The organism is Cellulomonas sp. ATA003 (assembly GCF_031582905.1).
Classification (GTDB): Bacteria; Actinomycetota; Actinomycetes; order Actinomycetales; family Cellulomonadaceae; genus Pengzhenrongella.
Window position 1 is genome coordinate 1,833,037 of record NZ_CP133990.1, and the last position, 229,566, is coordinate 2,062,602.

At 73.3% G+C, this 229,566-nt stretch carries 205 protein-coding genes, 5 tRNA genes and 30 pseudogenes (2 of these 240 cut by a window edge); 177 read left to right on the forward strand and 63 right to left on the reverse strand.

The window, feature by feature from the left end; translation table 11 throughout:
- The 7 genes and pseudogenes from REH70_RS08930 to REH70_RS08960 all read left to right on the forward strand — a co-directional run.
- Nucleotides 1-1,061 carry the 3' portion of a rhamnulokinase family protein gene (locus REH70_RS08930; protein WP_310753811.1) on the forward strand. Its footprint begins 394 nt before the window's first position, so 1,061 of the gene's 1,455 nt are visible here — the last part of the coding sequence; the start codon falls outside the window, past its left edge; its stop codon occupies nucleotides 1,059-1,061.
- A 50-nt stretch (nucleotides 1,062-1,111) separates the two neighbouring features.
- Nucleotides 1,112-1,564: a hypothetical protein gene (locus REH70_RS08935; protein ID WP_310753813.1), complete on the forward strand. Its 453-nt coding sequence runs from the start codon at nucleotides 1,112-1,114 to the stop codon at nucleotides 1,562-1,564.
- 121 nt (nucleotides 1,565-1,685) lie between these two features.
- Nucleotides 1,686-2,471 (forward strand): 3-ketoacyl-ACP reductase, encoded by a 786-nt coding sequence (locus REH70_RS08940; protein ID WP_310753814.1) that lies wholly within the window; start codon nucleotides 1,686-1,688, stop codon nucleotides 2,469-2,471.
- A 96-nt stretch (nucleotides 2,472-2,567) separates the two neighbouring features.
- Nucleotides 2,568-4,133 (forward strand): FAD-binding protein, encoded by a 1,566-nt coding sequence (locus REH70_RS08945; protein WP_310753815.1) that lies wholly within the window; start codon nucleotides 2,568-2,570, stop codon nucleotides 4,131-4,133.
- Nucleotides 4,133-4,636 carry a hypothetical protein gene (locus REH70_RS08950; protein WP_310753817.1) on the forward strand — a complete coding sequence of 168 codons (504 nt, stop codon included), beginning with the start codon at nucleotides 4,133-4,135 and terminating at the stop codon, nucleotides 4,634-4,636. The genes REH70_RS08945 and REH70_RS08950 overlap by 1 nt, the downstream gene beginning before the upstream one ends.
- Before the next feature lie 84 nt (nucleotides 4,637-4,720).
- Nucleotides 4,721-5,047 carry a hypothetical protein gene (locus tag REH70_RS08955; RefSeq protein ID WP_310753818.1) on the forward strand — a complete coding sequence of 109 codons (327 nt, stop codon included), beginning with the start codon at nucleotides 4,721-4,723 and terminating at the stop codon, nucleotides 5,045-5,047.
- 194 nt (nucleotides 5,048-5,241) lie between these two features.
- Nucleotides 5,242-5,772, forward strand: a pseudogene (locus REH70_RS08960) (SGNH/GDSL hydrolase family protein); the annotation flags it as partial.
- A 231-nt stretch (nucleotides 5,773-6,003) separates the two neighbouring features.
- Here REH70_RS08960 and REH70_RS08965 read toward each other — a convergent pair.
- The 4 genes and pseudogenes from REH70_RS08965 to REH70_RS08980 all read right to left on the reverse strand — a co-directional run bounded on the left by REH70_RS08965 (nucleotide 6,004) and on the right by REH70_RS08980 (nucleotide 10,413).
- Nucleotides 6,004-6,646, reverse strand: a pseudogene (locus tag REH70_RS08965) (DNA alkylation repair protein).
- A 437-nt stretch (nucleotides 6,647-7,083) separates the two neighbouring features.
- Nucleotides 7,084-7,961 (reverse strand): annotated as a pseudogene (locus REH70_RS08970) (sugar phosphate isomerase/epimerase family protein).
- 74 nt (nucleotides 7,962-8,035) lie between these two features.
- Nucleotides 8,036-9,199, reverse strand: coding sequence for a Gfo/Idh/MocA family oxidoreductase (locus REH70_RS08975; protein ID WP_310753819.1), 1,164 nt, complete (start codon nucleotides 9,197-9,199; stop codon nucleotides 8,036-8,038).
- Between the two features lie 182 nt (nucleotides 9,200-9,381).
- The gene (locus tag REH70_RS08980) at nucleotides 9,382-10,413 is read right to left on the reverse strand and encodes a LacI family DNA-binding transcriptional regulator (protein WP_310753820.1); all 1,032 of its coding nucleotides are present in this window, start codon (nucleotides 10,411-10,413) and stop codon (nucleotides 9,382-9,384) included.
- A gap of 243 nt (nucleotides 10,414-10,656) precedes the next feature.
- On the opposite strand from REH70_RS08980, the gene larC reads away from it, so the two are divergent.
- The 9 genes from larC to REH70_RS09025 all read left to right on the forward strand — a co-directional run bounded on the left by larC (nucleotide 10,657) and on the right by REH70_RS09025 (nucleotide 21,748).
- Nucleotides 10,657-12,012, forward strand: a complete 1,356-nt coding sequence (larC, locus tag REH70_RS08985; RefSeq protein WP_310753822.1) for a nickel pincer cofactor biosynthesis protein LarC — start codon at nucleotides 10,657-10,659, stop codon at nucleotides 12,010-12,012.
- 217 nt (nucleotides 12,013-12,229) lie between these two features.
- Complete coding sequence (locus REH70_RS08990; protein WP_310753823.1) at nucleotides 12,230-13,291, forward strand: LacI family DNA-binding transcriptional regulator; 1,062 nt, start codon at nucleotides 12,230-12,232, stop codon at nucleotides 13,289-13,291.
- Between the two features lie 80 nt (nucleotides 13,292-13,371).
- Nucleotides 13,372-14,676 (forward strand): extracellular solute-binding protein, encoded by a 1,305-nt coding sequence (locus REH70_RS08995; RefSeq protein WP_310753825.1) that lies wholly within the window; start codon nucleotides 13,372-13,374, stop codon nucleotides 14,674-14,676.
- Nucleotides 14,677-14,919: 243 nt separating this feature from the next.
- Nucleotides 14,920-15,762, forward strand: a complete 843-nt coding sequence (locus tag REH70_RS09000; protein WP_310753826.1) for a sugar ABC transporter permease — start codon at nucleotides 14,920-14,922, stop codon at nucleotides 15,760-15,762.
- A gap of 1 nt (nucleotide 15,763) precedes the next feature.
- Nucleotides 15,764-16,747, forward strand: coding sequence for a carbohydrate ABC transporter permease (locus REH70_RS09005; RefSeq protein ID WP_310753828.1), 984 nt, complete (start codon nucleotides 15,764-15,766; stop codon nucleotides 16,745-16,747).
- A 185-nt stretch (nucleotides 16,748-16,932) separates the two neighbouring features.
- Nucleotides 16,933-17,703, forward strand: a complete 771-nt coding sequence (locus REH70_RS09010) for a glycosyl hydrolase family 32 (protein WP_310753830.1) — start codon at nucleotides 16,933-16,935, stop codon at nucleotides 17,701-17,703.
- A 230-nt stretch (nucleotides 17,704-17,933) separates the two neighbouring features.
- Nucleotides 17,934-19,313, forward strand: a complete 1,380-nt coding sequence (locus REH70_RS09015) for a GntP family permease (RefSeq protein WP_310753832.1) — start codon at nucleotides 17,934-17,936, stop codon at nucleotides 19,311-19,313.
- A 7-nt stretch (nucleotides 19,314-19,320) separates the two neighbouring features.
- Nucleotides 19,321-20,085, forward strand: a complete 765-nt coding sequence (locus tag REH70_RS09020; RefSeq protein WP_310753834.1) for an SDR family oxidoreductase — start codon at nucleotides 19,321-19,323, stop codon at nucleotides 20,083-20,085.
- Nucleotides 20,086-20,137: 52 nt separating this feature from the next.
- Nucleotides 20,138-21,748 carry a gluconokinase gene (locus REH70_RS09025; protein ID WP_310753835.1) on the forward strand — a complete coding sequence of 537 codons (1,611 nt, stop codon included), beginning with the start codon at nucleotides 20,138-20,140 and terminating at the stop codon, nucleotides 21,746-21,748.
- Here REH70_RS09025 and REH70_RS09030 read toward each other — a convergent pair.
- The gene (locus REH70_RS09030) at nucleotides 21,655-22,263 is read right to left on the reverse strand and encodes a gluconokinase (protein WP_310753837.1); all 609 of its coding nucleotides are present in this window, start codon (nucleotides 22,261-22,263) and stop codon (nucleotides 21,655-21,657) included. The genes REH70_RS09025 and REH70_RS09030 overlap by 94 nt on opposite strands.
- Nucleotides 22,264-22,683: 420 nt before the next feature.
- Here REH70_RS09030 and gndA point away from each other — a divergent pair.
- The 5 genes and pseudogenes from gndA to REH70_RS09055 all read left to right on the forward strand — a co-directional run bounded on the left by gndA (nucleotide 22,684) and on the right by REH70_RS09055 (nucleotide 27,028).
- Nucleotides 22,684-24,077: pseudogene (gene gndA, locus REH70_RS09035) on the forward strand (NADP-dependent phosphogluconate dehydrogenase).
- Nucleotides 24,074-24,967: an ATP-dependent sacrificial sulfur transferase LarE gene (gene larE / locus REH70_RS09040; protein WP_310753839.1), complete on the forward strand. Its 894-nt coding sequence runs from the start codon at nucleotides 24,074-24,076 to the stop codon at nucleotides 24,965-24,967. The pseudogene gndA and the gene larE overlap by 4 nt, the downstream one beginning before the upstream one ends.
- A 66-nt stretch (nucleotides 24,968-25,033) precedes the next feature.
- Nucleotides 25,034-25,861: a nickel pincer cofactor biosynthesis protein LarB gene (gene larB / locus REH70_RS09045; RefSeq protein ID WP_310753840.1), complete on the forward strand. Its 828-nt coding sequence runs from the start codon at nucleotides 25,034-25,036 to the stop codon at nucleotides 25,859-25,861.
- Between the two features lie 4 nt (nucleotides 25,862-25,865).
- Entirely contained in the window at nucleotides 25,866-26,714 is an 849-nt protein-coding gene (locus tag REH70_RS09050) for a LacI family DNA-binding transcriptional regulator (RefSeq protein ID WP_310753841.1), read from the forward strand.
- Nucleotides 26,715-26,716: 2 nt separating this feature from the next.
- Nucleotides 26,717-27,028 carry a substrate-binding domain-containing protein gene (locus REH70_RS09055; RefSeq protein WP_396134701.1) on the forward strand — a complete coding sequence of 104 codons (312 nt, stop codon included), beginning with the start codon at nucleotides 26,717-26,719 and terminating at the stop codon, nucleotides 27,026-27,028.
- Nucleotides 27,029-27,846: 818 nt separating this feature from the next.
- Here REH70_RS09055 and REH70_RS09060 read toward each other — a convergent pair.
- Together REH70_RS09060 and REH70_RS09065 are read right to left on the reverse strand one after the other, a co-directional pair.
- Nucleotides 27,847-28,119, reverse strand: a pseudogene (locus tag REH70_RS09060) (lactate racemase domain-containing protein); the annotation flags it as partial.
- Complete coding sequence (locus REH70_RS09065) at nucleotides 28,116-28,418, reverse strand: hypothetical protein (protein ID WP_310753842.1); 303 nt, start codon at nucleotides 28,416-28,418, stop codon at nucleotides 28,116-28,118. The pseudogene REH70_RS09060 and the gene REH70_RS09065, both read right to left, overlap by 4 nt.
- Before the next feature lie 99 nt (nucleotides 28,419-28,517).
- On the opposite strand from REH70_RS09065, the gene uxaC reads away from it, so the two are divergent.
- Together uxaC and REH70_RS09075 are read left to right on the forward strand one after the other, a co-directional pair.
- Nucleotides 28,518-29,927: a glucuronate isomerase gene (gene uxaC / locus REH70_RS09070; protein WP_310753843.1), complete on the forward strand. Its 1,410-nt coding sequence runs from the start codon at nucleotides 28,518-28,520 to the stop codon at nucleotides 29,925-29,927.
- Nucleotides 29,924-31,324 carry a mannitol dehydrogenase family protein gene (locus REH70_RS09075; protein WP_310753844.1) on the forward strand — a complete coding sequence of 467 codons (1,401 nt, stop codon included), beginning with the start codon at nucleotides 29,924-29,926 and terminating at the stop codon, nucleotides 31,322-31,324. The genes uxaC and REH70_RS09075 overlap by 4 nt, the downstream gene beginning before the upstream one ends.
- A 109-nt stretch (nucleotides 31,325-31,433) precedes the next feature.
- Here REH70_RS09075 and REH70_RS09080 read toward each other — a convergent pair whose 3' ends face one another.
- The 5 genes and pseudogenes from REH70_RS09080 to REH70_RS09100 all read right to left on the reverse strand — a co-directional run.
- Nucleotides 31,434-33,548, reverse strand: a complete 2,115-nt coding sequence (locus REH70_RS09080; protein ID WP_310753845.1) for a glycoside hydrolase family 3 N-terminal domain-containing protein — start codon at nucleotides 33,546-33,548, stop codon at nucleotides 31,434-31,436.
- A gap of 77 nt (nucleotides 33,549-33,625) precedes the next feature.
- Nucleotides 33,626-34,483, reverse strand: coding sequence for a sugar phosphate isomerase/epimerase (locus REH70_RS09085; RefSeq protein ID WP_310753847.1), 858 nt, complete (start codon nucleotides 34,481-34,483; stop codon nucleotides 33,626-33,628).
- Between the two features lie 73 nt (nucleotides 34,484-34,556).
- Nucleotides 34,557-35,642: a Gfo/Idh/MocA family oxidoreductase gene (locus tag REH70_RS09090; protein WP_310753848.1), complete on the reverse strand. Its 1,086-nt coding sequence runs from the start codon at nucleotides 35,640-35,642 to the stop codon at nucleotides 34,557-34,559.
- On the reverse strand, nucleotides 35,639-35,926 hold the full coding sequence (locus REH70_RS09095) for a hypothetical protein (protein WP_310754507.1): 288 nt from the start codon (nucleotides 35,924-35,926) through the stop codon (nucleotides 35,639-35,641). Before REH70_RS09095 ends, REH70_RS09090 begins: the two co-directional genes overlap by 4 nt.
- Before the next feature lie 107 nt (nucleotides 35,927-36,033).
- Nucleotides 36,034-36,465, reverse strand: a pseudogene (locus REH70_RS09100) (sugar phosphate isomerase/epimerase family protein); the annotation flags it as partial.
- 266 nt (nucleotides 36,466-36,731) lie between these two features.
- Between REH70_RS09100 and REH70_RS09105 the strand changes: the two are divergent.
- Entirely contained in the window at nucleotides 36,732-37,901 is a 1,170-nt protein-coding gene (locus REH70_RS09105) for a Gfo/Idh/MocA family oxidoreductase (protein ID WP_310753850.1), read from the forward strand.
- Nucleotides 37,902-38,535: 634 nt separating this feature from the next.
- Here REH70_RS09105 and REH70_RS09110 read toward each other — a convergent pair.
- From REH70_RS09110 to REH70_RS09130, 6 genes and pseudogenes are all read right to left on the reverse strand, one after another.
- Complete coding sequence (locus REH70_RS09110) at nucleotides 38,536-39,429, reverse strand: MFS transporter (protein WP_310753851.1); 894 nt, start codon at nucleotides 39,427-39,429, stop codon at nucleotides 38,536-38,538.
- Nucleotides 39,326-39,961: pseudogene (locus REH70_RS20595) on the reverse strand (MFS transporter); the annotation flags it as partial. The pseudogene REH70_RS20595 and the gene REH70_RS09110, both read right to left, overlap by 104 nt.
- 41 nt (nucleotides 39,962-40,002) lie before the next feature.
- A complete protein-coding gene (locus tag REH70_RS09115; RefSeq protein WP_310753852.1) occupies nucleotides 40,003-40,641 on the reverse strand; it encodes a cytidylate kinase-like family protein in 639 nt (212 codons plus the stop codon).
- 286 nt (nucleotides 40,642-40,927) lie between these two features.
- Complete coding sequence (locus REH70_RS09120; protein ID WP_310753854.1) at nucleotides 40,928-41,728, reverse strand: ABC transporter permease; 801 nt, start codon at nucleotides 41,726-41,728, stop codon at nucleotides 40,928-40,930.
- The gene (gene modA / locus REH70_RS09125; RefSeq protein ID WP_310753855.1) at nucleotides 41,725-42,549 is read right to left on the reverse strand and encodes a molybdate ABC transporter substrate-binding protein; all 825 of its coding nucleotides are present in this window, start codon (nucleotides 42,547-42,549) and stop codon (nucleotides 41,725-41,727) included. Before modA ends, REH70_RS09120 begins: the two co-directional genes overlap by 4 nt.
- A gap of 3 nt (nucleotides 42,550-42,552) precedes the next feature.
- Nucleotides 42,553-42,969: a TOBE domain-containing protein gene (locus REH70_RS09130; protein ID WP_310753856.1), complete on the reverse strand. Its 417-nt coding sequence runs from the start codon at nucleotides 42,967-42,969 to the stop codon at nucleotides 42,553-42,555.
- 108 nt (nucleotides 42,970-43,077) lie between these two features.
- On the opposite strand from REH70_RS09130, the gene REH70_RS09135 reads away from it, so the two are divergent.
- The 7 genes from REH70_RS09135 (at nucleotide 43,078) to REH70_RS09165 (ending at nucleotide 48,788) form a co-directional block, all read left to right on the forward strand.
- Nucleotides 43,078-44,262: a ThiF family adenylyltransferase gene (locus tag REH70_RS09135; RefSeq protein ID WP_310753857.1), complete on the forward strand. Its 1,185-nt coding sequence runs from the start codon at nucleotides 43,078-43,080 to the stop codon at nucleotides 44,260-44,262.
- Nucleotides 44,263-44,355: 93 nt separating this feature from the next.
- Nucleotides 44,356-45,465 (forward strand): gephyrin-like molybdotransferase Glp, encoded by a 1,110-nt coding sequence (gene glp / locus REH70_RS09140; protein ID WP_310753859.1) that lies wholly within the window; start codon nucleotides 44,356-44,358, stop codon nucleotides 45,463-45,465.
- Nucleotides 45,456-45,635 carry a hypothetical protein gene (locus tag REH70_RS09145; RefSeq protein WP_310753860.1) on the forward strand — a complete coding sequence of 60 codons (180 nt, stop codon included), beginning with the start codon at nucleotides 45,456-45,458 and terminating at the stop codon, nucleotides 45,633-45,635. Before glp ends, REH70_RS09145 begins: the two co-directional genes overlap by 10 nt.
- Nucleotides 45,632-46,099: a cyclic pyranopterin monophosphate synthase MoaC gene (gene moaC / locus REH70_RS09150; protein WP_310753861.1), complete on the forward strand. Its 468-nt coding sequence runs from the start codon at nucleotides 45,632-45,634 to the stop codon at nucleotides 46,097-46,099. Before REH70_RS09145 ends, moaC begins: the two co-directional genes overlap by 4 nt.
- 109 nt (nucleotides 46,100-46,208) lie before the next feature.
- Nucleotides 46,209-47,627: a sugar porter family MFS transporter gene (locus tag REH70_RS09155; RefSeq protein WP_310753862.1), complete on the forward strand. Its 1,419-nt coding sequence runs from the start codon at nucleotides 46,209-46,211 to the stop codon at nucleotides 47,625-47,627.
- Between the two features lie 120 nt (nucleotides 47,628-47,747).
- Nucleotides 47,748-47,870 (forward strand): hypothetical protein, encoded by a 123-nt coding sequence (locus tag REH70_RS09160; protein WP_310753864.1) that lies wholly within the window; start codon nucleotides 47,748-47,750, stop codon nucleotides 47,868-47,870.
- Nucleotides 47,871-48,326: 456 nt separating this feature from the next.
- Nucleotides 48,327-48,788 carry a hypothetical protein gene (locus REH70_RS09165; RefSeq protein WP_310753866.1) on the forward strand — a complete coding sequence of 154 codons (462 nt, stop codon included), beginning with the start codon at nucleotides 48,327-48,329 and terminating at the stop codon, nucleotides 48,786-48,788.
- A gap of 29 nt (nucleotides 48,789-48,817) precedes the next feature.
- Here the strand turns inward: REH70_RS09165 and moaA are convergent.
- The 3 genes and pseudogenes from moaA to REH70_RS09180 form a co-directional block, all read right to left on the reverse strand.
- A pseudogene (moaA, locus tag REH70_RS09170) lies at nucleotides 48,818-49,854 on the reverse strand (GTP 3',8-cyclase MoaA).
- Nucleotides 49,839-50,255, reverse strand: a complete 417-nt coding sequence (locus REH70_RS09175) for a molybdenum cofactor biosynthesis protein MoaE (RefSeq protein ID WP_310753868.1) — start codon at nucleotides 50,253-50,255, stop codon at nucleotides 49,839-49,841. Before REH70_RS09175 ends, moaA begins: the two are co-directional and overlap by 16 nt.
- On the reverse strand, nucleotides 50,252-50,770 hold the full coding sequence (locus REH70_RS09180; RefSeq protein ID WP_310753869.1) for a MogA/MoaB family molybdenum cofactor biosynthesis protein: 519 nt from the start codon (nucleotides 50,768-50,770) through the stop codon (nucleotides 50,252-50,254). Before REH70_RS09180 ends, REH70_RS09175 begins: the two co-directional genes overlap by 4 nt.
- A 388-nt stretch (nucleotides 50,771-51,158) precedes the next feature.
- Between REH70_RS09180 and REH70_RS09185 the strand changes: the two genes are divergently transcribed.
- From REH70_RS09185 to REH70_RS09210, 6 genes and pseudogenes are all read left to right on the forward strand, one after another.
- A complete protein-coding gene (locus REH70_RS09185; protein WP_310753871.1) occupies nucleotides 51,159-52,310 on the forward strand; it encodes an MFS transporter in 1,152 nt (383 codons plus the stop codon).
- 161 nt (nucleotides 52,311-52,471) lie between these two features.
- Nucleotides 52,472-56,199: pseudogene (locus tag REH70_RS09190) on the forward strand (nitrate reductase subunit alpha).
- Complete coding sequence (gene narH / locus REH70_RS09195) at nucleotides 56,199-58,091, forward strand: nitrate reductase subunit beta (protein WP_310753872.1); 1,893 nt, start codon at nucleotides 56,199-56,201, stop codon at nucleotides 58,089-58,091. The pseudogene REH70_RS09190 and the gene narH overlap by 1 nt, the downstream one beginning before the upstream one ends.
- Nucleotides 58,042-58,728, forward strand: coding sequence for a nitrate reductase molybdenum cofactor assembly chaperone (gene narJ, locus REH70_RS09200; RefSeq protein WP_310753874.1), 687 nt, complete (start codon nucleotides 58,042-58,044; stop codon nucleotides 58,726-58,728). The genes narH and narJ overlap by 50 nt, the downstream gene beginning before the upstream one ends.
- A complete protein-coding gene (gene narI / locus REH70_RS09205) occupies nucleotides 58,725-59,483 on the forward strand; it encodes a respiratory nitrate reductase subunit gamma (RefSeq protein WP_310753875.1) in 759 nt (252 codons plus the stop codon). Before narJ ends, narI begins: the two co-directional genes overlap by 4 nt.
- Nucleotides 59,484-59,657: 174 nt before the next feature.
- Complete coding sequence (locus tag REH70_RS09210) at nucleotides 59,658-59,825, forward strand: hypothetical protein (protein WP_310753876.1); 168 nt, start codon at nucleotides 59,658-59,660, stop codon at nucleotides 59,823-59,825.
- A 27-nt stretch (nucleotides 59,826-59,852) separates the two neighbouring features.
- Here the strand turns inward: REH70_RS09210 and REH70_RS09215 are convergent, their stop codons facing one another.
- The 3 genes and pseudogenes from REH70_RS09215 to REH70_RS09230 form a co-directional block, all read right to left on the reverse strand.
- On the reverse strand, nucleotides 59,853-61,274 hold the full coding sequence (locus REH70_RS09215) for an NAD(P)(+) transhydrogenase (Re/Si-specific) subunit beta (protein WP_310753877.1): 1,422 nt from the start codon (nucleotides 61,272-61,274) through the stop codon (nucleotides 59,853-59,855).
- Nucleotides 61,271-61,612, reverse strand: coding sequence for an NAD(P) transhydrogenase subunit alpha (locus tag REH70_RS09220; RefSeq protein WP_310753878.1), 342 nt, complete (start codon nucleotides 61,610-61,612; stop codon nucleotides 61,271-61,273). Before REH70_RS09220 ends, REH70_RS09215 begins: the two co-directional genes overlap by 4 nt.
- A pseudogene (locus tag REH70_RS09230) lies at nucleotides 61,602-62,866 on the reverse strand (NAD(P)(+) transhydrogenase (Re/Si-specific) subunit alpha). The gene REH70_RS09220 and the pseudogene REH70_RS09230 overlap by 11 nt, the downstream one beginning before the upstream one ends.
- 78 nt (nucleotides 62,867-62,944) lie before the next feature.
- Here REH70_RS09230 and REH70_RS09235 point away from each other — a divergent pair.
- Together REH70_RS09235 and REH70_RS09240 are read left to right on the forward strand one after the other, a co-directional pair.
- A complete protein-coding gene (locus REH70_RS09235; RefSeq protein ID WP_310753882.1) occupies nucleotides 62,945-63,796 on the forward strand; it encodes an electron transfer flavoprotein subunit beta in 852 nt (283 codons plus the stop codon).
- The gene (locus REH70_RS09240) at nucleotides 63,793-64,833 is read left to right on the forward strand and encodes an FAD-binding protein (RefSeq protein WP_310753884.1); all 1,041 of its coding nucleotides are present in this window, start codon (nucleotides 63,793-63,795) and stop codon (nucleotides 64,831-64,833) included. The genes REH70_RS09235 and REH70_RS09240 overlap by 4 nt, the downstream gene beginning before the upstream one ends.
- A 15-nt stretch (nucleotides 64,834-64,848) precedes the next feature.
- Here REH70_RS09240 and REH70_RS09245 read toward each other — a convergent pair whose 3' ends face one another.
- A complete protein-coding gene (locus REH70_RS09245; RefSeq protein WP_310753885.1) occupies nucleotides 64,849-65,748 on the reverse strand; it encodes a universal stress protein in 900 nt (299 codons plus the stop codon).
- A gap of 322 nt (nucleotides 65,749-66,070) precedes the next feature.
- On the opposite strand from REH70_RS09245, the gene REH70_RS09250 reads away from it, so the two are divergent.
- On the forward strand, nucleotides 66,071-66,304 hold the full coding sequence (locus REH70_RS09250) for a hypothetical protein (protein WP_310753886.1): 234 nt from the start codon (nucleotides 66,071-66,073) through the stop codon (nucleotides 66,302-66,304).
- Nucleotides 66,305-66,346: 42 nt separating this feature from the next.
- A complete protein-coding gene (locus tag REH70_RS09255) occupies nucleotides 66,347-67,585 on the forward strand; it encodes an MFS transporter (RefSeq protein ID WP_310753887.1) in 1,239 nt (412 codons plus the stop codon).
- Nucleotides 67,586-67,677: 92 nt separating this feature from the next.
- On the opposite strand, the gene REH70_RS09260 is transcribed toward REH70_RS09255, so the two are convergent.
- The gene (locus REH70_RS09260; RefSeq protein WP_310753888.1) at nucleotides 67,678-68,088 is read right to left on the reverse strand and encodes a MerR family transcriptional regulator; all 411 of its coding nucleotides are present in this window, start codon (nucleotides 68,086-68,088) and stop codon (nucleotides 67,678-67,680) included.
- 143 nt (nucleotides 68,089-68,231) lie between these two features.
- Between REH70_RS09260 and REH70_RS09265 the strand changes: the two genes are divergently transcribed.
- From REH70_RS09265 to REH70_RS09300, 8 genes and pseudogenes are all read left to right on the forward strand, one after another.
- On the forward strand, nucleotides 68,232-69,401 hold the full coding sequence (locus REH70_RS09265; protein WP_310753889.1) for a Gfo/Idh/MocA family oxidoreductase: 1,170 nt from the start codon (nucleotides 68,232-68,234) through the stop codon (nucleotides 69,399-69,401).
- Nucleotides 69,402-69,499: 98 nt separating this feature from the next.
- Nucleotides 69,500-70,582: a Gfo/Idh/MocA family oxidoreductase gene (locus REH70_RS09270; protein WP_310753891.1), complete on the forward strand. Its 1,083-nt coding sequence runs from the start codon at nucleotides 69,500-69,502 to the stop codon at nucleotides 70,580-70,582.
- A 200-nt stretch (nucleotides 70,583-70,782) separates the two neighbouring features.
- A complete protein-coding gene (locus REH70_RS09275; protein WP_310753892.1) occupies nucleotides 70,783-71,394 on the forward strand; it encodes a dihydrofolate reductase family protein in 612 nt (203 codons plus the stop codon).
- 100 nt (nucleotides 71,395-71,494) lie between these two features.
- The gene (locus REH70_RS09280) at nucleotides 71,495-72,082 is read left to right on the forward strand and encodes a TetR family transcriptional regulator (protein WP_310753893.1); all 588 of its coding nucleotides are present in this window, start codon (nucleotides 71,495-71,497) and stop codon (nucleotides 72,080-72,082) included.
- 152 nt (nucleotides 72,083-72,234) lie between these two features.
- Nucleotides 72,235-72,375, forward strand: a pseudogene (locus REH70_RS09285) (ATP-binding cassette domain-containing protein); the annotation flags it as partial.
- Nucleotides 72,369-72,575, forward strand: a pseudogene (locus REH70_RS09290) (hypothetical protein); the annotation flags it as partial. The pseudogenes REH70_RS09285 and REH70_RS09290, both read left to right, overlap by 7 nt.
- A 33-nt stretch (nucleotides 72,576-72,608) precedes the next feature.
- Nucleotides 72,609-72,896 (forward strand): hypothetical protein, encoded by a 288-nt coding sequence (locus tag REH70_RS09295; protein WP_310754509.1) that lies wholly within the window; start codon nucleotides 72,609-72,611, stop codon nucleotides 72,894-72,896.
- On the forward strand, nucleotides 72,896-73,663 hold the full coding sequence (locus REH70_RS09300) for an ABC transporter permease (protein WP_310753894.1): 768 nt from the start codon (nucleotides 72,896-72,898) through the stop codon (nucleotides 73,661-73,663). The genes REH70_RS09295 and REH70_RS09300 overlap by 1 nt, the downstream gene beginning before the upstream one ends.
- 65 nt (nucleotides 73,664-73,728) lie before the next feature.
- Here REH70_RS09300 and REH70_RS09305 read toward each other — a convergent pair whose 3' ends face one another.
- Nucleotides 73,729-74,451 (reverse strand): hemerythrin domain-containing protein, encoded by a 723-nt coding sequence (locus REH70_RS09305; protein ID WP_310753895.1) that lies wholly within the window; start codon nucleotides 74,449-74,451, stop codon nucleotides 73,729-73,731.
- Between the two features lie 688 nt (nucleotides 74,452-75,139).
- Here REH70_RS09305 and REH70_RS09310 point away from each other — a divergent pair.
- From REH70_RS09310 to REH70_RS09320, 3 genes are all read left to right on the forward strand, one after another.
- A complete protein-coding gene (locus REH70_RS09310) occupies nucleotides 75,140-75,289 on the forward strand; it encodes a hypothetical protein (RefSeq protein WP_310753896.1) in 150 nt (49 codons plus the stop codon).
- Nucleotides 75,286-76,407: a hypothetical protein gene (locus tag REH70_RS09315; RefSeq protein ID WP_310753898.1), complete on the forward strand. Its 1,122-nt coding sequence runs from the start codon at nucleotides 75,286-75,288 to the stop codon at nucleotides 76,405-76,407. Before REH70_RS09310 ends, REH70_RS09315 begins: the two co-directional genes overlap by 4 nt.
- A gap of 281 nt (nucleotides 76,408-76,688) precedes the next feature.
- Nucleotides 76,689-77,651, forward strand: a complete 963-nt coding sequence (locus REH70_RS09320) for a TIGR03557 family F420-dependent LLM class oxidoreductase (RefSeq protein ID WP_310753899.1) — start codon at nucleotides 76,689-76,691, stop codon at nucleotides 77,649-77,651.
- Between the two features lie 206 nt (nucleotides 77,652-77,857).
- Here REH70_RS09320 and REH70_RS09325 read toward each other — a convergent pair whose 3' ends face one another.
- Together REH70_RS09325 and REH70_RS09330 are read right to left on the reverse strand one after the other, a co-directional pair.
- Nucleotides 77,858-78,961, reverse strand: coding sequence for an L-dopachrome tautomerase-related protein (locus tag REH70_RS09325; RefSeq protein WP_310753900.1), 1,104 nt, complete (start codon nucleotides 78,959-78,961; stop codon nucleotides 77,858-77,860).
- Nucleotides 78,958-80,106 (reverse strand): glutathione-independent formaldehyde dehydrogenase, encoded by a 1,149-nt coding sequence (locus tag REH70_RS09330; RefSeq protein WP_310753901.1) that lies wholly within the window; start codon nucleotides 80,104-80,106, stop codon nucleotides 78,958-78,960. The genes REH70_RS09325 and REH70_RS09330 overlap by 4 nt, the downstream gene beginning before the upstream one ends.
- Before the next feature lie 415 nt (nucleotides 80,107-80,521).
- On the opposite strand from REH70_RS09330, the pseudogene REH70_RS09335 reads away from it, so the two are divergent.
- The 4 genes and pseudogenes from REH70_RS09335 (at nucleotide 80,522) to REH70_RS09350 (ending at nucleotide 84,371) form a co-directional block, all read left to right on the forward strand.
- Nucleotides 80,522-83,007, forward strand: a pseudogene (locus tag REH70_RS09335) (molybdopterin oxidoreductase family protein).
- A complete protein-coding gene (locus REH70_RS09340) occupies nucleotides 82,982-83,464 on the forward strand; it encodes a hypothetical protein (RefSeq protein WP_310753903.1) in 483 nt (160 codons plus the stop codon). Before REH70_RS09335 ends, REH70_RS09340 begins: the two are co-directional and overlap by 26 nt.
- Nucleotides 83,461-84,168, forward strand: a complete 708-nt coding sequence (locus REH70_RS09345) for a hypothetical protein (RefSeq protein ID WP_310753904.1) — start codon at nucleotides 83,461-83,463, stop codon at nucleotides 84,166-84,168. The genes REH70_RS09340 and REH70_RS09345 overlap by 4 nt, the downstream gene beginning before the upstream one ends.
- 44 nt (nucleotides 84,169-84,212) lie before the next feature.
- On the forward strand, nucleotides 84,213-84,371 hold the full coding sequence (locus REH70_RS09350) for a hypothetical protein (protein ID WP_310753905.1): 159 nt from the start codon (nucleotides 84,213-84,215) through the stop codon (nucleotides 84,369-84,371).
- Nucleotides 84,372-84,487: 116 nt separating this feature from the next.
- Here REH70_RS09350 and REH70_RS09355 read toward each other — a convergent pair whose 3' ends face one another.
- Both REH70_RS09355 and REH70_RS09360 read right to left on the reverse strand, forming a co-directional pair.
- Nucleotides 84,488-84,922, reverse strand: a complete 435-nt coding sequence (locus tag REH70_RS09355) for a hypothetical protein (RefSeq protein WP_310753906.1) — start codon at nucleotides 84,920-84,922, stop codon at nucleotides 84,488-84,490.
- On the reverse strand, nucleotides 84,859-85,809 hold the full coding sequence (locus REH70_RS09360) for a hypothetical protein (RefSeq protein ID WP_310753907.1): 951 nt from the start codon (nucleotides 85,807-85,809) through the stop codon (nucleotides 84,859-84,861). Before REH70_RS09360 ends, REH70_RS09355 begins: the two co-directional genes overlap by 64 nt.
- A gap of 460 nt (nucleotides 85,810-86,269) precedes the next feature.
- Between REH70_RS09360 and REH70_RS09365 the strand changes: the two genes are divergently transcribed.
- The 12 genes and pseudogenes from REH70_RS09365 (at nucleotide 86,270) to REH70_RS09420 (ending at nucleotide 95,536) form a co-directional block, all read left to right on the forward strand.
- Nucleotides 86,270-87,511 carry a S8 family serine peptidase gene (locus tag REH70_RS09365; RefSeq protein WP_310753909.1) on the forward strand — a complete coding sequence of 414 codons (1,242 nt, stop codon included), beginning with the start codon at nucleotides 86,270-86,272 and terminating at the stop codon, nucleotides 87,509-87,511.
- 67 nt (nucleotides 87,512-87,578) lie between these two features.
- Nucleotides 87,579-87,962 carry a hypothetical protein gene (locus REH70_RS09370; protein WP_310753910.1) on the forward strand — a complete coding sequence of 128 codons (384 nt, stop codon included), beginning with the start codon at nucleotides 87,579-87,581 and terminating at the stop codon, nucleotides 87,960-87,962.
- A gap of 178 nt (nucleotides 87,963-88,140) precedes the next feature.
- Nucleotides 88,141-88,770, forward strand: a pseudogene (locus tag REH70_RS09375) (CHAT domain-containing protein); the annotation flags it as partial.
- A complete protein-coding gene (locus tag REH70_RS09380) occupies nucleotides 88,767-88,937 on the forward strand; it encodes a hypothetical protein (RefSeq protein ID WP_310753911.1) in 171 nt (56 codons plus the stop codon). The pseudogene REH70_RS09375 and the gene REH70_RS09380, both read left to right, overlap by 4 nt.
- Nucleotides 88,910-89,299, forward strand: a complete 390-nt coding sequence (locus REH70_RS09385; RefSeq protein ID WP_310753912.1) for a hypothetical protein — start codon at nucleotides 88,910-88,912, stop codon at nucleotides 89,297-89,299. The genes REH70_RS09380 and REH70_RS09385 overlap by 28 nt, the downstream gene beginning before the upstream one ends.
- The gene (locus REH70_RS09390; protein ID WP_310753913.1) at nucleotides 89,299-89,553 is read left to right on the forward strand and encodes a hypothetical protein; all 255 of its coding nucleotides are present in this window, start codon (nucleotides 89,299-89,301) and stop codon (nucleotides 89,551-89,553) included. Before REH70_RS09385 ends, REH70_RS09390 begins: the two co-directional genes overlap by 1 nt.
- Complete coding sequence (locus REH70_RS09395) at nucleotides 89,550-90,185, forward strand: CHAT domain-containing protein (protein WP_310753914.1); 636 nt, start codon at nucleotides 89,550-89,552, stop codon at nucleotides 90,183-90,185. The genes REH70_RS09390 and REH70_RS09395 overlap by 4 nt, the downstream gene beginning before the upstream one ends.
- Before the next feature lie 22 nt (nucleotides 90,186-90,207).
- Nucleotides 90,208-93,111 (forward strand): hypothetical protein, encoded by a 2,904-nt coding sequence (locus REH70_RS09400; RefSeq protein ID WP_310753916.1) that lies wholly within the window; start codon nucleotides 90,208-90,210, stop codon nucleotides 93,109-93,111.
- The gene (locus tag REH70_RS09405) at nucleotides 93,041-93,370 is read left to right on the forward strand and encodes a hypothetical protein (RefSeq protein ID WP_310753917.1); all 330 of its coding nucleotides are present in this window, start codon (nucleotides 93,041-93,043) and stop codon (nucleotides 93,368-93,370) included. Before REH70_RS09400 ends, REH70_RS09405 begins: the two co-directional genes overlap by 71 nt.
- A complete protein-coding gene (locus REH70_RS09410) occupies nucleotides 93,370-93,816 on the forward strand; it encodes a hypothetical protein (RefSeq protein ID WP_310753918.1) in 447 nt (148 codons plus the stop codon). Before REH70_RS09405 ends, REH70_RS09410 begins: the two co-directional genes overlap by 1 nt.
- Nucleotides 93,813-94,004 (forward strand): hypothetical protein, encoded by a 192-nt coding sequence (locus REH70_RS09415; protein ID WP_310753919.1) that lies wholly within the window; start codon nucleotides 93,813-93,815, stop codon nucleotides 94,002-94,004. Before REH70_RS09410 ends, REH70_RS09415 begins: the two co-directional genes overlap by 4 nt.
- Before the next feature lie 8 nt (nucleotides 94,005-94,012).
- Nucleotides 94,013-95,536, forward strand: coding sequence for a hypothetical protein (locus tag REH70_RS09420; protein ID WP_310753920.1), 1,524 nt, complete (start codon nucleotides 94,013-94,015; stop codon nucleotides 95,534-95,536).
- A gap of 42 nt (nucleotides 95,537-95,578) precedes the next feature.
- Here the strand turns inward: REH70_RS09420 and REH70_RS09425 are convergent, their stop codons facing one another.
- The gene (locus tag REH70_RS09425; protein ID WP_310753921.1) at nucleotides 95,579-96,574 is read right to left on the reverse strand and encodes an endonuclease; all 996 of its coding nucleotides are present in this window, start codon (nucleotides 96,572-96,574) and stop codon (nucleotides 95,579-95,581) included.
- Between the two features lie 446 nt (nucleotides 96,575-97,020).
- On the opposite strand from REH70_RS09425, the gene REH70_RS09430 reads away from it, so the two are divergent.
- From REH70_RS09430 to REH70_RS09505, 16 genes are all read left to right on the forward strand, one after another.
- Nucleotides 97,021-97,290 carry a hypothetical protein gene (locus tag REH70_RS09430; protein ID WP_310753922.1) on the forward strand — a complete coding sequence of 90 codons (270 nt, stop codon included), beginning with the start codon at nucleotides 97,021-97,023 and terminating at the stop codon, nucleotides 97,288-97,290.
- A 175-nt stretch (nucleotides 97,291-97,465) separates the two neighbouring features.
- The gene (locus REH70_RS09435) at nucleotides 97,466-98,026 is read left to right on the forward strand and encodes a hypothetical protein (RefSeq protein WP_310753923.1); all 561 of its coding nucleotides are present in this window, start codon (nucleotides 97,466-97,468) and stop codon (nucleotides 98,024-98,026) included.
- Nucleotides 98,020-98,619 (forward strand): PASTA domain-containing protein, encoded by a 600-nt coding sequence (locus REH70_RS09440; protein WP_310753924.1) that lies wholly within the window; start codon nucleotides 98,020-98,022, stop codon nucleotides 98,617-98,619. The genes REH70_RS09435 and REH70_RS09440 overlap by 7 nt, the downstream gene beginning before the upstream one ends.
- Before the next feature lie 9 nt (nucleotides 98,620-98,628).
- Entirely contained in the window at nucleotides 98,629-99,285 is a 657-nt protein-coding gene (locus REH70_RS09445) for a hypothetical protein (protein ID WP_310753925.1), read from the forward strand.
- Nucleotides 99,266-99,988, forward strand: a complete 723-nt coding sequence (locus REH70_RS09450) for a hypothetical protein (RefSeq protein ID WP_310753926.1) — start codon at nucleotides 99,266-99,268, stop codon at nucleotides 99,986-99,988. The genes REH70_RS09445 and REH70_RS09450 overlap by 20 nt, the downstream gene beginning before the upstream one ends.
- A gap of 38 nt (nucleotides 99,989-100,026) precedes the next feature.
- Nucleotides 100,027-100,884 (forward strand): hypothetical protein, encoded by an 858-nt coding sequence (locus REH70_RS09455; protein WP_310753927.1) that lies wholly within the window; start codon nucleotides 100,027-100,029, stop codon nucleotides 100,882-100,884.
- Complete coding sequence (locus REH70_RS09460) at nucleotides 100,770-101,360, forward strand: phage tail sheath C-terminal domain-containing protein (RefSeq protein WP_310754220.1); 591 nt, start codon at nucleotides 100,770-100,772, stop codon at nucleotides 101,358-101,360. Before REH70_RS09455 ends, REH70_RS09460 begins: the two co-directional genes overlap by 115 nt.
- Nucleotides 101,357-101,836 carry a phage tail protein gene (locus REH70_RS09465; RefSeq protein ID WP_310753929.1) on the forward strand — a complete coding sequence of 160 codons (480 nt, stop codon included), beginning with the start codon at nucleotides 101,357-101,359 and terminating at the stop codon, nucleotides 101,834-101,836. The genes REH70_RS09460 and REH70_RS09465 overlap by 4 nt, the downstream gene beginning before the upstream one ends.
- A gap of 1,158 nt (nucleotides 101,837-102,994) precedes the next feature.
- Nucleotides 102,995-103,336 (forward strand): hypothetical protein, encoded by a 342-nt coding sequence (locus REH70_RS09470; RefSeq protein ID WP_310753930.1) that lies wholly within the window; start codon nucleotides 102,995-102,997, stop codon nucleotides 103,334-103,336.
- Nucleotides 103,336-104,178, forward strand: coding sequence for a hypothetical protein (locus tag REH70_RS09475; protein WP_310753931.1), 843 nt, complete (start codon nucleotides 103,336-103,338; stop codon nucleotides 104,176-104,178). The genes REH70_RS09470 and REH70_RS09475 overlap by 1 nt, the downstream gene beginning before the upstream one ends.
- Nucleotides 104,175-105,839, forward strand: coding sequence for a contractile injection system protein, VgrG/Pvc8 family (locus REH70_RS09480; protein WP_310753932.1), 1,665 nt, complete (start codon nucleotides 104,175-104,177; stop codon nucleotides 105,837-105,839). The genes REH70_RS09475 and REH70_RS09480 overlap by 4 nt, the downstream gene beginning before the upstream one ends.
- Before the next feature lies 1 nt (nucleotide 105,840).
- Complete coding sequence (locus REH70_RS09485; protein ID WP_310753933.1) at nucleotides 105,841-106,194, forward strand: hypothetical protein; 354 nt, start codon at nucleotides 105,841-105,843, stop codon at nucleotides 106,192-106,194.
- The gene (locus REH70_RS09490) at nucleotides 106,191-106,679 is read left to right on the forward strand and encodes a GPW/gp25 family protein (protein WP_310753935.1); all 489 of its coding nucleotides are present in this window, start codon (nucleotides 106,191-106,193) and stop codon (nucleotides 106,677-106,679) included. The genes REH70_RS09485 and REH70_RS09490 overlap by 4 nt, the downstream gene beginning before the upstream one ends.
- A gap of 1 nt (nucleotide 106,680) precedes the next feature.
- Nucleotides 106,681-109,245, forward strand: coding sequence for a baseplate J/gp47 family protein (locus REH70_RS09495; protein ID WP_310753937.1), 2,565 nt, complete (start codon nucleotides 106,681-106,683; stop codon nucleotides 109,243-109,245).
- Between the two features lie 6 nt (nucleotides 109,246-109,251).
- The gene (locus REH70_RS09500; RefSeq protein ID WP_310753939.1) at nucleotides 109,252-109,791 is read left to right on the forward strand and encodes a phage tail protein; all 540 of its coding nucleotides are present in this window, start codon (nucleotides 109,252-109,254) and stop codon (nucleotides 109,789-109,791) included.
- Nucleotides 109,788-110,264: a hypothetical protein gene (locus REH70_RS09505; protein WP_310753941.1), complete on the forward strand. Its 477-nt coding sequence runs from the start codon at nucleotides 109,788-109,790 to the stop codon at nucleotides 110,262-110,264. The genes REH70_RS09500 and REH70_RS09505 overlap by 4 nt, the downstream gene beginning before the upstream one ends.
- 16 nt (nucleotides 110,265-110,280) lie before the next feature.
- Here the strand turns inward: REH70_RS09505 and REH70_RS09510 are convergent, their stop codons facing one another.
- A complete protein-coding gene (locus tag REH70_RS09510) occupies nucleotides 110,281-111,090 on the reverse strand; it encodes a hypothetical protein (protein WP_310753942.1) in 810 nt (269 codons plus the stop codon).
- Nucleotides 111,091-111,124: 34 nt separating this feature from the next.
- Nucleotides 111,125-112,534 carry a hypothetical protein gene (locus REH70_RS09515; protein ID WP_310753944.1) on the reverse strand — a complete coding sequence of 470 codons (1,410 nt, stop codon included), beginning with the start codon at nucleotides 112,532-112,534 and terminating at the stop codon, nucleotides 111,125-111,127.
- Nucleotides 112,535-112,653: 119 nt separating this feature from the next.
- On the opposite strand from REH70_RS09515, the gene REH70_RS09520 reads away from it, so the two are divergent.
- Together REH70_RS09520 and REH70_RS09525 are read left to right on the forward strand one after the other, a co-directional pair.
- Complete coding sequence (locus tag REH70_RS09520) at nucleotides 112,654-114,120, forward strand: glycosyltransferase family 2 protein (RefSeq protein ID WP_310753945.1); 1,467 nt, start codon at nucleotides 112,654-112,656, stop codon at nucleotides 114,118-114,120.
- Between the two features lie 14 nt (nucleotides 114,121-114,134).
- A complete protein-coding gene (locus tag REH70_RS09525) occupies nucleotides 114,135-114,383 on the forward strand; it encodes a hypothetical protein (RefSeq protein ID WP_310753946.1) in 249 nt (82 codons plus the stop codon).
- Between the two features lie 8 nt (nucleotides 114,384-114,391).
- Here the strand turns inward: REH70_RS09525 and REH70_RS09530 are convergent, their stop codons facing one another.
- From REH70_RS09530 to REH70_RS09540, 3 genes are read right to left on the reverse strand one after another with little or no spacing between them, the layout of a single operon-like run.
- Nucleotides 114,392-115,147, reverse strand: a complete 756-nt coding sequence (locus REH70_RS09530) for a hypothetical protein (RefSeq protein ID WP_310753947.1) — start codon at nucleotides 115,145-115,147, stop codon at nucleotides 114,392-114,394.
- 5 nt (nucleotides 115,148-115,152) lie between these two features.
- A complete protein-coding gene (locus REH70_RS09535; protein ID WP_310753948.1) occupies nucleotides 115,153-116,256 on the reverse strand; it encodes a caspase family protein in 1,104 nt (367 codons plus the stop codon).
- A gap of 4 nt (nucleotides 116,257-116,260) precedes the next feature.
- Entirely contained in the window at nucleotides 116,261-116,632 is a 372-nt protein-coding gene (locus REH70_RS09540) for an effector-associated constant component EACC1 (protein ID WP_310753950.1), read from the reverse strand.
- A gap of 328 nt (nucleotides 116,633-116,960) precedes the next feature.
- Between REH70_RS09540 and REH70_RS09545 the strand changes: the two genes are divergently transcribed.
- The 8 genes and pseudogenes from REH70_RS09545 to REH70_RS09585 all read left to right on the forward strand — a co-directional run bounded on the left by REH70_RS09545 (nucleotide 116,961) and on the right by REH70_RS09585 (nucleotide 124,811).
- A complete protein-coding gene (locus REH70_RS09545) occupies nucleotides 116,961-117,095 on the forward strand; it encodes a hypothetical protein (RefSeq protein ID WP_310753951.1) in 135 nt (44 codons plus the stop codon).
- 371 nt (nucleotides 117,096-117,466) lie between these two features.
- Nucleotides 117,467-117,540 (forward strand) — tRNA-Met (locus REH70_RS09550).
- Nucleotides 117,541-117,950: 410 nt separating this feature from the next.
- Nucleotides 117,951-118,988 carry a LacI family DNA-binding transcriptional regulator gene (locus tag REH70_RS09555; RefSeq protein ID WP_310753952.1) on the forward strand — a complete coding sequence of 346 codons (1,038 nt, stop codon included), beginning with the start codon at nucleotides 117,951-117,953 and terminating at the stop codon, nucleotides 118,986-118,988.
- Between the two features lie 191 nt (nucleotides 118,989-119,179).
- Entirely contained in the window at nucleotides 119,180-120,508 is a 1,329-nt protein-coding gene (locus REH70_RS09560) for an extracellular solute-binding protein (RefSeq protein WP_310753953.1), read from the forward strand.
- A 179-nt stretch (nucleotides 120,509-120,687) separates the two neighbouring features.
- Nucleotides 120,688-121,538, forward strand: a pseudogene (locus REH70_RS09570) (carbohydrate ABC transporter permease).
- 3 nt (nucleotides 121,539-121,541) lie between these two features.
- Entirely contained in the window at nucleotides 121,542-122,438 is an 897-nt protein-coding gene (locus REH70_RS09575; protein ID WP_310753956.1) for a carbohydrate ABC transporter permease, read from the forward strand.
- A gap of 103 nt (nucleotides 122,439-122,541) precedes the next feature.
- Entirely contained in the window at nucleotides 122,542-123,639 is a 1,098-nt protein-coding gene (locus tag REH70_RS09580) for a glycoside hydrolase family 172 protein (RefSeq protein WP_310753958.1), read from the forward strand.
- A gap of 212 nt (nucleotides 123,640-123,851) precedes the next feature.
- Nucleotides 123,852-124,811, forward strand: coding sequence for a carbohydrate kinase (locus REH70_RS09585; RefSeq protein ID WP_310753960.1), 960 nt, complete (start codon nucleotides 123,852-123,854; stop codon nucleotides 124,809-124,811).
- A 230-nt stretch (nucleotides 124,812-125,041) separates the two neighbouring features.
- Here REH70_RS09585 and REH70_RS09590 read toward each other — a convergent pair whose 3' ends face one another.
- The 4 genes from REH70_RS09590 to REH70_RS09605 form a co-directional block, all read right to left on the reverse strand.
- Nucleotides 125,042-126,427 (reverse strand): glycosyl hydrolase family 32, encoded by a 1,386-nt coding sequence (locus REH70_RS09590; protein ID WP_310753961.1) that lies wholly within the window; start codon nucleotides 126,425-126,427, stop codon nucleotides 125,042-125,044.
- Nucleotides 126,428-126,564: 137 nt separating this feature from the next.
- A complete protein-coding gene (locus REH70_RS09595) occupies nucleotides 126,565-127,353 on the reverse strand; it encodes a carbohydrate ABC transporter permease (protein WP_310753962.1) in 789 nt (262 codons plus the stop codon).
- A gap of 71 nt (nucleotides 127,354-127,424) precedes the next feature.
- On the reverse strand, nucleotides 127,425-128,300 hold the full coding sequence (locus REH70_RS09600; protein ID WP_310753963.1) for a sugar ABC transporter permease: 876 nt from the start codon (nucleotides 128,298-128,300) through the stop codon (nucleotides 127,425-127,427).
- A gap of 172 nt (nucleotides 128,301-128,472) precedes the next feature.
- A complete protein-coding gene (locus REH70_RS09605) occupies nucleotides 128,473-129,729 on the reverse strand; it encodes a sugar ABC transporter substrate-binding protein (protein WP_310753965.1) in 1,257 nt (418 codons plus the stop codon).
- A 184-nt stretch (nucleotides 129,730-129,913) separates the two neighbouring features.
- On the opposite strand from REH70_RS09605, the gene REH70_RS09610 reads away from it, so the two are divergent.
- Nucleotides 129,914-130,960 carry a LacI family DNA-binding transcriptional regulator gene (locus REH70_RS09610; protein WP_310753967.1) on the forward strand — a complete coding sequence of 349 codons (1,047 nt, stop codon included), beginning with the start codon at nucleotides 129,914-129,916 and terminating at the stop codon, nucleotides 130,958-130,960.
- 100 nt (nucleotides 130,961-131,060) lie between these two features.
- Here REH70_RS09610 and REH70_RS09615 read toward each other — a convergent pair whose 3' ends face one another.
- The 3 genes from REH70_RS09615 to REH70_RS09625 form a co-directional block, all read right to left on the reverse strand.
- Nucleotides 131,061-132,317, reverse strand: coding sequence for a hypothetical protein (locus tag REH70_RS09615; protein ID WP_310753968.1), 1,257 nt, complete (start codon nucleotides 132,315-132,317; stop codon nucleotides 131,061-131,063).
- Between the two features lie 102 nt (nucleotides 132,318-132,419).
- Nucleotides 132,420-132,884, reverse strand: a complete 465-nt coding sequence (locus tag REH70_RS09620; protein WP_310753970.1) for a hypothetical protein — start codon at nucleotides 132,882-132,884, stop codon at nucleotides 132,420-132,422.
- Nucleotides 132,885-132,938: 54 nt separating this feature from the next.
- Nucleotides 132,939-133,367, reverse strand: a complete 429-nt coding sequence (locus tag REH70_RS09625) for a hypothetical protein (RefSeq protein ID WP_310753972.1) — start codon at nucleotides 133,365-133,367, stop codon at nucleotides 132,939-132,941.
- 178 nt (nucleotides 133,368-133,545) lie between these two features.
- Between REH70_RS09625 and REH70_RS09630 the strand changes: the two genes are divergently transcribed.
- Entirely contained in the window at nucleotides 133,546-134,136 is a 591-nt protein-coding gene (locus REH70_RS09630; RefSeq protein ID WP_310753973.1) for a relaxase domain-containing protein, read from the forward strand.
- 425 nt (nucleotides 134,137-134,561) lie between these two features.
- Here the strand turns inward: REH70_RS09630 and REH70_RS09635 are convergent, their stop codons facing one another.
- Both REH70_RS09635 and REH70_RS09640 read right to left on the reverse strand, forming a co-directional pair.
- A complete protein-coding gene (locus REH70_RS09635) occupies nucleotides 134,562-134,849 on the reverse strand; it encodes a hypothetical protein (RefSeq protein WP_310753975.1) in 288 nt (95 codons plus the stop codon).
- Nucleotides 134,834-135,439, reverse strand: a complete 606-nt coding sequence (locus REH70_RS09640; RefSeq protein ID WP_310753976.1) for a hypothetical protein — start codon at nucleotides 135,437-135,439, stop codon at nucleotides 134,834-134,836. The genes REH70_RS09635 and REH70_RS09640 overlap by 16 nt, the downstream gene beginning before the upstream one ends.
- A 266-nt stretch (nucleotides 135,440-135,705) precedes the next feature.
- Between REH70_RS09640 and REH70_RS09645 the strand changes: the two genes are divergently transcribed.
- Both REH70_RS09645 and REH70_RS09650 read left to right on the forward strand, forming a co-directional pair.
- A complete protein-coding gene (locus REH70_RS09645) occupies nucleotides 135,706-135,987 on the forward strand; it encodes a helix-turn-helix domain-containing protein (protein WP_310753978.1) in 282 nt (93 codons plus the stop codon).
- Nucleotides 135,988-136,131: 144 nt separating this feature from the next.
- Complete coding sequence (locus REH70_RS09650; protein WP_310753980.1) at nucleotides 136,132-137,271, forward strand: site-specific integrase; 1,140 nt, start codon at nucleotides 136,132-136,134, stop codon at nucleotides 137,269-137,271.
- A 181-nt stretch (nucleotides 137,272-137,452) separates the two neighbouring features.
- Here the strand turns inward: REH70_RS09650 and REH70_RS09655 are convergent.
- The 3 genes from REH70_RS09655 to REH70_RS09665 form a co-directional block, all read right to left on the reverse strand.
- Nucleotides 137,453-137,527, reverse strand: a tRNA-Val gene (locus REH70_RS09655).
- Nucleotides 137,528-137,558: 31 nt separating this feature from the next.
- Nucleotides 137,559-137,629, reverse strand: a tRNA-Cys gene (locus tag REH70_RS09660).
- A gap of 53 nt (nucleotides 137,630-137,682) precedes the next feature.
- A tRNA-Gly gene (locus REH70_RS09665) sits at nucleotides 137,683-137,754 on the reverse strand.
- 208 nt (nucleotides 137,755-137,962) lie between these two features.
- Between REH70_RS09665 and REH70_RS20600 the strand changes: the two genes are divergently transcribed.
- The 3 genes from REH70_RS20600 to REH70_RS09675 are packed head-to-tail and all read left to right on the forward strand — an operon-like array spanning nucleotide 137,963 to nucleotide 140,021.
- Nucleotides 137,963-138,559: a hypothetical protein gene (locus tag REH70_RS20600; RefSeq protein WP_396134705.1), complete on the forward strand. Its 597-nt coding sequence runs from the start codon at nucleotides 137,963-137,965 to the stop codon at nucleotides 138,557-138,559.
- On the forward strand, nucleotides 138,556-139,152 hold the full coding sequence (locus tag REH70_RS20605; protein ID WP_396134740.1) for a chorismate-binding protein: 597 nt from the start codon (nucleotides 138,556-138,558) through the stop codon (nucleotides 139,150-139,152). The genes REH70_RS20600 and REH70_RS20605 overlap by 4 nt, the downstream gene beginning before the upstream one ends.
- A 5-nt stretch (nucleotides 139,153-139,157) precedes the next feature.
- A complete protein-coding gene (locus tag REH70_RS09675) occupies nucleotides 139,158-140,021 on the forward strand; it encodes an aminotransferase class IV (protein ID WP_310753982.1) in 864 nt (287 codons plus the stop codon).
- A gap of 87 nt (nucleotides 140,022-140,108) precedes the next feature.
- Here REH70_RS09675 and REH70_RS09680 read toward each other — a convergent pair whose 3' ends face one another.
- A complete protein-coding gene (locus REH70_RS09680; RefSeq protein ID WP_310753984.1) occupies nucleotides 140,109-140,537 on the reverse strand; it encodes an SsgA family sporulation/cell division regulator in 429 nt (142 codons plus the stop codon).
- Between the two features lie 172 nt (nucleotides 140,538-140,709).
- Between REH70_RS09680 and REH70_RS09685 the strand changes: the two genes are divergently transcribed.
- The 20 genes and pseudogenes from REH70_RS09685 (at nucleotide 140,710) to REH70_RS09780 (ending at nucleotide 159,620) form a co-directional block, all read left to right on the forward strand.
- Nucleotides 140,710-140,784, forward strand: a tRNA-Val gene (locus REH70_RS09685).
- Between the two features lie 204 nt (nucleotides 140,785-140,988).
- Nucleotides 140,989-143,013: a threonine--tRNA ligase gene (thrS, locus tag REH70_RS09690; protein ID WP_310753986.1), complete on the forward strand. Its 2,025-nt coding sequence runs from the start codon at nucleotides 140,989-140,991 to the stop codon at nucleotides 143,011-143,013.
- 148 nt (nucleotides 143,014-143,161) lie between these two features.
- Nucleotides 143,162-143,674 (forward strand): HIT domain-containing protein, encoded by a 513-nt coding sequence (locus tag REH70_RS09695; protein WP_310754223.1) that lies wholly within the window; start codon nucleotides 143,162-143,164, stop codon nucleotides 143,672-143,674.
- A gap of 7 nt (nucleotides 143,675-143,681) precedes the next feature.
- Complete coding sequence (pgsA, locus tag REH70_RS09700; RefSeq protein ID WP_310753988.1) at nucleotides 143,682-144,290, forward strand: phosphatidylinositol phosphate synthase; 609 nt, start codon at nucleotides 143,682-143,684, stop codon at nucleotides 144,288-144,290.
- Nucleotides 144,287-145,213 (forward strand): annotated as a pseudogene (locus REH70_RS09705) (phosphatidylinositol mannoside acyltransferase); the annotation flags it as partial. The gene pgsA and the pseudogene REH70_RS09705, both read left to right, overlap by 4 nt.
- 43 nt (nucleotides 145,214-145,256) lie before the next feature.
- Nucleotides 145,257-146,477, forward strand: coding sequence for a glycosyltransferase family 4 protein (locus REH70_RS09710; RefSeq protein ID WP_396134706.1), 1,221 nt, complete (start codon nucleotides 145,257-145,259; stop codon nucleotides 146,475-146,477).
- Nucleotides 146,474-147,217 carry a hypothetical protein gene (locus REH70_RS09715; RefSeq protein WP_310753990.1) on the forward strand — a complete coding sequence of 248 codons (744 nt, stop codon included), beginning with the start codon at nucleotides 146,474-146,476 and terminating at the stop codon, nucleotides 147,215-147,217. The genes REH70_RS09710 and REH70_RS09715 overlap by 4 nt, the downstream gene beginning before the upstream one ends.
- Entirely contained in the window at nucleotides 147,214-148,116 is a 903-nt protein-coding gene (pdxS, locus tag REH70_RS09720; protein ID WP_310753992.1) for a pyridoxal 5'-phosphate synthase lyase subunit PdxS, read from the forward strand. Before REH70_RS09715 ends, pdxS begins: the two co-directional genes overlap by 4 nt.
- 271 nt (nucleotides 148,117-148,387) lie before the next feature.
- A complete protein-coding gene (locus REH70_RS09725; RefSeq protein WP_310753993.1) occupies nucleotides 148,388-148,726 on the forward strand; it encodes an NUDIX domain-containing protein in 339 nt (112 codons plus the stop codon).
- Between the two features lie 64 nt (nucleotides 148,727-148,790).
- A complete protein-coding gene (pdxT, locus tag REH70_RS09730) occupies nucleotides 148,791-149,423 on the forward strand; it encodes a pyridoxal 5'-phosphate synthase glutaminase subunit PdxT (RefSeq protein ID WP_310753994.1) in 633 nt (210 codons plus the stop codon).
- Between the two features lie 38 nt (nucleotides 149,424-149,461).
- Nucleotides 149,462-150,220 carry a YebC/PmpR family DNA-binding transcriptional regulator gene (locus REH70_RS09735; protein WP_310753995.1) on the forward strand — a complete coding sequence of 253 codons (759 nt, stop codon included), beginning with the start codon at nucleotides 149,462-149,464 and terminating at the stop codon, nucleotides 150,218-150,220.
- A 105-nt stretch (nucleotides 150,221-150,325) separates the two neighbouring features.
- Nucleotides 150,326-150,898, forward strand: coding sequence for a crossover junction endodeoxyribonuclease RuvC (gene ruvC, locus REH70_RS09740; protein WP_310753997.1), 573 nt, complete (start codon nucleotides 150,326-150,328; stop codon nucleotides 150,896-150,898).
- Between the two features lie 80 nt (nucleotides 150,899-150,978).
- Nucleotides 150,979-151,596, forward strand: coding sequence for a Holliday junction branch migration protein RuvA (gene ruvA / locus REH70_RS09745; RefSeq protein WP_310753999.1), 618 nt, complete (start codon nucleotides 150,979-150,981; stop codon nucleotides 151,594-151,596).
- A 12-nt stretch (nucleotides 151,597-151,608) separates the two neighbouring features.
- Nucleotides 151,609-152,634 carry a Holliday junction branch migration DNA helicase RuvB gene (ruvB, locus tag REH70_RS09750; RefSeq protein ID WP_310754001.1) on the forward strand — a complete coding sequence of 342 codons (1,026 nt, stop codon included), beginning with the start codon at nucleotides 151,609-151,611 and terminating at the stop codon, nucleotides 152,632-152,634.
- 127 nt (nucleotides 152,635-152,761) lie between these two features.
- Nucleotides 152,762-153,205 (forward strand): preprotein translocase subunit YajC, encoded by a 444-nt coding sequence (gene yajC / locus REH70_RS09755; RefSeq protein ID WP_310754002.1) that lies wholly within the window; start codon nucleotides 152,762-152,764, stop codon nucleotides 153,203-153,205.
- A 92-nt stretch (nucleotides 153,206-153,297) separates the two neighbouring features.
- Complete coding sequence (locus REH70_RS20610; protein WP_396134707.1) at nucleotides 153,298-153,909, forward strand: hypothetical protein; 612 nt, start codon at nucleotides 153,298-153,300, stop codon at nucleotides 153,907-153,909.
- Entirely contained in the window at nucleotides 153,906-155,414 is a 1,509-nt protein-coding gene (gene secD, locus REH70_RS09765; protein WP_310754003.1) for a protein translocase subunit SecD, read from the forward strand. The genes REH70_RS20610 and secD overlap by 4 nt, the downstream gene beginning before the upstream one ends.
- On the forward strand, nucleotides 155,414-156,532 hold the full coding sequence (gene secF, locus REH70_RS09770) for a protein translocase subunit SecF (RefSeq protein ID WP_310754005.1): 1,119 nt from the start codon (nucleotides 155,414-155,416) through the stop codon (nucleotides 156,530-156,532). Before secD ends, secF begins: the two co-directional genes overlap by 1 nt.
- Entirely contained in the window at nucleotides 156,529-157,068 is a 540-nt protein-coding gene (locus REH70_RS09775; protein WP_310754006.1) for an adenine phosphoribosyltransferase, read from the forward strand. Before secF ends, REH70_RS09775 begins: the two co-directional genes overlap by 4 nt.
- Nucleotides 157,069-157,166: 98 nt before the next feature.
- Nucleotides 157,167-159,620: a bifunctional (p)ppGpp synthetase/guanosine-3',5'-bis(diphosphate) 3'-pyrophosphohydrolase gene (locus REH70_RS09780; protein WP_310754007.1), complete on the forward strand. Its 2,454-nt coding sequence runs from the start codon at nucleotides 157,167-157,169 to the stop codon at nucleotides 159,618-159,620.
- Here the strand turns inward: REH70_RS09780 and REH70_RS09785 are convergent.
- The 3 genes from REH70_RS09785 to REH70_RS09795 form a co-directional block, all read right to left on the reverse strand.
- Entirely contained in the window at nucleotides 159,557-160,216 is a 660-nt protein-coding gene (locus tag REH70_RS09785; protein ID WP_310754008.1) for a hypothetical protein, read from the reverse strand. The two genes, REH70_RS09780 and REH70_RS09785, sit on opposite strands and share 64 nt — an antisense overlap.
- Nucleotides 160,213-161,541 (reverse strand): DUF349 domain-containing protein, encoded by a 1,329-nt coding sequence (locus REH70_RS09790; protein WP_310754010.1) that lies wholly within the window; start codon nucleotides 161,539-161,541, stop codon nucleotides 160,213-160,215. The genes REH70_RS09785 and REH70_RS09790 overlap by 4 nt, the downstream gene beginning before the upstream one ends.
- Before the next feature lie 972 nt (nucleotides 161,542-162,513).
- Nucleotides 162,514-163,122 carry a peptidylprolyl isomerase gene (locus tag REH70_RS09795; protein WP_310754012.1) on the reverse strand — a complete coding sequence of 203 codons (609 nt, stop codon included), beginning with the start codon at nucleotides 163,120-163,122 and terminating at the stop codon, nucleotides 162,514-162,516.
- Between the two features lie 111 nt (nucleotides 163,123-163,233).
- Here REH70_RS09795 and REH70_RS09800 point away from each other — a divergent pair, with 111 nt between their 5' ends.
- From REH70_RS09800 to REH70_RS09810, 3 genes and pseudogenes are all read left to right on the forward strand, one after another.
- A complete protein-coding gene (locus REH70_RS09800) occupies nucleotides 163,234-164,010 on the forward strand; it encodes an MBL fold metallo-hydrolase (RefSeq protein WP_310754014.1) in 777 nt (258 codons plus the stop codon).
- 9 nt (nucleotides 164,011-164,019) lie between these two features.
- A pseudogene (hisS, locus tag REH70_RS09805) lies at nucleotides 164,020-165,425 on the forward strand (histidine--tRNA ligase).
- Nucleotides 165,426-165,482: 57 nt separating this feature from the next.
- Nucleotides 165,483-166,592, forward strand: coding sequence for an Rv2578c family radical SAM protein (locus tag REH70_RS09810; protein WP_310754016.1), 1,110 nt, complete (start codon nucleotides 165,483-165,485; stop codon nucleotides 166,590-166,592).
- Nucleotides 166,593-166,789: 197 nt separating this feature from the next.
- Here the strand turns inward: REH70_RS09810 and REH70_RS09815 are convergent, their stop codons facing one another.
- Both REH70_RS09815 and REH70_RS09820 read right to left on the reverse strand, forming a co-directional pair.
- On the reverse strand, nucleotides 166,790-168,292 hold the full coding sequence (locus REH70_RS09815) for a DUF222 domain-containing protein (RefSeq protein ID WP_310754017.1): 1,503 nt from the start codon (nucleotides 168,290-168,292) through the stop codon (nucleotides 166,790-166,792).
- Between the two features lie 411 nt (nucleotides 168,293-168,703).
- Nucleotides 168,704-169,171, reverse strand: a complete 468-nt coding sequence (locus tag REH70_RS09820) for a PPOX class F420-dependent oxidoreductase (RefSeq protein WP_310754018.1) — start codon at nucleotides 169,169-169,171, stop codon at nucleotides 168,704-168,706.
- A gap of 215 nt (nucleotides 169,172-169,386) precedes the next feature.
- Between REH70_RS09820 and aspS the strand changes: the two genes are divergently transcribed.
- From aspS to REH70_RS09865, 9 genes are all read left to right on the forward strand, one after another.
- Complete coding sequence (gene aspS, locus REH70_RS09825) at nucleotides 169,387-171,234, forward strand: aspartate--tRNA ligase (protein ID WP_310754020.1); 1,848 nt, start codon at nucleotides 169,387-169,389, stop codon at nucleotides 171,232-171,234.
- A 543-nt stretch (nucleotides 171,235-171,777) separates the two neighbouring features.
- Complete coding sequence (locus REH70_RS09830; RefSeq protein WP_310754021.1) at nucleotides 171,778-171,993, forward strand: GNAT family N-acetyltransferase; 216 nt, start codon at nucleotides 171,778-171,780, stop codon at nucleotides 171,991-171,993.
- Between the two features lie 128 nt (nucleotides 171,994-172,121).
- Entirely contained in the window at nucleotides 172,122-172,847 is a 726-nt protein-coding gene (locus REH70_RS09835) for a ThuA domain-containing protein (RefSeq protein WP_310754023.1), read from the forward strand.
- Nucleotides 172,832-173,935: a Gfo/Idh/MocA family oxidoreductase gene (locus tag REH70_RS09840; protein ID WP_310754025.1), complete on the forward strand. Its 1,104-nt coding sequence runs from the start codon at nucleotides 172,832-172,834 to the stop codon at nucleotides 173,933-173,935. The genes REH70_RS09835 and REH70_RS09840 overlap by 16 nt, the downstream gene beginning before the upstream one ends.
- A gap of 199 nt (nucleotides 173,936-174,134) precedes the next feature.
- Nucleotides 174,135-174,518: a response regulator gene (locus tag REH70_RS09845; RefSeq protein WP_310754027.1), complete on the forward strand. Its 384-nt coding sequence runs from the start codon at nucleotides 174,135-174,137 to the stop codon at nucleotides 174,516-174,518.
- Between the two features lie 340 nt (nucleotides 174,519-174,858).
- Nucleotides 174,859-175,515, forward strand: a complete 657-nt coding sequence (locus tag REH70_RS09850) for a HEAT repeat domain-containing protein (RefSeq protein WP_310754028.1) — start codon at nucleotides 174,859-174,861, stop codon at nucleotides 175,513-175,515.
- A complete protein-coding gene (locus tag REH70_RS09855; RefSeq protein WP_310754029.1) occupies nucleotides 175,512-176,297 on the forward strand; it encodes a glycosyltransferase family 2 protein in 786 nt (261 codons plus the stop codon). Before REH70_RS09850 ends, REH70_RS09855 begins: the two co-directional genes overlap by 4 nt.
- Nucleotides 176,231-176,998, forward strand: coding sequence for a glycosyltransferase family 2 protein (locus REH70_RS09860; protein ID WP_310754030.1), 768 nt, complete (start codon nucleotides 176,231-176,233; stop codon nucleotides 176,996-176,998). The genes REH70_RS09855 and REH70_RS09860 overlap by 67 nt, the downstream gene beginning before the upstream one ends.
- Nucleotides 176,995-178,299 (forward strand): ATP-binding protein, encoded by a 1,305-nt coding sequence (locus tag REH70_RS09865; RefSeq protein ID WP_310754031.1) that lies wholly within the window; start codon nucleotides 176,995-176,997, stop codon nucleotides 178,297-178,299. Before REH70_RS09860 ends, REH70_RS09865 begins: the two co-directional genes overlap by 4 nt.
- Nucleotides 178,300-178,330: 31 nt before the next feature.
- On the opposite strand, the gene REH70_RS09870 is transcribed toward REH70_RS09865, so the two are convergent.
- From REH70_RS09870 to REH70_RS09880, 3 genes and pseudogenes are all read right to left on the reverse strand, one after another.
- Nucleotides 178,331-178,951, reverse strand: coding sequence for an FMN reductase (locus REH70_RS09870; protein ID WP_310754033.1), 621 nt, complete (start codon nucleotides 178,949-178,951; stop codon nucleotides 178,331-178,333).
- 24 nt (nucleotides 178,952-178,975) lie between these two features.
- Nucleotides 178,976-180,153: pseudogene (locus REH70_RS09875) on the reverse strand (LLM class flavin-dependent oxidoreductase).
- A 114-nt stretch (nucleotides 180,154-180,267) separates the two neighbouring features.
- Nucleotides 180,268-182,532: an MMPL family transporter gene (locus REH70_RS09880; RefSeq protein WP_396134741.1), complete on the reverse strand. Its 2,265-nt coding sequence runs from the start codon at nucleotides 182,530-182,532 to the stop codon at nucleotides 180,268-180,270.
- A gap of 90 nt (nucleotides 182,533-182,622) precedes the next feature.
- Here REH70_RS09880 and REH70_RS09885 point away from each other — a divergent pair.
- From REH70_RS09885 to REH70_RS09895, 3 genes and pseudogenes are all read left to right on the forward strand, one after another.
- Nucleotides 182,623-184,043 (forward strand): annotated as a pseudogene (locus tag REH70_RS09885) (replication-associated recombination protein A).
- 261 nt (nucleotides 184,044-184,304) lie between these two features.
- A complete protein-coding gene (gene rpsD / locus REH70_RS09890; protein WP_310754036.1) occupies nucleotides 184,305-184,931 on the forward strand; it encodes a 30S ribosomal protein S4 in 627 nt (208 codons plus the stop codon).
- 166 nt (nucleotides 184,932-185,097) lie between these two features.
- Nucleotides 185,098-185,463, forward strand: coding sequence for a DUF948 domain-containing protein (locus tag REH70_RS09895; RefSeq protein ID WP_310754038.1), 366 nt, complete (start codon nucleotides 185,098-185,100; stop codon nucleotides 185,461-185,463).
- A 148-nt stretch (nucleotides 185,464-185,611) separates the two neighbouring features.
- On the opposite strand, the gene REH70_RS09900 is transcribed toward REH70_RS09895, so the two are convergent.
- Entirely contained in the window at nucleotides 185,612-185,857 is a 246-nt protein-coding gene (locus REH70_RS09900) for a hypothetical protein (protein ID WP_310754039.1), read from the reverse strand.
- A 186-nt stretch (nucleotides 185,858-186,043) separates the two neighbouring features.
- Here REH70_RS09900 and alaS point away from each other — a divergent pair, with 186 nt between their 5' ends.
- The 16 genes and pseudogenes from alaS (at nucleotide 186,044) to pilM (ending at nucleotide 201,226) form a co-directional block, all read left to right on the forward strand.
- Nucleotides 186,044-188,740 carry an alanine--tRNA ligase gene (gene alaS / locus REH70_RS09905; protein WP_310754041.1) on the forward strand — a complete coding sequence of 899 codons (2,697 nt, stop codon included), beginning with the start codon at nucleotides 186,044-186,046 and terminating at the stop codon, nucleotides 188,738-188,740.
- 19 nt (nucleotides 188,741-188,759) lie between these two features.
- Nucleotides 188,760-188,852: pseudogene (locus REH70_RS09910) on the forward strand (Holliday junction resolvase RuvX); the annotation flags it as partial.
- Nucleotides 188,853-189,031: 179 nt separating this feature from the next.
- Nucleotides 189,032-190,498, forward strand: a pseudogene (gene mltG, locus REH70_RS20615) (endolytic transglycosylase MltG); the annotation flags it as partial.
- Nucleotides 190,499-190,586: 88 nt separating this feature from the next.
- The gene (locus REH70_RS09925) at nucleotides 190,587-191,456 is read left to right on the forward strand and encodes a shikimate dehydrogenase (RefSeq protein ID WP_310754043.1); all 870 of its coding nucleotides are present in this window, start codon (nucleotides 190,587-190,589) and stop codon (nucleotides 191,454-191,456) included.
- 190 nt (nucleotides 191,457-191,646) lie between these two features.
- Complete coding sequence (locus REH70_RS09930) at nucleotides 191,647-193,323, forward strand: ATPase, T2SS/T4P/T4SS family (RefSeq protein WP_310754045.1); 1,677 nt, start codon at nucleotides 191,647-191,649, stop codon at nucleotides 193,321-193,323.
- A 146-nt stretch (nucleotides 193,324-193,469) separates the two neighbouring features.
- Entirely contained in the window at nucleotides 193,470-194,879 is a 1,410-nt protein-coding gene (locus REH70_RS09935; protein WP_310754046.1) for a type IV pilus twitching motility protein PilT, read from the forward strand.
- Between the two features lie 7 nt (nucleotides 194,880-194,886).
- Entirely contained in the window at nucleotides 194,887-196,113 is a 1,227-nt protein-coding gene (locus tag REH70_RS09940; protein ID WP_310754047.1) for a type II secretion system F family protein, read from the forward strand.
- A gap of 156 nt (nucleotides 196,114-196,269) precedes the next feature.
- The gene (locus REH70_RS09945) at nucleotides 196,270-196,668 is read left to right on the forward strand and encodes a prepilin-type N-terminal cleavage/methylation domain-containing protein (protein WP_310754048.1); all 399 of its coding nucleotides are present in this window, start codon (nucleotides 196,270-196,272) and stop codon (nucleotides 196,666-196,668) included.
- 111 nt (nucleotides 196,669-196,779) lie between these two features.
- Nucleotides 196,780-197,187: a prepilin-type N-terminal cleavage/methylation domain-containing protein gene (locus REH70_RS09950; RefSeq protein ID WP_310754049.1), complete on the forward strand. Its 408-nt coding sequence runs from the start codon at nucleotides 196,780-196,782 to the stop codon at nucleotides 197,185-197,187.
- Nucleotides 197,184-197,867: a prepilin-type N-terminal cleavage/methylation domain-containing protein gene (locus REH70_RS09955; protein ID WP_310754050.1), complete on the forward strand. Its 684-nt coding sequence runs from the start codon at nucleotides 197,184-197,186 to the stop codon at nucleotides 197,865-197,867. The genes REH70_RS09950 and REH70_RS09955 overlap by 4 nt, the downstream gene beginning before the upstream one ends.
- Nucleotides 197,858-198,664: a hypothetical protein gene (locus tag REH70_RS09960; RefSeq protein ID WP_310754052.1), complete on the forward strand. Its 807-nt coding sequence runs from the start codon at nucleotides 197,858-197,860 to the stop codon at nucleotides 198,662-198,664. Before REH70_RS09955 ends, REH70_RS09960 begins: the two co-directional genes overlap by 10 nt.
- A gap of 92 nt (nucleotides 198,665-198,756) precedes the next feature.
- Nucleotides 198,757-199,095 carry a hypothetical protein gene (locus REH70_RS09965; protein ID WP_310754054.1) on the forward strand — a complete coding sequence of 113 codons (339 nt, stop codon included), beginning with the start codon at nucleotides 198,757-198,759 and terminating at the stop codon, nucleotides 199,093-199,095.
- Nucleotides 199,053-199,223, forward strand: a complete 171-nt coding sequence (locus tag REH70_RS09970; protein ID WP_310754056.1) for a hypothetical protein — start codon at nucleotides 199,053-199,055, stop codon at nucleotides 199,221-199,223. The genes REH70_RS09965 and REH70_RS09970 overlap by 43 nt, the downstream gene beginning before the upstream one ends.
- 97 nt (nucleotides 199,224-199,320) lie before the next feature.
- Nucleotides 199,321-199,447: pseudogene (locus REH70_RS20620) on the forward strand (prepilin peptidase); the annotation flags it as partial.
- 33 nt (nucleotides 199,448-199,480) lie between these two features.
- Complete coding sequence (locus tag REH70_RS09980) at nucleotides 199,481-200,005, forward strand: prepilin peptidase (protein WP_396134742.1); 525 nt, start codon at nucleotides 199,481-199,483, stop codon at nucleotides 200,003-200,005.
- A gap of 156 nt (nucleotides 200,006-200,161) precedes the next feature.
- Complete coding sequence (pilM, locus tag REH70_RS09985; RefSeq protein ID WP_310754057.1) at nucleotides 200,162-201,226, forward strand: type IV pilus assembly protein PilM; 1,065 nt, start codon at nucleotides 200,162-200,164, stop codon at nucleotides 201,224-201,226.
- A 328-nt stretch (nucleotides 201,227-201,554) separates the two neighbouring features.
- Here pilM and REH70_RS09990 read toward each other — a convergent pair whose 3' ends face one another.
- Complete coding sequence (locus tag REH70_RS09990; protein ID WP_310754058.1) at nucleotides 201,555-201,854, reverse strand: hypothetical protein; 300 nt, start codon at nucleotides 201,852-201,854, stop codon at nucleotides 201,555-201,557.
- Nucleotides 201,855-202,713: 859 nt separating this feature from the next.
- Between REH70_RS09990 and REH70_RS09995 the strand changes: the two genes are divergently transcribed.
- The 9 genes and pseudogenes from REH70_RS09995 (at nucleotide 202,714) to nusB (ending at nucleotide 209,005) form a co-directional block, all read left to right on the forward strand.
- Nucleotides 202,714-202,926, forward strand: coding sequence for a hypothetical protein (locus REH70_RS09995; RefSeq protein WP_310754511.1), 213 nt, complete (start codon nucleotides 202,714-202,716; stop codon nucleotides 202,924-202,926).
- Between the two features lie 82 nt (nucleotides 202,927-203,008).
- Nucleotides 203,009-204,201 (forward strand): annotated as a pseudogene (gene aroC / locus REH70_RS10000) (chorismate synthase).
- The gene (locus tag REH70_RS10005; protein WP_310754059.1) at nucleotides 204,198-204,914 is read left to right on the forward strand and encodes a shikimate kinase; all 717 of its coding nucleotides are present in this window, start codon (nucleotides 204,198-204,200) and stop codon (nucleotides 204,912-204,914) included. Before aroC ends, REH70_RS10005 begins: the two are co-directional and overlap by 4 nt.
- Nucleotides 204,911-206,065: a 3-dehydroquinate synthase gene (aroB, locus tag REH70_RS10010; RefSeq protein WP_310754060.1), complete on the forward strand. Its 1,155-nt coding sequence runs from the start codon at nucleotides 204,911-204,913 to the stop codon at nucleotides 206,063-206,065. Before REH70_RS10005 ends, aroB begins: the two co-directional genes overlap by 4 nt.
- Nucleotides 206,066-206,137: 72 nt before the next feature.
- A complete protein-coding gene (locus tag REH70_RS10015; protein ID WP_310754062.1) occupies nucleotides 206,138-206,596 on the forward strand; it encodes a type II 3-dehydroquinate dehydratase in 459 nt (152 codons plus the stop codon).
- An 88-nt stretch (nucleotides 206,597-206,684) separates the two neighbouring features.
- A complete protein-coding gene (locus tag REH70_RS10020) occupies nucleotides 206,685-207,350 on the forward strand; it encodes a hypothetical protein (RefSeq protein WP_310754063.1) in 666 nt (221 codons plus the stop codon).
- 59 nt (nucleotides 207,351-207,409) lie between these two features.
- Complete coding sequence (locus REH70_RS10025; protein ID WP_310754065.1) at nucleotides 207,410-207,898, forward strand: hypothetical protein; 489 nt, start codon at nucleotides 207,410-207,412, stop codon at nucleotides 207,896-207,898.
- Between the two features lie 126 nt (nucleotides 207,899-208,024).
- Nucleotides 208,025-208,588: an elongation factor P gene (efp, locus tag REH70_RS10030; protein WP_310754067.1), complete on the forward strand. Its 564-nt coding sequence runs from the start codon at nucleotides 208,025-208,027 to the stop codon at nucleotides 208,586-208,588.
- On the forward strand, nucleotides 208,589-209,005 hold the full coding sequence (nusB, locus tag REH70_RS10035; protein WP_310754069.1) for a transcription antitermination factor NusB: 417 nt from the start codon (nucleotides 208,589-208,591) through the stop codon (nucleotides 209,003-209,005).
- 36 nt (nucleotides 209,006-209,041) lie between these two features.
- Here nusB and REH70_RS10040 read toward each other — a convergent pair whose 3' ends face one another.
- The gene (locus REH70_RS10040; RefSeq protein ID WP_310754070.1) at nucleotides 209,042-210,685 is read right to left on the reverse strand and encodes an EAL domain-containing protein; all 1,644 of its coding nucleotides are present in this window, start codon (nucleotides 210,683-210,685) and stop codon (nucleotides 209,042-209,044) included.
- Nucleotides 210,634-211,260 (reverse strand): hypothetical protein, encoded by a 627-nt coding sequence (locus tag REH70_RS10045; RefSeq protein ID WP_310746992.1) that lies wholly within the window; start codon nucleotides 211,258-211,260, stop codon nucleotides 210,634-210,636. The genes REH70_RS10040 and REH70_RS10045 overlap by 52 nt, the downstream gene beginning before the upstream one ends.
- A gap of 291 nt (nucleotides 211,261-211,551) precedes the next feature.
- Between REH70_RS10045 and pyrR the strand changes: the two genes are divergently transcribed.
- From pyrR to REH70_RS10115, 14 genes and pseudogenes are all read left to right on the forward strand, one after another.
- Nucleotides 211,552-212,274, forward strand: coding sequence for a bifunctional pyr operon transcriptional regulator/uracil phosphoribosyltransferase PyrR (gene pyrR, locus REH70_RS10050; protein WP_310746993.1), 723 nt, complete (start codon nucleotides 211,552-211,554; stop codon nucleotides 212,272-212,274).
- Nucleotides 212,271-213,235: pseudogene (locus tag REH70_RS10055) on the forward strand (aspartate carbamoyltransferase catalytic subunit); the annotation flags it as partial. The gene pyrR and the pseudogene REH70_RS10055, both read left to right, overlap by 4 nt.
- A 70-nt stretch (nucleotides 213,236-213,305) precedes the next feature.
- Nucleotides 213,306-214,736, forward strand: a complete 1,431-nt coding sequence (locus REH70_RS10060; protein ID WP_310746994.1) for a dihydroorotase — start codon at nucleotides 213,306-213,308, stop codon at nucleotides 214,734-214,736.
- 11 nt (nucleotides 214,737-214,747) lie between these two features.
- Nucleotides 214,748-214,897: a hypothetical protein gene (locus tag REH70_RS10065; RefSeq protein WP_310746996.1), complete on the forward strand. Its 150-nt coding sequence runs from the start codon at nucleotides 214,748-214,750 to the stop codon at nucleotides 214,895-214,897.
- Nucleotides 214,894-215,319: a hypothetical protein gene (locus REH70_RS10070; protein WP_310746997.1), complete on the forward strand. Its 426-nt coding sequence runs from the start codon at nucleotides 214,894-214,896 to the stop codon at nucleotides 215,317-215,319. The genes REH70_RS10065 and REH70_RS10070 overlap by 4 nt, the downstream gene beginning before the upstream one ends.
- A gap of 17 nt (nucleotides 215,320-215,336) precedes the next feature.
- Nucleotides 215,337-216,550, forward strand: a pseudogene (gene carA, locus REH70_RS10075) (glutamine-hydrolyzing carbamoyl-phosphate synthase small subunit).
- A pseudogene (gene carB, locus REH70_RS10080) lies at nucleotides 216,550-219,882 on the forward strand (carbamoyl-phosphate synthase large subunit). Before carA ends, carB begins: the two co-directional pseudogenes overlap by 1 nt.
- 35 nt (nucleotides 219,883-219,917) lie before the next feature.
- Nucleotides 219,918-220,795 (forward strand): annotated as a pseudogene (gene pyrF / locus REH70_RS10085) (orotidine-5'-phosphate decarboxylase).
- Nucleotides 220,796-220,911: 116 nt separating this feature from the next.
- A complete protein-coding gene (gene mihF / locus REH70_RS10090) occupies nucleotides 220,912-221,223 on the forward strand; it encodes an integration host factor, actinobacterial type (protein WP_298457722.1) in 312 nt (103 codons plus the stop codon).
- Between the two features lie 80 nt (nucleotides 221,224-221,303).
- Nucleotides 221,304-221,873 (forward strand): guanylate kinase, encoded by a 570-nt coding sequence (gmk, locus tag REH70_RS10095; protein ID WP_310746999.1) that lies wholly within the window; start codon nucleotides 221,304-221,306, stop codon nucleotides 221,871-221,873.
- A 141-nt stretch (nucleotides 221,874-222,014) separates the two neighbouring features.
- The gene (rpoZ, locus tag REH70_RS10100) at nucleotides 222,015-222,287 is read left to right on the forward strand and encodes a DNA-directed RNA polymerase subunit omega (protein ID WP_310747001.1); all 273 of its coding nucleotides are present in this window, start codon (nucleotides 222,015-222,017) and stop codon (nucleotides 222,285-222,287) included.
- Between the two features lie 9 nt (nucleotides 222,288-222,296).
- A pseudogene (coaBC, locus tag REH70_RS10105) lies at nucleotides 222,297-223,525 on the forward strand (bifunctional phosphopantothenoylcysteine decarboxylase/phosphopantothenate--cysteine ligase CoaBC).
- A gap of 108 nt (nucleotides 223,526-223,633) precedes the next feature.
- Nucleotides 223,634-224,836 (forward strand): methionine adenosyltransferase, encoded by a 1,203-nt coding sequence (metK, locus tag REH70_RS10110; protein ID WP_310747002.1) that lies wholly within the window; start codon nucleotides 223,634-223,636, stop codon nucleotides 224,834-224,836.
- A gap of 102 nt (nucleotides 224,837-224,938) precedes the next feature.
- Nucleotides 224,939-226,180 carry a hypothetical protein gene (locus REH70_RS10115; protein WP_310747004.1) on the forward strand — a complete coding sequence of 414 codons (1,242 nt, stop codon included), beginning with the start codon at nucleotides 224,939-224,941 and terminating at the stop codon, nucleotides 226,178-226,180.
- 1,157 nt (nucleotides 226,181-227,337) lie between these two features.
- Here REH70_RS10115 and REH70_RS10120 read toward each other — a convergent pair.
- Complete coding sequence (locus REH70_RS10120; protein WP_396134501.1) at nucleotides 227,338-228,156, reverse strand: PepSY domain-containing protein; 819 nt, start codon at nucleotides 228,154-228,156, stop codon at nucleotides 227,338-227,340.
- On the opposite strand from REH70_RS10120, the pseudogene fmt reads away from it, so the two are divergent.
- Together fmt and REH70_RS10130 are read left to right on the forward strand one after the other, a co-directional pair.
- Nucleotides 228,085-229,022 (forward strand): annotated as a pseudogene (gene fmt, locus REH70_RS10125) (methionyl-tRNA formyltransferase). The gene REH70_RS10120 and the pseudogene fmt sit on opposite strands and share 72 nt — an antisense overlap.
- Nucleotides 229,019-229,566: pseudogene (locus tag REH70_RS10130) on the forward strand (RsmB/NOP family class I SAM-dependent RNA methyltransferase); it runs 1,044 nt beyond the window's last position. The pseudogenes fmt and REH70_RS10130 overlap by 4 nt, the downstream one beginning before the upstream one ends.

Genomic DNA, 229,566 nt, shown 5'->3' on the forward strand with positions numbered 1-229,566 from the left:
GTAGCGCTCAGCTCGGCGCGGCCCGACGCCTGCTCCTGATCCCGGACCTGCTCGCGTACTGGCTCACCGGCGCGCAGGGCGCGGAGGTGACGAACGCGTCGACCACCGGTCTCCTGGACGTCACCACGCGCACCTGGGCGACCGACCTCGCCGCGGCGCTCGGGGTCGACACGGACCTGCTGCCACCGGTCCGTGAGGCCGGGAGCACGATCGGGACCGTGCGGCCGGAGGTGCTCGAGGCGCTCGGCCACGGCGCCCCGCTGCCGGTGTTCGCGGTCGGCTCGCACGACACCGCTTCCGCGGTGGTCGGCGTGCCCACCTCGGGCCCGGACGTCGCATACATCTCGTGCGGCACGTGGTCGCTCGTCGGTCTCGAGCTCGACGCGCCCGTCCTCACCGAGGAGAGCCGCGCGGCGAACTTCACCAACGAGCTCGGCGTGGACGGCACCGTCCGCTACCTGCGCAACGTCATAGGTCTGTGGGTCCTGCAGGAGGCGATCCGGACGTGGGAGGCCGCCGGCCTGCCCGCGGACCTCCACGACCTGCTCGACGACGCCGCCGGCATCCCGGCCCTCACCACGGTGGTCGACGTGGACGACGCCGCCTTCCTCCCGCCGGGCGACATGCCGGCGCGGATCGCAGCCGCCGCCGAGCGCACCGGCCAGACGCCCCCGGCGTCGCAGGCCGAGACGGTGCGCTGCATCCTCGACTCCCTGGCCCTGGCCTACCGGCGCGCCGTCCGGCAGGCCGGAGCGCTGGCCGCCCAGCCGGTCGACGTCGTGCACATGGTCGGCGGCGGGGTCCGGAACACGCTGCTCTGTCAGCTCACCGCGGACGCGACCGGCCTGCCGGTCGTCGCCGGCCCGGTCGAGGCAGCCGCGCTCGGCAACGTGCTGGTCCAGGCCCGGGGCGCCGGCGTCCTGACCGGCGACCTGGCCGCGCTGCGTGCGGTCGGCTCACGCGGTCACGAGATGTCCCGGTACACGCCTGGCGTCCTCGTGCCCGACGACGCCGCGTGGGACGCGGCGGAGCGCCGCGCGCACGGGGTCCACCACCGGTGACGGTGCGGCCGTCGCCACCGCCGGGCTCCCCGACGGTGGTCGCCTCGTCCGTGCTCGCGGCCCCGCCCGACGTCGTCTGGCGGGAGATCGGCACGATGGCCGGCGTCGACGCCGAGCTGTGGCCGTGGCTACGGATGACCGCGCCGCCCGGTGCCCGGCTGGACCCCGAGACGGTGGTCCTCGGCGAGCGCCTGTTCCGCAGCCGGTTACTGCTCGCCGGCGTGCTCCCGGTCGACTACGACGACCTCACCGTCGTCCACCTCGCCCCCGGGGAGTTCCTCGAGCGGTCGCGCATGCTCAGTGCCCCGGTGTGGGAGCACCACCGGACCGTGGTCGCGCACGACGGCGGGAGCCGGCTCTCCGACCGCGTGCGCTTCGAGCCTCGCCTGCCGTGGGCGAGCCGTCCGCACCGTGCGTTGGTCGCCGCCGTCTTCACCCACCGCCACCGCCGCCTGCGGCACCGGTTCGGCGACGCCGCGGCCGGGGCAACTCGCGCCGGCTGAGTCACCGCCCGCCGGGCTCGCCGGAAAGCGCTTGCCCGAAGCCCTCCCGTCATGCCAGGATCGACGCGCGCCTCCGCGGCGCGTACGGGCTCGATGACGAACCGACGAAGGGACACGTCCGATGGCGGCTGTGGCACTGGTGACCGGAGGCAACCGCGGGATCGGCCTGGGGATCACCCAGCGCCTGCTCGCCGACGGGTACGCGGTCTCGATCCTCGCGACCCGCGAGGAGCCGACGGACGTGCTGGCCGAGCTGCGTGAGCTCGCCGGCGCGGACGACCGCGTGCGCTACGTCCGGGGCTCCGTCGCTGAGCCGGACGACCACGCGCGCTACGTCCAGGACGCCGTCGACGCCTGGGGTCGCCTGGACGTGCTGGTGAACAACGCCGGCGTCGGCCCGACGGTCCGCGACGACATCCTCGACGCCGGCACCGAGAGCTTCGACCGCGTGCTCGGCATCAACCTGCGCGGCCCGTACTTCCTCACCCAGGCGTTCGCCCGCGCGGTGCTGGACCTGCGCGGCGAGCCGACCGGGACGCCCGACCGGCCGGTCGCCACGATCGTCAACGTCTCGTCGATCTCCGCCACGACGGTGTCGACCAACCGGGGCGACTACTGCATCTCCAAGGCGGGCGTCGCGATGGCGACCCAGCTGTGGGCCGCGCGCCTGGCACCCGAGGGCGTCGTCGTCTACGAGGTGCGGCCCGGCGTCGTCGCGACCGACATGACGGCCGGCGTGACCGAGAAGTACGACGCCCTCCTCGCGAACGGCCTGGCGCCGATGCCGCGCTGGGGCAAGCCGTCCGACGTCGGCGGTGCGGTCGCCATGCTGGTCCGCGGCGATGCCCCGTACTCGACCGGTGAGGTCTTCCACGTCGACGGCGGCATGCACATCGCCCGCCTCTGACCTCCGCCGTCACGCCGCACGACCAGCCGACGCACCGCACCACGCACCGCCCCGCCGCAGCACGCAGCACGCAGCACGCAGCACCGAGGAGACCCGATGACCACGCACGACCCGCAGACGTTCCGCATCGCCGGCCGCCCCGTGCCGGTCGTCACCGCGAACACGGTGGTGGTGGGCACCGGGTCGGCCGGGTTCTGCGCCGCGGACCGGCTGTGGGAGTTCGGCCAGACCGACGTCGTCATGGTGACCGACAAGGTCGGCGCCGGGGCCTCGCGCAACGCGGGCTCGGACAAGCAGACGTACTACAAGATGACGCTCTCCGGGGACGACGGCGACTCCGTGCGGGAGATGGCCGAGACGCTGTTCTCCGGCGGCGCGATGGACGGCGACAACGCGCTGTGCGAGGCGGCGCTCTCGGCCCGCGGCTTCCTGCGCCTGTGCGAGCTCGGCGTCCCGTTCCCGCAGAACCGGTACGGGGAGTTCATCGGCTACAAGACCGACCACGACCCGCGCCGCCGCGCGACGTCGGTCGGCCCGTACACGTCGCGCTCGATGGTCGAGCAGCTCGAGAAGAAGGTCGCCCGCAACGGCACCCGGATCTTCGACGACTGCCGCGTGGTCGACCTGCTGGTCGTCGACGGCGAGATCGCCGGCATGCTCGTGCTGCGCACCGATGTGAAGTCGGACCCGGACGACCCCGAGGCGGAGAGCCCGTTCATGCTCTTCCGCTGCACGAACATCGTCTACGCCACCGGGGGACCGGCGGGGCTGTACGCGACCCGGGTGTTCCCGAACGGGCAGTGGGGTGCGTCCGGCGCCGCCTACCGCGCCGGCGTGCACGGCAAGAACGTCACCGAGTGGCAGTTCGGCCTCGCGTCGATCAAGCCGCGCTGGAACGTCTCCGGGACGTACATGCAGGTGCTCCCGCGCTTCGTCTCCACGGACGCCGACGGCAACGACGAGCGCGAGTTCCTCACCGAGGGTATACCCGACTACGGGCGGCTGCTGTCCCTGGTGTTCCTCAAGGGCTACCAGTGGCCGTTCGACGTCCGGAAGGCGGTCGACGGCTCGTCCCTCATCGACCTGCTCGTGTACCGCGAGACGGTGCTGCGCGGGCGCCGGGTGTTCCTCGACTTCCGGAGCAACCCGGTGCAGGCCGAGCTCGACCCGAGCGCGCTGTCGGCCGAGGCGCATACGTATCTCGAGCGCGCCGACGTGCTGTTCGGGACGCCGATCGAGCGCCTGAAGAAGATGAACCTGCCCGCGTACGAGTTCTACCTGCAGAAGAACCCCTACGTGGACCTCGCCGAGGAGATGCTCGAGGTCGACGTGTGCGCCCAGCACAACAACGGCGGGCTCGTCGTGGACGCCTGGTGGCAGTCGAACGTCGCCGGGTTCTTCCCGGTCGGCGAGGCGGGCGGTGCGCACGGCGTCTACCGTCCCGGCGGCGCCGCCCTGAACAGCGGGCAGGTCGGGGCCACCCGGGCCGCGCAGTACATCGCGGTCCAGCGGGTCACGTCGCCGCCCGACGACGACGCCTTCACGGCTGCGGCCGAGCCGGTGCTCGCCGGTGCGCTCGACCTCATCGGCCGCGCGACTGCGCGCGCCGGGGCGGGGAGCCGGACAACACCGGTGACCTGCTGCGCGACGTCGGCGAGCTGATGAGCGCCAAGGCCGGTCCGGTGCGGTCGGCGCAGTCGATCCACGAGGCGCTGGTTCAGGTGCACGACTGGCTCGCGCGCTACGACGACCTCGTGAGCGCCGATGCGTCGTCGCGTCGCGCGGTCAACCGCACCTTTCTCGTCCGGGACATCCTCACCACGGCGTACGTCTACCTGTCGGCGATGGCCGACTACGTCGCGCACGGCGGGCGCTCACGTGGCTCGGTGCTCTACACCGACCCGGACGGCGACCTGCCCGTCGTCGGCCACGGTCCCGACGCCCGGACCGAGCTGGACCTGCCCGAGCTGTTCCGCTTCTCGCTCGACGGCGGCGCGCTCGACGGCGAGATCCAGGAGGCGGCGTGGAACCCCGCCGCCGACGGGAGCGAGGACGCCGCCGGCCGGGCCACCTTCGTCTGGCGCCCGGTGCGGCCCATCCCCGAGGACGACGACTTCTTCGAGAACGTCTGGCGCGAGTACCGCGAGCACCGCAACGTCTACTGACGCCGGCCCCACCGGCAGCAGCACGGCACCCCAGCACCACCAACTCAGCACACGGATCTCAGCACCACGAGCAGGAGTGACCTCATGACGCGATGGGTGCGGACGGCGGTCGTCGGTGGGCCGGTACGGGCCCTAGGTGCGGTCGAGTGCGAGGCGACGCCCGACGGCGTCGTCCTGCACCGCCTCCCGGCCGCGTCACGCGCGCAGCTGCCGGACGACTTCGTGCGCATGTGCGAGGAGCAGCCGTCCGGCGTCCGCCTCGTGCTGCGCACCACTGCGCGCCGGATCGAGCTCGACGTGCGGGCGACGCGGACCCGCGTCGTCGGGCGTCCCGTGCCCGACGGCGGCCTGTACGACCTCGTCGTCGACGGCGAGCTCGCGGGCCAGGCCGGCGCGGGGAGTGCGGCGTGATCGACCTCGACCCGACGACAGGGGTCGCGACGGGCGGTCCGGGTCCGGTCACCGCGGTGGCGTTCCCCGAGCTGCCGCCCGGCGAGAAGGACGTCGAGATCTGGTTGCCGTACGGCGAGGTGACGCGCCTCGTCGGGCTGCGCACCGACGCCCCGGTGACGCGGGCGACCGGGACGGGCGGGCGCCCGCGGTGGGTGCACCACGGCAGCTCGATCAGCCACGGCGCGGACGCGGACTCCCCGACCGGGATCTGGCCCGTGGTCGCCGCGCGCCGCGCCGGGCTCGACCTGGTGAACCTCGGGCTTTCCGGCAATGCGGTGCTGGACCCGTTCACCGCCCGGGCGATCCGCGACCAGCCGGCGAACCTCATCACGCTCAAGCTCGGCATCAACGTGGTCAACCACGACTGCTTCCGTCGGCGTACCTTCGCCCCCGCGGTCGACGGCTTCCTCGACACGATCCGTGAGGGTCACCCGACGACGCCGATCGTGGTCATCTCCCCGATCCTGTGCCCGATGGTCGAGGACGCCCCGGGTCCGACGTCGATCGACCCGGCGTCCCCCGGCGACGCACCCGTGTTCCGCACCGTGGGGCGCCCGGAGGAGGTCGCAGAAGGCAAGCTCAGCCTCCGCGCGATCCGGGCGACCCTGGCCGACGTCGTCGCCCGTCGCTCTGCGGTTGACCCGTACCTGACGTACCTCGACGGGCTCGAGCTCTTCGGCCCCGTGGAGTGGGATGCGATGCCCATGCCGGACCTGCTGCACCCGGACGCGACCGGCCAGCGGCACATCGGCGAGCGGTTCGCCGAGCTGCTGCCGGGCCTCGTGCCGGGGCTGGCCCGCGCTGGTGCACGTCCGCTGGCGGGGCGAGCTCGGGCGCCGGCGCGGGTACGCAGGCCGGCGCGCGCGCAAAGGCCGGGCTGCACTGACGCGGCCCCGCCGGGCGTGCCGCGGTCGTCAGGCGTTCTGCCGGCGCACCATCTCGCCGATCCAGGCCGGCGCGTACGGCGACGTGCAGTTCGGGGAGTGGGGTAGTCCTCGAGCACGCCGAGGCTCTCGCCGATCGCGATCGCCCGCGCGCGGTGCTGGGCGTGCGTGATCCCGATCTGCGCGAGGCAGGTGTTCATCGCCCACTGCAGGCGGTCGGTCGCGTCGCGCATCTCGACTTCGATGACGTCGAGGAGCCGGCCGAGGTCGAGGCCGTCCGGGTTCTTGACCACCCGGTCGCTGGTGAGCGCCCAGCCCGCGCTGGCGACCACGGGGTCGGGGTCCGCGGACCACGCGAGGCGTAGCGCCTCGGCGTGGGGCTCCTTCTCACCACGTAGCCGACGAGCCAGTCGTGCACCTTGGGGCGGCGCGCCTCGCGCAGCATGGCGTCCAGCTCGTCCCGCTCGAGCGCCTTCGGTCGGTAGATGAGGACGGCGACCAGTCGCGCGGCGGTATCCTGCGTCGCCCAGAGCTCGCGGGCGAGCGCGGGCTGCGTGCCCAGCCGCTTCGCGAGGGCGCGCAGCTGGGTGAGGTTCACGCCGTGGTCGTCGCCGTGCCGTTCGTTCACCGCGCGTGCCCTCGGGTCGTCGAGAGCGGCCAGCTCGGCCCTCACCTCGGCGAGGGTCGCCCCGGTCGGTGCCGTCGCGGTGCCGGACCGTCCAGTCGCCGCCGTCGTCTTCGCGGTGTTCGTCGTCCCGGCCACGCCAAGCCCCTCTCGTCGCCTCGGCCTCGCAGCCTAGCTCCGCGGAGCGGACGTGCCTCCAGCGCGTGAAAGCGGCGCATGCGGTGATCCGTCGTGCAGGCGGAGATCATCCTGGCTCAGTACGCACCGGACCACCGCCGCGACGTCCTGACCGACCCTGACAACGCCGGCGACGACGAACGCGGCACACCACGCAGGTCATGACGGCCTGAGGAAGGGTCGCCGGAACGGGGAGGGCGAATGCGCGCACGACGTCGTCGCGCGTCGTCGTCGTCCACGGAGATGCGCATGCGGCCGGGACGCGGCCGCATGCGCATCATCGGAAGACGACGACGGCTACGGCGACATCAGCCGGCCGCAGCGACCAGCCCCGGCAGCACGTGCCGCGTGTAGCGTTCCGTGATGGTGGCGAGCACCTCGTCGCCCGGGGTGTCCCAGATCGCCTGGTTGAAGATCTCGACCTCCACGTCGCCCGTGTACCCAGCGGCGGTGACCCACCGGCTGATGGTCGCGAAGTCGACGTACCCGTCGCCCATGTACCCGCGGGACAGCAGGGCGTCGGCCGCGAGCGGCAGGTTGAAGTCGCACACCTGGTACGACGCGAGTCGGCCCTGCGCCCCGGCGCGCATGATCTGCGCCTCCAGGTCGGGATCCCACCACACGTGATAGGTGTCGACGACGACGCCCACCGCGTCGGCGGGGAACGGCTCCGCGAGGTCGAGCGCCTGGCCCAGCGTCGAGATGACCGCGCGGTCGGCCGCGAACATCGGGTGCAGCGGCTCGAGCACCAGCCGGACGCCGTGCTCCTGCGCGAAGGGCACGAGGTCGGCGATCCGGTCCGCGACGCGCCCCGCGCCGCCACGAGGTCACGGTCGCCGCCGGGCACGGGCGGGGACGCCGGTGCGCCGGCAGCCGGGAGACCGCCGACGACCATGATCAGCTCGGACGTCCCCAGCGTCGCGGCCTCGACCACCGCCGCGCGGTTGTCCTCGAGGGCCGCCGCGCGTCCGGCGTCGTCGACGGCGGTCAGGAAGCCGCCGCGGCACAGCGAGGAGACGCGCAGGCCGGCGTCGGCGACGCGGGACGCCGCCTCCGCCAGACCCGCCTCGGCCACGCGGTCGCGCCACAGGCCGATGGCACCGAGGCCGGCGCGCACCGTGCCGTCCACCGCTTCGGCGAGGGTCCACGCCTTGGTGGTCGCGGTGTTGAGCGACAGCCGCGAGATGTCACCGCCCGCCGCGACATCCGCACCCTCGGCGTCGCCGGACGGCCCGAACGCCTCCACGACGGCTCCGCTGCTCACAGGGAGATCGCGGGGATCTCGAGACGACGCCCCTCCGCGGAGGACTGCAGGCCGAGCTCGGCGAGCTGCACACCGCGCGCCGCGGACAGCAGGCCGAAGCGGTGCTCGCGCCCGGCGACGACGTCGCGCAGGAACTCCTCCCACTGCAGCTTGAAGCCGTTGTCGAGGTCGCCGTTCGCCGGCACCTCGAGCCACTGGTCGCGGAAGGACTCGGTCACCGGCAGGTCCGGGTTCCACACCGGCTTCGGCGTGTGCGCGCGCTGCTGGGCGACGCACTTGTTGAGCCCCGCGACGGCCGAGCCGTGCGTGCCGTCGACCTGGAACTCGACGAGCTCGTCGCGGTAGACGCGCACGGCCCAGGAGGAGTTGATCTGCGCGACCACCGGGTCACCGGCGGGCGTCTCGACCTCGAAGATGCCGTACGAGGCGTCGTCCGCGGTTGCGTCGTAGGCGTTGCCCTGCTCGTCCCAGCGGGTGGGGATGTGCGTCGCCGTCTTCGCGACGACGGACTTCACGTCGCCGAGGATGCCCTCGAGCACGTAGTTCCAGTGGCAGAACATGTCGACGGTCATGCCGCCGCCGTCCTCCTTGCGGTAGTTCCAGCTGGGCCGCTGGGCCGCCTGGACCTCGCCCTCGAAGACCCAGTAGCCGAACTCGCCGCGCAGGGACAGGATGCGGCCGAAGAACCCTTCGTCCACCAGGCGACGCAGCTTGACCAGGCCCGGCAGGTACAGCTTGTCGTGCACGACGCCGGCCGTGATGCCCGTGTCGCGCGCGAGCCGCGCGAGCTCGATCGCCTCGTCGAGCGTCTCGGCGGTCGGCTTCTCGGTGTAGATGTGCTTGCCGGCCTTCATGGCGGCCGTCAGGGCCGCGGCACGGCGCGACGTCACCTGGGCGTCGAAGTAGATGTCGACGGACGGGTCGGCGATCACGGCGTCCGCGTCGGTGGTCCAGTGCTCGATGCCGTGCTGCTCCGCGATCTCGCGGATCTTGGCCTCGTTCCGGCCGACCAGGATCGGCTCGACCTGGACGCGCGTGCCGTCCGTGAGCTCGACGCCACCGGCATCCCGGATGGGGACGATCGACCGCAGCAGGTGCTGGCGGTACCCCATCCGCCCGGTGATCCCGTTCATCGCGATCCGAAGGACTGTCGAGGCCATGGTGTGTCTCCGAGTGGTTTGACCGGCGTTGAGGTGTGGCGCCTCGGGGAGTGCCGGACCGGCCACCGACCGGCGCGCGGCTCTCCATCGAGGAATGCGCTTTCCCGAGCCTACGGACGTCGGGTCCTCGTCGTCAAGCACTCACGAGGGGTCGACGCCGCTCGTTGCGAGCGTGCGGTCGGTCAGGCCGTGCGGTCGGGCGTGGACTCACGCAGCACGACGGTGCCCTCGACGTGGACCTGCCGCGGCTCGCCCGCCGACGTCGTCGCGAGGGCGAGCTCGGTCGCGGCGACGCCGACCTCGATGAGCGGGATGCGGACCGTGGAGAGCGCGGGGGTGATGTCGCGCAGCGTGACGATGTCGTCGAACCCGGCGACGCCGACGTCGCCGGGCACGCTCACGCCCAGGTCGCGCGCGGCCGCGATGGCGCCGACCGCCATGACGTCGTTGACGGCGAAGACCACGTCGACGTCGGGGGAGTCCGCGAGGAGCCGCCGCATGCCGTCGTAGCCGCCGTCACGCGTGAATTCGCACTCGACCACGACGGCGGGGTCGACCGGCGTGCCGAGCTCCGTCAGCGCGTCGCCGAAGCCGGTGCGCCGGTCGCGCGCGGTGAGGTGGTTGGCCGGACCACCGAGGACGGCGAACCTCCGGTAGCCCCGGCCGTGCAGCGCGCGGGCGAGGTCGGCCGCGCCCCGACTGTTCTCGATGACCACCGAGTCGACGTCGAGCAGAGGCTGCCCGACGAGCGCCACGGATCCGCCTGCCCGGCGGAAGTCGACGAGCGACCGGCGCATGTGGTCGTTGGCCTCGGCGTCGTCCAGGCGACCACCGACGACGATGATCGCCCGCGCGCGCTGACGGGTGAGGACCTCGACGAACCGCGGTTCGCGGGACGCGGTGTGCTGGGTGCTCGCGAGCGTGACCGCGAGGCCGGCACGCTCGGCGGCGAGCGACACCCCGGCGGCGATCGACGAGAAGTACGGGTCGGCGATGTCGTGGACGATCAGGCCGATGGACGTCGTCTGGCCCCGGGCCATGGCCTGGGCGTTGGCGTCCGGGAAGTAGCGCAGCCGCTCGGCGGTCGCCAGCACGCGCTCGCGCAGGTCGTCGCGGACGGTGCGGTTCGCGCTGCCGTTGATCGCCCGGGAGGCGGTGGCCAGGGACACGCCCGCCTCGCGCGCGACCTGGCTCAGGGTGACGGGTCCTGCCATGCGGTCCAGGGTACTGGAAAGGGCTTCCCCGCGGGACCGTTCCCACCGGGGCGAGAGCCGGCGGCGGGGGCGGGGTCGGAGCCGGCGGCGGGGGCGGGCGCCGGGGCGGCCGAGGCGGGCGCCGGGGGCGGCCGGCGCACACCCTCGACTGCTCACCACCTCCGGCCCGGTAGCCTCGGGCCGGCCCGCGCGACCGACCGGGCGGGCGAGCACGCCGGTGCTCATGACGGAGAGGCGCCGACCATGGCTGCGGGGCTGATGTGGATCGACGCCTCGGCGGGGGTCGCGGGGGACATGCTGCTGGGAGCAGTGGTCGACGCCGGCGTCCCGCTCGCGACGCTCCAGGCGGCGGTGGACACTGTCATCCCCGGCTCGGTGCGGCTCACCGAGCACGAGGTGAGCCGCGCGGGTCTGCGCGCGACCAAGGTCGAGGTCGAGGTGCTCGTCGACGACCCGCCGCACCGCAGCTGGACCACGATCCGCGGGCTGCTCGACGACGCAGGCCTGCCCGACGGCGTCCGCGCCCGCGCCCTCGCGGCGTTCGGCCGCCTCGCCGACGCCGAGGGCCGTGTGCACGGCGTGCCGCCCGAGAGCGTCCACTTCCACGAGGTCGGCGCGCTCGACGCGATCGCCGACGTGGTCGGCAGCTGCGCGGGCGTCGAGGCGCTCGGGGTCGGGACCGTCGTGGTGTCGCCCGTCGCCCTCGGGTCCGGCACGATCCGCGCCCACCACGGAGAGCTGCCCGTGCCGGCGCCCGCCACGCTCGAGCTGTCGCGCGGCTGGGACGTGCTCGCCGGCGGTCAGGGCGAGCTCGCCACGCCGACCGGCCTCGCCCTGGTCACGTCCCTGGCCGGCGCGTCCGGTCCGCTACCCGCCCTTCGGGTCGAGACCTCGGGCGTCGGGGCCGGGACGCGTGACACGCACGGTCGGGCGAACGTGGTCCGCGTCGTCGTCGGGCAGCCGGCGCCGACCCACGCGCGACCCGCGACGTCGTCGACCCCGGCCGGGACCGACCACCCCGGGGGGCACCCCGACGGCGTCCGCGCCGCCGTCGTGCTCGAGGCGAACGTCGACGACCTCGACCCGCGGCTGTGGCCGGTCGTGCTGGACCGGTTGCTCGCGGTCGGCGCGTGGGACGCCTGGTTGACGCCGATCCTCATGAAGAAGGGGCGCCCGGCGCACACCCTGCACGTCCTCGGGTCCCCGGACGCGGCCGACGCGCTCGGGGCGGTCGTCCTGTCGGAGACCACGACCCTCGGGCTGCGCCGCGTCGACGTGACCCGGGAGTCCGTCGAGCGCGGCTGGGTCACCGTGGCCGTCCCGATCTCCGGCGACGGCGACGACGACTACGCGACGCGCACGAGCGCGGGCACGGCCGCTCGGGAGGACGACGCCGAGCCCGCACGGATCCGCATCAAGGTGGGCCACCGCGCGGGGCGCGTGGTCCAGGCCATGCCCGAGTTCGACGACGTCGGCGCGGTGGCGCGGCGCACGGGGCTCCCCTCACGCGTCGTCCTCGACCGGGCCCGCGCCGCCGCGACCACGGCCGGTCTCGAGCCCGGTGCCGCGTGGCCCACGGCGACGTCCGGCGCCGACTGAGCGGCACCGATCCACCGGTCCCGGTCCACCGGCCCCGATCCCACCGAGGAGCACCACGCCGGACGGGGCCACCACGCCGTCGACCCGGGCGACCCGGCGACGGCCCCGCCTGTCCCACCGTGCGGACACGGTTGGGTCACGACCATTGACACCCCTCAGCGCGGACCGGCACGATCCCTCTATCTGGTCAATCGGTTTAGCAGGTCGAGGGGTCGCGATGAAGCGGGTCGGCATCAGGGACGTCGCGCGGGAGGCGGGCGTCTCCACGTCGACGGTCTCGCTCGTCCTGAGCGGCAAGACCCAGGCGCGCATCCCGACGGCGACGCGCGAGCGCGTCCACCGCATCGCGGCGGAGATCGGGTACGCGCCGAACTCCCTCGCCCGCGGCCTGCGCACGCGGCGGACCCACACGATCGGCCTGGTGTCCGACCAGATCGCGACCACCCCCTACGCCGTGCACATGATCGAGGCCGTCCAGGACGTCGCCCGGGAGCAAGGCTTCTTGCTGTTCCTGGTCAACACGGGGTCGGACGCGGAGGTCGAGGCGGCGTCGGTGGAGGCGCTGCTGGCCCACCAGGTCGACGGCCTGGTGTACGCGTGCATGTGGCACCAGGTGGTGACGCCGCCGCCCGGACTGCCGGAAGGCACGGTGTTCCTCGACGCCCGGCCGGCGTCGGGTGGCTTCCCGGCCGTCGTCCCGGACGACCACGGCGGGGCGGTCGCCGCGGTCCGTGAGCTGGTGGCCCAGGGGCACCGCCGCATCGGCTATCTCGCGGCCGACGCCCACCCTCTGCCCATCGCGTCCCGCCTGCGGTGGGAGGGGTACACCGAGGTCCTGCGGGAGTCCGGCATCACGCCCGACCCCCGGCTGTGCGTCCGCGTGCCCTCGTCGACGGCTGCCGGCGGCGTCGAGGCCGCGGGACGGCTGCTCGACCTCCCCGCAGATGCCCGGCCGACCGCGCTGTTCTGCTTCAACGACCGCGTCGCCATGGGGGCCTACCGGGCCGCGCGCCACCGAGCCCTGGAGATCCCGCGCGACCTGTCCGTCGTCGGGTTCGACGACCAGGAGCTGATCGCCGCTGCTCTGGACCCACCCCTGACCACGGTCGCCCTGCCCCACTACGCGATGGGGCGCTGGGCGATGGAGGTCCTGCTGGGCCTGCGTCCCGCTCCGACGACAGCGGACGGCGTCGAGCTGATGCCGTGCCCGCTCGTCCGTCGGGAGTCCGTTGCCCCGCCGCCGGCCCACGAGAGGACGCCGACCGACGACGGGGACTGACACAGCACATGGGCGTCGCCGGACGCCCACCAACCGGAAGGCCCGACCTGCCAGTCGGGCCTCCAAGGAGAGGACACACGATGAAGCGCACATCCTCGTTCACCATGCTAACGATGGCCGCCGCGTCGGCGACCGTGCTGGCCGCCTGCGGCCAGGCCGGCCAGTCCGACGACGGCGGGGGCGGTGGAGGCGGTGACGGTGGCACGACCGAGCTGACGATGTGGACGCACTCGGCCGGCAACGAGGCCGAGCTCGCCGTCTACGAGCAGATCATCAGCGACTTCAACGGCTCGCAGGACCAGTACGAGGTCGTCATGGAGTCGTTCCCACAGGGCGCGTACAACGACGCGATCGTGGCCGGTGCGGCGGCGGGCGACTTGCCCTGCCTGCTCGACATGGACGGCCCGATCGTCCCGAACTGGGCCTGGGCCGGCTACATCCAGCCGCTGGGCCTCTCCGACGAGATCATCGACAGCCTGCTGCCCACCGCCGTGGGTCGGTACCAGGACGAGGTGTACTCGGCCGGGTACTGGGACGCGGCGCTGTCGGTGTTCGCCCGGGAGTCCGTGCTCACCGAGAACGGCATCCGCATCCCGACCGTGGCCGAGCCCTGGACCCTCGAGGAGTTCGACGCGGCGCTCGTGACGCTCCAGGGCGCGGGCTACGAGACCCCGCTCGACATCGGGGCCGAGGACACGGGCGAGTGGTACCCGTACGCCTACTCACCCATGCTGCAGAGCGCCGGCGGGGACCTCGTCGACCGTGACACGTACCTGACGGCCGACGGCGCGCTCAACGGCCCGGAGGCGGTGGAGTTCTTCGAGTGGTTCCAGAGCGTGTTCGACCGGGGCCTGGCGAGCAACTCGGGCACGGTCGGCAACGCGGAGTTCAACAGCGACGAGGCCGCGCTCAGCTACACCGGCGTGTGGAACGCGATGGAGTCGCTGGAGGCCGTCGGCGACGACCTGCTGATCCTGCCGCCTCCGGACCTGGGCGAGGGCCCCAAGATCGGCGGGGCGTCGTGGCAGTGGGGGATCTCCGAGTCGTGCGACGCGGCTGACGGCGCTCGTGAGTACCTCGAGTTCAGCTTCCAACCCGAGTACATCGCCCAGTTCGCCGACAACCAGGTCGTCATCCCCGCCACGGCCGAGGCGGAGGAGCTCTCGGAGATGTTCGGCGAGGGCGACCCGCTCCAGCCGTTCGTCGAGCTGTCCCAGGAGTTCGCCGTCCTGCGCCCGCCGACGCCGGCCTACCCGGTGATCTCGAGCGTCTTCGAGCGCGCCGCGAAGGACATCATGAGCGGCGCGGACGTCCAGTCGACCCTCGACGACGCCGTCCAGGAGATCGACGCCAACATCCAGTCCAACGACGGGTACGGCTTCTAGCCGACGTCTCGAGCGGCGGCCCGGGGCGAGGGCGCCCCGTCGACCGGTCCGGTGGTGCGCGCAGGCACGCCACCGGACCGTCCGGAGGCCACAGCGCCCCGGTCCGCCGGAACGGATGTGCACGATGACCATCCCCACCCAGCAGGTCAGCCCGCAGTCCCTGCCGGCCGACGAGCGCCCCGACTCCCGACGACGGCGTCGCAGCGCCTCGCGGGCGCGCGGGGGTCGCGATCCGCCTACGCCATGGTCGCCCCGGCGACCTTCCTGCTCGTCCTGTTCCTCATCATCCCGGTGCTGCTCGCGTTCGGCCTGTCCTTCACCAACGCCCGTCTCATCTCGCCCAACCCGCCGCGTTTCGTCGGCCTGGACAACTTCGTCCGGGCGTTCACGGCCGACCCGACCTTCCTGCGGTCGTTCGTCAACACGTTCGTCTTCGCCGCGGTCGTCGTCCCGGTGCAGGCCGCGCTGGCGCTGCTCATGGCGATCCTGGTCAACCAGAAGCTCCGCGGGGTGACCTGGTTCCGGGTGATCTTCTTCGTGCCCGTGGTCACCTCGATCGTCGTCATCTCGATCCTGTGGGACTTCATGTACCAGGGTGACGGCCTCATCAACTCGATGATCGACACCCTGACCTTCGGTGCCTTCCAGGGCACCGACTGGCTGAGCAACACGGACACCGCGCTGGGCGCCATCATCGTCCTGTCGATCTGGCAGGCCGTCGGCTTCCACATGATCATCTGGCTCTCGGGACTGCAGACGATCCCCGAGGAGCTCTACGAGGCCGCTCGCATGGACGGCGCCAACGCCTGGCAGCAGTTCAAGGACGTCACCTGGCCGGGGCTGCGCTCGACGATGGTCTTCATCCTCGTGACCATCACCATCGCCGCGCTCGGGCTCTTCGTCCAGATCGACATCATGACGCAGGGCGGACCCCAGGACGCCACGACGACGCTCGTCTACCACGCCGTCCGCAAGGGGTACCGCGAGCAGGAAACCGGGTACGGGGCGGCCATCTCGCTCATCTTCTTCGTCATCGTCCTCGTCATCGCCCTGATCCAGCGGTACCTGACCCGAGAGAAGGACTGACATGTCGACGTCGACGACTGCTCGCGGCGACGCCGCCCGGGGTGGCCCCGCGCCGGGCGGCTCTTCCGGGAACGGCTCCGCGCGGGACTCCGCACGCCGGCGCGACGCCCACGACGCCGGGGCCCGCAAGCGCCGCCGGCTCGTCGTGGGGTACGTGCCCATGGTCCTGCTGGCGCTGTTCTTCCTGTTCCCGCTCGTGTTCATGTTCGTCTCGAGCCTCAAGCCGGACGCGCAGATCTTGGGCGACATCGGGTCGCCGCAGGCCTTCCTGCCGGTGGGCGACATCAGCACCCAGAACTACGTCGACGTGTTCGACCGCGTGCCGGTGCTGCGGTTCGTGCTCAACTCGGTCTTCGTCACCGTGATGATCGTGGGGCTGGGACTCATCATCAACAGCATGGCCGGGTTCGCGCTGTCGCGGCTCGAGTGGTCGGGACGCAAGGTGCTGCTCACCGTCATCATCGCGACCCTCATCGTGCCGTTCGAGACCATCGCGATCCCGATGGTCTACTGGGTCTCGAAGCTGCCGACCATCGTGTTCGAGAACGGCCTGCCGATGTACGACTTCGGCTGGCTCAACTCGTACCACGTGCAGATCGTGCCGTTCATCGCGAACGCGTTCTCGATCTTCCTGTTCACGCAGTACTTCTCCACGATCCCGAAGTCGTTCGACGAGGCGGCGCGCATCGACGGCGCGGGCTGGTTCACGATCTACCGACGGATCATCGTGCCGCTGTCCGGGCCGGCGTTCGCGACGGTCGCGATCCTCACGTTCCTGCCCGCGTGGAACCAGTACCTGTGGCCCCTCATGGTGGTCCAGCAGGAGGACCTGCGCCCGGTGATGGTCGGGATGCAGTACTTCTTCCAGATCAATCCCGCCTGGGGGAGGTCATGGCCTACACCTCGCTCATCACGCTGCCGGTGCTGGTCATGTTCCTGGCGTTCCAGCGGGCTTTCGTCAGCAGCATCGCCTCGAGCGGTGTGAAGGGATAGGGGGACCATGCTCCGACTCGCGGACCACTGGGTCTGGGACAGCTGGGGGCGCACGACGGCGTCCACCACCACCTGTTCTTCCTGCGCGCGTCACGCGCGCTGCACGACCCCGACCGGCGGCACCTGCGCGCGTCGGTCGGGCACGCCCGGTCGACCGACCTGCGGACCTGGGAGCTCATGCCCGACGCCCTGGTCGCCGCCGACGCCCCGGCGTGGGACGACCTCGCGACCTGGACCGGGTCCGTGGTGCGGGCGCCGGACGGGACGTGGCGGATGTTCTACACGGGCGTGAGCCGGGCGGACCGGGGACTCGTCCAACGGGTCGGTGTCGCAACGTCCGCGGACCTGACGACGTGGCACCGCGTCGGTGACGGACCGCTGCTCGAGGCCGATCCCCGGTGGTACGAGAAGCTCGACCTGGACGCGTGGACCGACGAGGCGTGGCGCGACCCCTTCGTGTTCGCCGACCCGGACGGTGACGGCTGGCACATGCTGCTCACCGCGCGGGTGCCTGACGGCGACCCGGCGGGCCGCAGCGTGATCGGCCACGCGACCAGCCCCGACCTCGAGCGTTGGGAGGTCCGGCCCCCGCTGAGCGCCCCGGCCGGCTTCGGCCAGCTCGAGGTGCCGCAGGTCGTCGTCGTCGACGGCCTGCCGGTGCTGGTCTTCTCCTGCTGGCCGGACCGGATGGCCCCCGCGCGGCGCGAGGGGTGGACGGGAGGCGGCGTCTGGGTGGTGGCGGGGGAGTCGCTCACCGGGCCGTGGGACCTCGACGCCGCGACCCCCTTCGACCACCCGAGCGTGTACGCCGCGCGGCTGGTCGAGCAGTCGCCGGGCAGCTGGGCGCTCCTCGGCTTCCGCGACACGGAGGACGGCGCGTTCGTCGGCGAGATCACCGACCCGCTGCCGGTCGTGCGCGACGGCGACCGGCTGCGGCTCGCGAGGTAGTCGCACCCGCGCCGAAGGGCGAGGGTGGGCACGGGGAGCGGGAGGAGGCGGGCCGGGCAGACCGTGCCCGCTCCTCCTGCGCTCGCCACGCCGGGTACCCGGTCACGGGCGCGGGGCACCGCGGCGTGACAGTCTCACGGTGACGGGCGGTCGCAGTCGCGGTCGCGGTCAGCCCGTCGCCGGACATCGCGCGCGGGTGCGCGACCACCACGACACCGACGGAGACCCCCGTGGAAGAGTTCACGCAGACACTCGGAGCGGGACCGCTGCTGGCGATCGCCGCCGCAGCGATCGCCCTCATCCTCCTGCTGGTCATCAAGTTCAAGCTGCACGCGTTCCTGACGCTGATCGTGGTCTCGCTCCTCACAGCCCTGGCCACCGGCATCCCGCTCCAGCTGATCTTCCCCACCCTGATCTCCGGGTTCGGCGGGACGCTCGGATCGGTCGCGCTACTCATCGGGCTCGGGGCCATGCTCGGCAAGCTCGTCGAGCACAGCGGCGGCGCCCGGGTGCTCGCGGAGAAGCTCGTGTCCGTCTTCGGCGAGAAGCGGGCGTCCTTCGCGCTCGGGCTCGCCTCGCTCATGCTCGGGTTCCCGATCTTCTTCGACGCGGGCCTCGTGGTCATGCTGCCGATCATCTTCGCGGTCGCCCGGCGCCTGGGCGGCGACAACGTCCTGCTGTACGGGATCCCGGCCGCCGCCGCCTTCTCGGTCATGCACGTCTTCGTCCCGCCGCACCCCGGCCCGGTCGCGGCGACCGAGCTCTACGACGCCAACCTCGGGCTCGTGCTCCTGGTCGGCGTGGTCCTCGCGCTGCCGGTCTGGTACGTCTCCGGGTACCTGTGGGGCAAGCGCGTCGGCCTGAAGTACCCGCTGCGCGTGCCGGCACTGTTCGGCTCCATCGACGAGGACCAGCCGAAGAACCCGCCGTCGGTCGGCACGGTCGTGGCCGTGCTGCTGCTGCCGCTCGTCCTCATCTTCATGAACACCGGCCTGGACGCCGCCGAGACCGCGGGCGCGGTCGACGGCGAGGCGACCTGGGCCCGGGCGCTCACCCTCATCGGGACGTCCGGGGTCGCGCTGCTCATCTCGGTGCTCGTCGCCGCGATCGTGCTCGGCACCCGCCGCGGCCAGACCGGTTCCGCGATCGAGAAGGTGCTCGACTCGTCCCTCGGGCCCGTGTCGTCCGTCATCCTCATCACCGGCGCGGGGGGCATGTTCGGTGGCGTGCTGCGGTCGTCCGGCATCGGGGACGCGCTGTCGTCCTCGCTGGAGTCGATCGGGCTGCCGGTCATCCTCGCCGCGTACGTCATCGCGGTGGTCCTGCGCCTCGCGCAGGGCTCGGCGACCGTCGCACTCGTCACCGCGGCCGGGCTCATGGCGCCGGCCGTCGCGGCGGGCGACTACAGCGCCCTGCAGATCGCCTGCATCGTGCTGGCGACGGCGGCCGGCTCCGTCTTCGCCAGCCACGTCAACGACTCCGGGTTCTGGCTCGTGGGCCGGCTCATGGGGATGGACGTCAAGACCACGCTGAAGACCTGGACCGTCCAGCAGACGATCGAGTCGGTCATGGCCTTCGCCCTCGTCTCCCTGATCTTCGTCATCGTCTAGGGGACCGGTGAACCTCTTCGACGTCACCGACCGGCTGGCGCTCGTCACCGGCTCGTCGCGGGGTCTGGGCCGCACGCTCGCGACCGGTCTGGCGGATGCCGGCGCGCGCGTGGTCCTGCACGGGCGCGACGCCGATGCGCTGGCCCGGTCCGCCACCGAGGTCGAGGAACGCACCGGACGCGCACCGGGGACGGTCGCCTTCGACGTGACCGACGCCGCGGCGGTGGACGCGGGGGTCGGGGCGGTCCTCGCCGAGCACGGGGTGCCGGACATCCTGGTCAACAACGCCGGGATCCAGCGGCGGGCGCCGTTCCTCGACGTCTCCGTCGCCGACTGGGACGACGTCGTGGCGACCAACCTGTCCAGCGCCTTCTACGTGTCCCGGGCGGTCACCCGGCCGATGGCGGAGCGCGGCTCGGGCAAGGTCGTCCACATCGCGTCGGTGCAGTCCCGGCTGGCCCGGCAGACCATCGCGCCGTACTCGGCGACGAAGGGCGGGATCGCCTCGCTCACCCAGGGCATGGCCGCCGACCTCGCACGGTTCGGCATCCAGGTGAACGCGCTGTCCCCGGGCTACTTCGCCACCGACATGAATGCCGACCTGGTCGCCGACGAGGCCTTCACCGCCTGGGTCGTCGGGCGCACGCCGGCCGGGCGGTGGGGCCGGGTCGAGGAGCTGGTCGGCACGCTGCTGTACCTGTGCTCGGACGCATCGACGTTCGTCTCCGGCCAGAACATCGTGGTCGACGGCGGCATGACGGCAGTCCTGTGACCGCCGCGACCCCGGCCGGGCGCCCGCTGTTCCTCTGACGAGATCGACACCCATGAACCAGACCGACGAGGCGAGACGCATGCACACCCAGCACGAACTGCACACCGAGCAGACCGCGCGGACCGAGCCCGTCGTCATCGGGGTGGACCTCGGCACGACGAGCACCAAGGCCGTGGCGTTCCGCACGGACGGGACGCTCGAGGCGTCCTCCTCGGTGGGCTACCCGCTCGACGAGCCGCATCCGGGGCACGCCGTGCAGGACCCGCTCGTCATCCTCGACGCCGTCCTGGCGGCGGTGCGCGAGGTGGTCGACGAGGTCGGTGCGGACCGGGTCGCCGGGCTGGCGTTCAGCTCGGCGATGCACAGCCTCATCGGCCTGTCGCCGACCGGTGAGCCGCTCACCGAGGTCGTCACCTGGGCCGACACCCGGTCCCGTGCCCAGGCGGAGCGCATCCGTGCCTCGGCCGGCGGGCTCGCGCTGCACCGCCGCACCGGGACGCCCGTGCACCCGATGTCGCCGCTGCCCAAGCTCGTGTGGTTCCACGAGCAGGAGCCGAAGCTCTGCGAGCGGGTCGGGTTCTGGGTCGGCATCAAGGAGTTCGTGCTGCTCCGCATGTGCGGGGCCCTGGTGGTCGACCACTCGATCGCGTCCGCGACCGGCCTGATGAACATGGAGACCCTCACCTGGGACGGCGAGGCCCTCACGGTCGCCGGCATCCTGCCCGAGCAGCTGCCCGAGCTCGTCGCGACCACCACGGTCCTCCCCGGTCTCACGGACGAGGCTGCGGCGGCCACCGGGCTCCCGCAGGCGATGCCGGTGGTCGTCGGGGCGGCGGACGGCCCGCTCGCCAACCTCGGCGTCGGCGCGGTCCGCCCGGGCGTTGCGGCGTGCTCGATCGGCACGAGCGGCGCGATGCGCGTCGTCGTGGACCGTCCCGCGGTCGACCCGCTGGGCGGCGTGTTCTGCTACGCGCTCACCGCGACCCGCTGGGTCGTGGGTGGGGCGATCAACAACGGTGGTCTGGTGCTGGGGTGGGCCGGGGACGCTCTCGCGCCCGACCTCGACGAGCCGCCCGAGGAGGAGCTGCTCGCGCTGGCGGCGCGTGCCCTGCCGGGCTCCGGCGGGCTGCTCATGCTCCCGTACCTGCTCAGCGAACGGGCGCCGCACTGGAGCTCGCTCCCGCGCGGCGCGTACGTGGGCCTCACCCGGGCGCACCGACGCGAGCACCTCGTGCGCGCCGCCCTGGAAGGCGTGTGCCTGCAGCTCGCGCTCGTGCTGCGCTCCATGCGGGCGGCCGGTCTCGACGTCACCCAGATCCGCGCCACCGGCGGCGTCATGCGCAGCCCGCTGTGGCGCCAGATGCTCGCCGACACGTTCGGCATGGACATCGACTTCGCGCTCGGGCAGGAGGGCTCCGGCTTCGGCGCCGCCCTGCTCGGGATGGAGGCGCTCGGACTCATCGAGTCGATCGACGTCGTCGCCGACATGGTGGAGATCGAGCAGACGGTGCGACCGGACCCCGCCGCAGCGGCGGTGTACGCGTCGCTGCTGCCCGTCTTCACCGAGCTCTACGACGCGCTGGTACCGGCCTTCATGTCGCTGCGCCGCCTCACGCCGTCGCTACCGGTGGACCTCGACGAGTCGGAACCGCCCGGCGCGTGACGGGTGCGGAGCCAGTCGACCGCGACCGCGGTGATGCGGTCCGGCGAGGCGGCGATGTCGACCACGACGCCGGCTTCGTCCGCGGTCAACCGCTCGAGCGTGGCCAGCTGGGTGTCGAGCAGCGACGGCGGCATGAAGTGGTCGAGCCGCGCGGCCATCCGCACCGCGAGCTCGTCCCGCGTCCCGTCGAGGTGCACGAAGACGACGTCGGGCACGTGCGCCCGGAGGGTCGACCGATAGGTGAGCCGCAGCGCGGAGCACGCCACGACGGCTCCCGCGGGGGCCGCGGCGAGCTCCTGCCCGACCCTCGCCAACCACGGTCGGCGGTCCCCGTCGGTCAGCGGCGTGCCGGCCGCCATCTTCGCGACGTTGACCGCCGGGTGGAGGCTGTCGGCGTCGGCGAACGGCACCCGCAGAGCGCGGGCGAGCATCGACCCGACAGTCGACTTGCCGCACCCGGACACCCCCATCACCACGACACGGGGGTCGTTGTCGATGTGCTCACGGGCGGGCACCGTCCTTCGTCGAAGTTGTGGGTCGTGTCGTCTGCTCGTGACCGGTCCCGCCGCAGCCGGGGGCGTGGCGAGCAGGGACGACCCTGACCCCACCAGGGCGGCCACTGTGTGGCAAACGGTTGCCACAGGTTGCCCGGACGACCACGCGTATGCCCGGCCGCTGAGACGACACACGGCAAGTGGTGGCAACCGTTTGTCGCCACCGCGGCGCTGACTACGCTCGGAACCAGACCGCGTCGGCGACCCCGGTGGCCGACGACCCATCCGCAGCGCGCCCGACCTGGCCGCCGCACCCACCCGACCCTCGTAGGAGGCCCGACCATGAGCTCCACCACGACGCAGGACCAGTCCGCCATCGGCGACCCGCAGGCGCCGCGCCCCGTGGGCACGGCACAGATCGGTGTGACGGGTCTGGCCGTCATGGGTCGGAATCTGGCTCGGAACTTCGCTCGGCACGGGTACACGGTGGCGGTGCACAACCGGTCGAACGCGAAGACGGCGTCGTTGGTGGCGGACCACGGGGGCGAGGGTGCGTTCGTGGCGTCGGAGTCGATGGCGGACTTCGTGGCGTCGTTGGAGCGGCCGCGCAAGGTGGTGATCATGGTCAAGGCCGGCGCGCCGACGGACGCGGTGATCGCCGAGCTGATCCCGTTGCTGGAGGCCGGTGACATCGTCATCGACGCCGGTAACGCGCACTTCCCGGACACGATCCGCCGTGAGCACGAGCTCAAGGCCCATGGCCTGCACTTCGTCGGGTCCGGGGTGTCGGGGGTGAGGAGGGGGCGTTGAACGGGCCGTCGATCATGCCCGGTGGGTCGCGGGAGTCCTATGCGGTGCTGGGGCCGATCCTGGAGGACATCTCGGCGAAGGTCGACGGGATCCCGTGCTGCACCTACATCGGTCCCGATGGTGCGGGGCACTTCGTGAAGATGGTGCACAACGGGATCGAGTACGCGGACATGCAGTTGATCGCGGAGGCGTACGACCTGCTCAAGCAGGGCCTGGGGGCCAGCGCCAAGGAGATCGGGGAGATCTTCGCGGACTGGAACTCCGGGGACCTGGAGTCGTTCCTGATCGAGATCACGGCCACGGTGCTGGCGCACGTGGACGCCGAGACGGGCCAGGCGTTCGTGGACGTGGTGGCGGACCGGGCGGAGCAGAAGGGCACCGGGCGGTGGACGGTGCAGAACGCCCTGGACCTGGGGGTGCCGATCACCGGGATCGCGGAGGCGACGTTCGCCCGGGCGCTGTCGGGGTCGGCGCCGCAGCGGTCCGCCGCGGTGGGGGTGCTGCCGGCGCACACCAGTGAGTGGGTGGTCGGGGACCGGGAGGCGTTCATCGAGGACGTCCGGTTGGCGTTGTACGCCTCGAAGGTGGTCGCGTACTCGCAAGGGTTCGACCAGATCGCGGCGGCGTCGGTCGAGTTCGGGTGGGACATCGACCGGGGGGCGATGGCGCGGATCTGGCGGGGTGGGTGCATCATCCGGGCCCGGTTCCTCAACCGGATCACCGAGGCGTACGAGCGTCACCCCGACCTGCCGCTGCTGCTCGCGGACGAGTACTTCACCGGTGCGGTGGGCAACGGTGTCGCGGCGTGGCGGCGGATCGTGGCGTCCGCGGCGCAGAACGGGGTGCCGGTGCCGGCGTTCTCCTCCTCGTTGGCGTACTACGACGGGGTGCGTGCCGAGCGGCTCCCGGCCAACCTGATCCAAGCCCAGCGCGACTTCTTCGGCGCCCACACCTACGCCCGCACCGACCGCCCCGGCACCTTCCACACCGAGTGGACCGGCGACCGCACCGAGACCGCCCAGTGACGCTCACCGCCGGAGAGCCGACCCGCTCGACCCGTCTCGCGATCGAGCTCGCCTCCCTCGAGCTCGCCCCGGCGGACCGGGAGGCGGTCGACGGTCTTGCGGCGGCCCTCGGGCGTGCGGTCCCCGACGGCCGACTCGGGGTCGCGTTCTCCGGCGGTGTCGACTCCGCGACGCTGCTCGCGCTGGCCGTGCGGGCACTGGGCCGCGACCGGGTGCTCGCCGTGCTCGGCGTCTCCCCGAGCCTCGCGGCGGACGAACGGACCGCCGCGCACGACGTCGCCGCGGGCATCGGCGTCCCGCTCGTCGAGGTCCTGACCCACGAGGGCGACAACCCCGAGTACCGCCGCAACGGTCCCGACCGGTGCTTCTTCTGCAAGCAGGAGCTGTTCCTGCGGATCGACGCCGAGCTCGTCGCCGCACACGGGCTGACCGCCGTCGCGTACGGCGAGAACGCCGACGACGCCCGGCGTCCGGACCGCCCGGGCTCGCGCGCCGCGACCGACCATGCCGTGCTGCGCCCGCTCGCCGACGCCGGCCTGGACAAGGCCGCGGTGCGCCGCATCGCGCGCGCACTCGACCTGCCGGTCGCCGACAAGCCGGCCGCACCGTGCCTCGCGTCGCGCATCCCGCACTTCCACGAGGTGACGCCCGAGAAGCTCGCGCAGGTCGACGCCGCCGAGGCCGCCCTGCGCCGTCTCGGCCTCGGTGACCTGCGCGTCCGCCACCACGACGACGTCGCCCGCCTCGAGGTGCCACCGGATCAGCTGGTCGACCTGGTCACCCCGCCCTGCGCGACGACGTCCTGGGCGCCGTGCGGTCGGCAGGGTTCCGCTTCGTGGCGCTCGACCTCGCCGGCGTCCAGTCCGGCGCCTTCACCCTGCCGCTGGTGACCCGCCCGGACTCCGCACCCCGAGCGGAGGCGACGCCAGGGGATCGCGGGGAGCGGGCACCGCACGGTGAACGACGCCTGGACCGCACCGAAGGCCCTCACCGACTTCGCCGAGCTCGACCACGACCGCGACGCCCGGCGCGGGTACCCCGAGGCCGTGCTGTGCGAGGCCAAGACCGTCGGCCAGGCCGTGGGCATCGCCGCCGACATCCGCGCGCGGGACGCGCGCACGCTGTTCACCCGGGTCCGGCCCGACCAGGTCGAACCCCTGCTCACCGCACTGCCGGGGGCGCGCTGGGACGCCGACGCCCGGATCGTCGCCTGGCCGGGTGAGCCGCCCGAACCGGCCGGTGGGCTCGTCGTCGTCGTCGCGGCGGGCACGTCGGATCTCGCGGTCGCGCGCGAGGCGCAGCTCACCACCGCACATCTGGGGCGCGCGACGGAGCTGGTGGTCGACGTCGGAGTGGCCGGGTTGCACCGGATCCTGGGGCACCTGGACCTCCTGCGGTCCGCGCGGGCCATCGTCGTCGTGGCGGGGATGGACGGCGCGCTGCCCGGGGTCGTCGCGGGCCTGGTGGCCGCTCCCGTGGTGGCCGTCCCCACGTCGGTCGGCTACGGCGCCGCGTTCGCCGGGCTCGCCCCCTGCTCACCATGCTCAACGCGTGCGCTCCCGGCGTCGCCGTCGTCAACATCGACAACGGGTACGGCGCCGGCCACCTCGCCGCGCAGATCGCCGCGCCCCCGGCCTGACATCCCGTCGGCCGCCTGCCGGTGGGACGGCGGCGGGCAGCCGCGGGCACACGCCGGTCGTCGTCCGTCGCCGCAGCCGGACCGCTCGGCAGCACCGGGCGGGCGACAAGCGCTTGCCACCGCGGTCAGGCGCTGCCTAGCGTGACGGCGTGTCCGACGACGAGGTGGGCGACGACCCGGTGCGCGACGACGCCGTGCGCAAGGACGCCACGCGCGTGGACTCCGTGCGCGATGAGGCGGTGCGCGAGGAGGCGGGGCGCGACGACGGCGTGCCGGACGACGCCGCGACCGTGCCGACCGCCCATGGTGCCCCGGCGAAGGCTCGCAAGAACGTGACGATCTACGACGTCGCCCGGCTCGCCGGGGTGGCGCCGTCGACGGTCTCGCGTGCCTTCGCCCGGCCCGGGCGGGTCAACGCCGAGACGGCGGACCGGATCCGCACCGCCGCCGCCGAGCTCGGCTATCGCGTGAACCCGCTCGCCCGGGCGCTGTCCACGTCCAAGACGCACATGCTGGCGCTGATGATCTCGGACGTGACGAACCCCTTCTACGCCGATCTCATCCGGGGTGCTCAGATCGCGGCGTCCGAGGTGGACTACACGGTCGTGCTGGCCGACGCCCGCGAGTCGCACGTCCTCGAGCGTGAAGGGCTCGAACGGGTCCTCCCGGTCGTCGAGGGCATCGTCATCGGCAGCTCGCGCATGTCCGACTCGACGCTGCAGATGGTGGCGAAGCAGAAGCCGACGATCGTGCTCAACCGGCACCTGGTCGGCATCCCGAGCGTCGTCACCGACAACCCCCGCGGCATGCGGCGCGCCGTGGAGCACCTGGGCCAGCTCGGCCACGAGTCGGTCACCTACGTCGCCGGCCCGGAGGCCTCCTGGGCGGACGGCATGCGCTGGCGCGCGATGCGCGAGGCGGGACTCGAGCTCCATCTGCACACCCGGCGGGCCGGACCGGTCGCGCCGACGGTGGAGGGGGCAGGACCGCCGCGCTGAGCATGCTCGACCACCTGCCCACGGCCGTGGTCGCCTACAACGACCTCGTCGCGATCGGCCTCATGCAGGCGTTCGCCGGTGCCGGCGTCCGGGTGCCGCAGGACGTCAGCGTCATCGGGTTCGACAACATCATGGCGGCGGAGCTGGTCTCGCCGGGCCTGACGACCGTCGCCTCGCCGGGACGGACCATGGGCACCACGGCGGTCAAGAACGTCCTCGCGATGATCCGCGGTGCGCTGCCGCGCAGCGACGAGGCCTTCGTCCTCCCGACCCGGCTCGTCGTGCGCGGGTCGACCGGGCGACCGCGGCGGTAGCCGCCGCGACCGACCGGCGCCGGTCGGTGCCCGTCGGTGCGCGTCAGCGCCCGCAGCGCCCGTCGGCTCCCGTCAGCGCAGGCGGAACAGCACCTCACCGGCGTTCGGCACCACGAACGTCTCCGGGTCCGCCTCGTAGGCGGCCAGGTCGAAGTCCTCCGGCGCGATGTACCCGAGGTTGGCGCCCAGCACCTTCTCGCGTGGGATGCCGGTGACCAGGGTGACGTCGACTCGGCAGCGCTCGCCGTCGACGTCGTCGTAGGTGCCGCTGCCCCGCAGGTGGGTGCTGTGCGCCAGGACCCCCAGTGGACATCCTTGAAACGGTCCCACTGCTTCACGAAGTAGTCGCGGCAGTGGTAGCCGATCTGGTAGATCTCCTGATGGGTCACGGAGATCTCGGTGATGTGCGGGGCGTAGAGGATGACCTCGCCGCCGTCGGCGACGACGGGCTCGAGCTTGTAGAAGCCCTTGGCGCCGGTCCAGATGTCCTCGTACTTGCTCGGGATGATCGAGACCACGCGCTTGACCGGCGCGTCGAGGTACTGGACGTGGGTCTCGGCGGAGACGCCGGAGGCGGCGGCCCAGGCGTCCTCGGGGGCACCGAACGCAGCGGCGTGCAGGTCGGTCGTCCCGGACTGCGCGACGACGCAGAGCGCGAGCCGGCGGCTCGGGAGCAGGGACGCTGCCTCGTCGATGAGGGCCCGGACCGGGGTGATGCCCCGGGTGCCGATGATCTCGCCGCTGGTGATGAGTGCGCCGACCCAGTGCGTGAGGTCGATGATCTCCTGGCCGGCGACGCCGGGGAAGAAGTACTTGTTGCCGCCGGAGAAACCCACGACCTCGTGCGGGAAAACCGGCCCGACGACGAGCGCGACGTCGTGCTCGACGACGTGGCGGTTGAGCCGGACGTCCGCGTCGACCGCGAGGCGCCCCTCGGACAGCTCGCGCACGCGCTCGGCGCTGATCCGGCCGACCGACGTGAACGTGTCCGGGTCCCACCACTCGTGGTTCAGGACGGTCATCCCGGGGTAGGTGCCCTCGACGCCGTCGTCGCCCAGGCCGAGGTGCTTGGCGATCTGGGCGTCGGTCATCGCCTGGTGGGTGCCCAGCGCGATGACCGCGGTGAGCTTGGTGACCCGGCCGACCAGGGCGCCGTGGATCGCGGAGAGGAGCAGGGGAGCGGGCTCGAGCGGGTGCCGTCCGGGATGACGAGGCAGACGCTCCGGCCGTCCAGATCGGCGTCGGCGAGCGACTCGGTGACGAAGGTCGTCACCTCGTCGGGCGTCAGGACGGAGCCGGGTCCGCCGATCATCCGGGCGCGGGCGGCATCAGCGGACGGCACCGCGGACGGCACGGCAGACGGCACGGCGGAGTCCAGGCTGGAGGTCATGGTGTCACCCTGCCCCTCGGGCCCGGGGACGGGCAACCAGGCGAGGCAACACCGCGCAACCGATTGCCGTCGCCCACCGGCCCCCGGACGATGGGGCCCATGCCTTCGCTGACCCTGCACCCGGATCGGCTGCTGCCGGCCGACCCCACGACGCGTCGGATCGCGCGCAAGCTGTACGCCGCGGTCCGCGACCTGCCGATCATCTCGCCGCACGGCCACGTGCCGCCGCAGTGGCTGGCGGACGACGTGCCGTTCACGGATCCCACCTCGCTGCTGCTCACGCCCGACCACTACATGACCCGGATGCTGCACGCCCAGGGGGTGTCCCTGGCGGACCTCGGGGTGGGTGGCCACGAGCTCACCGACGTGGGCCGGCGGGAGGCGTTCCGTCTGCTGTGCACGCACTGGAAGGCCTACCGGGGCACCCCGGTGAAGTTCTGGCTCGAGTCCGAGCTCGTGGACGTCTTCGGGATCGACGTCGTCCCGTCCGCCGCCACGGCAGACCACATCTACGACGCGATCCAGGCCGCGCTGTCCACCCCGGACTTCCGGCCGCGTGCGCTGTACGAGCGGTTCGGCATCGAGGTGCTGGCGACCACCGACGACCCCTGTGACGACCTCGCGCACCACCGCTCGCTCGCCCAGGACCCGTCGTGGCACGGGCGCGTCGTGCCCACGTTCCGGCCGGACAAGTACCTGGAGCCGGCCACCCCGGCGTGGAACGGGCTCGTCGACAGGCTCGGTGACGTGGCCGGGGTCGACACCGGCACGCTGGCCGGCTGGGTCCGGGCGATGGCCGAGCGCCGGTCGTACTTCGGGGCGAACGGCGCCGTGTCCACGGACCACTCCCACCGTGACGCGCGGGTCGAGCCGCTCGAGCCGCACGAGGCCGAGCGCCTCTACGCCGCGGCGCGGCAGGCGACCGTGACGCCGGACGAGGGCGACGCGCTGCGCCGCCACCTCATGTTCGAGCAGGCGCGGATGGCCGCCGAGGACGGCCTCGTCATGACGCTGCACCCCGCCGTGCGCCGCAACCACCACGGCCCGACGGCCGAGGCCTACGGAGCGGACGTCGGCGCGGACATCCCCATGGCGGTCGAGTTCACCAACGCGCTGCAGCCGATGCTGGAGGCGTTCGGCACCGCCCCGAACTTCCAGCTCGTCCTGTTCACCATCGACGAGACGGTGTACTCGCGCGAGCTCGCCCCGCTGGCCGGGTTCTACCCGTCGGTCTACGTCGGCGCGCCGTGGTGGTTCATCGACGCGCCGGACGCGATCGCCCGCTACCGCCGCGCCGTCACCGAGACCGCCGGCTTCTCGCGGACGTCGGGCTTCATCGACGACACCCGCGCGTTCCTGTCGATCCCGGCCCGCCACGACACCAACCGCCGGATGGACTCCGGCTTCCTCGCCGAGCTGGTCGCCGACCACCGGCTGACGATGGACGAGGCGCTCGAGACCGCCGTCGACCTCGTCGTCACCTGCCCCCGAGAGGCGTTCAAGCTGTGACCACCACGAGCCCGACCCCCGCCACGGGGACCCGCCTGTCCCGCGCGGTGGTCCCCGACCGTCCTGCCGCCCCCGTGCGCATCGTCCACGTGGGCGTGGGGAACTTCTTCCGCGCGCACCAGGCCTGGTACACCGACCGCGCCCCCGACGCGTCCGCGTGGGGCATCGCGGCCTTCACCGGCAGGTCCCCGGCGGTCGCCGACGCGCTCGAGCCGCAGGACGGCCTGTACACGCTGGTCACCCGGGCCGCCGACGGCGACACGTTCGACGTCATCGGCAGCGTCTCGGCCGTCCACCGCTCCGACGACCACGCCGCGTGGCTGGGCTACTGGTCCTCGCCCGACGTCGTGATCGTGACGCTCACCGTCACCGAGGCGGGCTACCTGCGCGGCCCGGACGGCCACCTCGACACCGGCCGCGACGACGTCCGCGCGGACATCGCCGCGCTGGGTGCCGACCCGTCGGCGCCGGTCCGGACGACCCCGGGCCGGCTCGTCGCCGGACTGCTGGCCCGCCGGAGCGCGGGTGCCGGCGCCCTCACGATCGTCCCGTGCGACAACCTGCCGGAGAACGGCCCCGCGCTGGCGACCGTGGTCGCCGATCTCGTCAGCGCCGTCGACCCGTCGCTCGCGGCGTGGGTGGCCGAGCACGTGGAGTTCGCCACGACGATGGTCGACCGGATCACGCCCGCGACGACCGACGAGCACCGCGCGGTCGTCCTCGAGGCGACGGGCCTCGCCGACGCCGCCCCGGTGCCCACCGAGCCGTTCAGCGAGTGGGTCATCCAGGGCACCTTTGCCGCCGGTCGGCCCGCGTGGGACGCCGCCGGTGCGCACGTCGTCGACGACGTCGAGCCCTTCGAGCAGCGCAAGCTCCGGCTGCTCAACGGCGCCCACACGCTCCTGGCCTACGCCGGCACGATCCGCGGCCACGAGACGGTCGCCGAGGCGATCGGCGACGACGTCCTGCGTGGTTGGGTCGAGGAGTGGTGGTCCGAGGCCTCCACCTACCTCACCCTTCCCGACGACGACGTCGCGGCGTACCGCGCGGCGCTGCTGGACCGGTTCGGCAACCCGGCGATCCGGCACGCGCTCGCGCAGATCGCGGCGGACGGCTCGCAGAAGCTCCCCGTCCGCATCCTGCCGACGCTGCGCGCGGAGCTCGCCGCCGGCCGCGTGCCGCCGGGGGCCACCCGGGCGCTGGGCGCCTGGGTCGTGCACCTGCGGGGGACCGGCGCGCCGGTCAAGGACGCGCGCGCCGAGGACGTGCACGCGCTGGCCGGCGGCTCGCTGGCGGAGTCCGTGGAGCGCGTGCTCGGCTTCCTGGCGCCGGACCTCGTCGCGAACCAGGCGCTGCGTGAGGCGGTGCTCGCCCGGGCCGAGGAGCTCGGCGGGTAGGCGACGCCTCAACGGGGGCACGCGGCATGGTCCGTGCCCCCGCGTGGCGGGCGCACCGCGACCCCGGCGGCAGTGCCGCCGGGGTCGTCAGGGTCGGTCGCCGCCCGCGTCAGAAGCCGCTGCGGCCGTACCCGAAGACGTAGTCGGCGCCCGTGGCGTCGGTGTACGCGTAACCGTACGACTCGTCTGCTCCGGGGATGTCGGAGTGCTTGCCGTCGACCGCGGCCTCGTCGGCCGGCAGTGTGAAGGGCAGCCGCCCGCTCGGCGTGGCGGCGCCGCGGACCAGGTCGACGAGCGCATCGGTCAGCACGCTGAACGTGGCCACGACGGCCGCCGCACCGGGCGCGACCCGGTCGAGGAGCCAGGGGTTGGCGAAGTCGACCGCGAGGACGGTGGGCAGCTGGTTCTCGAGCTCGAGCACGCGGTCCACGTCCACGCCGGTCTCGCCGTCCACGGCCAGCGACAGCTCGGTGTCGGGACGGTCGTTGAGCAGCGAGATCATCGGCCGCAGCCACAGCAGCGCGTGCGTGGCGTCGTCCGGGGACGAGACGACGGCGATCCCGGAGCCGTCGCCGAGCGCTTCGACGACCTCACGGGTGACCTGCTCGGAGGTCTGTGCCGAGTCCTCCCCGGCGAAGACCTCGACGTAGAGGCGCACGGCGGCTGCGGCCTGTCCCACCTGCTCAGCCTGCCCCACCTGCGCGGCCTGCCCCACCTGGTCGGCCTGCCCGGCGGGCACAGTGCTCTCCGCGGCCAGCGGCAGGACGCCGCGGTCGTTGCGCAGCAGGACGAGCGAGCGACGGTGCGCGGAGTCGGCGAGCCGCTGAATCTCGCGGTCCTCGGCGATCGCCTGCGCGGCATCCGGGTCGACGTACGGGTTCTCGAACAGGCCCAGGGAGAACATCTCCGCGAGCAGGTACGCGGCGTTGCGGTCGAGCTGCTCGTGCGAGACCAGGCCCTGTGCGACGGCGTCCAGCAGCGGCTGGGGGTTGCCGTCGCCCGCGAACGCGTTCACGCCGGCGTCGATCGCCTTGCCGAAGCGTTCCGGCCGGGAGAGCGACTCCACGCCCCACGGCATGCCGGTCGAGATGCCGGTGTCGGAGTTCACGTAGCCGGTGAAGCCCATCTCACCGCGCAGGACGTCGGTGATGAGGTGCTTGTCGTAGGCGAAGCCGACCTCCTCGAACGCGCGGCCCCCGCGCAGCTGCTGCGCCGACATCGCGTTCGTCGTCATCGCGTAGTACGGCATGACGGACGTCGTCCCGGCGTCGATGGCGGCCTGGAAGACCGGCAGGTGATAGCGGTGCAGGCTGCCCTCGGTCGGGTACGGCTGGAAGCGGCCGTGCTCGAAGTGCGGGTCGTGCCCGCGGTCGCGCGGGCCGCCGCCGGGGAAGTGCTTGGTGGTCAGCGACACGGAGTGCCTTCCGAGGGTCTCGCCCTGGAAGCCGCGGGTCACCGCCGCGATCATCGCCGCCGCGAGCTCCGGGTTCTCCCCGAACGTGCCGTTGGCGCGCGACCAGCGCGGCTCGGTGACGATGTCCGCCATGTACATGTAGCCCTTGGTGATACCGGCCGCGCGCCACTGCCGGGCAGCGAGGCGGCCGAACTCCTCGACGAGGTCAGCGTCCTGCGTGGCGGCCAGGCCGAGCTCGCCGGGCCACTGCGACATCTGGTCGGCCGCCTCGGCGATGCCGAACAGCTTGTAGCTCGAGACGTGGTTCCGCGGGTTGCTCACGAGCACCGCGGGGATCCCGAGCGGCGTCGACTCCGCCAGCTCCTGCAGCGCGTTCGTCCAGGTCGCGAGGTCGAACGACGTCGGGTTGTCCCGGACGATGAGGTACCGCAGGCCCAGCTCGGCGATTGCCCGGTGGGAGCCGGTGTAGTCGAGGACCGGCGGGTCGAAGTGCCGCGTGGAGGACGTCTCGGCGGCCCAGAAGTTGGTGTCCGACCACTTCTCGTGGGTGTTGAGGATGCCCTGCTCGGCGTCGCCGATGATCTTCGAGGTGCCCATGTAGTGCGACGTGATGAGCAGGAGCCCGACCTTCTCCTCGACGCTCATCCGCGGCAGCAGGTCCGCGACCCGCTCGGCGACCGGCAGGCGCCAGTCCTCGTACGGGTCGAGCCGGCCGTTGCCGTTGAGGTCCTTGAACTCGAGGCCGTCGATCCGCAGGATCGGGCTGGTGCGGGCGCCGAGGGCCGGCTGGGTCGGGTGGGGCACGGTCACGTCGTCGACCTCCATGGGTGCTGGACGGCAGGGGTACTGGGCGGCAGGGGTGCTGCACGGTTGATCGAGAGGACTGCTCAGAACAGGTGCGAGTACCCGAGCGAGACGAGGTGGTCCCGGGACATCGCGAGCGACTCGAACGGGTCGCGGCCGTAGGTGTCGTCCTGCTCGACGAACAGGTACTCCGCCCCGCTGGTGAGCGCCTGCTCGACGATCGCGGGCCAGTCGAGGGTGCCCTGGCCGACCTCGGCGAACTGCACGACGTCCTTGAAGGCGCCCATGACCCCGGCGAAGTCACCGGCGGCGATCATCTCCATGACCGCCGGCGGCATCGTCCCGATCCGGTAGTCCTTGAGGTGCACGAGCTTCACGCGGCCGGCGTGCTGGGCGAGCGTCGCGACAGGGTCCTGCCCGCCACGGTGGGCCCAGTGCACGTCGATCTCCATGCCCAGGTCGGGCGCGGTGTCGGCGATGACGTCGAGCATGAACCGGCCGTCGAACTTCGCGAACTCGACGTGGTGGTTGTGGTAGTAGAGGTCGATGCCCTCGGCGGCCAGGGCCTTGGCGGCCTCGTCCGCACGACCGGCGAAGTCGACCACGAGGTCGAGCGAGCCCATCGCCTCGAACGGCAGCATGCCGATCCGGACCATCGTGGTGTCGAGCGCCTTGCAGTCGGCGACGATCTTGTCGAACGTCGTCGTCAGCGACTCGGTGCCGCCCATCTGCGGCGTCAGGCTCGCCGAGAGAGCGGCCATCCGCAGGCCGAGCTCGTCCTGCGCGCGGCGCATGTCGGCGACGTTCTCGGGCGTCATCGGGACCTGGGAGATCTCGATGGCGTGGTAACCGAGGTCGCTGACCTTCTTCAGCGTCTCGAAGGTGCCGAGCTCGGTGAATTTGCTCTTGATGGTGCTGGCCTGGACGCCGATCTGTGCCATGGGGGTTCTTCTCCTCGAGATGTGTCGGTGCGGGGAGCGGGCGCCGGGTGGCCCGCCGGGGACGTGCGGTTGGTCAGAGGGTGACCGGGACGCCGGTGCGCGCGGACTCGTAGATCGCCTGCACGAGCTGGACGGCATTGCGCCCTTCGGCGCCGTCGACCAGCGGCCGGCGGCCCTGCTCCGCGGCGTCGATGAAGTCGAGCAGCTGGGCCCGGTGCGCCTGGCCCCAGACATCCGCGGGCGAGCCGACGGTGGCCGCACCCGCGACCACGGACTCGTCGACCGCCTTCGTCGCGGCGCGCGTGCCGCCGGTCGCGACCTGTACGGCGTGGGCGTTGGCCGCCTCACCGGCGCGCGTGACGCCGTCGACGGTCGCGAAGGTCGCGAGCCGGTCGCCCTCGATCACGGCGCCACCGCGGGTGCCGTGCACGCCGAGGCGTGCGGGGAAACCGGGGTAGGCCGCGGTCGACGCCATGATCGTGCCGACCGCGCCGTTCGCGAACTCCACGGTCGCGCAGACGACGTCCTCGACCTCGATGCGCTCGTGTGCGGCAGTGCGGGCCTGGGCGTAGACGGTCCGCACCGGTCCGCAGGTCCAGCGCAGCAGGTCGATCGTGTGGATGCCCTGGTTCATCAGCGCGCCGCCACCGTCCAGCGCGTACGTGCCGCGCCACTCGCCGGAGTCGTAGTACTCCTGGGTCCGGTACCACGGCACCCGCGCCTCGGCGAGGACGAGGCGGCCGAGGTCGCCGTCGTCGACCGCCGCCTTGACGATCTGCGACGCGGCGTCGAAGCGGTGCTGGGAGATCACGGCGAGCGTCGCGCCGGACTGCGCCTGCGCGGCGAGCAGGCGGTCGCACGCCTCGAGCGTGACCTCCATCGGCTTCTCGACGACGACGTGCTTGCCGGCGAGGAGCGCCGGCACGCCGACCTCCGCGTGCAGGCCGCTGGGCGTGCAGACCGTGACGGCGTCGATGGTCGGGTCGGCGAGGACGTCCTCATAGGGCGCGGCCTTGATCCCGAACTCGCTCGCCAGGGCCTCGGCGCGCGCGGGGACGACGTCGGAGCAGACGACGAGCTCGGCGCGGCCCGCCAGCTCCAGCAACGCGCGGACGTGGGTCGGGGCGATGACGCCGGACCCGACAAGTGCGAACCTCATCGGTAGAGGACCCCTTCGGAGTCGAGGATGGCCGTGAAGGCTCGGGTGGCCCGGACGAAGTTGTCCGGCCCCGAGAACCCTCCCAGAGGATGAGCCGAGGCCAGGTGCGGCTCCATCGACACGAAGCCCTCGTAGCCGTCGTCGGCCAGGGCGCGGACCGTCTCGCGCAGGCGACCGTCACCCTCACCGGCGGCCACGACCTCGCCGGTCGCGAGCACGGCGTCCTTGATCTGGATGTAGTCGGTGTACGGGCGCAGGAGCGTGTAGGCGTCGGGGAACGGCACGACGCCGCACTGGACGTAGTTGGCCGCGTCCCACGCGAGTCGCAGGGCGGGGAGTCGACGGCCGTGACCAGGTCGTGCACCCGCTCGGGAAGGTCGCCGAAGATGTCCTTCTCGTTCTCGTGAACCATCACGACGCCGCCCGCCGCGGCCTTCTCGGCCAACGCGCTCATGCGGCGCACGACCTCGTCGCGGTGGTCCTCGGGGCGCTGGTCGGCCGTGAGGAAGAAGGAGAACACCCGGATGTACGGGGCGCCGAGCATCTGCGCGACCTCGACGGCGCGGTCCATGCGGCGCAGGTGCTCATCGAAGTCGTCGGTGACGTTGATCTTGCCGATCGGCGACCCGATGGACGACACACCGATCCCGTGCGCGTCGAGGATGCGCCTGACCTCGACCACCTGCTCGTCGGTCAGGTCCAGGACGTTCACGTCCCAGGCGCTGCGGAACTCCAGGTGACGGATGCCCAGGTCGGCGAGCACGGCGCACTGCGTCTCGGGGTCCGGGTCGATCTCGTCGGCGAAACCGGACATGACCCACATCGTCGTCGTCCTCCAGGAAGGGGAAGGGGCACTCGGCGGCGCTCCACGGGACGCCGGCCGCAGCCGGATCCGGGGAGCCGTTGGTGAGACGCTAGGAGTGGCGCCGCAGAGATGGCAACCGATTGCGCTGTGTTGCCACGCCGGCCCGCCACGGCGACGCCTCCGGACCGGCGGCGGGGCTGGCAACTTGAGGCAACCGCTTGCAGGACCGGTGGCGCCCTGCGTGGATGGTTTCGGCGCAATCCCACCTGACGAAGGAGCACTCCATGGCGGACACCGTCCGGCTCGGCATCATCGGTCTCGGTCAGCAGGGCGGCATGTACGCCAAGCTGATCAGCGAGGGCCGGGTGCCCCACATGACCATCGGCGCCATCTGCGACACGGACCCGGCCAAGCGCGACGCGGTCCGCGCGACGTACCCGGGCGTGGCCGTGCACGAGGACTGGCGCGCGATGCTGGCGTCCGGTGACGTCGACGCCGTCGTGACGACCGTCCCGCACTTCCTCCACCCCGAGATGGGCATCGCGGCGCTCGAGGCGGGCATCCACGCGCTCGTCGAGAAGCCGGCCGGGGTCTACACCCGCCAGGCGAACGAGCTCATCGAGTTCGCGGCGACGAAGCCCGAGCTCACCTTCGGGATCATGTTCAACCAGCGGATGAACCCGCTCTACCAGCGGCTGAAGGAGATCGTCGAGAACGGCGAGATCGGGCGGATCCGCCGGAGCAACTGGATCATCACCACCTGGTGGCGGCCGCAGGGCTACTACGACTCCAGCGCCTGGCGCGCGACGTGGGGCGGCGAGGGCGGCGGCGTGCTCGTCAACCAGGCACCGCACCAGCTCGACCTGTGGCAGTGGATCTGCGGCGTCCCGGAGAAGGTGTACGCCAAGCTCGGCTACGGCGTGAACCGTGACATCGCGGTCGAGAACGACGTCACGGCGTTCGTCGAGTACGCCGACGGTGCCACCGGCACCTTCGTCACCTGCACCTACGACATCGATGGCACCGACCGGTTCGAGATCCTCGGCGACCAGGGCAAGATCGTCGTCGAGGGCAGCAAGCGGGCCATCGTGACCCGGCTGCGCAAGCCGGAGGCCGAGCTCAGCGCGAGCATGGACATGGACGACGTCATGAAGCTGTTCATGGGTGGTGTGGACTTCGACACGCTGTACACGCAGGAGACCATCGAGCTCGAGTCGCCGTTCGGGCAGCAGCACTCCGACGTGCTGGAGAACTTCGCGCTCAACATCCTCGACGGCACCCCGCTCATCGCGCCCGGTGCCGACGGCATCAACGGCGTCCGGCTCGCCAACGCGATCCACCTGTCCGACTGGACCGGCCAGGAGGTCCCGTTGCAGTTCGACGACCAGCAGTACCTCGACCTGCTCAACGCCCGCATCCGCGACGAGGGCACGTTCCCCGTGCGCCCCGCCTGACGCAGCCCCGCTCACCGGCCGGCGGCTTCCCCTCGTGGGGAGGCCGCCGGCCGACGTGTGTCTGCGGTCCGCTGGCAGAGCCGCACGCTGCGGGTGACCGGGCCGGAGGTCGTGGGACGACCCGACGGCGACGAGGTCGGTGGGACTCGCGACGAGGACGCCCGACGTCGGACGCCGTCGCGGCCCGCGTGAGCACGCGGCAGGACTCGCTCGGCAGGAGCTGGCGCTGCGACTCCGTACCGCCGATCGCGTCCTCACGATCGAGCACACGGGCCGCTCTCGGTACCCACTGCAGGGGCTCATGCCACGTGCCGATACCCGAGCTGTGGCGTGGGCACCGCCGCGTGGACAGCCGGAGTCTCACGTCTCGTGTGCTGGGTCAGCGGGTGGCGATCGCGAACAGGTGCTGGTCGATCGACCGTAGGGCGACGGTCTCGGCCGGTGCACTCTCTCGCCTGCGCTGCGGTGGGTGAACCCGGCTCGGCAGCGGATTCCACGCACGGACGGGTACGGCCCGACGGGAGTGGTCGTGCCCCGGGTGCACAGCTCGTGAGCTGCTGCACGCGGAGCACGACCACTCCCGCACGGGCCGATGGAGGTCAGCGGCCGGCATCGGCCGCCGAGCCGAGCGGCGTCAGCGCGGCGTCGGCGCCGCACGTCGGGCGGTGATCTCGGCGGAGATCTCGCGGAACTTCTCCTCGGTGAGCGGGTAGAAGAACATCACCGCGAGGGACAGCAGCGTGAAGGCACCGATGAGGCCACCCGCGTAGAGCTGGATGTTCTCCGACACCCCCGGCTCCTGCGAGTCCCCGGACGAGGCCAGGGCTGCGCTGAAGCCGGCGAAGGTGAGCGCGAACCCGCCGACGAACCCACCCAGCGCCTGGCCCATCTTGCGGGTGAAGGAGAACACCGCGTAGGTCGTGCCCTCGGTCCGGTTGCCGGTCTTCCATTCGCCGTACTCGACGGTGTCCGCCTCCAGTGCCCACATGAGGGTGTTGACCCCGTTGAGCCCGATGCCGATGAGGAAGAAGGCGACCAGGCCCAGCCACGGCTGCGCTCCGAGCGGGGCGAACGCCAGCACGGCCGCGCCGAGGAGGCTGAAGAGGCCGAACACGATGTAGCCGACGCGCTTGCCGATCGTGCGCACGACGGTCGGGATCAGGGGGCCGACGACGAAGAGTGCGAGCGTCTGGGCGAGGGTGTTCCAGGCGATGTACGCGGCGTCCTGCTGGACGTAGATGGCGATGTAGGACCCGAGGGTGCTGAACGCGGTGATGCCGGTGAGGAACAGGACCGCGCCGAGCGAGAGCAGCAGCAGCGGCTTGTTCGTGGTGAGAGTTCTCCAGGCTGTCGCGCAGCGACACGGGAGTGGTCGGGCGGCTGACCTGCTCCTCGGTGTTGAAGACGAGGAACAGGTACAGCGCCATGCCGACGACCACGAAGGCGGCCGTGGTGATGAACAGCGACTGCTGGAGCTCCAGCGGGTTCTCGATGTTCTCGCGGATCTGCGGCGCGATGATGAACGCAAGTGCGAGGACCGCGATCGCGGCGCCGTAGCCGCGGAACGCGGCGAGCTTGCCGCGTTCGACCGGGTTCTGGGTGATCGCCGGCGCCATGGAGCCGTACGCGATGTTCACGAGCGTGTAGAAGATCGACCCCATCGCCAGGTAGGTGACGTACATGTAGGCGACCGCCGCACCGCCGGAGATGTCCGGGAAGAACGTCCGGGCGGAGTAGATCGCCATGCTCGAGAGCAGCAGCGGCAACGAGAACCACAGGATGAACGGCTTGAACTTGCCGAGCCTGCCCGGTCGCTTGGCGTCGATGGCACGCCCGACGGCCAGGTCGGTCACCGCGTCCACGAAGCGGACGACGAGGAACATCGTCCCGATGACGGCTCCCTCGACCCCCACGACGTTCGTGTAGTAGAGGATGAGGAACATCCCCGCCATGGTGAACGAGAGGTTGTTCGCGGCGTCCCCGGCGGCGTACGCCAGGTAGTTGCGCAGGGTCAGCGTTCTCGGGGCGACCGGGGTGTCGGGCGACGTGACGGCGTTCATGCGAGGGCTCCTTGAGGGGGACGTGGCGCTGTCGTGGGTGCTCACCGGGTTCCCACCTTCACGGCCTGGACGATGGCCTGGGCCACGGCGTCCAGCGGGATGCGGCCTGTGTTGAAGACGACGTCGTAGCGGTCGGGCAGACGGGGATCCCACCCGTACAGCACGGTCGACATCCGGGCCCGGACCTCGTCCTCGCGCACCTGCCGCTCGGCGGCGCGCTCCGGGGAGATGCCAGCGGTCCTGGCCGCGCGGGCGACACGGTCCTCGACGGACCCGGTGAGGAGCACGTGCACGGTGTTCGGCCGGGTCGCGAGGACCACGGCGCCGTTCCGGCCGACGATGACGCCGCCGGCCTCAGCGCTGGCCCACAGCGAGCGGTTGTTGTCCATGACGAGGTCGTACTTCTGCTGCTGCGTCGTCACGACGTCCCGGCCCTCGAAGCCGCCGTACGCGCCGCCCATCGCGGAGTAGACGGTGGAGAGCACGGCGTTGCGCTCCAGACCGGCGTCCTCACCGGCCTCCAGCTCCTGGGAGGTGAACGCCTGCGCATGGAACGGCAGGCCGAGCGCCTCGGCGACCATGGCGCCGACCTCCGCCGCGCCCGCTCCGTAGTGCTCGAAGATGGTCACGACCGGGGCCATGGCGGCCCCTGCCGTCGTACGCGCTGTGGGTGTGCTCATCGGGACTCCCTCACCTGGACTGTGATGTCGGCAGCGGACCCTCGTGCGCGGGGGCCGCGGTGCGTGCGTCCGCGCGGTCCGATCGGTCGGATCGAGCGGTGTCCGTCCACGCCGGCTCGGTGCGGGGTAGGCGGGGTCGACCGGTCGCGCGGACCTGGTGCGACCGGAGCGTCGTCGCGCCGCGGGCCGCTGTCGTCCGGGCCGCTCTGCACGAGGACATGTCCCTAGTGGAGTCCATGCGGCATCACCGTGGCAATCGGTTGCTGCCAGTTGCCGCCGTGCGGGGTCACCGCAGCCAGCGGTCGCGCAGCAGGACGATCACCGCGAGGCACACCCCGAGCAGCACGAGGCTGAGCGCGAGGGCGGCGTCCGGGTCGCGGCCGAGCGCCTGGTAGACGCTGAGCGGCAAGGTCTGCGTGCGCCCGGGGAAGCTCCCGGCGAATGTGACCGTCGCGCCGAACTCGCCGAGCGCCCGCGCCCACGCGAGCACCGCCCCCGCCGCGACCGACGGCGCGACGAGCGGCAGCGTGATCCGCCGCAGCGTCGTGACGCGGGACGCCCCGAGCGTCGCCGCCGCCTGCTCGAGCCGGCCGTCCGACCCGCGGAGGGCACCCTCCACGGTCACGACGAGGAACGGCATCGCGACGAACAGCTGGGCGAGCACGACGGCGGCCGGCGTGAACGCGAGCGTGACGCCCCACCGGTCCAGCCACCCGCCGACCGGTCCGCCGCGGCCGAGCACCGCGAGCAGCGCGACACCGCCCACGACCGGGGGCAGGACGAGCGGCAGCGTGACGACACCACGGACGACCCGGGTCCAGCGGCTGCGACCACGGGCCAGGTACCACGCCAGCGGCACTCCGAGGACCACCGACAGGGCGGCGGAGAGGGTCGACGTCCACAGCGACAGCCCGAGGGACTGGCGCACCTCGGCGGTGGCCAGCACGTCGAGGTCACCCCACGGCGCCTCGACCAGCAGACCGGCGAGCGGCAGGGCGAGGAACGCGAGCCCGATGGCGGCCGGGACAGCGACGAGCAGTCCCGCACCCCGGCCGGCGCCCGATGTCCTGCCGGCGCGCCGGCTCACGGCGGCATGAACCCGGCGTCGGCGAGCACGCGGGCGCCGTCGTCGGACAGGACGTGGTCGACGAACGCCCGGGCGAGCGCGGGCACGGTGGCGTCGGGCAGGGCGGCGACGGGGTAGGTGGAGACCGAGTTCAGGTCGTCCGGCACCGCGACGGCCCGCACCCGGCCCCGCTGGACGACCGGCGCCGTCGGGCGCACGTCGGAGGCGTAGACCAGCCCCGCGTCGACCTGCCCCCACACCACCTGGGTGAGGACCGCGGCCACGTCGGTGCTGAAGGTGACCGGGTCGGCGGTGACGCCCGCCGCGGCGAGCACCCGCTCACCGGCGGCGCCGCACGGCACCTCGGGCCGGCACAGCGCGAACGGCACCCGGGTGAGGTCGGCGAGGGAGTCGACGTCGGCGCCGGGGGCGACCGCGAGGGCGACCCGGTTGCGCGCGAACACGACCGGCGTCGTCCCCGGCCACGCCTCGACGGCGATCGCCATGGTCGCGGGGTCGGCGGTCGCGAGGACGTCGGCCGGGGCGCCCGCGGCGACCTGGGCAGCGAGCGCCTGGCTCGGTCCGAGGCTCAGGCGCACGGTCAGCCCCGGGTGCGCGGACTCGAACCCGTCCGCCAGCACCTCGAACGCCTCACCGAGCGAGGCGGCCGCGACCACCGTCAGCACCTGTCCCGACGCGGCCCCACGTTCGTCGCCGCCGGCGCCGCGCGCGTCACCCCCGGCACCAGCCGGGTTCGTGGGCCCACCGCTGACCTGGAGCGCGGCACCGGCCAGCATGGTCACCGCCGCCGCCACCGCGAGCACGGTGAGCCGCCCGGGCACCGGTCAGCCCCGCTCGACCGACACGGCGGTCGCCTTGACCGAGGCCGTCGCCAGCACCCCGGGCTCGAGGCCCAGCTCGTCGGCGGCCTCGCGGCTCATCAGGGAGACCACCCGGTGCGGGCCCGCCTGGATGTCGACCTGCGCCATCACCGCGTCCCGCACCACTCGCGTCACCAGGCCCGTGAACCGGTTCCGCGCCGAGTGGCGCGTCGTGAGGGCTGCGGCGGTCGTCGTGGGGGCGGCCGACGACGTCGGCGCGGCGAGCTCACGCGCGAAGGCGGCGAGGACGGCGCCGTCGACGGCCTGCCGGCCCGCGTCGTCCGTCGTCGTGGGGAGTCGGCCGGCCTCGGCCCAGCGTCGCACGGTGTCATCGCTCACGCCGAGCAGGTCGGCGGCGTCGCGGATGCGGTACGTCGGCACCGGGCAAGTCTACGCACGTGCGGCGTCCAGAACCCCTGGCGTCCGCAGGCGCGGCAGCGCACGTTGGGGTGAGGCGCTCCATCACCGGACCGCACCTAGGCTGACGTGGTGCCGTTGCCCCCGCTGGTCCCGCCCGGCCCGCCGCTGACGTCCGCGCAGGTGCAGCGCTGGTCGCGGCACCTGCTGCTCCCGCAGGTGGGCGAGGTCGGGCAGCGCCGCCTGGCGGCGGCCCGCATCTGCGTGGTCGGCGCCGGGGGACTGGGTGCACCCGTGCTGTCCTACCTCGCGGCCGCGGGGGTCGGTCATCTGGGCGTGGTCGACGACGACGACGTCGAGCTGAGCAACCTCCAGCGCCAGGTGCTGCACGGCACGGACGACGTCGGGCGTCCCAAGGTGGACAGCGCGCGCGACGCCGTGCACGCGCTCGACCCGGGCGTGGACGTGGTCGTGCACCGGCTGCGTCTCACCCCCGACAACGTCGACGCGGTGCTCACCGGCTACGACCTCGTGATCGACGGCACCGACAACTTCCCGACCCGCTACGCGGTCAACGACGCGTGCGTGCGGCTGGGCCTGCCGGAGGTGTGGGCCTCGGTGTACCGGTTCGACGCCCAGGTCTCGGTGTTCTGGGGGCGTCCGCCCGACGGCGTCCCGGCCGTCCAGCTGCGCGACCTGTTCCCGGCACCGCCGCCGCCGGGCAGCGTGCCGTCGTGCGCGGAGGGTGGTGTGCTCGGGGCCCTGTGCGGGCAGGTCGGGTCGGTCATGGCGGCCGAGGCGGTCAAGCTCGTCGTCGGGATCGGGGAGCCGCTGCTCGGGCGTGTGCTCGTCCTCGACGGGCTCGCGTCCCGCTGGTCGGAGGTGCCGCTGGTGGGCGACCCGGCCCGCGCGGCGTCCGGGGCCGCGGCCGACCCGGCGCCGCCCGTGACCGGTCCCGCACCCGACGACGCGGCGGACTCCCACGCCGTCCCGACCCTCACCGCCCGCGAGCTCGCGGACCGCCTCACCGCGCGCGACGGGGGCACCGACGACTTCCTCCTGGTCGACGTCCGCGAGCCCGGGGAGCGCGCCGTGGTCGCCGTCCCGGGGGCGGTGAGCGCACCGCTCGCGACGGTCCTCGAGGGGCGCGCCGACCTGCCACGCGACGTCCCGCTGGTGCTGCACTGCCGCAGCGGCGCCCGCTCCGAGCAGGCAGCGCGCGCCCTGCGCGCCGCCGGGTACGACGACGTGCGGCACCTGGCAGGCGGGGTGCTCGCATGGGTCGCCGACGTCGACCCGACCCTGCCCACCTACTGACCCCGTCCTCCGTCAGCCCCGCAACCCGCAGCCCCGCAACCCGTAGCCCCGCAGCCCACCTGCACCCACCACCCGACGTCCCGGAGGTACCCCGTGCGCACCGTGCCCGAGCACCGCAGGGCGGCGTTGGCGCTCGTCCGACCGCTGCCCGTCACCCACGTCCCGATCGCGGAGGCCGACGGGCTCGTGCTCGCCGAGGACGTCGTCGCCCCCGAGGCGCTGCCGCGGTGGGACAACTCCGCGATGGACGGGTACGCGGTGCGGGCCGCGGACGTCGCGGCCGCCACCGCGGACAGTCCGGTCGGTCTGCGGGTCCTCGCCGACCTGCCCGCCGGCAGCGAGGCCGAGCCCGAGGTGACCGCCGGGACGGCCGCCCGGATCATGACCGGCGCCCCCGTGCCGCCCGGCGCCGACGCCGTCGTCCCGGTCGAGGTGACCGACGGCGGCACCGTCCACGTCCTCGTCACGGCGCCGGCCGCACCCGGCGCGCACGTGCGCCGCGCCGGGGAGGACCTCGCCGCCGGCGACCCGGTCCTGGCGGCCGGCGCGCTGCTCGGCCCGGCGCAGGTGTCGGCCGCGGCGTCGGTCGGCCGGGGCACGCTCGCGGTGCACCGGCGCCCGCGGGTCGCCGTGCTGTCCACCGGCAGCGAGCTCGTCACGCCCGGGCAGCCGCTGCGCCGTGGGCAGATCCCGGACTCCAACTCCTACCTCCTGGCCGCGCTGGTGCGGGCCGCGGGGTGCGACGCCGTCCGCCTCGGCGCGGTGCCCGACGACGCCCCGACGCTGCGCGCCCTCCTCGCCGGCTGGGACGACGCCCCGCCGGACGAGCGCGTGGACGCCGTCATCTCCTCCGGCGGCGTGAGCATGGGCGCGTACGACGTCGTCAAGGAGGTCCTCGCCGACGACGCCGGCATGGAGTTCGTCGCCGTCGCGATGCAGCCGGGCAAGCCGCAGGGGATCGGGCGGCTGCCCGGCGGGACGCCGGTGCTCGCGCTGCCCGGCAACCCGGTGAGCGCGTTCGTGTCCTTCCACGTGTTCGTCCGGCCGGTCCTGCACCGGCTGCGTGGTCTCGCCGTGCCGTCCGACGACGGGGGCCACGGCAGCTCGGGCGGCGACGAGGGCGGCGCCCCGGGCAGCGACGGGATCGCGGTCGTCGTCGACGGGTGGCGCACCCCGTCGGCCGGGAGCAGTACATGCCGGTGACCCTGGCGGCCGGTCCGGACGGCCTCCGTGCCCGCCGGGCCGTCCGGGGTGGGTCCGGCTCCCACCTCGTGGCCGGGCTGGCCCGCGCCCACGCCCTGGCCGTCGTGCCGGCCGACGTCGAGCAGGTCGAGCCCGGGGATAGGGTGCGCGTCATGCGGGTGGACCGATGACCTTCACGCACCTCGACGGCGCCGGGCACGCGCGCATGGTCGACGTCACGGCGAAGCAGCCGACCGTGCGCTCGGCCACCGCGTCCGGCACGGTGCGCTGCGCCCCGCACGTCGTCGCGGCGCTGCGCGCCGGTGACGTCCCGAAGGGTGACGTCCTCGCGGTCGCCCGCATCGCCGGGATCAGCGCGGCCAAGCGCACGGCCGAGCTCCTGCCGCTCGCGCACGTCATCGGCGTGCACGGCGTCACCGTCGACCTCGAGATCGACGACGACGGCGTCCAGGTCACCGCGACCGTGCGCACCGCCGACCGCACCGGTGTCGAGATGGAGGCGCTGACCGCCGTCAGCGTCGCCGCGCTCGCGGTCGTCGACATGGTCAAGGGCATGGACAAGGGCACGTCCGTCGCCGACGTCCGGCTGCTCGCCAAGACCGGCGGGAAGTCCGGGGACTGGCACCGCGCCTGACCGGTGCCGCGCACCGCGGCTGACCTGCGACGCCACCCCTGGCGGTCCCGGTGGCGGCTCCCCGACGGCAGCGGTAGACATCAGGGGCCCCGCCGACCGAGGAGATCCGATGACCGCCGCCGCCACGCCCACCGAGCAGTTCCACACCGGACGGGTCGTCATGCTGGCCACGGTGGCCGCGCTCGGCGGGTTCCTGTTCGGGTTCGACACCGCCGTCATCAACGGCGCCGTCGACGCCGTGCGTGACGAGTTCGCCATGGGGGCCGGCCTGACCGGCTTCGTCGTCTCATCGGCGCTGCTCGGCTGCATCGCCGGCGCGTACCTCGCCGGGCGTCTTGCGGACCGCGTGGGACGCATCCGCGTCATGGTCCTCGCCGCCGTCCTCTTCCTCATCAGTGCGATCGGGTCCGGGCTGTCGGTCGGGCCGGTCGACCTCATCGCGTGGCGCGTGATCGGCGGCATCGGCGTCGGCGCGGCGTCGGTCATCGCCCCGGCGTACATCGCGGAGATCTCGCCGGCCGCCGTCCGGGGGCGGCTCGGCTCGCTCCAGCAGCTCGCGATCGTCACCGGCATCTTCGTCGCACTGCTGTCCGACGCGCTGCTCGCCGCTCTCGCCGGCGGTGCCGCGGAGGAGCTGTGGCTCGGGCTCGAGGCATGGCGCTGGATGTTCCTCGCCGAGATCGTCCCCGCGCTGGCGTACGGGATCCTGTCCCTGCAGATCCCCGAGTCGCCCCGCTACCTCGTGGCCAAGGGCGACCCCGAACGTGCGCGGGCCGTCCTGGGCCAGGTGCTCATCACCGGGGTGCGGGAGCGGATCGAGGAGATCCGCCGGACCGTCAAGCTCGAGTCCCGCACCTCGTTCGCGGACCTGCGCAAGCAGGGCGGCGGCGGGCTGCTGCCGATCGTGTGGATCGGCATCGCGCTGTCGGTGTTCCAGCAGTTCGTCGGGATCAACGTCATCTTCTACTACTCGACGACGCTCTGGCGGTCGGTCGGGTTCACCGAGGCCGACGCCCTGACCCAGACCGTCATCACCTCGGTGACGAACATCGTCGTCACGCTGGTCGCGATCTCGCTGATCGACAAGGTCGGCCGCCGCAAGCTGCTGCTCGTCGGCTCCGCCGGCATGTTCATCATGCTCGGCGTCCTCGCGTTCGTGTTCAGCACCGCGGAGCTGGTGGAGAACGCCGAGGGCGTGCTCGAGCCGGTCCTCGGTGACACCGCGGGCGTCATCGCGCTCATCGCGGCGAACGGCTTCGTCGTCTTCTTCGGCGTGTCCTGGGGCCCGGCCGTCTGGGTGCTCCTCGGCGAGATGTTCAACAACCGCATCCGCGGGACGGCGCTCGGCCTGGCCGCAGCCGCGCAGTGGCTCGCCAACTTCGCGATCTCGACGTCGTTCCCGGCCATGGCCGAGGTCGGGCTGTCCTTCGCCTACGGCTTCTACACGCTGTTCGCGTTCCTGTCCCTGCTGTTCGTGGCGAAGTTCGTGCCGGAGACCAAGGGTCGACAGCTCGAGGACATGGCCTGACCCGAGCGGCGCCGCCGGAGCCCTGATCGCCCGGTGCATCGCCGTGCTCAGTCAGCGGCGCACCGCGGGGGCGAACAGGGCGGAAGGTCGCGCATGGCGCCCCGACCGCCACGACCTCAGGTGACCGAGCCGTCGGCGGACCCGCTCGAGGTGTCGATCTCCCGGCTCGTCGCGGAGCAGGTCGGCGCTCGCGGCGACGGCGACGGACTGAGTGGCGAGCAGAACGCCTCCTCGGCCCGGTGACGCGCGCCGAGGAGGTGGAGCTGCTCCGGCTCGCGGGACGGGCCGGGTGGCGCCCCGTCGCCTCACGGCACGGGAAGCACGCCGTCGTCCGCACCGCGGGCCGGTGGGAGGTGCGACGCACGTCGATGCTCGGCCTCACCGCCGCACGCGCCGGCCGGGACGCTGGACGGTCGCCACGACACGCTTCCCCGACTGCTTCCTGATCCGGCCGCTCGGCTCCTCGGACGACTCCGCTCGGGACCGGTGACGCGACCGGTCGGGCTCGGGTGCTGCACGGGTCCTGTCGCCGGAGCCCGGCCGCTGCCAGACTGGAGAGGTCACCGACGGCCTCCCGTGCGCGACCGCCCTCCTGACGGCCGCGTGGTCCCGGAAGGATCCGCTCATGCCTCGCACCTCTGTCCGCCGTGCCGTCGCCGGCTGCGCGGCGGCGCTCACCCTGCTCGTCCCGACCCCGCCGTGGCAGCGCCCGGCGCACCGGACGCACATCCCGCGCGCGGTGGCGCCGGGTACGCCGCGGGCGACTTCGTGGCCGCGGTCGACTTCACGTCGCTGCAGGCACGTGACGTCGGTCCCCGGCGGTGCGAGTTCACCGTCGACGGCGTCCTCACGTTCTCCGGCACGGTGGCGGGGGTCGCCGACGGCACCACGACGGCCCTGGTCTTCGCGCCGTGCGCCGAGGCGCTGGCGACCCCGCCCGGGACCTATGCCGACGTCTTCCGGTTCCACGGCGACTTCACCGGGGAGGTCCGGGGGATCCCGACCAGCGGCACGCTGCGCTACGCCGGTGTCACGCGCGTCGGAGGGGAGATCGACGCCCTGGTCACGCTGCGGGGCGACGACGCCCGGGCCGTCCTGCGAGCCGACGCCCAGGTCACCGTGGGCGGGAGCTACCGCGGCGTCGCGCAGGCCGGCACCTGACGACGGCACGCGCCGCCGCACGGCTCCGGTCAGCCACCGATCGCGCTCATCGGACGGCGCGGCTGCAGGAATGTCGGGTCGTCGATGTCGTGCCCGGCCTTCTTGCCCGCCAGGCACGCCCGGAAGGCCTCGGCCAGGGCGTCGTCGTCGGCGTCCGCGCGCAGGAGCGTCCGCAGGTCGGTCTCCGTCTGCGCGAACAGGCACGAGCGCAGCTGCCCGTCGGCGGTGAGCCGGACCCGGTCGCACGCGCCGCAGAACGGCGCGGTGACGGACGCGATCACGCCGACCGTCGCGGGGCCGCCGTCCACGTACCAGAGCTCGGCCGGGGCGGACCCGCGCCCCGGCACCTCGGTGAGGGTGAACGCGGTGCGCAGCGACGCGAGCACCTCGGCCTGGGTGACCATCGTGGTGCGCTCCCAGGTGTGCCCGGCGTCGAGCGGCATCTGCTCGATGAAGCGCATCTCGTAGCCGCCGTCGACGGCGTACCGGACGAGGTCGACCATCTCGTCGTCGTTGACACCCCGCATCGCGACGGCGTTGAGCTTGATCGGCGTGAACCCGGCCGCCTTGGCGGCCGCGATCCCGGCGAGGGTGTCGACGAGCCGGTCACGTCGGGTCAGCTGTCGGAACTTGTCCCGGTCCAGCGTGTCGATGCTGATGTTGACCCGCGCGAGCCCCGCGTCCCGCAGCGGTGCGGCGAGTGCCGGCAACCGCAGGGCGTTGGTGGTCAGCGACACCTCGGGCGAGCCGCCGGGCCCTCGAGGGCCGCCATCCGTCGCACGACGTCGACCACGTCCGGGCGCAGCAGCGGCTCGCCGCCGGTGAGCCGGATCTCCGTCACACCCAGATCGACCGCCACGCCCGCGACCCTGACGAGCTCGTCGGTGCTGAGCATCGTCGAGCCGGCGAGCCACGGGACGCCCTCGGCGGGCATGCAGTAGGTGCACCGCAGCGAGCAGCGATCGGTCAGCGAGATGCGCAGGTCGCGGTGGACGCGACCGAAGCGGTCGACCAGACCGCCCGGGCTGCCGGTCGCCGCGGGCCCGGCGCTCACAGCCCCACCCACACGTGCGACCCGTCGCGCAGGACCTCGCGCTTCCAGACCGGCAGCTCGGCCTTGACCGTCTCGACGAGGTCGCGGCACACGTCGAACGCGAGTGCCCGGTGCGCCGACGCGACGGCGGCCACGATCGCCGCCTCACCGACCCCGAGCATCCCGGTCCGGTGGCTCACCGCGACCCCGAGCACACCGTCGGTACACGCGGCGGCGTCGGCGAGGCGGTGCAGGACGTCGCCGGCATCGGGGTGCGCGGAGTAGTCGAGGCCGACGACGTCGCCGTCGACCGAGGGGTCGTGGTCGCGCACCGTCCCGAGGAACGTGGCGACTGCGCCGACCCGCGGGCCGCTCACCGCGGCGACGTGCGCGGCGAGGTCGAGAGGTGCGTCCGTGAGCTGGGCGAGGGTCATCCGTGGTCACCGCCGGTGAGCTGGTCGAGCAGGTGGGGGAGCAGCGGCAGCAGCACGGCGAGGCCGTCCGTGACGCCGCCGGGGGAGCCGGGAAGGTTCACGACGACGGCGCCGGCGTCCGTCACGCCGGCGACCCCGCGGGACAGCACCGCGGTGGCGACGTACTGCTCGCCGGTGCGCCGCAGCGCCTCGGCGAGACCGGGCAGCTCGCGGTCGACCACCGTCCGCGTCGCCTCCGGGGTCCGGTCGCGTGGCCCGACACCGGTACCGCCGCTCGTGACGACGACGCGTGCGCCGTCGGCCAGGGCCTCGCGCAGCGCGGCGGACACGGACTCCACGCCGTCCGAGACGATCCGCACCCGCCCGACCTCCAAGCCGGCGGCGCGCAGGGCCTCGACGGCACGCGGGCCGGAACGGTCGTCCGCCTGACCGCGGGCACACCGGTCCGAGGCGACGATGACCGCCGCCCGGGCGGACGTGCGCCCCGTCCGGTGCGCTGTGGTGTCGGTGCTCACCCGCGCCACGCTACGCGCTGCGCCGGCCCGGGACGCCCGCCACCGCGCCCGGCGACGCACGGCCCGGAAAATCGGGCGTGGATCTGACCACGGGGACCTGGGACCTGGGATCCGAGAACTGGGAACAAGGTCCCGGCCGTGCCCCTCGAGGGTGCCCCAGGCTGTGCGGGGCGCTCACGGACGCCTGGCGAGACGTCGACGCGCCGATCCTGGCGATCCCGAGACGGTTCCTTGACCCACTGCTACGGTCACCGGACTCGCTGATCTCATCCGCACGGTTGAAACCGCCAGACGAGGAGGGCCCGCGATGGCGCGGCAGCAGGGGGACGCACGGACCACGGTCGCGGGCACCGCGACGCCCAGTCCCGCGGGCGGTACGCCGGGACGCATGCTGGCGCTCGCGACGGTCGGCTTCGGCATCAACTTCTGGGCCTGGGCGCTGATCAGCCCGCTCGGCGCCGCGTACCGCGACCAGCTGGACCTCACCGGCTTCCAGCAGTCGGTCCTCGTGGCCGTCCCCGTCGTGGTCGGCTCGCTCGGCCGCATCCCGGTGGGAGCGCTGACCGACCGGATCGGTGCCCGCATCATGTTCCCCGTGGTCAGCCTGCTGACCGTCCTCCCGGTGCTGTTCGTCGGGCTCGTCGCGGAGAGCTACGCGGCGATGCTCGTCGGTGGCTTCTTCCTGGGGCTGGGCGGCACCACGTTCGCGATCGGCGTCCCGCTGGTCAACGCGTGGTACCCACCGGCCCGCCGAGGGACGGCCCTCGGCATCTTCGGGATCGGCATGGGCGGCACGGCGATCTCCGCCTTCACCACCGTGCGGCTCACCGACTCCGTCGGCCCGACGGCGCCCTTCCTCATCGTCGCCGCCGTCCTCGTCGTGTTCGCGGTCGCGGCGGCCCTCCTCCTGCGCGACGCCCCCGGCCGGACCGCGCCGCAGGGCTCGTTCCTCGCCCGGACGTGGGCGACCGCGCGCCTCCCCGCGACGGGGCAGCTCGCCCTGCTCTACGCGGTCGGCTTCGGTGGGTTCGTCGCGTTCAGCGTCTACCTCCCCACCTACCTCATCAACGCCTACGACCTGGGCCGGGAGGACGCCGCGCTGCGCACGGCCGGGTTCGTCGTGCTCGCCGTCGCGATGCGCCCCGTCGGCGGCTGGCTCTCGGACCGCTTCGACCCGGTCGTCGTGCTCGTGGCGTGCTTCGCGGGCTCCGCCGTCCTGGCCGGACTCGCGGCGCTCGAGCTTGAGCTGCTGCCGGCCGGGACCGTCGCGTTCCTGGGCCTTGCCGCGCTGCTCGGGGCGTCGTCGGGGGCCACCTTCGCGCTCGTGGCCCTGCTCGCCCCGCCCGAGAAGGTGGGGGCCGTCACCGGCCTCGTGGGAGCCGCTGGCGGGTTGGGCGGGTTCGTCCCGCCGCTGGTCATGGGAGCCGTCTTCGACGTCGTCGGCGACTACAGCCTGGGCCTGGCCCTCCTCGCCGTCGTCTGCCTGCTGACCGCCCTGTTCACCCGCGGACCCGTACGCCGCTCCGCCCGTCCCACCTGACCCTCGACCCCGACCGCACGACCCGCACACCACGCCACCCGCACACCGCGCCACCCGCGCACCGCAGCACCGCACGACCCGCACGCCGCCCGCCCCCGCTCGACACCGAGAGGACCGCGCTCGTGACACTCCAGGACGACCCGCCCCGCTCCAGCCCCGGGATGGACGGTGACCTCACGGAGGCGCTGCTCCGGACGCGGCGGTACTTCCAGAAGAAGGAGGTGTCGGGGGACCTGCGGACCCTGCACCAGATCGGTGGTCGCGACGCGGACACCTTCTACCGGGACCGGTGGAGCCACGACAAGGTCGTGCGGTCCACGCACGGCGTGAACTGCACCGGCTCGTGCTCGTGGAAGGTCTACGTCAAGGACGGGATCATCACGTGGGAGTCCCAGCAGACCGACTACCCGTCGGTCGGCCCGGACAGCCCCGAGTACGAGCCGCGCGGCTGCCCCCGCGGTGCGGCGTTCAGCTGGTACACGTACTCGCCCACCCGCATCCGGTACCCCTACGCGCGCGGGCTGCTGCTCGAGATGTACCGCGAGGCGCGCGCGCGGCTCGGTGACCCGGTCGAGGCGTGGGCCAGCATCGTCGACGACCCGGAGAGGTCCCGCCGCTACAAGCGGGCCCGCGGCAAGGGCGGCCTCGTGCGGACCACGTGGGAGGAGGCGACCGAGATGGTCGCCGCAGCCCAGGTCCACACGATCCGTCGTTACGGCCCCGACCGCATCGCCGGGTTCTCGCCGATCCCCGCCATGTCGATGGTGTCGCACGGCGCCGGAGCCCGGTACCACGCGCTCCTCGGCGCCCCGATGCTCTCCTTCTACGACTGGTACGCCGACCTCCCGGTCGCCTCGCCGCAGGTGTTCGGCGACCAGACGGACGTCCCGGAGTCCGGGGACTGGTGGGACGCGGGCTACCTCATCATGTGGGGCTCCAACCTGCCGGTGACCCGGACGCCCGACGCGCACTGGATGGCGGAGGCGCGCTACCGCGGGCAGAAGGTCGTCGCCGTCTCCCCGGACTACGCCGACAACGTCAAGTTCGCCGACGAGTGGCTCGCCGTGCAGCCCGGGACCGACGGCGCCCTGGCCATGGCCATGGGCCACGTCACGCTGAAGGAGTTCTTCGTCGACCGGCAGGTCCCGTACTTCACCGACTACGTCAAGCGGTTCACGGACCTGCCGTTCCTCGTCAAGGTCGAGGAGCAGGACGGCCGCTGGGTGCCGGGGAAGTTCCTCACCGCGGAGGACCTCCCCGGGCGGGAGGCGAGCAGCGAGAACGCCGCGTTCAAGACCGTCCTCATCGACGCCGGCACCGGCAAGCCGGTGGTGCCGGGTGGGTCGCTGGGGCACCACTACGGCGAGGCCGGCGCCGGCCGCTGGAACCTCGACCTCGGGGACGTCGACCCGCTGCTGAGCGCGGGCGGCCCGGACCCCGCGACGGCCGGGCAGGGCGAGTCGGTGCTCGTCGACCTGCCGCGCTTCGACACCCTCGACGGCACCGCCGGGACGAGCCGGCGCGGCGTCCCGGTCCGCCGGGTGGGGGACCACCTCGTCACCACGGTCATGGACCTGCTCCTGGCGCAGTACGGGGTGGCCCGCCCGGGGCTGCCCGGCCAGTGGCCCACCGGCTACGACGACGCGTCGGAGCCGTGCACGCCCGCGTGGCAGGAGCAGTTCACCGGCGTGCCGGCAGCCAAGGCCGAGCGGATCGGCCGGGAGTTCGCCGCGAACGCCGAGGAGTCACGCGGCCGGTCGATGATCCTCATGGGGGCCGGCACCAACCACTGGTTCCACTCCGACACGATCTACCGCGCGTTCCTCACCCTGACCACGCTCACCGGCTGCCAGGGCGTCAACGGCGGCGGCTGGGCGCACTACGTCGGCCAGGAGAAGGTCCGCCCCGTGACGGGCCAGCAGATGTACGCGACCGCGAACGACTGGGCGCGGCCGCCGCGCACGATGATCCAGACCGCGTACTGGTACCTGCACACGAACCAGTTCCGGTACGACGCGTTCGGCGCGGACACCCTGTCGGCCGCGACCCCCGGGACCGGGGCGCTCGCGGGCAAGACCACCGCGGACGTCATCGCCCAGTCCGCACGGATGGGCTGGATGCCGTCGTACCCGACCTGGGACCGCAGCCCCCTGCAGGTGGCCGACGACGCCGCGGCGGCCGGGCTCCCGGTGGGCGAGTACGTCCCGCGCGAGCTGAAGGAGGGCCGGCTGCGCTTCGCGGCCGAGGACCCGGACGCGCCGGAGAACTTCCCCCGCGTGCTGACGGTCTGGCGCGCGAACCTGCTGGGGTCGTCCGGCAAGGGCAACGAGTACTTCCTGCACCACCTGCTCGGCGCCGACTCCAACCTGCGCGCGACCGAGGCGCCCGAGGGGACCCGGCCGCGCGACGTCGTCTGGCACGACGAGGCACCCACCGGGAAGCTCGACCTGCTGCTGTCGCTCGACTTCCGGATGACGAGCACGACGATCTACTCCGACGTCGTCCTGCCGGCCGCGACCTGGTACGAGAAGCACGACCTCAACACCACGGACATGCACCCGTTCGTCAACTCGTTCAGCCCGGCCATCGCGCCGCCGTGGCAGACCCGGACCGACTTCGACATCTTCCACACCCTCGCGCGCGTGTTCAGCCGCCTGGCCGAGACCCACCTCGGGACGCGCCAGGACGTCGTGGCCGTCCCGCTCACGCACGACACCCCCGACGAGATGGCCAACCCGCACGGGCGCGTCCAGGACTGGCGCGCGGGGAGTGCGATCCCGTCCCGGGCCGGACGATGCCCAAGCTGGTCGTCGTCGAGCGGGACTACGCCGCCGTGGCCGCGAAGCTGGCCACGCTCGGGCCGCTCGCCGACCGCCTGGGCCTGACGACGAAGGGCGTCACCTTCGACGTCGGCAAGGAGATCGACTACCTGGGCCACAAGAACGGCATCGCGCGGGTCGCCCCGGGGGAGCGCGGCAGCGTGGCCGACGGCCGCCCGCTGCTGAGCCGCGACGTCCACGTGTGCGAGGCGATCCTCGCGCTCTCCGGCACGACCAACGGCCGGCTCGCCGTCCAGGGGTTCCACACCCTGGAGAAGCGCACCGGGACGCAGATGGCCGACCTCGCGGCCGAGCACGAGGGCAAGCAGGTCACCTTCGCCGACACCCAGGCGGCACCGACGACGGTCATCACCTCACCGGAGTGGTCGGGGACCGAGCACGGCGGGCGCCGGTACTCGCCGTTCACCGTCAACGTCGAGCGGCTCAAGCCGTGGCACACGCTCACCGGGCGCCAGCACTTCTACCTCGACCACGACTGGATGACCGACATCGGGGAGGGGCTGCCGGTCTTCCGGCCACCGCTGAACATGCAGGCGCTGTTCGACGAGACCGTGATCGGGGACACCGCCGAGGTCGACGGGACCGGGACGCTCGGGGTGACGGTCCGGTACCTGACCCCGCACAACAAGTGGTCCATCCACTCCGAGTACCAGGACAACCTGTTCATGCTGTCGCTCTCGCGCGGCGGCCCGTCGGTGTGGATCAGCGACGTCGACGCCGCGAAGGTCGGCATCCGGGACAACGACTGGATCGAGGCGGTCAACCGCAACGGCATCGTGGTGGCCCGCGCGATCGTCTCCCACCGCATGCCCGAGGGGACGGTGTACATGTACCACGCGCAGGACCGGCTCATCGACGTGCCGAGGACCGAGGTCACCGGCAAGCGCGGCGGCATCCACAACTCGCTGACCAGGCTCCTCATCAAGCCGAGCCACCTCATCGGCGGGTACGCGCAGCTGTCCTACGCGTTCAACTACCTCGGGCCCACGGGCAACCAGCGGGACGAGGTCACCGTCATCCGTCGTCGTAGCCAGGAGGTGCAGTACTGATGCGTGTGATGGCTCAGATGGCGATGGTCATGAACCTGGACAAGTGCATCGGGTGCCACACGTGCTCGGTCACCTGCAAGCAGGCGTGGACGAACCGCACCGGCACCGAGTACGTCTGGTTCAACAACGTCGAGACCCGCCCCGGGCAGGGGTACCCGCGGACCTACGAGGACCAGGCGAGGTGGGAGGGCGGCTGGACGCTGAGCAAGCGCGGTCGCCTGCAGCTCAAGGCCGGCGGGCGCCTGAAGAACCTGCTGACGGTCTTCGCCAGCCCGAAGATGCCGTCGCTCGACGAGTACTACGAGCCGTGGACCTACGACTACGAGAACCTGACGAACGCCCCGCTGCAGGAGCACACCCCGGTCGCCCGCCCGCAGTCGCTCATCAGCGGCCAGGACATGAACGTCACCTGGAGCGCGAACTGGGACGACGACCTCGGCGGTGCTCCCGAGCTCACCCGGGCCGACCCCGTGCTGGCCAAGGTGTCCGACAAGGTGAAGCTCGAGTTCGAGCAGACGTTCATGTTCTACCTGCCGCGCATCTGCGAGCACTGCCTCAACCCGTCGTGCGCGGCGTCGTGCCCGTCGGGGGCGATCTACAAGCGCTCCGAGGACGGCATCGTCCTCGTCGACCAGGACAAGTGCCGCGGCTGGCGCAAGTGCGTCACCGGGTGCCCGTACAAGAAGGTCTACTTCAACCACCGGACCGGCAAGGCCGAGAAGTGCACGTTCTGCTTCCCGCGCATCGAGGTGGGGCTGCCGACGGTCTGCTCCGAGACGTGCGTCGGGCGGCTGCGGTACATCGGCCTCGTCCTGTACGACGCCGACCGGGTGCTGGACGCGGCGAGCGAGCCCGATGAGACGAAGCTGCTCGCCGCTCAGCGCAGCGTGTTCCTCGACCCGGACGACCCGGAGGTGCAGCGCGAGGCGGAGCGCGCCGGCATCCCGCGCGACTGGGTCGAGGCCGCGCAGCGGTCCCCGATCTGGTCCCTCATCCACAAGTACGAGGTCGCGCTGCCGCTGCACCCGGAGTACCGGACGATGCCGATGGTCTGGTACATCCCGCCGCTCTCGCCGGTGGTGGACGTGGTGGGGGAGACCGGGGAGGACTCGGAGGACTCGGGCAACCTGTTCGCCGCGATCGACACCCTGCGCATCCCGGTGGAGTACCTCGCGGAGCTGTTCACCGCGGGTGACACGGCGCCGGTGACCGCGGTGCTCAAGCGGCTCGCCGCGATGCGGTCGTACATGCGGGACCTCAACCTGGGCCGGCCGAGCAACCCCGCGATCCCCGCCTCGGTCGGGATGGAGGAGGCGACCATGTACGAGATGTACCGCCTGCTCGCACTCGCGAAGTACGACGAGCGGTACGTCATCCCGCCAGCGCACGCCGAGCAGGCGCACGGGCTGGAGGAGCTCGCCACCGAGTGCAGCCTCGACTACGACGGCGGCCCGGGCATGGGCGGGTCGGGCCCGTTCGGGGAGGGCTCCGGGCAGGGCTACCTCAACGACCCCATCGCGGTGGAGAACTTCCACATGCTGCAGCAGCGGCAGACGACGGACACCGTCGCCGAGCCCAGCACACGCAAGGCCCGTGTCAACCTCCTCAACTGGGACGGCAAGGGCGCCCCGCCGGGGATGTTCCCGCCGCGTCCGGGCCCGGACGGCGCCGACCTGCGCGAGCCCGCGAGCGACGACAGCGCGGCGGTCGACCGCGCGCAGCCCATCGGCGGCAGCGCGCCCGGCCCGACCGGTACCGGGTCCGGTCCGGGTCCCGGGACGGACCCCGGCCGTCCCGGTCCGGACACGCCCCCGGTCCCGGGCGCGACGGCGGGGTCGCACCATGAACCGCGTCGCCCGGCGTCAGGCGGCCCAGCGCGCGGCGACCCGTGACCACGCCGTCGTGCACCGGGTGGCGGCGCTGCTGCTCGACTATCCGACGGCGGACCTCCTGGAGTCCCTGCCCCGGCTCCGGGCCGTGGTACGCGTGCTCGGCGACCGGTCCGCGCACCTGCGGGTCCCGCTCGAGGGCGTGCTCGACCACCTCGAGCAGCACGCGCTGACCGAGCTCGAGGCGGAGTACGTGCGGACGTTCGACCTCGCGCGGCGGCGGTCGCTCTATCTGACCTACTACGCGTACGGCGACACCCGGAAGCGCGGGGTCGCGCTGGTCGAGTTCAAGCAGGCCTTCTCGGCCGCCGGGTTCGAGCTCGCCGCCGACGAGCTCCCCGACCACCTCGCGGTCGTGCTGGAGTTCGGGGCGACCGGTGACGCGGCCGCCCAGGAGTCGGCGCTGCGGCTGCTGCTCGCCCACCGCGCCGGGCTGGAGGTGCTGCGCCTCGCGCTGCAGGACGCCGGGTCCCCGTACGCGGGCGCGGTCGTCGCCGTGTGCGCGACCCTGCCACCCCTGGCCGGCCCCGACCGCGAGGCGGTCGCCCGGCTCGCGGCCCAGGGACCTCCGGGCGAGGAGGTCGGCCTCGAGCCGTTCGCCCCGCCGTCGTACATGCCCACGACAGGAGCACGCCGATGACCACGACCACCGACATCGTCCTCTGGGTCGTGATCCCGTACGTCTGCCTCGCGTTCTTCGTCCTCGGGCACGTGTGGCGGTACCGGTACGACAAGTTCGGGTGGACGACGCGGTCGTCGCAGCTCTACGAGCGGCGGCTGCTGCGCTGGGCGAGCCCCATGTTCCACTTCGGGATCCTCGCGGTGTTCCTCGGGCACGTCATGGGCCTGGGGATCCCCAAGTCCTGGACGGAGGCCGTGGGCATGAGCGACGAGCTCTACCACTTCCTCGCCATCAGCATCGGGACGGTCGCCGGCGTCGGGACGGTGCTCGGCCTCGTGCTGCTCATCTACCGCCGCCGCACCGTCGGGCCGGTGTTCCGGGCGACGACGAAGATGGACAAGGTCATGTACCTGTTCCTCGCCGTCGTGATCTTCCTCGGCATGTGGAACACGGTCGCCGGGTCGATCCTCAACCTGGGCGGCCACTACGACTACCGGGACGGCGTCTCGGTGTGGTTCCGGGGGATCTTCCTGTTCGACCTGCACCCCGAGCTCATGGCCGAGGCGCCGATCGGGTTCCAGCTGCACGGCATGACCGCGATGCTCCTCTTCGCGCTGTGGCCGTTCACGCGCCTCGTGCACGTCTTCAGTGCGCCGCTCGGGTACCTGTGGCGCCCGTACGTCGTCTACCGGTCGCGGTCCGACCGGCTCGGCTCACGGCAGAGCCGGCCCGGGTGGGACCGGGTCGAGGGACGTGAGCCCTCCCGCCGCTGATCGGCGCCGCTGATCGGCGCCGCTGATCGGCGCCGCTGATCGGCGCCGCTGATCGGCGCCGCTGATCGGCGCCGCTGATCGGCGCCGCTGTTCGATCCTGCTGATCCCCGGCAGCGGCGGCACCCCGGCGTCGTCCGGGGTGCCGCCCGCGTCCGGGTCCGCGATGCTGGGGGCATGGACAGATGCCAGTACTGCGGCGAGATGCTGATCACCGAGCACGAGGGGGCGCCCGGGACCGACCGGCCCGCCGGGGAGCCGAACCCGGACCTCGAGACCCGGTGCCCGAACCCCGACTGCCCGAGCAACACGGGCGCGGGCGGCGCCGACCACGCCCAGGCCTGACCCACCGCGTCGACGCCGGCGCCGAGCTCAGGCGACGGTCGTCCGGACCGCCGCGAGCACCCGGGTGAGTCCGTCCTTGGCGTCCGCGAAGAGCATGCCCGTCTGCGGCAACGCGTAGAGCTCGTTGTCGAGCCCTGCATACCCGTGGCCGAGGGACCGCTTGATCACCACGACCGACCTCGCACGGTCCACATCGAGGATCGGCATCCCCGAGATCGGGTTGCCGGGCCGCCGCGCCGCCGGATTGGTCACGTCGTTCGCGCCCACCACCAGGGCGACGTCGCAGCCCGCGAGCTCGGGGTTGGCCTCCTCCATCTCGACGAGCTGCGCGTAGGGGACGTCCGCCTCGGCGAGCAGCACGTTCATGTGCCCAGGCATGCGCCCGGCGACCGGGTGCACGGCGTACAGGACCGTGATCCCGCGCGCGGTCAGGAGTGCGCCGAGCTCGCCGCACTCGCGCTGCGCCTGTGCCGCGGCGAGCCCGTAGCCGGGGACGATGACGACCGTGCGCGCGTACGCGAGCTGGATGGCGACATCGTCCGCATCGACCCGGCGCACGTCCGCGGCGGACGACGCGACACCCGCCTGCGCGCTGTCGCCGGTGCCGAACCCGCCGACGAGCACGGCGACGACCGAGCGGTTCATGGCCTCGGCCATGAGCTGGGTGAGGATCGCACCGCTGGCTCCGACCAGCGCCCCGGCGATGATCATCACGTCGTTGCCGACGACGAACCCCGCCATCGCGACGGCGATCCCGGTGAACGCATTGAGCAGCGACACGACGACCGGCATGTCGGCGCCGCCGATGGGCAGGACCATCAGGACCCCGAACGCGAGGGCGGCGAGCACCGTCAGCAGCAGCGCCACCGTCGACGGGACCGCGACGAGCCAGGCCGCCGCGCCCAGCCCGAGCACGGTGCACGCCACCGTGGCGGCACGGGACCCGGTGAACGTGATCGGGGCACCGGACACCCAGCCCTGGAGCTTCGCCGCCGCGAGGAGCGACCCCGCGAACGTCACGGATCCGACGAGGACGTCGAGCGCGACGGGCACCGAGACACCGGCGCCCAGGGTGCCCCCGCCGTGGCGGTGCAGCCACTCGACGACGGCCACCACGGCGGCCGCGCCACCGCCGACGGCGTTGAAGAGGGACACGAGCTGCGGCATCGCGGTCATCTCGACGCGGCGCGCCGACACCAGGCCACCGCCGGCACCGACAGCGGTTCCCGCACCCAGGGCGAGCCACGCCCACGGCGAGACGCCGTCGAAGGGCCCGGCCCCGTCGGCGACGAGGACGACGGTGGCGAGCACGGCGGCGGCCATGCCACCGGCGGAGAGGGCGTTGCCGCGACGGGCGGTGACAGGGGACCGCATGAGGTGCAGCCCCAGCACGAAGCACACCGCGGCGGCGAGGTACACGAGCCGGACGACGGTTTCGACGTCGCTCACGGTGCGACCTGACCTGCGTCGGTGGCGCTCCCGGGGCGCGGCGCGGGCCCGGGACGCGGACGTGCCCGGAACATGCCGAGCATGCGGTCGGTGACGACGTAGCCGCCGACCACGTTCATCGCCGCGAAGGCGGCGGCGAGGAAGGTCAGCACGTAGGCCGTCGGGGAGTCGGCGACTCCGGCGAGGAGCACGGCACCGACCAGCACGACCCCGTGCACGGAGTTCGCGCCCGACATCATCGGCGTGTGCAGGGTCGCGGGGATCTGGCTGATGACCTCGAAGCCGACGAGCAGCGCGAGGACGAAGAGGCTGAGGTCGCCGAGCAGCTCACCGGACATGGGAGTCCTCCGAGGTGGGGGACGAAGGAGCGACCGCGGGCGCGGCCGGTTCTCGGGGACCCTCCGAAGGACCGACCAGCACGGCGTCGACCACCTCGTCGGCAGGGTCGAGGTCGAGCATCCCGTCGTGGGTGACGGCTGCGACGAGGGCTGCGACGTTGCGCGCGTACATCGCCGAGGCGGCGGCGGCCATGCCGGACGGCAGGTTGCCGGCGCCGATGACCGTCACACCCCGGGAGGTCACGACGCGCTCGTCCGGCACGCTGCCGACGACGTTCCCCCGCGCGGCCCCGCGGCGAGGTCGACGAGGACCGAGCCGGGTGTCATCGCGTCCACGGTCGAGGCGGTCACGAGCACCGGCGGGGTGCCACCGGGCACCTGGGCGGTGGAGATGACGACGTCCGCGCGCCGGACGGCCGCGGCCAGCTCCGCGCGCTGCGTGTCGGACTCCTGCGCCGTGAGCTCGCGTGCGTACCCGGTCCCGGGGTCGCCGGCGTCGACGGACGTGGCCAGGAACGACGCGCCCAGCGACACGACGTCCGCGCGCGCCTCGGGGCGCACGTCGTAGCCCGTGACGAGTGCCCCGAGCCGCCGAGCGGTCCCGATCGCGGCGAGGCCGGCGACCCCGGCTCCGATGACGAGGACGCCGGCCGGCCGGGCGGTGCCCGCCGCGGTGATCATCATCGGCATGAAGCGGCCGAACGCCTCTGCCGCGACCAGCACGGCGCGGTACCCCGCCACCGAGGCCTGCGACGTCAGGGCGTCCATGGACTGCGCCCGGGAGAGCGTGCGGGGCAGGAGGTCGAGGCTGAGCACGTGCACGCCGGCGTCCGCCGCTGCGGTCAGCCCCGCGCGGTCGCCGCGGGCGTCGAGCAGTCCGGCCAGCGCCTGCCCCGACCGCAGCCGTGCCAGGACGTCCGGCGGCGGTCGGCGGACCGCCAGCACCACGTCGGCAGCGAGCACGTCGTCCAGGGTGCCGACCTTCGCACCGACCGCGAGGTAGTCGTCGTCGGCGTGCCAGGAACCGGCGCCTGCGCCCCGTTCGACCAGGACGTCGTGCCCCTGCGCGAGCAGCCGGTCGACCACCTCGGGGACGAGGGCGACGCGACGTTCCCCCGGCGCGCGCTCGGCGATCGCGGCGATCGTCAATGCGGGCACGGGCACCTCCGGGGGTAACGGTCTCGTCATCGTCGCAGCCCGGAGCGGCGGGACGGCGGGACCTCCGGCCCAGACCCGGGCCCGCGGATCGGGCATGCTGGCCGCCGCACCGCCCGCACACCGGACGGCGTCTGACGCACGCCGCACCGCGCTTCGTACACCGCAGGGAGCACCATGAGGATCGTCGTCTGCGTCAAGCAGGTGCCCGACGAGATGTCCGCACCGCACTACGACGCGGGCGGGCGGGTGCACCGCACCGCGGACGACGCGACCCTGGGCCGCGCCGACGAGGCCGCGGTCCGCGCCGCCGTCGCGCTCGCGGCGAGGCACGACGAGCGGGCCGGGGTGCCGGCGGACGCACGGCCCGGCGTACGCCCGGACGTGCGCCCCGGCGCACGGCCCGGGGTGACCGTGCTGACCATGGGGCCGACGCACGCCCTGCGGGCCCTGCGGCGAGGCCTGCAGCTCGGCGCCGACCGCGCCGTGCTGGTGACCGACCCCGCGCTCGCCGGGTCCGACGTCTTCGCGACCGCCGCCGTCCTGGCCGCTGCGGTCCGCGCGATCGCCCCGGACGGCCGCGCGCTGGTCCTCACCGGGACCGCATCGCAGGACGCCCGCACGTCGGTGCTCCCCGTACTGCTCGCGGCCGAGCTGGGCGTGCCCTGCGCGTCCGGGGCCACGGACGTCGCGCTGCGCGACGGCGTGGTGCGCGTCCGGCGCGAGACGGCGGGGACGTCCCGGGTGGACGAGACGGACGGGTCCGCCGTCGTCAGCGTCATCGACACCGGCAGCGACGACGGCCCGGTCGGCCTGGCGGCGATCCGCGCGGCCCGGTCGGCGCCGGTGCAGACGTGGGGGCCGGCCGACCTCGGGCTCGACCCGGGCGGCGTCGGTCCGGCCGCGGCACGCACCCGGGTCGTCGAGGCGGCCCCCAGCCCACCGGTGGACCGGGTCCTCGTCGTCGACGACGGGACCGCGGGCGACCTCCTCGCGGACTACCTGCTCGGCACCGGGGTCCTGCCGTGACCGCGACCTGCACCGGTCCGGTCCCGACCGGACGGCGGCGCGTGCTCGTCGTGCTCGGCCCCGACCACGCCGACGAGCGCGACGACGCGCGGCTGCTGTCCACCGGTGCGGCGCTCGGCGAGGTGCACGCCGCCGTCGTCGGGCGGGGTGACGGGTTCGCCGGCACGGCCGGCACGAACGGCACGGCCGGCACGAACGGCACTGACGGCGACCCCGAGGCCGCGGCGCAGCGGGCGGGCCGGTACGGCGCCGGAACGGTGCACGTCCTGCCGGACGGATGCACGGCGCTCGCCGACCTCGTCCGCACGATCGACGCCACGACCGTGCTGCTCGCCGACCGAGCGGCGAACGGCGAGGTCGCCGCCCTGCTCGCGCACCGCCTGGGCGCGGGCCTGGTCGTCGGTGCCGTCCGGGTGGACGCCGGTCCCGACGGACGCCCCGTCGCGCTGCGCCGCAGCTTCTCCGGGGCGTGGACGGTCCGGGTCGAGGTCACGCGTCGGGTCGCCGTCGTGACCGTCGTCCCTCGTGCCGGCGACCCCGTACCGGCACCGGACGCCGTCCCCGCACGGGTGTGCCGGCACGACGGAACCCCCGTCGCCGGCTCCGACGACCGGGCGGGCTGGCGCCTCGTCGAGAGGACCGCCGTGGCCGTCCGGGAACGCCCGCCGCTGGGCGTCGCCCCCGTGGTCGTCGTCGGCGGACGCGGGACCGGGGGAGACTTCGGCCCGCTCGAGGACCTCGCCGACGCGCTCGGTGGCGCGGTCGGTGCGTCGGGCGTCGCGGTGACCGAGGGGTGGTCCGACCCGGCGACACTCATCGGCCAGAGCGGGCTCACGGTCGCGCCACGCGTGCTCGTCGCCGCGGGCGTGTCCGGCGCGGTGCACCACACGAACGGGTTCACCGCCGCCGGCACCGTCATCGCGGTGAACAGCGATCCCGAGGCGCCGATCTTCGAGGTCGCCGACCTGGGCATCGTCGGGGACCTGGCCGAGGTGCTGCCCCGCGCGACCGCCGCCATCCGCCGCCGACGCGGCTGACCCAGCGCGCCGCGCTCAGGCGGCGAGGGACTCCGCGGGCTCCATCCCGTGGACGACGAGCACCGTCCCGGGCGCGGACCGGACGACGTCGTTGCTCACCGCGCCCAGCAGCATCCCGCGGAAGGCCCCGAGGCCGCGGGATCCCACCACGAGCAGTGCAGCGGTGCGCGAGCGGTCCGCGAGGGCGCGGGCCGGGTCGTCGTCGATAAGCACGAGGCGCGCGTCCAGCCCCGGGTGCCGCTCGCGCAGCCGGTCGACGAGCCCCTGGGCGGCGGTGTGCGCCGGGTCCTCGGTGTCCCACGCGGACAGCGGCGGCAGGACGACGGACCCGCGCCCGTACGGCGAGGCGATCGTCGGCCGGACGTGCACGAGCGCGAGCGGGCAGTCGCGCAGGACCGCCTCCCGCGCCGCGAGGTCGGCCGCCGCGAGCGACGAGGGCGACCCGTCGACCCCGACGACCACGGGAGCGTCCGGTCGCAGCGACGCGTCGGCGGCACGGACCAGGACGACGGGGCAGCGGGCGTGCGCAGCGAGGTGCCCGCTCACCCGACCCGGCCCGCCGTGCCCGGCCGGCCGGCGTGCACCGACGACCAGCAGCTGCGCGTCCTCGCTGAGCGCCTGCAGCGCAGGCACCGCCGGTCCGTGCAGCAGCTGCGCCGTGACGTCCAGTCGCGGCATCGCCGCCCGGACGTGCGCGGCCTCCCGGGCCAGGTACTCGCGCGCCTCGGTGTCGAGGGCGAGATCGTCCACGGGTGGGTACCAGCCCCACGACGACTGCAGGTGCGGCTCGAACCAGGCCCGGGCCAGCACCACCGGTGCTCCACGCCGCTGCGCCTCGGCCAGCCCCCACGCGAGCGTGTGCCTGCTGTGCTCGAGCCCGTCGAGCGCGATGACCACGGGACCGTCGGTACGCATGGGACCCACCTCTTCCGCGAGTGCTCGTCGTGCCTCCAGCGTGCACCCGTCACCTCGCCGCGGACCGGGACCGAGGTCCTGCTCCCCAGGGGCCGAGGGGTCGTCGGGTTCCTCCCGGGGTCTCTCGTGGCCGAGGGACCGGGCGTGCGCGGGAGCGGGGGTCCGGGGACCGACGACGTCGGCCCACCGACGCCGCACCGTGCCGCGCTCACCCAGCGCTCACCCAGCGGTCGTACGGTGGCCGTGACGGACAGGCATGGCGGACGGGACGGCCACCGGGCCGCGCCACCGCCGAGGCCCACCCCAGCGACTGGAGACGCCCGTGACCGAGTTCCCCTTCCTGCCCCGGCCCCACCGCGACGAGAGCATCGCCGCCGCCGACCCCGGCCCGGGCGCCCCCGATCCGGCCCCCGGCTTCGGCATCGGCGGCGAGGACCCGGACGTCACCGCGGACGGCGACGGTCCCACCGGACCGGGGGACACCCCCGACCACCCGACCTCCTCCGATGAGCCCCCGTTCCGCACCCCGGACCCGGACGACGTCGGCCGACGCTGACCCGCCGTCGGGCGCCCCACCGCCGTCTACCATCGTCCCCTTGTGAGCCGACTCGTCGAGACCGTCGTGCCGACGCGCCTCGGGCGAGGCTTCCGCTGGCTGCTGGCGTCGTCCTGGGTGAGCAACGTCGGGGACGGCATCGCGCTCGCCGCCGGCCCGCTGCTCGTCGCCTCGCTGACGGACGACGCCCGGCTCGTCGCGCTCGCGGCGACGCTCCAGTGGCTGCCGCCGCTGCTCTTCGGCCTGTTCGCAGGTGCCCTGGCCGACCGCGTCGACCGGCGGCGCCTCATCGTGACGGTCGACCTGGTGCGCGCCGGTGTCCTGGCGGTCCTGGTCGGGGCGGTCGCCACGGACCGGGTGTCGATCGTCGTCGTCCTCGTCGCGCTGTTCTGCGTCGGGACGGCCGAGGTGTTCGCGGACAACACCTCCCAGACGCTGCTCCCGATGCTGGTGGGACGCGACGACCTCGCCGTGGCCAACTCGCGCCTGCAGGTCGGCTTCATCACGGTCAACCAGCTCGCCGGACCACCCATCGGTGCCGCGCTGTTCACGGTGGGCACCGTGTGGCCGTTCGCCACGCAGGCGCTCGTCGTCGCCGCCGGCGCCGTCCTGGTGTCGCGCATCGTCCTGCCCGCGCACGGGCGTGGCACCGGCGAACGCCCACGGCTGCGGCACGACATCGCGGAGGGCTTCCGGTGGGTGCGGCACCACGCGGCGGTGCGCACGCTCGTCCTGACCATCTTCATCTTCAACATCACGTTCGGCGCCGCGTGGTCGGTCCTCGTCCTGTACGCGACGCAGCGCCTCGGGCTGGGCGAGATCGGCTTCGGCCTGCTCACGACGGTCATGGCCGCCGGGGGACTGGTCGGGGTCGCGTCGTACGGCTGGATCACCCGCCGGGTGCGCCTGGGTGACCTCATGCGCGTCGGGCTCGTCGTCGAGACGCTGACGCACCTCGCGCTGGCGATGACGACGCGCGCGTGGGTCGCGACCGTCGTCTTCTTCGTCTTCGGCGCCCACGCCTTCGTCTGGGGCACGACGTCGATCACGGTGCGGCAACGGGCCGTCCCCACCGCCCTCCAGGGCCGGGTCGGCAGCGTCAACCTCGTCGGCGTCTTCGGCGGGCTCGTCGTGGGCTCCGGCGTGGGCGGCGCGCTGGCCGAGCGCTGGGGCGTGGTCGCCCCGTTCTGGTTCGCGTTCGTGGGGTCCGCGGTGTTCACCGTGCTGATCTGGCGCCAGCTCGTGCACGTCACCCACACCGACGAGGCCGTGGCGGCCTGAGCCCGCGGCGGCAGCAGTGCGCCGTCACCCCACGCGCCGGCGCACCGGTCGGATCAGCGCACCGGTTCGACGCACCACGTCGACGCACCGGGTCAGCGGGTCGGGTCAGCCGCCCGCTCGTGACGGCCGATGGTCGCCAGCAGCGTCGCCGAGAACTCCTCCGCGATCGCCAGCTGCTCGCGCAGGCTCCGGCACCGCTCCTCGGCGGCCACCTGGTACATCGCGAGCTGGTCGAGCCGGCGCGCACGCTCGGCGGGTGCGTCGCCGTCGTCGTCGAGCCGGCCCATGATGCCCAGGAGGTCGCGCATCTCCTCGAGGCTGAAGTCCAGCGGCTTCATCCGCTTGATCACCTCGAAACGCGCGATGTCCGCGTCTGAGTACAGGCGGAAGCCGCCGTGCGTCCGGCTCGACGGCGTCACGAGGCCGACCTCCTCGTAGTACCGGATCGTGCGCAGGGACAGTCCCGTGCGCTCCGCCACCTCGCCGATCTTGTGCTGCTCCACCGTCTACCTCCCTGGGACTGCCCCGACTCTACGGCGACCGCACGGGCGGACCTGTCTGCGGCACGGACAGCCTGGGCGCCCCGCAAGGCCCTTCGCTAGCATCGCCGGGGCTGTACGGAGCTGTACTCGACCAAAGGGAGACCATGCTCAACATCGCCGTCGTCGGTACGGGGAACATCTCGCGACTCCACCTGCTCGCCTACGCAGCGTTCCCCGAGCGGTGCCGGGTCGTGGCGTTGTGCGACGTCGTCCCGGAGCGTGCCGAGGAGAAGAAGCGCGAGCACGGGCTCGACGACGCCGTCGTCGTCTCCTCCCACGAGGAGCTGCTCGCGCGTGACGACATCGACCTCGTGAGCGTGTGCACCCCGCCGTCCACCCACGCGCAGATCTCCATCGACCTGCTCCGCGCCGGGATGAACGTGCTGTGCGAGAAGCCCATGGCGCCGTCGCTCACCGAGTGCGACGCGATGCTCGCCGCCGAGCGGGAGAGCGGCAAGACGCTGTCGGTCGTCGCGCAGAACCGCTTCCGTGACGACATCGCGACGCTCAAGGAGGCCGTGGACTCCGGTCTCGTCGGCCCCGTGTCGCACCTGCGGATCGACTCCGCCTGGTGGCGCGGCGTGCCGTACTACGACCTGTCGTGGCGCGGGACGTGGGAGTCCGAGGGCGGTGGCCCGACCCTCAACCACGCGATCCACCACATCGACCTCATGCTGTGGATGCTCGGAGCGCCGCGCGCGGTCGCCGCCATGATGACCAACGCGTGGCACGACAACGCCGAGGTGGAGGACCTCTCGGTCGCGCTGCTCGAGTACGACCGCGCGATCGCCCAGCTCACGAGCTCGGTGGTCCACCACGGCGAGGAGCAGCAGCTCGTCCTGCAGGGGCGCGACGCCTCGGTCGCCCAGCCGTGGGCGGTCCACGCCGAGGTGACCCAGCCCAACGGCTTCCCCGCGCCGGACGGCAACGCCGACCTCGTCGAGCGGCTCGACGCGCTGGCGGCCGCGCACGTCGCGCTCGAGCACCAGGGCCACACCGGCCAGATCGGTGACGTGCTGTCGGCCCTCGAGGACGGGCGCGCCCCGGCCGTCGACGGCGAGGCCGGGCGCCGCACCGTGGAGGTCGTGACGGCGATCTACCAGGCCGCGATCGAGCGCCGCACCGTCGACTTGCCGATCCCGCCGGACAGCCCGTACTACACCGGCGAGGGGATCCTCGGCAGCGCACCCCGCTACTTCACCAAGACCCGGTCGGTGGACGACCTCGCGGGCTCCATCACGCTCGGCGGCTCGCCCGACCCCGACAAGGGCTGACGGCGCTCCGGCACGACCAGCCTGCACCACCCCGGCCCGGCACCGACGCCGGACGACCGACGGCCGCCCGTGGCCGACGGAACGACGAGAGGAACACCATGAGCGCCACTGACGGGGGCACCTACGCCCCCGCTGCGATCCCCGCACCCGTCGTCGAGGCCGGGGAGTTCGTGTTCGCCGCGATCGGCCTGGACCACGGGCACATCTACGGCATGTGCGACGGGCTGATCGGTGCCGGCGCGACCCTGAAGTGGGTCCACGACCCGGACCCGGCGAAGGTCGAGCGGTTCGTCGAGCGCTTCCCGGACGCGAAGGTCGCGCGCAGCGAGGCGGAGATCCTCGACGACGACGAGGTCCGCCTCGTCGCCGGCGCGGCCGTCACCTCCGAGCGCTGCGCGCTGGGCCTGCGCGTCATGGACGCCGGCAAGGACTACTTCACCGACAAGGCACCGCTGACGACGCTCGACCAGCTCGCCGCGGCCAAGGAGGCGGTGGCCCGCACCGGCAAGAAGTACGCCGTCTACTACTCCGAGCGCATCCACGTCGAGACGGCCGTGTTCGCCGGTCAGCTCATCGACTCCGGCGCGATCGGCCGCGTCCTGCAGGTCATCGGGACCGGCCCGCACCGGCTCAACGCCGGCTCGCGCCCCGACTGGTTCTTCGAGAAGGAGAAGTACGGCGGGATCCTGTGCGACATCGGCTCGCACCAGATCGAGCAGATCCTGCACTACACCGGCGCGCAGGACGCGAAGGTCGCGTACAGCCAGGTCGCCAACTACGCCCACCCCGAGCACCCGGGCCTGGACGACTTCGGTGACGCGACCCTGGTGACCGACAACGGCGCGACCGGATACTTCCGCTGCGACTGGTTCACCCCGGACGGCCTGCAGACCTGGGGCGACGGTCGCTCGTTCATCCTCGGCACCGAGGGGTTCATCGAGCAGCGCAAGTACATGAACCTCGGCACCCAGGACGGTCCGGCCCACCTCTTCCTCGCCAACGGCCAGGAGGAGAAGCACTACAACGTGTTCGGGAAGGTCGGGTACCCGTTCTTCGGCCAGCTCGTGCTCGACTGCCTCGAGCGCACCGAGAACGCGATGACCCAGGAGCACGCGTTCAAGGCCGCGGAGCTGTCCGTGCAGGCGCAGCTGCAGGCCGTGGACCTGGTGCCGCGCGGCTGACGGCGCCACCACGCGCGGCGAGCGGGCACCGGGCTCTCCAGCACGGTGCCCGCTCCCGTGCCGGGGCGGACGGCGCCCCGTCGCCCGGGCGGTGCCGCCGACCGGGCGGTGCCGCCGACCGATGAGTCCTCCCGCCGGTGGCGGTCGAACCACCGATCGGCCCGCGGTGGCCGGCGCCCTGACGACCTGGAGGCCCGACGATGGCGACGATCGTGTCGACCCTGTTCATCTCGCTCGACGGCGTGGTGGAGATCGACCCCGCGTGGCACTTCCCGTACTTCGACGAGCACATGGATGCGGCCGTGGGGGAGGACTACGCGGACGTCGACGTCCTCCTCCTCGGGCGCATCACGTACGAGAGCTTCGCCGGGGCCTGGCCGGACCGCGAGGCCGAGGGCGGCGAGGACGCGGCGTTCGCGAAGCAGCTCGGCGACACCCGCAAGCTGGTCGCCACCCGGGGTGAGAAGGACCTGGGTTGGCGCAACGCCGAGGCGGTGCGCGGCGACCTGGTCGAGGCGGTGACGGCCGTGGCCGCCGAGCCGGGCGTCCGGAAGGTGCTCGTGGCGGGGTCGCCGGACCTCGTCCGCCAGCTCCTCGCCGCCGGGCTCCTGGACGAGCTGCGGCTGTACGTGCACCCCGTCGCCGCCCGCCACGGTCAGCGACTCTTCGACGAGGGCGACGACGTCGTCCCGCTGCGGCTGCTGAGCTCGGACGTGTACCCGACCGGCGTTCTGCGCCTGGTGTATGCGCCGGGCGAGCTCCCCGCCGCCCCGGGGGACGACGACGTCGCCGGCGACGTGCCGGAGGCCTGAGCCGCTGGCGAGAGCGTCGCGACGCCGCGCTCTCGATCGGCGGAGCACCTGCCGCCTCCCGCCCTGGACCGGCCACTCGTTAGTGACTAACATCGCTGCCATGCCCGGAGCAGGGACGACGCGCGAACGGCTGCAGCGCTGCGCGATGACGCTGTTCACCGAGCATGGGTTCGACGGCACCACCGTCGCGGACATCGCCCGGGCCGCCGGGGTGTCCCACATGACGTTCTTCCGGCACTTCCCGACCAAGGAGTCGGTGCTGCTGGACGACCCGTACGACCCCGCCATCGGCGCGGCCGTCGCGGCGCAGCCCGCGCACCTGACCCCGCTCGAGCGGGTCCGCCGCGGGCTCCTCGCTGCGTGGTCCGCGCTGCCCGAGCCCGCCGACGACCAGACCCGGGCGCGCGTCGCCATCGTCGCGGCGCACGCCGGGCTGCGCGCACGCGCGTGGGAGAACAACCAGCGGACCGAGCACGTCGTCGTCGCGGCGCTCGTCGACGACGGCGTCCCGCCACTGGCTGCGCGCGTCGCCGCCGGCGCGTGCCTGGGCGCCCTCATGGCGGCGCTGCTCGACTGGGCGGAGGACGACGTCGGCCCCGGGCTCGGCGCTCGCGTCCGGGCGGCGCTCGACCAGCTCGCGGTGGACCGCACCGACGTGGCGCCCGCCGGTAGCGAGGTGGCACCGTGACCGCGGCTCGACGGGACGGACGCCGCTTCCGACCGGTGACACCCGACGACGCGCCGCTGCTGCGGGCGGTCGGCCTGGGACGCGGGTTCGCCGACGAGGTCGCGGTGGACGGGGTCGACCTGACGGTCGAACCGGGCGAGATCCACGCGCTGGTGGGGCTCAACGGTGCAGGCAAGACGACGCTCATGCGGCTCATGCTCGGCATGCTCCGGCCGGACCGTGGTGGGGCCACCCTGCGTCCGGAGGCCGGTGACGCGGTCGACGTGCGCGCGGCGCCGGCGTCCGCGTGGGCGGGCGTCGGGCACCTCATCGAGACGCCGTTCAGCTACGCCGAGCTCACCGTGGCCGAGACGGTGCGCGTCGCCGCACGCCTGCGCGGCCTCGCGCGCCCCGAGCCGAGGCCGCGGCGTCGTCGGTCATCGACGAGCTCGCCCTCGGCGCGTGGGCCGAGCGGCACACGCGCACGCTGTCGCTGGGCAACCGTCAACGCGTCGGGCTCGCGTGCGCACTCGTGCACGCCCCGCACGTGCTCGTGCTGGACGAGCCGACCAACGGCTTGGACCCCGCCGGTGTCGTCGCGGTCCGCGCCCTGCTGCTGGCGGCGGTGGAGCGGGGCGCCGGGGTCCTGGTGTCGAGCCACCACCTGGACGAGGTGGCACGCACCGCGACCCGCATCACGGTGATGCATCGCGGGCGGATCGTGGGGGCCCTGGCCCCGGGTGAGGTCGACCTCGAGCGGCGGTTCTTCGAGATGGTCCTCGCGGCCGATGGTGGGGCGGACCGCGCACGCCACGACGTCGCCCCGGCACCGTGATGGCTGCCGCACTGGAGGTCGAGCTCCTCAAGCTGCGTCGGTCGGTGGTGGCCCGGACGGGTGCGGTCGCCGTCGTCGGAGGCGTCACCGCGCTGGCCGCGGGGTTCATGGCGCTCGCCGGCGCCGACTCGGACAGCGCGGTCGCGGCGAAGGTGGTGCCCATGCTGCACGGCACGGGGTGGGTCGCGTACCTCGGCCTCGTCGGGCAGGTCCTGTCGGTGGCCGTCCTGCTGGCGGTCGGCGTTGTCACGAGCTGGAGCTTCGGCCGCGAGTTCGTCGACGGCACCTTCGGGTCGCTCTTCGCCGGCCCGACGCCGCGCGCGCGGGTGGCCGCCGCCAAGCTCGTCGTCCTGCTCGGATGGGGGCTGGCCGTGTGCGTCGCCACCGTGGTGCTCGCGGCCGTGCTCGGTCTGGTCATCGGACTCGGCCCGCCCGACACCGATGCCGCAGCCGCCGCGGCGCGTGCGGTGGCGGTGGGTGTCCTCATGGTGCTCCTCGCCCTCCCGCTCGCCCTGGTGGCGAGCATCTGGCGCGGCTACCTGCCGGGGGTGGCCGCCCTCCTGGGCGTGGTCGTCGTCACCCAGGTGGCGACCGTGCTCGGGGCCGGGGCGTGGTTCCCGTACGCGGCGCCCGGACTCTGGGCCGGTCTGGGCGGGGCCGACGCCGCCGTCGCGATCACGCCCGTGCAGCTGCTCCTCGCCGTCCCCGTGTCGGCCGCCGGGTGGGTGGCCACCGTGCGCTGGTGGGATCGGGCGCAGGTCGTGTGAGGGCTGCGGTCGGAAGCCGAGACAGCGCGGGGCGCCGGTGGGCGGCGTCGGGCAAGCGGGCGGCGTCAGGCAAGCAGACGGCGTCGGGCACGCGGCCGGGGACGCGCGGTCAGGCGGGGCCGACCAGCCGCCGGCGGTAGGTGTCGAACCGGCGACGCCCCACGAACCGCCAGGCGACGCGCACCGGTGGCGGCAGGGAGCGGCGGAGAAAGGCCTCGCCCTCCCCGGGCGGCATGCTCGAGCATCCAGCCGAGCTGGATGAGCAGTCGGCTCTTCGGGATGCCGCGGCGTGCGTGCTCGCCGAGGGAGTCCCACTCGGCCTGCGTGAACGTCGTCGCGACGACCGGCAGGATCGTGCCCTCCTCGTCCCCGAGGTGCTCGGCGAGCGTGGCGTCGACGCTCTCGATCGCCCCGGCGACCGCCTTGCGCTCGGCCTCCCCGGCCGTCGCGGCCCACGCCGGGAGGGCGTCCTCGAGCACGGCGATCCGCACGGCCACCGCCGCGTGCTGCGCGCGCATGCGACCCACGTGCAGCGCGCACGCCGGTGCCCGGCTCTCCAGCCGGTCCCACAGCAGCACGTCTTCGCCGTGATGGTGGTGGTGCAGGCTCGAGGCAACCTCGGCGACGTGCTCGGCGACCACCCCGGCTCGGGCCGTGTCACCGACCCGTACCGCTCGGACCAGGCCGGGAGCCCCGGCGAGCAGGTGCCGGAGGAAGCGGTGGACCACCACCATCTCCCGGGTGTCGCAGCCGGTCGCCGTGTCGGGCCTGCGCAGAGGTGCGGTCATGACGTCCTCGTCTCCGTGTGCGTCGTCCCCCGCGCTGGCGACGCTACTCCCGGCCAGGACGCGCCCACCAGGTCCGGGGCCGTGCGGACGCGGCGGACGGCGCAGCGTCGACGGGGCACGGTCGACGCGGCGTCGGTGGGCACGGTCGACGCGGCGTCGATGGGCACGGTCGACGCGGCGTCGATGGGCACGGATGAAGGGCGGGTCCGCCCTCCTCTGCGAGGGCCAGCCCTTCGACGTGAGCACCGGGGGCGCTGGGGGACCGGCCGCGCTGCGGCGGGTCGCCCCAGGCGTGCCCGCCGCCGGCGCCCGAAGTCACGACGCGCATGCCTCACGGATGGCGCGCGCCGTGACTCCGCGGACGTTGGTGACCGCGTCACCCTTTACGACGTCGTAAACCCTGGCTAGCGTGACGTCGCGTGCACCCTTCCGGGCGCGCAGCCACCGTTCGAAGGGGAACAGTGATGCCAGGTTCGCAGGTCGGCAGGCAGGATGGACCGATCCCAGGAGTTGTCCGCGGGGGTGGGGGCCGCGCCGAGCCCCTCACGCTGATCGCAGCCGTCTTGCTGGCGTTGGCGATGGTGCTCGGCATGGCGCCCATGACGGCCCGGGCCGACGAGGTCGATCTGACCCCGGGCCGACCATCGTCAAGGACCCCGATTCGCCGACCGGGTACACCGGGCACTTCGTGTACTACGACCCGGCCGCCACGAGCGTGCGGTTCGTCGCCGACATCCTGCTGCGCAACTGGGAGGACCCCACCGACCCGACCATCTACCAGCCGTCCGAGTACCGACCCGGGCTCATGCGCGGGGGCGGGGGTACGACGTCGAGATGACGGAGGTCGGCGACGGGTACTGGGTCACCGACGTCCCTCTGGCCGCCGGTGCGAATCAGTACTGGTTCTACGTCGACAACAACACCGGGCTGTGGGTGACTGACCCGGCGAACCCGCCGCTCTACGCTCCCGACGGGCTCACCGGGGAGGCCCGACGGGCGTTCAACAAGGTGAACGTGCCGTACGACGCGGCGAAGCAGAGCTACGCACCGTTGGCCGCGCGTGAGATCGAGAACCCCAGGACCGGCTCGCCGAAGGGCACCTGGAGCTATGTCCCCATCCAGGTCGGGACCACCACCCGCACCATGGGCGTGTACCTCCCGCCCGGGTACGACCCGGATCGTGCCGAGCCGTACAAGACGATCTACATGCAGCACGGCGGCGGGCAGGACCAGTCCGACTGGATGAACATCGGCAGCGTCCCCGTGATCATGGACAACCTCGTCCAGGACGGGCTCACGGAACCCGCGGTCGTCATCACCACGGCCACCAACTACCTCGGCGACCCCGCGTCCGGCTACCCGATCCTGCGCGAGATCGTGCTCCCGTTCGTCGAGGGCACCTACAACGTGTCGACGCATCCGTTGGACCGGGCGTTCGCCGGCCTTTCTGCCGGCAGCTTCGTCACCTCGAACATCGTCAACCACGATCCAACGCTCTTCGGTTTCTACGGCCCCTGGAGCGGCGGCGTGCGGATCGACAACACGACGCCCGACCTCGAGGTGCCGTACATCCTCTACGGCGGTGGGGCCTGGGACTTCGGGCTGCCGAACGCCGCGCAGGTGGCCGCCCTCGACAACGCGGTCATCGAGAACGTCGTGGTCGCGGGCGCCCACGACTTCAACGCCTGGAACCAGCTGTTCACGATCTTCGCCAGGGACTACCTGTGGAAGCCGGAGGCCTTCCTGGTCAACGAGATCGACGGGCTCCGCGACGGCATCGCGAGCACGAGCCTGAGCAAGGGGAACCGCAAGGCGCTCACGGTGAAGGTCGACCAGGCGCTCGAGACTGCTCGAGCAGGACCGGACGAGCATGATCGACGTCGTGCTGAAGGCCTTCGTCACCCAGGTCGGCGCGATGGAGCGCACCGGCAAGCTGACCGCGGACGAGGCGGCTGAGCTGACCGGCACGGCGGAGAAGATCGTCACCAACGTGGGGCACTGGCAGTAGTCGCTCATGGGCGCGGGCTGCCGGCAGGATCCCCTGCCGGCAGCCCGCGCCGAGCGTCGTCCACCGAGGGGCTGCCTGATCGTCGTGCGCGCCACGATGCGCGTCCAGATCCCGTCCGTAGCCTGGAACCGCCGCACTCGGGGTCCACCTGTGCCTCGCCCTGAGGGCGACCTGGCGGCGACGTCGCGCGTCGTCGGCCCACCTGACCCCTCTCACTCGGGAGTGCTTCGTGAAGATCGGCTACAAGCTCCAGACCGAGGGCTTCGGCCCCCAGGAGATCGTCCGTCAGGCCGTGGCCGCCGAGGAGGCCGGCTTCGACTTCGTCGAGATGAGCGACCACTACCACCCGTGGCTGGAGGAGCAGGGCCACAGCGCCAACACCTGGGTCCTGCTGGCCAACATCGCCGCGAAGACGGACCGGATCGGGCTGGTGACAGGGGTGACGTGCCCGTCCTACCGGTACCACCCCGCGATCATCGCCCAGGCCGCCGCCACCCTCCAGATCGTCTCCGACGACCGCTTCACCCTCGGTGTGGGTGCGGGGGAGCGGCTCAACGAGCACGTCATCGGTACGGAGTTCCACGGGATCCGCAAGCGGCACGAGCGCTTCCGGGAGGCGCTGGAGATCATCCGGCTGCTGTGGCAGGGCGGCTACCGCACGTACGAGGGCAAGCACCTGCAGATCGAGGACGCCCAGGTGTTCGACCTGCCCGAGACGCTGCCGGAGATCTGCGTCGCGATCAGCGGACCGAAGTCGCTGCAGATCGCCAACGACCTCGGCGACGGGCTGTTCGCGATCGAACCGCTGGCTGACCTCGTCTCGGGTTTCTCCGGGAACGGGCCCCGGTTCTGCGAGATCCCGCTCGCCTGGGCACCGGACGTCGGGACGGCCGTGCAGGCAGTCCTCGAGAAGAGCCGTTTCATCCTGACGGGATGGAAGGTGCTCAGCGAGCTGCCCAACCCGGTGAACTTCGACGCCTCGGCACAGTTCGTCACCGAGTCCGACGTCCTGGAGCAGTTCGCCTGCGGTCCGGACGTCGACCGCCACCTGGAGGTGGCCCAGACCTACGTCGACGCCGGATTCGATCACATCGTGACCCAGAACGCCGGCCCGGACCCGGATGGGTTCCTGGAGTTCTTCGCGACCGACCTGGGCGACAGGCTGCGGCAGCTGACCCCCGCGTCGGCCTGAGACCGGAGCCTCGCTGATCTGGGCGACGAGGTCGCCGACGCGCACGTCGACGATCTCGGCCCGCTCGGAGAGGTGGCGGTTCTCCTGGTACGGCACGGCCTCTGCCGCGCGCTGCTCCACGGTGTTGCCGATGCCCACCCGGTGGCGCGCCGGGTGGACGGCTCGGGACGTCGTCCACGCTGAGCAGCCGAGGCCAGGACGGGATCTCAGCCTGCGAGCCGCACAGGTCCGGCGTCGATGGGGGTGCGGAACAGGGCGTAGGGCTTGACCCGCTCGTCGCGCCCGGCGCGGTAGGTCGCCTGGCGGTGCAGCTGGTTGGCGGTGACGTAGAGATAGCCGTCGGCGACCGACAGGGTGTCGGGCCACAGCAGCCGCGGGTCGTGGGCCACGGTCTCGTACGTCCCGTCGGGCAGGCGCCGCAGGACGGCGTCGTGCTCGTAGGAGGTCAGGTACAGCCGGCCGGCGTCGTCCGTCTCCAGGCCGTCCGAGCCGGTGCCCTTGTCTCCCTCGTCCCGGAGCGTGGCGGCGACCGTGGCGTCGTCGGCCTCGCGGTCGGCGAGCGCGTCCACCGACACGCTCCACCAGCGCCGGGACGCGAGCGGGCAGAAGTACAGCCGCTCGCCGTCGGCGCTGATCGCGATGCCGTCCGCTCCCATGGCGACGGGCTCGGCCGGGGCGTCGGGCTCGGGCTGCTGGACGAACGGCTGCCCCTCGACGACCGGGCGGAAGTCCGCCCACGGCAGGGCCCGGGTCGAGGGGTGGTCGTGCAGCCGGCGCCACGCCTGCCCGGTGGCGAGGTCGACGACGATGATCGCGTTCGGGCCCGAGTCGGAGGAGTCGGTGATGAACGCGGTGCCCGCCTCCCCGCGGCGCAGGTCGAAGCGCACGTCGTTGAGGTAGGTCGTCGGTAGCGCGACGGCGGGGTCGAAGGTGATGACCTGCACGACGTCGTCGGTCGCGAGGTCCACGCACACGAGCTTGGGTCCGCCGGGGCGGGTGGGCCGGAACTCCGGGCTGCCGGTGTCCAGCACCCACAGCCGGTCGACGGGGTCGACCACGACGCTCTGCACCGACACGAAGGCGCCGGCGTCGTCGTCACCGGACGGGCTGTTCCAGGCGACGTCCGGGTAGGGGACCGCGGCGCCGTCGCGCAGCTCGGTGACCGTGGCGGGGACGTCGTCGCCCCAGAGCGGGTAGTTCACGAAGACTCGTCCGGCGCGGGACACGCTCACGCCGGTCGGCATGGGGCCGTGGAACTCGTGGACGAGCTCGAGCGATCCCTGACGGGCGTCGCCCGGGGGCGTGGTCATGCTGCCTGCCCGGGGCGCAGCAGGACCTTCGTCCAGCCGTCCTCGCGCTTGTCGAACCGGTCGTAGCCCTCGGCGGCCTGCTCCAGCGGCAGCTCGTGCGACACGAGGAAGGACGGCGTCGCGCGGCCGGCGATGATGAGGTCACGCAGCTGGCGGTTGTACCGCATCACCGGCGCCTGACCGGTTCCCATGTGCTGGCCCTTGGTGAAGAGGGTCCCGTAGTCGAAGCCGATGCGGCCCTGCTGCGCACCCTCGTCGGCTGCGCCGGGGTCCTGCGGCATGTACACGCCGACGACGCCGATCCCGCCGGTGGTGCGGACGACCTTGACGAGGTTGTCCAGGACGAGCTCGGGGTGCTCCTCGCCGGACGCGTCGTGCGCCTGGTAGCCGACGGCCTCGACGCCGCAGTCGGTGCCGCGGCCCTGCGTCGCGTCCATGATCTGCTCGACCGGGTCGCCCTGCGACAGGTCCACCGCGATGGCCCCGATACGAGTGGCGAGCGCGAGACGGTCGGGCTCCTTGTCCACGACGAAGACCCGCGAGGCGCCCTTGATGAGCGCGCTGTGGGCGGCCATGAGGCCGACCGGTCCGGCGCCGAAGACGGCGACGTCGTCCCCGGCCGCCATCCGGGCCAGCTCCGTGCCGTGCCATCCGGTCGGGAAGATGTCGGACAGCATGGTGAAGTCGTTCTCGTGCTCGGTGCCGGCGGGGAGCTCGAGCAGGTTGACGTCGGCGAACGGCACCCGCAGGTACTCCGCCTGGCCACCGTCGTACGGACCCATGTTCGCGTAGCCGTACGCGGCACCGTCCATGCCCTCGGTGGGGTTGGTGCGCGTGCAGAACGACGTCCAGCCCTGCAGGCAGTTGCGGCACGTGCCGCAGGCGATGTTGAACGGCACGCTGACCCGGTCGCCGACCCGGATCCGGCTCACGGCCGACCCGACCGCCTCGACGATCCCCATGTTCTCGTGCCCGAGGACCTTGTTCTCCTCCACGGACGTTCGGCCCTCGTACATGTGCAGGTCAGACCCGCAGATGTTCGTGGTCGTGATCCGCACGACGGCATCGGTGGGGTCCTGGATGGTCGCGTCCGGGACCTCGGTGACCTCGACGGAGAACGGACCTCGGTAGACGACGGCGCGCATGGTGCTCCTCGGATGACGGGACGGGGATCCGGCGGCGAGGCGCGACCGGCGCTCCCATCGTGCGTCGGGGTGCAGGACCCCGCATCCGCACGGTCTGCGGCCCGCGACTGCGGCCTGGTACCACGGCGGGGTCGTGGCGGGCGGCCGTCGGCGGCGTCGTCGTCCATGGACCCGCCGGGCTGCCCACCGTGGTCAGCGGCTCGACGCAGACCTGGACCACGAACATGCGCTGGCCGGCCCCGGCGAGCTGCAGGTAGGTCGAGGCACCCTGTCCCCGCCGACCGACTCACCACCGACTCCGATGCCGATCACATCAGGACCGCGGCTCGGGTTGCGGGCCCAGTGCCGCCGGAGTTGCCTCAGGTGACGACCGCACGCACCGACGTCCGCATGCCCGACGACCGCAGGAGCCGACATGCCGAGGACCGACCGCATCGCCGAGCCGTGGGGTACCCGCACACCGTACGGGCCCGGGGAGACGTGGCTGGCCCGGGTGGACACGTTCCTCGAGGACGGCGTCGGCCCCGACGACGTCGACCGGTGGGTGCAGACCGCGACGATCCTGCACTCCAACGGTGACGGCCTCGACATCGCCGTCAAGGACGGTCGCATGGTCGGCGTGCGTGGTCGGGTGGAGGACCGCGTCAACCACGGCCGTCTCGGGCCGAAGGACCTGTACGGGTGGCAGGCGAACGCGTCCCCGGACCGGCTCACCCGGCCCCTGGTGCGCGAGGACGGGGAGCTCGTGGAGGCCTCGTGGGACGAGGCGATGGGCCGGGTCGTGGCCAACGCCCAGCGGCTGCTGGGGGAGCAGGGACCGAGCGCGATCGGGTTCTACACCACCGGTCAGCTGTTCCTGGAGGAGTACTACACGATGGGCCTCGTCGCGCACGGCGGCCTCGGGACCAACCACGTCGACGGCAACACCCGGCTGTGCACGGCGACGGCGGCGGCCGCGCTGAAGGAGTCCTTCGGCTGCGACGGTCAGCCGGGGTCGTACACCGACATCGACCACGCCGACGCGATCGCGCTGTGGGGCCACAACATGGCCGAGACGCAGACGGTGCTGTGGACGCGCGTCCTGGACCGGCTGGCCGGCCCCAACCCGCCGGAGGTGCTGTGCGTGGACCCGCGCCAGACCCCCGTGGCGCGGGTGGCCACGGTGCACCTGGCACCTCGCCCGGGGACGAACGTCGCGCTGATGAACGGGCTCCTGCGCCTGCTGGTCGACAACGACTGGGTGGACCACGACTACATCGCCGCACACACGGTGGGCTTCGAGGAGCTGACGAAGCGGCTGGCGGACTACCCGGCCGAGCGGGTGGCGACCATCTGTGACGTGACAGTCGAGGAGCTGCACGCGGCGGCCCGGCTGCTCGGCACCTCGCAGCGGCTGCTCTCCACCGTGCTGCAGGGCTTCTACCAGTCGAACCAGGCCACCGCGGCCGCCGTGCAGGTGAACAACCTGCACATCATCCGGGGCATGCTCGGCAGGCCCGGCTGCGGGCTGCTGCAGATGAACGGGCAGCCCACCGCGCAGAACACCCGCGAGTGCGGGGCGGACGGTGACCTGCCGGCGTTCCGCAACTGGTCCAACGACGCCCACATCCAGGACCTGGCGCGGGTGTGGAACCTGGACCCGATGCAGATCCCGCACTACTCGCCGCCCACCCACGTCATGCAGATGATGCGGTACGTCGAGGACGGTTCGATCCGGATGATGTGGGTCCAGGCGACCAACCCGGCGGTCTCCCTGCCCGAGCTCCGCCGGATCCGTTCCATCCTGTCCCAGGAGCAGCTGTTCCTCGTGGTCCAGGACATCTTCCTGTCCGAGACGGCGCAGCTCGCCGACGTCGTGCTTCCCGCGGCGACCTGGGGGAGAAGACGGGGACGTTCACCAACGTCGACCGCACCGTGCACCTGTCGGAGAAGGCCGTCGAGCCGCCCGGCGAAGCACGCCCCGACCTGGACATCTTCATCGACTTCGCCCACCGCATGGGGCTGAAGGACAAGGACGGCGACCCGCTCGTGAAGTGGCACGACGCCGAGTCGGCGTTCGAGGCGTGGAAGGAGTGCACCCGCGGCCGCCCGTGCGACTACACCGGCCTGAGCTACGACAAGCTGCGGGGCGGCAGCGGCATCCAGTGGCCGTGCAACGAGGAGAACCCGGACGGCACCGAGCGCCTCTACGCCGACGGGACGTTCTGGGCGCAGCCGGAGTACTGCGAGAGCTACGGGCGTGACCTCGTCACCGGCGCCCCGCTGAGCCCGGTGGAGTACAGGGCGCTCAACCCCGCCGGCAAGGCGGTGATCAAGGCAGCGGAGTACCTCCCGCCGCACGAGGTCCCCAGCGAGGACTTCCCGCTGCAGCTCATGACCGGTCGCACGCTGTACCACTTCCACACCCGGACCAAGACCGGCCGGGCTCCGCAGCTGCAGGCGGCCGCGCCGGAGGTGTGGGTCGAGGTGTCGACGCACGACGCCGACCTCGTCGGCCTGGTGGAGGGCGACCTCGCGGAGGTGACCACCCCGCGGGGAAGCCTCCGGGCGACGGTGCGGATCAGCGGCATCCGTCCCGGGGTGGTGTTCGTGCCGTTCCACTACGGGTACTGGGACACCGGCGGCGGCCACGAGCCGGACGGGCCCGGGCGGGCCGCGAACGAGCTGACCATCACTGACTGGGACGCGTGCTCCAAGCAGCCGATCTTCAAGACGGCGGCCGCGTCGGTCCGGAAGGTCGGTGACGCCGACGGCCCGTCATCGGCGCCGACGACGACGGGGTCAGCGCCCGTGGCGCGCGGCGTGCCGCCGACGCACGGGGACCGGGCGCCATGGCCGACGAGACCCTGGGCGCGACCGTGCCGGAGGGACTGCGATGAAGCTCGGACTCGCTCTGCGTGAGCTGCACCGCTCGGAGAACGACCTCGCCCACGAGCTGCTCAAGGTGGCCGAACGGCACAAGGTCGACCACGAGATCTACTACATCGGCCGGGACATCGCGGCGTGGTCGCGGCGGCACGTCACCGAGATCGCCACGGTCGCCCGCGGTTACGGCGAGGACCTCGACCCGGAGCCCGAGGGTGAGCTGACGGTGCTGGAGAGGGCTCGGGAGAAGGCCAGCGATCTGCTCGGGCGCGACAGCGCGCCCGAGCTGCTGCTCCTGCGCGACCTGCGGGAGGTGTACATGAAGGCGTCCGGTGTCTCGGTGGACTGGGAGCTGTTGGCCCAGGGCGCACAGGGTGCGAAGCAGGTCGAGCTGCTCGAGGTGACGAAACGGTGCCATCCGGAGACCCTGCGCCAGGTGCGCTGGGCGAACGGAAAGCTCAAGGAGACCGCGACCCAGATCCTGGTCAGTTGAGCACCCGGGCGGGCGCTGCGGATCGCGGCTCGTCGTCGTCGGACGAGCACATGTCCGTCGCGCGCATCGTCGTCCGACCGATCGGCACCCCGCTGCCGCTGGGGTTCCTCGGCCTGCTGGTCGCGACCGTGACCTTCAGCGCCCTGCAGCTGCACTGGCTTCCGCCAGAGCAGGGCCGGGTGGTCGCCCTGGGCGTCCTGGCCTTCACCGTGCCGGTGCAGCTCCTGGCGTCCGTGTACGGGTTCCTCGCCCGCGACCCCGTCGCCGGCACCGGGATGGGCGTCCTGGCCGGTACCTGGGGCGCGGCGGGGCTGGTGACCTACACCTCCCCGCCGGGGACGGCATCAGCCGGCCTCGGTGCCCTGTTCCTGGCCGCAGCGTTGGCCATGCTGGTGCCGACGGCTGCCGCGGGCGCGAAGCTCGCCGCGGGCGTGGTCATGGGCCTGAGCGCACTGCGATTCGCCCTGACCGGCGTCGCGGAGGTCACCGGCGACCCCACGTGGTTCACCGTCGCCGGCATCACCGGCCTCGTCCTCGCCGCTGCCGCCCTGTATGCGGCACTGGGCTTCGAGCTCGAGGACGCGAACCACCGCACCGTGCTCCCCGTGCTGCGCCGGGGCGCCGGCAGCGACGTCATGACAGGCTCCGTCGACGAGGAGCTGCGCGACATCTCCCACGAGGCAGGAGTGCGCAAGCAGCTCTGACCCAGGTCTCCGGAGGACCGACAGCGGCGGGGAAGGACAGGGGAATGGCAGCACACGCGGGCGAGAAGGCGCAGAAGACGGGGGACTTCTCCTGCGCGACGTGCGACGAGAAGGTCCACGCGACGGCAGGGGACCCCATCCCGAAGTGCCCGAACGGGCACACCGAGTTCGATACCCGACGCAACGAGCCAGGGAACGCGTAGCACCGGGACCGTCGAGCACCACCGACGAGGCACGTCCGCAGGTGCGGGATCCACGGGTCCGCGCCGACGGGCCTCTCGCACGGTAGGCAGGCCAGAGCGGGCCGGAGCCGACATCCTCACGGGGTCGGCAGGGCGGCCGGGACGACCGCCGGGTCCCCGAGGATCACGGTGCACTGCCGGTCCAGCCCCGTCAGTGCCGCCAGGAGTGCGGCGGTGCGGGCGGCGGGCGACTCCTCGACCGAGCCCCGTTCCGCCGCCCACCGGGACCGCAGGCTGGCGGCACCGAGGAAGTAGCGCCGGAACGCCAGTCCCACCGGCACGGGCTCCGCCTGGAACAGGCCGTCGTACAGCGCCTCCACCAGGGCCTCGGTCGTGGAGATGCCCGTGACCGGGCGCCGCAGCGTCCAGTCGAAGGTGGGCTCGACATGTCCGATGAAGGCCCGGGCCGGCTTCGGTGCGCCCAGCAGCGCACGGGGGAGCTCGGCGGTCACGGCCCCGAGGCCCGCCACCGCCTCGAAGACCTGCCCGGCGTCGCCGGCCGGGTCCAGCACCTCGGTGAACTGGTTGGTCCCGGACCCCCGGCCGAGCAGCACGCGAGCCCGTACCAGACGACGCCGTCCGGCTCCCACCGCTGGAGCAACGTCCGCGGGTCGAGGAGCGAGCCCTCGGAGTCCACCAGCCACCCGAGCGTCGCGCGCATCGTCGCCGGGTCGTCGAGCGGCCCGGTGGCGCCGTGGCTCGTGGTGACCACCACGCCCGGGTGCCGGTCGGCCAGGGCCTGCCCGAGCTCGGCGGTCGTGGCCCGGGGACCGCGCAGGTCCACGGCTCGGTCACCGACCTGCGGGTCGGCCCGCCAGCGCGCCAACGTCCGTGCACCCACCTCCGTCCGCATCAGTGCCGTGATGTCGCCGCCGCCCAGCTCGGCCGTCCACAGGAGCGGCGAGGTGGCGTCGGCGTCGGCGCCGGCCCACCCGGTGAGTGCGGCCTGCACGTAGTGACCGAGCCCCGCGTCGTCGAGGTCGAGGCGACCGGTGAGGGACACGTGGTTGAGCCGGAACTGCAGCTCCCACGGGATGGCGTCCGGGCCCCCGAGCAGCAGCAGGTAGTACGGCAGGGCCCCGGCACCGACCCCGCGCGGGCCGTCCCCGGTCGTGGGCAGCGGGGTCCGGGTGCCGTCCGGCAGGTACCGGTACAGCTCGTCGAGGTTCCCGGCCGCGTACCGCACCACGAGCGGCTCCCCGGTCCGCGTGCGTGCGGCAGCGAGGCGGCGGGCCGCCGCGGGAGCGTCGTCGGCGCGGTGCCGCTGCGACGCGGGAACACCCGGGGAGTCCGGCAGCACCAGGGCCCACCCCACCCGGGGGTCCTCGGGGTGACCGAGGTCGGGCAGCCGCGGTGCCGCGAGCACCGACCGCGGGTCGCCCCGGAAGTGGTCCGTCACGGCCCACACCGGCGCCCTGCCGGACGTGCCCCCGGCCGCGGCGCCCGACCCGGTCCACGCGTTGGCGACGAGGCGGGCCGGCCACCCGGGCGGCATTTCCCCGCGCCGCGGGCATGCAGGAATGGGTCGTGCCGCACGTCGGTCCTCCGGTTTTCATCACCCGGCGCTCAGCCCGATCGTCCTCGCCGCCGCGGGCGGCCGTCAATGGCCGACGTGGGCTCCGCACCCCGATGCGGGGCGAACCTGTCACGTCCGGCCATCGCTGCCGACCGGTCCGGCGTGACAGCCGTTTTGGCTGGTCACTCCGCACCGGCTCGCGAGGCGGAGGCGGGCGGCGTTGACACGCCCCACCGGCCGGGAGGATCCTGAGGGGCATTCACCGCGCTTTACGTCCGCGACCGGCATCTGACGTCGGCCGTCCTTGTCGCACCCATTCATCCACGGTGTCCAGGGAGTTCAGGTGGAACGTCAATTCGCCATTCTGCGCGACGCCGGCGGGGCGTTCCCGTCGGACCCGTTCGGCGGGGTCGGTCCGTCGATAGCCGCGGGTGGCCGGGGGCGGGGCATGGACCCCGCCGCGCCGGAGCTCGAGCTCGCGGAGCTGGACAAGGCCGAGCTGCGCGACGTGGCCCGCGCGCCGGACGTGCGTGCGGTCGCGCCGGTGATCCCGGTCAAGCTGGTGTTCCCGGTCGGCGCCCGGGCGGCCGGGGACGCAGCGGGCGGGGACGCAGCGGGCGCGGCGGATGCGCGCGCCGGCTCCGGACCGACCTGGGGAGTCCGCGCGGTGGGCGCCGACCGGTCGACCCGGACCGGGGCCGGGGTGACGGTGGCCGTGCTGGACACGGGGATCGACGCCCAGCACCCGGCGTTCGCCGGGGTCGACCTCGTGCAGGAGGACTTCTCCGGCACCGGGATCGGCGACGTCCAGGGCCACGGGACCCACTGCGCCGGCACCATCTTCGGGCGGGACGTGGACGGCACCCGGATCGGCGTGGCCCCCGGGGTGAGCCGTGCCCTGATCGGCAAGGTGCTCGCGGACGACGGCAGCGGCACCTCCGACATGATCTTCCGTGGCATCCAGTGGGCGGTCCAGCAGGGGGCGTCGGTGGTGTCGATGTCCATCGGCTTCGACTTCCCCGGACTCGTCACCCAGCTGACCGACAACGGGTGGCCGGTGGACCTGGCCACGTCCGCCGCGCTGGAGGGCTACCGCGCCAACCTGCGCATGTTCGACGCGCTGATGCAGATGGTGCAGGCCCAGGCGGCGTTCACGTCGGGATCCATCCTGGTCGCCGCCGCCGGGAACGAGAGCAAGCGCGACGTCGACCCGAGCTACGAGATCGCCGTGTCGATCCCGGCCGCGGGCCAGGGCGTCGTGTCGGTCGGCGCCCTCGGGCAGAACGGGAGCGCGCTGTCGATCGCCCCGTTCTCGAACACCTTCCCCCTCGTGGCCGCCCCGGGCGTCGACGTGCTGTCCGCGCAGGCCGGTGGGCAGGGCCTGGTCTCCCTGAACGGCACGAGCATGGCGACGCCCCACGTCGCCGGTGTGCTGGCGCTGTGGTGGGAGGAGATCGCCGCATCCATGCTGCCGCTGACGGCCTCGACGGTGCTCACGCGGATGCTGGCCAACGCGCGCCTCGACGCCCTGGCCTCCGACGTGGACGTCGCGGACCGCGGCCAGGGGCTCGTCCAAGCGCCCTAGGGGCGCCGACGTCCGCACGGGCGAGGGGGCGAGCGCGGTGGCCTTGGCGACTCCGGCTCCGCGGCGGGTGACCATCGAGGTGGACGACGACGGCACCGTCCGGGCCAGCACGCCCGAGGGTCACCGGTCGCCGCGGGCGCGGACCCGGCTCGACGGCGTCGACGAGCAGCTGATCAGGGTGTTCGACCGCTGGCTCGCGCGGACGGCTGACGGCTGGGCGCGCGACGACGTCAGCGCCTTCGGGTCCCTGCTGTTCCGGGCGCTGCTGGACGGTGACACCTGGGACTTCGTGCTGCACCGGTGCGACGAGCTGCTCGACGGCCAGCGGCTGCGGCTGCAGCTGTCGTTCCCCGCGACACCCGTGGGGCGGCAGCTGGCGGCGCTGCCCTGGGAGTACCTGCACGTCCCGGACGGGACAGGCACCTTCCTCGGCACCGACCCCCGTTCCTGACCTCCCGCACCGTGTCGAGCGACGCGCCACGCGACGCGTCCGGCCCGCGTCCGGACGTGACGGTGCTCCTGGTGGTGTCGCAGCCCAGCGACGAGGCCGACGTGGTCGCCGGGACCGTCGAGAACGTCGTGGACCGGCTCCGGGACCTCGGCCCGGTCACCGTCGAACGGTTGACGGAGCCCACCCCCGGGCCCTCGAGCAGGCGCTGCGGGCCGTGTCACCCGACGTGCTGCACTTCGTCGGCCACGGCAGGCACGACGCGACGGCCGGGGAGGGCCGGGTCGCCCTCGTCGACGTCGCCGGGACGGCGACGTGGCTCTCGGGCCACGACCTCGCCCGGATCGTCGCCGGGGCCGGGGCCGGCCCGCGCCTCGTCCTGCTGCAGTCCTGCGTCGGAGCGAAGGAGGACCCGACGGCGTCGTTCGCCGGTGTCGCGCAGCAGATGGTGCGCCACGGGCTGCCGTGCGTGATCGGCATGAGGTACGACGTCCGTCCCGAGGTCGCCTCGACGTTCGCGGCGCAGGTGTACCGGGCGCTGCTCGAGGGCGACGAGATCGACGCCGCGGCGCAGCGAGGGCGCGAGTTCCTCGCCGGCCCCACGTCCCCGCAGCACGACCCCCGCCTCATCGGCCTACCGGTCGTCTACGCGCAGGATCGGGGCGGCGTGCTCGACCCGATCCTGGCTCCGGCTCCGGCTCCGGCTACGGCTCCGGCCCCGTCTCCGGCTCCGGTCCCGTCTCCGGCTCCGGTCCCGTCTCCGGGTCAGGTTCCGGCTCCGGTCGCCGAGACCGTGCGCGGTGGGCCGTGACCTCCGGGGACGCGTACGAGCTCACCGTGACGCTGACCGCCGCCGAGGTGTGTGCCGCGGCCACGGGCCCGGACTGGGACCTCACGGCGGGCAGGCTGGACCTGGACATGAGCGGCCGCCAGACCATCGAGGTGCTCCGGTGCTGGCTGGCCCGCTGGGGGCGCTGACGACCATCCGCCGCAGCGACCCGACCACCTACGCCTCCCTGCCGGTACCCGACACGTTCAAGGCGCTGGGCGAGCAGCTGTACCGCCTGGCGTTCCCGGGGGACGTCGGCGCGCTGCTCGACCGCACGCGGGCGAAGGCGGACCACGCCGGCCGGGACCTGCGGGTGGTGCTCCGCATCGACCTGGAGCCGCACCACGAGACCTGGCTGAGCGACCTCCCGTGGGAGCTCCTCTACCACCCGCAGCCCGACGGGTACTTCGTCGCGGTCACCGACCGGCTGGTGCTCAGCCGGTCCCTCGAGCTCAACCGTCCGCCGCCCCCGTCGAGCTCGCCGACCGTCCCCTCAAGGTGCACTTCGTGATGACGATCCCACGGTCCGCCGAGCTGGACTCCACGGCGCGTGACGCCGGCAGCGTGATCACGACGATCGGGAACGAGGTGGAGACCGCGATCGTGTCCCGGTCGGACGAGTGGGACCCGGCCGAGATCAAGAAGGCGTTGGTCCGCGGTGTGCGGGTGTTCCACATCATCGGGGTCTGCCGGGGCACGGCGGCGGGCGACATGGAGATCGACCTGCCGGACGTCCCCCGGGGCAGAGCGAGCGCACCCTGGTGACGGCGCTGACCAAGGTGGCCGACGGCGGCATGACCCTCGACGCGCCGCAGCTGGTCGTGCTGCACCTGGTCGAGGCAGACCCGTTCGACTACGCCGCGACGTTCGGTGGGCACGCACGGGAGCTCGTGCGCCGCGGGGTGCAGGCGGTCCTCGCGATGCAGTACGCCCTGCCGCCCGCCGAGGCCCGGGACTTCACCCAGACGCTGTACGAGGCCATCGCCGACGGCGCCCCGGTCGACGCGGCGGTGCGCGAGGCGCGTCGACACCTGCCGGACGAGGACGACCCGCTGTTCGGGGCGCCGGTGCTCTACCTCCAGAGCCGCGACGGGCGGCTGGTCGAGGGCGGGCTCCCCACGCAGGAGCCCGCCCGGCCACGGACGTCCAAGGACGACCACAGGGCGCCGTCCCGGGCCCGCACCGAGCGACTGCGCAGGATCGCTCAGGACCATGCGCCGACGGCCGCTGCCTTCGAGCTCATCGCCGGGTGGCTCGACACGATCCGGTGGGACGAGCTCGACCTCGAGACGGCGAGGTCGAGGATCCGGACGCAGCTGCGCGCGGACGTCGACCAGCACGGCAACGCCTACATCGAGATGCTCACCGAGCTGAGGGGCGAGACCCGTGGAGCGTGATGCGCTGAGGTCGGACCCACGGGTGTCGGGAGTCCTGCAGGCGCTCCTGGCAGCCCTCGACGACCTCCCGGACCAGCCGCAGCTCGCCGCCTCGGTGCGCGAGACCCTCCTCGCGGCGGCCGGTGACGAGAAGACGCTGACCGCCGCGGTCACCGACCTGTCGCGTGCGCTCGGTGCGGTGCTCCGCGGCGTCGACCGCGCGAAGGACGAGCTGGACCGGATCGCCGCCGAGCGCGTCGTGCCGTTCTCCGAGGCGTGGTGGGAACGACGCCGGCGCGACGCGGCGTCGGGCACCGGGGTGCAGGCCTCCCGCGCCTGGGTCGTGTCGTACGTCGAGGCGCTGCTCGCGGGCCGCCCGGACGTCGCCCAGCGGTTGTGCGAGCCGTCCCTCGGGCTCGCCCCCGGGGACGAGCCGGAGCTCGTCGCCTCGGCACGCACCGCGGCGGACGCGCTCGCCCACGGTCGGCTGCCCGGCGTCGTGCCGGTCGCACGGACCATCCTCGACGGGCCGTGGGCGGACGGGCTCACGATCGACGACCGGGTCGACCTGGAGGTGCTGCTCGCGCGCGGGTCGATCCGGTCCGGCGCGAGGACGACACCGGTGCAGGCCCGCCTGGAGCGGGCCGCCGCCTCGGCCGCGCGGTACGGGGACCCCGCGCTCGAGAGCCGGCTGGTCGCCGTGCTGGGGGAGTGCTCGCTGGCGGAGGACGACATCGACGCGGCCCGCGCCGAGTTCCAGCGCGCGGTCGACATCACGGCGGACGAGCCGGCCGGCCTGGTGGGGCTGGCCGTGCTCGAGGAGCGGGCGCAGAACTGGTCGCGTGCCACGGCGCTGTACGACCGGGCGGCAGCGGCCGTCGTCCCGGACGTCACCGAGCTCGACCGCCTCCACGCACCGACGACGGGCAACCTCTACTGGCGCCTCTCCCGGCGGCTGTCCCAGGACCCCGACCGTGCCGAGGACGCCCTCGCTGCCCTCGACCGGGCCCTGGCGCTCGGGATGTCGGGCACGGCGCAGCACCAGGAGCGCCGCGCCTTCGTCGACAAGGCGCACCTGCTCGAGCGCCTGGAGCGCCCGGCGGAGGCCGCTCGGGCGTACCACGACGCCGGCGACCGCTACTCCCAGGACGGGGACCAGGCGACCGCCCGGGGGTACCTCGAGCGTGCGATCAGCCTCGACGGCACGCAGGCCCTGTACCACTGGGGGCTCGCCGAGGTGCTCCGGCTGCTCGCGCAGCTCCCGGACGGCACGGTGGACGCCGCGCGCGTCCGGGCCGGGATCGCCGCGTGGGACGCCGGCACGGCACTGCGCGCACCGACCGCGGACGAGTCGTGGGTGCACCTGGTGCACGGTCTCCTCCGGCACGACCACGTGGTCCGGGAGCAGAGCGAGCGACACCGGGTCTGGACCTCCGTCGGGGACGTCGAGTGCGCCCTGCTGCTGGACGACGGCTCCGCGACGGCATGGTCCTTCCTGTCCATGGTCCACCTCGAGCTCGGGATGACCGGCTCCGCGCTGCACGCCGCGGACCGGGCGCGCCTCGCGGCTCCCGGTGACGACTTCACGGCGTACGTGACGTCCCGGTCGCTCGCCGCCGTGGGACGGGTGGACGAGGCCATCGCGTCCGCGGCGGGTCTCGGGACTCCCTGGGCGATGCTGCAGATCCCGCTGCTCCACGTCCTGCAGGGCCGTCCGGACTCGGCGCTCGCGGTCCTCGACGGTGCGCCTGCCGACCGTGAGGTCGATCCGCTCGAGCCCCGCGTCCGCAGCATCTGCCTGACCCGCGCCGGACGGGACGACGACGCCGCCGCGGCGATGGCGCACCTGTGGCCCGCGGAGGACGCCCCGGAGCCCGGCGACCGCCACACCGCGGCCTGGGCCGGCTACCTCCTGGGCCACCTCGACCGCGCGGCCCAGCTGCTGGAGGGATCGCTCGGCGACGGTCCGACGAATGCCTCCAACCAGAGGATCGACCTGGGGCTGATCCTGCTGGCACGCGGCGGCCCGGGCGACCTGGAGCGGGGGCAGGGGCTCGTCGAGGACGGTGTCCGGGAGTGCCCGTGGTGGGACACCGTGTGCCACCTGCGCGACACCGAGCTGCCGTCGCTCGTGCGTCGCACGGCGACGTCCCCCACGCGACGGCGGCCCGCGAGCTCGTCGGACCGATCGAGGCGCTGTGCGCAGCACGGATGGACGAGCTCGCGCGGAGTGACCGCGATCCCCGGGCGGAGGCCGGTGAGGCACTGGCGTCCGCGGAGCCGGCGGACGACGTGGCCCCCGTCGACTGGCGGCCCGGGCAGCCTTGGCACGGCTCGCGGGCGAGGCCGGCGACCACGCCACCGCGCTCGAGCACTACCTGGCGCTGGCCGAGGACGGGTTCCCGGAGAGCCGGCGCGCCATCGGGGCCCGCGTCGCGGACCTGTGCCGGGAGGGGGACGACCTGGTCCGCGCCGGGTCGCCGCTCGAGGAGGCGTCGTCCCGGTACGTCCGGCTGTTCGGCGCCCTGGACGCGGAGCTGCTGGTCGCGTCGACGGACGACGCCGCCGGCCGGCCGGCACGCGACCTCGACGACCTCACGCACCTGCGCGACGGTCTCGCCCTCCGCGCCGCGATGTGCGCCCTCCTCCTGGGGCGGCACGCGGACGCCCTCGGCTGGTTGACGTCCGCCGCCGCAGGCGCCACGGGGGACGACGACGCCCGCGCCGTCGTCGGGATCTTCGTGCGGGCGCCCGGCGCCTACTGGACCTTCAGCGACGCGGTCACCGCGCTGCGGGAGGATCCCGGATCGCCGCCGGAGGCGGCGGCGCTGGTGGCCGCACTGGCAGCCGCCGCGGACCTGGAGACCGTGTACCGCATGCGGCGCACGGACATCGACAGCACGACGACCTTCCCGCTGGAGAACCCGGTGTCGGTGACGCTCGGTGACGGGCTGGTCGCCGGGACGACCGGACCGGGGTGGGTGCTGTTCAGCCGACTGGTCCCCGAGCTGCGGGAGCGGTTGCGCGCCCGGACGGGCATCACCATCCCCGGCATCCGCTTCCGGGGCGGCCCGGGGCTGGAGCCGGCGCAGTTCCAGGTCCGGTGGGAGGGGAGCTGGTCGCGTCCGGGACGGTGTCGAGCCTGCCGTCGTCGAGCGACGACCCGAGCGGCCTCCGCGAGGTCGTCGACGCGCTCGAGGCGGTGATGCAGGAGAACGTCGCGCGTCTGTTCGGGCCCGACGACCTCGGGTCGTGGGTGGAGGAGCTCGCACTCGACGAGCCGGAGCGCTCGCGGGTGGCCGCGACCCTTCTCGGCGACTGGACCATGCGGATCCGGACGCACCGGGTGCTGCGCATGCTCCTGAGGGAAGGCGTCTGGCTCACGCGCGGTCGCGAGGTGCTCAGGGCGCTGGCCCGGATCGAGTCCGGCAGGCGGCAGGAGATCCTGCGCGTGAGCGCCGACCTGCGCCTGGCACTGGCGCCCACGCTGCCCGGAGCCAGAACCTCGGGGGCCGAGCTGCCCGCGGGCCTCGAGGAGCTGGTCGCCGGGGGTTGGCGATCGACCCCGCCGACGGTTCCACCATCTGGCAGGTGCCGTGGCCGACGGCGCGCGAGCTCGTCCCGCAGATCAGGACCTGGCACGGCCGGGTGACGGTGGAGGGCGACGAGCCGCCGACGATCGTCGTCGGCGACACCGCGGTCCGCTCCTACCTGTGGCGGCTCCTGGCCGCCGGTGGCGCCAGGACGGCGGTCCTGAACCGGGCCGAGCGGGACGCCGCAGGCGGCGGCCCGAGCAGCTCGAGCGGCCCGAGCGGCCCCCGTGACGAGCCCGCGAGCTAGGAGGTCGCATGGTCGCCGACGCGCGCGGTCCGGGGATGCACCCGCCGACCCCGTCCGGCGTGCCGGTGGTGCCGGTGGTGCCGGTCCGGCTCGCCCTGCCCGGACCGGCCGTGGACGGCGCCACGCACGTCGCCGTGCGCGACGCGGCGAGCTCCGTCGTGACCGAGCACCTGCACGCCCTGGGCCTGCCGGGACGCGCCGAGGTGACCGCGGAGCGCACGGACGGGCCGAGTGCGCTGTGGGGCCTGTGGGTGCACGGCGAGCGCCTGCGCTGCACGGCGGAGGAGGCCGTCCGGCTGGTGGAGGACGCCACGGAGGGGCGGACGTCGCAGATCGCGTCGGTGGACGGCGACGTGCTCGTCCGGGTGGCGGCCGGCCTGTGCACGATCGCCCTGCAGAGCAGGCTCTCCGCGCTGGTCGGTCCGGCGCACCTCGACCTCGCCCTGTCCCGTCCCGACAGCGGCGCGTCACGGGACGCGCACGCGTTGCGGCAGGTGCTGACGACGGTCGTGGACTGCGGGATCTCCCTCGCCGCCGGTGCGCAGGACCTCGCCGAGATCGGCTCCCGGTCGGCCGTCACCCACCCCGTCGTCCTGGCCGAGGAGCTCATCACCGCCGGCCGCGCCCCGGTGCTGGACGTCGTCCTGCAGCCGGACACGCTGCGGTCCATCACGTCCGGCGAGGCGCGGGACGACGACGTGTTCGTCGACCTGCGGACCGCGCTGTACCGCGAGCTGGGCATCCTGGGACCCGACTTCCGGTTCGCCCCGACGGCGGGCCTCGGTGACCGGGCGTTCGCCTTCCGTCTCAACGCCGTCCGCACGTGGCCGGACCGTCTGCCGACCGGCGCGGGCCTCGCGGCCGTGGCCGACGCGCTCGCGGTCGCGGTGCGCACGCGTGCGGACTGGTTCATCTCGACCGACGCCGTCGAGGAGATGACCGGCCGGCTCGCGCTGGCTCTGCCCGACACGCTGGAGGCGGTGCGCGCCCTGTACCCGCTGGAGTGGCTCACCGGGCTCACGCGCGTGGCCGTCGACGAGGGCACCTCGCTGCGGCACCTCGCCACGATCCTGGACCGCCTGCTGGACCTCGACCTCCACCCGCACGCGGAGCTCCTGCGCCTCCGCGAGGGCGGCGCGTACCGGTCCGGCGTCCCCATCGAGGCCCTCCCGCATCCCCGCGATGCGATCGCGCTCGTGCGTCAGCAGGCGGCGGAGGAGCGGTGGCGCACCGGCAGCAGCCGTCCCACGACCGCTCTCGAGCTCAGCACGGGTCTCCAGAGGGCGGTGCAGGCGCTGGCCACGGAGGGGCGGCTGCGGGTGGGTGACGTCCAGGCGGAGCACGCGGCCGCGCAGGTGCGCGCCATGGGGCACCTCGCCCGCGAGCACCCGTTGGTCGCGGACTCCCTGGCGGTCCGTGCCTGGTTGCGCGAGTCGCTGCGCTCGGAGTTCCCGGACCTGCGTGTGCTGGCCCGCCGCGAGATCCCGCCGGGCGCCGACGTGCGCTTCGTCCGCGCCCCCGACGACGTCTGAGCCGCTGCGGCGGGGAGGCCCCGGACGCGGCGCCGGCGGACGTCAGGGGCCGACGGTCGCCACCAGGGTGGGCAGCAGGCTCCTCGCCAGCTCGGGCCGGTCGACGAACGGGTTGCGATTGCCCTGGCGCTCGACGATGGCCGCGTTGCGGTGCCGCTCCCACTCGGTCACCGGGTCGGCCTCGTGCCACGCCAGCACCGTCTCCTGCCGGGCCCGGGGCATCTCGACGTCCTGCACGACGCCGGGGTAGCGCAGCAGGAAGTAGAGGAGCGCGCGCGCCGCAGGACCCTTGCCGTGCGCCGGCTCGAACCCGCCGCCCTCGCTCTTCCCGCAGTCCCCGCGCACCGCGGTGATCGCCGGGTTGCCGCTCCGGGCCGCGGGGAAGTCGGTGAACTCCGCGTACGGGGTGTTGCCCCGGAAGCTGTTGCACCGCGACTCGCACGCGAAGAGGTGGTGCAGGTCTCCGCGCATCGGCTCCTTCCTCGCGAACCAGCTCTGCGGCACGACGTGCTCGCAGTTGTAGGGCAGCGCGGCCTCCACCTCGGCCTCCACCTGGGCCTCCACCTGGGCATCGACGGCCGCGGTGGGCCCCGTCCCGGCGACCACGGTCACCGGCGGCACGCCCAGCCGAGCGGTCATGGCCTCCCTGCGGGCCGCGGCGATGTCGAGGTCCGCCCGGATCAGCTCCGCCGGGTCCCACTCGTGCCCCGTGTAGATGCTGCGGATCGAGCCGTCCGGCTGCAGGTCGACCCACGGGTAGAGCTCCCGCGCCGGCTTGTAGGTCGGCGTCCGCTGGTGCGTCCGGCGCACGAGGTCCCCGAGCCCCTCGGGTGCCACGTCGCCGTAGTACGCGTCGCACGCCTCGCCGTCCGCGTCCGCGTCGTAGTACGGCCGCCCGCGTGACCGGGCCAGCTCGGCGAGCGCGGTGTCCGCGTCCGCACTGGACAGCACGTACCGGCCGAACATGTCCCCGAGGGTCATGTGGCAGGAGTACTGCAGGCGTCGGCCCGCGTCAACGCCCGCCGCACCGGTCGCCACCGGACCGCCGTGCCGCCTGCCGTGGACAGGCGTGGACGGGCGTGCTCCCGCGACCGTCGCACGCCGTCCAGGGGGCACGTGCGCATCTCGTCGCGCATTCTCGCCGACCCCACGAAAGTCGTTGACCGCCGGGCGAGCCGGGAGTAGAACGGACTGGAGCGACGCCATCACGGAACGGCGGCTGCAGTCGGTGCCGACCGGTCCCGCACGAGCCGGATATATGCGCTCGCGCGACTTTTGACGTCGCGAGCGACGACATCGGCGTCACGGCGGTCGCCCGTCGGCGGACGGGCAACCGCACAATGGCGACGAAAGGGTCCCCGGGACCAGGAGGCCGAAATGGCTGACAACCGCACGACGACCGTCACCGTGGCCAACCACTTCGACAGCGCCGCGACCATCACCCTGACGCACCGGCACGGCAGCGCCCCACCCGAGGAGACGACGTGGGCGGACGTCGCGATCGGCGCGTCCGGCAGGCCGCCCTCACCGTCCGGTACCAGACCGGCCTGTTCACGGGGCTCGACTACTGGACGGTGCGCGTCGAGGTGCTCGACGGACGTGAGAAGGGTGTGTGGGACAACGACGGCGAGAAGGAGTGCTACCTGACCGAGGAGGACCAGGGCACGCTGCTCACGTTCGACGTGAGCTCCGACGGTTTCAAGCTCAACATGCTCTCCTCCAGCTGCACGGACGGCCTCACCAAACGCTCGTAGCCGGGCGACCGATCTGCATTGAGGACGACGCGCCGCCGGCGCACCACCCACCGAGTCGCCGCGAGCTCTCGGTGACGCCTGGACGCGGGCCCATTCCGTTGCAGTCGAATTGATTCGTGGAAATGGCGGGGGAGAAGTCATGGCGCACCGTGACGCGGATCACTACGCTGGTCCCGTGGGGCATCCTCTCGACGGGGACTTCGGTCCCGATGAGCCGGTCACGACCCAACCCGCACCGTTCTCGGTGACGGGCCCCACCTCTGTCGAGCTCGACCGGGCCACACGGACGGGGACCGCGTCGTTCTCGGTGCTCAACACCTCCGGCCGGCCGGTGCGGGTCCGACTCCTCCCGCAGGCGATCGCGGCGACGGACCCGGACTGGCTGGCGGTCGTGGGCGACGTCGAGCGTCCGCTCGGCAACGCCGCCACCCTCACCGCAGACGTGCGGATCACGGTGCCCGCGGAGGCTCCGGTGGGTCAGCACGCGATGCGCCTCGACGTCTCGCCGGAGGACCGACCGGAGCAGGTCGCCCAGGGGCAGGCGGTCGCCTTCACCATCCCCGAGCCGCTGGAGAAGCCGGGGTTCCCGAGATGGCTGCTGCTCGCCATCATCGGCGCGGTGCTCGTCCTCGCGCTCGGGGCGCTCGCGATCTGGTGGTTCGTCATCCGGGAGCCCGCCCCTGACCCGCTCACGGCACCCGAGGTCTCGGGGAGCCCACGGTCGGCCAGGTGCTGACCGTGGTGCCGGGCACGTGGTCACCGGACGACGTCCCGCTCGTCCACATCTGGCAGTCCTGCTCCGGAGGCGCCGAGGACACCGACAGCTGCACGGACGTCACCCTCGGCGGTGCGACCGCGATCGGTGAGACCTTCACCATCAGCACCGAGCTCGAGGGGCAGCGGATCCGGGTCAGGGAGAGCGCCCTGAGCGGCGACGAGGACGACCCCGAGGCGACGGACCAGTTCAGCGAGCTGACGGGCGTCGTCGCCCCCGCCCCGATCCCGCAGGTCGTCGTCCCGGGCTTCCTCGGCGAGCCACGGAGCATCGCGTTCCAGCAGCTGGCCGCGCTCGGTCTGACGGTCACGCTGGAGGAGGTCGGTCAGTCGGGGGAGTGCGACCCGCGTGTCGAGGTGCAGGACCCCTCCGCCGGCGCGCAGGTCGACGTCGGCTCGTCGGTGCGCATCTCGACCGGCCGCCCCCGGCCGTTCTTCGAGTGCGGCTTCCCGTTCCCGCCGATCTTCGACGGCGGCGTCTTCCTCGACCTCGACGATTTGGACGACCCGATCATCGGGGACTTCCGGTTACCCGAAAGACTCATCAACCCCTGAGGACTCGACATGGCGGTCCTACGTGTACTGGGAACCGTCGCCGTGGCCACCGCCACGACGTGGGTCACGCTCCGGGTGCTGAGCGTCTGGCTGCCGCTCGCGGCAGAGCCGGCGGTCATGCTCCCCGTGCTCGTCGTCGTCGCCGTCCAGGGGCTGCTCGCCGGCCTCCTGGCGAGCTACGACCTCGGGCGGATCGGTCACTGGCTGATCCTGCTCCTCGACCACACGTGGAGCCTGCCCAACACCGTGTTCGGCGGGCTCGTGGGCAACCTGGTCTACCCCTGGGTCGGCCGCCCCTCCCGCACGCAGAGCGCCGGCCGGACGTGGATCTGCTACCTGCCGCGGGGGACGTCCGGCTTCGGGACCGACGTGCTGCAGACCCTCGGGATCGTCAACCTCGGTGGCGCCGGCCAGCACGAGCGGATGCATCTGCTGCAGTCGAGGATCTTCGGCCCGACCTACCTGCCCCTGTTCGCGGTGTCCTACGTGGCGACCGCGACCCTGGCGATCCTGTTCGCGCCGGTGGGCGCCGTGCTCCGGGCGGCGCACCTGCGCGACACCTGGTATCTGCGCCCGCCGCCGCGGTCCGCGGTGCACGGGTTCTTCGGGTGGATCTACTACGCCACCCCGTTCGAGCTCTGGGCATATGCCAGCGGCAACCCGTGACGCCACCGCCGGCACGGTCGGCGGCGAGTGGACCGCGGCGCTGGACGCGCTCCGGGAGCAGGTCACGTCCCTGACCGGTCTGCCGGTGCTGGACGACACCTCCGCGGCGGGCGAGGCGCTGGCGGCCCTGGTGCAGCCGGTCGGCCTGACACCCCTGACCGGCGCCGGCCCCGCCGCCCGCACCGTCAGCACGGCCGACGTCCGGGTGACCGTCCTGGTGACCGTGGTCGGGGGTGACCCGGTCGACCGGGCCGCCCGCATGACCGACCTCGCGCTGTCCGCGCTCGCGGACGGCGCCTGGGACGTCGACCCGCAGGGCCCGCAGCCGTGGCTGTGGCGGTCCCTCGCCCTGCCCGCGAGACCCGGGCTGCTCGTCCACGTCCCGGTGCGCCGCCTGCTGCACCGGGCGGTGGCCCCGCGGGTCCGGAGCATGCGGGTGGAGAACATGCCCTTCCTCGAGCTCACCGGCCGGGTCGTGACCGACGACGGCTCGCCGGTCCCCTCGGCCGTCGTCGCCGTCCTGCCGAACGGGCCCGACGTCACCACGGACCGCCGCGGCCGCTTCGGCATCCGGGCGGCCGTCGCGGCAGAGCTCGGTCTGCGCGTCCGTGTCGCCGCCCGGGGGGCGTCGACGGTCCTGCGTCTCGAGCCCGCCCCCGACGGCGCACTCGGTGACCTCACGCTCCCGGGGCTCGTGCCCTGACCCTCGTCGCCGCTCCGTCCCACTCCAGGAGGTCCACCGTGCCGCTACCCCTGACGCCCGGCGTCTACGTCGAAGAAGTCCCCAGCGGCGCACGACCGATCGAGCCGGTCGGGACGAGCACCCCGGCGTTCGTCGGCTTCGTCGGCTCGCCGGATGCACCGGTCGGTGAGCCGGTGGCCGTCAACAATTGGCTGCACTACCAGCGGATGTTCCCCAGCGAGGGGCCCAGCACGCCGCTGACGCTGGCCGTCGCCGGGTTCTTCGCCAACGAGGGCCGACGCTGCTTCGTCCTCAACGTCGGTCAGGGCGGCACGCTCACCGGGACGACCCGCCGTCCCGGGATCTCGGTCCTGGAGGAGGTGGACCAGGTCGCGATCGTCGCCGCGCCCGGGTACACCGACGCCGCGTCGTACGAGGCACTCCTGACGCACTGCGAGAACCAGAAGGACCGTGTGGCGATCCTGGACGCACCGCTGGACGTCCAGGACATCTCACAGCTCACGCGGGTGGGCACGGCGCCGCCCGACGCCGGCCCCGACGCGGCGCCGTCGGACGCGCCCGCGCGCGTCGGTGACGGCGACGTCGGGGACGGCGACGGCGTCGGGGACGGCGACCACTCGGCCGGGGATGGAGCCGACGGCGACAGACCGGCGCACGGTCGCGGCGCCGCGGGCCCCGGCGGTCCGCGGGCGACCGCGGCACCCGGTGTGGCACCGCGGCAGTCGAGCTGGGGGCGTTCTACTACCCGTGGATCAGGGTCGTGGACCCGGCAACGGGCCGGATCGTCGAGGCGCCCCCGTCGGGGCACCTCGCCGGGATCTGGGCCCGCACCGATGCGACGCACGGGGTCCACAAGGCCCCGGCGAACGAGCCGGTCCGCGGCGCCGTCGACCTGACCTACCGCCTCACCGCCGCCGAGCAGGGCGAGCTGAACACGGCCGGGGTCAACGGGCTCCGGTTCTTCTCCACCGAGGGCATCAAGGTCTGGGGCGCGCGCACCCTGGCCGGCAGCAGCAGCGAGTGGCGGTACCTCAACGTGCGGCGGCTGTTCGCCATGGTCGAGGAGTCGATCATGCAGGGGATGAACTGGATCCCCTTCCAGAACAACGACCCGATCCTGTGGAACATGATCCGGCGCGACGTCGGGTCGTTCCTCGAGCGCCTGTACCGCCAGGGGGCCCTCATGGGCCGGACGCCCGCCGAGGCGTTCTTCGTCAAGTGCGACGACGAGACCAACCCGCGGTCCGAGATCGACGCCGGCGTCGTCACCACCTACGTCGGGCTCGCGCCGGTCAAGCCGGCGGAGTTCATCGTGTTCAAGGTCAGCCAGTACGAGGGCGGCGCGAGCGTCGAGCAGGAGGGTCAGCGGTGAGCCAGACGACGGAGGGGACGGCGGGGCCCGCGACCGGCGGGACCGCGGCGTGGACGGACCCGTTCCGGGCCCACAACTTCAAGCTGATGATCCAGGGCGTCACGGAGGGCCACTTCATCGAGTGCTCCGGGCTCGACATCACGGTCGACGTCGACGAGTACCGGGAGGCCGGTCAGTCCCAGGTGGTGCACAAGGTCCCGACGATCACCCGGTACGCCGACGTGTCGCTGAGGTACGGACTGACCGACCGCACGGAGATGTGGAAGTGGTTCGAGGACACGGTGGCGGGGCGGATCAACCGCCGCAACGTCACGATCGTGCTGCTCGACTCGCAGGGCACCGTGCCGGTGATCCAGTGGAACCTGGTCAGCGCCCTGCCCGTCCGGTGGAAGGGCGCGACGCTGCGCTCGACGGCCCGCGAGGTCGCCATCGAGGAGATCGCGCTCTCGTACGAGACCCTCGCCCGAGGGGCGTGACCGCCGTGCCCGCGGTGCCGTGGCGGGGCGGGCGCGCCGCGCAGGTCGGCCGGTGGGTGCTGCGCGTCCTCGCGCCGGTCGGGCCCGGGACGGCGGGACGGAGCCGCACCGTCCGCCCGGGCACGGCGCCGACCGGCAGCGACGGGCCGCCGACGTCGCCGTACCCGTTCGTCGACGCCGGCCCGCCCCCGAGTGGCTCGCTTACGTCGAGGACCGCGACCCACGGTGGTTCGACGTCGACGTCCGGCTGTCGCCCGGCGCCCCGGCGGAGCCGGTGCCCGCGGAGGACAGCAGGACCGGCGTGGACGCCGCCGGACCCGATCACGAGGGGCAGACCGCGGGGCGGGGGCCGGCCGGCACGGTGACCGGGGTCGACCGCGGCGCCCCGTACCGATCCGGCGGACGCCCCGTCGTCCACGCTCAGCGCCATGAGCCCGCGGCACCGCTCCGGGCGGGGGACGCGGAGGCGGACCTCGCTGCGCGGAGGACGCCGTCGCCGGGCGGCGTGCGCCCGCGGGTGTCCGTGCGACCCGGACGTCCCGCCGACCTGGGTGCGTCGGGTACCGGGGGCTTGCCGAGGTGAGCACCGCGCCCGCCGCCGGGTCGGTGGCCGCGGGGCCGCCGTGGCCGTCGTGGCCGGGGCACGACGTCGGTGACGGTTCGCTCGGGACGGCCCACGGCGGAGCGCTCGCAGCCGGCACGGCCGGGGGGCCGGCGTCCGTCGGGCGTGCGGTCGCCCCGCCGACCGTGCGTCCCCGGTCGGGCGCGGGGAGGCCCGGCCGTCGCCCCGCGCGCGCCACCGAGCCGGGCGCACCCGGAGCTGCCCCGGGCGCGGCGGAGCACCATCCCGACGCGGCCCGTCCACCCGGGCCGCCGGAGCGGTCGCGGTCCGGCCACGCCGGAGCTGACCACGACGCCGCGCTGGACCGTGACGCCGCGTCCGACCACGACACCGCGCTCGACCGCGACGCCGTCCCCGGACCCGCCCGCTCCGGCCCGCCGGTCGGTAGCGTCTTCGTCCGGTCCCCGCACGCGGCTGCCGGCGCCCCCGCTGCCCCTACCGCGCGCGCCCCGCGACCACGGTCAGGCGCCTCCCGGATCCGCGGGGTGACCCAACCCCGGCCACGAGGTCGTCGACCGTGGTCTGACCGCCCCGCGATGGCCGGACCGGCGGGACCGGCCGGCCAGCTCGACCGGGCCGGACAGCTCGGACCGGGCGGACCGGGCACACGAGCCGGACGGGAACGGTGCGCCGGGGGCAGTGGCCGACCGTGGACGCACCCCGGCGGCGCCGACCGCCGCCCCGACCACGGCAGACGGCCGACCCCCGTCGCGGCCGCAGACACCCGGTGGCCCGAGCTGCCCGACCGTCCCCGTCGCGCCGTCGTCGACGAACGCTCACCGGCCGCCGTCCTGGCCTGGTCCGGCGTGCTGCCCACCGCCGACGGCGGGGCGACCGACGCCACCGACCCGCTCGTCGTCGAGCAGAGGAGCCGCTGATGGAGCGGGTCGCGTTCATCGTCGAGGAGACCGGAGAGCGGATCCCGTGCCTGCTCAACCCCGAGCGGCTGGTGCACCGGCGGGTCGCCGGTCTGCGTCCCCTGGCCTCCGGGTCGGGCGGCGTGTCGGGGCGCGCCGTCACCGACTCCCCGCTGCTGCACACCGGCGGCGGACGGACCGAGATCGACGTCGACCTGATGTTCGACGTCCAGCTCACGGAGGCCGCCACCGCGCCGGCGCTCGTGGCGCCCGCCCCGGCGCCGTCGTCGGCGGATCCGGCCGTCACCCCGCCCGTGGCGCCCCCGGCGCGGGTGCCGCTCGACGTCCGGCACCTCACGCGGCCCCTGTGGGACCTCGCGGAGAACTCCGCCTCGGACGGCCGGTGCGTGCCCTACGTCCGGTTCGTCTGGGGGAAGGCGTGGAACGTGCTGGCCGTCGTGGAGTCGCTGGCCGAGCGACTCGAGCGGTTCGACCAGGGCGGTGTCCCGGGACGCTCGTGGGTGCGCATGCGCCTCGTGCGCGTCAACGAGCCCCCCGGGGCGGCGCTGGAGGACCCGACCGAGCTGTCCGGGCCCGTGCCGGACGCCGACCTCGTGCGGTCCCTGCCGCCGGTCGGCACGCACCTGGTCCTCGGCGCGGGCGGGCCGGCTGACGGCAGACCGGCGGCGGGCGGCCAGACGCTCCCGCAGATCGCCGCCGAGCGCTCGGGCAACCGGCCGTGGCTGTGGCGGTGCTACGCCGACCTCAACGACCTGCTCGACGTCATCTGGCCCTCACCCGGCACGGAGCTGGCCGTGCCCGTCCCGCCCGAGCAGCTGCCGGCCTCGACGGTCCACCCATGAGCACGCCGACGGGCACGCCGACCAGCACGGCAGCGGGCACGCCGACGAGCACGGCAGCGGGCACGCCGACGAGCACGGCAGCGGGCACGCCGACGAGCACGTCGACGTGGGGCGCCGGCCCGGTCGCGGTGCCCCGGGTGGAGGTGCGGCTGAGCGGCTCGGTGCTGCCGGACGAGTCCGCCCGGATGCTCCGGACGGTCCGGGTCCGCCGCGAGATCAGCTCCCCGGCGGCGTGCAGCCTCGAGCTCGTCGGCACGCGGGCCGGCGAGCTCGACGACGTCCTGGCGACCGTCGAGGTCGGCGCGGAGGTGACCCTGACGCTCGACGCCTGGTCGGACACCTTCTTCCACGGCGAGGTGGTGACCGTCGAGCACCGCTACGGGCCCGACGGGTCGAGCACCCTGACCGTCCGCGCCCAGGACCGGGCGCACCGGTGGCGACAGGACTCCCGCCTGCGCGTCTTCGTCGACGTGACCGTCGCCGGGCTGGTCGAGGAGGTCGCCGACGAGATCGGCCTGGGCGTCGACGCCGCCCAGCCCGGTCCCCGCTGGCCGCAGGTCGTGCAGGACGGACGCTCGACGCTCAACCTCGTGACCGACCTGTGCGGGCGGGCCGGGCTGTGGTGGCAGGTCGACGCCGACGGCGACCGGGTCCGGGTGGTCGCCTCCGGGGTCGGCGCGCACGACGCCGGGCCGGCCGTCGAGGTCACCTGGGGCGAGACCCTGCTCGAGGCCGTGGTCACCCGGAGCGCGGTCGGCGTGCACGACAGCTGGCGGGTGACCGGGTGGGACCCCGTCACCGGCGGGGTCGCCGACGAGACGAGCCAGAGCTCCACGGTGGACCTGGACGCCGTCGGCTCGGTCTCGGCGTCCGGCGGTGTGGTCGGGGGCACCTCCACGGCCGGGCCCGACCACGCGGCCGCGCACGCTGCCGCCCTGACCGCGGCGGGCACCGGACGCTCGCGCAGCCTGCGGGCCGTCGTCCGCGGTGACGTCCGCCTCGTGCCCGGGGTCACGCTGACCGTGCAGGGCGTGGCGGCCCAGGCCGCCGGGGACTACGTCGTGCTGACGGCCGACCACGTCGTCGACACCGTCGGCGGGTACACGTGCACGGTGTCCTCGGCGCCACCGCCCCACCTGCGCCCGGGCCGGCTCGGCGCCGACTCCGTCGGCCGGCCGTGGACGACGCCGGGCGAGGTGCTCCGGGTCGACGACCCGGAGGAGCGCGGGCGCGTCCGCGTCGCCCTGACGGCGTACGACCGCCTGGAGTCGGAGTGGCTGCCCGTGCTGTCGCTGGGCGCCGGGGAGGGCAAGGGCCTCACGGTGCAGCCGGACGTCGGTGACCACGTCCTGGTGGCGCACGACGTGGGTGACCCCGGCCGCGGCGTGGTGCTGGGGGGCGTGCGGTCCAGCGGTGGGTCCGAGCCGGCCGCCGGGGTGGCCGACGGAGCCGTCGGGGCCTACGCGCTCCAGCTGCCCGGCGGGCAGGTCGTGCGGCTCAGCGCCGCCACGGACCTGGTCCGGCTGGCCAACGCAGCCGGCAGCCGGCTCGACCTCCACGAGGACGGGGTCCACCTGACCGCCGCCGGCGACCTCGTCGTCGAGGCCCCCGGGCGGACCATCACCCTGCGTGCCGCCCGGATCAACATGGAGCGAGGCTGACATGGCGACCCTGCGCCCCTGGCTCGTGCCGAACGCCGACGTGCGCTGCGACCACCCCGGCGGCAAGGTCCGGATGACGTCGTCCCAGCACCTGGTCCACGTCCAGGGACGGCGGGTCGTCGTCGGGCAGGACCCGGTGGGCCGCCCGATCGCCGGCTGCCCGAACCTCAGCCCCTCGACCAAACCGTGCACGACGACCCTGCGGGTGAAGGAGGGCAGGTCCCCGTTCGTCTTCATCGAGGGCAGGCCCGTCATCCGCGCCGACCTCGTGGGCCTGACCGACGGCACACCGGCGATGGGCGTCAGCTACCGCGTCGCTAATCCCGGCCAGACGCTCGTCGCGGAGGGGCCGTGAGCACCCCGGCGGTCGGCCCGGCTGCCCGTCGGGCCGGGGTCCAGGCCGGACACACCGGACCGGCCGGACGCACCCGGTGGGTGGGGTGGCGCTTCGGGCACCCCGACTTCGACGACGCCCGGCCCGGCCTGACCGTGGACGCCACCGGTCGCCCGGACCGGGTGCACGACGACGACGCGGTCCGCCAGTCCCTGCTGCTCCTGCTGTCGACCCGACCGGGCGAGCGCGTGATGCGCCCGGACTACGGGTGCGCGCTGACCACGCTGATCTTCTCCGCGAACGACGACACGACCGCGGGACTGGCCATCCACTACGTGCGCCGCGCGGTCGAGCGGTTCGAGCCGCGCGCCCAGGTGATCTCCGTGGACGCCGGTCCGGCACCCGGTCGGCCGGACGTGCTCGACGTCGTGCTCGAGTACCGGCCACGCGCAGGCGGGCCGACCGACGTCATCGAGGTCTCCGTACCGCTCTCCGAGGGGGTCTGAGATGCCGCTACCCGTGCCGAACCTCGACGACCGCGACTTCGCACAGCTCCTCGCCGAGGCCCGGGCCGTCATCCGTGCGCGCAGCCCCGAGTGGACCGACCTGTCGCCGGGCGACCCCGGGGCGACGTTGCTGGAGGCGTTCGCGTACCTCACCGACACGCTCGTCTACCGGGTCAACCGTGCACCGGAGAAGGCGTACGTGCAGTTCCTCAACCTCATCGGGGTGCGGCTGGAGCCGCCCGCGTCGGCGTCCGTGGTCCTCACCTTCTCGGCGGGGTCGCCGGTGACCGGCGAGACGACCATCCCGCGCGGCACCCGGGTCACCGCGCCCCGCGGCGGGTCGGGCGGGCCGGTGTTCGTCACCTCGGCCGACGCCGTCCTGCGCCCGGGGGAGCGGGAGGTGGACGTCCTCGCCCACCACGGCGAGGCCGTCGCCGGCGAGCTGGTCGGGCACGGGACCGGCGCGCCGGGCCAGAGCGTGCGGGTGGCCCGGGCCCCCATCACGCTGCCCACCGGCGACGACTTCGACCTCGTGGTGGCGGTCGAGAGCGCACCGGAGGAGCTCGACGCGCGCACGCCGGCACGCCGGGTGGGCGCGACGACGTTCCGGGTCTGGACCGAGGCGAACCACTTCGGGTCCGTCCGGGCCGCGGACGAGGACGACCACCTCTACGTCGTCGACCGGTCGTCCGGGACGGTGACGTTCGCGCCCGCGGCGCGGTTCGCGGCGCCGTCGGGCGGGCTCACCGACACCCCGACGACGTTGGCGACCGTCCCGGCCGCCGGGCGGCAGATCCGGGTCTGGTACCGCGTCGGTGGCGGCGCGTCGGGGAACGTGGCCGCCGGGACCCTGACGACCCTCAAGGACCCCGTCGGCGGCATGCAGGTCGTGAACCGCGAGGCCGCGACCGGCGGACGGGACGGCGAGACGCTCGAGAACGCCATGGTCCGCGGACCCCAGGTGATGCACGCCCTGGACCGCGTCGTGACCGCCCGCGACTACGAGCACGTCGCCGTCGCCTCGAGCGGCGGCGTGTCCCGGGCGCGGGCCGTCACCCGTGCCGAGCTGTGGCGCGGCGCGACGCCGGGCGAGGTCGAGGTGCTCCTCGTCCCGCACCTGGACGAGGGCGCGGTGACGGCGGCCGGTCCGGACGACATCCGCGCGCTCATGACCGACCAGCCGGTCGAGCGCGTCCGTGCCGCGCTCGAGGAGCGTCAGCCCATGGGGACGCGGGTGCGGGTGGGCTGGGCCGGGCTCAAGCCGGTGCGGGTCACCGCGAAGGTCGTCGTGCACCGTGCCGAGGACCGCACCGCGGTCGCCGCCCGGCTGTCGGACCGGTTGCGACGGGTCCTGTCGCCCGTCCCGGTCGCGGGCGGGCACGGCTGGCCGTTCGGGGAGGAGCTGCGGGTCGCGACCATGTACGAGGTCCTGCAGTCCGAGCGCGGCGTCCGGTACGTGAGCGACGTGCGCCTCGTCGTCGAGGAGATGCCCGGCGACGTCGCGGCCATCGTCCGGGACGCGCACCAGCCGGGGACCTGGTTCTGCGCGAGCGGTGAGCGGGTGTACCGGTCGGTCAACGACGGCGAGGGATGGGAGCCGGTCGCCGAGTTCCCCGGCGAGCGGGTCGAGCGGCTGTCGGTGCTGCCCGGCCGGCCCGGGCTCGTGGTGGCGACCACCCGGGTGGCGGAGACCGAGGCCAGCGTCGTGCACGCGTCGCTGGAGAACGGCGACCGGTGGGCGCGGTTCGGCGCGTTCGAGTTCCACGTCGAGGGCGTCGCGCTCGGCACGGTGGAGGGGGCGCCGTACGCCTTCCTGGCGACCGACGAGGGCCTGTACCGGCAGCGTCTGCGCGTGGGTGCGCCGTCGGAGCGGATCCTCGTGGCCGCGAGCGACCCGTCCCTCGCCTGCTACAGCGTCGCGTGCGTCCCCGACCCGGGCGGTGCGCTCCGGGTGGCCGTCGCGTTGCAGGAGTTCGGCGGCGTCCGGGTCTCGTTCGAAGGGGGCCAACCCGGCACGTTCACCCCCACCGGGCTGACCGGCGTCGACGTCCGCGTCCTGCGCGGGCTGATGTCGGGCAACCGCAGCTTCGTCTACGCCGGCGCCTACGCGACCGGCGACGACGACGGCGTCGGCATCCAGCGCCTGGAGCTGCGCGGCACCGAGCCGGACCCGCAGGGCTGGCTGAGGGTGGGCGCCGGCTGGCAGGGCGGCGCCTGCCTGGACATCGCCCTCATGGGGGAGACGGTCGTCGCGGCGACCGCCCGCAGCGGTGTCACGGTCCTCGGTGCGCCGACCCCCGACAGCGTCTGGCGGGTGCCGGCCATCGACTGCGGGCTCCCGCTGCGGGAGAACGGTGGCTTCGCGCCCGTCGTGGCCGTCGCCGTGGACACCGCGCCGCTCGCCCTCACCGGCGGCCCCGGCGGGCTGTTCCGCAGCACCGACGGGCGCAGCTGGGACCTGGCGTCGGACCCCGTGTACATCGAGCGCGTCACGCTCCCGCCGACGTGGCTGTTCGTCGGCGGCACGCACGACCTCGACGTCACCTACGACACCGCCCGTCGGTGAGCCACCGTGGACGCCGACCGCATCGCCCTGCTGCTGCCCGAGGTGTACCGGCGCGCCCTGGTGGCGGGCTCGCCGCTCGACGGGATCCTCCACGTCATGGCCGCCCAGCACGCGCCGGTGGAGGGGGTGCTGCACCGGTTCCCGGAGGTGTTCGACCCGTACCTCACCCCGGACCGGTTCGTGACCTACCTCGCGCGCTGGGTGGACCTCCTGGGTTGGCTCGAGGACGAGGACGGCGAGCTCGCGACCGGCAACGGCCGCCTGCGCGTCCTCGTCGCCGCGTCGGCGGAGCTCGCCCGGCGCCGGGGCACGGCCGCTGGCCTGCGGACCGCCCTCACCCTCGCGCTCGGCGTCCCCGGCGTCGAGGTGGATGACCTGGTGCCCGGTCCGGACGACGAGCCGGTGCCGTTCCTGGTCCGGGTGACCGTCCCGGCCGAGGCGGCCGAGCACGCCGAGCTCGTCGAGCGGATCGTGCGCGAGGAGAAGCCCGCGCACGTCGTGGCCGAGGTCGTGTACCTCGGCGGGCCGCCGGACGGTGACGGGTGAGCCTGCGGACGGCGGTCGTCGTGGTGCTCGCGATCGTCGTCGTCGCGACCCTGACGATCTTCTTCGGCGCCGTGCGGCCCTCCGGCGGCCCGCCCGACGCCGGCCGCGGATCCGTGGAGTCCGTGCTGGGGTGGCTGCGGTCGCGGGACACCGTGACGTTCGAGGACCTGGCGCGCTCGCGGCCGGGCTGCGAGGACCGCGCGACGGGCACCTTCGCCATCCCGTCCGGCGTCGCGTGCCGCATCGCGCTCCCGGACGCGGGCTCGTTCACCCTGTGCGCCGACGAGAACGCTCCCGCCTCGTCCGCAGCGGCCGACGGGCCCGAGTTCCCGCCCGGCACCTTCGGACCGGACGACCTCGCGTGCACGGAGCCCGCGCAGGTGGACCTCTACGAGGAGGACATGGTGCTGACCCTGTCGTGCGCACCGTTCGGCGTGCCGTGCCGGTTCAGCGTCGGCGAGGCGGAGGGCTGAGCTCACGCCTCACGCCTCACGCCTCACGTTCGTCCTGCCGGCCGCCCGCCTGCCGCAGCGCCACGACGAGCTTGACGATCGACACGATCCCCCCGATGAGCATCGCCAGACCCCACAGCACCGCCACCACCGCCGCGACGATCGCGGCGATCGCGTCGGTGATGCTCACCAGGATCCCCGGGACCACCGAGTGCAGGACGGTGGTGAGCACCGTGAGCAGCAGCGCGCTGAGGACGAGCAGGACGAGTCCCTTGCTCAGCAGGAACCGCTGCTGGGCGACGACCAGCAGCACGGCCCCGGCGATCTGCAGCACGAGGACCAGCGCCAGCAGCCACAGGCTCGTGTCGGTGTCGAAGAACCCGAACACGGCGAGGTAGGCGAGCGTCCCGAACGGCGGGGACAGCAGCAGGCCGACCATGAGGAGCAGCGCCGCGACCGCGGTGACCGCCAGCACGATCCCCAGGATCAACGCGGCCAGCCCGGACAGCAGGCTGACGACCCCCTGCACCGATCCGGTCACCTTGTTGCCGACCACGAGCGGGAGGGTCGCGAGGGCGACCGTCACGAGCAGGAGCCCGTTGACCAGCGCGAGCGCAGGGACGCCCAGACCGGGAGGGTCCGACGCCGCATCGGAGAACTCACCGGCGTCGAGGGCCGCGACGTCGTCGTCGTCGACCCCCGCGGGTGCGGGCTGGGCCTGGAGCTGGCCGACGCGGTCCTCGATCGGCGGCGGATCCGTGACGAGGGACGAGCCGAGGCACACGAGCAGGCTCAGCGTCACCGCGGCGAGCGACAGCCACAGTGCCCACGGGCGCAGGTCGTCCACGACTACCGAGTGTCGTCCTCCCCGGCGGGTGCGTCTACGCCTCGCCCTCGACGGCGGTGTACAGCAGCACCCGCACCCCGGGCGCCTGCCAGGACCACGCCAGCCGTCGCCCGGCGGCGTCGAGCCCGCCGAGCAGCTCCGCTCGCATGCCCTGCGCCCAGGGGGTGGACAGGTGCGACTCCACGACCCACACCCGTCGGTGCGCACGCGCCGCCCGCACCGCGTCCGGCACCTCGGACTCGACCCCGACCATCCCGCGTCGGCCCTCGTAGACCGACCGGCCCGAGAGGGTGGCCGGGAAGACGGTGTAGGCGGGCGCGGCCGGCCAGTGCACCCCCACGGCCGCCGCCGCCGTCGGGTCGACGAACGCCACGGCGTCACCGACCGCTGCCTCGAGCGACAGGAACCGGGCGACGGCCCGGAGGTCCTCGTCGGGTGTGTCGTCGCTGCCGACCCGCTCCGCGCCGGCCACCACGACGGCGGTCGCGAGCACCACGGCGGCGAGGCCGCGCCGCATCCGCGTCGCCGCTGTGCCGACGAGCAGCGCGGCGGCCGGGGCGGTCGTGATCAGGTACCGGGGTCCGAACAGCGGGGTCGGGCCGAGCACCGAGGCCAGGTAGAGCCCGACACCGGGTGTCACCGTCAGCACGACGAGGAACCGCGCCGTGGCGTCGCGACGGTGGCCCAGCAGGAGCCAGCAGGCAGCGGCGAGGACGACCAGGAGCGACCAGCGCCCACCCGTGGTCCGCGCGACGGCGTGGACCAGGTCGGCCGGCACCGGCTCACGGAGCCAGCCGATGACGGCGGCTCCCTGCCGGACGGCGAGGAACGCCGCCGGAGCCCAGAGCAGCGCAGCCACGGCCGCCCCGCGGGCCAGCGGGCCCAGGAGCCGCGGCCAGGCCAGGGCGACGGCCATGAGCTGGACGACCGTGGTCCCGACGGCCAGGAGGTGGACGTACCCGGCGACGCCCGAGACGACGCCCCAGCACAGCGCCCACCGCGCCGCTGACGACGGCGACGCATCCCGCACCCTCAGGATGAGCGACGTCGTGACGATCCACAGCAGGAGGAGCACGGAGTAGGACCTCGCCGTCTGCGCCGACTCGACCGCGAACGCGTTCGTCGCCAGCAGGACCGCCGCGGCGCACCCTGCCCACGGGTGACCGAGCTGCGCCCCGACGACGGCCAGGAGCGGGACGGCGAGGACGAACGCGGCGAGCGACACCACGCGCAGGCCCAGGGGCCCCTCGACGAGGCCGACGAACGGGCGCAGGAGCACGTAGTAGAGGCTCATGTTGACCTCGGTCGCCTGCACGGTGGCGACCAGGGACGGCCACGACACGGTGGCCATGGCCGCGCTGACGCCCTCGTCGTAGGAGACACCGCGTCGGGTCGCACCCGGCACGGCGACAGCCGCACCGATCGCTGCCAGCACGAGCAGCACGACCGCTCCGAGCGGCGCCCGTCGGCGCCGCGGTGCCGGATCGCTCCCCGTGGCCGGTGCGGACGTCGACCTGGACATCGACACCTCGCGGCGTGGAGACTCGAGGGCAGGGGAGGCCGATGATGGCGCAGCCGGCGATCCGGGGTCAATCACGCGTCTGCTACACGGGCAGCACCGCGATCGCCGGCGAGACGGCGCCTCCACGTCCCGGGGAGCCCACGTCCTACCGGCGCGTCGTGAGCGGCCGGGACCGGCTGACCCTGGTCGGCCTGGCCGGGCTGAGCATCGTGGCCGGCTCCTGCCTCGTGACGCGTCTCCTGGTCGCCGACGTCGGCGACCCGGTATCGGCGACGCCGTGGCTCACCCGCGCGGTCGCCCTGATGGTGGTCGCGGTGGAGGTGCTGCGACTCCTGCAGGTCGCGAACCTGCTGCTGTTCGCGGCGGTCGCCGCCGACCCCGTCCCCTCCAGCCCGCCGACGGGCTTGCGCGTCGCCATGCTGACGACGATCGTCCCCGACCGCGAGCCGGTCGACGTCGTCGCGCGCACGCTCGCGGCCATGCGGGCGGTGCGCCACGACGGCGTCCTGGACGTGTGGATCCTCGACGAGGGGGACGACCCGGCGGTCCGACGCGTCGCCCGCGAGCTCGGCGTCCACCACTTCACGCGCCGGGGCCGGCCCGACCTCAACACACCGGCCGGGACGTACCGGGCGCGGACCAAGGCCGGCAACCACAACGCCTGGCGCAGCGAGCACGAGTCGGCGTACGACGTCGTCGCGCAGATGGACCCGGACCACGTGCCGCTGCCGTGCTTCCTCGAGCGCACGCTGGGCTACTTCCAGGACCCGGACGTCGCCTTCGTCGTCGCGCCCCAGGTCTACGGGAACGCCGGCGACGGCTTCGTCCAGCACGCCGCGGCGGCGCAGTCGTTCGTGTTCACCGGCGTGATCCAGCGGGGTGGCAACGGGCTCGGTGCTCCGCTGCTGATCGGCACGAACCACGTGTACCGGGTGTCCGCGTGGAGCCAGATCGGCGGGTACCAGGACTCGCTGATCGAGGACCACCTCACGGGGATGACGGTGTCGGCCACCGTGAACCCGGTGACGGCCCGCGGGTGGCGCGGCGTCTACACCCCCGACGTGATCGCGATCGGGGAGGGCCCGGCCAGCTGGACCGACTTCTTCAAGCAGCAGCGCCGGTGGGCCTACGGCGTGGCCGAGATCGTCCTGCACCGCGCACCGAGACTGCTGGGTCGGCTGGCGGGGCGCCAACGGCTGGCCTACGTCCTCCTGCAGTCCTTCTACCCCTCGTGCGCCGCGGCCTGGGTGTGCGGCAACACCGCCACCACCGCGTACCTGCTCCTCGGCGTGGCGCCACCCGCCCTCGAGTGGTGGTGGTTCGCGGTGTGGGCCCTGGCGTTCGGATCGAGCCTGGGTCTGCTGGGCTGGCTGCGCCGGTTCAACATCGCCGGGCACGAGCGCGCGGAGAGGGAGCGCGCGGGGTCCTGGCCTCGTTGCTCGCCGGACCGGTCTACGTGGCGGCGACCGTCTCGGCGTGCCTGCGCAGACCTCTGGCGTACGCGGTGACACCGAAGGGTGAGATGACGAGCCTGGACTCGCCCGCGACGTTCCGGACCCACCTCGGCTGGGCGGCGGTCGTGGGATCGGCGCTCGTGGTCGCCTCCGGGGAGGGGCACCTGGAGCCCCTGCGGACGGGCTGGGCGCTCGTCACCCTCGCGGTCACCCTCGTCCTGCCGCTCGGGCTGGTGCGCACCCACGTCCACGCCCGAGCCCACGCCCGGCAGCCGATCCTCGTCGGCACGCGGCGACGACCGGGTCGGCCCGCGTAGCGGCCGGCTCAGTCGGCGGGCAGGTCGTACCGGTGCACCAGGCTCGTCCCGTTGGCTCTCGCGTGGTAGCCGCCGACCGCGTAGGCGAACTGGCGCAGCACGGCGACGCCGAGCCCGGCACGCGGCGTCGGCAGGGCGCGAGGCTCGGGGTCCGGTGCCCCGTCCACGCAGTGGATCCTCCCGTTGTAGTCGCCGCTGGTGAGCTGCCCGCCGACAACGCAGAAGCCCAGTCCCGGCAGCTGCGCCCCGCCCGGCGCGCTCAGCGGAGGCAGCCGCTCGCCGAGGGACTCCACCCCGGTCTGGGTGACCACGTCGACGTGACCGAAGACCGCCTCACCGCCCACGGCCTGCCGGTCCCGGCCGGCCATGAAGTAGACGCGCCCGAAGCCGTCGGTCGCCGCGGCGAGCTTCTCGCGAGCCGGCGTGATGCTGCCCACCCGGGTCCAGTCCTGCCCGGGGATCATCGCCCAGACGTCGCCGCGCACCGGTCCGCCGTCCTCGCGCGCGACACCACCGCCGAAGACGATCCGCGCGCCGTCGTAGGCCGCCGCCCCCGCGCCGCGAGGCTCGGGCAGCGGACGGTCCACCTGCCACTGGCCGCCGGGGCTGTCGAGCCGGTAGACCGCGTCGGTCGAGCCGTCCGACTCGATGCCCCCGATGACGAACAGCGAGCCGCCGGCGGAGACGGCGCCGGCGAAGCCCACGCCGGTGGGCAGCCCGTTCTCGACCGACCACTCGTCGGTCGTGGGGTCGTACACCTGCACCGTGTTCAGCGTGGTGCGCTGGGCGCCGGGGTCGATCCCCCGATGACGTACAGCCGGTCCCGGTACTCCACGACGGCGGCCGCCTCGACGGGTTGGGGGAGCGGTGCGACCTGCGTCCAGCCCGGCCCCGGCGAGAGCACGGTCCACGCGAGGAGCGCGACCGCGACGACCAGCACTGCCGGCACGGCGACGGTGGCGGCGAGCCGCGGTCGCCGAGGAAGCCGCGCCCACCACCGCCGCAGGCGGTGCCGACGCTGGCCGCGCGGCCGTCCCTGCTCCTGCTCCCGCGGCTCGTCCAGCACGCGCGCGCCCGGCGTCCGAGCCAGGTACAGGGTCCCGGACAGATGGGCGGTCAGGCCCGGCGTCTGGTTCGGGGTGACCCGGCGGACGTGGTCGTAGACGTAGTCGTAGAGCTCGTCCACGGAGACCCTGCCGTCACCGTCGCGGTCCGCCTCACCGGTGCCCAGACCCTGCAGGATGGCCTGCGTGAAGACCGACGGTGCCGCGGCCCGCATGGACAGACGCTCGTTCTCGAACGCGTACTCCATCGCGTTGGACGCCGTCATGACGACGCGTCCCTGCCCCTCGAGGCGCTCCTGCACGCCGACCGCCAGGTCGCCCTTCGCCGCGAGCTTCGCGAAGGCGCCGCTGTAGCAGCAGTCCAGCAGGATGACGACCCGGTTCGACCGGCACGAGTCGACGAGGTCGTTGACGAACGCGGCGGACACCCCGGTCGAGGCCAGCAGGCCGAGCTCGGTGTCCGTCCCGGCGAAGTGCAGGGAACCGTCGAGGTCCTTCAGCCCGTGGCACGAGAAGTACAGGACGACGAGGTCCGTGCGCCGCCGCTCGGACAGGAAGCGGTGCAGCTCGCGCCGGATCGCATGCGCGGGCTGGTCGAGAACCTTCTGCACGGTCATGCCCGCGACGTCCGGGTGCGCGAGCACCGTGGCCAGGCGCTCCGCGTCCGCCGCCGGGGCGCGCAGCTGCTGCAGCTTGGGATCGTCGTACCGCCCCGTGGCGACGATCAGCGCGACGCGATCCCCTCCGTCGGACGCGCGCGGCCCGACGCGCGGCGAGCCCCCGCCCGTGGAGCCGGCGTCGTCGGCCACGGTGTCAGCCGCTCTTCCCGTGCCTGTCGAGGAAGATGCGCAGCAGCTCCTCCTGCTGCGCCGGCGTGGCTCGCCCGAGCTCGATCGAGTCGTCGCCGAGCGTGAGCGTCACCGATGCCTCGGGCTGGCGCGCGCACCAGCGATGGATGGTGTCGATCGCCGCCTGGAGCACGGTCGGTGCGAGCGCGACCGTGAGCACGCCGAGGGAGATCGCCTCACCCGCCTTCGAGCCCTTGGGGGCTGGACCCGCGGCCACGGGGAGGACGTCCTCCACCTCCGTCTGCAGCAGCTCGTCGCGCAGCCCGCGGGTCAGGCGGTCGAGCTCGTCCGGGTCCGCGTCCGCTGGTCCCTCGACCTGGACCAGCGCTGACACCACGCCTTCATGCATCCCGTCCCCCAGCGCCGCACCGCCCACGGTGCGGTCGTCCCTCGCCGCGGGCACACCAGCAACAGTGCCCCGCGGGTGCCGCGCTGACAAGCACTCGTCTCGTCGCGCTGGGCGGGCCGGCAGCACCGTGAGCTCCGGGTCATTCGTCGGCGCGAGGCCGGGGACCGGTGGCACGAGCACGGCCTGGTGTTCGCGAGCCTGTCCGGTACGCCGCTGGACGCGGCGAGCGCTCGACGTGGGTTCCGCGCTGTGCTTTCGGCGGCGGGGTTGCCGGAGGGAGTGGACGCCGCGCGGGCTGCGGCACAGCTGTGTCTCGGTGCTGTCGAGCTCGGGGGTGGCGATCGAGGACATCTCGCACCTGGTCGGCCACGCGAGCACGAAGGTGACCGAGACGGTCTACCGCAAGGTGCTGCGGCCGGTGCTGACCCGCGGCCGCGCGGGCTGGGTATGACATCTTCGGGTCGTCACCGGAGCGCAGGCATGACTAGCAGATCGACTAGCAGAACGTTCCTGAAAGCACGAAGGCCGCCCCGGCGGTGTCCGGAACGGCCTGTGACCTGTGCTGTTGCTGGTGGGCGATACTGGGATCGAACCAGTGACCTCTTCCGTGTCAGGGACCGGTAGCGCGTCCGTGCGTGTCCGCCCGTGGACGCTCGCGCAGGTCAATGAGCTACGGGTTCATCAGTGGACACGTCCGGACAGCGGCGAACGCGACGCCGTTGGGGTACGGGTTGGGGTACGGACTACGCCGACGAGTCCGACGCCGGCCCGTCCACTCGCCTGCGTAGCAGCGCTGGCCGGCATCCCGGCGTCGAGCCTCTTTGCGAGGTCGGTCGACCGGTCCGGCTGCTGGGCTCATAACCCAGAGGTTGCAGGTTCAAATCCTGCCCCCGCTACAGATGTAGGTGCAGGTCAGAGGCCCTTTCTCCCATCGGGGAGGGACGGCCTCTGGCGTCGATGTGGGCAGTATGTGGGCATGGCGCGCTCGCGGACCCGGGCGAACCGCAACGGCTATCGGTGGACACGGGCTCGAAGCGAGGCTCACATCAAGTCACTACTGCGCCTGGCCGGAGCTGGACGTGTCCACCGTCACGGCCCACCGCACGTCGGGCCGAACGCGTGCGGTGGGCTGATGAGCCCACGAGCCAAGGCCGGTGACAGTCGTCCCGCACCTTCCACTGGCGAGGCACGCCAAATGCACGACTGGCGACCGTGCCATGTAACGGTTCCGTAACGGCCTTGCGTCAAACGTTTGACGCCCTTAGTGTCGTCCGCGACATCAAACGATTGACGTCTAGGAGCACCGATGGTGACGCTGCGGGACATCGCGACACGTGTGGGCGTGTCCGTGTCGAGCGTCTCGCTCGTGCTGAACGACCTCGACGCTGGCCGTGTGAGCGCGGACATCGCCGAGCAGATCAGACGCGTAGCGCTGGAGATGGGGTACGCCCCCAACCTGTCCGCTCGTGGGCTGAGGAACCGGCAGACACGGACCATCGGCATCGTCTCGGACCGGGTCGCGAGCGTCCCGTTCGCGGGCGACATGCTGGTCGGAGCGCAGAGCGCGGCATGGGACGAGGGCTACGTCCTCCTGCTGATTGACACCGCCGGGAACCCGGCGCTGGAGAAGCCTGCGGTGACGTCCCTGCTGCAGAGGAACGTCGAGGCACTGATCTTCGCCACAGACTTCCACCGCACCGTCGACGTCCCCGTCGTTCGCGACGAAATGCCACGGGTGGTCCTCGACGGGCGCCCCAAGGACGAGGCGGCTGACGTGGACTGGGTAGTCCCGGACGAGGCCGGGGGTGCGTACGCGGCGACCCAGCGGCTCGTCGAGGCCGGTCACCGGCGCATCGCCTTCTGCAACGTATCCAGCTCGGTATTCGTGGCCCGGTCGCTGCGCCGTGCCGGCTACGAAGCCGCCCTGACCATGGCAGGCCTGCCAGTGGATCCGACACTGGTCGTCGAGGCCGACGACCCGAGCACCGCGGCGGGTCGCGGCCCGGCTGAAGCCCTTCTCAGTCGTCCGGACCGCCCCACAGCGGTGTTCTGCTTCTCCGACCAGCTCGCGTTCGGGTTCTACCAGACGGCGCAGCGGTTAGGTCTGGCGGTGCCTCACGACCTGTCCATCGTCGGCTTCGACAACTATCCGTTCATCGCCGACAGCATCCTTCCGGCGCTGACGACCGTCCAACTGCCCTACCGGGACATGGGCATCTGGGCGGCGAACAAGGCGATCGCGCGGCTCCAGGGCGCACCACCAGCAGGGGCTTCTCGCCGTCTGATGCCATGCCCCCTCGTGGAGCGCGACTCAGTGGCCGCTCCGTCCTTCCTGTCCACCTAGCGGCGGCCGATCGCGACGCCACGTCCTCGCGCCCGTAGCCGCATGCGGACCAAGTGCATACACATCATCGGGACCGTCCGCGACGACGTTCCCCAGGTCGAGTGCGGTCTCATGCACACCCAGAGACCTCGGGCATCGGCCGATGCCTGAGGAGCCATAGCAAGGGAGCTACGACAATGGCACGACACCCCATGCGTAACACCAGGACCCGCACCCTGATCGCGGCGGCTTCGCTACCGGTGCTGGCCCTCACCGCGTGCGGCGGCGGTGGAAGCACCGGCGCCGAGGGCGGCGGAGCAGACGAGTGCGAGACCTTCACGATCGTCCAGTACGAGAACCCGGAAGGTCCTCAGGGCCAGGGGTGGCAGAAGGCCCTGGAGATCTTCAAGGAGAAGCACCCGGACGTGGAGGTCGACTACCAGACCACCAGCTTCGACGCCATGCGCCAGAACGCGAAGATCACCCTCGCCGGCAACGAGGTTCCGGACGTGGTCGAGTTCAACAAGGGCAACGCAGACGGCGGCCAGCTCGCGGCCCAGGGGCTCCTCGACCCGCTGACCGAACAGGTGGAGGAGTTCGGCTGGGACGAGAAGGTGACCGGCTCCATGGCCGCGTTCGCGCAGTACAACGAGTCCGGCCTCGCCGGCTCGGGCGACTGGTACGGCATCCCGAACGTCGGTGAGTACGTCGGGTTCTACTACAACAAGGAGATGTTCGCCGAGGCGGGCATCACCGAGATCCCCACCACCCTGGAGGAGTTCGAGCAGGCGATGGACAACCTCCTCGCCGCCGGCCACACCCCGATCTCCAGCTCCGCCGCCACCAGCCAGGGGTTTAACCAGATGTGGGTCTGGTACTCCCTGGTCTCGGCGGCCGCCGACCGCGACCAGATCGACGACTTCATGTTCGTACGTGACGAGGTCGACTTCGGCTCGGGCCCATGGCGCGAAGGCACAGAGCGGTTCGAGGACTGGATCCAGGCGGGGTACGTGGGGGACCAGCTGGGTGGCCTCTCGTTCGAGCAGGCGACCGTCAACTTCCTGAGCGGGAACGCCGCGATGCTGATCTGGAACAACGGTGAGTTCAACCGGATCAAGGACGAGGCGTCGTTCGACTGGGGCTTCTTCACCCTGCCCGGCGCCAACCTCACGATGGGGTCGTCTGGCCACCTCTGGGGGGTGCCGGCGAAGGCCGACTGCAAGGACCTCTCCTACGACTGGATCGACATCACGCTCAGCGAAGAGGTCCAGAACGTCATCGGCGAGCTCGGCGGCCTGCCCCTGGCTGGTGACACCAGCACCATCACCGACCCGGTCACGCGCGAGTTCACCGAGCGCTTCGACGAGATCGTCGCCGCGGACACCCTGTCGTTCTACCCCGACTACCCGGTTGCCGGGTTCCTGGACTTCATCCAGAACCACATGCAGGCCATGTCCAACGGCAACGAGACGGCGGACGAGTACCTCGCTGAGCTCCAGCAGTTCTACGACGACGGCACAGCCGCTGTCCGCGGCAACTGAGCAAGCAGACAGCCTCGACGTAAGCACCCTGGCTGGCCCGGGACGCCTCGCATGGGGCGTCCTCGGACCACCGGGCACCAGCCCGACAAGGAGACGGCATGGCACTGATCACCCCCAGAGCCGCCGCCACGCCGAGAAGGCGGAGCGGCTCAGCGTCGTACTGGTTGTATCTCATCCCGATCGCGATCGGCTTCACCGCGATCGTCGGTGCGCCCTTCGTGGCGAACGTCGCTATCAGCCTGTTCCGCTGGCAGGGAGGCCTGGCCCTCTCAACTGGAACGGCGTCGGGAACTACCTCGACCTGATCAACGACGAGCTGTTCTGGCAGTCGTTCAAGAACTCGGTGTTCATGATCGTGGCGATCGTGGTGATCCCCACGCTCATCGGCATCCTGCTGGCAGCGATGCTGTTCGACTACATCGGAAACAACTTCGGTAGCCGCGCCGCCGCCTTCTTGCGCGCGACGTACTACCTGCCCCAGATCCTGCCCATCGCGGTGGCCGGCTTCATCTGGGCCTGGATCCTCGATCCGCAGAACGGGTCGTTCAACACGTTCCTGCGGTCGGTGGGTGTCGACTCACCACCCGACTGGCTCGGAAACCCTGACCTCGCCATCTACTCGGTGATGCTCATGCTGGTGTGGCTGCAGATCGGCTACCCGGTCGTGATCTTCATGGCAGCCCTGCAGCGAGTCGATCCCGCCTTGTACGAAGCGGCGCAGCTGGACGGCGCCAACTGGTGGCGACGCTTCCGAGCGATCACGGTCCCGCAGATCCGTCCCGAGGTGTTCATCGTCGTCCTGACGGCAACGGTCGGGGCGCTGAAGGTCTTCGCCCCGATCCTCATCCTCACCGGCGGTGGCCCGGAGGGATCGACCGTGGTGCCTTCCTACTACGCGTACCGGAACTTCTTCGAGCTTTCCAGGGTCGGGTACGGCGCCACGATCGCCACCGTGATGTCCATCGTCATCTTCATCGTCGCCGCCATCATGCTCATCTGGCAGCGACGCTCCGAGCAGGAGGCGGGCTGAGCCATGTCCCAGACCACCGCGACCGACGCACCCTCTGCCACCCGGCACGGCGCCGCGCCAACCCTGCACGCACACCGTAGGCGCTCACCGCTTCGGTGGATCGTCCTGGGGGCCGCCGCACTCATCGCCCTGCTCATGCTGGCGCCGTTTTGGCTCCTGGTCCTGAACGCCTTCAAGACGGGAGCCGACTACTCCACGAACGGGCCCATGGCCTGGCCCGAAACGTTCAGCCTGGACGCCTTCGCCGGCTACCTCTCGCTGGTGAACTTCCCGATCGCGCTCTGGAACTCGATCCTGATCTCCACCGTGGTCGCGTTCGCCGGTACGGCGCTCGCCCTCATCAGCGCATACGCGATCGGCATCGGACGCGTGAAGAGCTCGGGACCGATCCTGGCGATCCTCCTGCTCGCCACCATGCTCCCGCACGAGGCGCTGCTCTACCCCCTGTTCTACGGCGCCCAGGCCACCGGCACGTTGAACAGCGTCTGGTCCGTGATCATCGTGTTCACCGTTCTGCAGGCAGCATTCGGCACGTACCTCCTGTCCAGCGTCATGGGCACCGTCCCCAAGGAGTTGCTCGAGGCTGCCGCACTCGACGGGACCAGCCGCTGGCAGATCCTGTGGCGGATCATTTTCCCAGTACTCCAGCCGACGCTCGCGGTGCTCGTGGTGTTCTTCTTTATCTGGACCTGGAACGAGTTCTACATCCCCTTGATCCTGCTGTCCGACCCGTCATCGCAGACCGTCCCGATCGCGCTGGCCACGCTTCGCGGGCAGCACTCGCTCGACATCACCGTCATCAACGCCGGGTCGCTCCTCTCGCTCATCCCCACGCTGGTCTTCTTCCTCATCTTCCAGCGCACGCTCAGCCGCGGCGTGACCGCCGGTGCAGTCAAGTAGGCAAGCAACCCCGCCCCCACGCACCCAACCGCCCCGCCCACGGGACCGCTTGAAGTTTGCGCCCGACAGCGGCGCGGACACTCTCACGAAGGAGCTTTGTCTGTTGTTCACTGACTGGAATGCACTCACCTCGAACCCCGGCGTCCGGAGCCGGTCGATCAACGCCGAGAACCCGACCGGCGCAGCCGGGGTCGCCGCCCAGGCCGCCTCCAAGCTGGGACCAGGACGCAAGGGCTCAGCGTGGTACCCCTTGCCCGCCGGCGAGACGCTCACGCTCGCGGAGATCGAGGGACCCGGGGTCATCCGGCACATCTGGATCACGGTCGCCGACCGCACCGAAGGCGGCCCCTTCGTCCTTCGCGACCTGGTGCTGCGCGCCTACTGGGACGGCGCGAGCGCGCCGGCCGTCGAGGTGCCGCTCGGCGACTTCTTCTGCAACGGGTTCGCCACCCGCGCCCTGGTGACCTCGATCCCGATCGTCGTCGCACCAACCGGTGGCATGAACTCCTACTTCCCGATGCCATTCCGATCCGGCGCACGAATCACGCTCGAGAGCCAGCACGCGGCCGACCTGGAGCACATTTTCTTCCAGATCGACTACACCACCGGAGACGACATCGCACCCGACGCCGGCTACTTCCACGCCCAGTGGCGCCGGTCGAACGGGACCACCGAGCTAGGTGCGGATCACGTCATCCTCGACGGGATCACCGGCAGGGGCACCTACGTCGGCACCTACGTCGCCCTCACCTCGCTCCACCGGTACTGGTGGGGCGAGGGCGAGGTCAAGTTCTTCGTCGACGGGGATGAAGAGTTCCCGACGCTGTGCAGCACGGGGCTGGAGGACTACGCCGGTGGAGCATGGGCATTCCAGGACGAGCTCCGAGCCGACCCGGAACCGGAGATCCTGACCTTCAGCGCCCCGTACTTCGGCTACCCGTACCACTCCGCGCAGGACACCACGAAGGCATCGCCGTTCTCCACCGAGATGCCCCCGATGCACGGGCTCTACCGGTGGCACCTGCCCGACCCGATCTACTTCGAGGACAACCTCAAGGTCACGTTGCAGCAGATCGGCGCCTGGGACCACGGCCTGTTCGAGCGGCAGGACGACATCTGCACGACGGCCTACTGGTACCAGTCGTCCCCCAACGCGACATTCCCTGCCCTGCCGCCCGCCCACGAGCGGTGGCCGCGATGAGTGGTGTCAGGGGCGGCTTCCCGCAGATCTGGTGAGGGCAGTCCCTCGACGGCCCGACGAGCGCGTCGCGTCCGCCGTCTCGGGCGGTCTGGGGGCGGCCCGTGCGGGCCGCCCCAGCCGGCCCGGGGCGTTCAAGCACGGTCGGGCACCCGTCATCGCGAAGAGTCTGCATGTCGCTGGTTGCCCTGCCCGAATACTTTTGAGGAAGACGAATGAACGCGCACCCCTTTCTCGTCGTCGGAGAATCTCTCGCTGACATCGTCCGCACGCGCGACGGAGGACGGACGGCACAGGCCGGCGGCAGCCTGATGAACGTAGCTTTCGGTGTGGCGCGCCTGGGGCATCCCGTCTGTCTCGTCACCGAACTGGGCCAGGACGCATACGCAGAGCTGATTCGCACCCATCTGCAGAGCGCCGACGTCGAGGTGCAGGCGCATCTCGTCGCCAAGACTGCATCGGCGACGGCAACCCTGGACTTGGCCGGAGCCGCGGACTACGAGTTCGAGATCGCGTGGACCATCCCGCCGATCGAGGTGCCTGCGGGTACCCACCACGTGCACGCTGGCTCCATCGCCGCGTACCTCGCCCCGGGAGCCGACACGGTGGAGGGCATCCTGTCCGCCGCCCGCGACCGTGCAACCGTTAGCTTCGACCCGAACATTCGTCCGTTGCTGGTCCAAGACCGGCGCGACGCCCTTCGCCGCACCGAGCGCCTCGTTAGGCTAAGTGACGTGGTGAAGGCGAGCGACGAGGACCTGCGGTGGCTCTATCCGGGACGCGACCTGGTTGAGGTCGCGCATGATTGGCTGAACCGGGGCCCAGCCGTCGTTACGGTCACCTCCGGCGGCGAGGGAGCATTTGCCATCTCACGCGCAGGAGTTGTCCGCGCCAAGGCGGCTCGGGTGGATGTTGCCGACACCGTCGGGGCCGGCGACTCCTTTATGGCCGCGATGCTCGACGCGCTCGACTCCAGACGCCTACTCGGCGCCGAGCGACGTCTCGAGCTGGATGCCATACAACTCGAAACGCTTGCGGCCGTGACGGAGCGGGCAATACTCGCTGCCGCGATCACCGTGTCTCGCCGCGGCGCCAATCCGCCTTCAGCCGCGGAGCTCGCTGGTATGGACAACCCGACGGGGAGGCCTGCTTTAACCGTGCCACAGGTGACCTGAGTTGGCTCCGTCCCGCTGCTGACTTCCTCAGCATTGTTGTCGAAGTCCGACAAGATGAGCGTTGCACTTCCCCGTGCCGCCGAGTGTCACTCCAATCGCACGGCTATCGCGGTCAAGCGGCCTGGAGGCCAACCCGGCACTTGCGACAGAAGAAGGCGGAGGCCGGGCGACAACGCGTGGCAGCGTTCCGCCCGGCCTTCGTCTTCAGCAGTGGAACCCGGGTGCCCGAGTCAGCGGGTCAGGCGCGTGACACCCAGCACCTCGACCGAGCCGTCCACCACGTCGAGGAAGACGTGCTCTCCGGGTCGGTGGTACGCCCGGGCGTTGAGCGCCACGCCGTCGATGTAGCAGGTCATGATCGTGTCGTCGACGATCACCTGGATGGTGTGGTCCACTCCTGCGGCCGCGTCCAGCGGGCGTTCCAGGCCCCGGTTGTCGTACACGAACCAGGGGTAGTTGGGCCGGCGGTCGAAGACGAGCCGGCGTTCGCCTAGCATGAGCCGGAACTCGTAGCCGTCTCCCGTGTCGGCGTCCTCGCGCAGGCGGATACCGATCGAGCGGGGTGGCTGGTCCCACCGGATTGCGAGCTCGAGGGCGAACGGGTCGCCGGGGGCCACGTCCAGATGCGTCTCAGCTCGGCCGTCTTCCGACGCCAGTTTGATGCTGGAGTCCACGAGGTCCTTGCGTGTGGAGAAGCTGTCCCAGACGCTGGAGGGAACAGTCGTCGCCAGGCTTCCGTCGGGACGGGGCACAACTTCGTGGACGACGAGCGCACCGCCCCACTCGAACGGGGCCCTCTCGTCCGATTCGCCGGTCTTCGTCGCCACCCAGCCGACCAGGTACCGGTGCTCGCCGTCGCTCACCGAGCGAGCCGCGTAGTACGCGCGGCCGTCGAAGGCGTCGTCGACTGGCGCCGACCACGGTCCGGTCAGCGACGGGCTGGAGCGGTAGACGGTCTTGGACCGGTCGGAGTATTCGGTCGTCAGCAGGTACCAGAGGCCGCCCTCGTGGAATAGGTCGGGCATCTCGTGCATCGAGTACAGGCCGGGGGCCCAGAAGTCACCGTGGAAGTCCCACGTGTCGAGGTCTGGGGAGGTGTACCAGACGGTCGAGCCGGTCAGGACGCGGTCACCGGCACGGCGGGCACCGAGGATCATCACCCAGCGGTCGTTCTCCTCGTCACGAAGGACGAACGGGTCTCGCCAGTTCTCGGGATCGTAGCCGGGCTCGGGTGCGACGAGCCCGGTCCCGGTCTTGTGCCACGTCAGGAGGTCGTCGCTCACCGCCATCATGAGGACCTGAGCCGGTCGGCCCTGGGCGGCGAAGTCGCGGTTGTAGCCGGTGTAGGCGGCGTAGAACCGTCCGTGGGCTGCGAAGACCGAGCCGGCGAAGATGAACTGATCCTGCTCGTCGTCACCGCCGCGGACGATCGCGTCGCCGTGGTCGGTGTATGTGACGAAGTCGGTGGTCGTGGCCAGTGCCCAACCGAACGGCTCTCCGAACGGTCCGGGCCGACGGGTGTCTCGCTGGTGGAACAGGTAAAAGGTGCCGTCGTGGAAGAACGGCATGCAGTCGCCGAACCAGGTGTCCGGGTGCTGGTAGTAGACAGAGTGCACGAATTGATCCCTTCGAGAACTAACTGATGGACGGGTGTGGTCCGGCCGAGCCCCGCTTGAGGCGACGACGCCCTTGATGGGATGACGTTGCAGAGCGGCCAAGGCAACTTCGGTCAATGTGGAGTGCCAGCGGCGCGTCAGCGCCCGCCCATACCGCTGAGCGCGATACCGGAGACCAGGTAGCGCTGTAGCGCGATCACGATCAAGAGGCTTGGAAGTATCGAAATGGCAGATGCCGCCATCAACAGGTTCCACTGGTTGCCCGTCTGGCCCATGAACATGTTGAGGCCCAGCGGCACGGTTGCCATATTGACATCGCTGATGATGAGCAGCGGCCACAGGAAGCTGTTCCAGTAGCCGATGAACGTGAACACCGCCAGCGTGCCCATTGCAGGCTTTGCCAAGGGAAGAACGATACGCACGAAGATGACGAAGCGGTTTGCGCCGTCGAGTCGCGCGGCCTCTTCTAGCTCGTCCGGCACCGTCAGAAAGAACTGCCGGAGCAAGAACGTACCAAAGGCAGTGAAGGCCCACGGCACGATGAGGGCGGCGTACGAGTTCACCCATCCCAGCTCGCGCATCAGGATGAACATCGGCACCACGAGGACCTCTTGCGGGATCATGAGCGTGCCAAGGTAGATGAGGAAGACCCCATCGCGCCCGCGCCACCGCAATCGCGAAAAGGCATAGGCCGCCATGGCGGAAGACAGCACGACGATGATCGTGCCGATTCCGGCGACGATCACGCCGTTGAGCATGAATCGGCCGAACGGCAGGTAGTTCCATGCCGCAGCGAAGTTTTCCCACTCGACCGTGGAGCCGATGAGGCTGGGCGGGTTCGCGAACACCTCGCTCGAGGGCTTCAGTGCCGTCGATACCATCCAGATGAAGGGAATGAGTACGACGAGCGCGCACAGGCACAGCATGATCTGCGAGATCGCAGGACCGACTCCGCTACGGAATCGGGACGAGGGACGGCGAAGGACGCTCACGGAGGTCATGAGTAGTGCACCCATCTCTTCTGGCCCCGGAACTGGATGAACGTGATGACCATGATGATCATGAACAGAGACCATGCGATCGATGAGGCATACCCCATCTCATAGCTCTGGAAGCCGCGCTGATAGAGGTAGAACACGAGCGTGGTCGTCGACGACCCGGGACCACCGCCGGTCAAGATGAATGGCTGGGCGAAGACCTGGAGCGAAGATATGACCGTCATGACCGTGGCGAAGAACAGGCTGGGAGTCAGCAGCGGCAGCGTGACGCTGGCGGTGCGGCGCCACCACCCCGCGCCGTCGATCTTCGCGGCCTCATGGATCGAGGCGGGGATGCTCTCGATTCCGGCGATGAAGATGATCATGTTGTAGCCGAAGCCTTGCCATAGCGACATCAGGATGACGGCCGGCATGGCCCAGGTGCTCGAGCTGAGCCAGTTCGGCCCCGAAGTCCCGGCGACGGTCTGGAAGATCCAGGCGATCAGTCCGTCCTCGGGGGTGTAGAGCAGCCTCCAGACGACAGCGTTCGCCACCATGGGGGCTACCACGGGGAGGAAGAAGATCACCCGCATCGCGCCCTTCCAGCGCACGTTCGACGTCAGCCACAGAGCGAGCCCCAGAGACAGGATCAGGTTGAGGCCAACGTAGGCGATGACGAAGTACGCGGTGTTACCGACGACTTCCCAGAAGACCGGGTCGGCGGTGAAGAGCGTGACCAGGTTGTCGAGCCCGGTGAACACCGCTTCACCCAGGAGTGGCCACTCGTAGAAGCTCAGGACGAGCGAGGCAACGATTGGTATCAGCGTGAAGACGAGAAAGCCTAGGAGGTTCGGCGCGAGAAATCCGAGCGCGGCGCCAGTCTCCTTGCGCCCCATGCGACGCCGCCTTCGCGTACGCCGCGACTTGAGGCTCAGAGCCTCTTCCTCGAGCGGCCTGAGGGCCGGTGGCGTGAGAGTCATCTGCTCTTCTTCTTCTCACGGGTGCGGCCCCGATGCATCGCTCAGGGCCGCACCCTCGTGGTCGACTGGGTAAGCGCAACGTGGCGAGTCAGCCCACCTGCGCCTGAACCTCGCTGAGGACCTCTTCGGGGGACTTGCTGCCGTTGAAGGCTTCGACGGCGTACTGCCGCATCAGTTCGGAGAGTCGGTTCCAGCCGGGTGACGTCGGATAGGTGTTGACCGTCTCCAGCGCCGTGTCGATCGCTTCCTGCGCACCCTCGACACCAGCGGTCTCGTACCAGTACTGCTGCGCCTCCTCGTAGGCAGGGAAGCCCCGACCGGCCTCGGCGATGTACTGCTGCGCTTCCGGGCCGATGATCACGGAGATGGCCTGCCACGCTTCCTCCGGGTTCTCGCACGTGGTCGTAACCCCGAAGCCCGTACCAGACATCGTGGTGACCGACGTGCCGTCGAAGGCCGGGATGGTCGTCAGCCCGATCTCGAAGGGAACGTTCGCCTTGGCGTTGATCAGCTGCCAGGGTCCATCGACGTACATCGCCGCGTTGCCATTGCGCCACTGATCCGCAGGCCAGTTCGACGCACCGGTGGACGGGATCGAGGGAGCGACGCCTTCCTCGGTAGCCAGACCCACGACGAACTCGAACCCTTCGACGACCTTGTCGTTGGTGAGGTCCGGCTCGCCGCCGCTGAGGTAGTCCCCACCGATGCTCAGCACGTAGGGCAGCCACTGGTCCGGGGTCCCGTCGACGACGTACCCGTACTGACCGTCGGTCGTCAGTGCTCGCGCCGCCTCGAGGAACTCCTCGACCGTCCAGCCGGGTGTCGGCTCGGGGACACCGGCCGCGGCGAACATGTCACGGTTGTAGTACAAGACGTATGGCCCGAGGTCGTAGGGCACGGCCAGCTGCTTGCCGTCCTGTTGCAGGCCTTCCACGATGGAGGATTCGTACGCCTCGATGTCGAAGTCCGTGGCCTCGAAGTGCTCCGTCAGGTCCATGAACAGGGATCCGACATCCGGAACGCGCTGCGCCTGCAGGCCAGCGATACAGGGAAGGTCGTTGGCAGCAGCCATGGCGGTCAGCTTGTTGTAGTAGTCCTGGAACGCCGCGCTCTCGAACGTGACGTCGATGTTCGGATACTCCTCGGTGACCATGTCGGCTAGGTGGTTCCAGACATCGATCTCAGCCTGCGAGTCCGCAGACATGATCCACCGAAGGTCGACCTGTTCACCGGCGACGGCCTCACCGTCCGTTCCGCCGCTCGGCGTGCCGCTCGAGCAACCGACGAGGGCGAGTGCGGCGATCGAGAGGGCGGCCACAGGACCGACCCGGGTACGCATGCTCATGCTTGACTCCTCAGACCGACAACGTTGTCAGGCAGGAGTATGTCAGCACGCCGTCGCTGCATGTCAAGCCCCTCTACACGCGCGGGATCTGGACCTGATAACGTTGTCGGCATGCAGCGGCGGGCGTAGGGGCATCCGCGACCAGGCCAAGATGTCCTCCGGACAGTCGGGGGAGGAGAGTGCGATGCCGGGCCTGAGCATTGACCGGGAGGCTGGAGGCGTCCCACCTGCTGCACGCGTGCCCCGGGCGACGATCAAGGATGTCGCGGCCTTGGCCGGCGTGGGCATCAAGACGGTGTCACGGGTGGTCAACGGGGAGCCTCACGTCAGCGAGGAGAAGCGACGCGCGGTCCAGCATGCGATCGCCCAACTGCGCTTCCGTCCCAACATGAGCGCGGCCGGTCTCCGCAACGGGCAGAGCGAGGCCATCGGCCTCGTCATCGCGGACATCGCTGAACCGTTCCAGTCACAGCTCGCTCGTGCGGTCGAGGAAGTGGCGGGTCGAAGGGGCTGGCTGCTCTATACCGCTTCGTCATCCGACGACACAGACCGTGAGCAGAGAATGGTGTCGTCGCTTGCCGCGCGCCGGGTCGACGGGCTGATCATCGTCCCGTCACCTTTCGACCACAGCTATCTCAATAGCGAGCTTGACGCGGGCCTGCCGATCGTGGCGGCTGACCGCCCCGCCGCAGGTGTGCAGGTGGACTGCGTGCTCTCGAATGGTCGCGAGGGTGCCCGGGTGGGCGTAGCGCACCTGCTGGAGCGCGGGCACCGCCGCGTCGCGTTTGTCGGGGACCCGATACATGTCTACAACGCCAGGGAACGCCTCGCCGGGTACCGCGACGCACTGTCTGATGCTGGAGTGCCGTACGACCCTTCGCTGATTTTCCTCGGAGAACCGACGGTGGATCGCGCTCAGGAGGCACTGCGTGCTGCGCGTGCGAACCCCTCGCCTGCCACGGCTCTCTTCACGGGGAACAGCCTCAACACACTGGCCACTCTCCGTGCACCTGACTACCGCGCGCATCCGGTACCCCACGTCGCGTTTGACGAGTTGCCGCTCGCGGACCTTCTGGGGCGGCCCTTGACGGTCGTGGCGCAAGACCCGGCAACCATGGGGGCCACGGCGGCCGAACTGCTGTTCGACCGGCTGGACGGACGGGCGGGCCCGCCTGCCGAGGTGATAGTGCCAACCAGACTCATCGTCCGGGACTCAGCGGAAGCGCCCTGACGGCCGACCGGCCGGTCATTGTGAACCGCCCCCGACACGCTCACTGCCCCAGCGCTTGTCAGCGGTCAGCCACTCATGGGGACGTGGCCGATCGCGTCGTTCACGTGCGCCGGGGGTTGGGGAGAGGACCGAGGGGCGTGGTCACCGCGATGGCCTCAACCGGGTGCTGACGGACGGCGCGGTACTGGGTCTGGATCGTGTCCACGACAGCATCGGGCGCCCGGACGAACGCCCCTCGGAGCCGGTCAAGCGCGAGCGCGGGATCGTCCGTGACAAGGTCGCGTGGAAGGTCGCGGGCGTTGATGCGTAGAGCTCCGGAGCGCGCGAGGTCGGCGAACGCCCCGGCGCTGTGGTCACCGATATCGGTCATGGTCGCGATGGCACCGTTGAGACTCGCGCCGATCCGCCGTGCTGCTGAGTCCGCGTGTGTCGCGGTGCTCATGTCGGCCTCGAGCGGTGCGAGAGCGGGGAGCAAGCGGCTGAGGGCGACAAGGTCGTCGCGGACGGTGGCGTGTGGCGGTGCGAGGGTAACGAAGTGTGAGAGCTCGCGGTGCAGCCCCTGCCAGGCGCGGCCGCGCAGCACGAGCGCTTCGGCCCCATGTGCGCCCGGAGCGGGATCTGCGGCCGTGGTCGGCCGGGCGCCGTGGAACGCGGCGGCGTGGGCGTGGACGGCGATGCCGATCGTGGTGATGTCCCGCAGGGTCGCGAGGGTGTCGCCGTGCTCTGCGGTCATGTCGAAGGTGGCTTGGCGGAGCCGGTGCATGCGGTCGCCGAGCTCGAGGACGGGTTCGTCGGTGCGGATCGGTGTCCAGGTCTGAGGCAGCGCCTGAAGTCGGGCCCGAGGGTCCGGGTCGGCGCCGCGGTCGGCGGTGCTCAGGTTCCGGGTGAGGTCGGCGAGATGGCCCAGGCCGGGCAGGTGGGTGGTGATGACCGTCTTGCTCACGCCGATTTGGAGCGCACGCAACGCGAGCGATTCCTCGGCGCTAAGGATGGCGGCGGCCAGGTGACCGAGGTCGACCAGGCCGGCGTCGAGGGCGCGGGTGTCGGTGGCGGCGGCGTCGGGGGTACGGGGTCGCCCGTCGGAATGGAAGTGGGTAGCGATCAGGTCCGAGGCGGCGCGCAGGTGCAGGGCGGCGCGCAACCACGGTGTCGTCGCCGGGGTGAGCTGGGAGGGATGTGGGCGCGCCTCGCCGACGAGGGCTTCGATGCCGGCTGCCAGCGCGATTGCGGCGCGTTCGTTCGGGGGTAGCCCGTCGCGGTGGGAGGTGAGACCGACTCGGCGAATCTGCGCGGGCCACAGCAGGCGTCGGGTGTGGGAGGCGATGGCGTCGAGCACGGCGTGGAAGTCACCGATCACGGAGAGCGCCTCTTCGGCAGACCAGAAGCTGTTCGTGGCGCAGCTCGTGGGCGCCGATCCGAATCTGTTCGGCGGCGCCGGTCACCAGGTCGGCGTAGGTGGTCATGCCCAGCGTCCGGTGACCTTGGCCCGTCCGGTGATCAGGCGGGCCATGACCCGTGAAAGGGCGGCCTGGTCGGCCAGGTCGAGCTCGACCTCGGCGAGTGCGGCGGCCCGGTTCAGTGCGGCGGCGGCGAGTTCGTCCAGGATCTCTCGTGCCTCGCCGGCGTCGTCGACGTCGTGGATGTGCCCGAGCCGCACGGCCGCGGCGGTGGCCCGCAGGTGGGGACGAGCCCACTCGAGCTCGTCCTGGGCGTCGCGGAAGTCCATCGCCGCGTACGAGATCGACAACCCCACCCCGAGGGGCACGCTCATCGCCAGGTTCAGGGCACCGAACCCGGCGGCGTAGGTCAGCGACCAGATGCCGTCCCACCCGGCGGTCGCCTCGGACATCAGCGTCTGTGCCGGTTGAGTCCACGTCGTGCTCATCGCCATGTCCTCCCTCACGTGACCGACGGCGTCGGGCATCTGTTGATCGCAGGTGTGCGGATCGAGGCGAGAAGATCGCCGGCATGGGCGTGGTCACGTCGGCCAGGGCACGACCGGGCCGGGACGGGTCAGATGCCCGAGGCCGTCCGGCCCCACGACGACGTCGGCGTGCTCATGGGACCCGGCGGCGTGGGCGAGGGCGGCCAGGACTAGGTGCAGGTTGATCCGGTCCAGCCCGGTGACGACGTCGACGACATCGACCGGTGTCTCGCCGAGCAGGGCGGTGACCAGCGCCAGCACCCGCCGCTCGCCGCCGGACAGGGCGCCGGTGCCGTCGCGGAGGGCGTCGGCGTCGACCCACACCCGCCCGTCGACCTCGGTGACGATCCACGGACACGACGGGCGCGCGAACTGTCCGTCGAACCCGCGCAGCAGCAGCTCGGCACCGGCCATCGTCGGCAGTGAGCCCCGGGCCCAGTCCCGCAGGCGTGCCGCGATCTCGCTCGGTTGCAGCGTGTTCATCTGACGACCTCCTGCGACCGGTCCTACGGGCCGACAGGGACGGCGGCTCGCTCGTCGAGGCTCGTCACGATCAGCGCTGCGGCGGCGATTCGGCGGCCGGGCCTGTGGAGGACGAGTCCTCGGGGTCAGGTGTGCGCGAACGCGCCCGAAGATCGCGCGGCGGAGGCCAGGAGGAGCCATGACACCTCTGGCATTCGAGGTCGCGAGCTCCCACGGCGCGCTGGGTGGCACATCTTCGTGCTCCCGCCCGCACACCTGCAGGCATGAGGACGACGACCACGACGCCGCGGACAGGATCCGTCGGCCGGCGGCGCGGCCCGAGCGTCGGTCGGGCACTGGTGGACGCGGGTGGTGTCCGATCGTGGTGATGACGATGCACCGGCTGACGGCCGGCGCCGGGTACCAGTACCTGCTCAAGCACACCGCGTCCGGCGATTGCGACAGGTCGGCCAAGGCCGACCTGACCGCGTACTACACGGCCTCGGGCAACCCTCCGGGCCGCTGGTACGGCCGGGGACTAGACGCCTTCGGTGCCGACCGACCCTCTGCCGGTTCACAGGTCAGCGAGCCGCAGATGGCGAACCTGTTCGGTCAGGGCAAGGACCCCACCACCGGAGCGGCGCTTGGTCGCCCCTACCGCCAGTACACGCCGGCGGCCGAGCGCATCGCCAAGCAGGTCGCCGCGCTCCCGCCGGGCATGTCTGGTGAGGCCCGCGACGCCGCGATGGCCACGATCACCCGGGTCGAGCTGGCCAAACGGTCCCAGTAGCTCTGGTAGGCGGTGAGGACAGCGTTCTCGGCCTCGGCGACCGCCGGATCGGCGGTGGGTGTCGGCGTGGGTGTCGTGGTTGGCGTCGCGCTCCGCGTCGTCGTCGGGCCAGGAGTGACCGTGGGCGTGGGCTCAGGCGTCGAGCAGGCCACGACAGCGACCATGACCGTGCAGGTCACCGCCGCCGTCCTCCATGCCTTTCCGTCCCGCATCGGTGTCATCCCGTCCTCCAGACGGTGCCCGACCTGCCTCCTCCTTGCGTCGCCCAGCGGCGCAAGGGCCCACTGTGACACCGGTCGCTCGGCTTGCGACAGACCTCGAGGTGGGGAATTGCCCGGCCGGATCTCGCGGTCGTCCTCATGGCATCAGGTGTGCGCCACAGTGGCAGAACATTTGCGTCAGTCGGCGGCGGGCTGTGAACAACGTCAGCTCGCGAGGTCTTGTGGACGACGGCGTGGAAGGACGGAGCTCGGCGGCCGCCGGGTAGGGCTGGGCAAGGTCCGCGTGAGCGTGCCGGCCAGCGCGTCGCGCACGTCCGGCGCGTCGGTGGCGCGGGGCCCCTCGGTGATCAACCGCGCGAGGAGACCCGCCCGATCGACGGACCCGCGCAACAGGAAGGTCAGTCGGCGGGCCTGCCACGGGGGCAGTCCGAGCCGGGCGGCCAGGGGGCGCCAGCCGACGACGGTCGCACCGTGGCTCAGTGCTTCATCCATCGCCGCGACCTCGGCGACGATCTCCTTGCCTTGGTGGTGCTCCAGCCGGAGTTGGCCAGAGCACCGGCGGCGAGGTCGAGCGCAGACGACACCGGAGTGGGTCGCGTGCCCTCGCGTGCGGATTCGGGGGTACCAGGCTCGATGCCGTCCCGGAGCAGCGGCTCGAGCGAGATCGGCCGGGCGCGACGTCCAGCGCGCTCCTCGGCGTCGTGCTCCCACGCGCGCCGCCAGTCGGTGCCCCATCGAGCCGCGAGGATCTCGCCGAGGACGGCGCGGCGAGCGGTCTGCCAGATCACGCCCCACGGCGATCTCGATGACCGCAGGTGCGGGTCGCACAACTTCAGCCACGCCGCTTCCCAGGCCGTGGCTTCGGCCTGCGACGCGGCGCCGCCCCGCAGGCCGATGTCGATGGTCAGCGGGCGCACGAGATCGTTGCGGATGTACGCCAGCAAGGCCGTCGCCGCTTCGCTGTCCCAGCCCTCGACGTCGATGACAGCGAGCGCCTCAAGTAGCCCCTGCGAAGCGCGGATGACCGGCTGGCCCTCGGCCGGCGGGACGCCGGTCCTCGTGGTGGTGGACTGATTTCCCATCGTCGCCTCCATGTGTCGAACGGACACCGGAGACGTTGCTCAGGGGGATAGCCGAGACGATGACGGGGAGAAGGTCGCAGGTCAGCGCACGATTGACGGCCAGCGGATGTCGATGATGGGAAGGATCTCGCCGGGCTGCGTCATCAATGACGGGTTCGTGCGACATCTCGTCATCGCCGACGACGCTTGCGGCGGTCGACCGTCATCGTCTCGGCTATCGGCCATGGTCACGCTGTCTGGTACGTCCGACACCAAGGAGGTCCGCCATGACGGCAACCGCTCAGCTCCGCCTCGTAACTCCGACCGAAGCGCGAGCGCCGCTGGTGCCTGACGCCCAGATCATCAACCTGACCATCGAGAGTGACGAGAAGCTCCTGCTCACCGTCGTCGACGCGGCTCACCGGCTCGGCATCGGTCGCACGCTCATGTACGAGCTGCTGGACGCTGGCGAGATCGCCTCCGTTCACATCGGGCGATTGCACAAGGTGCCGGTCGAAGCGCTTCAGGACTTCATCGAGCGACGGCGCGATGCCGCACGAGGTGCCTGACCTAAGTCTCAGCCGTCGAAGTTGGGGAGTCATCCACAGACCCCCGAGCACCGGCGTGCAGCTTCCGCCGGCGCGCGGGTGACGCTGTTGCGTCGAGGTGGCACCGGCACGGGTGTCGCGGAATCCCACGTGGTGGAGGGAACGATGGCGAAGCGCTCGAATGGCGAAGGCTCTGTCCGTAAGCGAGCGAACGGCTCCTGGGAAGCTCGCCTCGTCTACGTCGACGAGGCGAGCGGGGCGGTCAAGAGGCAGTCCTTCTACGGGCGCACCGGCGCCGACGCCCGGAAGCAGATGCAGGCGGCAAGGGCCCGGCTGGCCACTGGTGCCCCGGTTATCGACGCCAAGATCACAGTCGAGGCGTGGTGTCGCCAGTGGCTCGCGACGACGGTCGCGGCATCGAGCCGGCGAGCGACGACCAGAGAGTTGTACGAGAAGCTCTTGCGCCTCCACATCGAGCCCCCGCCGTTCGGTCGCCTCACCCTCGATCGCGTGCGGCCCACCGATATCGATGCGCTCGTCCTCCGCCTCCGCGAGAAGGGGCTCGCGGAGTCCACCGTGCAGCGGATCTTCGTCGTCCTCCGGCTGGCGTTGGACGGTGCCGTTCGTGACGGAGTCATCGCGCGCAACCCGGCGAGCGCTGTGAAGCAGCCGTCGATCGAGCGCGCGGAGGCCCAGCATCTCGAGGCGACGGAGGTGGTCGCGTTGCTCGACCAGGCCGCCGGCACCCGCTACTACGCGCTCCTGCGGCTGATCGCGACCACGGGCCTGCGCAAGGGGGAAGCACTGGCACTCAGGTGGGACGCGATCGACCTGGATGACGGCGCCCTGCATGTCCGCGGCACGCTCGCACGGTCCGGTGGCCGACTGATCGTCACTCCGCCGAAGACCGCTCTGTCCCGGCGGACGTTGCCGCTCGCTCCGGCCGAGGTCGAGCTTCTCGTCGCACACCGCGCCGCGCAGACGGCCGAGCGAGAGCGCGCGCAGGCCGAGTGGTCCGAGCACGGCTTCGTCTTCACCACTGAGACCGGTCGCCCCATGGATCCCCGCAACGTCCTGCGAGCCCTTACCACCGCTGCTTCGAAGGCCGGCCTGGCGGGGGCCAACGTCCACACCCTGCGCCACTCCGCAGCGACGGCGTGGATAGAGGCCGGCGTCAACATCAAGGCTGTCTCCACCCTGCTCGGCCACGCCGACATCCGGATCACCGCCGACGTATACGGCCACGTCTCCGACGCTGTGGCGCGCGCCGCCATGCAGACCCTCTCGGGCCTCTTGCGCCCCTGATCGCACCACGCATCCCACCGGTTCGACGAGCTGTCACCTGCCCGCAAGCCGTCCCCGTCCGACGGCGTCCGGGGAAGTCCGCGAGAAGCGCGTTGGGGTACGCGTTGGGGTACGAGGCACTCAGGAGAACAAGAAGGCCGCCCCGGATTCGTCCGAAGCGGCCTGTGACCTGCGGTGTTGCTGGTGGGCGATACTGGGATCGAACCAGTGACCTCTTCCGTGTCAGGGAAGCGCGCTACCGCTGCGCCAATCGCCCGTGCGGTACTACCTGGGGTACTACGACTGCGAGGTGGAGACGGGATTCGAACCCGTGTGGACGGCTTTGCAGGCCGCTGCCTCGCCTCTCGGCCACTCCACCGTGCTGCCCGACTCATCTGAGCTCCGGGAAGCCGACCAGGAGTTGGGCCACCGAGCGGACGACGGGATTCGAACCCGCGACCCTCACCTTGGCAAGGTGATGCTCTACCACTGAGCCACGTCCGCACGACCCAGTTCTCGTCTCGTTTCCGATCCGGTGCGCTGGGCGCGTCCCAGACTTTAGACCACCTCGTCCGCGAGAGTCCAACTGGCCCCCCGGCGGCGGGTCCACACGGTCGGCGACCGGGTGACGCGGCCCCGAGCGGACGGCCGTCCGCGCCCGTCCTGCGGGTCCACCCCCAGACCCGCACGGCCCGCTCGCTAGCGTGTGCGCGTGCCCGCCACCGCCTTCCACCCCGCCCACGAGGGCGAGGCGTGGTTCGCAGGGGTCCGCGCACGTCACCCGGTCGAGTGCGTCGACCTCACGGCCGGCGCAGCCACCGTCACACGGGGCGGCTTCTGGGCCGTGGTCGGGGAGTTCGACGGTCCGGTGCGCGCGTGGCGGTTCACGGACGTCACCCACGACGACGACATCGCCCACCGAGCGCCGCCGTCCGGCACCGGGGGTGACGCCCACCACCCAGCCGTGGCCGACCACTGGGACGGCCCGTCCCCGGACGCCTGGCGCACCTCGCTGGATCGGACGGCGTACGTCCGGGCGGTCGAGCGCGTGCGCGAGGCGGTCCGCGCGGGCGACGTCTACCAGGCCAACGTCTGCCGCGTCCTGGCCGCGGCCCTGGACCCGCCGGCCGGGCCGGCCAAGCCGGCCGGGACGGAGCCGTCGGCGCGCGCCCTCGCCGACGTCCTGCACCGCGGGAACCCGGCGCCGTACGCGGGCGGCGTCCATGTGCCGGCCGCCAGCGGTCTGCCCCCGCATGGGTCGTCACCGCGTCGCCGGAGCTCTACCTGCGCCTGGCCGACGGCGTCCTGACGTCCGCGCCCATCAAGGGCACGGCCACCACCGCGGCCGGGCTGACCGCCAAGGACCGCGCCGAGAACGTCATGATCACCGACCTGGTGCGCAACGACCTGCACCGCGTGTGCGACCCGGGGACGGTCGAGGTGACCGGGCTCCTGCAGGTCGAGGAGCACCCCGGGCTCGTGCACCTCGTGTCGACGGTCCAGGGTCGCCTGGCGCCCGACGTCGCCGCCGCCGACGACCTCTGGGCGCGCGTCCTGGCTGCGACCTACCCGCCCGGGTCGGTGTCCGGGGCACCGAAGAGCGCGGCGCTGCGGGTCATCGCCGAGCTGGAGCCGGTACCGCGGGGACCGTACTGCGGCGTGGTCGGGTGGATCGACGCCGACGCCGGCCGCGCCGAGCTCGCGGTCGGCATCCGCACCTTCTGGTGGACGGCGGACGCGCCGGAGACCTCCGCCGGCCGCAGCCGCTCCGCCACGTCGTCCGGCACCCTGCGCTTCGGCACCGGCGCCGGGATCACCTGGGGGAGCGACCCGGAGGCGGAGTGGGCCGAGACCGAGCTCAAGGCCCGCCGCTTGATCGCCCTGGCGTCTGCGCCAGACTGACGCCCATGAGCATCGTGATCTGGTCCGGCGGGCGGCTGCGCGAGGCGGACGAAGCGGTCGTGACCGCCGTCGACCACGGCCTCACGGTGGGCGACGGCGTGTTCGAGACCTGCGCGGTCCACGACGGCCGCGCGTTCGCCCTCACCCGGCACCTGCGCCGCCTCGAGCGCTCGGCGACCGGGCTCGGGCTGCCCGCGCCCGACGCCGACCACATCCGCACCGGCGTCGCCGCGGTCCTGGCGGCCGCGGGGCCGAGCGCGGGACGTGTGCGGATCACGGTCACCGGCGGCCCCGGCCCGATGGGGTCGAACCGCCTCCCGGCGGGGGAGCAGCGCCCGACCGTGGTCGTGGTCGCGGCCCCGGCGACCCGGGCCCCGTCGTCCCGGGTCGTGCGGGTGCCGTGGGTGCGCAACGAGCGGTCGGCCGTCGCCGGCCTGAAGACGACGTCGTACGCCGAGAACGTCGTCGCGCTGGCCTACGCCGCCGAGCGCGGCGGGGACGAGGCGCTCCTCGCGAACACGGTGGGCGACCTGTGCGAGGGCACGGGCTCGAACGTCGTCGTCGAGCGCGAGGGGGAGCTGCTGACGCCCCCGCTGAGCAGCGGATGCCTCGCCGGCATCACCCGCGAGCTGTTCCTGGAGTGGTCCCGGGCCGCGGGGCTGCCGGTGCGCGAGTCCGAGGCCGGTGAACTGCGCTGGGAGGTGCTCGACGACGTCCTCGCCGGTCGCGCGCACCTCGCGCTGACGTCGTCGACGCGCCACGTGCAACCCGTCGTCGCCCTCGACGGAGAGCCGCTCGAGCCGGGGCCCCTGACCCGGGAGGCCCAGCGCGTCTTCGACGCGCGCCTCCCGGACGACCTCGACCCCTGAGCGGCTCGCAGCCCGACCCCGGACAGCACTCGACCCCGGACCGTGTGGTGGCGGCCCGGGGTCGAGGGCGAGTGGACGCGCTGGGTCTCAGGCGGTGAGCAGCGCCGCGATGAGTCGGCTGATCTCCGGGTCCATCCGGGTGCTCTCCGAACCGAACGGCACGAGCTGCTGCGTCGTGGTGACGAACCGCTCGACCGGCTCCGCGGGCGCGGCCAGCAGGGCGTCACCCTCCACGCCGCTGAGCGAGATGAGCACGTACGCGGGGTCGTCGTCGCGCCACACGCGCACGTCGCCGGTGCCGGCCGGTGCGTCCTGGGTCGCGTGGACGCCCTGGGCGAGGAGCTCGCGCCCGATGAGCCAGGTGGACATCGAGTGGGGGCCGGTGAAGACCGCACGTACCGTGTACGGGTCAGCCGCACGGAAGCCGAGCTCCGCGGTGACGCCGAGCACGGACGCGTCGGACAGGACCAGCTGCATCGTCACCACTTCGACGACGTCGAACGGGCGGACTGCCATCGTCGCCTCCTCTTCAGGTTGCCCGAAGATTACGGGACGGGACCCACGAAGGGGCACGGATCCGTGCAGGTTTCACCCGGGTGGCGGGCCGCGGACGCCAGTTTCCGATTCTCGGTCGACCTCCGCTAGCATCACTGCCTGTCGTCGCGGAGCACCTGGCCGCGGTCACGACGGGCGATTGGCTCAGTGGTAGAGCGCCTCGTTCACACCGAGGAGGTCACTGGTTCGAACCCAGTATCGCCCACCACCACGAAGCCCCGGTCAGCACGCCGACCGGGGCTTCGTCGTCGTCGGGCGGTCGTCGGGCGTCGGCCTCACCGGCGGGGCGGCGCGTGCGGTCGCCGACGCTGCGGCGCGTGCGGTCCCCGACGCGGTCCGGGCGTGGGGAGGGCCTCGGTAGCATCGTCGGCAGCGTCCGGACCGGGCGCTCGACCAGCGCTAGGAGACCTTCGTGTCGGCACCGTCCGCCCAGACCCTCACCCTCACCGTCGACGGCGCCGAGGTCACGGTCGAGACGGGGACCACCGCGGCCGACCTGTACGCCCAGCGACGCGACGTCGTCGTCGTGCGTGTCGACGGCGAGCTGCGCGACCTGCACCTGCCGGTCGCGGACGGCGAGGTCGTCGAGGCCGTCACCATCGACTCCCCGGACGGGCTGTCGGTGCTGCGGCACTCGGCGGCGCACGTGCTCGCGCAGGCGGTGCAGGAGATCAACCCGTCGGCGAAGCTCGGCATCGGCCCGCCCATCACCGACGGCTTCTACTACGACTTCGACGTCGAGAACCCCTTCGCGCCCGAGGACCTCAAGGCGCTGGAGAAGGTGATGCAGCGCATCGTCAAGGAGGGCCAGACCTTCCGTCGGTGGGACGTCACCGAGGACGAGGCGCGCACCGAGCTCGCCGACGAGCCGTACAAGCTCGAGCTGATCGGTCTCAAGGGCACCGACTCGTCCGACAGCGCAGGGGACGACGCCGCGTCTGTCGAGGTCGGCCTGGGCGGGCTGAGCATCTACCAGAACGTCAAGCGCGACGGCACGGTCGCGTGGCAGGACCTGTGCCGCGGCCCGCACCTGCCGTCGACCCGGCTCATCGCCAACGGCTTCCAGCTGACCCGGTCCGCGGCGGCGTACTGGCGCGGCTCGGAGAAGAACCCGCAGCTGCAGCGCGTGTACGGCACCGCGTGGCCGACCAAGGACGAGCTGCGTGCGCACCTCGAGCGCCTCGCCGAGGCCGAGCGCCGCGACCACCGCCGGCTGGGCAACGAGCTGGACCTGTTCTCCTTCCCGGACGAGATCGGCTCGGGGCTGGCGGTCTTCCACCCGCGCGGCGGCATCGTCCGGATGGAGATGGAGGACTACTCCCGACGCCGGCACGTCGAGGCGGGCTACTCCTTCGTCAACACCCCGCACATCACCAAGGAGGGGCTGTTCCAGCTCTCCGGTCACCTCGACTGGTACTCCGAGGGCATGTACCCGCCCATGCAGCTCGACGCCGAGCTGGACGAGGACGGTGCGGTGCGCCGCCCCGGGCAGAACTACTACCTCAAGCCCATGAACTGCCCGATGCACAACCTCGTGTTCCGGTCCCGCGGCCGGTCCTACCGCGAGCTGCCGCTGCGGCTGTTCGAGTTCGGCACGGTGTACCGGTACGAGAAGTCCGGCGTCGTGCACGGCATGACCCGGGCGCGCGGGTTCACCCAGGACGACGCGCACATCTACTGCACCCGTGAGCAGATGCGCGACGAGCTGTCGAGCCTGCTGACCTTCGTGCTCAACCTCCTCAAGGACTACGGCCTCGAGGACTTCTACCTCGAGCTGTCCACCCGCAACCCCGAGAAGTCCGTCGGGTCGGACGAGGTGTGGGACGAGGCGACCGAGACCCTGCGCGAGGTCGCGACGGCGTCGGGCCTGGACCTCGTGCCGGACCCGGGTGGCGCGGCCTTCTACGGCCCGAAGATCTCCGTGCAGGCGAAGGACGCCATCGGCCGGACCTGGCAGATGTCGACCATCCAGCTGGACTTCAACCTGCCCGAGCTGTTCGACCTCGAGTACACCGCGTCGGACGGCAGTCGCCAGCGCCCCGTGATGATCCACCGGGCGCTGTTCGGGTCGATCGAGCGCTTCTTCGCGGTCCTCACCGAGCACTACGCGGGGGCGTTCCCGGCGTGGCTCGCGCCGGTGCAGGTCGTCGCGGTGCCGGTCGCCGAGCCGTTCAACGACTACCTGGCCGACGTCGTCGCGCAGCTGCGCGCACAGGGCATCCGCGCCGAGGTCGACGTGTCCGACGACCGGTTCGGCAAGAAGATCCGCACCGCGAGCACGCAGAAGATCCCGTTCGTGCTCATCGCGGGCGGCGACGACGTCGACGCCGGTGCGGTCTCGTTCCGGTACCGCGACGGGCGCCAGGACAACGCGGTGCCGGTCGCCGAAGCGGTCGAGCGGATCGTCTCCGCGGTCCGCGAGCGGACGCAGGTCTGACCCCGGTGGGCGACACCTCCGACGCCCCCGAAGCCCCCGGGCCACCGGGGCCACCGGGGCACCCGGGCCCGGCGACGCCCCCGCCCTCGACGGCGTCGCGGCCGAGCCGGCCGCCGGCCACCCCGGCGAGCCGGACGGCCTCGAGCGACTGTGGACACCGCACCGCATGGTCTACATCGGCGGGCAGGACAAGCCCGCCGACACCTCGGCCGGCGCCGCGTGCCCGTTCTGCCGGGCACCGACGCTGGACGACGCCGAGGGGCTCGTCGTCGCGCGCGGCGAGCTGGCCTACGTCGTGCTCAACCTGTACCCGTACAACCCGGGGCACCTCATGGTCCTGCCGTACCGGCACGTCGCCGGCTACCCGGACCTCACGCCCGCGGAGACCACGGAGGTCGCCACGCTGACCCAGACGGCGATGCGCGTGCTGCGCGAGGTGTCCGCGCCGCACGGGTTCAACCTGGGCATGAACCAGGGGTCCGTCGCCGGGGCGGGCATCGCCGCGCACCTGCACCAGCACGTCGTCCCACGGTGGGGCGGCGACGCGAACTTCCTGCCCGTGGTGGGCCGGACGAAGGCGCTGCCCGAGCTGCTCGGTGACACCCGGGCCCGGCTCGCCACGGCGTGGCCGACGTCGTCCGGCACGACCGTGAAGGGATGATCGACGCGTGCTGAACCGACTGCGCGGCGGCATGACCCGGGTCATGACGCCGATCGCCGACCTGCTCCTGGCCCGTGGGGTGACACCCGACGCGGTGACGATCATCGGGACCGCCGCCGTCGTCCTGACCGCGCTCACGCTCTACCCCACCGGTCACCTGCTCGCCGGGACGCTGGTCATCACCGTGTTCGTGCTCACCGACTCCCTCGACGGCGTCATGGCACGCCGCTCGGGGCGCAGCAGCTCCTGGGGCGCCTTCCTCGACTCGACGCTCGACCGGTTCGGCGACGCCGCGATCTTCGGCGGGCTGCTGCTGTGGTTCACCGGCGGCGGGGACGACCGGCTCACCGCGGTCCTGGCGCTCGCGTGCCTCGTGCTCGGGTCGATCGTCCCGTACGCCCGCGCCCGCGCCGAGGGCCTCGGCATGACCGCCGCCGTCGGGATCGCGGAGCGCGCGGACCGGCTGCTCGCGGTGCTCACCGCCACCGCTCTCGTCGGGCTCGGGCTGCCGCGGGAGGTCCTCACCGTCGTCCTGGCCCTGCTCGCGGCGGCCAGCGCGGTCACCGTCGTCCAGCGGATGGCGACCGTGCGGCGTCAGGCCGAGGTCGCCCGGTGAACGTCGGCGCGCTCCTCGGCCCCGCCTGGCGGTTCGCGCGGTACGTCCCCGAGCCGGTGCTGCGCGGCGCCGCCGCGGCGGGGGCCGACCTCGTGTGGTGGCGCCGCCCGGGCGGTGTCCGCCAGCTCGAGCGCAACCTCGCGCGCGTGCGCCCCGACGCGACGCCGGCGCAGGTCCGCCGGCTCGCCCGCGCGGGCATGCGGTCCTACATGCGGTACTACGCCGAGGCCTTCACGCTGGGCTCCTTCACCGCGGCCCAGACCGACGCCCGGGTGCGCGCCGTCGGGGTCGAGCACATCCGCCCGACCCTGGACGCCGGACGCTCCGTCGTCCTCGCGCTGGGGCACCTGGGCAACTGGGACCTCGCCGGCGCGTACGCGGCCCGCTCGATCGCCCCGGTCACCACGGTCGCCGAGAAGCTCGAGCCCGAGGCGGCGTTCCGGGAGTTCCTCGCGTTCCGGGAGTCGATCGGCCTGGAGATCGTGCCGCTCGACGGCTCGGGCGGCGAGGTGTTCCGCCGGCTCGTGCGCGCCGTGCGCAGCGGCGCGCGGCTCGTCCCGCTCCTCGCCGACCGCGACCTGACCGCCCGCGGCGTCGAGGTCCAGATGTGGGGCCGGACCGCGCGGGTCGCCGCCGGCCCGGCCGCGCTGGCGTTGTCGACCGGGGTCCCGCTGCACCCCGTGACCATCCACTACGAGCGGCTGGACCGCGCCCGCCGGCGTGCGGCCGGGTCGCCGTGGGGCATCGTCATCACGTTCCACCCCGCCCTGCCGGTGCCGGACGCCCCCACCCGCGCCGACGCGGTCGCCGCGCTCACCCAGGGCTGGGTCGACGTCCTGTGCGCCGGCATCCGCGCGCACCCGCAGGACTGGCACATGCTCCAGAAGGTGTTCGTCGAGGACCTCGACCCCGCGCGGTACGCCGCGACGGTGGCGCGCGCCGACGGCGCCGTCGGGGAGGAGCGCCGTGAGCCCCACGACACCGCGCGCGCTGCGGGTCGGGATCGTCTGCCCGTACTCCTTCGACGTGCCCGGCGGCGTGCAGTTCCACGTCCGCGACCTCGCCGAGGCCCTCATCGCGGCCGGTCACCACGTCTCCGTCCTCGCGCCCGCCGACGACGACACCCCGATCCCGCCGTACATGACCGCCGCGGGCCGCGCGGTCCCGGTGCGCTACAACGGCGCGGTCGCGCGGATGACGTTCGGGCCGCTCACCGCCGCCCGCGTGCGGCGGTGGCTCGCCGACGGCGACTTCGACGTCCTGCACCTGCACGAGCCGGTCACCCCGAGCCTGGGGATGCTCGCCCTGTGGTTCGCCGAGGGGCCGATCGTCGCGACGATGCACACCGCGCTGGTCCGCTCCCGGGGGCTGCAGATGGCCTACCCGCTCGTGCGGCAGAGCCTGGAGAAGATCGCCGCGCGGATCGCGGTCTCCGAGGACGCCCGGCGCACGCTCGTCCAGCACATGGGCGGGGACGCCGTCGTCATCCCCAACGGGGTGTGGGTGGACCGTTTCCGGCAGGCCCACCCCGATCCCCGGTGGACCGGGACGCCGTCGGCCCCGACGATCGCCTTCCTCGGGCGCCTCGACGAGCCGCGCAAGGGGCTGCCGGTCCTGCTGGACGCCGTCCCGGCCGTCCTGCGCGCACGGCCCGGCGCCCGGTTCCTCGTGGCCGGGCGTGGGGAGACCGGGCCGGAGGAGGTGCGCGCGCTGCTCGGCGACGACGCCCGCGCGGTGGAGTTCCTCGGACCCATCACCGACGAGGAGAAGGCGAGCCTGCTGCGGTCGGTCGACGTCTACTGCGCGCCGCAGACCGGCGGGGAGAGCTTCGGCATCGTGCTGGTGGAGGCGATGAGCGCGGGCGCGGCCGTGGTGGCCAGCGACTTCAGCGCGTTCCGTGCGGTGCTGGAGGACGGCGCGGCGGGGACCCTGTTCCATACCGGTGACCCGGCGGACCTCGCCGCGACCCTGCTGCGCGTGCTCGACGACGACGCCCTGCGGGACGCCGCGCGCGCCCACGGGTCACAGGTCGTGCAGCGCTACGACTGGTCCCACGTCACCCACGAGGTGCTCACCGTGTACGAGATGGTCTCCGCCGGCACCGATCGGCTCGTCCGGGAGGACCCGTCGTCGCGCCGCGGCACGCTCGGACGCCTCGTCCGCAGCGACCGCTGGGAGCGCGCATGACCTGGGCCGAGTGGGCTCTGCTGGCCGCCGCGGTGCTCGTCGTGGCCGTGTGGGCCGTGTGGGTCGAGGCGTCCCGTCTGGACCGGCTGCACCGCAAGGTGGCCCAGTCGCGCGCGACCCTCGAGGCTCAGCTCGTGCGGCGGGCGACCGCTGCCGTCGAGCTCGCGTCGACCGGCGTGCTGGACCCGGTGAGCTCCGTGCTGGTCGGCGAGGCCGCGTTCGCGTCGCTGGACGCGGGCGCGACCGGCGGCGGTCCGCTGGCGCCGGTCCCCGCCGACCTGGCGCTACTCGTCGCCGAGGAGTCGCCGTCCTCCGCGGAGGCGGCCGCCCGCCCGTGGGCGCCGCTGCCGGCCGCCGACCGCGGGCTCGTCGAGAGCGAGCTCTCCGCGACCCTGCGCGCGGCGCTCGACGACCCGGAGGAGGTCGGCGAGCTGCGCGCCGAGCCGGGCGGTGACGAGCTGCTCGCGGCGCTCGCCGCCGCGTGGTTCCGTGTCCAGCTCGCCCGCCGGTTCCACAACGAGGCGGTCGCCCAGACCCGTCGGGTCCGGGGCAAGGCGCTGGTCCGCTGGCTGCGACTGGCCGGGCACGCCCCCTGCCCGAGCCCCTCGATCTCGACGACGCCTGGCCTGCGGCGCTGGGCCGCCCGGGCGCGTCGGCGCCCGTGCGCGAGGTCTAGAATGGAGGGTGCGCGCCGGTGCATCACCGCGCGATCCCCGACCATCTGTGAGGCCCTGCAGTGACCACCGAGAACAGCCAGAACGTCGTCGGCACCGCCAAGGTCAAGCGCGGCATGGCTGAGATGCTCAAGGGCGGCGTCATCATGGACGTCGTCACCGCCGAGCAGGCGAAGATCGCCGAGGACGCCGGTGCCGTGGCCGTCATGGCGCTCGAGCGGGTGCCCGCCGACATCCGCGCGCAGGGCGGCGTCGCGCGCATGAGCGACCCCGACCTCATCGACGCGATCATCTCGACCGTCTCGATCCCGGTGATGGCCAAGGCCCGCATCGGCCACTTCGTCGAGGCCCAGGTGCTGCAGTCCCTCGGGGTCGACTACGTCGACGAGTCCGAGGTGCTCACCCCGGCGGACTACTCCCACCACATCGACAAGTGGGCCTTCACGGTCCCCTTCGTCTGCGGGGCGACGAACCTCGGTGAGGCGCTGCGCCGGATCACCGAGGGCGCCGCGATGATCCGCTCCAAGGGCGAGGCCGGCACCGGCGACGTCTCCAACGCCACGACGCACATGCGCACGCTGCGCGACGAGATCCGCCGCCTCACCTCGCTGCCCGAGGACGAGCTGTACCTGGCCGCCAAGGAGCTGCAGGCGCCGTACGACCTGGTCAAGGAGGTCGCGACCGCGGGCAAGCTCCCCGTCGTGCTCTTCACCGCGGGCGGCATCGCCACCCCGGCCGACGCGGCGATGATGATGCAGCTCGGCGCGGAGGGCGTGTTCGTCGGGTCGGGCATCTTCAAGTCCGGCAACCCGGCCGAGCGGGCCGCCGCGGTGGTCAAGGCGACCACGTTCTACGACGACCCGGACGTCATCGCCAAGGTCTCCCGCGGCCTCGGCGAGGCGATGGTCGGCATCAACGTCTCCGACGTCCCGGTGCCGCACCGGCTGGCCGAGCGCGGCTGGTGACGTCGGCGGGTCCCGCGCCCGACGACGCCGGCCTGAGCCCGGTCGAGCGGCCCGAGCCGGTCGGGGGACCCGCTCCGGTCGACCGGCTCGGGCCGGAGTGGCGGACCGGCCCGGACGGCGTCCGGTTCCGCCGCGCCGCCCGGGTCATCCTGCTCGACGCGGACGACCGCGTGCTGCTCCTGCACGGCTGCGACGCCGACCAGCGCGAGCGCACCTGGTGGTTCACGGTCGGCGGCGGCATCGGCGCGGGGAGACCCCGCTCGAGGCGGCCGTGCGCGAGCTGCGTGAGGAGACCGGCGTCGTCGTCGCGGCGGACGACCTCGTCGGGCCGGTGTTCAGCCGCGCCGCGGAGTTCGACTTCTTCCGCGAGACGTGCCGGCAGGACGAGCTCTTCTTCGTCGCGCGGTGGGCCGAGGCCCTGCCCCTCACCCGCGACGGGTGGACCGACATCGAGGTCGAGACGATCGACGAGCTGCGCTGGTGGGACCTCGACGACCTCGCCGCCGTCGACGAGGAGGTCTTCCCGGTCGGCCTCGCCGAGCACGTGCGGGGGCTGCTCGCGGGCTGGGACGGCGTGACCCGCCCGCTGGAGGCCGGGCGCGGCCTGTGACGACCGCCACGGTGGGTCGGTGCGCGCGGCGCCGTCGTCCGCCGCGGTCGTAGAGTCTCCAGCCGTGAAGCCCAGGATCGGTGTGCTGGCCCTGCAGGGGGACGTCCGCGAGCACCTGCGTGCGCTGGAGGAGTGCGGTGCGGTCGCGGTGCCCGTCCGGCGCGAGAGCGAGCTCGCCGACGTCGACGGTCTCGTCATCCCGGGCGGGGAGTCGACCACCATCGAGAAGCTGCTGCGCGCGTTCGACCTGTGGGAGCCGGTGCGCGAGCGGCTCCGTGCGGGGCTGCCGGCCTACGGCTCGTGCGCCGGGATGATCCTGCTCGCCGACCACGTCGTCGGCGGGACCGCGGACCAGACGACGCTCGGCGGCCTCGACATCACGGTGCGTCGCAACGCGTTCGGCCGCCAGGTCGACTCGTTCGAGAGCGACCTCGCGTTCGCCGGCGTCGACGGGGAGCCCGTGCACGCGGTGTTCATCCGCGCACCGTGGGTGGAGGACGTCGGGCCGGGGGCGCAGGTGCTCGCCGCGGTGGGCGAGGGTCCGGCCGCCGGTAGGATCGTCGCGGTGCGCCAGGGTGGTGTGCTGGCGACCTCCTTCCACCCGGAGGTCACCGGCGACATGCGCGTGCACCGACTGTTCGTGCAGATCGTCCGTGATGCCCTGGACGCCGAGCCCGGCCATCACGGCAAGGGCTGACGCTTGCGGCGCGTCCGGCACAGACGCAAGGAGTAGGGATGTCGGGTCACTCCAAGTGGGCCACCACGAAGCACAAGAAGGCCGTGGTCGACGCCAAGCGGAGCAAGCTCTTCGCGAAGCTCATCAAGAACATCGAGGTCGCGGCGCGCACGGGCGGTGCCGACCTCGCCGGTAACCCGACGCTGTTCGACGCGGTCCAGAAGGCGAAGAAGTCCTCGGTCCCGAACGACAACATCGACCGGGCGCTCAAGCGCGGCTCCGGCCAGGAGGCCGGCGGCGCCGAGTACTCCACGATCATGTACGAGGGCTACGGCTCCGGCGGCGTGGCGGTGCTCGTCGAGTGCCTGACCGACAACCGGAACCGGGCCGCCTCGGACGTCCGGGTCGCGTTCACCCGCAACGGCGGCCAGATGGCCGACCCCGGGTCGGTGGCGTACCTCTTCTCCCGCAAGGGCGTCGTCGTCGTCCCGAAGACGGACGGCGTCACGGAGGACTCCGTCATGGAGGCCGTGCTCGACGCAGGCGCGGAGGAGGTCAACGACTACGGCGACACCTTCGAGATCCTCTCCGAGGCGACCGACCTCGTCCCGGTCCGCACCGCGCTCCAGGACGCCGGCATCGAGTACGACTCCGCGGACGTCGTCTTCCACCCCGCCACGCAGATCGAGGTCGACGCCGAGGGCGCCCGCAAGATCCTCAAGCTCGTCGACGCGCTGGAGGACCTGGACGACGTCCAGGAGGTCTACGCGAACTTCGACGCGTCCGACGAGGTCATGGCCGAGCTCGAGGACGACTGACGCCACGGCATCGCGACGCGGACGAGGCGGCGTCGTGACGCGCACGACGCGGGCGCGCCCGCGCACCTGCACGGCCCCACCGCTCCCGGCTGGGAGAGTGGGGCCGTGCGCGTTCTCGGTGTGGACCCCGGCCTGACCCGGTGCGGGCTCGGCGTGGTCGACGCGCTGCCCGCCCGTCGCGCCGCGATGGTCGCCGTCGGGGTCGCGCGGTCGTCGACGACCGACGACCTCGACCAGCGCCTGCTCGCGATCTCCGAGGAGATCGAGACCTGGCTCGACCGGCACGCCCCGGACGTCGTCGCGGTCGAGCGGTACTTCGCCGCGAACGACGTCAGCACGGTCATCGGGACCGCGCAGGTCGCCGGGATCGCCATGCTCGCCGCGGCACGCCGCCGCATCCCGGTCGCGCTGCACACGCCGAGCGAGATCAAGGCGGCCGTCACCGGATCAGGGCGCGCGGACAAGGTGCAGGTGCAGCGGATGGTCGCCCAGATCCTGGGTCTCGCCGAGCTCCCCAAGCCGGCCGACGCCGCCGACGCCCTCGCCCTCGCGATCTGCCACCTGTGGCGGCCGGCCGGTGCGCTGTCCTCGCCGCAGCGGCCGTTGCAGTCGATGACGGCGGCGCAACGCGCCTGGGCGGCCGCGGAGCACGCGGCGCGTCGACCCACCCGGGGCTGACCTCGGGTTGTTACGGTGACCGCGTTCGTACAGGTGTTCGCCCGGCGGTCGCCGGGCCTCTCGGGGAGTGGGTGCAGACGGTGATCGCGTCGGTTCGCGGCACGGTGCTCGGGGTGCGTCTGGACGGCGCGGTCGTCGAGGTCGGTGGGGTCGGCCTCCTGGTGCACGCCACGCCGTCGACCCTGGGGAGCCTGCGGGTCGGGGAGCCGGCCCAGCTCTTCACCAGTCTCGTCGTGCGTGAGGAGTCCCTGACCCTGTTCGGGTTCGGGGACCCGGACGAGCGGGCGGTGTTCGAGACGCTGCAGACGGTCTCCGGGGTGGGCCCGCGGCTGGCGCTCGCGATGCTCGCGGTGCACAGCCCCGACACGCTGCGGGCCGCCGTCGCCGGAGAGGACCTCACCGCTCTCAAGCGCGTCCCCGGCATCGGCCACAAGGGCGCCCAGCGCATCGTGCTCGAGCTGGCCGGCAAGCTCGGCGCGCCGACCGGCGTCGCCGGTGCCGCGCCCGCACCGGCGGCTGCGCCCGGTGACCGCCGGGGCGAGGTGGTGGAGGCCCTGGTCGGCCTGGGCTGGAACGCCAAGGCCGCCGAGGACGCCGTCGGCAGCGTGACCGGCGACGAGGCCGCCCCGGTGACCGACGCCGACGTCGCCGGCGTGCTGCGAGCCGCGCTGCGCGCGCTGGGGTCGGGCCGTGGCTGAGGACCCGGGGGCGTGACCACCGAGCGCCTCGTGCAGCCGGGTGCCGACGACGTCGAGCGGGCCGCCGAGGCAGCCCTGCGACCGCGGCGCCTGGAGGAGTTCATCGGTCAGCGCGTGGTGCGGGACCAGCTCTCGCTCGTGCTGCAGGCGGCGCTCGGTCGCGGGCGGGCGCCCGACCACGTGCTGCTGTCCGGGCCGCCGGGGCTGGGCAAGACGACGCTCGCGATGATCATCGCCGCGGAGCTCGGCGCACCGCTGCGGCTGACGTCCGGACCGGCGATCCAGCACGCCGGCGACCTCGCGGCGGTCCTGTCCTCGCTCGAGGAGGGCGAGGTGCTCTTCCTCGACGAGATCCACCGCCTCGCCCGGCCCGCGGAGGAGCTGCTGTACGTCGCGATGGAGGACTTCCGGGTCGACGTCGTCGTCGGGAAGGGCGCCGGGGCGAGCGCGATCCCGCTCGCGCTGCCACCGTTCACGGTGGTGGGCGCGACCACCCGCGCGGGGCTGCTCCCGGCACCGCTGCGGGACCGGTTCGGGTTCACCGGGCACCTGGACTTCTACTCCGCCGAGGAGCTCGAGCGGGTGCTGGTGCGCTCCGCGCAGCTGCTCGGCGTCGGGCTGCACGCCGACGCGGCGTCGGAGGTGGCGTCGCGCTCCCGCGGGACGCCCCGCATCGCCAACCGGCTGCTGCGCCGGGTGCGGGACTGGGCGCAGGTGCGGGGCGACGGGACGCTCGACCTCGCCGCGGCCCGGGCGGCCCTCGACGTCTACGAGGTCGACGACCTCGGCCTGGACCGCCTCGACCGCGCGGTGCTGACCGCGCTGTGCACCCGCTTCGGCGGCGGCCCGGTCGGCCTGACCACGCTCGCGGTCGCCGTCGGGGAGGAGCCGGAGACCGTGGAGACGGTCGCCGAGCCGTTCCTGGTCCGCGAGGGGCTGATCGGTCGGACGCCGCGCGGGCGCATCGCGATGCCGGGCGCGTGGGCGCACCTGGGGCTGACGCCGTCCGTGGGCGGCGGGGACACGCTCTTCGGCTGACCGGTCGTCGGATCCGTCGTCGCCGTCCGCAGCCGGAACCGCCGCGACGTGCGGGTCGTTGGGTCCTGTCCGGGGCGGCGCCTAGACTGCCTCGGACATCCGACGACCTGAGAGACGTGTCTTCCCCATGGATCCCTCCTTCCTGATCATCCTCCTGGTGGCTTTCGGCGCGATGTGGCTCATGACGAGCCGCACCCGCAAGCAGCAGCGTGAGGCCGCCGACTTCCGCGCCAACCTGGAGGTAGGCCAGGAGGTCATGACGGGATCCGGGCTCTACGGGACCATCGTCGCCGTCGACGGTGACACCATCACGCTCGAGTCGACCCCCGGGAACGAGACCCGCTGGATCCGCGCCGCGATCGCCAAGCTCGTCCCGCCCACCGACGATGCCGTCGCCGACGAGGAGTACGAGGACGACGAGGCGACCGACGAGTACGCCGACGAGGAGTACGTCGACGAGTACGCGGACGGCACCGACGCGGACGTCGCCTACGCCGAGACCACCGAGGTCCCGGACGACCTCTCGACGTTGAAGGACCGCCGCACCGACGACGGCCCCGAGAACCGCTGAGCCCGGCCACGGCGCACCGCGTGCGCCGGCCCTGACACGCCACTGCACCGCCCGCGACCGCGGGCGGTGCGCGCACGAGAAGAGACCTCACGTTGGCATCGACATCACGCCGCTCGCGGCCCGTCCGGACCCTGGTCACGCTCGCCGTGCTCGTCGCCGCGCTGTTCGGCGCCCTCGCGGCGGGCACCCGGTGGTCCGACGCGGGCTGGGCACCCGAGCTCGCGCTCGACCTCGAGGGCGGCACCCAGCTCATCCTCACCCCGGTCGCGGAGGGCGGTGAGGAGATCACCGACGAGACGATCACCCAGGCGATCGCCATCATCCGCCAGCGCGTGGACTCCTCCGGCGTCGCCGAGGCCGAGATCACGAGCCAGGGCGGCACCAACATCGTCGTCGGGCTCCCGGGCACCCCGTCGGAGGAGACGCTGGACCTGGTCCGGACGTCGGCGCAGATGCGGTTCCGTCCGGTGCTGACCATCACCGCGCCGACGCCGTTCCCGGTCGAGGAGGCACCGGCGGGGAGCCCGGCGTGGAGGACCCCGCCGCCGAGGACCCCACTGCGGAGGACCCTGCCGCCGGGGACCCTGCCGTCGAGGACCCGGCTGGTGAGGACCCGGCTGGTGAGGACCCCGCGGTCGAGGCGCCCGCCGACGGCTCGGCGCCCGAGGAGCCGGCCGAGACGCCTGCGACCGGCGACGCCGTGATCGAGAACTCGGCCGCCGTGGAGCCCGCCCCGGAGGACCCGGGCGCTCCGGCGCCGGAGGACCCGGCCGCCGAGGCACCGCTGCCCGTGGACCCGGCGCCGACCAAGACCGCGCCGGACTCCCCGAGCGACATCGAGTACTACCTGACCCCCGAGGTCCAGGAGCAGCTCGAGACGTTCGACTGCACCGACCCGGCGAACCTCACCGGCGGGACCGCCGGACCGGACGACCAGGCGGTCGTGACCTGCGACGTCAGCGGCACGGCCAAGTACCTGCTCGGCCCGGTCGAGCTCGAGGGTGCACAGCTCGACAACGCGACGTCCGGCCTGCAGACCACCCAGACCGGTGCGACCACCAACCGGTGGGTCGTCAACCTCGACTTCAACGGCGAGGGCACCCGCATCTTCCGCGACGTGACCACGCGGCTGCAGTCGCTGCCCGCGCCGCAGAACCAGTTCGCGATGGTCCTCGACGGGCTCGTCATCTCCGCCCCGAGCCTCGACCCCGGCGTGATCATCTCGGACGGGAACGCCGAGATCTCCGGCACCTTCGACCGCGAGTCCGCCGCCACCCTGGCGAACCAGCTGAACTTCGGCGCGCTGCCCCTGACCTTCGAGGTGCAGAGCGAGGAGCAGATCTCCGCGACGCTCGGCTCCGAGCAGCTGCGCAACGGGCTCATCGCCGGGGCGATCGGTCTGGTGCTCGTCGCCCTCTACTCCCTCGCGCAGTACCGCGCGCTCGGCCTGGTGACGGTCGCGTCCCTGCTCATGGCCGGCCTGCTGACCTACGGCGTGATCACGCTGCTGTCCTGGGTCCAGGGGTACCGGCTCAGCCTGCCCGGGGTCGCCGGGCTCATCGTGGCCATCGGCATCACGGCGGACTCGTTCATCGTCTACTTCGAGCGCATCCGCGACGAGCTGCGCGAGGGGCGCACGCTCGTGGCCGCCGTCGACCGCGGGTGGCAGCGCGCACGCCGCACCATCCTGGCGTCCGACGCCGTGTCGTTCCTGGCCGCGATCGTCCTGTACTTCCTCGCCGTCGGCGGGGTCCGCGGGTTCGCCTTCACCCTCGGGCTGACGACCGTCCTCGACCTGCTCGTCGTGCTCCTCTTCACCCACCCGGTCATGCAGCTCGTGGCACGGACCCGGTTCTTCAGCGAGGGCCACCCGATGTCCGGGCTGGACCCGCGGCGCCTCGGCGCGGGCGGCGCGACCTATGCCGGCCGCGGCCGGGGCCGCATGCCGTCCGCCGGGACGTCCGACGACGCCGCGACGACGCCCGCCGGCTCGCTCGGGACGGGCGGTGCGGTGCCGGTCGCCGCGGGCAGCCACCGGCTGTCCGCCGACGGCACGGGCACGGGCCCGCTCCCCGGCACCGGCACCGGCACTGGCACCGGCACCGGCCTGACCATCGCCGAGCGCCGGGCCGCGCAGCGCGCCGCCGAGCGCGAGCAGGCCGCCGCGCGTGCGGCGGCCGACACCACCACCGAGGGGAACGAGCCCTGATGGCCGCCACCGGATTCGCCCAGTGGGGCAACGACCTCTACACGGGGCGCACGTCCTACGACATCGTCGGGCGGCGCCGCACCTGGTACGCCGTCGCGCTGGTGATCGTCGCGCTGTCCGCGGTGCTCCTGCTGGTCAAGGGGCTCAACCCCGGCATCGAGTTCCGCGGCGGGTCGCAGTTCACCGTCTCGGGCGTGCAGACCACGGACCAGCAGCCGGCCATCGACGCCGTCGGGGAGGTCTCGGCCGCGGAGGTGCCGCGGGTCACGACGGTCGGCGGCGACTCCATCCGGGTGCAGACCGCGGAGCTCGACTCCGAGGAGGTCGTCGAGGTCCGCGAGTCCCTCGCCGCGGCCTACGGCGTCAGCGAGGACGACGTCACGAGCGCGTTCATCGGCCCGTCCTGGGGCGCGGACGTCTCGAGCAAGGCCATCACGGGGCTGGTCGTGTTCCTCGCCCTCGTCGCGGTCGTCATGACGCTGTACTTCCGCGCCTGGCGGATGGCCGCGGCGGCCCTGCTCGCGCTCGGGCACGACCTCGTCATCACCGTGGGCATCTACGCGCTCATCGGCTGGGAGGTCACCCCCGCCACCGTGATCGGCTTCCTGACCATCCTCGGGTACTCGCTGTACGACACGGTGGTGGTCTTCGACAAGGTGCGGGAGAACACCACCGGCGTGTTCACCCAGCACCGGTCGACGTACCCCGAGCAGGCCAACCTCGCCGTCAACCAGACGCTGGTCCGCTCCATCAACACCTCGGTCGTCGCGGTGCTCCCGGTCGCCGCGATCCTCTTCGTCGGCGCCTTCCTGCTCGGTGCGGGGACGCTGCGGGACATCGCGCTGGCCCTGTTCGTCGGCATGATCGTCGGGACGTTCTCCTCGGTGTTCCTCGCGACGCCGCTCCTGGTGAGCCTGCGCAACCGCGAGGGGCGGATCGCGCAGCACACCGCGGAGGTGCTCGAGGCGCGCGGCGAGGCGCCGGCGCCGACCGGGGCGGGCGACGACCCGCAGGCGCAGCCCGTCGGCGCCGGTGCGGCGCCGTCGGCGAAGGTCGTGCCGGGGCAGCACCTGGGCACGGCCGCCCAGCCCAGGCGTCGCCGCGGTCCCAAGCGGTGACCGCGCCCGACCTCGCGGCTCGCACCGCGGGCCTGATCCGGGCGATCCCGGACTGGCCGACCGCCGGCGTGACGTTCCGGGACATCACGCCGCTGCTCGCCGACGCACGTGCGCTGGCCGACGTCGTCGCGCGCCTCGCCGACCACGCGCGGAGCCTGGGCGGCGTCGACCTCGTCGCCGGGATGGAGGCGCGCGGATTCATCCTCGGCGCGCCGGTCGCGGCCGCGGTGGGCGCGGGGTTCATCCCGGTGCGCAAGGCGGGCAAGCTGCCCGGGCCGACGCTCGCGGCGTCGTACGCGCTGGAGTACGCCGACGCGGAGATCGAGCTCCACCCGGAGACCGTGCCCACCGGCGCACGCGTGCTCGTGCTCGACGACGTCCTGGCCACCGGCGGGACGGCGTCGGCCACCGCCGACCTCGTCGAGCGCGCGGGCGGCGTCGTCGTCGGGCTGGCGTTCCTGCTCGAGCTCACCGCTCTCGACGGGCGGGCGCGGTTGCGGGGGCGCGAGGTCGCCGCTCTGCTGACCGTCGACTGAGCGCCACATGCCCCGTACCGGGCGCGCCGGGCCGCGGCCGGACGGGGCGCCGCGCGGTCGTAGGATGAGTCGGATCGACACACTGCTGCGGGGGTCGGATGAGCGAGCACACGCGCACGGCCGGCCAGGTCGTGCCCGCCGGGCCGGATGCGCCCAGCGCGGGCGCGACGGCCCCCGCCGCTGCGCCCGGCCCCGCCGCCGCGCCCGGCCCCGCCGCTGCGCCCGGCTCCGTCGCCGCGCCGGCCCCCGCCGGCGAGGCAGGGACCACCGGTGCCGGCGGCAGCCGCGTCCGCTCGCGCCTCGTCCGCTTCGGCACCCGGCACAGCCCCGGGACCCCGGGGCTCGGGCCGCTCATGCAAGCCATCCGGACGAACCACCCCAAGGCCGACCTCGGGGTCATCGAACGGGCCTACGCGGTCGCCGAGCGTGCCCACCGCGGTCAGCTGCGCAAGAGCGGCGACCCCTACATCACCCATCCGGTCGCGGTCGCGACGATCCTCGCCGAGCTCGGGATGACGACCGCGACGCTCGCCGCGGCGCTGCTGCACGACACCGTCGAGGACACCGAGTACTCCCTGGACCAGCTCCGCAAGGACTTCGGCCCGGAGGTGGCGATGCTGGTCGACGGCGTCACCAAGCTCGACAAGGTCAGCTACGGCGACGCAGCCCAGGCCGAGACGGTCCGCAAGATGGTCGTCGCGATGGCGCGGGACATCCGGGTGCTCGTCATCAAGCTCGCCGACCGCCTGCACAACGCCCGCACCTGGAAGTTCGTCCCGGCGGCCTCCGCGGAGCGCAAGGCCCGCGAGACCCTCGAGATCTACGCGCCCCTGGCCCACCGGCTGGGCATGAACACGATCAAGTGGGAGCTCGAGGACCTGTCGTTCGCGACGCTCTACCCCAAGGTGTACGACGAGATCGTCCGGCTCGTCGCCGAGCGCGCACCAGCCCGGGAGGAGTACCTCGCCACCGTCCGGGACCAGGTCGGCGTCGACCTGCGGTCGTCGAAGATCAAGGCGACGGTGACCGGCCGGCCGAAGCACTACTACTCGATCTACCAGAAGATGATCGTGCGCGGCCGCGACTTCGCCGACATCTACGACCTCGTGGGCGTGCGCGTCCTGGTCGAGTCGGTGCGCGACTGCTACGCCGCGCTCGGCGCCCTGCACGCGCGATGGAACCCGGTGCCCGGCCGGTTCAAGGACTACATCGCGATGCCGAAGTTCAACCTCTACCAGTCGCTGCACACCACGGTGATCGGGCCCGGCGGCAAGCCCGTCGAGATCCAGATCCGCACCCACGACATGCACCGTCGCGCCGAGTACGGCGTCGCGGCGCACTGGAAGTACAAGGAGGTCGCCAAGAGCTCCCCGCAGGTCACCGACGCGGCCGGCAACGACATGGCGTGGCTGCGCCAGCTCGTGGACTGGCAGAAGGAGACCGCGGACCCGTCGGAGTTCCTCGACTCGCTGCGCTTCGAGATCGCCGGGGCCGAGGTGTACGTCTTCACCCCCAAGGGCGACGTGATCGCGCTGCCCGCCGGGTCCACGCCGGTCGACTTCGCCTACGCCGTGCACACCGAGGTCGGTCACCGGACGATGGGCGCCCGCGTCAACGGCCGTCTCGTGCCGCTCGACTCGACGCTCGAGAACGGCGACGTCGTCGACGTCCTCACCTCGAAGTCCGAGACCGCCGGACCGAGTCGTGACTGGCTGAGCTTCGTCAAGAGCCCGCGTGCCCGCAACAAGATCCGGCAGTGGTTCTCCAAGGAGCGCCGCGAGGAGGCGATCGAGCACGGCAAGGACGCCATCGCCAAGGCGATGCGCAAGCAGAACCTGCCGATCCAGCGCCTGCTGTCCCACGAGGCGCTCGTCGCGCTCGCGCACGAGATGCGGTTCCCGGACGTGTCCGGCCTGTACGCCGCCATCGGCGAGGGTCAGGTGTCGGCGGCCACGGTCGTGCAGCGTCTCGTGCACGCCCTGGGCGGCGAGCCGGGTGCCGAGGAGGACCTCGCCGAGACGGCGCGCCCCGGCCGCACCGCCCGGCGCGTGCGCACCGGCGACCCCGGGGTCGAGGTCAAGGGCCTGGACGACATCTGGGTCAAGCTCGCCAAGTGCTGCACCCCGGTCCCGGGCGACCAGATCATGGGCTTCGTGACCCGCGGCGCCGGTGTGAGCGTGCACCGCACCGACTGCGTCAACGTCGAGAGCCTGCTCGCGCAGCCCGAGCGGGTGGTCGAGGTCTCCTGGACGCAGGGTGGCTCGGCGCTGTTCCTCGTGCAGATCCAGGTCGAGGCACTGGACCGCAGCCGGCTGCTCTCGGACGTGACGCGCGTGCTGTCGGACCACCACGTCGACATCCTGTCCGCCACCGTCTCGACCACCCGGGACCGGGTGGCGATGTCCCGGTTCGTGTTCGAGATGGCCGAGCCCGGCCACCTGGCGTCCGTGCTCGCGGCCGTCCGGCGCATCGACGGCGTGTTCGACGTCTACCGGATCACCGGGTCCAAGGCCGCCGGGCTGCCGGCCGCGCCGGTCCACCCCTCCGTCTGACCCGCCGCGCGGTCGGGTACCCGGGCCGCTCCCTCGGCCCGAGCTAGCACCTCGCGCACGCGCGGTCCACCGTGCCGCGGTCCGAGCTCGGCGGCGGCCCGCAGCGCCGCCCGCAGGTCGAGACGCGCGTGGACGGCAAGCCGGACCAGCAGGGTCACCGCCTCGTCCAGCGGCAGGTGGCGGGCGACGTCGACCGCGGTGCGCTCCACCGTGGTGACCGCGACCCCGCCGAGGCGGACGACGTCGGCCGGCGGGAGCGGGCACTCGTGCGGGACGCGCAGCGGGTGGGGTGCCGGGCGCCGGACCCGCGGGGCGACGAGCACGTCGAACCGGGGCGGGACCGGGCCGTCGGCGTGGACCCAGACCGCACCGGCGCGCCCGAGCACCGCACGCGGCGGCACCAGGGGCCGGACCGCACGAGCCCGCACGTGCGGTCCGGGCGGCACCGCGGCCGGCGCCGCCACGTCCCCCCACACCGGCCGCAGGACGCCGTCGCGCACGAGGACCTGCCAGCCGACCGGGCCGACGTCGGCCATCCGGACGTGGTCGGGCAGGGCCGTGGGGCCGGGGCGCAGGTGGTCGGGCGAGGACGTCATGCGGCCAGGATGACCGCCCGGTCCAGCGACGACGACGGGGCCGGCGTCCGGTGTGGACGCCGGCCCCGCGGCCGTGGGTGCGTGGACGCCGGGACGTCCGGGCTACGAGCCCTGGGCCGCCCGGCGCACCTGCTCGAGCCAGGCCCGACGCGCGTCGAGGGCCGTCTGCGCGTCGGCGATCCGGCGCGCATCGCCCTGGGCCTGCGCGGCCGCGAGGTCCGCCTCCAGCCCGGCGATGGCTGCCTCGAGCTGGGCCGCTGCCCCTCCGCGCGGGCACGGGTCTCGGGGTTGCCGCGCGTCCAGGCCGACTGGTCGGCGTCCCGCACCGCGTTCTCGACCGCGCGCAGGCGTCCCTCGACCCGCTGCAGGTCGGCGCGCGGGACCTTCCCCGCCGCGTCCCAGCGGTCCTGGATGGATCGCAGCGCGGCCTTCGCGGCCGTGAGGTCCTTGATCGGCAGGAGGCGCTCCGCCTCGACCAGCAGCGCCTCCTTCACCTCGAGGTTGACGCGGAACTCGGCGTCGGTCTCGGCCGAGGCCGCGTCCCGTGCGGAGAAGAAGGCGTCCTGCGCGGCCCGGAAGCGCGCCCACAGGGCGTCGTCCTCCTTGCGGCTGGCCCGCCCGCTCGCCTTCCACTGCGCCATGAGGTCGCGGTAGGCACCGGCGGTGACGCCCCAATCGGTGCTGGACGAGAGGCGCTCGGCCTGCGCGACCAGCGCCTCCTTGGCCTCGCGCGCCGCGGCGTTGCGCGTCTCGAGCTCGGCGAAGAAGTGGCGCCGCTCGCGGTCGAACGTGGTGCGCGCGTGGCTGAACCGCTTCCAGAGCGACTCCTCGCTCGGCCGGTCGATGCGCGGGCCGTTGCGCTGGGCGTCCTTCCACTGGTCGAGCAGCTGACGCAGCTGCTCGCCGGCGGGACGCCACTGGATGCGCTCGGGGTCCGTCGCGGCGATCTTCTCGGCCTGCTCGACGATCGCGGTGCGGGCGGCGACGGCGGCCTCCTTCGCGGCGGCACGCTCGGCGTCCGCGGCAGCACGGCGCTCCGCGGCGACCGACCGGAGCGCGTCCAGGCGCTCCCGCAGGCCGGCGAGGTCGCCCACGGCGGCCGGCTCGGCGAGCTCCTCGGTGAGCTTCGTGAGGGTCTGCTCGATCTCCTTGGGGGCGAGGTCGGCGGTGCCCAGCCGCGCCTCGAAGAGCACGACCTTGGCCTGCAGGTCGAGGAACCGGCGGACGTACAGGGCGAGCGCCTCGTCGGCGGTCGCGCCGGGGAACTGCCCGACGGGGCGCTCGGCGTCGCCCTCGCGGACGTACACGGTGCCCTCGTCGTCCACCCGCCCGAAGGTCGCGGCGTGGGCGGCCTCGGCGGCGTCCTGCGGGGGAGCGACCGGCGCGATCGGGGTAGCGCCGGTCGGCGCGGTCGCTGCCTGAGGGGCGCGCGGCGTGGGGCGCGGGACCGGGCGGGGGTGGGGCGCGGGGTCGGTCGCGGCGCGGGCGCGGAAGGCGCGGGGGTAGCCGCGGACGGCGCAGCGGGCTCGGGGGCGGGGGCGGTCTCGGGGGCGGGGGACTGGTCGGCGCCGGCCGACGGCGCAGCGTGCTCGGCGGTCTGCGCGGTGCCGTCGGACGGCGCAACGCCGTCGGTCTGCGCGACGCCGTCGGTCTGCGCGGAGCCGTCGGTCTGCGCGACCCCGGCCGCCGTGGCGAGGGACGGGCCCTCGTCGGGCGTGGCCAGGCCGGCGGCCTCGGCCGCGGGAACGGTCAGGCCGTCTCCCTGGGCGTCCGAGGCCTCGCTCCCGGGAACCTCGGTGCCGGGAACCTCGGTGCCGGGAACCTCGGTGCCGGGGGTCCCAGGCGCCTGGAGCTCGTCCGGCGACGGCTCGGCCGCGGCGTCGTGCTCGACCGGCGCCGCGGACGCCTCAGGCGCGGGCGCGGGCGTCCCAGCCTCGGACGTCTCGGCTTCGGACGTCTCGGCTTCGGACGTCTCAACCTCGGACGTGCCAGCCAGGGACGTCTCGGCCTCAAGCGTCTCCACCGGCGGTGTCGCCGCCTCGGGTGTCGCCGCCTCGGGCGTCTCGACCACGGACGTCACGTCTTCGGACGTCTCGGACGCGGGCGCGGCGACCTCCGCGGGCGCCGGCGCGTCGGTGGGCTCCTGGCGCTGCGTGGGCTCGCCGGCGGTGTCGGTGATGTGCTCGGTCACTGGGTCTCAACTCCCTGGATGGTGACGCCGGTGGCCGGAGGGCCGTCGGACCCACCGCCCTCGACTCCGGCGTCCGCGACTGCCTGCACGACGTCCAAGCCGGACGTCACGCGGCCGAAAACGGTGTAGCCCCCGCCTGGTCGGCGGGGATCACGGAATCCTCGTACACGAGGAAGAACTGGCTGCCCATGGAGTCGGCGTCGTTGGTGATCCGCGCCATGGCGATCGTGCCGGTGGGGTAGAGGTCGTCCTCGGGCGCGTTCTCGATCGGCCCGAAGCCGTACCCCGGGTCGCCCTGACCGGTGCCCGTGGGGTCGCCGCACTGGAGCACCTTGATGTTGCCCGTGACGAGGCGATGGCAGGGCGTGTCGTCGAAGTAGCCGTCCTCGGCCAGGCTCACGAACGACGCGACCGCCTGCGGGGCGGCGGCGCCGTCGAGCTCGATGCCGATCTCCCCGACGTCGGTGGTGATGGTCCCCGTCCACGTGCGGCCCTCGGCGACGGACGGGTCGGGCACCGAGGCGGTCGCGTCGCCGTCGTCGTCGCCGAGAGCGAGGACGGCCACCACGACGAGGACGACGGCGACCAGGACGGCGAGGATCGCGACGGCGAGCTGCCGGCGGCGGGTCCGGGCCGCCCGTTGCGCCGCGAGCTGCTGCTGGTGCCGCTCGTGGCGGCGACGCGCGTTCTCACGGTCGCGCTTGCTCGGGGACACCAGACCTCCTCCGGACGTGGTCGTCGTGCGACCGGTCGGCACCGTGCGCCCGCACAGTCTAGGCAAGGACGTGACCCGGTCCGGTGACAGCCTGTCGCCTAGCCTGGGGCGATGCTCATCGTCACCGTGATCGCGCCCGTCTTCGCGACGAACTGCTACGTGATCGTCGCCGACGACGGCGTGTCGTGCGTCGTCGTCGATCCGGGCGGGGGCGTCGCGCCGGCGGTCGAGGTCGTCATCATGCAGCGCCGGCTGCGGCCGGTCGCGCTGCTCGCGACGCACGGTCACGTGGACCACACGTGGGACGCCGCGCGGCTGTCCGAGACCTACGGCGTGGACCTCCACCTGCACGCGGCGGACGAGTACCGGCTCGCCGACCCGTTCGGCACCCTCGGCCCGCTGGCCGCGGGCGTGCACGACGCCGACGGCCCGCTCGCCCAGGCGCTCGCGTCGTCCGGCATGCCGCCCGCGGAGTACCGCCGCCCACCGCGCGTGCGGACGTTCGACATCGGCCCCCAGGCCGCGGAGCCCGACCTCGGCGGCGTCCGGTTCGGGGGCGCGCCGCTGCTCGCGGTGCACGCGCCCGGGCACACCGAGGGGGCGACCGTGTTCCTGTCGGCCGGGACGCCGGGGCCGGGCAGCGAGCTTCCGGACACGCCGTCCCTGGGGGACCTGCTGCACGGGGCGGGCGGAACGGCCTTCACCGGTGACGTGCTGTTCCGGAACTCGATCGGGCGCACCGACCTGCCGGGCGGGGACGACGCGACCATGACGACGACGCTGCGGGACCGGGTGACCACGCTGGCCGAGGCGACCCTCGTCCTGCCCGGCCACGGCCCCGCCACGCGGCTGGACCACGAGCTCCGCACCAACCCCTACCTGGCATGATCACGCCCCATGGCCCGACCCACCCCGCTGTCCGGATTCCCTGAGTGGCTGCCCGCCGGGCGGCTCGTCGAGCAGCACGTCCTGGCGACGCTGCAGCGCACGTTCGAGCTCCACGGGTTCGCCGGGATCGAGACGCGGGCGGTCGAGCCGCTGGACCAGCTGCTGCGCAAGGGCGAGACCTCCAAGGAGGTCTACGTGCTGCGCCGTCTGCAGGAGGAGCCCGCAGAGGCGGACGGGGCGCGCGCGGCTGACGAGCGGCAGCTCGGGCTGCACTTCGACCTGACCGTGCCGTTCGCCCGGTACGTGCTGGAGAACGCAGGCCACCTGGCGTTCCCGTTCAAGCGGTACCAGATGCAGAAGGTGTGGCGCGGCGAGCGCCCCCAGGACGGCCGGTTCCGCGAGTTCGTCCAGGCGGACATCGACGTCGTCGGGGCGGGCGACCTGCCCTATCACTACGAGGTCGAGCTGCCGCTGGTGATCGCCGAGGCGCTCGGCGCGCTCGCCCCGATCGGGATGCCGCCCGTGCGCATCCTCGTCAACAACCGCCGCGTCGCCGAGGGCTTCTACCGCGGGCTCGGTCTGGACGACGTCGACGCCGTGCTGCGCGGCATCGACAAGCTGGACAAGATCGGGCCCGACGCCGTCGCCGACGCGCTCGTCGCCGAGGCCGGGGCCACGCCCGAGCAGGCCGCGGCGTGCCTCGAGCTCGCGTCGATCTCCGGGGACGACGCCGGCGTCGTCGACCGGGTGCGCGACCTCGCCGCGCGGCACGGCGTGGTCTCCGACCTGCTCGAGACCGGGCTCGCCGAGCTCGGGTCGCTGATCTCGGCGGCGGGGAGCGCGCCCCCGGCGTCGTCGTCGCGGACCTGCGGATCGCCCGGGGCCTCGACTACTACACGGGGTCGGTCTACGAGACGGTCCTGGTGGGGCACGAGGCGCTGGGCTCGATCTGCTCGGGCGGCCGGTACGACACCCTGGCCTCCGACGGCGCGAACACCTACCCCGGAGTCGGCCTGTCCATCGGGGTGTCCCGCCTCGTGTCGCGACTGCTCGGCGCGGGCCTGGTGCGCGCGTCGCGGTCGGTGCCCAGCGCCGTCGTCGTCGCGGTGACGAGCGAGGAGACCCGCGCGGCCTCCGACCGAGTCGCTGCGGCGCTGCGAGCCCGGGGCATCCCCGTCGAGGTCGCGCCGAGTGCCGCGAAGTTCGGCAAGCAGATCAAGTACGCCGACCGGCGCGGGGTGCCGTTCGTCTGGTTCCCGGGCACACCGGCGACCACGGCCGACGACGGGTCGACCGTCGAGGCGACGCCGGACCAGGTCAAGGACATCCGGTCCGGTGCGCAGGTCGAGGCCGACCCCGCGACGTGGGAGCCGCCCGCGGAGGACCGCTGGCCGCAGGTCGCCGCCGCCGGCTGACCGGGGTCGCTCCCTGACGCCTTGACGGGCGGTTCGAACGCGTGTTCGACTGACGTCATGCGATGGGACGGTCAGCGGGTCGGTGGCGCCGACGCTCCGGCGTCCGACGACGGCGCACTGCCCGGCCTCGCGCTCGCGGGTCTCGTCCGCAGCGTCCGGACGCCCGACTTCGCGGGCGTCACCTTCCACGAGGTCGCATGCAAGAGCGCCCTGAACAAGGTGCCGCCGGCGTCGAGCATGCCGTTCCGGTGGACCGTGAACCCGACGCGCGGGTGCCTGCACGCCTGCACCTACTGCTACGCCCGGCCGACGCACGAGTACCTCGAGCTCGGTGCCGGGCGTGACTTCGAGACGCAGGTCATCGTCAAGACGAACGTGGTGGACGTCCTGCGCCGCGAGCTCGCCCGCCCGTCGTGGCGCCGCGAGCACGTGGCGCTCGGGACGAACACCGACCCGTACCAGCGTCCCGAGGGCCGGTACCGGCTGATGCCGGGCATCATCGACGCGCTCGCGGATTCCGGGACGCCGTTCTCGATCCTCACCAAGGGCCCGCTGCTGCGTCGCGACCTGCCGCTCCTCCAGCGGGCCGCCGAGCGGGTGCCTGTCGGGATCGGGGTGTCGCTCGCGATGCTCGACCCGGTCCTGCAGCAGTCGGTCGAGGCGGGGACGCCGCTGCCGCAGGCCCGGTTGGACCTCGTGCGGGCGGTCCGGGACGCGGGTCTGCCGTGCGGCGTCATGGTCGCGCCCGTCCTGCCGTGGCTGACCGACGGCGTCGAGCGGCTGGACGCCCTGCTGGGTGAGCTCGCCGCCGCCGGGGCGACCGGCGTCACGGTGCTCCCGCTGCACCTGCGCGGATCGGTGAAGCCCTGGTACCTCGAGTGGCTCGCACGCGAGCACCCCGCACTGGTCGGCCGGTACCGGCGCCTGTACGCCGGAGGCGCCTACGTCCCGACGCCGTACCGCGACTGGTTGCGGGAGCGAACCGCTCCCCTGCTGCGCGCCCACGGCTTCGACCGACGCATGGAGCGACAGGCCGGCGGGATCCCAGCTGCCGACGAGGGGTCGTTCCCCGCCGGCAGCCTGCCGGGCTGGGGCGGGTCCGGGGTGACCGACTTCGGCGGCGCGGAGGCCCTGGCCCCCGCCGCGCCGCAGACGACGCTGTTCTGACCGGGGCCGTTCCGACCGGTGCTGTTCCGACCCGGAGGACGCTGTCCGGCCAGGAGGACGCTGTCTTGCCCGAAGGACGCTGTCTTGCCCGAGGGCGATGCTCTGGCCGAGAACGCTGACGCAACCACGTCGGTGACGGTGGCGGCGCGCCGCTAGGTCGAGGCCGACTCACCGCGGCGCCGGCTGGGTCTGATCGATCACCCGCCGAAGTCGTGACCCGAACCGTCCCACATTCCCCGTGTGGTCGTGATGAGCGCGCCGTGTCGGTCGGTGAACACCCACTGTCTCCCGTCGTGGGTGATGGTGATGTCCATGCGATGGATGAGGTCGTGGTGGTGCCAGCACAGGAGTATCCCGTTGGTGACGCAGGTGGTGCCGTGGTCGCGGGCCCATTGGTCGACGTGGTGGCATTCGCAGAGCACCGGTGGGGAGGTGCAGCCGGGATATCGGCAGTGTCTGTCCCGGGCAATGATCGCCGCCCGCATCTGCGGGGTGAACAATCGTTTCTCGCGTCCGACATCCAGGATCTGTGAGTCGGCGGAGAACAAGAAGCGGGTGAATCCGGCGTCGCACAGCAGCCGGTCGAGGGCGGTGCGGGGGATCGGGGTGCCGTCCTGGTACTGCGGGACGCTGAGCGGGGTGGCGCCACTCACGGCGTCGGGGGTGAGGAACTCGTCCGGTGCGTCCGGTGCGTCCGGTCCCGCCGGTGTTGCGGCACGTGCCGCCTCGGCGTTACCGGCATCGCCCGCGCCACGCGCACCGTCCGTACTCCCCACGTCGGGGCCCCGGTCCGTCGCGGCAGCGCGCGCTTCGGCGTCCGTGATGACGCTGTACGGCACCAGGACGCTGACGTGCGGGCGTACTCCACCGCGGGTGCCGCTGAGCCCGCCGTCGAGGGCGACGCGGGCGAGGTCGCCGAGTGCCTGGGCACGGCGATGGGCGGGGTCGCGGTGGTCACCGGCCGCAGGGGCGGGGGTGAGGGCCTCGAGCGCGCTCTTGAGGCACTGGCCGGCGTCGATCGTGAGGAGCCCGGCCAGGTGATACCCGTCCGTCGAGCGGGACATCGTGAAGTGCGCCCGGTCGGCCGCTTCGCGGTATCCGCGGTCGTCGGCGTCCGGGTCGGCTGCGGCAGCCCAGCGGCGCGTCACGATCCGCAGCGAGTCCACGGGCCACGCCTTGGCCTGGGCCACCAGGAAGTCCTCGTTGCAGTCGTTGCCCGGATCGGCCAGCACCTCGCACCGCTGGGGTGTGGTGGGGGCGAACGTGCCGATCACCTGGACCTGCTCCCCGCTGATCGCGCCAGCCAGACCGGCGGCGGCGGTGGCGGGCAGGTGGTCCCGAAGTGCGCGCCCGAGGCGGACCTGCGCTTGGGCGGTCCGCACGCTGATGCGGTGACGGGCGGCGACCCACCGCGGGAAGGAGCGCGCCCCACCGGTCGCCCAGAGCCCGTCGGCCTCGATCACCGGGAGCAGCCGGGTGCCTGCCACCCCGAGGCGGCTGGTCACCGATGCCACCGCCGCGGCGACGACAGCGGCCTGCGCGCCGTCGAGCCCGGTCGTGTCCACAGCGGCGGCCACCGCGTCCGTCGCGGCCAGCAGTGCGAAGACCGCCGCGGCGACGTCGTGCGGGAGCGCGGAAAGGTCCGGGCCACCAAGTCCTGCATCTCGCGGAACTGCGGGCGTCACGTCGTCGGGATCCACCGCGCCCACCTCCCGCCCATTCTCGCGCGGCACCATCGCCGCGTTCCGGTGACCTTCTCCTCACAATGCTAGACGGAGCCACCGACACGGCCGGCATGACTCCATACCGATGTGGACGACTTCCCTGATTACGCGACTGGGGTCGGTGACAATCATCGATTGAGATGGCAGGAAGTCAGTGCGGAATGGTCGATATGGTGGCTGGGAAGTCGACCAGGGCGCGGGACGAAGGCGAGAACCGGAGGCAGGGTCGAACGAGCGGGGTAGTCCGAGGGTCCACCGCCACCGTGCGCACGGCGGGACAAGCAATACAGGCGGGACAGACAGGACACGCGGAACAGGCCGGACCGATAGGACGGGCCGGACGGACAGGACAGGCGAGCCAGGCCGACCAGCTGGCGCGACGCGGCGTCAGCCCTCCGCGAGCCGCGCGGGGAACCCACCGGTCGCGATCGGCCCCCAGGTCTCGATCGTCAGCCGGATGAGCGACTTGCCCTGGCGCACCATCGCCTCGCGGTACTCGGCCCAGTCGGGGTGCTCGCCGGAGATGCTGCGGAAGTAGTCGACGAGGGGCTCGACGGAGTCCGGCAGGTCGATGACCTCGGCCGTGCCGTCGATCTGCACCCAGGCCCCGCCGAAGTCGTCCGACAGCACGCACGCCGACGCCCGCGGGTCGCGCCGCAGGTTCACCGCCTTGGCGCGTTCGGGGTAGGTGGAGACGACGAGCCGACCGACGTCGTCGACCCCGCACGTGACCGGGGACAGCTGCGGCATCCCCGAGGCACGCGTCGTCATGAGGACGGCGTGGTGCCGCGGTCGGACGAAGTCGAGCATCTCCTCACGCGAGACGCGGTCGGCTGTGGCGATCGTGCGGGCCATGACACTCCTTCGGACGGGTGGGGCCGCGCCGACGCACGCGACCGCGAACACCCTGCCACGATCACGACCGGCAGGGCCGCGGGCCGGACGACGGCCCGTCCGCGGGCCGGGACGGACGGCCCGGCCGGTGCGGACCGGCCCGGGCACCCGCGCGCCACTAGACTCGTCCGGGCGCCGGACCGCGCGCGCCGCACCACCTCGAAGGGACCCACTCCGTGCTCCGCACCCACACCGCCGGCTCGCTGCGAGCCGAGCACACCGGTCAGACCGTCACCCTCACGGGCTGGGTCGACCGGCGGCGCGACCACGGCGGGGTGGCGTTCATCGACCTGCGGGACGCCTCGGGCATCGCCCAGGTCGTCATCCGCGACGAGGCCGTGGCGCACGAGCTGCGCAACGAGTACGTCCTGCAGGTGACCGGCGCCGTCGGGCGCCGCCCCGAGGGCAACGAGAACCCCAACCTGCCCACCGGCGAGGTCGAGCTCGTGGCCGACGACGTCGTCGTCCTCAACGAGTCCGCGCCGCTGCCGTTCCAGGTGTCGTCCGCGCTGGACGAGGTCCCCGGTGAGGAGGCGCGCCTGCGCCACCGCTACCTCGACCTGCGCCGGCCCGTGCCCGCCGCCAACCTGCGCCTGCGCGCGAAGGCGAACGCCGCGGCGCGCCGCGTGCTCGACGCGCAGGACTTCGTCGAGATCGAGACCCCCACCCTGACCCGCTCGACCCCCGAGGGCGCGCGCGACTTCGTCGTCCCGGCGCGCCTGGCACCCGGGTCCTGGTACGCGCTGCCGCAGTCGCCGCAGCTGTTCAAGCAGCTGCTCATGGTCGCCGGCATGGAGCGCTACTACCAGATCGCCCGCTGCTACCGCGACGAGGACTTCCGCGCCGACCGCCAACCCGAGTTCACCCAGCTCGACGTCGAGATGAGCTTCGTCGAGCAGGACGACGTCATCGCCGTCGGTGAGCAGATCCTCACGTCCCTGTGGGACCTGATCGGGTACACGATCCCGACGCCGATCCCGCGCATGACGTTCGCGGACGCGATGGCGCGATACGGCTCGGACAAGCCGGACCTGCGATTCGGCCAGGAGCTCGTCGAGCTCACCGAGTACTTCGTGGACACCCCGTTCCGCGTCTTCCAGGCCCCGTACGTCGGCGCCGTCGTCATGCCCGGTGGTGCATCGCAGCCCCGCCGGACGTTCGACGCGTGGCAGGACTGGGCCAAGCAGCGCGGCGCCAAGGGTCTCGCGTACGTCACGGTGTCCGACGACGGCGAGCTCGGCGGGCCGGTCGCGAAGAACCTGTCCGACACCGAGCGCGCCGGCCTCGTCGAGGCCGTCGGCGCGCAGCCGGGGGACTGCGTCTTCTTCGCCGCCGGCAAGGCCACCGACGCCCGGGCACTGCTCGGCGCCGCCCGCCTCGAGATCGGCAGGCGCTGCGGGCTCATCGACCCCGACGAGTGGGCCTTCGTGTGGGTGGTCGACGCCCCGCTGTTCAAGCCGACCGGCGAGGACGACGACGTCGCCGTGGGCGGCGGGTCGTGGACCGCGGTGCACCACGCGTTCACCTCCCCGACCCCGGACTGGATCGACCGCTTCGAGGAGAGCCCCGGCGAGGCGCTGGCCTACGCGTACGACATCGTCTGCAACGGCAACGAGATCGGCGGCGGGTCCATCCGTATCCACCGCCGCGACGTGCAGCAGCGCGTCTTCGAGGTCATGGGGATCGGTGAGGAGGAGGCGCAGGAGAAGTTCGGCTTCCTGCTCGACGCCTTCGCGTTCGGCGCCCCGCCGCACGGCGGGATCGCGTTCGGCTGGGACCGCATCCTCACGCTGCTGACCGGCTCGGAGTCCATCCGCGACGTCATCGCGTTCCCGAAGTCCGGCGGCGGCTACGACCCGCTGACCGGGGCACCGGCGCCGATCACGCCCGAGCAGCGGCGCGAGGCCGGGGTCGACGCGAAGCCCAAGGCCGCCGTCGGCGCTGAGGGATCCGTCGCGACCCAGGGCACCCCCGCGGCGGCCGCGGGCGGCACCGGATCGGTGGACTCGGCTCCGCAGCGGTGAACCTCGCGGACCTGCCCCAGCCCTGGTGCAGCTCCCCGTACCTGCTCGGCGAGCACGCCCGCGCCGACCTCCTCGCGACCCGCCACACCGACGACGCGCTCCTCGCCGTCGTCGACGGGCCGGGGCGGGGCCGTGGCCTGTTCGGGCTCGGGGAGGCACACTCGCTCGCCGGCCTCCTGGCAGACGCCGCCGCGCAGTCGGCCGACCTGCTCGCCACCGCGCGGTACGCGACGCTCACGCGAGGGACGTGGGAGGCCGCCGGCGCCGGGCTCGTCGCGGCTCTCGGCTTCCCGGCCGAGGGCTCGGCGTGGGACTGGATGTGGACGCCCGAGCCGCTGACCGGTGACCCGTCCCGGGCCGAGCGGCTGCCGCTCGGCCCGGCGACCGCCGCGGAGGTCGCCGAGTGCCTCGGGCGCGCGCACCCCACGGCGAGCACCGCGCCCGACGACCCGCGCCTCATCGGCTGGTGGGGCGTGCGGCAGGACGGCCGGCTGATGGCGGTCATCGGCGCGGTGCTGCTCGCCGACGGGCTCCCCGCACCTCGTGTCGCTCGGGGTCGACCCGGTCACGCGGGGGCAGGGGCTGGCCGGTGCGGTGATGTCGGCCGCCGTCCGGGACTGCCTGGAGGTGGTCCCGCGGCTCGGACCGCCGATGGTGAGCCTGGGGATGTACGCGAGCAACGACGTCGCCCGCCGGGTCTACACGCGCCTGGGGTTCCGGCTCGAGCACCGGTTCGACTCCCGGCACCGCGCGGCCTGACGCGCCACGGCTGTCCACCACGTGGCGCGTGTTGCCGGGTCGGATCGGTCCACGTAGGTTCCGCGAGGACCGTTCCCGCCCGGGGACCGGTCGTCGACCGGACCGGCCACGGCCGGGGAGAGGTGCCCATGCACGACGACGTGCCCGACAGCCCCACACCAGGACGCAGCGCGCTCGTCGTGCGCGGCGGATGGGACGGGCACCAGCCCGTCGAGGCCACCGACCTGTTCATCCCGTACCTGCGCGACAACGGGTTCGACGTGCGGGTCGAGGAGTCGACCGCGGTCTACGCGGACGCCCAGGTGATGGCCGGGGTGGACCTCGTGGTGCAGTGCATGACGATGTCCACCATCGAGCGCGAGGAGCTCGCCGGGCTCATCGCAGCCGTCGAGGCGGGCACGGGTCTGGCCGGCTGGCACGGCGGCATCGCGGACTCCTACCGCAACAGCGCGGACTACCTGCAGCTCATCGGTGGCCAGTTCGCCCACCACGCCGCGGCGATGGGGCCGGACGAGCGCACGGGGGAGCAGTCCGACAACTACGTCCGGCACCGCATCGAGCTCACGCCCGCGGCGGCCGAGCACCCCATCACCGCCGGGCTGTCCGACTTCGAGCTCACGACCGAGCAGTACTGGGTCCTCACCGACGACCTCAACGACGTGCTGGCCACCACGACCACCGACGTGCGGCCGTGGGGCCCGTGGAACCGCCCGATCACCTGCCCCGCCGTGTGGACCCGGCAGTGGGGGCAGGGCCGGATCATGGTCTGCACGCCGGGGCACCGCGTCGAGGTGCTCGAGGACCCGAACGTCCGCACGATCGTGGAGCGGGGGCTGCTGTGGGCCGCGCGCTGAGGATCGGCGTCGTCGGCGCCGGGAAGATCAGCGCCCAGTACAGCGACGCGTTCTCCCGCCTGCCGCAGGTCGCCGTCACCGCGGTGGCCGACCTCGACACGGGCCGGGCCGGGGCGCTCGCCGCGGCCCACCCGGGCGCGCGGGCGACCAGCCTGGACGACCTCCTCGCGGCCGACGACGTCGACGTCGTCCTCAACCTCACCATCCCCGCGGTCCACGCCGAGGTGGCCCTGGCCGCGATCGCGGCGGGCAAGCACGTCTACGGCGAGAAGCCGCTCGCCGCGACCACCGAGGAGGCACGCGCGGTGCTGCGCGCCGCCGAGGCCGCCGGCGTGCGCGTGGGCTGCGCGCCGGACACCGTCCTCGGGACGGGCGTCGCCACCGCACGCGCCGCGGTCGACGCCGGCGCGATCGGCGTCCCGCACGCGGCGACGGCGTTCATGGTCACACCGGGGCACGAGCGCTGGCACCACGACCCGGAGTTCTACTACCGGCCCGGTGGCGGTCCGCTGCTCGACATGGGCCCGTACTACCTGACGGCGCTCGTGCACCTGCTCGGGCCGGTCCGCCGCGTGGTGGGTGCCGCGTCACGGCCGCAGGCGACCCGGACGATCGGCCAGGGCCCCCGGGGCGGCACGTCCTTCGACGTGGAGGTCGACACGCACGTCACCGCGATCCTCGAGCACGACGGCGGGGCGCTGACCACCCTGCTGGTCAGCTTCGACACCTGGGCCGCCCGGCTGCCGCGCATCGAGGTGTACGGCGGCGAGGGCTCGCTGTCCGTGCCGGACCCGAACTACTTCGACGGCGAGGTCGCGCTGTTCACGCGGGACGCACCGGAGTGGACGGCGCTCGAGCCGCGGGCCGGGTACCTGGGCGCCGGACGCGGGTACGGCGTCGCCGACCTCGCGCTGGCGATCGACGCCGGGCAGCCGCACCGGGCGAGCGCCGACGTCGCGCTGCACGTGCTGGACGTCATGGAGTCGGTGCTGTCGGCGGCCGGCTCGCACACCGCGGTGGAGATCACCACGACGTGCGAGCGGCCCGAGCCGGTCGCCGGGCCGCTGGAGCTCACGGCCGGGGCCTGACGCCGGACGCCGCACACGGCCCCCGACGACGCGCCCGGGCGCGGGCGCTGACCAGCGCACGTGCGCGTCGTCGGGGGCGAACCGGGCACGACGAACCGAGCACGGCGAACCGGGCACGACGAACCGGGCACGGCGAACCGGGCACGGCGAACCGGACATAGCCGCTCAACACCGTCGTCCGGCTGCCGATGGGGACGCCGTGAACGCCTCCCCGACGATCCTGGTCGCCGACGACGACGCGGACATCCGCGACCTCGTCACCTTCAAGCTCGAGCAGGCGGGCTACCGCGTCGTCGCCGTCGCCGACGGCGTGCAGGCGCTCGAGGCGGTGCGCGCCGAGCTGCCGGACCTCGCGGTCCTCGACCTCATGATGCCGGGGCTGTCCGGCCTGGACGTCTGCGCCCAGGTGCGCCGGGACCCGACGTCGGCGCGCCTGCCGGTGATCATGCTGACCGCGCGGGTGCAGGAGCAGGACGTCGCGCTGGGCTTCGGCACCGGCGCCGACGACTACGTCACCAAGCCGTTCAGCCCGCGCGAGCTGCTCAGCCGCGTCCAGGCCGTCCTCGCCCGCGCAGCGACGTGATCCTCGCCGCCCTGGGCCTGACGTCGCTCGTCGTCCTCGTCGTGATGCTCGGCGTCGTCGCCCGTCGGGTGACGCGCCGCGCCCGGGAGAGCCGCGTGCGCCGCCTGTCCGCGCAGCACCGTCCCGCCCTGCTCGCGCTGGTCGCCGGCGACCCGCCGGAGGCGCGGGAGGCCGTCGACGTCATCGCCGGCCTGGACCGTGCCTCGTGGCGGGTCATCGAGCCGTCCGTCGTCGGTCTGCTGGGCAAGGTCCGGGGCGAGGGGCGCGCCGAGATCGTGCGCCTGCTCGACGAGCGCGGCGTGCTGCAGCAGGCCGGCCGGGACCTGGGGCGCGCCGCGCCGTGCGGCGCGCGGCGGCTGCCGACCTCCTCGGTCGCGCCGGGTCGGTGGACGACGTCGAGGCGCTCGTCCGCGTCCTGGACGACCGCGACACCGACGTCCGGCACGTCGCGGCCCGTGCCCTCGGGCGGATGGGTGCGCCCGTCGCCGTCCCCGCCCTGCTGCGCGCGCTCGCGTGCGAGCCGCCGCGCGTGCCGCCTGCCGCGGTGGCGCAGGCGCTGCTGCGGATCGGTCCGGCCGGGGTGCCGGACCTGGTGGTCGCACTCGACCACCCCGTCCCGGTCGTGCGGTCGACCGTCGTCGTCGTGCTGGGGCGCCTCGGCGCGACCGGCGCCGGCGCGGCCTTGCGCGTGCGGCTGCGGGACGACCCGCTGACCGACGTCCGCTGCCACGCCGCGACCGCGCTCGGAGCGCTGGGCATGCCGGGCGCCGTCCCCGATCTCGTCGACGCGACCACCACCCGGGCGCCGGCGGCGCTGCGGGTCGCCGCCACGCGCGCCCTCGGCGACCTGGGCGCGACCCGCACCGTCGAGGTCCTCGCGGGCCTCCTCGGCGACCCCGATGCCCGGGTCGCGGCCGAGGCCGGGTCGGCGCTGGTCGCCCTGGGCGTGACCGCCGACGACGTCGCCGCGCGCGTCCTCGTGGCAGGTGCCGCATGAACGAGCTCGTCACCGGTCCGCTGCGCGACGGCCTCGAGGTCGTCCTCGAGGTCACCATGTGGCCCGTCCTCGTCTACTTCTTGCTGGTCAACTCGAGCACCCTCGCACTCGTGCTGCTCGCCGCGTGGGTGGGTCGCCGAGCGCGTCGGCGCGCGACGTTCGCCGACCACGACGAGTCGCTCTCGTCCCCGCTGACCCCGGCGGTGTCCGTGCTGGTCCCCGCCTACAACGAGGAGGTCGGCATCGTCGCGTCGGTCAGCGCCCTGCTGGCCCTGCGCTACCCGCGGCACGAGGTCGTCGTGGTCGACGACGGCTCGACGGACGCGACGTTCGACCGCCTCGTCACCGCCTACGGGCTCGTCCCGGTGCACCGGCGCATCCCCGACGACGTCGCGACCACCGGCGCCGTGCTGTCCGTGCACGTCCCCGGCGACGGACGCACCCCGCTGGTCGTCGTCCGGAAGGCCAACTCGGGGCGCTCGGACGCCCTCAACGTCGGCATCAACGTCGCCCGCCACGAGCTGGTGTGCTTCGTCGACGCCGACTCGCTGCTGGACCCCGACGCGCTCACCGTGGTGGCCCGCCCCTTCGTCGACGACCCGGCCCGCGTGGTGGCCTCCGGCGGGGTGGTGCGCGCGGTCAACGGCAGCCGGGTGGTCGCCGGACGTGTGGTGGAGGCCCGCATGCCCCGGGGTGGCTGCCGCGCATCCAGGTCATGGAGTACCTGCGCGCCTTCCTCCTCGGCCGCGCGGGGTGGTCCCGGCTGGGGTGCCTCGTGCTGATCTCCGGTGCGTTCGGCCTGTACCGCCGCGACGTCCTGGTGGAGGTGGGCGGCCTCGACGCGACGTGCATCGGCGAGGACTTCGAGCTCTGCGTCGCCGTGCACAAGGCCATGCGCGACGCCGGACGCGACTACCGGGTGGTCGCCGTCTCCGAGCCGATCTCCTGGACCGAGGTGCCCTCGACGCTCGCGGTGCTCGGGAGCCAGCGCCGCCGCTGGCACCGCGGTCTGCTCGAGGTCCTCTGGCGGCACCGCCGGATGATCGGCAACCCCCGGTACGGCCGGGTGGGGCTGGTCGCGCTGCCGTACTACGTCGTCTTCGAGCTGCTGGCGCCGGTGCTCGAGCTCGCCGGGCTCGTCCTCGGCCCGCTCGCGCTGGCAACGGGTCTCCTCGACGTGCAGAGCGCCCTCGCGGTGACTCTCGCCGTGTACGCCTACGCCGTGTTCGTCTCCGTCGCGGCGCTCGCCGTGGAGGAGTTCTCGTTCCACCGGTACGGCCGCTGGCGCGACCTCGCCGTGTCCGTCGGCGCGACCGTGGTGGAGAACCTGGGGTACCGGCAGCTCACCGCCCTGTGGCGGCTGCAGGGGCTGTGGGCGGGGCTGCGCCGCCGCGAGCACGTGTGGGGCGTCATGACGCGGCAGGGCTTCGGGACCGACGCGGTCACCGGCGCGCTCGTCCCTGCCGCTCGCACCGGACCATGAGTCGGCCCGCGCCGCGCGGGCTGACGGCGGCGTCCGCGCTGCTCCGTCTGCTCGGTCTGCTCGGTCTGCTCGGTCTGGTCGGGCGCGGCGGCGCCCGTGGTGCGCGGCGGACGGCCGGCCCGGGCACGGACGCCCGGTTCCGCGACCTGCTCGAGGCCGCGCCGGACGCCATCCTGGGGTGCGACGCGGACGGCACGATCGTCTTCGCGAACAGCAAGGTCGACGAGCTGTTCGGGTACCGGCGCGAGGAGCTCCTCGGTCGGTCGCTCGACGTGCTGGTGCCGGACTCGGTCCGCCCGACCCACGCGGCGCACCGCGCCGCCTACCTGCGCGACCCGGTGGCGCGTCCGATGGGGACGATGCAGCTGTCCGCGCGGCGCCGGGACGGGTCGCTGTTCCCGGCCGAGATCAGCCTGAGCACGCTGGACGCCGAGGACGGACCCGTCGTGTCGGCCGCCGTCCGGGACGTCAGCGACCGCGTCCGGGCGCAGGACGAGCTGCGCAGGCTCAACCGGGCGCTGCGGGACCTCAACGCCGAGCTCGAGCGCCAGGCGGAGGAGCTGACGCGCTCCAACGCCGAGCTCCAGCAGCTCGACCGCCTCAAGAGCACGTTCGTCGCGACCGTCTCGCACGAGCTGCGGACCCCGCTGAGCAACATCTGCGGGTACACCGAGCTCCTCGCCGACGCCGCCCCCGAGGACCTGGGGCCCCAGCAGCGGCGCATGGTCGAGGTCGTCGAGCGCAACGCGACCCGGCTGCTCGACCTCGTCGAGGACCTGCTCACGTTCGCGCGACCCGAGGCGGGCACGCTCGCCGCGGTCCCGGGTCCGGTCGACCTCGACGCGCTCGTCGCCGAGGTCCTGCAGGGGCTCGCAGCCGCCGCCGCCTCGGGCGGCGTGGCGCTCGCGGCGACGCCGGGGGCCGACGCCGCGCGAGCCGGGGCGGGCCTGGGCACGACCGTGCCGGCCGACCGGGGGCACGTCGAACGGGTGCTCACCGAGCTGGTCGGCAACGCGCTCAAGTTCACCCCGCGTGGCGGCTCGGTGGTCGTCACGACGCAGGCCCACGACGCCGCCGTCGCCGTCTCCGTCGCGGATGACGGCCCCGGCATCCCGCCGGACCAGCAGGGGAAGCTGTTCGAGCGCTTCTCCCGGGCCGACGACGCCGACGCCCGGCAGATCCCCGGGGCCGGCCTCGGGCTGTTCATCGCCCGCACGATCGTCGACGCGCACGGCGGCTCGATCCGGCTCGTCTCCGCACCGGGCACGGGGACCACCGTGACGTTCGAGCTGCCCCGCTGAGGGGCAGCCGCCCCGTCGTCAGCCCCCGTCGTCAGCCGCCGAGCAGGTCGGCGAACGACGGCGCGTCGGCGAACGGGTCGTCCGGACCGTCGTCGCGCCGCGTCGCGACCATCCCGGCCAGCTCGCGTCCGGCCCGGCGGATGCGAGCCGGGAGCGGACCCTCGTCGGTCGAGCCCGCCCAGTCGTCCGTCGCGGCGAAGACCGACGTCGTGGCGACGTCGGCCCGCAGGTAGGTGAAGAGCGGGCGCACGGAGTACTCCAGCGCGAGCGAGTGCCGGGGCGTCCCGCCGGTCGCGCCGAGCAGGACGGGCATCCCGGTGAGGGAGTCCTTGTCCAGGACGTCGACGAAGGACTTGAACAGCCCGGAGTACGTCGTGGTGAACAGCGGCGTGACGGCGATGAGACCGTCCGCCGCGGTCAGCCGCTCGATCGCGCGGGCGAGGTCGCCGCTCGGGAAGCCGGTGAGCATGGCGTTGACCACGTCGTGGGCGACGTCGCGCAGCTCGACGGTCGTGACCTCGGCGGTCTCACCCAGTCCGGCGAGCTCGGTGACGGTGGCGTGCGCGAGGCGGTCGGCGAGCAGCCGGGTCGACGACGGCTGGCTGAGCCCGGCGGTCACGACGACCAGGGACCGGGTACGGGTGGTGCTCATGGTGATGTCCTGTTCTGCGCTCAGTCAGCGGGCCGGGTTCGGGGTTTCCGCGCTGGTCAGCGGGCAGCCGGGGCGCCGGCGTGCTCGCGGAGGGTGAGCTGGCGGGGAGCCGGGGGCCGAGCCGGCACCCCGGGCGGCCGCGACGCGATCGGCGTGGCTCGGCGGGTCGGCGGGCACGTGGGCCGGGCGCTTGGCCTCGAGCTCGCGCCGCAGCACCGGCACGACCTCCCCGCCGAGCAGGTCGAGCTGCTCGAGCACGGTCTTGAGGGGCAGGCCCGCGTGGTCCATGAGGAACAGCTGACGCTGGTAGTCACCGACGTGCTCGCGCATCGAGGCGTACCGGTCGATGACCTGCTGCGGGCTGCCGACGGTGAGCGGTGTCTGCTCGGTGAAGTCCTCCATCGTCGGGCCGTGGCCGTAGACGGGGGCGTTGTCGAAGTACGGGCGGAACTCGCGGACGGCGTCCTGGCTGTTCGCTCGCATGAACACCTGGCCGCCGAGGCCGACGACCGCGGTGTCCGCGGCACCGTGGCCGTAGTGCTCGTACCGGCGGCGGTAGTACGCGACCATCGTCGCGGTGTGCTCGACCGGCCAGAAGATGTTGTTGTGGAAGAAGCCGTCGCCGTAGTAGGCGGCCTGCTCGGCGATCTCGGGGCTGCGGATCGAGCCGTGCCACACGAACGGCGGCACGCCGTCCAGCGGCCGGGGCGTGGACGTGAAGCCCTGCAGCGGGGTGCGGAACTTGCCCTGCCAGTCGACGACCTCCTCGTCCCACAGGCGACGCAGCAGCGCGTAGTTCTCGATCGCGAGCGGGATGCCCTGGCGGATGTCCTGGCCGAACCACGGGTACACGGGGCCGGTGTTGCCGCGGCCCATCATGAGGTCCATCCGGCCGCCGGAGATGACCTGGAGCATCGCGTAGTCCTCGGCGATCTTCACCGGGTCGTTCGTGGTGATGAGCGTCGTCGAGGTCGACAGGATGATCCGCTCGGTCTTCGCCGCCAGGTACCCCAGCATCGTGGTCGGCGACGAGGGCACGAACGGGGGTTGTGGTGCTCACCGGTCGCGAAGACGTCGAGCCCGACCTCTTCGGCGTGCTGGGCGATCGTCAGCATCGACCGCACGCGCTCGGTGTCGTCCGGCGTCCGGCCGGTCGTGGGGTCGGTGGTGACGTCCCCGACGGTGAAGATCCCGAACTGCATGGTGGCGCTCCTCGCTGGTCAGCGGCGATGCAGTCGACGTCGACCACCCAGGTCGATGCGTCTGCATGTACATGCTGCCCAACCGTCCGCACCGAGCGGGTATTCCGGAGCGCGTCAGTGCGTGATCGCGGCGCGGTCGTACACGCGCCGCAGGAACGGCGGCGCCCACCAGTTGCGCCGCCCCAACAGCGTCATGGTCGCCGGCACCAGGAGCAGCCGGACGAGGGTCGCGTCGATGATCACCGCGACCGCGAGCGAGAAACCGACCTCCTTGATGACCAGCAGCTCGCCGAACACGAACCCCGCGAATACCACGACGATGATCGCCGCGGCCGACGTGATGATTCGCCCGGAGCGCTGCAGCCCCAGGCGGACGGACTCGTCGTTCGAGAAGCCGGCGTCGTGCAGCTCCTTGATGCGGGACAGCAGGAAGACCTCGTAGTCCATCGCCAGCCCGAAGGCGAAGGCGATGACGAGCGCCACGACGTACGTCTCGATCCCACCGGTGGACACGAAGTCGAGCACGCCCGAGAGGTTGCCGTCCTGGAACACCCACACGAGGACACCGAGCGACGCGGCGAGCGAGACGATGTTGGTGAGCAGGGCCTTGATCGGGATGACGACCGAGCCGGTCATGAGGAACAGCAGGACGAAGGTCGCCAGGACCACCAGACCGGCCGCCCACGGCGCTCGCTCGGCCAGCGCCGCGACGAAGTCGATCTGACCGGCGGCCTGGCCGGTCACCCAGGTCGGGAAGCCGGGGTCGAGGTCGCGCAGGTCGGCGACGACGCCCTGCGCCTGCGCACCCCCGGCGTCGTCGTCGGTCGTGCGCACCCCCACGAGCACGCGGGACCCGATCGGCGCCGGCGGGTCGACCGATGCGACGCCGTCCACGTCGGTGAGCGTCGCCGCCCAGGTCGCCGCGTCCTCGAGCGTCGTCTCCGCGACGACGAGGACGGTCGGTGAGGTCGACGCGGGGTAGTCCGTGGTCAGCGCCTGCACGTAGTCGCGCTGCTCGGAGCCGGCGGGCAGGAGCTCGATCGTCGAGTTGCGCAGCTGCAGGTGCCCCAGCGGGAGGGCGAGCACGGCCAGGAGCGCGAGCGCACCACCGAGGACGAGCCACGGGCGGCGCTGCACCCGGGCCGCGAGGCGCGAGAAGGCGCCCTCCTCGGACTGCACGTCCGCGGTGTGCGCGAGCACCGCGCGCAGTCCCGGCACCCGGCTGACGAGGCCCGGGCGCAGCAGCCGGCGGCCGAGGAGCACGAGCATCGCCGGGACGAGGGTCAGCGCGGTGGCGACCGCGATGACGATGACCGCGACGCCGGCGGCGCCGAACGCCCGCAGGATGTCCGGGCGGAAGAACAGCAGCCCGGCGATGGAGATCGCGACGGTGACGGCCGAGAAGGCGACGGTCCGGCCGGCGGTCGCCATCGTGCGCACGACGGCGGTGGTCACCGCCGGGTCGCCCCGCCGACGACGACGCCGCGCAGCCCCCGCGGTGCCGGCACCTGCTTCGGCGCCGGTCGCCCCGTGCAGCTCCTCGCGGAACCGCGACACGATGAGCAGGCCGTAGTCGATGGACAGCCCGAGGCCGAGCAGGGTGACGACGTTGACGGTCGACGCGTCGAGGTCGAGCACGTAGGAGAGGGCCAGCAGCATGCCGAGGCCGCCGGCGATCGACGCGATCGCCCCGACCATCGGCATCGACGCGGCGAGCAGCCCGCCGAACACGAGCACCATGACGAGCAGCGCGATCGGCAGGGCGATCGCCTCGCCGGTCGTCAGGTCCTCCTCGACCTGGTCGGTGATCGCCTCGACGATGAGCGACTCGCCGCCGACGACGCCGGTCACGCCCGGGGCGACGTCGGCGACGTCGTCGGTCACCGTGCCCAGGCGCTCGGCGACCCGCTCCAGCGCGGTCGCCTCCGCGGCCGCGTCGAGCTCCGGGTCGAGGTCGACGACCACGAGGAAGCCGTCGCCGTCGACGGCGATGAGCGGGGCCGCGGCGGGGTTCGCCGCCCCCTGGGGCAGCACGAGCGGGTCGATCACGGCCGCGACGCCGTCGATCGCCGCGAGGTCCTCGTGAGCGGGGGCCAGAGCGGCGGCGAGCGCGGGGTCCGCCGGGTCGACGCCGTCGAGCAGGAGGGTGAGCGAGGCGCCCGTGCCCGACGACTCCCGGATGAGGTCGTTGGCCCGCTGGCTCTCCGACCCGGGCACCGACGGCTCGCCGCTGGACAGCCGTTCGAAGAGGTTCTCGCCCTGGACCCCCACGAGGGCGAGCGCGAACCCGAGGACGGTCAGGACGACCCAGACGACGACGGAGATCAGGGGGCGCCGGGCGATCCCGCGGCCGAGGGTCTCGAACACGCGGGCCAGCATCGCAGGTGAGGGCGACGCCCGCGCACCCGTGCTCACCGGGTGCCGCCGCCCGTGGACGGACGCGTCGGCGGCCCTGCGTAGGCTCACGCCATGGACCTGTTCGATGCCGTCACCTCGACCTCACAAGGTCTGCCGACGGCCGCTCCGAACGCGCCGCTGGCGGTCCGCATGCGCCCGCAGTCGTTGGACGAGGTCGCCGGACAGGGGCACCTGCTGGTCGCCGGCTCGCCGCTGCGCCGCCTCGTGGAGCCCGCGGACGAGGGCTCCCGGCGCGCCTCGCCGACGTCGGTCGTGCTGTGGGGCCCGCCCGGCACGGGCAAGACGACGCTCGCCTACCTCATCGCGGCGACGTCCGGGCGCCGCTTCGTCGAGCTGTCCGCGGTGACCGCGGGCGTCAAGGACGTCCGCTCGGTCATCGACGAGGCCCGACGCCGGCTCGCGACCGGTGGCGGCGAGACCGTGCTGTTCATCGACGAGGTGCACCGCTTCACCAAGGCGCAGCAGGACGCGCTGCTGCCGAGCGTGGAGAACCGCTGGGTCACGCTCGTCGCCGCGACCACCGAGAACCCGAGCTTCTCGGTGAACTCCCCGCTGCTGTCCCGCTCGCTGCTGCTCACGCTGCGCCCGCTGGAGACCGCCGACGTCCGCACGCTCGTGCGGCGCGCGGTCGCCGACGAGCGCGGCCTGGCCGGCTCGGTGACGGTGGAGGCCGACGCGGAGGACCACCTCCTGCGGCTGTCCGGGGGCGACGCCCGCAAGGCCCTGACGATCCTCGAGGCGGCCGCGGGCGCGGCGCTGTCCGACCGCGGCCGGGACGGCGGCCCGGGGAGCCCCGAGGGCCCCGGCAGCCCCGGCAGCCCCGGCGCAGAGGCCCCCGCCGTCGTCGACCTCGCGACGGTCGAGCGGGCGGTCGACGTCGCCGCGGTGCGCTACGACCGTGACGGCGACCAGCACTACGACGTGATCAGCGCCTTCATCAAGTCGATGCGCGGCTCGGACGTCGACGCCGCCCTGCACTACCTCGCGCGGATGATCGCCGCGGGGAGGACCCCCGGTTCATCGCCCGGCGCATCGTCATCGCCGCCGCGGAGGACGTGGGCATGGCCGACCCGAGCGCGCTGCAGACGGCCGTCGCCGCGGCGCAGGCGGTCGCCCTCATCGGCATGCCGGAGGCGCGGATCCTGCTCGCCGAGGCCGTCGTCCACCTGGCCACGGCTCCGAAGTCCAACCGGGCGTACCTCGGGATCGACGCGGCGCTCGCGGATGTGCGTGCCGGACGGATCGGGACGGTGCCCGCGCACCTGCGCGACGGGCACTACGCGGGGGCCGAGCAGGTCGGGCACGGCGTCGGGTACCGGTACGCGCACGACGAGCCGCACGCCGTCGCACCGCAGCAGTACCTGCCGGACGAGCTCGTCGGGACGCGGTACTACACGCCCACGGACCGCGGGTACGAGCGGTCGGTCACCGAGCGCCTCGAGCGCATCCGGTCCATCCTCGACGACCGGTAGGGCCGATGGAGGGCGGCGCGACAGGGCCGCTGGGGCCGCGACCGGGCTGGCGAGGGCCGCCCGCGCCCGGGCATCGACGTCGGTGCGGTAGGCTCTCCGGGTTGTCCATGGTCCGGCTGCCCCCGTGCGCCCCGGCCGAGGACGACCACCTGGGGCCTCAGCCGCTGCGAGTCCGCTCGCACATGGTCGGCCCCACGCCCGCCGGACCATCGTCCGCACGCGGGTGTGACGTCACCACCGAACGACAGGAATGAGATCACCGTGTCCTCCGTGACCCGTGCGCGCCGCCAGGTGCGCCTCTCCCGTGCGCTGGGCCTCGCGCTCACGCCGAAGGCCGTCAAGCACTTCGAGAAGCGGCCCTACCCGCCCGGCGAGCACGGCCGTGCCCGCCGCCGGACCGAGTCCGACTACGCCGTCCGTCTGCGCGAGAAGCAGCGTCTGCGTGCCCAGTACGGCCTGCGCGAGAAGCAGATGGCCCGTGCCTTCGAGGAGGCCCGCAAGGACCAGGGCCTGACCGGTGAGGCACTGGTCGAGATCCTCGAGACCCGCCTCGACGCGCTCGTGCTGCGCAGCGGCTTCGCCCGCACCGTGCTGCAGGCCCGCCAGGCCGTCGTGCACCGCCACGTGCTCGTCGACGGCAAGATCGTGGACCGCCCGTCGTTCCGCGTGAAGCCCGGCCAGACGATCCAGATCAAGCCGAAGAGCCAGGCGACCGTGCCGTTCCAGGTCGCCGCCGCCGGTGCGCACCGCGACGTCCTCCCGGCCGTCCCGGGCTACCTCGACGTGCAGCTCGAGAAGCTCAGCGCCGTGCTGACGCGCCGCCCGAAGCGCGCCGAGGTCCCGGTGACGTGCGAGGTCCAGCTGGTCGTCGAGTACTACGCCCGCTGACCTCAGCAGGTACCCGTTCCACCTCCGGTGGCGCCTCGCGCCACCGACCCGGACGCCCCGTTCGCGCCTCACGGTGACGAGCGGGGCGTTCGTCGTCGGACGGTAGGGTTCTGGCGGTCCACCGGGCGTCGGACGGACCTCGCAACGTGGTGGAGAGGTGCACAGAATGTCGCTCGGAGACATCGCGGGGCTGATCGCGGCAATCGCGTTCGTCCTGCTCGTGGGTGCGCTGGCGATCCCGCTGGTCAAGCTCGGCCGGGTGCTCGACGAGGCCCGCGCCTCGGTCAAGGAGATCACCGACCACACCGTCCCGGTGCTCGACGAGACGGCAACCACCATCGCGTCGACGAACGCCCAGCTCGGCAAGGTGGACGCGATCACCACGTCGGCCGCGCAGGTGGGCGAGAACGTGTCCGCCCTGACGTCGCTGTTCGCCGCGACCGTCGGCGAGCCGATGCTCAAGCTCGCGGCGCTGTCCTACGGCGTGCGCCGTGCGGTCGGGGCCGTCCTGCCGTCGCGAGGCACCCGGTGAGGCGCCTCCTCTGGGTCGCGGTCGGCGCGACGGCGACCGTCGTCGCGCTGCGCACGGCACGTGAGGTGACCGAGAAGCACGTCCCGGCCGGTGCGCGCTCCGCGGTCGGCGCGGTGGCCGCGCTCGGCGGGGTCCTCGAGACCGTGCGTCACGAGTTCGCGGCCGGGACCGCGCAGCGCGAGGCGGAGCTGCGGTCCGCGCTGCTGGCCGGCGCCGACCTGGACCGCGCGCGCAGCGCCGTCGACGCCTGGCGTACCGAGCGGGCCGGCCGCGCCGAGCAGGAGGCGCCACCCGCCGGCGCGCCCGAAGCGGGCGCGACGGCGTCGGGCACCGCGGCGTCGGGCACCGCGACGCCGGGCACCACGACGCCGGGCACCACGACGACGTCGGGCACCGCTGACGCCGCTGTGCCCGGCCGCCCCCGCCCCGGCTCGGCCGCCGCCGCCCGGGGAGCGGGGCACGCCGCGCCGAGGACCCCGACGACGGCCCGACGGGCTACTCCTTCTTCTGACCGACCGACCCACGGGCCACCGGCCCGCCGTCGCGGAACACCGCGGCGCTCCGAACCCTTGAGGACATCATGCGTACCGCCGAGATCCGCAAGCGCTGGCTCGACTACTTCTCCAGCCGCGGCCACGCCGTCGTGCCGTCGGCCTCGCTGGTCTCCGAGGACCCGTCGCTGCTGTTCACGGTCGCCGGCATGGTGCCGTTCATCCCCTACATGGTAGGTGAGCGCACCCCGCCGTGGCCGCGCGCGACCAGCGTGCAGAAGTGCGTGCGCACCCTCGACATCGAGGAGGTCGGCAAGACCACGCGGCACGGCACGTTCTTCCAGATGAACGGCAACTTCTCCTTCGGCGACTACTTCAAGGAGGGCGCCATCCGGATGGCGTGGGAGCTCATCACCACGCCCCAGTCGGACGGCGGCTACGGCTTCGACCCCGAGACGGTCTGGGTCACCGTCTACGAGGACGACGACGAGGCGTACGGCCTGTGGCAGACCATCGCCGGCATGCCGACCGAGCGCATCCAGCGTCGCGGCAAGAAGGACAACTACTGGTCCACCGGCCAGCCCGGCCCGGCCGGCCCGTGCTCGGAGATCTACATCGACCGCGGCCCCGAGTACGGCGCGGAGGGCGGCCCGATCGCGGACGAGGACCGCTACCTCGAGATCTGGAACCTCGTCTTCATGCAGTACGAGATCGACGAGGTGAAAGGCAAGGAGGAGTTCCGCATCCGCGGCGAGCTCGCCCAGCGCAACATCGACACCGGCATGGGGCTCGAGCGGGTCGCGTACCTGCTCCAGGGCGTCGACAACATGTACGAGATCGACGAGGTGTTCCCCGTCATCGAGGCCGCGCAGCGGCTGTCGGGACGCCGGTACGGCGCCGACGCGGACGACGACGTCCGGATGCGCGTCGTCGCCGACCACGTGCGGTCCGCCCTCATGCTCATCAGCGACGGCGTCGTGCCCTCCAACGAGGGGCGCGGGTACGTGCTGCGTCGTCTGCTGCGCCGCGTGGTGCGCGCGATGCGCCTGCTCGGCGTCGAGACGCCGACGTTCCCCGACCTGTTCGCCGTCTCCCGCGACGCGATGAAGGAGTCCTACCCCGAGGTCGAGGCGGACTGGGCACGGATCTCGCGCATCGCGATCGCCGAGGAGGAGGCGTTCCGGCGCACGCTCGTGGCCGGGACGACGATCCTCGACACCGCGGTCGCCGGTGCGCGGGCGTCCGGGACCCCGCGGCTCAGCGGTGAGCAGGCGTTCACGCTGCACGACACCTACGGGTTCCCGATCGACCTGACCCTGGAGATGGCCGCCGAGCAGGGCGTGACCGTCGACGAGCCCGCGTTCCGCCGCCTCATGCAGGAGCAGCGGCAGCGGGCGCGCGCCGACGCGCTCGCGAAGAAGGCGGGACCGGCGGGCGCCGAGGCGTACCGGGCCCTGCAGTCGAACCTGGGCGAGCCCGTGCAGTTCCTCGGGTACAGCGAGACGGTCGCGCGCGTCCGGGTCGACGGCCTGCTGGTCGACGGCGTCCCGGAGCCCGTCGCCACCGCACCGGCGTCCGGGTCTCTCGACGTCGAGGTCGTGCTGGACCGCACGCCGTTCTACGCCGAGGCCGGTGGCCAGCTCGCCGACCACGGGACGATCCAGCTCGACTCGGGAGCGGTCATCGAGGTCGACGACGTCCAGGCCCCGATCAAGGGGATGTCCGTGCACCGCGGCCGCCTCCTCGAAGGCACGGTCGCGCTCGGCGACCCGGGGACCGCGACCATCGACACCAACCGCCGCCGCGCGATCAGCCGCGCGCACACCGCGACGCACATGGTGCACAAGGCGGTCCGCGAGGCCCTCGGGGACACCGCGACCCAGGCCGGGTCGGAGAACGCCCCGCACCGCATCCGCTTCGACTTCCGGCACGGCAGCGGCCTGCCCGCCGGTTCGCTCGGGGAGATCGAGGAGCGGGTGAACACCCGCCTCGCCGACGACCTCGAGGTCACCGACGCGGTCATGGACATCGATGCCGCCCGCGCGTCCGGCGCGATGGCGCTGTTCGGCGAGAAGTACGGCGACCGGGTCCGCGTCGTCTCGATCGGCGGCGACTGGTCGCGCGAGCTGTGCGCCGGCACGCACGTCAAGCGGTCCGGCCAGCTCGGCCTGGTCACGCTGCTCGGCGAGTCGTCGATCGGCTCCGGCGTGCGGCGCGTCGACGCCCTCGTCGGCGACGGCGCCTACGGGTTCCACGCCAAGGAGCACGCGCTGGTCGGTCAGCTCACCGGGCTGCTCAACGTCCGCACCGAGGAGCTGCCCGACCGCGTGTCGACCCTCGTCGGGCGGCTCAAGGAGGCCGAGCGGGAGCTCGCCTCCCTGCGTCAGGGGCAGCTGCTCGCGGCGGCCGGCACGCTCGCGGCCGACCCGGTCACCACGGCCGACGGCACCCGGGTCGTGGTGCACGACGCCGGCGCGGTGTCGTCCGCCGACGATCTGCGCGCCCTCGCGCTCGACGTGCGGGGCCGGCTCGGGGAGTCGGCCGCCTCCGTCGTCGCGATCGGTGGCGTGAGCAAGGAGCGCCCCCTGGTCGTCGTGGTCACCAACGCCGAGGCGCGGGCCAGGGGCATCCGTGCGGGCGCGCTGGCGAAGGCGGCGTCGGGCGTCCTCGGCGGCGGTGGTGGCGGCAAGGACGACATGGCGCAGGGTGGCGGGACGGACGCCGCCGCGCTCCCGGCCGCGCTCGCCGGTGTCGCCGCCGAGGTCGGCTCGGTCGCCGCCCGGTGAGCGCATCCGCGGGCGCACGATGAGCGCCGACGCCGGCGACGGCCTGCCACGCGGCGCGCGGATCGGGGTGGACGTCGGCTCCGTCCGCATCGGCCTGGCCGCGAGCGACCCCGACGGCATCGTCGCAACCCCGGTCGAGACGGTGCCGCGGGACACCGCCGGGTGGACCCGGTACCTCAAGGCCGGACCGACCCGCGCGACGGGGAGTCGGCGGGCGCTGCGCCGTCGGCCCATCTGCCGGCCGACGTCCAGCGCATCGCCGCCGAGGCCGCGGACCGGTTCGCCGCGGTGGTGTACGTCGGGCTGCCCCGTCACCTGTCCGGGTCGGAGGGTTCGGCATCCGCGGGTGCACGCGTCTACGCTGATGCGCTGGCGTCCGCAGTCGCACCCATCCCGGTCCGGCTCGTGGACGAGCGGATGAGCACGGTGTCCGCGCACCAGGCTTTGCACGCGTCCGGGAGGTCCGGGCGTCGCCACCGGCAGGTCGTCGACCAGGCGGCCGCGGTGGTGATCCTGCAGTCCGCACTCGAGGCGGAGCGCGCCGGGGGTCGCGAGCGGGGAGCGGGTCCCGTCGGACCCCGGCTCACCGGCACGCGGTGCGGCAGGCGACGGCGAGACGACGGATCGGTAGACACAGTGGTCAACGAAGAACGCGGTGAGCAGTCGGCCGACCAGCAGTGGCCGTCAACCGACAGCGGCGGCGGCACCGCCGTGACCGAGCTGTTCGGCGCCGAGGCGACCGAGCCGGTCGTCCCGCCGCACCGGTCCGGCAGCCCGGCGGACGACCGCGAGGTGCTGCGTCGCCGGCGCCGCCGCCGTGGGGGCATCGCGATCGCGGTCGTCGTCCTGCTGCTCGTCGGTGCCGGGTTCGCCGTGTTCAGCGTCCTCGGGCCGCTCCTCGACCGCGGTGACGGCACGACCGTCGTCGCCGACCACCCCGGGCCCGGGCGCGGGGCCACCCAGGTGGTCGTGAACCCGGGCGACACCGGCGCCGCCATCGGTGAGACCCTCGCGGACGCCGGCGTGGTGGCGACCGTCGGCGCGTTCACCTCCGCGTACACCGCCAACCCGGACGCCCCGTCCATCCAGCCAGGGACCTACGAGCTGCAGCTGGAGATGCGGGCATCCGACGCCGTCGCCGCTCTGCTCGACCCGGCGCGCCGTGTGTCGTATCGCGTGACCGTGCCCGAGGGGCTGACGGCCGCGCAGACCTACGAGCGGATCTCCGCGGTGACGACCATCCCGGTCGAGGCGCTCGCCGCGGCGGCCGCCGACCCGGCCGCGATCGGTCTGCCGCCCGAGGCGGGCGGGAACGTCGAGGGCTGGCTGTTCCCCGAGACGTACCAGTTCGAGCCGACGGTGGACGCGACGACGATCCTGGCGAACATGGTCGCCCAGACCGTGTCGGTGCTCGACGGCCTCGGCGTGCAGCCCGCCGACCGCCAGACCGTGCTCATCAAGGCGTCGCTCGTCGAGCGGGAGGGCCGCAGCGCCGAGGACCGCGCGAAGATCGCGCAGGCCATCGAGAACCGACTGGGCCGCGAGATGCGCCTGGACATCGACGCGGCGCTCGCGTACGGCCTCGGCAAGCCCGGCACGGCCCTGACCAACGCCGACAAGGAGACCGACAGCCCGTACAACCTGTACCGGTTCACCGGCCTCCCGCCCGGCCCGATCGCGGCGCCGAGCGCGGAGTCCATCACCGCGGTGCTCAACCCGACGCCGGGCCCGTGGATCTTCTGGGTGACGGTGAACCTCGAGACCGGCGAGACGCTGTTCGCGGACAACCTCGCCGACCACAACGCCAACGTGCAGAGGCTGCGCGCCTGGCAGGCCGAGAACGAGGGTGAGCGCGACCCAGGGGTCCGCCCGTCGGGCGGCCGTCCTCGGGCACCCGGTCGCCCACTCGCTGTCCCCGGTGCTGCACCGTGCCGCCTACGCCGCGCTGGGGCTCGACCAGTGGCGCTACGACGCGATGGACGTCGACACCGACGCTCTGGCGGGCGTGCTGAGCGGTCTCGACGAGACGTGGGCCGGGCTGAGCCTGACGATGCCGCTCAAGCACGCCGTGCTGCCGCTGCTCGACCACGTCGAGCCGCTCGCCGAGGTGGTCGGCGCTGTCAACACGGTCCTCGTGCAGCACGCGCCGGGTTCGCCGGTGCTCGTCGGGGCGAACACCGACGTGCACGGCCTGGTCGCGGCGCTGGGAGAGGGGCTGGCGGTCCGGGAGGCCGGTCGTCCCGGTCCGCTCACGGCCGTCGTCGTCGGCGCGGGGGCGACCGCCGCGTCGACCCTCGCGGCGCTGGGACAGCTCGGCTGCACCAGTCCCGCGGTGCACCTTCGCTCGCTCGGGCGGGCCGGGTCGCTGCTGCGAGCCGCCCACCGCATGGGGGTCGAGCCCCGGTACGCCGGGCTCGACACCGTCGCCGACGCCGCCGCGCAGGCGGACGTCGTGGTCTCGACGGTGCCCGCGCACGCCGCCGACGGGCTCGCCGCCGAGCTCGCCGGGCGCCGGGTGCACGGCGTCCTGCTCGACGTCGTCTACGACCCCCGCCCGACGGCGCTGTCCGCCGCCTGGGCGGCCGCGGGCGGCGTCGTCGTCGGCGGGGAGCGGATGCTGCTGCACCAGGCGGCGGAGCAGGTGCGGCTCATGACGGGCCGCGTCGCGCCGCTCGCGGCGATGGACCGGGCGCTGACCGAGCGGCTGGGCCTCTGACCGCTGGGCGTCAGACCGCTGGGCCTCTGACCGCTGGGCGTCTGACCGCTGGGCGTCTGGGCGGGCGGCCGTCGGGATCCGGGGTCGATGTTCCTCAACGAACCGGGTCGGCCGGCCGATGGGTCCGGTGACGTCCGGCGTGCGGTGACCTCCCGCAGCGCCGTGGTGGCGTCGCGGACGGAGGAACCCCGTGAAGCAGCTCGGCCAGATCCTGCTCGACGAGGGCCTGGTGACCGAGTCCCAGCTGACGGACGCCCTGGCGGAGCAGCGGGTCCGGGGCCAGTCGCTGGGCACGACGCTGGTCGAGATCGGGATGCTCACCGACCGCCAGCTCGTCGCCGCGCTCGCCGCGCAGGTGGGCATGGCGTTCATCGACCTCGACGAGTACCCGGTCGACCGCATGGCCGTCTCGATGGTCCCCGGCTCGCTGTGCCGGCGTCACGTCGTGCTCCCCATCGCGCTCGAGGACGGCGTCCTCGTCCTCGCGACCGCCAACGCGGGCAACGTCGTCGCGGTCGACGACGTCCGCACCTTCTGCGGGATGGCCGTGCGGACCGTCGTCGCGACGCAGGACGACCTCCTGCGCGCCATCGACCGGTTCTGCCGGGTCGACGGCGAGATCGAGAACCTGTCGTCGGCGTTCGAGCAGGAGGAGGCGCAGCGGGCCGAGGAGCAGGCGAGCCGGATGGCGGAGGTGGCCGACGACGAGGCGCCGGTCGTCCGCTTCGTCAACCTGCTGGTCACGCAGGCGATCACCGACCGCGCGTCGGACATCCACATCGAGCCGGCCGAGCACGACCTGCGCGTGCGGTACCGGATCGACGGCGTGCTGCACGAGACCCAGCGCGCACCCAAGCAGATCCAGGGCGGCGTCATCTCGCGGGTGAAGATCATGGCCGACATCGACATCGCCGAGCGGCGCAAGCCCCAGGACGGGCGCATGTCGGTCACCCACAACGGTCGACAGGTCGACCTGCGGGTCGCGACCCTGCCCACGGTGTGGGGCGAGAAGATCGTGCTCCGCATCCTCGACAACTCGTCGGCGAGCCTGGACCTGCGCGACCTGTCCTTCCTCGGGACCAACCTCGAGACCTACCGGGCCGCGTACACCAAGCCCTACGGGATGATCCTCGTCACCGGACCCACCGGGTCGGGCAAGTCGACGACGCTCTACGCGACGGTGAACGCGGTCTCGCGGCCCGAGGTCAACGTCATCACCGTCGAGGACCCGGTCGAGAGCAGGATCGCCGGCGTCAACCAGGTCCAGGTCAACCCCAAGGCCGGGCTCACCTTCGCCGGCGCACTGCGCTCGATCTTGCGGTCCGACCCCGACGTCGTGCTGCTGGGTGAGATCCGCGACCACGAGACCGCCCAGATCTCCATCGAGGCCGCGCTCACCGGACACCTCGTGCTCTCCACGCTGCACACCAACGACGCACCGTCGGCGGTGACCCGCCTCGTCGAGATGGGGATCGAGCCCTTCCTCGTGGGCTCCGCGCTCGACGCCGTCGTCGCCCAACGACTCGCGCGTCGGCTCTGCGACCGCTGCAAGGTGCCGGTCCAGCCCAGCGAGGCCGAGCTCGTCGGCGCCGGCTACCCGTGGCAGCCGGGCGAGGAGCGGCCGCAGGTCTTCCGGCCGGTCGGCTGCCCGGCGTGCTCCAAGACGGGGTACCGCGGCCGGATCGCGGTGCACGAGGTGATGCGCGTGACGGAGGAGATCGAGCGGCACGCCGTCGCGCGGTCCTCGAGCGCCGAGGTCGCCCGCACCGCCCGTGAGCAGGGCATGGTCCCGCTGCGCGCGGACGGGTGGGCGAAGGTCGCGATGGGCCTGACGTCGATGGACGAGGTGCTGCGGGTCGTCGCGTAGCGCCCGGGTGAACGGCCGGGTGAACGGCCGGGCGGCGCTCATGACGGACCGGGCGCTGCCGATGGGAACGCCGACGGCGCTCCGTGATCGGTGCGCCGTGCCCGGGAGTCCGCCGTCGGCGGCCCGACGACCTGAGAGGCGCACCCGTGAGCGAGTCCTACCTGGTGGACGAGGACCCGGCGGGGTTCCCCGCGCCGTTGTGGCCGGCCCCGTCCGCGTCACCCGCCGTCGGTGTCCCGGCCCAAGGCCCGGCACGCGGCATGCCCCCGTCGGACCTGACCGACCTCTCGACCCCCGGGGCGCTCGGGGCGCTCGGGGTGCTCGGGGCGCCGCCGCCCGGCGCGCCGGACCACGGCTCGCGGGTCGGGCTGACCGGCTTCCGCGACCGGGACCTCGACCTCGACACCGCCCTGCGCGCCACCATCGCCGCCGGCGCCTCCGACCTGCACCTGAGCGCGGGCGCGCCGCCCATGCTCCGGGTCGATGGCACGCTCCGGCCGCTCGAGGGGCACGGACCGTTGTCGGGGACCTCGCTGCAGCGCAGCGTCTACGCCGCCCTGACCCAGCGGCAGCGCGAACGGTTCGAGGCCGAGCTCGAGCTCGACTTCGCCTACGCCGTCGCCGGGGCTGCGCGGTTCCGCGTGAACCTGTACCAGCAGCGCTCGTCGGTCGGCGCGGTGTTCCGCCTGATCCCGCACGAGATCAAGGCGCTCGAGCAGCTGGGGGTGCCGGCGGTGGTCGGCAACTTCGCCGGCCTGCCGCGCGGGCTCGTGCTCGTCACCGGCCCGACCGGCTCCGGCAAGTCGACGACCCTGGCGGCCATCATCGACCTGGCCAACCGCACGCGGCACGACCACATCGTCACCGTCGAGGACCCGATCGAGTTCCTGCACAAGCACAAGAGCTGCCTGGTCAACCAGCGGGAGGTCGGCGCGGACACGCACTCGTTCACCGCGGCGCTGCGCCACGCCCTGCGTCAGGACCCCGACATCATCCTCGTCGGCGAGCTCCGCGACCTCGAGACGATCTCGGTCGCCCTGACGGCCGCCGAGACCGGCCACCTCGTCTTCGCGACCCTGCACACGCAGGACGCCGCGCAGACGGTCGACCGCATCATCGACGTCTTCCCGGCCGAGCAGCACGGGCAGATCCGCACGCAGCTCGCGGGCGCGCTGCAGGGGATCGTCTCCCAGACGCTGTGCCGGACGGCGAGCGGGCGAGGTCGCGCGGTGGCCACCGAGGTCATGGTGGCCACGCCGGCGATCCGCAACCTCATCCGCGAGGGCAAGACCCACCAGCTGTACTCCGTGATGCAGGCCGGTGGTCAGTACGGGATGCACACGCTCGACCAGGACCTCGCCGAGCTGGTGACGTCCGGGCGGGTGACCTACGAGGACGGCCTGGAGAAGTGCCACCACGCCGAGGACTTCACCCGGCTGACCGGTCGCACCGGCAGCGGCCGCACCACCGGCGCCCCCGGGGCCCCCTGGTCGACGGCGCCGCGGACGACCCGTTCGGCGCGATGCCGGCGGCCATGGCGACGTGGGAGACGGTGACCCGCTGATGGCCGACACCAGGACGTTCCAGTACGCCGTCCGCGACCGCAGCGGGAAGATCGTCAAGGGCCGCATCGAGGCGACCAACACCGCGGCGGTGGCCAACCGGCTCAAGACCATGGGGATGGCGCCGGTCGCGATCAACGAGGTGAGCACGTCTGGCCTGCAGCGCGAGATCACGCTGCCCACGCTCGCCGACCGGGTCAGCCTCAAGGACATCGCCATCATGGCCCGGCAGCTGGCGACCATGGTCTCGGCGGGGCTGTCGCTCCTGCGGGCCCTGACGATCCTCGCCGACCAGACGGAGAGCAAGAGCCTCGCCCGGGTGCTCGGACGCGTGCGGCACGACGTCGAGAACGGTCTCGGGCTGTCGACCGCCCTGGGCGCGCACAAGGACGTCTTCCCGCCCCTCATGGTCAACCTCGTCCGCGCGGGTGAGACGGGCGGCTTCCTCGAGGACGCGCTGGTGTCGGTCGCGGAGAACTACGAGGCCGAGGTCAAGCTGCGGAGCACCATCAGGTCCGCGATGACCTACCCGGTCATGGTGTTCGCGATGGCGATCCTCGCCGTGGTCGGGATGCTCATCTTCATCGTCCCGGTGTTCCAGGACATGTTCGCCGGGCTCGGCGGTCAGCTGCCGCTGCCCACGCGCGTCCTCGTCACCCTCAGCCATGCGATGGCGTGGTTCGCGCCCGTGGGCCTGGTGCTCGGCGTGGTGTTCGCGTGGTGGTGGGGAAAGCACCGGTACGACGCCGGTGTGCGCGCGCGGGTCGACCCGCTGAAGCTGCGGATGCCCGTGTTCGGGGCATTGTTCAAGAAGGTGGCGATCGCTCGGTTCAGCCGGAACTTCGGCACGATGATGGGCGCCGGCGTGCCCATCCTGCAGGCGCTCGACATCGTCGGCGAGACCAGCGGCAACTGGGCGATCGAACGCGCCGTCGCCCAGGTCAAGGAGAGCGTCCGCAACGGCCATTCACTGGCCGGCCCGCTCGCCGAGCACCCGGTCTTCCCGCCGATGGTCGTCCAGATGATCGCGGTGGGTGAGGACGCCGGTGCGCTGGAGACCATGCTCGCGAAGATCTCCGAGTTCTACGACCAGGAGGTCCAGAGCACCACGGAGCAGCTGACCTCGCTCATCGAGCCGCTGATGATCGCCGTCCTCGGGGCCGTCATCGGCGGCATGATCATCGCCCTCTACCTGCCGATCTTCAACATCTTCACGCTCATCGAGTAGGCATTCACCGGCCACCAGGCCGGCCGTTCCCGCGAGCGGACGGGTGAATAGCGCCGAAGTGGCGCGGACCGGCTCACAGCCCCGGGCCGGGCGCCGATAGGGCAGGCGTACCTCAGCCCCATCCACCCGCACGGAATTCACGAAGGAGAGCCCACCATGATGGCTCGTGTCCGCAAGTCCCTCGCCGAGAACCAGAAGGGCTTCACCCTCGTGGAGCTGCTGGTCGTCGTCATCATCATCGGCATCCTCGCCGCGATCGCGATCCCGGTGTACCTGAACCAGCAGAACGGCGCGCGCGACTCGGCCACCCGGGCCGACCTCGCGAACGCGAAGACGGCGCTCGTCGTCCAGCTCGTCGAGGACCCGGACCTCGCCGTGGCCACCGGCCAGCCGGTGCCCGGCTTCACCCCGTCCGAGACCACCGACTCGTTGACCGTGGACTCCTACGACGCAGCGGGCGGCACCTTCTGCCTCGAGGCCGTGTCGAGCTCCAACAGCACGGTGAACACCTTCCACACGACCGAGGCCAGCGGTGTCGAGGACGGCGCCTGCTGACACCCGTCGCCTGACCCGGTGTGGGGCACGACGGGCTCCGTCGTGCCCCACAGCCTTCTGCGCATCCATCGCCGCACACCACCCGCACACTGACCAGGACGAGGAGTACCGATGACGGAGCGCCGATCACGCGCCGATGCCGGCGAAGCCGGCTTCAGCCTCGTCGAGGTCATCGTGGCCATGGTCCTGCTCGGCGTGATCGCGATGGCCTTCCTGCCGCTGGTGGCCCGCAGCGTCGCCGCGGCGAGGACGGGCGCGACGGTCGCGACAGCGAGCCGCATGGTGGCCGACGAGATGGAAGCGGTGCGCGCCACGGCGACGTGCCCGACGGACGAGAACAACGCCTCCCCGGTCCGCACAGTGACCGACCCCCGCGGTGTGGTGCTCCAGGCGAGGACGGACGTCGTCGGCGAGTGCTCCTCCGGACTCGTGCGGTTCACCGTCCAGGTCGCCCGCGCCACCGCCCCGACCGAGCCGCTGGCGACCGCGACGACGCTCGTCTCGGTGGGCGGGCCGTGAGCCGCCTCCGGCGGCGCATCGCCGCCGGCGGGCCGGAGCGCGGGTTCACCCTGGCCGAGCTGCTCGTCTACTGCGCGCTGCTGGCGATCGTGCTGCCCCTGGCCGGCTCGCTCCTGCTCGGAGCCGTCATCGCCCAGCGGGACGTGCAGGCGGTCAACACCGCCACCGCGTCGGTCCAGGCCGTCGCGGCGTCCGTGGAGTCCGGCGTCCGCAACGCGTCGGCGATCCGTGCGACGGCCTTTGGCGACCCCGAGGACGTCGACCCCAGCCAGCTGCTGGTGGTGCGCACCCGTGGGACCGACGCCTCTCCCCGGTGGTTCTGCCAGGCGTGGTACTACGACGCGTTCGCGGGGACCGTCCGCACCCGGCGTGTCGCCGCCGAGAAGGTCGGGTCGCCGATCGTCCGACCGGCTGCCGCCACCACCCCGGGGTGGACCGAGCTCGCGAGCGGGGTCACCGCCGCCAAGTGGCGCGGGCCCGGCCCCGCGCCCGCCCCGGTCCCGGTGTTCGAGGTGACCCCCACGGCCACCCCCACCACGGTGCGAATCGGCCTCGAGATCGGAGCGGGCGAGCGCCCACCCGTGGTCCTGATCGGGGCGCGCGAGCGCCCGCCGGTGGCCCTGTCCACATCCATCACCAAGCGCCCCCAGGGCGAGACGGCGAGCACACCATGCTTCTGACCCGCCCGCCCCGGTCCGGCGACGTGCGTGACGCCGCGCGCGACTCCGAAGCGGGCAGCGCGATGGCCGCCGTCCTCGGCATCATCGCGGTCACGGCGGTCATCGCCGTCAGCCTCCTGGCGACCACCGTGTTCGCGTCCGGGGTCACGAGCGCCGGCCGCGCGGGCGTCCAGGCCTCCGCAGCGGCGGAAGCCGGGCTGGACTACGCGCGGGCAAGGTTCGCCACCTGCACCGGGGGCGGCTCGAACGGCACCATCACCCCTGCCTCCGGCACAGAGCCGACGTTCAGGCTCCAGGTCGCGTACCGGAAGACCGCCGGGTCCGGCAGCTGGAGCACCGGGTGCCCCAAGTCCGACTCGACGGAGGTCCGCATCCGCTCCACCGGGTATGCGCCCGGCTCGGGCCCGCTCACGTCGCGCCCGCACGCCGTGATGGAGGGCATCTACACGATCGTCGTCGCCGAGCCGTCCCGGCCGCTGTTCCCCAACACGATCATGGGCGAGCACCACATCGACATCGCCGCGGCGACGTCGATCACCGGAGCGATCAGCACGGCCGGCGACTTCCGGTGCAACGGGTCCATGTCGCAGTCCGCGGCGACGACCCCGAGCGGGGCGACGCTCGAGCCGGGTGACCTGCACATCGGTGGCACGTACGTCGACAACGGCTCCTGCGTCACCTCGGGAACGAGGTACGACAAGGCCAAGTACAAGGCGGACAATCCTCGCAACGAGTTCCCGCGGATCGTCCCGGGCGACCCCCGCCTCTCCGCCTTGGCCCCACCCCCGTCCCGCTGAGCCAGGCCATCTGGCAGCTCGATCCCAACTCCGCTGCGCACCCGTGTGACATCTCCGGCCAGCAGACCGGACCGCATCCGCTGCCCAGCATCGTGATCGACGCCCGGCAGTGCAGCGGACCGATCGCGTCGAAGCCGGCGCACGTCCCCGGCCCGCTGAAGATCCGGGTGAATGTCACCGTCGAGCTCAGCGGCGACATGGTGTGGCTGGTGGACGACTTCGATCTCAGCGGGTACATCACCGTGCGTTCCAAGCCGGGGACGGGCACTCACTCCCTCTACGTCATCAAGCCCTGGGACCCGGCGCGCACCGGCGCGTGCGCGACCGGCGCGGCCAAGGGGATCCGGATGACGGGGGCGGGTTCATCACCGACTCCGAGACCAAGGTCATGCTGTACAGCAGCGAGAAGATCGACGTCGCCACGAGCCTGAGCATGGCCGGGCAGATCTACGGCTGCGACGTCCGCCTCGGCGCCTCGACCCATCTCATGTACGGCCAGTTCGGCACGATGACCCCCCGGTGCTCGCGGGTTGGAGCCTCGTCTCCAAGCGTGACGTGACGGGCTGATCCGCGTGCTCCTCGTCGTCCCCCTGACCGTCCTCGGCCTCCTCGTCGGCTCCTTCCTCAACGTCGTCGTCTGGCGCGTGCCGCGGGGAGTCCGTCGCGTATCCGCCCAGCGCCTGCCCCGAGTGCGGTCACCCCGTCCGTCCGCGCGACAACGTCCCGGTGCTGTCGTGGCTGCTCCTGCGCGGGCGATGCCGTGACTGCGGGGCGCAAATCTCCGCGCGCTACCCGCTCGTCGAGCTCGCCACCGCGGTGCTGTTCGGGCTCGTCGCGTGGCACGTCGAGCCGTGGGCCGTGCCGGCGATCGCCTACCTCGCCGCGATGGGTGTCGCCCTCGCCCTGATCGATCTCGACACCCACCGACTGCCGAACGTGATCGTCCTGCCGTCCTACCCGGTGCTCGCGGCGCTGCTCGTGCTCGCCAGCTGGGGGAGCGGCGACTGGCCGGCGCTCGTCCGGGCGGTGATCGGCGGCGTCGCGCTGTGGGTCGCCTACTTCGCCCTGTGCGTGGCGTACCCGCAGGGCATGGGCTTCGGCGACGTCAAGCTCGCCGGGTTGCTCGGTGGCGCGCTGGCCTGGCTGGGTTGGGGGACGTTCGCCGTCGGCTCGTTCGGCGCGTTCCTGCTCGGTGGGATCTTCGCGATCGGTCTGCTGGCGACCCGACGGGCGAGCAGGGGCAGCGGGATCCCGTTCGGCCCGTGGATGCTCCTCGGAGCAGCCGTGGGGGTCGCCGTGGGCGAACCGCTGTGGGCCGCCTACGTGCGCCTGCTGGTCTGAGGACCACGGGCGCGACGGCACCGGCCCGTCGCCTCGCCCCGTCGACTCCGGCCGCGGGCGCGTTCTCACCCGGCCGACGCACCCGTGATGCGTCATACCCGCGCCCGCCCGACCGATAGGCACGTCAACTCACCGGACCACGAGAAGGGAATCTCCGTGCCCAAGGTAGGAGTCATCGGGCTCGACCTCGGCAGCACCCACGTGCGCGCCGTCGAGGTCCGGCTCGGGCGTGGAGGGGCGGCCGGCAAGGGCGTCCCCACCCTGACGCGCTACGCCCAGGTGCCTCTGCCGCTCGGCGCCATCCGCGACGGCGAGGTCGCGGACGGCCCGGCCGTGACGGCCGCCCTGCAGGAGCTGTGGGTGAAGGGGAAGTTCACGTCGCGCGACGTGAACATCGGCGTCGGCAACCAGCGCGTCGTCGTCCGTGAGCTCGAGCTCCCCTGGATGCCGCTGCCGCAGATCCGGGCGTCGCTGCCGTTCCAGGTGCAGGAGCTCATCCCGATGCCGGTCGAGGAGGCGCTGCTCGACTACTACCCGACCGGTGAGCGTGAGGGCTCCGGCGGCCGGATGATGCAGGGGATGCTCGTCGCGGCCACCCGCGACACCGTCCGGGCCAACCTCATGGCGGTCGAGTCGGCGGGCCTGCGCCCACGCATGGTCGACCTCACGCCCTTCGCGCTGCTGCGTGCCCTCACCCGTGACGCGTACGCGGACCAGACCGTGGCGCTCGTGGAGATCGGCGCGCGGATCACGCAGGTCGTCATCGTCGCCCGCGGCGTGCCGCGCTTCGTGCGCATGCTGCCCTCCGGTGGCCAGAACGTGACCGACGCCGTCGCCGGCGCCCTGGGGATCGCGGCCGCGGAGGCCGAGGTCGTCAAGCGCAGCGTCGGCATCGGGTATGCCGTCGAGGCCGACCTCGCCGCCGCGGGGGAGGCGATCAGCACCGTGGTCCGACCGCTCATGGAGGCCGTCCGCAACACCTTCGTCTACTACGCCAGCAACAACCCCGGCGCCGGCATCGAGGTGGCCGTCCTCACCGGTGGCGGGTCCCAGCTGCCCGGGCTGGACCGGTACCTCGAGAGCACGAGCCGCCTGACGGTCGTGGCCGGTGACCCGCTCGCGGCCCTGAAGGTCGCGGCGACCGCGCACCTCGAGGACGCCGTCGGGCACTCCCCGTCTCTCGCGACGCCGATCGGGCTCGCCTACGGGGTGGCCGCATGAGGCCCACGTCGACGGTCGCCACCGCCCCCTCGTGGCCCCAGGTCAACCTGCTCCCGTCCGAGATCCGCGAGGCCCGCAGCCTCGGCATCGTCAAGCGCTGGATGGTCGCGTCGGTCGGCGTGACGGCGGTCGCCGTCGGCGCGGTCGCCGCCGTCGGGCACGTCCAGACCCAGACGGCCGCGTCCGAGCTCGCGCAGGTCGAGGCGGAGACCGCTCAGCTGCTCGCCAAGCAGCGGCCGTTCGTGGAGGTCACCGCGGTGCGTACCGAGCTCGAGACGGTCCGGACGGCGCGCGCGTACGCGCTCGCCCACGAGGTCCTCTGGTCGGACTACCTCGGTGCCCTCGCCGCCGTCACGCCCGACGGCGTCCGGATCTCCACGGTCGAGCACAGCGGGGCGACCCTGACCGCCGCACCCGTGTCGGCCGACCCGCTGGTCAGCGGCGGCGTCGGCACCCTCCGGTTCACCGCCGTCGCGCGCGACGTCCCGGACACGGCCGCGTGGGCCGACGCCCTCGACGCCGTGCCCGGGTTCAGCGACGCCCGCATCGCCGCCGCGGTGCTCGCCGACGACGGCCCGGCCGGCGCCCTGCCGTACGACGTGACCGGCACCGTCCAGGTGGACGCCACCGCCTACTCCCACCGCTTCGACCCGACCGAGGGGACTCATGACGCGCACCGCGTCGACCGTGCGCTGGATGATCGGGACGGCCGTCGTGTGCCTCGTCGTGCTCCTCGGGTCGTGGCTGCTGCTGCTCGAGCCCATGCTCGACGACGCCGCCGCGAGCCGGGACCAGGCAGTGCAGACGCGCGCCCAGAACGCGGCACTCACCGGCAACCTCGCCGCGCTCGAGGCCGAGTTCGCCGGGATCGACGCGTACCGGGCCGAGCTCTCCGAGCTCCGCCGGCAGCTGCCGAGCGATGCCGAGCTCACCGCCCTGAGCCGGGAGATCCACGCCGCGGCGGCGGGCGCCGATGTGCAGCTCGTCGGCATCGAGGTGCTCGAGTCGCTCGACATGACGGCGGCCGCGGCAGCGGGCGGGACCGCTCCGGCACCCGGGGAGGTGGCCCCGGACACCGCGATCGGGGAGGCCGAGCCCGTCGCCACGGACGTCCTCCCGGGCGCACCTGTCACCGCCCCGCCCGTGGAGGGGATGATCGCGATCCCGCTCACGGCGACGGCAGCCGGCTCGGTCGACGGCGTCCGCGCGTTCCTGCGCGCGCTGCAGACGGGTCTCGACCGTCAGCTGCACGTCGCGTCGCTCCGGATCACCGCGCTCGAGCCGTCCGACGGGTCCGACGGCGCCCGCGCGTCGGTCGCGGGGGACATCCGCGCGGCGATCGGCGCGTTCGCCTACGTGCTGCCCACGTCCGACGGTGTCGCGGTGGGTGGCGCCTCCGACGGTGCCGGCGACACGGGGGCGCTGCCCCTCGCGTCGACGGGCACCCCTTCCTGCCGGCCGACGCCGACGTCGCGGTCGAGCCGGAGGTGCCCGCGCCGGACCCCGCGACGGTGGTCGCCGACAGCATCGCCGCCGCCCTCGAGGAGCGGCTCGCCGCGGCGACCGCCGCCTCGCAGGCTCAGGCGGACGCGTCGGCGGCCGCAGCGCAGGCCGCCGCGGCAGCGGCGGAGGCCGCAGCCGCGGACGCCGCAGCCGGCGCGCCCGTGCCAGTCGGTCCGGACGTCGGCCTGGACGGCTGACCCGACCCCACCCGACCTCGGCCCGCGTCCGCAGCCCGGACGCGGGCCGAGGCACGTCGCCGCCCGTGGAAGGATCGACGCCATGCTGCGTTGGTTGACCGCCGGAGAGTCGCACGGCCCCGCCCTGGTGGGGATCCTCGAGGGGCTGCCCGCAGGCGTCGCGTTCACCACGGACGACCTGCGCGATGCGCTCGCGCGGCGCCGCCTCGGCTACGGGCGCGGCGCGCGGATGAAGTTCGAGCAGGACGACGTCCGCATCCTCGGCGGCGTCCGGCACGGCGAGAGCCAGGGCGGACCGGTCGCGATCGAGATCGGGAACACGGAGTGGCCCAAGTGGGTCGACGTCATGTCCGCCGACCCGGTCGACGACCCCGAGAAGCTCAACCGGGCCCGCAACGCACCCTCACCCGCCCGCGGCCGGGCCACGCCGACCTCGTCGGCATGCGCAAGTACGGCTTCGACGACGCCCGGCCGGTCCTCGAGCGTGCCTCCGCCCGCGAGACCGCGACCCGGGTCGCGCTCGGCACCGTCGCCGCCCGGTTCCTCGAGCAGGCCGCCGGCATCCGCCTCGTCTCGCACGTCGTCGCGATCGGCCCCGTCGGCGTGCCCGACGACGCCCCGCTGCCCCTGCCCGACGACGTCGCCGCGCTGGACGCCGACCCCGTGCGCTGCGCGCACCCGGCGACGTCGGCCGCGATGGTCGCGGAGATCGACGACTGCCACAGCGCGGGCGACACCCTCGGCGGAATCGTCGAGGTGCTCGCCTACGGCGTGCCGTCCGGCATCGGCTCCTACGTGCACGGCGACCGGCGGCTCGACGCCCGCCTCGCCGCCGCGCTCATGGGCATCCAGGCGATCAAGGGCGTCGAGGTCGGCGACGGCTTCCGGACGGCCGCCCGCCGCGGGTCCCAGGCGCACGACGAGATCGAGCGCGACCCGGTCTCCGGCCGGATCCGGCGGCTGTCCAACCGCGCCGGCGGCATCGAGGGCGGGATGGCCAACGGTGAGGTGCTGCGGGTCCGCGCCGCGATGAAGCCGATCTCGACCGTGCCGCGTGCGCTGTCCACGATCGACACCGCGAACGGCGAGCCTGCCAAGGCCCAGCACCAGCGCTCGGACGTGTGCGCGGTCCCGCCGGCCGCCGTCGTCGCCGAGGCGATGACCGCGCTCGTGCTCGCCGACGCGCTGCTGGAGAAGTTCGGCGGGGACTCGGTCGGCGAGGTGGCCCGCAACGTCGAGGCGTACCTCGCGGCCGTCCCCGAGCTGCAGCGGTGACCGCGACGCCACGACCCGGCCCCGTCCCCGGCACGCGGCCGGTCGCCGTGCTGGTCGGCCCGCCCGGTGCCGGCAAGTCCACGGTCGCGCGGGGTCTCGCCGACCTCCTGGGCGTCACGGTCCGGGACACCGACCACGACGTCGAGGTCGCCGCGGGCAAGCCGATCCGCGACATCTTCGTCGACGACGGCGAGCCCACGTTCCGCACCCGGGAGCGGGCCGCCGTCGCGCGCGCTCTCGTGGAGCACCGCGGCGTGCTCGCGCTCGGCGGCGGGGCCGTCATGGACCCGCTCACCGAGGCCGACCTCCTGGCGTACGCCGAGCGCGGCGGGACGGTGGTCTTCCTCGACGTGTCCCTGGCGCAGGCCGCGCCGCGGGTCGGGTTCAACACGTCCCGGCCGCTGCTCATGGGCAACCCGCGGGCGCAGTGGCAGTCGCTCATGGACCGGCGTCGGCCGGTCTACGAGCGAGTCGCCACGCTGGTCGTCAGCACCGACGGCCGGACCGCGGCGCAGGCCGCACGCGAGGTCGCCGACCACCTCGCCGAGCACCTCACCGACCAGCTCGCGGCCGCCTCGGCGACCTCGGACGAGGCCGCGTCGTCGTCGTCGTCGACGCCGTCGTCGTCCGAGGCGTCGTCGGCGGAGCCGAGGCAGGACCCCGCGACACCCACGCCCGCACCCGCACCCGCACCCGAAGGAGAAGCACGGTGAGCACCACGGAGCACAGCGCGACCCGGGTCGTGCGCGTCGAGGGCGCGCAGGCGTACGACGTGGTGATCGGGCGGCGCCTGCTCGGCGACCTGCCCGCGCTCCTCGGCGAGGGCGTGCAGCGCGTGCTCGTCATCTGCACCGAGGCGATGACGACGTCGGCCGACGCCGTCCGCGAGGACCTCGTCGCGCAGGGGTACCAGGCGATCCTCGCCGAGGTGCCGGACGCCGAGAACGCCAAGTCGGCCCAGGTCGCCTCGTTCTGCTGGCAGATCCTCGGGCAGGCCGACTTCACGCGCTCCGACGCGATCGTCTCGGTGGGCGGGGGCGCGACGACCGACCTCGCCGGCTTCGTCGCGTCGACGTGGCTGCGTGGCATCAAGGTCGTCCACATCCCGACGACGCTGCTGGCGATGGTCGACGCCGCCGTCGGTGGGAAGACCGCGATCAACACCGTGGAGGGCAAGAACCTCGTCGGCACGTTCCACCCGCCGGCCGGCGTGCTGTGCGACCTCGCGTCGCTCGAGTCGCTGCCCAAGTGGGACTTCGTGGCCGGGCTCGCCGAGGTCATCAAGTGCGGGTTCATCGCCGACCCGCGGATCCTCGAGCTCGTCGAGGCGGACCCGACCGGGTTGGTGGAGCGCGGCGGGTCCTCCGGGGAGGACACCGCCGGCGAGGACGTGCTCACCGAGCTCATCGAGCGGTCCATCCGGGTCAAGGCGCGGGTCGTGGGGGAGGACCTCACCGATCGAGGGCAGCGCGAGATCCTCAACTACGGCCACACGCTGGCGCACGCGATCGAGCAGGTCGAGCGCTACGACTGGCGGCACGGAGCGGCGGTGTCCGTCGGCATGGTCTTCGTCGCCGAGCTCGCCCGGCTCGCCGGGAAGCTCGACGAGTCGGTGGTGGACCGTCACCGGGCGATCCTGCAGTCGGTCGGGCTGCCGGTGACCTACCGCGGCGACCGGTGGGAGCAGCTGCTCGCGGTCATGCGCCGGGACAAGAAGTCGCGTGGCGATCTCCTGCGGTTCGTCGTGCTCGACGACGTCGCCAGGCCGACCCGCCTGGAGGGGCCGGACCCGACGCTGCTCGCGGCCGCGTACGCCGAGATCAGCGCGGACGCGCCGACCGGACGGGGACCGATCGCCCTGTAGGGGTGCGGTGCGTCCCGCGCCGCAGCCGAGACGTGTCTCGTGGATTCCGCCACCACCTCTACGCTCGCCCGCATGACCCACGTGCTCGTGCTCAACGGACCCAACCTCGGCCGGCTCGGCGTGCGCGAGCCGGAGGTGTACGGCTCCGCGTCCCTCCCCGATCTCGTCGCCGCCGCGCAGGGGTGGGGGACCGAGCTCGGTCTGGACGTCGACGTCCGGCAGACCGACGACGAGTCGGAGATCGTCGGCTGGCTGCACGAGGCGGTCGACACCCGCAGCCACGTCGTCATCAACCCGGCCGCCTTCACGCACTACTCCTACGCGCTGCGGGATGCGGCCGCCCAGGTCGGCACCGCCGGGCTGCTGCTCGTCGAGGTCCACCTGTCGAACCCGGCGGCACGCGAGGCGTTCCGCCAGCACTCCGTGGTGGGACCTGTCGCGACGGGCACCGTGGCGGGCTTCGGCTTTCGCTCCTACCGCTACGCCCTCGCTGCGATCGCCGACGCGCTCGCGGAAGGCCACCAGGCCTGAGGACACCCCGAGGTCGGGCGCGCCCTTGTGGGCGCTCCAACAAACTCCCTACCTTGTGGGTCGACACATCAAGCCCTAGCCTTGTGCGATGCTCGTCCTCACGATCGACCAGCAGGGCAGCCGCCGCGAGGGGGACCGCGTCGACGTGCTGCTGTCGCACCTGGAGGCGGTCCTCGACCGCACCTCCGGCGCGGCCGGCCTCGTCCGACCCTTCGAGCGCACCGTCGGGGACGAGGTCCAGGCCGTGGTCGACGACGGCGACCTCGCCGTCGAGCTCGTCCTGAGCGTCCTGCGCCTCGGTGGATGGAGCGTGGGCGTCGGGTGCGGCGACGTCGACCACCCGCTGCCGGCCAGCAGCCGCGCTGGTGCGGGTCCCGCCTTCGTGCTCGCACGAGCCGCCGTCGAGCGCGCCAAGTCCCGGCCGGTCCCGGTGCCGGCAGCGGTCGTGGGGGAGGACCCGGTCGTCGCGGCCGACGCCGAAGCCGTCCTCACGCTGGTCGCCGCCGTGGCCGCTCGGCGGACACCGGCCGGCTGGGCGGTCATCGACACCCTGCACGATCTCGGTGTGGGTGCTCGGCAGGAGGATGTCGCCGAGCGCCTCGGCATCACCCAGCAGGCGGTCAGCCAACGGCTCCGCACCGCGCTGTGGGCCGAGGAGCTCGCGGCGCGGCCCCTGCTGGGAAGGCTGCTCGTCACCGCGGGGACACGCACACCCCCGCGGGGCCGGGTGGACACGGCACGGACCGCCGGATGACGGGCCGGGTGAGAGAACGCCGGATGACGGACTGACGAGGGACGGACGGACGGAGACCGATGAACCACTGGCTGACGGCGCTCGTCGTCGTGGGATCGCTGACGGTGTCGGCGCTGGGCGGATGGGGCGTCGTCGCCCTTCTGCTGCGGGTCGCGTCACGCTCGTCGGACTCCGGTCCCGTGGACGACGACGACGTCGCGCCTTCCCCACGGCCCGCCCCGTCGGGCGCCTGGGTCTCTCCCGGCCCACCCGCGCCGCCACCGGAGCCGGCCCGACCCACCGAGCCCGACGAGCCCGGTCCCCTGCGGGGCGGGACGTGGATCGGCGTCCTGGAGCGCCTGGCCGTGACCGGCGTACTCCTCGCCGGCTACCCGGCCGGTGTCGCGTTCGTCATCGCGGTGAAGGGCCTGGGCCGATACCCGGAGCTGCGCGAGCACCCCGGCAGCTCCGAGCGGTTCGTCATCGGCACGCTCGGCTCCCTGGGGTGGGCGGCGGGGTGCGGCATCGCCGGTGCCGCGCTGCTCGGCACCCGGGTGCTCGGCGTGTGACGCACGCCCGCCGGACGCCCCACCCGGCCGCAGGCTAGGATCGACGGCGGTCTGCCGCGCCCTGCCCTTCGATCGCCCGCACGGTGCGCCGGCACATGACACCCCTTCGACGAGAGAGCACCCACCGTGGCCACCACCAATGACCTGAAGAACGGCACCGTCCTCAAGATCGACGGCCAGCTGTGGACCGTCGTCGAGTTCCAGCACGTCAAGCCGGGCAAGGGCGGCGCCTTCGTGCGCACGAAGCTGAAGAACGTCCTGTCGGGCAAGGTCGTCGACAAGACGTTCAACGCCGGCCTGAAGGTCGAGACGGCGAACGTCGACAAGCGCGACATGCAGTACCTGTACAAGGACGGCAACGACTACGTGTTCATGGACACGGACACCTACGACCAGCTCATGGTCTCCGAGGCCACCGTCGGCGACGCCGCGAACTTCCTCCTCGAGAGCCAGAGCGCGATGGTCGCGACGAACGAGGGCATCCCGCTGTACGTCGAGCTGCCGCCGTCGGTCGTCCTCGAGATCACGTACACCGAGCCGGGCCTGCAGGGTGACCGCTCGACCGGCGGCACCAAGCCCGCCACGCTCGAGACGGGTCACCAGATCCAGGTCCCGCTGTTCCTCGAGACCGGCACCAAGGTCAAGGTCGACACCCGTGACTCGGGCTACCTGGGGCGCGTGAACGACTAAGTGGGTGCTCGCAGCAAGGCACGCAAGCGTGCCCTCGACGTGCTGTTCGAGGCCGAGCAGCGCCAGCGGGACCCGCTGACGCTGCTCGCCGAGCGCATCACGCAGCCCGGGACCGAGGCGGCCCTGCCGCAGTACTCGGTCGACATCGTCGAGGGCGTCCTCGCCGAGCGCGGCCGCATCGACGAGCTGCTCTCGACCCACGCCCACGGCTGGACGCTGGAGCGCATGCCCGCGGTCGACCGCGCCGTGCTGCGCATCGGCGCCTGGGAGATCCTCTTCAACGACGACGTGCCCGACGCCGTCGCGGTGGACGAGGCAGTGGAGATGGCGCGGGCCCTGTCCACCGACGACTCCCCGACCTTCGTCAACGGACTGCTCGGGCGCATCGTCGACCTCAAGCCGACGCTCCTCGCCTAGACAGGCAGATCGTCCGACCCGCTGGTCACCGGGACGTCAGCGCCCGCCGGCCGCGGCCTGCCGGGGCACCGTGACCGGTGACGGGCGCCCGGCTGCCGGGCGCCCGAGCAGGAACCCCTGCAGCTTGGGCACCCCGAGCTCGATCAGCGCGTCCAGCTGCTCGGTCGTCTCGACGCCCTCGGCCACGACGTCGAGGCGGTACGCCTCGGCGAGCGAGACGATCGCGGTGATGACCGCGCGACCCCGGTCGGTGGTGACCCGGTCGACGAAGGCCCGGTCGATCTTCAGCACGTCCACCGGCAGGCCGGCGAGCCGGGCGAACGAGCTGTAGCCGGTCCCGAAGTCGTCGATCGCGATCCGGGCACCCCGGTCGCGCAGCGACTGCAGGGCGACGAGCACGTGCGGCAGGTCCTGCAGCAGCGCGCTCTCGGTGATCTCCAGGGTCAGCATGCGCCAGTCCCCGTCGCCCCAGTCGGCGATGAGCTGGTCGACGAACGACGGCTCCGCGAGCTGTCGCGCCGCGAGGTTGACCATGACCGGCAGGCCCATGCCTTCGGCCCCGGTCCGCGCGACGTCCAGCACGCGACGGCCGATCGGCACGATGAGCCCGGTGTCCTCGGCGAACGGCAACCACTCGCCGGGCATCCGGGTCCGGCCGCCGTGCTCCCAGCGGGCCAGCGCCTCGACCCCGACGACCCGCATGGTCCGCGCGTCGACGACCGGCTGGAAGTGCACGGTGAACTCGTCCTCGACCAGGGCGATGCCGAGCTCGCGCCGCAGCTCCTCGTCGGCCTGCATCCGGTCCCGCAGCGCGTCGTCGAACACCACGACGCCGGACCTGCGCCGCTTGCTCTCGAGCATCGCCGTGTCCGCCTGGCGCAGCAGGTGGTCGGGCTCACCGCCGGCGATCGGGCACCAGCCCGCGACGCCGACGGAGAGCAGCGGCAGGGGACGGTCACCGTCGTCGACCAGCCCGTACCGGATGCACGCGCCCAGCTCGGCGAGCTCGTGGTCGCTCCCCGGCTGCTCCACCACGACGACGAACTCGTCCCCGCCGAAGCGCGCCACGACGGCGTCGTCGCCCACGCACCGGCGCAGGTGCGCCGCGGTGCGCACCAGCAGCTCGTCGCCCCAGCCGTGCCCGTGCAGGTCGTTCTCGACCTTGAACCCGTCGAGGTCGCAGTACAGGACCGCGAGCCGCGAACGGTCACGTCGGGCGCGGTCGAGCACGTCCGCGAGGTGGCGGTCGAGCGCGTGGCGGTTCGGCAGCCCGGTCAGCGAGTCGGTGAAGGCCGCCTGCTCGAGGTCACGCCCGAGCGCGATGCGCTCGGCGGCCGTCGACACCACCCGCGCCAGGTCGTCCAGGAAGCTCCGCGCGCCCGCATCGGCCGACGCGCCGCCGCACGTCAGGGTGGCGGTGAACCGGCCGCGGGGCAGCGGCTCGATGGCGCCGACGACGGACGGGTCCCGCAGGACGCGTCGCGCGGCGTCCTCGGCCTCCGCCAGCAACGGGTCCGCCTCGGTCGCGTACCAGGCGGCGTTGCCGAGGTCGGCCACGGCGTCGCGCATCGCGTGCTGCCGACGGGTGTCGCGCTCGACGACGGCCAGGCGCCGGAGACCGAGCGCCGTCAGGCCGGCCGCCAGGGGACCGTCCAGGTCACCGTGAGCGGGTGGGTCCACGGCCCGACCGGCGCGAGGTACGGCACGGCCAGCAGCACCACCGACACCAGGCTCGTGCCCGCGATCACCCACCGGGCGCGGCGGTCCCCGACGCGCCCCAGCGCGAGACCCACGTAGACGGCCACCACCGCGAGCGGCAGGAAGAACGTCGGCACCGAGAGGGGCCCCCGCGCCATGGCGCCACCGCTGTTGTCGACCAGCACGAAGTCGGTCGTGAGCCAGACGACGGCACGCAGGACGAAGCCTGCGATCGAAGCCAGCACCCAGGGTCGGACGGGCGGGCCGCCGGTGAACGCCCGCACCGTCGGCAGGGCCAGGACGACGCACGTCGCGAGGACCTGGGAACGCACGAAGACCACCCACCGGTAGTAGTCCTCGGCCGGTGACAGGATCGACAGCCCGATGTTGACCGCCAGCAGGACCCCGATCGCGGCGGTCCACGCCAGCAGCCAGCCCGAGCCGCTGCGACCTCGGTCGCTGCGCCACCAGATGCACTGCAGGATGCACAGGCCCGCGACGAGACCGGCGATCGCGCTCTGCGTGACCACCGCGATCGACGAGACGACTCCGGGCATGCCCCCGAGTATCCGTCATAGAGCCCGTGACATCTGTCCACGTCGACCGTGCGGCGCGTGCGAGGTGCCGGGCTCGCGGGCCGGGCGCTCGTTTTTCACCCGCTCGGGCCGGGTGCTGACGGGTGACGGCACCGCGGTCGTCGGCTCGGCAGCGGCCCAGAGCGGTGCGCGCGGTGTGGGGCGCACCGCGATCCCGCCACGACGGGGTCGCACCGTCACGGCGGGTAGGGTGGTCGCCTGACAGACATTCCTTTAAGGCCCGTCCAGTGAGGCGGGGAAGGAGGTCGCCAGATGACGTCTGGCCCCGTTGTGCCCGCCGGTGACCGGCCGACCGATCCCGTCCGTGGGGCCGGTGAACCCACCGCCCCGGCGGACGAGCCCCGTGACCACCCCGGCGCCGTCGTCCTCGGTCCCGGCGAGATCGGTCGGGCCCTGACCCGCATCGCGCACGAGGTCCTCGAGCGGAACAAGGGCGCCGACGACCTCGTCCTGCTGGGGATCCCCACCCGGGGGCTGCCGCTCGCCGATCGCCTCGCGCGGCGCATCGCCGCGGTCGAGCCCGGTGTCGACCCGGACGGCGTCGTCGGGGTGCTCGACGTGACGATGTACCGCGACGACCTCTCCCGGCACCCCACCCGGCCGATCGGGACCACGCGGATGCCGGCGTCCGGCGTCGACGGCAAGGTCGTCGTCCTGGTCGACGACGTCCTGTTCTCCGGCCGCACCATCCGCGCCGCGCTCGACGCGATCAGCGACCTCGGCCGCCCGCGCGCGGTCCAGCTCGCCACACTCGTCGACCGCGGGCACCGCGAGCTGCCGATCCGCGCGGACTACGTCGGCAAGAACCTGCCGACGTCCCAGGCGGAGCGGGTCCGCGTGCTGCTCGACGAGGTCGACGGGCGCGACGCCGTCCTCATCGAGGGGCCGCGGACCGAGAACCACGTCACGGGTGGCCCTGCCCCCGACGGACGCGCCGGCTCCCGGCGCACGCGCGGCGAGGAGGACGCCCGATGAAGCACCTGCTCACCACCGCCGACCTGGACCGCGACGCCGCCGTCCGGATCCTCGACACCGCCGCGAGCATGGCCGCGACCCAGTCCCGCGAGATCAAGAAGCTGCCCACCCTGCGGGGCCGGACGGTCGTGAACCTGTTCTTCGAGGACTCGACCCGGACGCGCATCTCGTTCGAGACCGCCGCCAAGCGGCTCTCCGCCGACGTCATCAACTTCTCCGCCAAGGGGTCCAGCGTGTCCAAGGGCGAGTCGCTCAAGGACACCGCGCTGACCCTGCAGGCGATGGGGGCCGACGCCGTCGTCATCCGGCACGGCGCGTCCGGTGCGCCGCACACGCTCGCGCGGTCCGGGTGGGTCGACGGCGCCGTGGTCAACGCCGGCGACGGCACGCACCAGCACCCGACCCAGGCGCTGCTCGACGCCTTCACCATCCGCCGCCACCTCGCGGGCGTGGCAGATCCCACCGGGCGCGACCTCGCCGGCCTCAGGGTCGCCATCGTCGGTGACGTCCTGCACTCGCGGGTCGCCCGTTCGAACGTCGACCTCCTGACCACCCTGGGCGCCGAGGTGACGCTCGTCGCACCGCCCACGCTCGTCCCGGTCGGTGTGGAGCGGTGGCCGTGCCGGGTGTCGTACCACCTGGACCCGGTCCTGGCCGACCAGCAGCCGGACGCCGTCATGATGCTGCGGGTTCAGCGCGAGAGGATGGGCGCCGGGGCCGCGGGGGCGGGTACTTCCCGACCCCGCTGGAGTACACCCGCGGCTACGGCCTGGACGCCCGGCGCCTCGGCCTGCTGCCGGACCACGCGATCGTCATGCACCCCGGCCCGATGAACCGGGGGCTGGAGATCTCGGCCGACGCGGCCGACTCGCCGCGCGCGGTGATCGTCGAGCAGGTGGCCAACGGGGTCGCGGTGCGCATGGCGGTGCTCTACCTGCTGCTCGCGGGGAGTCCGCAGGCACGGGCACGGGCACGGGCACGGGGACAGGCACAGGCCGGCACGAACGGGACGACGAGAGGACGGAGGTCGCGTGAGCGCGTCGACGAGGTACCTGCTGCGAGGCGTCGCCCCGCTGGGCGGTGCGCCCACCGACCTCCTGCTGGCCGACGGCGTCATCGCCGCGGTCGGGCCGGACGACGTCCGCGCGGCGCTGGCCGGGCCCGGTGACGGGTCCCGTGACGGGTCCGGTGACGGCGACGGCGGCACCCCCCACCGGGCCGGCGAGGTCGTGGAGATCGACGGCGCCGGGCTGGTCGCCCTGCCCGGTCTGGTCGACCTGCACACCCACCTGCGCGAGCCGGGTCGGGAGGACGCCGAGACCGTCGAGTCCGGCACCCGGGCCGCCGCGCTCGGCGGCTTCACCGCCGTGCACGCGATGGCGAACACGTCCCCGGTCGCGGACACCGCGGGCGTCGTCGAGCAGGTGTGGCGGCTCGGCCGCGATGCCGGCTGGGTCGACGTCCACCCGGTCGGTGCGGTGAGCATCGGCCTCGCGGGCGAGGCGCTCGCCGAGCTGGGCGCGATGGCGGCGTCGGCGGCCCGGGTCCGGGTGTTCTCCGACGACGGCAAGTGCGTCCACGACCCGGTGCTCATGCGCCGTGCGCTGGAGTACGTCAAGGCGTTCGACGGCGTCGTCGCGCAGCACGCGCAGGAGCCGCGGCTGACCGTGGGGTCGCAGATGCACGAGGGCGAGGTGTCCGCCGAGCTCGGCCTCGCGGGCTGGCCCGCGGTCGCGGAGGAGGCGATCATCGCGCGGGACGTGCTGCTCGCCGAGCACGTCGGGTCGCGCCTGCACGTGTGCCACCTGTCGACCGCGGGGTCGGTCGACCTCATCCGCTGGGCCAAGTCCCGCGGCATCGACGTCACCGCGGAGGTCACCCCGCACCACCTCGTCCTCACCGACGAGCTGGCCCGGGACTACGACCCGACCTACAAGGTCAACCCGCCGCTGCGCACCCAGGCGGACGTCGACGCCGTCCGTGACGGCCTCGCCGACGGCACGATCGACATCGTCGCGACGGACCACGCCCCGCACACCCGCGAGGACAAGGACTGCGAGTGGGCGGCCGCCGCGATGGGCATGACCGGTCTGGAGACCGCGCTCTCGGTGGTGCAGCAGACGATGGTCGACTCCGGCCGGATGACCTGGGCCGACGTCGCCCGCGTCATGTCGAGCGCACCGGCCGCGATCGGCCGCGTCGAGGACCAGGGTCGCCCGCTCGCCGTCGGCGAGCCGGCGAACCTCACCCTGGTCGACCCGGGGGCGCATGCGGTCGTCGTCCCCGAGGCGCAGGGCACCGCCAGCGTGAACTCCCCGTTCCGCGGCCGTGAGCTCCCGGGCCGCGTCGTGGCGACGTTCCTGCGGGGGCGCGCCACCGTCCTGGACGGGCAGGCAGTGCCGCGCGGCACGGAGCAGGCCGGCCGGCCGGGCGAGCGGCCGAGCGCCGAGGCGGCTCGCTGATGCCACCCCTCGTGACCGTGACGATCGTGACCCTCCTGGGCCTGTCCGCCCTGTGGGGCATGCGCGCCGGCTGGCGGCACCGCGGGGAGCGCACCGCCGCCGTCGTGCCGGCCCTGCCCCCGTCCCCGCCGACGACGACGCCGCGCTCGGCGACCCGGTGACCGGGCCGCTCGACGCGACGTACGTGTCGAGCACGGTCGCGGGCGACTGGCTCGAGCGCGTGGTCGCCCACGACCTCGGGGCCCGCTCGCGCGCCGTCGTGCAGGTCTTCACCGGCGGCGTCCGCATCCAGCGGCAGGGCGCGACGGACCTGTGGATCGCCGCCTCCGCGCTGCGGGCCGCGACCACCGCACCCGGCATGGCCGGCAAGTACGTGGGCGGCGACGGGCTGGTGGTCCTGACCTGGCAGCTGCCCGACACCGCCGCCCAGCTCGACACCGGCGCCCAGTCCGACACCGGCACCCAGCTCGACACCGGCCTGCGCCCCCGCCGCGCCGAGGACCGCACCGCGCTGCTGGACGCCGCGCGCGGGCTCCTCGCCGGCCCCTCCACGACGACCATCCCCACAGAGGAGACAGCGTGAGCGACCCCACCCCGTCCGTGCGCGCCGAGGGACCGGCGGTGCTGGTCCTCGAGGACGGCCGGACCTTCACCGGCCGCGCCTACGGCGCCGTCGGCCGCACGGTCGGCGAGATCGTCTTCAACACCGGCATGACCGGCTACCAGGAGACGCTCACCGACCCCTCGTACCACCGGCAGATCGTCGTCATGACGGCGCCGCACGTCGGCAACACGGGGGTCAACGAGGAGGACGACGAGTCCACCCGCATCTGGGTGGCCGGATTCGTCGTGCGCGACCCCGCCCGGCGGGCCTCGAACTGGCGCTCCACGCGCGACCTGGACGACGAGCTCGCCGAGCAGGGGATCGTCGGCATCAGTGCGATCGACACCCGCGCGCTGACCCGCCACCTGCGCGAGCTCGGCGTCATGCGCGCCGGCATCTTCTCCGGTGACGCCCTCACCGGCGCGGCCGGTGGCCGGCGTCCGGTCGCCGACCTGCTGGCCGAGGTCCGCGACGCGCCCGCCATGGTCGGCGCCGACCTCGCCGGCGAGGTCTCCACCGACGCCGCCTACGTCGTGCCGGCCCTCGGGCCCGACGGCGAGCCGCTCGCGACCCCGGTCGCGACCGTCGCCGCGGTGGACCTCGGCATCAAGTCCAACACCCCCGCTCGCTCGCCCAGCGCGGCGTCGAGGTCCACGTGCTGCCCGCGACCGCGACGATCGACGAGGTGCTCGCGACCGGTCCGGACGGCGTGTTCTTCTCCAACGGGCCGGGTGACCCGTCCGCGGCCACCCACGAGATCGAGCTGCTGCGCGACGTGCTCGACCGCCGCATCCCGTTCTTCGGCATCTGCTACGGCAACCAGCTGCTGGGCCGCGCGCTCGGCTACGGCACCTACAAGCTCGGCTACGGGCACCGTGGCGTGAACCAGCCGGTCATGGACCGCAGCACCGGCAAGGTCGAGATCACCGCGCACAACCACGGCTTCGCGGTCGACGCCCCGCTCGACGGTGAGAGCGTCGCGCCGCACGACGGCGGCCGGTACGGGCGCGTCGTCGTCTCCCACGTCGACCTCAACGACGACGTCGTCGAGGGCCTGGCCGCCCTCGACCTGCCGGCGTTCTCCGTGCAGTACCACCCGGAGGCCGCAGCCGGCCCGCACGACGCCGCCTACCTGTTCGACCGCTTCCTCGACCTCATGACGCAGGGCTCCACCGCGTCTGCCCCGACTCTCCCGAAGGACCCCGCCTGATGCCCCGTCGCCCTGACATCGCCAGCGTCCTGGTCATCGGCTCGGGTCCGATCGTCATCGGCCAGGCCGCGGAGTTCGACTACTCCGGGACGCAGGCGTGCCGCGTCCTGCGCGACGAGGGCCTGCGCGTGATCCTCGTGAACTCCAACCCGGCGACGATCATGACCGACCCGGAGTTCGCCGACGCGACGTACGTCGAGCCGATCACCCCGGACGTCATCGCCTCGATCATCGCCAAGGAGCGCCCCGACGCCCTGCTGCCCACGCTCGGCGGGCAGACCGCGCTGAACGCCGCGATCGCGCTGCACGAGGACGGCACCCTCGAGAAGTACGGCGTCGAGCTCATCGGCGCCAACATCGCCGCGATCCACCTCGCCGAGGACCGCCAGCTGTTCAAGGGCGTCGTCGAGCGCTGCGGCGCGGAGAGCGCGCGCAGCTTCATCACGCACTCGATGGACGAGGTCCTCGAGGCCGCCGGCGAGCTGGGCTACCCGCTCGTCGTCCGCCCGTCGTTCACGATGGGGGCCTCGGCTCGGGCATCGCCTACGACGAGGCCGAGCTGCGCCAGATCGCCGGTCAGGGCCTGCACTACTCGCCGACCACCGAGGTGCTCCTGGAGGAGTCGATCCTCGGGTGGAAGGAGTACGAGCTCGAGCTCATGCGCGACCGCGCGGACAACGTCGTAGTGGTCTGCTCGATCGAGAACGTCGACCCGGTCGGGGTGCACACCGGCGACTCGGTGACCGTGGCGCCCGCGCTGACCCTCACCGACCGCGAGTTCCAGCGCATGCGCGACATCGGCATCGCGGTCATCCGCGAGGTCGGCGTCGACACCGGCGGCTGCAACATCCAGTTCGCCGTGCACCCCACCACGGGCCGCATCGTCGTCATCGAGATGAACCCCCGGGTGTCCCGCTCGTCCGCGCTGGCGTCCAAGGCGACCGGGTTCCCGATCGCGAAGATCGCCGCGCGCCTGGCCGTCGGCTACACGCTCGACGAGATCCCCAACGACATCACCGCGTCGACCCCTGCGTCGTTCGAGCCGACCCTCGACTACGTCGTGGTCAAGGTGCCGCGGTTCGCGTTCGAGAAGTTCCCGGCGGCCGACCCGACCCTCACCACGACCATGAAGTCGGTCGGCGAGGCGATGGCGATGGGCCGCAACTTCGCCGAGGCGCTCGGCAAGGCGCTGCGGTCGATCGACACCCGCGGCGCCGACTTTCACTGGGCCGGCAAGCCGCTCACCGGGGACGACCTCGACCGGGTGCTCGGGACGATCTCCCGCCCGACCGAGGGCCGGCTCGTGGACGTCCAGCAGGTCCTGCGGGCCGGGGCGTCGCTCGACGACGTGTACGCCCGCACCGGCATCGACCCGTGGTTCCTCGACCAGATCGTGCTCGTCAACGAGGTCGCCGCGGCGACGGCGGCCGCACCGGAGCTGACCCGGGACGTCCTGGCGCACGCCAAGCGGCACGGGCTCTCGGACCGGCAGATCGGTCAGCTGCGCGGGCTGGGGGAGCGGGACGTCAGCCTCGTGCGCCGCACCCTCGGCCTGCGGCCGGTCTACAAGACGGTCGACACGTGCGCCGCGGAGTTCGCCGCCACCACGCCGTACCACTACTCCACCTACGACGAGGAGACCGAGGTCGAGCCGCGCACCCGGCCGGCGATCCTCATCCTCGGCTCCGGCCCGAACCGCATCGGCCAGGGGATCGAGTTCGACTACTCGTGCGTGCACGCCGCGCTCGCCCTCAAGGGCGAGTGGGAGACCGTGATGGTCAACTGCAACCCCGAGACCGTCTCGACCGACTACGACACCGCGGACCGCCTGTACTTCGAGCCGCTCACGTTCGAGGACGTCATGGAGGTCTACGACGCCGAGTGCGCCGCCGGACCGGTCGCCGGCGTCATCGTCCAGCTCGGTGGGCAGACCCCGCTCGGGCTCGCGCAGCGCCTCGCCGACGCCGGCGTGCCGATCCTGGGCACCTCGCCCGAGGCCATCGACCTCGCCGAGGACCGCGGCGCCTTCGGCCGCGTGCTCGCCGACGCCGGCCTGCCCGCACCGGCGTTCGGCACGGCGACGTCGGGCCGCGAGGCGCGGGACATCGCCGCGCGCATCGGCTTCCCCGTGCTCGTCCGCCCGTCCTACGTGCTCGGCGGCCGCGGCATGGAGATCGTCTACGACGACGCCCAGCTCGAGCAGTACGTGAGCAAGGCCCTCCAGGAGGCCCCGCAGGGCTTCGCGTCGGCCCCCTGCTCATCGACCGCTTCCTCGACGACGCCATCGAGATCGACGTCGACGCGATCTTCGACGGCGAGGAGATGTTCCTCGGCGGCGTCATGGAGCACATCGAGGAGGCCGGGATCCACTCCGGCGACTCCGCGTGCGTGCTGCCGCCGGTGACCCTGTCGGTGAGCGAGCTCGAGCGCATCCGCCGCTCCACCGAGGCCCTCGGGCGCGGCATCGGCGTGCGCGGGCTGCTCAACGTCCAGTACGCGCTGGTCAGCGACGTGCTGTACGTCCTCGAGGCGAACCCCCGCGCGTCCCGCACCGTGCCGTTCGTCTCCAAGGCGACCGGGGTGTCGCTGGCCAAGGCGGCTGCGCTGGTGATGGCCGGGCACACCATCGCCGACCTGCGCGCGTCCGGCGTGCTGCCCGAGCACGACGGGTCCGTGCTGGACCTCGACGCGCCCATCGCCGTCAAGGAGGCCGTGCTGCCGTTCAAGCGGTTCCGCACGCTCGACGGGACGGTCGTCGACACCGTGCTCGGCCCGGAGATGCGCTCCACCGGCGAGGTCATGGGCTTCGACGTCGACTTCCCGACGGCGTTCGCGAAGTCGCAGGCCGCCGCGTACGGCGGGCTCCCCACGTCCGGGAGCGTGTTCATCTCGGTCGCCGACCGGGACAAGCGCGCGATCGTCTTCCCGATCAAGCGCCTCGTCGAGCTCGGCTTCGACATCCTCGCCACGGAGGGCACCGCGGGCGTCCTGCGCCGCAGCGGCATCCCGTCCCGGGTCGTGCGCAAGCACTCCACCGGCCGCGGCCCGGCGGGGAGCCGACCATCGTCGACCTCATCCGCACCGGCGAGGTCGACATGGTCGTGAACACCCCGTCCGGCCAGGGCGCCCGGGCCGACGGCTACGAGATCCGCACGGCGACCACCGCCGCGGACAAGGCGATCGTCACGACGGTCCAGCAGCTCGGCGCGGCGGTGCAGGGCATCGAGGCGGCCCTCGCCGGCCCGTTCACCGTCACGAGCCTCCAGGAGCACGACGCCGCCCGCGCCGCGCGCGCAGCCGCACCGGGCACGCTCGCCGGGACGGGGGCGTGAGCCGCGAGCCCTTCGGCGCGCGCCTCGGGCGCGCCATGGCCGCGCACGGGCCGCTGTGCGTGGGCATCGACCCGCACCCGGGCCTGCTCGCCGCGTGGGGTCTGCCCGACGACGCCGCCGGCCTGCGCGGCTTCGCGCTGCGGGTCATGGACGCCGTCGGCGGGCACGTCGCCGCGGTCAAGCCGCAGTCCGCGCTGTTCGAGCGGCACGGCTCCGCGGGCGTCGCCGTCCTGGAGGAGGTCGTCGCAGCCGGACGCGCGACCGGCACGCTCGTGGTCGTGGACGCCAAGCGCGGTGACATCGGGTCGACGATGGCGGGATACGCCGACGCCTACCTGCGCGACGGCTCACCGCTCGCCGGGGACGCCCTGACGGTGTCGCCGTACCTGGGCTTCGGGTCGCTCGCACCGGCCGTCGACGCGGCGCTGGCGACCGGGCGCGGGCTCTTCGTGCTCGCGCTGACCTCCAACCCGGAGGGGCCGCCGTCCAGCACGCCCAGGGCCCGGACGGGCGCAGCGTCGCCCGGGTCGTGGCGCAGGAGGCGGCTGCCCTCAACGCGGCCGAGCTCGCCGGCGCCGACGGTGCGGACGCTCGTGAGGGCGGCGCGGGTGCGTCCGCCCTGCTCGGCTCGCCCGGCCTGCTCGGCTCGGTGGGTCTCGTGGTCGGGGCGACCGTGGGTGACGCACCCGACCGGCTCGGGCTGGACCTCGCGGGCGTCCGCGGACCGCTGCTCGCACCGGGCGTCGGCGCCCAGGGCGCCGGTCCGGCCGAGCTCGCGCGCGTGTTCGGCGATGCGCGCCCGGCCGTCCTGGCGTCGTCGTCCCGCGGGGTGCTGGCAGCCGGTCCGGGCAGCCCCGCGCTGCGCGACGCCGCCCGCCGCGCCGCCGACGACGCCGCCGCCGCACTCGCCTGACCTGCACGTCCACCGCGGGCCGGCCGATGTGCGCACCGGCAGGCGCCGCGTTGCCCCGCGTACCGCTCGTCGCTAGGTTCAGGTGCACGTTCCCGCTATCGATGAGGTGACCACGCGTGGCCCTACCGCCGCTCACACCCGAACAACGCGCCGCAGCGCTCGAGAAGGCCGCTGCTGCCCGCCAGGCTCGGGCCGAGGTGAAGAACCGCCTCAAGTACTCGCAAGGCTCCCTGTCCGAGGTCATCGAGCAGGGGCGCACCGACGACACGATCGGCAAGCTCAAGGTCGTCGCGCTGCTCGAGTCGCTCCCCGGGGTCGGCAAGGTGAAGGCACGCGCGATCATGGCGGAGGTCGGCATCTCCGAGACCCGTCGGGTCCGCGGCCTGGGCCCGCACCAGGCGAAGGCGCTCGTCGACCGCTTCGGCTGACCCCCCCCCCCCCCCCCCCCGCACCTCACCACCGCACGTCACACCGCACACGTCACCACCTCAGGAGCGCCGCACCACCCATGACGACGACGCCAGCCCGGCTCACCGTTCTCGCCGGTCCGACCGCCGTCGGCAAGGGGACCGTGTCCGCCGACGTCCGCCTGCGCTACCCCGAGGTGTGGCTCTCGGTCTCGGCCACCACCCGGTCCCCGCGGCCCGGCGAGGTCGACGGCGTGCACTACCACTTCCTGTCCACCGGGGAGTTCGAGGCGATGGCCGCGCGCGGCGACCTGCTCGAGTGGGCTGTGGTGCACGGACGCAACCGGTACGGCACCCCTCGCAGGCCCGTCGAGGAGCGGCTCGCCGCCGGCGAGCCGGCCCTGCTCGAGATCGACCTGCAGGGTGCGCGGCAGGTCCGCGAGACCATGCCGGACGCCCTGTTCGTGTTCCTCGCGCCGCCGTCGTGGGAGGAGCTCGAGCGACGCCTCGTCGGGCGGGGGACCGAGGGACCCGAGGAGCGCGCCCGCCGCCTCGAGACCGCGAAGGTCGAGCTCGCCGCCGAGCCCGAGTTCGACGTGACCATCGTCAACGACGAGGTGCACCGGGCCACCGACGAGCTCGTGGCGCTGATGGGGCTCCGCACCCGGTAGGCCCCGCGAGGACCCGGTAGGACCCGGTGGAACCCCCGAGGAGCCGGTCGGCACTGCGCACGCCGCGGCCCGTCGGAGCGACCCGGTAGACTGGGTCGCTGGCGCCGGCCCGCGCCTCCCCTCGAACACCCAGGAGCACCCGTGTCCGGAACCGTGGCAGAGCCCGTCGGCATCACCGACCCGCCCATCGACAAGCTGCTCGAGAAGGCGAACTCCAAGTACGCCCTCGTCGTGTACTCCGCCAAGCGCGCGCGTCAGATCAACGCCTACTACTCCCAGCTCAACGAGGGCCTGCTCGAGTACGTCGGGCCGCTCGTCGAGACCCGGCCGCAGGAGAAGGCCCTCTCGATCGCGATGCGCGAGATCAACGACGGCCTGCTGACCGTCGAGTCGACCGAGCAGACCGGGGCCTGAGGCACGACGGTGCGCATCCTCCTCGGGGTCGCCGGTGGGATCGCCGCCTACAAGGCCGCCCTGCTGCTGCGACTGCTCAAGGAGGCCGGGCACGACGTCCGGGTCGTCCCCACCCGGGCCGCGCTCGAGTTCGTCGGCCGCCCCACGTGGGAGGCGTTGTCCGGTCATCCGGCGACGCCTGAGGTCTTCGAGGACGTCGAGCACGTCCCGCACGTCGCGCTGGGGCAGGGGGCCGACCTCGTCGTCGTCGCCCCCGCCACCGCCGACCTGCTGTCCCGCGCGGCCACCGGGCGGGCGGACGACCTGCTGACCAGCACGCTGCTGACGGTCCGCTGCCCGGTGCTGCTGGCCCCGGCCATGCACACCGAGATGTGGGACCACGCCGCGACCCGCGCCAACGTCGCGACGCTGCGCGAGCGCGGCGTGCACGTCATGGAGCCGGCGTCGGGCCGGCTGACCGGGTCCGACACCGGCCCCGGGCGCCTACCGGAGCCCGCGGACATCGCGGCCGCCGCGCTCGCGCTGGTCGACGACGGCCCGTCCGCGGCGGAGCCGGGCGCGCGGCCCCGGCCGCGGGACCTCGTCGGACGTCACGTCGTCGTCTCCGCCGGGGGCACCCGGGAGCCGATCGACCCCGTGCGGTTCCTCGGCAACCGCTCCTCGGGCCGCCAGGGCTTCGCGCTGGCCCGCACCGCACGTGACCGCGGGGCCCGGGTGACCCTCGTCGCGGCGAACGTCACGCTCGAGGCACCGCCCGGCGTCGACGTCGTCGCCGTCGAGACGACCGCGCAGCTGCGCGACGCCGTCCACGGCGCCGCTCCGGGCGCCGACGTCGTCGTGATGGCGGCGGCCGTCGCGGACTTCCGTCCCGCGCGCACGGCCGAGCACAAGATCAAGAAGCAGCCCGACGGCGCCGTCGAGCCGCTCGTCCTGGAGCCGAACCCGGACATCCTGGCCGAACTGGCCGGACCGCGCCGCCGCCCCGGGCAGGTCGTCGTCGGGTTCGCCGCCGAGACGGGGACGGTGACGGTGACGTGCTCGAGCACGGCCGTGCGAAGGCCCGGCGCAAGGGCGCCGACCTGCTCGCCGTCAACGCCGTCGGGGCCGACCTCGGGTTCGGCACCGCGGACAACGCGGTGACCGTGCTGGACGCCGCGGGCGACGTCGTCGCCCAGGCGGCCGGGTCGAAGGACGTCGTCGCCGACGCCCTGTGGGACGCCGTCCTCCGCCTGCTCTGAGCCTGCGGGCCGTCGGCCCGCGGTCCGCCGTCGCGGACGGCGCCGGGCCCGGTCCGGCCCCTGGTCGCGGACGCGGGCACCCTGGCGTGCGCGCCTATCCTGAGGACCATGACTGCACCCGAGCTGCGCCTGTTCACCTCCGAGTCGGTGACAGAGGGGCACCCCGACAAGATCTGCGACCAGATCTCGGACGCGATCCTCGACGCCATGCTCGAGCAGGACCCCGCCGCGCGGGTGGCCGTGGAGACCATGGTGACGACCGGCCTGGTGCACGTCGCCGGTGAGGTCACGACGAGCGCGTACGTCGAGATCCCGCAGCTCGTCCGCGAGGTCGTCCGGGGGATCGGCTACACGTCGTCGTCGATCGGGTTCGACGGGGACTCGTGCGGCATCTCGGTGTCCATCGGGGCGCAGTCGCCCGACATCGCCGCCGGCGTCGACAAGGCGTGGGAGATGCGCCAGGACGACACCGACCTGGACCCGCTGGACGCGCAGGGTGCGGGCGACCAGGGCCTGATGTTCGGGTACGCGAGCGACGAGACGCCGTCGCTCATGCCGCTGCCGGTGTGGGTCGCGCACCGCCTCGCGGAGCGGCTCGCCCACGTGCGCAAGGCCGGGATCGTCGAGGGGCTGCGTCCGGACGGCAAGACGCAGGTGACGATCGGGTACGACGGCGACCGGCCGGTCCGGGTGGACACCGTGGTGCTGTCGACCCAGCACGACCCGGGCGTCGAGCTGACGACCCAGCTCGAGCCGGCGATCGCCGAGCACGTCGTCGCCCCGGTGCTCGCCGACCTCGACCTCGACGTCTCCGACCACCGGCTGCTCATCAACCCGACCGGCACCTTCGTCATCGGCGGCCCGCAGGGGGACGCCGGGCTCACCGGGCGCAAGATCATCGTCGACACCTACGGCGGCATGGCCCGGCACGGCGGCGGGGCGTTCTCCGGGAAGGACCCGTCCAAGGTGGACCGGTCCGCGGCGTACGCGATGCGCTGGGTGGCGAAGAACATCGTGGCCGCCGGGTACGCCCGCCGCTGCGAGGTCCAGGTGGCCTACGCGATCGGCAAGGCGCACCCGGTGGGGCTGTACGTCGAGACGTTCGGCACGCACACCGTCGACCCCGCCGCGCTGACCGCGGCGATCCGCGAGGTGTTCGACCTGCGACCCGCGGCGATCATCCGCGACCTCAACCTGCTGCGGCCGATCTACCGGAAGACGGCCGCGTACGGGCACTTCGGGCGTGAGCTGCCGCAGTTCACCTGGGAGCGCACGGACCGCGTCGACGACCTGCGGTCGGTCCTGGGCTGACCCGGCGCGCCGCACGGCGTCGCCCCGCCGCCGCCCCGCCGTCGCCCTTCGGGGCAGCGCGCTGGACGTCCGCGTGTGGGTGGCCGGTGCTGGGATGACGACATGGCGGGGACGGTGGTGAGGGAGGCGGTGACGTCGGTGCCGCACGGTGAGCAGGGCTCGCTCGCCGGGCTGCCCGCCCCGCGGCGTCGTGGTCCCCGGACGGCCGGGCCGGTCGAGCCGGCCGAGCACCTGCCGGTCGCGCGCGTCCTGGTCGACGTGCCCGCCGCGCACCTCGACCGCACCTTCGAGTACCTCGTCCCCGCCGCGGCGGACGACGACGTCCGGCCCGGCTGCCGGGTCAAGGTCCGGTTCGGGCCGCGCGACGTCGACGGGTTCGTCCTGGACCGGGTCGCGGACGCCGAGCACGACGGCGAGCTCGCGGCGCTGCGGCGCGTCGTCTCGCCGGTGCCCGTCCTCAGCCCCGAGGTCCTGCGGCTCGCACGCGCCGTCGCCGACCGCTACGCGGGCACGCTCGGCGACGTCGTGCGGCTGGCCGTCCCGCCGCGGCACGCCCGGGTCGAGACGGAGATCACCGCACCGGGGTGGGCCGGCGCGACCGCTCACGCCGCCGAGCACTCGCCCCCGTCGGTCGAGCCGGCTCCGGTCGACCCGGTCCCGGTCGCACCGGCCTCGGTCGAGCCGGCGCCGGTCGAGCCATCCCCGCTCGAGCCGGCCTCGCGCGCGGCGTGGTCGGCCTACCGGGGCGGTCCCGCGTTCCTCGAGCACCTCGCCGCGGGCCGTTCCCCGCGGGCGGTGTGGACCGCGCTGCCGGGCCCCGCCGGCGAGCAGTGGCCGGACGCGGTCGCGCAGGCCGTCGCGGCCACGACCCGCAGCGGCCGCGGTGCGGTCGTCGTGCTCCCGGACGCGCGTGACGTCGACCGCGTGGTGGCCGCCCTGCCGGCGGCCGGCGTACCGGCGTGGGCACCGGGCACCACGGGCGGGTACGTCCGGCTCGAGGCCGACCACGGACCGGCACCGCGGTACCGGGCGTTCCTCGCCGCGCTGACCGGCGGGGCGCGCGTCGTCGTCGGGACCCGGGCCGCGGCCTGGGCACCGGTGACCGACCTCGGTCTGGTCGTGTGCTGGGACGACGCCGACGACCTCCACGCCGAGCCCCGGTCGCCCTACCCGCACGTGCGCGAGGTGCTCACCCTGCGCGCGGAGCAGTCGGGCAGCGCGGCCCTCGTCGGCGGGCTGACCCGGACCACCGAGGCGCAGCTCCTCGTGAGGTCGGGCTGGGCCCGCCCCTGCAGGCCGAGCGCGCCGTCGTCCGGGCGCGCACGCCCCGCGTCGAGGCGCTGACGTCGGTCGAGCTCGCCCGGGAGGGCGCCGCCGCGGCTGCCCGGCTGCCCGCACCGGCCTGGCGCGCGGCTCGCGACGCGCTCACGACCGGCCCGGTCCTCGTGCAGGTCCCGCGCGCGGGGTACCTGCCGGTCGTCGCGTGCGCCCGGTGCCGGACGGTGGCGCGCTGCCGGGTGTGCGCCGGACCGCTCGCTCTCGGGCGGGCCGGCGACGTGCCGCAGTGCCGCTGGTGCGGCACCCTCGCCGGCGCCTGGCGGTGCCACGAGTGCGGCGCGGGCGCGCTGCGGTCGGTCCGGGTCGGCTCCGACCGGACCGCCGAGGAGCTCGGGCGGGCGTTCCCCGGCGTCCCGGTGCGCGTCTCGTCGGCCACCGCGGCGACCGGCGTCCTCGCGGCGGTGGACGCGCGCCCCGCGCTCGTCGTCGCGACGCCGGGCGCGGAGCCCGTCGCCGACGGCGGCTACGTGAGCGCGCTCCTGCTCGACGCCGCCGTCTCGACCGCCCGGACATCGCTGCGGGTGGGGGAGGAGGCCCTGCACCGGTGGCTCACGGCGGCGTCCCTGGTCCGGCCCGCGTCGGCCGGTGGGCGCGTGCTGCTCGTGGGCGACGCCGCGGCCGCACCGACGCAGGCCCTCGTGCGGTGGGACCCGGTCGGCTTCGCCGAGCGGGAGCTGGCCGAGCGCACCGAGCTCGACCTGCCACCGGCGGTGCGCGTCGCCGCGGTCACCGGCACCCGTGACGCCGTCGCCGCCTACCTGGCACGGGTCCGGGTGCCCGCGGGTGGGACGGTGCTCGGGCCGGTCGGCGTCGACGCAGGGTCGGGCGGCCCCGGCGGCCCGAGCGGGACGAGCAGCCAGGGCTCACCGCCGGCGGACGCGACGCTCGAGCAACCCGTGCGGGCGCTGGTGCGGGTGCCCCTCGGGGCGGGGGCGGAGCTGGCGGCGTCCCTCGCGGCCTCCGCCGCGGTGCGCAGCGCGCGACGTGAGGGGGCACGGTGCGGGTCCAGGTGGACCCCAAGGAGATGCTCTGACGCGAGACCCGGGGCACGGGCTCAGCAGGCGTCAGCAGCGGTCAGCAGGGCAGCGCTCAGCAGGGCCCACCTGGGGACCGGCCGGTTCGCGCGGGCCGGCTCGGACGGGGGCGGTCCCGGACCGACAGCCTCAGCGCTCGCCGAGGACGGTGCCGTCGACCGCGCTGACGTGCACCTCGACGTCGTCGTCGGCGCCCTCGAAGTCGACCACCCACACGAGGGTGCCGTCCTCCTCCTCCAGGGACACCCCGTCCAGGGCCTCCGCGCGCCCCTGGGCCGCGGCCTCGATCGCCGCCGTGATGGTGACCTGGGCCGCCTCCCGCTCCGCCTGGTCGTCGGCGTCAGGATCGTCGTCGTCACGCTCGTCGGTCACGGCGGAGCCGTCCGCCGCGACGATGACGTCGCGCTCGACGCCGTCGCGCACCACCTCGACCTCCCACCCGTCGTCGTCCCGGTCGAGCTCGTACGCCACACCGCCGGCGGCCTCCGCGGTCGCGATCGCGGCCAGGCCCCGCTCGATGCTGAGGTCGGCGCCGAGGCCCCCGCTCTGCTCCTCGACGGTGGCGTCACCCTGCGCGCCGGCGGTCTCGTCCCCGGGCGCGCCGGCGGTGTCGTCCGCCTGCGGCGTGGTGACGACCGGCTCCGTGGCCGGCTCGGCGGTGTCGTCGCTGCAGGCGGTCAGCCCGGCGGCGAGCGCCGCGGCGCCCACCCACGTGACGATCCGACGTGCCGGGGTGCGGTGTGCCTGGGTCACGACGACCTCCTGGACCGGTGGGGCGACGTCAGGGTCCTGCGCCTGCCTCGATGGTCGCAGCGCCGGCTGCGGCCGGCGACCGGGGCGACCGGCGCGCCGGCCGCCCCACCTAGGATCGACCGCATGCGTCTGCTGTTCGCCGGTACCCCTGCCGTGGCCGTCCCCGCCCTCGAGGCGCTGCTGGCGTCCCGGCACGACGTGGTCGCCGTCCTGACCCGGCCGGACGCGCGGGCCGGGCGCGGACGCACGCTCGCCGCCAGCCCGGTGAAGGAGCGCGCGCTGGCCGAGGGGCTCGAGGTGCTCACGCCGCGCAGCCCGCGCGAGGAGGAGTTCGGGGCACGGCTGGCGGACCTCGCGGTGGACTGCGCACCCGTGGTCGCGTACGGCGCCCTGCTGCCCCCGGCCGTCCTGGACGTCCCGCGACACGGCTGGGTGAACCTCCACTTCTCCGTGCTGCCCGCCTGGCGCGGGGCCGCACCGGTCCAGCACGCCGTCATCGCCGGCGACGAGGTGACCGGCGCGAGCACGTTCCGCATCGAGGCGGGTCTCGACACCGGGCCGGTCTTCGGGACGCTGACCGAGTCGATCCGTCCGCGCGACACCGCCGGTGACCTGCTGGACCGGCTCGCGGTCGCCGGCGCGGAGCTGCTCGTCGCGACCCTCGACGCCATCGAGGACGGCGCGGCGCAGCCCGTCCCGCAGCCCGCGGACGGCGTCAGCCACGCCCCGCGCCTGGAGGTCGACGACGCCCGGGTCCGCTGGGAGCACCCGGCGCACGCCGTCGACCGGCGGATCCGCGGCTGCACCCCGGCGCCCGGGGCGTGGACCACGGCACCGGACGGCTCACGGCTCAAGCTCGGGCCGGTGGTGCCCGATCCGTCGGTCACCGACCTGCCGGCCGGCGCCGTGCGCGCCACCAAGGGGAGGTGCTCGTGGGCACCGCGAGCCACGCCGTCCGCCTCGGTGACGTGTCGCCGGCCGGTCGTCGGGCCATGCCCGCGGCCGACTGGGCCCGCGGCGCCCGCCTCGGTGACGGCACCGTGCTGGGAGCGGCGGCGTGAGCCCCCAGGACGACGGCGCCCGTGGCTCCGGCCGGCGTCCGGGCCCGGGCGGCGGCGGGTCCGGCGGCGACGCGCGTCGACCCGACGGCGGCTCCCCGGACCGCCGGGACGCGACCGGCCGCGAGCGCGGCGCCGCCCGCAGCGCCGGCCGGACGACCCGGACGGCGTCGGCCCCGGCAGCGCGCCGCCGCGACGCGGACCCCGCCCGCGGGGCCGCCTTCGACGTGCTGCGCGAGGTCGACGGGTCCGACGCGTACGCCAACCTCGTGCTGCCCCCGCTGCTGCGCGAGCGCGGCATCACCGGCCGCGACGCCGGGTTCGCGACCGAGCTGGCCTACGGCGCGCTGCGGCTGCGCGGGCGCTACGACGCGATCATCGAGCAGTGCGCCGGCGGCCGGACGCTCGACCGGATCGACCCCCCGGTGCTGGACCTGCTGCGCCTGGGCGCCCACCAGCTGCTCGGCATGCGGGTGCCGCCGCACGCCGCCGTCTCCGAGACGGTCGGCCTGGCCCGCGCCCGCACCGGCGCCGGCAGCGCGCAGTT

Bases quoted from the DNA above. Each gene is read 5' to 3' on its own strand.
- REH70_RS09575 (WP_310753956.1), top strand. From the start codon at position 121,542: ATGTCCCAGACCACCGCGACCGACGCACCCTCTGCCACCCGGCACGGC.
- REH70_RS09640 (WP_310753976.1), bottom strand. From the start codon at position 135,439: ATGGGAAATCAGTCCACCACCACGAGGACCGGCGTCCCGCCGGCCGAG.
- REH70_RS09860 (WP_310754030.1), top strand. From the start codon at position 176,231: ATGGAGTACCTGCGCGCCTTCCTCCTCGGCCGCGCGGGGTGGTCCCGG.
- REH70_RS09635 (WP_310753975.1), bottom strand. From the start codon at position 134,849: ATGGATGAAGCACTGAGCCACGGTGCGACCGTCGTCGGCTGGCGCCCC.
- narJ (WP_310753874.1), top strand. From the start codon at position 58,042: ATGAACCGCGTCGCCCGGCGTCAGGCGGCCCAGCGCGCGGCGACCCGT.
- REH70_RS09330 (WP_310753901.1), bottom strand. From the start codon at position 80,106: ATGCGCGCCGTCGTCTACCGAGGTCCGTTCTCCGTCGAGGTCACCGAG.
- alaS (WP_310754041.1), top strand. From the start codon at position 186,044: ATGCGTACCGCCGAGATCCGCAAGCGCTGGCTCGACTACTTCTCCAGC.
- REH70_RS09445 (WP_310753925.1), top strand. From the start codon at position 98,629: ATGGCGGTCCTACGTGTACTGGGAACCGTCGCCGTGGCCACCGCCACG.
- REH70_RS09950 (WP_310754049.1), top strand. From the start codon at position 196,780: ATGACGGAGCGCCGATCACGCGCCGATGCCGGCGAAGCCGGCTTCAGC.
- REH70_RS09585 (WP_310753960.1), top strand. From the start codon at position 123,852: ATGAACGCGCACCCCTTTCTCGTCGTCGGAGAATCTCTCGCTGACATC.
- REH70_RS08995 (WP_310753825.1), top strand. From the start codon at position 13,372: ATGAAGCGCACATCCTCGTTCACCATGCTAACGATGGCCGCCGCGTCG.
- REH70_RS09800 (WP_310754014.1), top strand. From the start codon at position 163,234: ATGCTCATCGTCACCGTGATCGCGCCCGTCTTCGCGACGAACTGCTAC.
- REH70_RS09895 (WP_310754038.1), top strand. From the start codon at position 185,098: ATGTCGCTCGGAGACATCGCGGGGCTGATCGCGGCAATCGCGTTCGTC.
- secF (WP_310754005.1), top strand. From the start codon at position 155,414: ATGGCCGCCACCGGATTCGCCCAGTGGGGCAACGACCTCTACACGGGG.
- REH70_RS09025 (WP_310753835.1), top strand. From the start codon at position 20,138: ATGAACCAGACCGACGAGGCGAGACGCATGCACACCCAGCACGAACTG.
- REH70_RS09560 (WP_310753953.1), top strand. From the start codon at position 119,180: ATGCGTAACACCAGGACCCGCACCCTGATCGCGGCGGCTTCGCTACCG.
- REH70_RS09810 (WP_310754016.1), top strand. From the start codon at position 165,483: ATGCGATGGGACGGTCAGCGGGTCGGTGGCGCCGACGCTCCGGCGTCC.
- REH70_RS09835 (WP_310754023.1), top strand. From the start codon at position 172,122: ATGCACGACGACGTGCCCGACAGCCCCACACCAGGACGCAGCGCGCTC.
- REH70_RS09595 (WP_310753962.1), bottom strand. From the start codon at position 127,353: ATGCTGTGCCTGTGCGCGCTCGTCGTACTCATTCCCTTCATCTGGATG.
- REH70_RS08955 (WP_310753818.1), top strand. From the start codon at position 4,721: ATGACGCGATGGGTGCGGACGGCGGTCGTCGGTGGGCCGGTACGGGCC.
- REH70_RS09820 (WP_310754018.1), bottom strand. From the start codon at position 169,171: ATGGCCCGCACGATCGCCACAGCCGACCGCGTCTCGCGTGAGGAGATG.
- REH70_RS09485 (WP_310753933.1), top strand. From the start codon at position 105,841: ATGGCGACCCTGCGCCCCTGGCTCGTGCCGAACGCCGACGTGCGCTGC.
- REH70_RS09650 (WP_310753980.1), top strand. From the start codon at position 136,132: ATGGCGAAGCGCTCGAATGGCGAAGGCTCTGTCCGTAAGCGAGCGAAC.
- REH70_RS09175 (WP_310753868.1), bottom strand. From the start codon at position 50,255: ATGACCCTCGCCCAGCTCACGGACGCACCTCTCGACCTCGCCGCGCAC.
- REH70_RS09715 (WP_310753990.1), top strand. From the start codon at position 146,474: ATGACCTGGGCCGAGTGGGCTCTGCTGGCCGCCGCGGTGCTCGTCGTG.
- REH70_RS09475 (WP_310753931.1), top strand. From the start codon at position 103,336: ATGGAGCGGGTCGCGTTCATCGTCGAGGAGACCGGAGAGCGGATCCCG.
- REH70_RS09185 (WP_310753871.1), top strand. From the start codon at position 51,159: ATGCTGGCGCTCGCGACGGTCGGCTTCGGCATCAACTTCTGGGCCTGG.
- REH70_RS10015 (WP_310754062.1), top strand. From the start codon at position 206,138: ATGACCCACGTGCTCGTGCTCAACGGACCCAACCTCGGCCGGCTCGGC.
- REH70_RS09325 (WP_310753900.1), bottom strand. From the start codon at position 78,961: ATGACCACGCCCCCGGGCGACGCCCGTCAGGGATCGCTCGAGCTCGTC.
- REH70_RS09235 (WP_310753882.1), top strand. From the start codon at position 62,945: ATGAGGATCGTCGTCTGCGTCAAGCAGGTGCCCGACGAGATGTCCGCA.
- REH70_RS09090 (WP_310753848.1), bottom strand. From the start codon at position 35,642: ATGAGGTTCGCACTTGTCGGGTCCGGCGTCATCGCCCCGACCCACGTC.
- metK (WP_310747002.1), top strand. From the start codon at position 223,634: ATGACTGCACCCGAGCTGCGCCTGTTCACCTCCGAGTCGGTGACAGAG.
- REH70_RS09145 (WP_310753860.1), top strand. From the start codon at position 45,456: ATGCCGGTGACCCTGGCGGCCGGTCCGGACGGCCTCCGTGCCCGCCGG.
- REH70_RS08950 (WP_310753817.1), top strand. From the start codon at position 4,133: ATGAGCGCCAAGGCCGGTCCGGTGCGGTCGGCGCAGTCGATCCACGAG.
- REH70_RS09305 (WP_310753895.1), bottom strand. From the start codon at position 74,451: ATGACCGCACCTCTGCGCAGGCCCGACACGGCGACCGGCTGCGACACC.
- REH70_RS09970 (WP_310754056.1), top strand. From the start codon at position 199,053: ATGCTGTACAGCAGCGAGAAGATCGACGTCGCCACGAGCCTGAGCATG.
- narI (WP_310753875.1), top strand. From the start codon at position 58,725: ATGACCACGACCACCGACATCGTCCTCTGGGTCGTGATCCCGTACGTC.
- REH70_RS09680 (WP_310753984.1), bottom strand. From the start codon at position 140,537: ATGGCAGTCCGCCCGTTCGACGTCGTCGAAGTGGTGACGATGCAGCTG.
- uxaC (WP_310753843.1), top strand. From the start codon at position 28,518: ATGCCTTCGCTGACCCTGCACCCGGATCGGCTGCTGCCGGCCGACCCC.
- REH70_RS09115 (WP_310753852.1), bottom strand. From the start codon at position 40,641: ATGAGCACACCCACAGCGCGTACGACGGCAGGGGCCGCCATGGCCCCG.
- REH70_RS09470 (WP_310753930.1), top strand. From the start codon at position 102,995: ATGGCCGGACCGGCGGGACCGGCCGGCCAGCTCGACCGGGCCGGACAG.
- REH70_RS10045 (WP_310746992.1), bottom strand. From the start codon at position 211,260: ATGCCCGGAGTCGTCTCGTCGATCGCGGTGGTCACGCAGAGCGCGATC.
- REH70_RS08975 (WP_310753819.1), bottom strand. From the start codon at position 9,199: ATGGCCTCGACAGTCCTTCGGATCGCGATGAACGGGATCACCGGGCGG.
- REH70_RS09275 (WP_310753892.1), top strand. From the start codon at position 70,783: ATGGCGACGATCGTGTCGACCCTGTTCATCTCGCTCGACGGCGTGGTG.
- REH70_RS09645 (WP_310753978.1), top strand. From the start codon at position 135,706: ATGACGGCAACCGCTCAGCTCCGCCTCGTAACTCCGACCGAAGCGCGA.
- REH70_RS09480 (WP_310753932.1), top strand. From the start codon at position 104,175: ATGAGCACGCCGACGGGCACGCCGACCAGCACGGCAGCGGGCACGCCG.
- REH70_RS09350 (WP_310753905.1), top strand. From the start codon at position 84,213: ATGGCAGCACACGCGGGCGAGAAGGCGCAGAAGACGGGGGACTTCTCC.
- REH70_RS09620 (WP_310753970.1), bottom strand. From the start codon at position 132,884: ATGCCCGACGCCGTCGGTCACGTGAGGGAGGACATGGCGATGAGCACG.
- REH70_RS09675 (WP_310753982.1), top strand. From the start codon at position 139,158: ATGAGCATCGTGATCTGGTCCGGCGGGCGGCTGCGCGAGGCGGACGAA.
- REH70_RS09155 (WP_310753862.1), top strand. From the start codon at position 46,209: ATGACCGCCGCCGCCACGCCCACCGAGCAGTTCCACACCGGACGGGTC.
- REH70_RS09495 (WP_310753937.1), top strand. From the start codon at position 106,681: ATGCCGCTACCCGTGCCGAACCTCGACGACCGCGACTTCGCACAGCTC.
- REH70_RS09525 (WP_310753946.1), top strand. From the start codon at position 114,135: ATGACGAGCCTGGACTCGCCCGCGACGTTCCGGACCCACCTCGGCTGG.
- REH70_RS09520 (WP_310753945.1), top strand. From the start codon at position 112,654: ATGATGGCGCAGCCGGCGATCCGGGGTCAATCACGCGTCTGCTACACG.
- REH70_RS09085 (WP_310753847.1), bottom strand. From the start codon at position 34,483: ATGGCACAGATCGGCGTCCAGGCCAGCACCATCAAGAGCAAATTCACC.
- REH70_RS09210 (WP_310753876.1), top strand. From the start codon at position 59,658: ATGGACAGATGCCAGTACTGCGGCGAGATGCTGATCACCGAGCACGAG.
- REH70_RS09450 (WP_310753926.1), top strand. From the start codon at position 99,266: ATGCCAGCGGCAACCCGTGACGCCACCGCCGGCACGGTCGGCGGCGAG.
- REH70_RS09785 (WP_310754008.1), bottom strand. From the start codon at position 160,216: ATGACGTCCTCGCCCGACCACCTGCGCCCCGGCCCCACGGCCCTGCCC.
- REH70_RS08990 (WP_310753823.1), top strand. From the start codon at position 12,230: ATGAAGCGGGTCGGCATCAGGGACGTCGCGCGGGAGGCGGGCGTCTCC.
- REH70_RS09610 (WP_310753967.1), top strand. From the start codon at position 129,914: ATGCCGGGCCTGAGCATTGACCGGGAGGCTGGAGGCGTCCCACCTGCT.
- REH70_RS09005 (WP_310753828.1), top strand. From the start codon at position 15,764: ATGTCGACGTCGACGACTGCTCGCGGCGACGCCGCCCGGGGTGGCCCC.
- REH70_RS09855 (WP_310754029.1), top strand. From the start codon at position 175,512: ATGAACGAGCTCGTCACCGGTCCGCTGCGCGACGGCCTCGAGGTCGTC.
- REH70_RS09280 (WP_310753893.1), top strand. From the start codon at position 71,495: ATGCCCGGAGCAGGGACGACGCGCGAACGGCTGCAGCGCTGCGCGATG.
- REH70_RS09735 (WP_310753995.1), top strand. From the start codon at position 149,462: ATGTCGGGTCACTCCAAGTGGGCCACCACGAAGCACAAGAAGGCCGTG.
- yajC (WP_310754002.1), top strand. From the start codon at position 152,762: ATGGATCCCTCCTTCCTGATCATCCTCCTGGTGGCTTTCGGCGCGATG.
- larC (WP_310753822.1), top strand. From the start codon at position 10,657: ATGGCTGCGGGGCTGATGTGGATCGACGCCTCGGCGGGGGTCGCGGGG.
- REH70_RS09340 (WP_310753903.1), top strand. From the start codon at position 82,982: ATGAAGCTCGGACTCGCTCTGCGTGAGCTGCACCGCTCGGAGAACGAC.
- REH70_RS10020 (WP_310754063.1), top strand. From the start codon at position 206,685: ATGCTCGTCCTCACGATCGACCAGCAGGGCAGCCGCCGCGAGGGGGAC.
- REH70_RS10115 (WP_310747004.1), top strand. From the start codon at position 224,939: ATGGCGGGGACGGTGGTGAGGGAGGCGGTGACGTCGGTGCCGCACGGT.
- REH70_RS09870 (WP_310754033.1), bottom strand. From the start codon at position 178,951: ATGAGCACCACCCGTACCCGGTCCCTGGTCGTCGTGACCGCCGGGCTC.
- REH70_RS08945 (WP_310753815.1), top strand. From the start codon at position 2,568: ATGACCACGCACGACCCGCAGACGTTCCGCATCGCCGGCCGCCCCGTG.
- REH70_RS08940 (WP_310753814.1), top strand. From the start codon at position 1,686: ATGGCGGCTGTGGCACTGGTGACCGGAGGCAACCGCGGGATCGGCCTG.
- REH70_RS09220 (WP_310753878.1), bottom strand. From the start codon at position 61,612: ATGTCCGGTGAGCTGCTCGGCGACCTCAGCCTCTTCGTCCTCGCGCTG.
- REH70_RS09405 (WP_310753917.1), top strand. From the start codon at position 93,041: ATGCGGCGCACGGACATCGACAGCACGACGACCTTCCCGCTGGAGAAC.
- REH70_RS09265 (WP_310753889.1), top strand. From the start codon at position 68,232: ATGCTCAACATCGCCGTCGTCGGTACGGGGAACATCTCGCGACTCCAC.
- REH70_RS09780 (WP_310754007.1), top strand. From the start codon at position 157,167: ATGAGCGAGCACACGCGCACGGCCGGCCAGGTCGTGCCCGCCGGGCCG.
- REH70_RS09880 (WP_396134741.1), bottom strand. From the start codon at position 182,532: ATGCTGGCCCGCGTGTTCGAGACCCTCGGCCGCGGGATCGCCCGGCGC.
- REH70_RS09960 (WP_310754052.1), top strand. From the start codon at position 197,858: ATGCTTCTGACCCGCCCGCCCCGGTCCGGCGACGTGCGTGACGCCGCG.
- REH70_RS09555 (WP_310753952.1), top strand. From the start codon at position 117,951: ATGGTGACGCTGCGGGACATCGCGACACGTGTGGGCGTGTCCGTGTCG.
- REH70_RS09605 (WP_310753965.1), bottom strand. From the start codon at position 129,729: ATGAGCATGCGTACCCGGGTCGGTCCTGTGGCCGCCCTCTCGATCGCC.
- REH70_RS09055 (WP_396134701.1), top strand. From the start codon at position 26,717: ATGCTCGACCACCTGCCCACGGCCGTGGTCGCCTACAACGACCTCGTC.
- REH70_RS09600 (WP_310753963.1), bottom strand. From the start codon at position 128,300: ATGGGGCGCAAGGAGACTGGCGCCGCGCTCGGATTTCTCGCGCCGAAC.
- REH70_RS09630 (WP_310753973.1), top strand. From the start codon at position 133,546: ATGACACCTCTGGCATTCGAGGTCGCGAGCTCCCACGGCGCGCTGGGT.
- REH70_RS09245 (WP_310753885.1), bottom strand. From the start codon at position 65,748: ATGCGTACCGACGGTCCCGTGGTCATCGCGCTCGACGGGCTCGAGCAC.
- REH70_RS09065 (WP_310753842.1), bottom strand. From the start codon at position 28,418: ATGACCTCCAGCCTGGACTCCGCCGTGCCGTCTGCCGTGCCGTCCGCG.
- narH (WP_310753872.1), top strand. From the start codon at position 56,199: ATGCGTGTGATGGCTCAGATGGCGATGGTCATGAACCTGGACAAGTGC.
- moaC (WP_310753861.1), top strand. From the start codon at position 45,632: ATGACCTTCACGCACCTCGACGGCGCCGGGCACGCGCGCATGGTCGAC.
- REH70_RS09865 (WP_310754031.1), top strand. From the start codon at position 176,995: ATGAGTCGGCCCGCGCCGCGCGGGCTGACGGCGGCGTCCGCGCTGCTC.
- REH70_RS09315 (WP_310753898.1), top strand. From the start codon at position 75,286: ATGACGGAGGTCGGCGACGGGTACTGGGTCACCGACGTCCCTCTGGCC.
- gmk (WP_310746999.1), top strand. From the start codon at position 221,304: ATGACGACGACGCCAGCCCGGCTCACCGTTCTCGCCGGTCCGACCGCC.
- REH70_RS09940 (WP_310754047.1), top strand. From the start codon at position 194,887: ATGGCCGACACCAGGACGTTCCAGTACGCCGTCCGCGACCGCAGCGGG.
- REH70_RS09300 (WP_310753894.1), top strand. From the start codon at position 72,896: ATGGCTGCCGCACTGGAGGTCGAGCTCCTCAAGCTGCGTCGGTCGGTG.
- REH70_RS09390 (WP_310753913.1), top strand. From the start codon at position 89,299: ATGACGATCCCACGGTCCGCCGAGCTGGACTCCACGGCGCGTGACGCC.
- REH70_RS09010 (WP_310753830.1), top strand. From the start codon at position 16,933: ATGCCCGACGCCCTGGTCGCCGCCGACGCCCCGGCGTGGGACGACCTC.
- REH70_RS08980 (WP_310753820.1), bottom strand. From the start codon at position 10,413: ATGGCAGGACCCGTCACCCTGAGCCAGGTCGCGCGCGAGGCGGGCGTG.
- REH70_RS09105 (WP_310753850.1), top strand. From the start codon at position 36,732: ATGGCGGACACCGTCCGGCTCGGCATCATCGGTCTCGGTCAGCAGGGC.
- REH70_RS10025 (WP_310754065.1), top strand. From the start codon at position 207,410: ATGAACCACTGGCTGACGGCGCTCGTCGTCGTGGGATCGCTGACGGTG.
- REH70_RS09945 (WP_310754048.1), top strand. From the start codon at position 196,270: ATGATGGCTCGTGTCCGCAAGTCCCTCGCCGAGAACCAGAAGGGCTTC.
- REH70_RS09420 (WP_310753920.1), top strand. From the start codon at position 94,013: ATGGTCGCCGACGCGCGCGGTCCGGGGATGCACCCGCCGACCCCGTCC.
- REH70_RS09000 (WP_310753826.1), top strand. From the start codon at position 14,920: ATGGTCGCCCCGGCGACCTTCCTGCTCGTCCTGTTCCTCATCATCCCG.
- REH70_RS09410 (WP_310753918.1), top strand. From the start codon at position 93,370: ATGCAGGAGAACGTCGCGCGTCTGTTCGGGCCCGACGACCTCGGGTCG.
- REH70_RS09625 (WP_310753972.1), bottom strand. From the start codon at position 133,367: ATGAACACGCTGCAACCGAGCGAGATCGCGGCACGCCTGCGGGACTGG.
- pyrR (WP_310746993.1), top strand. From the start codon at position 211,552: ATGACGTCTGGCCCCGTTGTGCCCGCCGGTGACCGGCCGACCGATCCC.
- REH70_RS09270 (WP_310753891.1), top strand. From the start codon at position 69,500: ATGAGCGCCACTGACGGGGGCACCTACGCCCCCGCTGCGATCCCCGCA.